At 71.7% G+C, this 227061-nt stretch carries 203 protein-coding genes, 13 tRNA genes, 1 other RNA gene and 2 pseudogenes (2 of these 219 running past the window's edge); 123 read left to right on the forward strand and 96 right to left on the reverse strand.

Going from position 1 to position 227061, the window contains the following annotated elements; genetic code table 11:
• A protein-coding gene (locus ACP7TJ_RS15265; protein ID WP_093768536.1) for a hypothetical protein crosses the window boundary here: on the reverse strand, positions 1 to 473 show its 5' portion. It extends 370 nt beyond the left edge of the window; only the first 473 of its 843 coding nucleotides appear in the window; its start codon is at positions 471 to 473; its stop codon lies beyond the left edge, outside the window.
• Positions 474 to 693: 220 nt separating this feature from the next.
• Between ACP7TJ_RS15265 and ACP7TJ_RS15270 the strand changes: the two genes are divergently transcribed.
• Together ACP7TJ_RS15270 and ACP7TJ_RS15275 are read left to right on the forward strand one after the other, a co-directional pair.
• Positions 694 to 1782, forward strand: coding sequence for a Leu/Phe/Val dehydrogenase (locus tag ACP7TJ_RS15270; protein WP_167741462.1), 1089 nt, complete (start codon positions 694 to 696; stop codon positions 1780 to 1782).
• Positions 1783 to 2101: 319 nt separating this feature from the next.
• Positions 2102 to 2350 (forward strand): DUF3073 domain-containing protein, encoded by a 249-nt coding sequence (locus ACP7TJ_RS15275; protein WP_093768538.1) that lies wholly within the window; start codon positions 2102 to 2104, stop codon positions 2348 to 2350.
• A gap of 123 nt (positions 2351 to 2473) precedes the next feature.
• On the opposite strand, the gene purM is transcribed toward ACP7TJ_RS15275, so the two are convergent.
• The 9 genes from purM to purS form a co-directional block, all read right to left on the reverse strand.
• Positions 2474 to 3541: a phosphoribosylformylglycinamidine cyclo-ligase gene (purM, locus tag ACP7TJ_RS15280; RefSeq protein ID WP_427763516.1), complete on the reverse strand. Its 1068-nt coding sequence runs from the start codon at positions 3539 to 3541 to the stop codon at positions 2474 to 2476.
• Between the two features lie 33 nt (positions 3542 to 3574).
• The gene (purF, locus tag ACP7TJ_RS15285) at positions 3575 to 5101 is read right to left on the reverse strand and encodes an amidophosphoribosyltransferase (protein WP_093768540.1); all 1527 of its coding nucleotides are present in this window, start codon (positions 5099 to 5101) and stop codon (positions 3575 to 3577) included.
• 62 nt (positions 5102 to 5163) lie between these two features.
• Positions 5164 to 5946 (reverse strand): META domain-containing protein, encoded by a 783-nt coding sequence (locus tag ACP7TJ_RS15290; RefSeq protein ID WP_427763518.1) that lies wholly within the window; start codon positions 5944 to 5946, stop codon positions 5164 to 5166.
• Positions 5947 to 6001: 55 nt separating this feature from the next.
• A complete protein-coding gene (locus ACP7TJ_RS15295) occupies positions 6002 to 6799 on the reverse strand; it encodes a maleylpyruvate isomerase family mycothiol-dependent enzyme (protein WP_367542353.1) in 798 nt (265 codons plus the stop codon).
• Between the two features lie 9 nt (positions 6800 to 6808).
• Positions 6809 to 7645 carry a M23 family metallopeptidase gene (locus tag ACP7TJ_RS15300; RefSeq protein WP_427763520.1) on the reverse strand — a complete coding sequence of 279 codons (837 nt, stop codon included), beginning with the start codon at positions 7643 to 7645 and terminating at the stop codon, positions 6809 to 6811.
• Between the two features lie 26 nt (positions 7646 to 7671).
• The gene (locus tag ACP7TJ_RS15305) at positions 7672 to 8172 is read right to left on the reverse strand and encodes an ArsR/SmtB family transcription factor (protein ID WP_367507416.1); all 501 of its coding nucleotides are present in this window, start codon (positions 8170 to 8172) and stop codon (positions 7672 to 7674) included.
• Positions 8173 to 8338: 166 nt separating this feature from the next.
• A complete protein-coding gene (purL, locus tag ACP7TJ_RS15310; RefSeq protein ID WP_427763522.1) occupies positions 8339 to 10597 on the reverse strand; it encodes a phosphoribosylformylglycinamidine synthase subunit PurL in 2259 nt (752 codons plus the stop codon).
• A complete protein-coding gene (gene purQ, locus ACP7TJ_RS15315) occupies positions 10594 to 11274 on the reverse strand; it encodes a phosphoribosylformylglycinamidine synthase subunit PurQ (RefSeq protein WP_093768545.1) in 681 nt (226 codons plus the stop codon). The genes purL and purQ overlap by 4 nt, the downstream gene beginning before the upstream one ends.
• A complete protein-coding gene (purS, locus tag ACP7TJ_RS15320) occupies positions 11271 to 11534 on the reverse strand; it encodes a phosphoribosylformylglycinamidine synthase subunit PurS (protein WP_006133353.1) in 264 nt (87 codons plus the stop codon). The genes purQ and purS overlap by 4 nt, the downstream gene beginning before the upstream one ends.
• A 355-nt stretch (positions 11535 to 11889) precedes the next feature.
• Between purS and ACP7TJ_RS15325 the strand changes: the two genes are divergently transcribed.
• From ACP7TJ_RS15325 to ACP7TJ_RS15360, 8 genes are all read left to right on the forward strand, one after another.
• Positions 11890 to 12207 (forward strand): histone-like nucleoid-structuring protein Lsr2, encoded by a 318-nt coding sequence (locus ACP7TJ_RS15325; RefSeq protein WP_093768546.1) that lies wholly within the window; start codon positions 11890 to 11892, stop codon positions 12205 to 12207.
• A 180-nt stretch (positions 12208 to 12387) separates the two neighbouring features.
• Positions 12388 to 12459, forward strand: a tRNA-Gly gene (locus tag ACP7TJ_RS15330).
• Positions 12460 to 12538: 79 nt separating this feature from the next.
• Positions 12539 to 12611 (forward strand) — tRNA-Gly (locus tag ACP7TJ_RS15335).
• A 164-nt stretch (positions 12612 to 12775) separates the two neighbouring features.
• Positions 12776 to 13747 carry an ABC transporter ATP-binding protein gene (locus ACP7TJ_RS15340; RefSeq protein ID WP_167741457.1) on the forward strand — a complete coding sequence of 324 codons (972 nt, stop codon included), beginning with the start codon at positions 12776 to 12778 and terminating at the stop codon, positions 13745 to 13747.
• On the forward strand, positions 13744 to 14520 hold the full coding sequence (locus ACP7TJ_RS15345) for an ABC transporter permease (RefSeq protein WP_376725932.1): 777 nt from the start codon (positions 13744 to 13746) through the stop codon (positions 14518 to 14520). Before ACP7TJ_RS15340 ends, ACP7TJ_RS15345 begins: the two co-directional genes overlap by 4 nt.
• A 77-nt stretch (positions 14521 to 14597) precedes the next feature.
• On the forward strand, positions 14598 to 15830 hold the full coding sequence (locus ACP7TJ_RS15350) for a sensor histidine kinase (RefSeq protein WP_093768549.1): 1233 nt from the start codon (positions 14598 to 14600) through the stop codon (positions 15828 to 15830).
• Complete coding sequence (locus ACP7TJ_RS15355; protein ID WP_176710895.1) at positions 15827 to 16441, forward strand: response regulator transcription factor; 615 nt, start codon at positions 15827 to 15829, stop codon at positions 16439 to 16441. Before ACP7TJ_RS15350 ends, ACP7TJ_RS15355 begins: the two co-directional genes overlap by 4 nt.
• A gap of 25 nt (positions 16442 to 16466) precedes the next feature.
• A tRNA-Gly gene (locus tag ACP7TJ_RS15360) sits at positions 16467 to 16539 on the forward strand.
• A gap of 100 nt (positions 16540 to 16639) precedes the next feature.
• On the opposite strand, the gene ACP7TJ_RS15365 is transcribed toward ACP7TJ_RS15360, so the two are convergent.
• The 6 genes from ACP7TJ_RS15365 to ffs all read right to left on the reverse strand — a co-directional run bounded on the left by ACP7TJ_RS15365 (position 16640) and on the right by ffs (position 25038).
• Positions 16640 to 17539: a phosphoribosylaminoimidazolesuccinocarboxamide synthase gene (locus tag ACP7TJ_RS15365; protein ID WP_093768550.1), complete on the reverse strand. Its 900-nt coding sequence runs from the start codon at positions 17537 to 17539 to the stop codon at positions 16640 to 16642.
• Positions 17540 to 17717: 178 nt separating this feature from the next.
• Positions 17718 to 19082 carry a N,N-dimethylformamidase beta subunit family domain-containing protein gene (locus tag ACP7TJ_RS15370; RefSeq protein ID WP_189912629.1) on the reverse strand — a complete coding sequence of 455 codons (1365 nt, stop codon included), beginning with the start codon at positions 19080 to 19082 and terminating at the stop codon, positions 17718 to 17720.
• A gap of 112 nt (positions 19083 to 19194) precedes the next feature.
• The gene (locus tag ACP7TJ_RS15375; RefSeq protein ID WP_266547362.1) at positions 19195 to 20949 is read right to left on the reverse strand and encodes a hypothetical protein; all 1755 of its coding nucleotides are present in this window, start codon (positions 20947 to 20949) and stop codon (positions 19195 to 19197) included.
• Positions 20950 to 21237: 288 nt separating this feature from the next.
• Positions 21238 to 22491: a phosphoribosylamine--glycine ligase gene (gene purD / locus ACP7TJ_RS15380; RefSeq protein ID WP_387752408.1), complete on the reverse strand. Its 1254-nt coding sequence runs from the start codon at positions 22489 to 22491 to the stop codon at positions 21238 to 21240.
• A 144-nt stretch (positions 22492 to 22635) separates the two neighbouring features.
• Positions 22636 to 24891 (reverse strand): DNA polymerase III subunit gamma and tau, encoded by a 2256-nt coding sequence (locus ACP7TJ_RS15385; protein WP_427763527.1) that lies wholly within the window; start codon positions 24889 to 24891, stop codon positions 22636 to 22638.
• 48 nt (positions 24892 to 24939) lie between these two features.
• Positions 24940 to 25038: signal recognition particle sRNA small type (gene ffs, locus ACP7TJ_RS15390), an RNA gene on the reverse strand.
• A gap of 72 nt (positions 25039 to 25110) precedes the next feature.
• Here ffs and ACP7TJ_RS15395 point away from each other — a divergent pair.
• Together ACP7TJ_RS15395 and ACP7TJ_RS15400 are read left to right on the forward strand one after the other, a co-directional pair.
• Positions 25111 to 25198: transfer RNA gene (locus tag ACP7TJ_RS15395), tRNA-Ser, on the forward strand.
• A 214-nt stretch (positions 25199 to 25412) separates the two neighbouring features.
• A complete protein-coding gene (locus ACP7TJ_RS15400; RefSeq protein ID WP_093764172.1) occupies positions 25413 to 25634 on the forward strand; it encodes a hypothetical protein in 222 nt (73 codons plus the stop codon).
• Between the two features lie 429 nt (positions 25635 to 26063).
• On the opposite strand, the gene ACP7TJ_RS15405 is transcribed toward ACP7TJ_RS15400, so the two are convergent.
• The 5 genes from ACP7TJ_RS15405 to ACP7TJ_RS15425 form a co-directional block, all read right to left on the reverse strand.
• On the reverse strand, positions 26064 to 27806 hold the full coding sequence (locus ACP7TJ_RS15405; protein WP_427767367.1) for a copper resistance protein CopC: 1743 nt from the start codon (positions 27804 to 27806) through the stop codon (positions 26064 to 26066).
• A 138-nt stretch (positions 27807 to 27944) separates the two neighbouring features.
• Positions 27945 to 28715 (reverse strand): SDR family NAD(P)-dependent oxidoreductase, encoded by a 771-nt coding sequence (locus ACP7TJ_RS15410; protein WP_093764178.1) that lies wholly within the window; start codon positions 28713 to 28715, stop codon positions 27945 to 27947.
• Positions 28712 to 29191, reverse strand: coding sequence for a cupin domain-containing protein (locus ACP7TJ_RS15415; RefSeq protein ID WP_093764179.1), 480 nt, complete (start codon positions 29189 to 29191; stop codon positions 28712 to 28714). The genes ACP7TJ_RS15410 and ACP7TJ_RS15415 overlap by 4 nt, the downstream gene beginning before the upstream one ends.
• Positions 29188 to 29796 (reverse strand): GNAT family N-acetyltransferase, encoded by a 609-nt coding sequence (locus tag ACP7TJ_RS15420; protein WP_093764180.1) that lies wholly within the window; start codon positions 29794 to 29796, stop codon positions 29188 to 29190. Before ACP7TJ_RS15420 ends, ACP7TJ_RS15415 begins: the two co-directional genes overlap by 4 nt.
• The gene (locus ACP7TJ_RS15425) at positions 29789 to 31882 is read right to left on the reverse strand and encodes a penicillin acylase family protein (RefSeq protein ID WP_427763531.1); all 2094 of its coding nucleotides are present in this window, start codon (positions 31880 to 31882) and stop codon (positions 29789 to 29791) included. The genes ACP7TJ_RS15420 and ACP7TJ_RS15425 overlap by 8 nt, the downstream gene beginning before the upstream one ends.
• An 81-nt stretch (positions 31883 to 31963) precedes the next feature.
• On the opposite strand from ACP7TJ_RS15425, the gene ACP7TJ_RS15430 reads away from it, so the two are divergent.
• The 4 genes from ACP7TJ_RS15430 to ACP7TJ_RS15445 all read left to right on the forward strand — a co-directional run bounded on the left by ACP7TJ_RS15430 (position 31964) and on the right by ACP7TJ_RS15445 (position 34579).
• Entirely contained in the window at positions 31964 to 32686 is a 723-nt protein-coding gene (locus ACP7TJ_RS15430) for a siderophore-interacting protein (protein ID WP_387792855.1), read from the forward strand.
• Between the two features lie 62 nt (positions 32687 to 32748).
• Positions 32749 to 33351 carry an HhH-GPD-type base excision DNA repair protein gene (locus ACP7TJ_RS15435; RefSeq protein WP_093764183.1) on the forward strand — a complete coding sequence of 201 codons (603 nt, stop codon included), beginning with the start codon at positions 32749 to 32751 and terminating at the stop codon, positions 33349 to 33351.
• A 179-nt stretch (positions 33352 to 33530) separates the two neighbouring features.
• Positions 33531 to 33827, forward strand: a complete 297-nt coding sequence (locus ACP7TJ_RS15440; RefSeq protein ID WP_004943146.1) for a type II toxin-antitoxin system VapB family antitoxin — start codon at positions 33531 to 33533, stop codon at positions 33825 to 33827.
• A gap of 131 nt (positions 33828 to 33958) precedes the next feature.
• Entirely contained in the window at positions 33959 to 34579 is a 621-nt protein-coding gene (locus tag ACP7TJ_RS15445) for a LytR C-terminal domain-containing protein (protein ID WP_167741506.1), read from the forward strand.
• Between the two features lie 46 nt (positions 34580 to 34625).
• On the opposite strand, the gene upp is transcribed toward ACP7TJ_RS15445, so the two are convergent.
• Positions 34626 to 35261 carry a uracil phosphoribosyltransferase gene (gene upp / locus ACP7TJ_RS15450; protein WP_093764185.1) on the reverse strand — a complete coding sequence of 212 codons (636 nt, stop codon included), beginning with the start codon at positions 35259 to 35261 and terminating at the stop codon, positions 34626 to 34628.
• Positions 35262 to 36736: 1475 nt separating this feature from the next.
• Here upp and ACP7TJ_RS15455 point away from each other — a divergent pair.
• The 7 genes from ACP7TJ_RS15455 to ACP7TJ_RS15485 all read left to right on the forward strand — a co-directional run bounded on the left by ACP7TJ_RS15455 (position 36737) and on the right by ACP7TJ_RS15485 (position 40637).
• Positions 36737 to 37273, forward strand: a complete 537-nt coding sequence (locus tag ACP7TJ_RS15455; RefSeq protein ID WP_093764187.1) for a hypothetical protein — start codon at positions 36737 to 36739, stop codon at positions 37271 to 37273.
• Between the two features lie 65 nt (positions 37274 to 37338).
• Positions 37339 to 37770 (forward strand): tRNA adenosine(34) deaminase TadA, encoded by a 432-nt coding sequence (tadA, locus tag ACP7TJ_RS15460; protein WP_367453407.1) that lies wholly within the window; start codon positions 37339 to 37341, stop codon positions 37768 to 37770.
• 45 nt (positions 37771 to 37815) lie between these two features.
• A tRNA-Ser gene (locus ACP7TJ_RS15465) sits at positions 37816 to 37900 on the forward strand.
• 92 nt (positions 37901 to 37992) lie between these two features.
• Positions 37993 to 38169: a hypothetical protein gene (locus tag ACP7TJ_RS15470; protein WP_093764189.1), complete on the forward strand. Its 177-nt coding sequence runs from the start codon at positions 37993 to 37995 to the stop codon at positions 38167 to 38169.
• Positions 38169 to 38462, forward strand: a complete 294-nt coding sequence (locus ACP7TJ_RS15475; protein ID WP_354761775.1) for a Dabb family protein — start codon at positions 38169 to 38171, stop codon at positions 38460 to 38462. Before ACP7TJ_RS15470 ends, ACP7TJ_RS15475 begins: the two co-directional genes overlap by 1 nt.
• A 188-nt stretch (positions 38463 to 38650) precedes the next feature.
• On the forward strand, positions 38651 to 39487 hold the full coding sequence (locus ACP7TJ_RS15480) for an RNA polymerase sigma factor SigF (RefSeq protein ID WP_266404245.1): 837 nt from the start codon (positions 38651 to 38653) through the stop codon (positions 39485 to 39487).
• A 247-nt stretch (positions 39488 to 39734) separates the two neighbouring features.
• The gene (locus tag ACP7TJ_RS15485) at positions 39735 to 40637 is read left to right on the forward strand and encodes an RNA polymerase sigma factor SigF (protein WP_093764192.1); all 903 of its coding nucleotides are present in this window, start codon (positions 39735 to 39737) and stop codon (positions 40635 to 40637) included.
• Positions 40638 to 40713: 76 nt separating this feature from the next.
• Here ACP7TJ_RS15485 and ACP7TJ_RS15490 read toward each other — a convergent pair whose 3' ends face one another.
• The gene (locus tag ACP7TJ_RS15490; protein ID WP_093764193.1) at positions 40714 to 40908 is read right to left on the reverse strand and encodes a hypothetical protein; all 195 of its coding nucleotides are present in this window, start codon (positions 40906 to 40908) and stop codon (positions 40714 to 40716) included.
• Between the two features lie 195 nt (positions 40909 to 41103).
• On the opposite strand from ACP7TJ_RS15490, the gene ACP7TJ_RS15495 reads away from it, so the two are divergent.
• The 5 genes from ACP7TJ_RS15495 (at position 41104) to ACP7TJ_RS15515 (ending at position 45995) form a co-directional block, all read left to right on the forward strand.
• A complete protein-coding gene (locus tag ACP7TJ_RS15495) occupies positions 41104 to 41595 on the forward strand; it encodes a MarR family winged helix-turn-helix transcriptional regulator (RefSeq protein ID WP_093764194.1) in 492 nt (163 codons plus the stop codon).
• Positions 41596 to 41608: 13 nt separating this feature from the next.
• A complete protein-coding gene (locus ACP7TJ_RS15500; protein WP_427763536.1) occupies positions 41609 to 44134 on the forward strand; it encodes an MFS transporter in 2526 nt (841 codons plus the stop codon).
• Between the two features lie 109 nt (positions 44135 to 44243).
• Positions 44244 to 45065 (forward strand): YceI family protein, encoded by an 822-nt coding sequence (locus ACP7TJ_RS15505; protein ID WP_427763538.1) that lies wholly within the window; start codon positions 44244 to 44246, stop codon positions 45063 to 45065.
• A 102-nt stretch (positions 45066 to 45167) separates the two neighbouring features.
• On the forward strand, positions 45168 to 45515 hold the full coding sequence (locus ACP7TJ_RS15510; protein ID WP_093764197.1) for an STAS domain-containing protein: 348 nt from the start codon (positions 45168 to 45170) through the stop codon (positions 45513 to 45515).
• Between the two features lie 9 nt (positions 45516 to 45524).
• The gene (locus ACP7TJ_RS15515) at positions 45525 to 45995 is read left to right on the forward strand and encodes a PPOX class F420-dependent oxidoreductase (RefSeq protein ID WP_167741442.1); all 471 of its coding nucleotides are present in this window, start codon (positions 45525 to 45527) and stop codon (positions 45993 to 45995) included.
• Between the two features lie 19 nt (positions 45996 to 46014).
• On the opposite strand, the gene ACP7TJ_RS15520 is transcribed toward ACP7TJ_RS15515, so the two are convergent.
• From ACP7TJ_RS15520 to ACP7TJ_RS15545, 6 genes are all read right to left on the reverse strand, one after another.
• Complete coding sequence (locus tag ACP7TJ_RS15520; RefSeq protein ID WP_427767373.1) at positions 46015 to 48279, reverse strand: ArnT family glycosyltransferase; 2265 nt, start codon at positions 48277 to 48279, stop codon at positions 46015 to 46017.
• A 263-nt stretch (positions 48280 to 48542) separates the two neighbouring features.
• Positions 48543 to 50096 (reverse strand): glycosyltransferase, encoded by a 1554-nt coding sequence (locus ACP7TJ_RS15525; RefSeq protein ID WP_427763540.1) that lies wholly within the window; start codon positions 50094 to 50096, stop codon positions 48543 to 48545.
• A 14-nt stretch (positions 50097 to 50110) separates the two neighbouring features.
• Entirely contained in the window at positions 50111 to 51646 is a 1536-nt protein-coding gene (locus tag ACP7TJ_RS15530) for a HAMP domain-containing sensor histidine kinase (protein WP_367549085.1), read from the reverse strand.
• Positions 51643 to 52383 (reverse strand): response regulator transcription factor, encoded by a 741-nt coding sequence (locus ACP7TJ_RS15535; protein ID WP_093764636.1) that lies wholly within the window; start codon positions 52381 to 52383, stop codon positions 51643 to 51645. Before ACP7TJ_RS15535 ends, ACP7TJ_RS15530 begins: the two co-directional genes overlap by 4 nt.
• Before the next feature lie 78 nt (positions 52384 to 52461).
• Positions 52462 to 53529, reverse strand: coding sequence for an amidohydrolase family protein (locus ACP7TJ_RS15540; protein ID WP_427763543.1), 1068 nt, complete (start codon positions 53527 to 53529; stop codon positions 52462 to 52464).
• Positions 53530 to 53590: 61 nt separating this feature from the next.
• Entirely contained in the window at positions 53591 to 54463 is an 873-nt protein-coding gene (locus tag ACP7TJ_RS15545) for a DUF2797 domain-containing protein (RefSeq protein WP_093764202.1), read from the reverse strand.
• Positions 54464 to 54623: 160 nt separating this feature from the next.
• On the opposite strand from ACP7TJ_RS15545, the gene ACP7TJ_RS15550 reads away from it, so the two are divergent.
• From ACP7TJ_RS15550 to ACP7TJ_RS15560, 3 genes are all read left to right on the forward strand, one after another.
• On the forward strand, positions 54624 to 55055 hold the full coding sequence (locus ACP7TJ_RS15550; RefSeq protein ID WP_093764203.1) for a DUF7144 family membrane protein: 432 nt from the start codon (positions 54624 to 54626) through the stop codon (positions 55053 to 55055).
• Between the two features lie 38 nt (positions 55056 to 55093).
• The gene (locus ACP7TJ_RS15555) at positions 55094 to 55582 is read left to right on the forward strand and encodes a potassium channel family protein (RefSeq protein WP_427763546.1); all 489 of its coding nucleotides are present in this window, start codon (positions 55094 to 55096) and stop codon (positions 55580 to 55582) included.
• Between the two features lie 216 nt (positions 55583 to 55798).
• The gene (locus tag ACP7TJ_RS15560; RefSeq protein ID WP_427763548.1) at positions 55799 to 57184 is read left to right on the forward strand and encodes an FAD-binding oxidoreductase; all 1386 of its coding nucleotides are present in this window, start codon (positions 55799 to 55801) and stop codon (positions 57182 to 57184) included.
• 215 nt (positions 57185 to 57399) lie between these two features.
• Here the strand turns inward: ACP7TJ_RS15560 and ACP7TJ_RS15565 are convergent.
• Positions 57400 to 57472 (reverse strand) — tRNA-Arg (locus ACP7TJ_RS15565).
• A 198-nt stretch (positions 57473 to 57670) separates the two neighbouring features.
• Positions 57671 to 57761, reverse strand: a tRNA-Ser gene (locus ACP7TJ_RS15570).
• A 179-nt stretch (positions 57762 to 57940) separates the two neighbouring features.
• On the opposite strand from ACP7TJ_RS15570, the gene ACP7TJ_RS15575 reads away from it, so the two are divergent.
• Positions 57941 to 58471, forward strand: a complete 531-nt coding sequence (locus tag ACP7TJ_RS15575; RefSeq protein ID WP_427763549.1) for an SSI family serine proteinase inhibitor — start codon at positions 57941 to 57943, stop codon at positions 58469 to 58471.
• 216 nt (positions 58472 to 58687) lie between these two features.
• A complete protein-coding gene (locus ACP7TJ_RS15580; RefSeq protein WP_427763551.1) occupies positions 58688 to 63754 on the forward strand; it encodes a PAS domain-containing protein in 5067 nt (1688 codons plus the stop codon).
• A gap of 111 nt (positions 63755 to 63865) precedes the next feature.
• Here the strand turns inward: ACP7TJ_RS15580 and ACP7TJ_RS15585 are convergent, their stop codons facing one another.
• The 3 genes from ACP7TJ_RS15585 to ACP7TJ_RS15595 form a co-directional block, all read right to left on the reverse strand.
• Entirely contained in the window at positions 63866 to 65581 is a 1716-nt protein-coding gene (locus ACP7TJ_RS15585) for a long-chain fatty acid--CoA ligase (RefSeq protein WP_093764208.1), read from the reverse strand.
• Between the two features lie 84 nt (positions 65582 to 65665).
• The gene (locus ACP7TJ_RS15590) at positions 65666 to 66226 is read right to left on the reverse strand and encodes a SigE family RNA polymerase sigma factor (protein ID WP_093764209.1); all 561 of its coding nucleotides are present in this window, start codon (positions 66224 to 66226) and stop codon (positions 65666 to 65668) included.
• Positions 66227 to 66486: 260 nt separating this feature from the next.
• Complete coding sequence (locus ACP7TJ_RS15595) at positions 66487 to 66777, reverse strand: hypothetical protein (protein ID WP_093764210.1); 291 nt, start codon at positions 66775 to 66777, stop codon at positions 66487 to 66489.
• Between the two features lie 358 nt (positions 66778 to 67135).
• On the opposite strand from ACP7TJ_RS15595, the gene ACP7TJ_RS15600 reads away from it, so the two are divergent.
• The 4 genes from ACP7TJ_RS15600 to ACP7TJ_RS15615 all read left to right on the forward strand — a co-directional run bounded on the left by ACP7TJ_RS15600 (position 67136) and on the right by ACP7TJ_RS15615 (position 69473).
• Entirely contained in the window at positions 67136 to 67996 is an 861-nt protein-coding gene (locus ACP7TJ_RS15600) for a bifunctional DNA primase/polymerase (protein ID WP_167741421.1), read from the forward strand.
• Positions 67997 to 68083: 87 nt separating this feature from the next.
• The gene (locus ACP7TJ_RS15605) at positions 68084 to 68515 is read left to right on the forward strand and encodes a hypothetical protein (RefSeq protein WP_427763553.1); all 432 of its coding nucleotides are present in this window, start codon (positions 68084 to 68086) and stop codon (positions 68513 to 68515) included.
• Positions 68512 to 69048, forward strand: coding sequence for a DinB family protein (locus ACP7TJ_RS15610; RefSeq protein WP_427763554.1), 537 nt, complete (start codon positions 68512 to 68514; stop codon positions 69046 to 69048). The genes ACP7TJ_RS15605 and ACP7TJ_RS15610 overlap by 4 nt, the downstream gene beginning before the upstream one ends.
• A complete protein-coding gene (locus ACP7TJ_RS15615) occupies positions 69045 to 69473 on the forward strand; it encodes a YunG family protein (RefSeq protein ID WP_387623252.1) in 429 nt (142 codons plus the stop codon). Before ACP7TJ_RS15610 ends, ACP7TJ_RS15615 begins: the two co-directional genes overlap by 4 nt.
• Before the next feature lie 207 nt (positions 69474 to 69680).
• Here the strand turns inward: ACP7TJ_RS15615 and ACP7TJ_RS15620 are convergent.
• Positions 69681 to 69769: transfer RNA gene (locus tag ACP7TJ_RS15620), tRNA-Ser, on the reverse strand.
• 628 nt (positions 69770 to 70397) lie between these two features.
• On the opposite strand from ACP7TJ_RS15620, the gene ACP7TJ_RS15625 reads away from it, so the two are divergent.
• From ACP7TJ_RS15625 to ACP7TJ_RS15635, 3 genes and pseudogenes are all read left to right on the forward strand, one after another.
• Positions 70398 to 71636 carry a hypothetical protein gene (locus ACP7TJ_RS15625; protein ID WP_427763556.1) on the forward strand — a complete coding sequence of 413 codons (1239 nt, stop codon included), beginning with the start codon at positions 70398 to 70400 and terminating at the stop codon, positions 71634 to 71636.
• Between the two features lie 214 nt (positions 71637 to 71850).
• Positions 71851 to 72033, forward strand: a pseudogene (locus ACP7TJ_RS15630) (NUDIX hydrolase); the annotation flags it as partial.
• Positions 72034 to 72102: 69 nt separating this feature from the next.
• Positions 72103 to 73283 (forward strand): annotated as a pseudogene (locus ACP7TJ_RS15635) (IS3 family transposase).
• A 727-nt stretch (positions 73284 to 74010) separates the two neighbouring features.
• Here ACP7TJ_RS15635 and ACP7TJ_RS15640 read toward each other — a convergent pair.
• The 3 genes from ACP7TJ_RS15640 to ACP7TJ_RS15650 all read right to left on the reverse strand — a co-directional run bounded on the left by ACP7TJ_RS15640 (position 74011) and on the right by ACP7TJ_RS15650 (position 76059).
• Positions 74011 to 74169 carry a hypothetical protein gene (locus tag ACP7TJ_RS15640; RefSeq protein ID WP_427763558.1) on the reverse strand — a complete coding sequence of 53 codons (159 nt, stop codon included), beginning with the start codon at positions 74167 to 74169 and terminating at the stop codon, positions 74011 to 74013.
• A gap of 287 nt (positions 74170 to 74456) precedes the next feature.
• A tRNA-Ser gene (locus ACP7TJ_RS15645) sits at positions 74457 to 74543 on the reverse strand.
• A gap of 64 nt (positions 74544 to 74607) precedes the next feature.
• Positions 74608 to 76059, reverse strand: a complete 1452-nt coding sequence (locus ACP7TJ_RS15650) for a S1C family serine protease (protein WP_266398629.1) — start codon at positions 76057 to 76059, stop codon at positions 74608 to 74610.
• Between the two features lie 293 nt (positions 76060 to 76352).
• Between ACP7TJ_RS15650 and ACP7TJ_RS15655 the strand changes: the two genes are divergently transcribed.
• From ACP7TJ_RS15655 to ACP7TJ_RS15665, 3 genes are all read left to right on the forward strand, one after another.
• Complete coding sequence (locus ACP7TJ_RS15655; RefSeq protein ID WP_167741416.1) at positions 76353 to 77183, forward strand: glycerophosphodiester phosphodiesterase; 831 nt, start codon at positions 76353 to 76355, stop codon at positions 77181 to 77183.
• 225 nt (positions 77184 to 77408) lie between these two features.
• Positions 77409 to 78053 (forward strand): ATP-binding protein, encoded by a 645-nt coding sequence (locus ACP7TJ_RS15660; RefSeq protein ID WP_093764217.1) that lies wholly within the window; start codon positions 77409 to 77411, stop codon positions 78051 to 78053.
• A 264-nt stretch (positions 78054 to 78317) separates the two neighbouring features.
• Entirely contained in the window at positions 78318 to 79283 is a 966-nt protein-coding gene (locus ACP7TJ_RS15665; RefSeq protein ID WP_093764218.1) for a DUF5926 family protein, read from the forward strand.
• A gap of 310 nt (positions 79284 to 79593) precedes the next feature.
• On the opposite strand, the gene ACP7TJ_RS15670 is transcribed toward ACP7TJ_RS15665, so the two are convergent.
• Together ACP7TJ_RS15670 and ACP7TJ_RS15675 are read right to left on the reverse strand one after the other, a co-directional pair.
• Positions 79594 to 80259, reverse strand: a complete 666-nt coding sequence (locus ACP7TJ_RS15670; RefSeq protein ID WP_427763559.1) for a hypothetical protein — start codon at positions 80257 to 80259, stop codon at positions 79594 to 79596.
• Between the two features lie 55 nt (positions 80260 to 80314).
• Entirely contained in the window at positions 80315 to 80980 is a 666-nt protein-coding gene (locus tag ACP7TJ_RS15675) for a bifunctional DNA primase/polymerase (RefSeq protein WP_167741414.1), read from the reverse strand.
• A gap of 503 nt (positions 80981 to 81483) precedes the next feature.
• On the opposite strand from ACP7TJ_RS15675, the gene ACP7TJ_RS15680 reads away from it, so the two are divergent.
• Complete coding sequence (locus ACP7TJ_RS15680) at positions 81484 to 82995, forward strand: PP2C family protein-serine/threonine phosphatase (protein ID WP_093764221.1); 1512 nt, start codon at positions 81484 to 81486, stop codon at positions 82993 to 82995.
• 117 nt (positions 82996 to 83112) lie between these two features.
• Positions 83113 to 84576 carry an aminopeptidase P family protein gene (locus ACP7TJ_RS15685; protein ID WP_093764222.1) on the forward strand — a complete coding sequence of 488 codons (1464 nt, stop codon included), beginning with the start codon at positions 83113 to 83115 and terminating at the stop codon, positions 84574 to 84576.
• Between the two features lie 69 nt (positions 84577 to 84645).
• On the opposite strand, the gene ACP7TJ_RS15690 is transcribed toward ACP7TJ_RS15685, so the two are convergent.
• Positions 84646 to 85191, reverse strand: a complete 546-nt coding sequence (locus ACP7TJ_RS15690; RefSeq protein ID WP_318295863.1) for a hypothetical protein — start codon at positions 85189 to 85191, stop codon at positions 84646 to 84648.
• Between the two features lie 234 nt (positions 85192 to 85425).
• On the opposite strand from ACP7TJ_RS15690, the gene ACP7TJ_RS15695 reads away from it, so the two are divergent.
• Positions 85426 to 87723, forward strand: coding sequence for an LPXTG cell wall anchor domain-containing protein (locus ACP7TJ_RS15695; RefSeq protein WP_401407264.1), 2298 nt, complete (start codon positions 85426 to 85428; stop codon positions 87721 to 87723).
• Between the two features lie 68 nt (positions 87724 to 87791).
• Here ACP7TJ_RS15695 and ACP7TJ_RS15700 read toward each other — a convergent pair whose 3' ends face one another.
• On the reverse strand, positions 87792 to 88247 hold the full coding sequence (locus tag ACP7TJ_RS15700) for an ATP-binding protein (protein ID WP_093764225.1): 456 nt from the start codon (positions 88245 to 88247) through the stop codon (positions 87792 to 87794).
• 220 nt (positions 88248 to 88467) lie between these two features.
• Here ACP7TJ_RS15700 and ACP7TJ_RS15705 point away from each other — a divergent pair, with 220 nt between their 5' ends.
• From ACP7TJ_RS15705 to ACP7TJ_RS15745, 9 genes are all read left to right on the forward strand, one after another.
• Positions 88468 to 89253 carry a hypothetical protein gene (locus ACP7TJ_RS15705; protein ID WP_367549094.1) on the forward strand — a complete coding sequence of 262 codons (786 nt, stop codon included), beginning with the start codon at positions 88468 to 88470 and terminating at the stop codon, positions 89251 to 89253.
• A gap of 182 nt (positions 89254 to 89435) precedes the next feature.
• Positions 89436 to 90179 (forward strand): YcnI family protein, encoded by a 744-nt coding sequence (locus ACP7TJ_RS15710; protein WP_367549095.1) that lies wholly within the window; start codon positions 89436 to 89438, stop codon positions 90177 to 90179.
• Between the two features lie 88 nt (positions 90180 to 90267).
• Positions 90268 to 90924 carry an SCO family protein gene (locus ACP7TJ_RS15715; protein WP_266547434.1) on the forward strand — a complete coding sequence of 219 codons (657 nt, stop codon included), beginning with the start codon at positions 90268 to 90270 and terminating at the stop codon, positions 90922 to 90924.
• Positions 90921 to 91370, forward strand: coding sequence for a copper chaperone PCu(A)C (locus ACP7TJ_RS15720; RefSeq protein WP_093764229.1), 450 nt, complete (start codon positions 90921 to 90923; stop codon positions 91368 to 91370). The genes ACP7TJ_RS15715 and ACP7TJ_RS15720 overlap by 4 nt, the downstream gene beginning before the upstream one ends.
• A 13-nt stretch (positions 91371 to 91383) precedes the next feature.
• Positions 91384 to 93369, forward strand: coding sequence for a copper resistance CopC/CopD family protein (locus ACP7TJ_RS15725; RefSeq protein ID WP_427763562.1), 1986 nt, complete (start codon positions 91384 to 91386; stop codon positions 93367 to 93369).
• Between the two features lie 6 nt (positions 93370 to 93375).
• Positions 93376 to 94659: an iron uptake transporter deferrochelatase/peroxidase subunit gene (gene efeB / locus ACP7TJ_RS15730; protein ID WP_425822364.1), complete on the forward strand. Its 1284-nt coding sequence runs from the start codon at positions 93376 to 93378 to the stop codon at positions 94657 to 94659.
• A gap of 71 nt (positions 94660 to 94730) precedes the next feature.
• Positions 94731 to 95663: a prephenate dehydratase gene (gene pheA, locus ACP7TJ_RS15735; RefSeq protein WP_093764232.1), complete on the forward strand. Its 933-nt coding sequence runs from the start codon at positions 94731 to 94733 to the stop codon at positions 95661 to 95663.
• A gap of 542 nt (positions 95664 to 96205) precedes the next feature.
• The gene (gene serS, locus ACP7TJ_RS15740; protein ID WP_189910032.1) at positions 96206 to 97483 is read left to right on the forward strand and encodes a serine--tRNA ligase; all 1278 of its coding nucleotides are present in this window, start codon (positions 96206 to 96208) and stop codon (positions 97481 to 97483) included.
• On the forward strand, positions 97480 to 98292 hold the full coding sequence (locus tag ACP7TJ_RS15745; protein ID WP_093764234.1) for an HAD family hydrolase: 813 nt from the start codon (positions 97480 to 97482) through the stop codon (positions 98290 to 98292). The genes serS and ACP7TJ_RS15745 overlap by 4 nt, the downstream gene beginning before the upstream one ends.
• A gap of 37 nt (positions 98293 to 98329) precedes the next feature.
• Here ACP7TJ_RS15745 and ACP7TJ_RS15750 read toward each other — a convergent pair.
• The 5 genes from ACP7TJ_RS15750 to ACP7TJ_RS15770 all read right to left on the reverse strand — a co-directional run bounded on the left by ACP7TJ_RS15750 (position 98330) and on the right by ACP7TJ_RS15770 (position 102242).
• Positions 98330 to 98414, reverse strand: a tRNA-Ser gene (locus ACP7TJ_RS15750).
• A gap of 318 nt (positions 98415 to 98732) precedes the next feature.
• Positions 98733 to 99452 carry an ABC transporter permease subunit gene (locus ACP7TJ_RS15755; RefSeq protein WP_093764235.1) on the reverse strand — a complete coding sequence of 240 codons (720 nt, stop codon included), beginning with the start codon at positions 99450 to 99452 and terminating at the stop codon, positions 98733 to 98735.
• 9 nt (positions 99453 to 99461) lie between these two features.
• Positions 99462 to 100373: an ABC transporter ATP-binding protein gene (locus ACP7TJ_RS15760; protein ID WP_403433830.1), complete on the reverse strand. Its 912-nt coding sequence runs from the start codon at positions 100371 to 100373 to the stop codon at positions 99462 to 99464.
• Entirely contained in the window at positions 100370 to 101284 is a 915-nt protein-coding gene (locus tag ACP7TJ_RS15765) for a hypothetical protein (RefSeq protein ID WP_093764236.1), read from the reverse strand. The genes ACP7TJ_RS15760 and ACP7TJ_RS15765 overlap by 4 nt, the downstream gene beginning before the upstream one ends.
• Positions 101274 to 102242 (reverse strand): ABC transporter ATP-binding protein, encoded by a 969-nt coding sequence (locus ACP7TJ_RS15770; RefSeq protein ID WP_427767376.1) that lies wholly within the window; start codon positions 102240 to 102242, stop codon positions 101274 to 101276. The genes ACP7TJ_RS15765 and ACP7TJ_RS15770 overlap by 11 nt, the downstream gene beginning before the upstream one ends.
• 171 nt (positions 102243 to 102413) lie before the next feature.
• Between ACP7TJ_RS15770 and ACP7TJ_RS15775 the strand changes: the two genes are divergently transcribed.
• The 5 genes from ACP7TJ_RS15775 (at position 102414) to ACP7TJ_RS15795 (ending at position 107277) form a co-directional block, all read left to right on the forward strand.
• On the forward strand, positions 102414 to 104171 hold the full coding sequence (locus tag ACP7TJ_RS15775; protein ID WP_427763566.1) for an SDR family oxidoreductase: 1758 nt from the start codon (positions 102414 to 102416) through the stop codon (positions 104169 to 104171).
• A gap of 115 nt (positions 104172 to 104286) precedes the next feature.
• Complete coding sequence (locus ACP7TJ_RS15780) at positions 104287 to 104835, forward strand: RNA 2'-phosphotransferase (RefSeq protein ID WP_093764239.1); 549 nt, start codon at positions 104287 to 104289, stop codon at positions 104833 to 104835.
• Between the two features lie 3 nt (positions 104836 to 104838).
• A complete protein-coding gene (locus ACP7TJ_RS15785) occupies positions 104839 to 105297 on the forward strand; it encodes a hypothetical protein (protein ID WP_167741405.1) in 459 nt (152 codons plus the stop codon).
• A gap of 91 nt (positions 105298 to 105388) precedes the next feature.
• Positions 105389 to 106291 carry an LLM class flavin-dependent oxidoreductase gene (locus tag ACP7TJ_RS15790; protein ID WP_093764241.1) on the forward strand — a complete coding sequence of 301 codons (903 nt, stop codon included), beginning with the start codon at positions 105389 to 105391 and terminating at the stop codon, positions 106289 to 106291.
• Positions 106292 to 106389: 98 nt separating this feature from the next.
• Complete coding sequence (locus tag ACP7TJ_RS15795; RefSeq protein WP_167741403.1) at positions 106390 to 107277, forward strand: Cof-type HAD-IIB family hydrolase; 888 nt, start codon at positions 106390 to 106392, stop codon at positions 107275 to 107277.
• A gap of 25 nt (positions 107278 to 107302) precedes the next feature.
• Here ACP7TJ_RS15795 and ACP7TJ_RS15800 read toward each other — a convergent pair whose 3' ends face one another.
• The 5 genes from ACP7TJ_RS15800 to hisC all read right to left on the reverse strand — a co-directional run bounded on the left by ACP7TJ_RS15800 (position 107303) and on the right by hisC (position 116044).
• Positions 107303 to 108355, reverse strand: coding sequence for a M23 family metallopeptidase (locus ACP7TJ_RS15800; protein ID WP_093764243.1), 1053 nt, complete (start codon positions 108353 to 108355; stop codon positions 107303 to 107305).
• A gap of 270 nt (positions 108356 to 108625) precedes the next feature.
• A complete protein-coding gene (gene cydD, locus ACP7TJ_RS15805) occupies positions 108626 to 112135 on the reverse strand; it encodes a thiol reductant ABC exporter subunit CydD (RefSeq protein ID WP_427763569.1) in 3510 nt (1169 codons plus the stop codon).
• A 13-nt stretch (positions 112136 to 112148) separates the two neighbouring features.
• Complete coding sequence (gene cydB / locus ACP7TJ_RS15810; RefSeq protein ID WP_189910038.1) at positions 112149 to 113153, reverse strand: cytochrome d ubiquinol oxidase subunit II; 1005 nt, start codon at positions 113151 to 113153, stop codon at positions 112149 to 112151.
• A 20-nt stretch (positions 113154 to 113173) separates the two neighbouring features.
• On the reverse strand, positions 113174 to 114679 hold the full coding sequence (locus tag ACP7TJ_RS15815; RefSeq protein WP_093764246.1) for a cytochrome ubiquinol oxidase subunit I: 1506 nt from the start codon (positions 114677 to 114679) through the stop codon (positions 113174 to 113176).
• Between the two features lie 285 nt (positions 114680 to 114964).
• Positions 114965 to 116044: a histidinol-phosphate transaminase gene (gene hisC / locus ACP7TJ_RS15820; protein ID WP_167741400.1), complete on the reverse strand. Its 1080-nt coding sequence runs from the start codon at positions 116042 to 116044 to the stop codon at positions 114965 to 114967.
• A 438-nt stretch (positions 116045 to 116482) separates the two neighbouring features.
• On the opposite strand from hisC, the gene ACP7TJ_RS15825 reads away from it, so the two are divergent.
• The 3 genes from ACP7TJ_RS15825 (at position 116483) to ACP7TJ_RS15835 (ending at position 120043) form a co-directional block, all read left to right on the forward strand.
• Positions 116483 to 117595 (forward strand): LacI family DNA-binding transcriptional regulator, encoded by a 1113-nt coding sequence (locus ACP7TJ_RS15825; RefSeq protein ID WP_093764248.1) that lies wholly within the window; start codon positions 116483 to 116485, stop codon positions 117593 to 117595.
• 300 nt (positions 117596 to 117895) lie between these two features.
• Complete coding sequence (locus ACP7TJ_RS15830) at positions 117896 to 118990, forward strand: metallophosphoesterase (RefSeq protein ID WP_093764249.1); 1095 nt, start codon at positions 117896 to 117898, stop codon at positions 118988 to 118990.
• 183 nt (positions 118991 to 119173) lie between these two features.
• Positions 119174 to 120043 (forward strand): hypothetical protein, encoded by an 870-nt coding sequence (locus ACP7TJ_RS15835; RefSeq protein WP_093764250.1) that lies wholly within the window; start codon positions 119174 to 119176, stop codon positions 120041 to 120043.
• A gap of 63 nt (positions 120044 to 120106) precedes the next feature.
• Here the strand turns inward: ACP7TJ_RS15835 and ACP7TJ_RS15840 are convergent, their stop codons facing one another.
• A complete protein-coding gene (locus tag ACP7TJ_RS15840) occupies positions 120107 to 121462 on the reverse strand; it encodes a VWA domain-containing protein (protein WP_373312393.1) in 1356 nt (451 codons plus the stop codon).
• 107 nt (positions 121463 to 121569) lie between these two features.
• The gene (gene thiC, locus ACP7TJ_RS15845; RefSeq protein ID WP_281402981.1) at positions 121570 to 123357 is read right to left on the reverse strand and encodes a phosphomethylpyrimidine synthase ThiC; all 1788 of its coding nucleotides are present in this window, start codon (positions 123355 to 123357) and stop codon (positions 121570 to 121572) included.
• A 254-nt stretch (positions 123358 to 123611) separates the two neighbouring features.
• On the opposite strand from thiC, the gene ACP7TJ_RS15850 reads away from it, so the two are divergent.
• The gene (locus tag ACP7TJ_RS15850) at positions 123612 to 125180 is read left to right on the forward strand and encodes a YibE/F family protein (RefSeq protein WP_093764253.1); all 1569 of its coding nucleotides are present in this window, start codon (positions 123612 to 123614) and stop codon (positions 125178 to 125180) included.
• Positions 125181 to 125262: 82 nt separating this feature from the next.
• Here ACP7TJ_RS15850 and ACP7TJ_RS15855 read toward each other — a convergent pair whose 3' ends face one another.
• The 4 genes from ACP7TJ_RS15855 to ACP7TJ_RS15870 all read right to left on the reverse strand — a co-directional run bounded on the left by ACP7TJ_RS15855 (position 125263) and on the right by ACP7TJ_RS15870 (position 127496).
• Positions 125263 to 125697 (reverse strand): SsgA family sporulation/cell division regulator, encoded by a 435-nt coding sequence (locus ACP7TJ_RS15855; RefSeq protein WP_019525340.1) that lies wholly within the window; start codon positions 125695 to 125697, stop codon positions 125263 to 125265.
• A 98-nt stretch (positions 125698 to 125795) separates the two neighbouring features.
• Positions 125796 to 126626 carry an IclR family transcriptional regulator gene (locus ACP7TJ_RS15860; RefSeq protein WP_246532023.1) on the reverse strand — a complete coding sequence of 277 codons (831 nt, stop codon included), beginning with the start codon at positions 126624 to 126626 and terminating at the stop codon, positions 125796 to 125798.
• A 195-nt stretch (positions 126627 to 126821) separates the two neighbouring features.
• Complete coding sequence (locus ACP7TJ_RS15865; protein WP_427763573.1) at positions 126822 to 127031, reverse strand: DUF5326 family protein; 210 nt, start codon at positions 127029 to 127031, stop codon at positions 126822 to 126824.
• Positions 127032 to 127178: 147 nt separating this feature from the next.
• Positions 127179 to 127496, reverse strand: a complete 318-nt coding sequence (locus ACP7TJ_RS15870) for a cupin domain-containing protein (RefSeq protein ID WP_093764255.1) — start codon at positions 127494 to 127496, stop codon at positions 127179 to 127181.
• 57 nt (positions 127497 to 127553) lie between these two features.
• Here ACP7TJ_RS15870 and ACP7TJ_RS15875 point away from each other — a divergent pair, with 57 nt between their 5' ends.
• The 6 genes from ACP7TJ_RS15875 to ACP7TJ_RS15900 all read left to right on the forward strand — a co-directional run bounded on the left by ACP7TJ_RS15875 (position 127554) and on the right by ACP7TJ_RS15900 (position 132221).
• Complete coding sequence (locus ACP7TJ_RS15875) at positions 127554 to 127931, forward strand: phage holin family protein (RefSeq protein WP_093764256.1); 378 nt, start codon at positions 127554 to 127556, stop codon at positions 127929 to 127931.
• Between the two features lie 5 nt (positions 127932 to 127936).
• Positions 127937 to 128428: a low molecular weight protein-tyrosine-phosphatase gene (locus tag ACP7TJ_RS15880; protein ID WP_427763575.1), complete on the forward strand. Its 492-nt coding sequence runs from the start codon at positions 127937 to 127939 to the stop codon at positions 128426 to 128428.
• Entirely contained in the window at positions 128425 to 129576 is a 1152-nt protein-coding gene (locus tag ACP7TJ_RS15885; RefSeq protein ID WP_167741395.1) for a cystathionine gamma-lyase, read from the forward strand. The genes ACP7TJ_RS15880 and ACP7TJ_RS15885 overlap by 4 nt, the downstream gene beginning before the upstream one ends.
• Before the next feature lie 215 nt (positions 129577 to 129791).
• The gene (locus ACP7TJ_RS15890; protein ID WP_387792761.1) at positions 129792 to 130697 is read left to right on the forward strand and encodes a LysR family transcriptional regulator; all 906 of its coding nucleotides are present in this window, start codon (positions 129792 to 129794) and stop codon (positions 130695 to 130697) included.
• 89 nt (positions 130698 to 130786) lie between these two features.
• Positions 130787 to 131269 carry an NUDIX domain-containing protein gene (locus tag ACP7TJ_RS15895; RefSeq protein ID WP_033273279.1) on the forward strand — a complete coding sequence of 161 codons (483 nt, stop codon included), beginning with the start codon at positions 130787 to 130789 and terminating at the stop codon, positions 131267 to 131269.
• 88 nt (positions 131270 to 131357) lie between these two features.
• Complete coding sequence (locus ACP7TJ_RS15900; protein WP_370163862.1) at positions 131358 to 132221, forward strand: GNAT family N-acetyltransferase; 864 nt, start codon at positions 131358 to 131360, stop codon at positions 132219 to 132221.
• Between the two features lie 114 nt (positions 132222 to 132335).
• Here the strand turns inward: ACP7TJ_RS15900 and ACP7TJ_RS15905 are convergent, their stop codons facing one another.
• Both ACP7TJ_RS15905 and ACP7TJ_RS15910 read right to left on the reverse strand, forming a co-directional pair.
• Entirely contained in the window at positions 132336 to 132755 is a 420-nt protein-coding gene (locus ACP7TJ_RS15905; protein ID WP_189910046.1) for a GlcG/HbpS family heme-binding protein, read from the reverse strand.
• 103 nt (positions 132756 to 132858) lie between these two features.
• Positions 132859 to 134067, reverse strand: coding sequence for an MFS transporter (locus tag ACP7TJ_RS15910; protein WP_189910047.1), 1209 nt, complete (start codon positions 134065 to 134067; stop codon positions 132859 to 132861).
• 141 nt (positions 134068 to 134208) lie between these two features.
• Here ACP7TJ_RS15910 and ACP7TJ_RS15915 point away from each other — a divergent pair, with 141 nt between their 5' ends.
• A complete protein-coding gene (locus ACP7TJ_RS15915) occupies positions 134209 to 134673 on the forward strand; it encodes a MarR family winged helix-turn-helix transcriptional regulator (protein WP_093764263.1) in 465 nt (154 codons plus the stop codon).
• Positions 134674 to 134682: 9 nt separating this feature from the next.
• Positions 134683 to 135135 (forward strand): GNAT family N-acetyltransferase, encoded by a 453-nt coding sequence (locus tag ACP7TJ_RS15920; RefSeq protein WP_167741391.1) that lies wholly within the window; start codon positions 134683 to 134685, stop codon positions 135133 to 135135.
• Between the two features lie 89 nt (positions 135136 to 135224).
• On the opposite strand, the gene ACP7TJ_RS15925 is transcribed toward ACP7TJ_RS15920, so the two are convergent.
• Both ACP7TJ_RS15925 and dnaB read right to left on the reverse strand, forming a co-directional pair.
• Entirely contained in the window at positions 135225 to 136610 is a 1386-nt protein-coding gene (locus tag ACP7TJ_RS15925) for a serine hydrolase domain-containing protein (RefSeq protein ID WP_208839468.1), read from the reverse strand.
• Positions 136611 to 136665: 55 nt separating this feature from the next.
• Entirely contained in the window at positions 136666 to 138147 is a 1482-nt protein-coding gene (gene dnaB / locus ACP7TJ_RS15930) for a replicative DNA helicase (RefSeq protein WP_093764265.1), read from the reverse strand.
• 460 nt (positions 138148 to 138607) lie between these two features.
• Here dnaB and ACP7TJ_RS15935 point away from each other — a divergent pair, with 460 nt between their 5' ends.
• The gene (locus tag ACP7TJ_RS15935) at positions 138608 to 139945 is read left to right on the forward strand and encodes an MATE family efflux transporter (RefSeq protein ID WP_167741389.1); all 1338 of its coding nucleotides are present in this window, start codon (positions 138608 to 138610) and stop codon (positions 139943 to 139945) included.
• Between the two features lie 90 nt (positions 139946 to 140035).
• Here the strand turns inward: ACP7TJ_RS15935 and rplI are convergent, their stop codons facing one another.
• The 4 genes from rplI to rpsF form a co-directional block, all read right to left on the reverse strand.
• Positions 140036 to 140482, reverse strand: a complete 447-nt coding sequence (gene rplI / locus ACP7TJ_RS15940; protein ID WP_019525358.1) for a 50S ribosomal protein L9 — start codon at positions 140480 to 140482, stop codon at positions 140036 to 140038.
• Between the two features lie 18 nt (positions 140483 to 140500).
• Positions 140501 to 140737, reverse strand: coding sequence for a 30S ribosomal protein S18 (gene rpsR, locus ACP7TJ_RS15945; protein ID WP_003949403.1), 237 nt, complete (start codon positions 140735 to 140737; stop codon positions 140501 to 140503).
• A 43-nt stretch (positions 140738 to 140780) separates the two neighbouring features.
• Entirely contained in the window at positions 140781 to 141365 is a 585-nt protein-coding gene (locus ACP7TJ_RS15950; RefSeq protein WP_019525359.1) for a single-stranded DNA-binding protein, read from the reverse strand.
• A gap of 74 nt (positions 141366 to 141439) precedes the next feature.
• Positions 141440 to 141730 carry a 30S ribosomal protein S6 gene (gene rpsF, locus ACP7TJ_RS15955; protein ID WP_004985983.1) on the reverse strand — a complete coding sequence of 97 codons (291 nt, stop codon included), beginning with the start codon at positions 141728 to 141730 and terminating at the stop codon, positions 141440 to 141442.
• Between the two features lie 313 nt (positions 141731 to 142043).
• On the opposite strand from rpsF, the gene ACP7TJ_RS15960 reads away from it, so the two are divergent.
• From ACP7TJ_RS15960 to ACP7TJ_RS15970, 3 genes are all read left to right on the forward strand, one after another.
• Positions 142044 to 142358 (forward strand): hypothetical protein, encoded by a 315-nt coding sequence (locus tag ACP7TJ_RS15960; RefSeq protein WP_093764267.1) that lies wholly within the window; start codon positions 142044 to 142046, stop codon positions 142356 to 142358.
• Between the two features lie 167 nt (positions 142359 to 142525).
• Positions 142526 to 143647, forward strand: coding sequence for a peptidoglycan bridge formation glycyltransferase FemX (gene femX / locus ACP7TJ_RS15965; RefSeq protein WP_093764268.1), 1122 nt, complete (start codon positions 142526 to 142528; stop codon positions 143645 to 143647).
• 100 nt (positions 143648 to 143747) lie between these two features.
• The gene (locus ACP7TJ_RS15970; RefSeq protein WP_189910054.1) at positions 143748 to 144779 is read left to right on the forward strand and encodes an alanine racemase; all 1032 of its coding nucleotides are present in this window, start codon (positions 143748 to 143750) and stop codon (positions 144777 to 144779) included.
• A 100-nt stretch (positions 144780 to 144879) separates the two neighbouring features.
• Here the strand turns inward: ACP7TJ_RS15970 and ACP7TJ_RS15975 are convergent, their stop codons facing one another.
• Complete coding sequence (locus ACP7TJ_RS15975) at positions 144880 to 146382, reverse strand: glycosyltransferase family 87 protein (protein ID WP_266547495.1); 1503 nt, start codon at positions 146380 to 146382, stop codon at positions 144880 to 144882.
• A 99-nt stretch (positions 146383 to 146481) separates the two neighbouring features.
• Positions 146482 to 148767, reverse strand: a complete 2286-nt coding sequence (locus ACP7TJ_RS15980) for a transglycosylase domain-containing protein (RefSeq protein ID WP_093764271.1) — start codon at positions 148765 to 148767, stop codon at positions 146482 to 146484.
• Between the two features lie 723 nt (positions 148768 to 149490).
• Between ACP7TJ_RS15980 and ACP7TJ_RS15985 the strand changes: the two genes are divergently transcribed.
• The 4 genes from ACP7TJ_RS15985 to ACP7TJ_RS16000 all read left to right on the forward strand — a co-directional run bounded on the left by ACP7TJ_RS15985 (position 149491) and on the right by ACP7TJ_RS16000 (position 153237).
• The gene (locus tag ACP7TJ_RS15985) at positions 149491 to 150174 is read left to right on the forward strand and encodes a PadR family transcriptional regulator (protein ID WP_093764272.1); all 684 of its coding nucleotides are present in this window, start codon (positions 149491 to 149493) and stop codon (positions 150172 to 150174) included.
• A 43-nt stretch (positions 150175 to 150217) separates the two neighbouring features.
• Entirely contained in the window at positions 150218 to 151300 is a 1083-nt protein-coding gene (locus ACP7TJ_RS15990; RefSeq protein ID WP_093764273.1) for an inositol-3-phosphate synthase, read from the forward strand.
• A 77-nt stretch (positions 151301 to 151377) separates the two neighbouring features.
• Positions 151378 to 152640, forward strand: coding sequence for an MFS transporter (locus ACP7TJ_RS15995; protein WP_167741387.1), 1263 nt, complete (start codon positions 151378 to 151380; stop codon positions 152638 to 152640).
• A gap of 123 nt (positions 152641 to 152763) precedes the next feature.
• Positions 152764 to 153237, forward strand: coding sequence for an LppU/SCO3897 family protein (locus tag ACP7TJ_RS16000; RefSeq protein WP_167741386.1), 474 nt, complete (start codon positions 152764 to 152766; stop codon positions 153235 to 153237).
• Positions 153238 to 153330: 93 nt separating this feature from the next.
• On the opposite strand, the gene ACP7TJ_RS16005 is transcribed toward ACP7TJ_RS16000, so the two are convergent.
• Positions 153331 to 154797: a CCA tRNA nucleotidyltransferase gene (locus ACP7TJ_RS16005; RefSeq protein WP_427763582.1), complete on the reverse strand. Its 1467-nt coding sequence runs from the start codon at positions 154795 to 154797 to the stop codon at positions 153331 to 153333.
• Positions 154798 to 154998: 201 nt separating this feature from the next.
• Between ACP7TJ_RS16005 and ACP7TJ_RS16010 the strand changes: the two genes are divergently transcribed.
• The 7 genes from ACP7TJ_RS16010 to trxA all read left to right on the forward strand — a co-directional run bounded on the left by ACP7TJ_RS16010 (position 154999) and on the right by trxA (position 164815).
• On the forward strand, positions 154999 to 157407 hold the full coding sequence (locus ACP7TJ_RS16010; protein ID WP_427763584.1) for a DUF6049 family protein: 2409 nt from the start codon (positions 154999 to 155001) through the stop codon (positions 157405 to 157407).
• A gap of 44 nt (positions 157408 to 157451) precedes the next feature.
• On the forward strand, positions 157452 to 159767 hold the full coding sequence (gene murJ / locus ACP7TJ_RS16015; protein WP_167741384.1) for a murein biosynthesis integral membrane protein MurJ: 2316 nt from the start codon (positions 157452 to 157454) through the stop codon (positions 159765 to 159767).
• 142 nt (positions 159768 to 159909) lie between these two features.
• Entirely contained in the window at positions 159910 to 161610 is a 1701-nt protein-coding gene (locus ACP7TJ_RS16020) for a serine/threonine protein kinase (protein WP_427763586.1), read from the forward strand.
• 28 nt (positions 161611 to 161638) lie between these two features.
• Positions 161639 to 162364 (forward strand): RNA polymerase sigma factor SigM, encoded by a 726-nt coding sequence (sigM, locus tag ACP7TJ_RS16025; protein WP_367549985.1) that lies wholly within the window; start codon positions 161639 to 161641, stop codon positions 162362 to 162364.
• On the forward strand, positions 162361 to 163281 hold the full coding sequence (locus tag ACP7TJ_RS16030) for an anti-sigma factor family protein (protein WP_367549984.1): 921 nt from the start codon (positions 162361 to 162363) through the stop codon (positions 163279 to 163281). Before sigM ends, ACP7TJ_RS16030 begins: the two co-directional genes overlap by 4 nt.
• Before the next feature lie 194 nt (positions 163282 to 163475).
• On the forward strand, positions 163476 to 164444 hold the full coding sequence (trxB, locus tag ACP7TJ_RS16035) for a thioredoxin-disulfide reductase (RefSeq protein WP_093764282.1): 969 nt from the start codon (positions 163476 to 163478) through the stop codon (positions 164442 to 164444).
• A 38-nt stretch (positions 164445 to 164482) separates the two neighbouring features.
• Positions 164483 to 164815, forward strand: a complete 333-nt coding sequence (gene trxA / locus ACP7TJ_RS16040; RefSeq protein WP_003991504.1) for a thioredoxin — start codon at positions 164483 to 164485, stop codon at positions 164813 to 164815.
• An 89-nt stretch (positions 164816 to 164904) separates the two neighbouring features.
• Here trxA and ACP7TJ_RS16045 read toward each other — a convergent pair whose 3' ends face one another.
• From ACP7TJ_RS16045 to rpmH, 9 genes are all read right to left on the reverse strand, one after another.
• A complete protein-coding gene (locus ACP7TJ_RS16045; RefSeq protein ID WP_093764283.1) occupies positions 164905 to 165522 on the reverse strand; it encodes a GNAT family N-acetyltransferase in 618 nt (205 codons plus the stop codon).
• A gap of 318 nt (positions 165523 to 165840) precedes the next feature.
• Complete coding sequence (locus ACP7TJ_RS16050) at positions 165841 to 166941, reverse strand: ParB/RepB/Spo0J family partition protein (RefSeq protein ID WP_189910061.1); 1101 nt, start codon at positions 166939 to 166941, stop codon at positions 165841 to 165843.
• Positions 166938 to 168014, reverse strand: coding sequence for a ParA family protein (locus tag ACP7TJ_RS16055; RefSeq protein WP_427763590.1), 1077 nt, complete (start codon positions 168012 to 168014; stop codon positions 166938 to 166940). The genes ACP7TJ_RS16050 and ACP7TJ_RS16055 overlap by 4 nt, the downstream gene beginning before the upstream one ends.
• Before the next feature lie 369 nt (positions 168015 to 168383).
• The gene (gene rsmG, locus ACP7TJ_RS16060) at positions 168384 to 169103 is read right to left on the reverse strand and encodes a 16S rRNA (guanine(527)-N(7))-methyltransferase RsmG (RefSeq protein WP_093764285.1); all 720 of its coding nucleotides are present in this window, start codon (positions 169101 to 169103) and stop codon (positions 168384 to 168386) included.
• Between the two features lie 120 nt (positions 169104 to 169223).
• The gene (locus ACP7TJ_RS16065; protein WP_093764286.1) at positions 169224 to 169736 is read right to left on the reverse strand and encodes a protein jag; all 513 of its coding nucleotides are present in this window, start codon (positions 169734 to 169736) and stop codon (positions 169224 to 169226) included.
• A gap of 15 nt (positions 169737 to 169751) precedes the next feature.
• Positions 169752 to 171026: a membrane protein insertase YidC gene (gene yidC / locus ACP7TJ_RS16070; RefSeq protein ID WP_093764287.1), complete on the reverse strand. Its 1275-nt coding sequence runs from the start codon at positions 171024 to 171026 to the stop codon at positions 169752 to 169754.
• A 3-nt stretch (positions 171027 to 171029) separates the two neighbouring features.
• Positions 171030 to 171404, reverse strand: a complete 375-nt coding sequence (gene yidD / locus ACP7TJ_RS16075; protein ID WP_078541038.1) for a membrane protein insertion efficiency factor YidD — start codon at positions 171402 to 171404, stop codon at positions 171030 to 171032.
• Entirely contained in the window at positions 171401 to 171772 is a 372-nt protein-coding gene (gene rnpA, locus ACP7TJ_RS16080) for a ribonuclease P protein component (protein ID WP_093764288.1), read from the reverse strand. Before rnpA ends, yidD begins: the two co-directional genes overlap by 4 nt.
• A gap of 21 nt (positions 171773 to 171793) precedes the next feature.
• Positions 171794 to 171931: a 50S ribosomal protein L34 gene (gene rpmH, locus ACP7TJ_RS16085; protein WP_003956500.1), complete on the reverse strand. Its 138-nt coding sequence runs from the start codon at positions 171929 to 171931 to the stop codon at positions 171794 to 171796.
• Between the two features lie 373 nt (positions 171932 to 172304).
• On the opposite strand from rpmH, the gene dnaA reads away from it, so the two are divergent.
• From dnaA to ACP7TJ_RS16140, 11 genes are all read left to right on the forward strand, one after another.
• Positions 172305 to 174263, forward strand: a complete 1959-nt coding sequence (dnaA, locus tag ACP7TJ_RS16090) for a chromosomal replication initiator protein DnaA (RefSeq protein ID WP_427763594.1) — start codon at positions 172305 to 172307, stop codon at positions 174261 to 174263.
• A 948-nt stretch (positions 174264 to 175211) separates the two neighbouring features.
• A complete protein-coding gene (dnaN, locus tag ACP7TJ_RS16095) occupies positions 175212 to 176342 on the forward strand; it encodes a DNA polymerase III subunit beta (RefSeq protein ID WP_093764290.1) in 1131 nt (376 codons plus the stop codon).
• A gap of 143 nt (positions 176343 to 176485) precedes the next feature.
• Positions 176486 to 177361: a phosphogluconate dehydrogenase (NAD(+)-dependent, decarboxylating) gene (gene gnd / locus ACP7TJ_RS16100; RefSeq protein ID WP_167741380.1), complete on the forward strand. Its 876-nt coding sequence runs from the start codon at positions 176486 to 176488 to the stop codon at positions 177359 to 177361.
• Positions 177362 to 177432: 71 nt separating this feature from the next.
• The gene (recF, locus tag ACP7TJ_RS16105) at positions 177433 to 178554 is read left to right on the forward strand and encodes a DNA replication/repair protein RecF (RefSeq protein WP_093764292.1); all 1122 of its coding nucleotides are present in this window, start codon (positions 177433 to 177435) and stop codon (positions 178552 to 178554) included.
• Positions 178551 to 179093 (forward strand): DUF721 domain-containing protein, encoded by a 543-nt coding sequence (locus ACP7TJ_RS16110; RefSeq protein WP_320585845.1) that lies wholly within the window; start codon positions 178551 to 178553, stop codon positions 179091 to 179093. Before recF ends, ACP7TJ_RS16110 begins: the two co-directional genes overlap by 4 nt.
• Positions 179094 to 179528: 435 nt before the next feature.
• Positions 179529 to 181589: a DNA topoisomerase (ATP-hydrolyzing) subunit B gene (gene gyrB / locus ACP7TJ_RS16115; RefSeq protein ID WP_176710650.1), complete on the forward strand. Its 2061-nt coding sequence runs from the start codon at positions 179529 to 179531 to the stop codon at positions 181587 to 181589.
• A gap of 42 nt (positions 181590 to 181631) precedes the next feature.
• A complete protein-coding gene (gene gyrA, locus ACP7TJ_RS16120) occupies positions 181632 to 184229 on the forward strand; it encodes a DNA gyrase subunit A (protein WP_189910065.1) in 2598 nt (865 codons plus the stop codon).
• Positions 184230 to 184247: 18 nt separating this feature from the next.
• Positions 184248 to 184988: a DUF3566 domain-containing protein gene (locus ACP7TJ_RS16125; RefSeq protein ID WP_093764296.1), complete on the forward strand. Its 741-nt coding sequence runs from the start codon at positions 184248 to 184250 to the stop codon at positions 184986 to 184988.
• Between the two features lie 122 nt (positions 184989 to 185110).
• A tRNA-Ile gene (locus ACP7TJ_RS16130) sits at positions 185111 to 185187 on the forward strand.
• A gap of 76 nt (positions 185188 to 185263) precedes the next feature.
• Positions 185264 to 185722 carry an ASCH domain-containing protein gene (locus ACP7TJ_RS16135; protein WP_228919198.1) on the forward strand — a complete coding sequence of 153 codons (459 nt, stop codon included), beginning with the start codon at positions 185264 to 185266 and terminating at the stop codon, positions 185720 to 185722.
• Positions 185723 to 185806: 84 nt separating this feature from the next.
• Positions 185807 to 186184 carry a VOC family protein gene (locus tag ACP7TJ_RS16140; protein WP_266398764.1) on the forward strand — a complete coding sequence of 126 codons (378 nt, stop codon included), beginning with the start codon at positions 185807 to 185809 and terminating at the stop codon, positions 186182 to 186184.
• Between the two features lie 240 nt (positions 186185 to 186424).
• Here the strand turns inward: ACP7TJ_RS16140 and ACP7TJ_RS16145 are convergent, their stop codons facing one another.
• Complete coding sequence (locus ACP7TJ_RS16145; protein WP_266398770.1) at positions 186425 to 186868, reverse strand: DUF6344 domain-containing protein; 444 nt, start codon at positions 186866 to 186868, stop codon at positions 186425 to 186427.
• Between the two features lie 337 nt (positions 186869 to 187205).
• Here ACP7TJ_RS16145 and ACP7TJ_RS16150 point away from each other — a divergent pair, with 337 nt between their 5' ends.
• Together ACP7TJ_RS16150 and ACP7TJ_RS16155 are read left to right on the forward strand one after the other, a co-directional pair.
• A complete protein-coding gene (locus ACP7TJ_RS16150) occupies positions 187206 to 187334 on the forward strand; it encodes a DLW-39 family protein (RefSeq protein WP_003999697.1) in 129 nt (42 codons plus the stop codon).
• Between the two features lie 141 nt (positions 187335 to 187475).
• On the forward strand, positions 187476 to 188816 hold the full coding sequence (locus ACP7TJ_RS16155; RefSeq protein ID WP_427763598.1) for a hypothetical protein: 1341 nt from the start codon (positions 187476 to 187478) through the stop codon (positions 188814 to 188816).
• A 54-nt stretch (positions 188817 to 188870) separates the two neighbouring features.
• Here ACP7TJ_RS16155 and ACP7TJ_RS16160 read toward each other — a convergent pair whose 3' ends face one another.
• Both ACP7TJ_RS16160 and ACP7TJ_RS16165 read right to left on the reverse strand, forming a co-directional pair.
• Positions 188871 to 190436 (reverse strand): protein kinase domain-containing protein, encoded by a 1566-nt coding sequence (locus ACP7TJ_RS16160; protein ID WP_427763600.1) that lies wholly within the window; start codon positions 190434 to 190436, stop codon positions 188871 to 188873.
• Positions 190437 to 190577: 141 nt separating this feature from the next.
• Positions 190578 to 191126, reverse strand: a complete 549-nt coding sequence (locus ACP7TJ_RS16165) for a helix-turn-helix domain-containing protein (RefSeq protein WP_093764303.1) — start codon at positions 191124 to 191126, stop codon at positions 190578 to 190580.
• A gap of 181 nt (positions 191127 to 191307) precedes the next feature.
• Here ACP7TJ_RS16165 and ACP7TJ_RS16170 point away from each other — a divergent pair.
• Positions 191308 to 191380 (forward strand) — tRNA-Ala (locus ACP7TJ_RS16170).
• Positions 191381 to 191521: 141 nt separating this feature from the next.
• Here the strand turns inward: ACP7TJ_RS16170 and ACP7TJ_RS16175 are convergent.
• Positions 191522 to 192241, reverse strand: a complete 720-nt coding sequence (locus tag ACP7TJ_RS16175; protein ID WP_093764304.1) for a DUF5324 family protein — start codon at positions 192239 to 192241, stop codon at positions 191522 to 191524.
• 16 nt (positions 192242 to 192257) lie between these two features.
• Here ACP7TJ_RS16175 and ACP7TJ_RS16180 point away from each other — a divergent pair, with 16 nt between their 5' ends.
• The 3 genes from ACP7TJ_RS16180 to ACP7TJ_RS16190 all read left to right on the forward strand — a co-directional run bounded on the left by ACP7TJ_RS16180 (position 192258) and on the right by ACP7TJ_RS16190 (position 194101).
• The gene (locus tag ACP7TJ_RS16180) at positions 192258 to 192464 is read left to right on the forward strand and encodes a hypothetical protein (RefSeq protein WP_141683494.1); all 207 of its coding nucleotides are present in this window, start codon (positions 192258 to 192260) and stop codon (positions 192462 to 192464) included.
• 115 nt (positions 192465 to 192579) lie between these two features.
• Complete coding sequence (locus ACP7TJ_RS16185) at positions 192580 to 193107, forward strand: peptidylprolyl isomerase (RefSeq protein WP_093764305.1); 528 nt, start codon at positions 192580 to 192582, stop codon at positions 193105 to 193107.
• 106 nt (positions 193108 to 193213) lie between these two features.
• On the forward strand, positions 193214 to 194101 hold the full coding sequence (locus ACP7TJ_RS16190) for a rhomboid family intramembrane serine protease (protein WP_370163876.1): 888 nt from the start codon (positions 193214 to 193216) through the stop codon (positions 194099 to 194101).
• A 302-nt stretch (positions 194102 to 194403) separates the two neighbouring features.
• Here ACP7TJ_RS16190 and crgA read toward each other — a convergent pair whose 3' ends face one another.
• Complete coding sequence (crgA, locus tag ACP7TJ_RS16195; RefSeq protein ID WP_037640637.1) at positions 194404 to 194658, reverse strand: cell division protein CrgA; 255 nt, start codon at positions 194656 to 194658, stop codon at positions 194404 to 194406.
• 140 nt (positions 194659 to 194798) lie between these two features.
• Between crgA and ACP7TJ_RS16200 the strand changes: the two genes are divergently transcribed.
• The 5 genes from ACP7TJ_RS16200 to ACP7TJ_RS16220 all read left to right on the forward strand — a co-directional run bounded on the left by ACP7TJ_RS16200 (position 194799) and on the right by ACP7TJ_RS16220 (position 198463).
• Positions 194799 to 195581 carry a DUF881 domain-containing protein gene (locus ACP7TJ_RS16200; protein ID WP_093764307.1) on the forward strand — a complete coding sequence of 261 codons (783 nt, stop codon included), beginning with the start codon at positions 194799 to 194801 and terminating at the stop codon, positions 195579 to 195581.
• 210 nt (positions 195582 to 195791) lie between these two features.
• A complete protein-coding gene (locus ACP7TJ_RS16205) occupies positions 195792 to 195953 on the forward strand; it encodes a hypothetical protein (RefSeq protein WP_156700673.1) in 162 nt (53 codons plus the stop codon).
• On the forward strand, positions 195950 to 196588 hold the full coding sequence (locus tag ACP7TJ_RS16210; protein WP_093764309.1) for an aminodeoxychorismate/anthranilate synthase component II: 639 nt from the start codon (positions 195950 to 195952) through the stop codon (positions 196586 to 196588). Before ACP7TJ_RS16205 ends, ACP7TJ_RS16210 begins: the two co-directional genes overlap by 4 nt.
• The gene (locus tag ACP7TJ_RS16215; RefSeq protein WP_093764310.1) at positions 196585 to 197691 is read left to right on the forward strand and encodes a class E sortase; all 1107 of its coding nucleotides are present in this window, start codon (positions 196585 to 196587) and stop codon (positions 197689 to 197691) included. The genes ACP7TJ_RS16210 and ACP7TJ_RS16215 overlap by 4 nt, the downstream gene beginning before the upstream one ends.
• Before the next feature lie 13 nt (positions 197692 to 197704).
• Positions 197705 to 198463, forward strand: a complete 759-nt coding sequence (locus ACP7TJ_RS16220) for a class E sortase (RefSeq protein WP_189910073.1) — start codon at positions 197705 to 197707, stop codon at positions 198461 to 198463.
• A gap of 84 nt (positions 198464 to 198547) precedes the next feature.
• Here ACP7TJ_RS16220 and pknB read toward each other — a convergent pair whose 3' ends face one another.
• The 6 genes from pknB to ACP7TJ_RS16250 all read right to left on the reverse strand — a co-directional run bounded on the left by pknB (position 198548) and on the right by ACP7TJ_RS16250 (position 206657).
• Positions 198548 to 200509, reverse strand: a complete 1962-nt coding sequence (gene pknB / locus ACP7TJ_RS16225) for a Stk1 family PASTA domain-containing Ser/Thr kinase (RefSeq protein WP_367453038.1) — start codon at positions 200507 to 200509, stop codon at positions 198548 to 198550.
• Positions 200510 to 200678: 169 nt separating this feature from the next.
• Positions 200679 to 202154 (reverse strand): peptidoglycan D,D-transpeptidase FtsI family protein, encoded by a 1476-nt coding sequence (locus ACP7TJ_RS16230; protein WP_167741366.1) that lies wholly within the window; start codon positions 202152 to 202154, stop codon positions 200679 to 200681.
• Positions 202151 to 203599, reverse strand: a complete 1449-nt coding sequence (locus ACP7TJ_RS16235; RefSeq protein ID WP_167741365.1) for an FtsW/RodA/SpoVE family cell cycle protein — start codon at positions 203597 to 203599, stop codon at positions 202151 to 202153. Before ACP7TJ_RS16235 ends, ACP7TJ_RS16230 begins: the two co-directional genes overlap by 4 nt.
• Before the next feature lie 27 nt (positions 203600 to 203626).
• Positions 203627 to 205168 (reverse strand): Stp1/IreP family PP2C-type Ser/Thr phosphatase, encoded by a 1542-nt coding sequence (locus ACP7TJ_RS16240; protein WP_167741495.1) that lies wholly within the window; start codon positions 205166 to 205168, stop codon positions 203627 to 203629.
• A gap of 132 nt (positions 205169 to 205300) precedes the next feature.
• A complete protein-coding gene (locus tag ACP7TJ_RS16245; protein WP_093764315.1) occupies positions 205301 to 205807 on the reverse strand; it encodes an FHA domain-containing protein FhaB/FipA in 507 nt (168 codons plus the stop codon).
• Between the two features lie 10 nt (positions 205808 to 205817).
• Positions 205818 to 206657, reverse strand: coding sequence for an FhaA domain-containing protein (locus tag ACP7TJ_RS16250; protein WP_093764316.1), 840 nt, complete (start codon positions 206655 to 206657; stop codon positions 205818 to 205820).
• A 566-nt stretch (positions 206658 to 207223) separates the two neighbouring features.
• On the opposite strand from ACP7TJ_RS16250, the gene ACP7TJ_RS16255 reads away from it, so the two are divergent.
• The 4 genes from ACP7TJ_RS16255 to ACP7TJ_RS16270 all read left to right on the forward strand — a co-directional run bounded on the left by ACP7TJ_RS16255 (position 207224) and on the right by ACP7TJ_RS16270 (position 210465).
• Positions 207224 to 207307: transfer RNA gene (locus tag ACP7TJ_RS16255), tRNA-Leu, on the forward strand.
• A 370-nt stretch (positions 207308 to 207677) separates the two neighbouring features.
• Positions 207678 to 209108 (forward strand): DUF2252 domain-containing protein, encoded by a 1431-nt coding sequence (locus tag ACP7TJ_RS16260; RefSeq protein ID WP_427763605.1) that lies wholly within the window; start codon positions 207678 to 207680, stop codon positions 209106 to 209108.
• Between the two features lie 89 nt (positions 209109 to 209197).
• Positions 209198 to 210037, forward strand: coding sequence for a J domain-containing protein (locus ACP7TJ_RS16265; protein ID WP_367491546.1), 840 nt, complete (start codon positions 209198 to 209200; stop codon positions 210035 to 210037).
• A gap of 98 nt (positions 210038 to 210135) precedes the next feature.
• On the forward strand, positions 210136 to 210465 hold the full coding sequence (locus ACP7TJ_RS16270; RefSeq protein WP_093764318.1) for a rhodanese-like domain-containing protein: 330 nt from the start codon (positions 210136 to 210138) through the stop codon (positions 210463 to 210465).
• 70 nt (positions 210466 to 210535) lie between these two features.
• Here the strand turns inward: ACP7TJ_RS16270 and paaE are convergent, their stop codons facing one another.
• The 5 genes from paaE to paaA are packed head-to-tail and all read right to left on the reverse strand — an operon-like array spanning position 210536 to position 214164.
• Positions 210536 to 211597, reverse strand: coding sequence for a 1,2-phenylacetyl-CoA epoxidase subunit PaaE (gene paaE, locus ACP7TJ_RS16275; protein ID WP_093764319.1), 1062 nt, complete (start codon positions 211595 to 211597; stop codon positions 210536 to 210538).
• Positions 211597 to 212136, reverse strand: coding sequence for a 1,2-phenylacetyl-CoA epoxidase subunit PaaD (gene paaD / locus ACP7TJ_RS16280; protein WP_266547552.1), 540 nt, complete (start codon positions 212134 to 212136; stop codon positions 211597 to 211599). Before paaD ends, paaE begins: the two co-directional genes overlap by 1 nt.
• The gene (gene paaC, locus ACP7TJ_RS16285) at positions 212130 to 212867 is read right to left on the reverse strand and encodes a 1,2-phenylacetyl-CoA epoxidase subunit PaaC (protein ID WP_189910079.1); all 738 of its coding nucleotides are present in this window, start codon (positions 212865 to 212867) and stop codon (positions 212130 to 212132) included. The genes paaD and paaC overlap by 7 nt, the downstream gene beginning before the upstream one ends.
• Positions 212864 to 213151, reverse strand: coding sequence for a 1,2-phenylacetyl-CoA epoxidase subunit PaaB (gene paaB, locus ACP7TJ_RS16290; RefSeq protein WP_093764322.1), 288 nt, complete (start codon positions 213149 to 213151; stop codon positions 212864 to 212866). The genes paaC and paaB overlap by 4 nt, the downstream gene beginning before the upstream one ends.
• Complete coding sequence (paaA, locus tag ACP7TJ_RS16295; RefSeq protein ID WP_189910080.1) at positions 213148 to 214164, reverse strand: 1,2-phenylacetyl-CoA epoxidase subunit PaaA; 1017 nt, start codon at positions 214162 to 214164, stop codon at positions 213148 to 213150. Before paaA ends, paaB begins: the two co-directional genes overlap by 4 nt.
• A 314-nt stretch (positions 214165 to 214478) precedes the next feature.
• On the opposite strand from paaA, the gene ACP7TJ_RS16300 reads away from it, so the two are divergent.
• Genes ACP7TJ_RS16300 through ACP7TJ_RS16310 form a run of 3 tightly spaced genes read left to right on the forward strand, consistent with a single transcriptional unit; the run spans position 214479 to position 217385 of the window.
• Positions 214479 to 215318: a DUF5819 family protein gene (locus tag ACP7TJ_RS16300; protein WP_427763609.1), complete on the forward strand. Its 840-nt coding sequence runs from the start codon at positions 214479 to 214481 to the stop codon at positions 215316 to 215318.
• A complete protein-coding gene (locus ACP7TJ_RS16305) occupies positions 215315 to 216571 on the forward strand; it encodes an HTTM domain-containing protein (protein ID WP_167741359.1) in 1257 nt (418 codons plus the stop codon). The genes ACP7TJ_RS16300 and ACP7TJ_RS16305 overlap by 4 nt, the downstream gene beginning before the upstream one ends.
• Positions 216572 to 216581: 10 nt before the next feature.
• Positions 216582 to 217385, forward strand: coding sequence for a TrmH family RNA methyltransferase (locus ACP7TJ_RS16310; RefSeq protein ID WP_167741358.1), 804 nt, complete (start codon positions 216582 to 216584; stop codon positions 217383 to 217385).
• Positions 217386 to 217391: 6 nt separating this feature from the next.
• Here ACP7TJ_RS16310 and paaN read toward each other — a convergent pair whose 3' ends face one another.
• Positions 217392 to 219083 carry a phenylacetic acid degradation protein PaaN gene (paaN, locus tag ACP7TJ_RS16315; RefSeq protein ID WP_093764327.1) on the reverse strand — a complete coding sequence of 564 codons (1692 nt, stop codon included), beginning with the start codon at positions 219081 to 219083 and terminating at the stop codon, positions 217392 to 217394.
• A 160-nt stretch (positions 219084 to 219243) separates the two neighbouring features.
• Between paaN and ACP7TJ_RS16320 the strand changes: the two genes are divergently transcribed.
• The gene (locus ACP7TJ_RS16320; protein WP_266547564.1) at positions 219244 to 220758 is read left to right on the forward strand and encodes a 3-hydroxyacyl-CoA dehydrogenase; all 1515 of its coding nucleotides are present in this window, start codon (positions 219244 to 219246) and stop codon (positions 220756 to 220758) included.
• A complete protein-coding gene (locus ACP7TJ_RS16325) occupies positions 220755 to 221357 on the forward strand; it encodes a TetR/AcrR family transcriptional regulator (protein ID WP_427763612.1) in 603 nt (200 codons plus the stop codon). Before ACP7TJ_RS16320 ends, ACP7TJ_RS16325 begins: the two co-directional genes overlap by 4 nt.
• A 77-nt stretch (positions 221358 to 221434) precedes the next feature.
• On the opposite strand, the gene ACP7TJ_RS16330 is transcribed toward ACP7TJ_RS16325, so the two are convergent.
• Positions 221435 to 221920, reverse strand: a complete 486-nt coding sequence (locus ACP7TJ_RS16330; RefSeq protein ID WP_320588401.1) for an Lrp/AsnC family transcriptional regulator — start codon at positions 221918 to 221920, stop codon at positions 221435 to 221437.
• A gap of 189 nt (positions 221921 to 222109) precedes the next feature.
• Here ACP7TJ_RS16330 and pdhA point away from each other — a divergent pair, with 189 nt between their 5' ends.
• The 5 genes from pdhA to ACP7TJ_RS16355 all read left to right on the forward strand — a co-directional run.
• Positions 222110 to 223252, forward strand: a complete 1143-nt coding sequence (pdhA, locus tag ACP7TJ_RS16335) for a pyruvate dehydrogenase (acetyl-transferring) E1 component subunit alpha (protein ID WP_401407298.1) — start codon at positions 222110 to 222112, stop codon at positions 223250 to 223252.
• On the forward strand, positions 223249 to 224253 hold the full coding sequence (locus ACP7TJ_RS16340) for an alpha-ketoacid dehydrogenase subunit beta (RefSeq protein ID WP_427763614.1): 1005 nt from the start codon (positions 223249 to 223251) through the stop codon (positions 224251 to 224253). Before pdhA ends, ACP7TJ_RS16340 begins: the two co-directional genes overlap by 4 nt.
• Positions 224253 to 225719 (forward strand): dihydrolipoamide acetyltransferase family protein, encoded by a 1467-nt coding sequence (locus ACP7TJ_RS16345; protein WP_427763616.1) that lies wholly within the window; start codon positions 224253 to 224255, stop codon positions 225717 to 225719. Before ACP7TJ_RS16340 ends, ACP7TJ_RS16345 begins: the two co-directional genes overlap by 1 nt.
• Before the next feature lie 99 nt (positions 225720 to 225818).
• Positions 225819 to 226778 carry an NTP transferase domain-containing protein gene (locus tag ACP7TJ_RS16350; RefSeq protein WP_427763618.1) on the forward strand — a complete coding sequence of 320 codons (960 nt, stop codon included), beginning with the start codon at positions 225819 to 225821 and terminating at the stop codon, positions 226776 to 226778.
• On the forward strand, positions 226775 to 227061 hold the start of the coding sequence (locus ACP7TJ_RS16355; RefSeq protein WP_427763619.1) for a molybdopterin molybdotransferase MoeA. The gene runs 1114 nt beyond the window's last position; the window shows 287 of its 1401 coding nt (coding positions 1–287); its start codon is at positions 226775 to 226777; its stop codon lies off the right edge, out of view. Before ACP7TJ_RS16350 ends, ACP7TJ_RS16355 begins: the two co-directional genes overlap by 4 nt.

Here is a 227061-nt window from a genome sequence, read left to right on the forward strand (position 1 = left end):
TCGCGCTCCTCGTCGGCGAAGAGCACGAACCAGTTGATCGGCACCTGCCAGGTGGAGGTGCGGATCCACGGCCGCGCGTCGGGGTGCTCGGCCAGCCACCGCTCGTAGTCCCGGCTCACCTCGTGCCGCACGACCGGGGGCAGCAGGGCGTCCAGGACCGGCAGCGGGTACTCCTCCGCGAGCCCGCCCAGGGCCTGCCAGCCGCGCAGCCGGGTGCGCCACGGGCAGACCCGGACCTCGCCGTCCGTCTCCAGCACGAAGGCGTCGTCGCTCTCGTGCACCGGGACCGGCGTCGGCGGGAGGGCCGCGAGGCCGGCCAGCGACCGGCGCAGCTCCTCCTGGTAGGAGGGGAGGTCGTCACGCCGGGCGTACCGCTCCCAGTGGCCGCGCTCCGGCTCGGGGAAGGCGGCCAGCGGTTCGTACACGCGCAGGTAGGAGGCGTAGGGGACGATCACCGAGGACACCTTGGTCACGCTCTGCTCCCTCCCCCGCGGACCGCTGCGAAAACCTGCCCGGCCCCCGCCCGGACGGGTGAGGAACCCCGGCAAATCGTCGCACGCGATACTCCGGACGGAGGTGATCCGGGACACAGTGCCGCCGTCGGGCGCGGGAGGATCTACTCTCGTGCCACAGCCCCCGCCACCCGTACGGGAGCCCGTCCCACCCGCCGCTACTTACTCAGGAGTCACCACAGTGACCGACGTATCTGACGGCGTCCTGCACACCCTGTTCCGTTCGGACCAGGGCGGCCACGAACAAGTCGTGCTCTGCCAGGACCGTGCCAGCGGCCTCAAGGCCGTCATCGCCCTCCACTCCACCGCTCTGGGCCCCGCCCTGGGCGGCACGCGGTTCTACCCGTACGCCTCCGAGGAGGAGGCCGTCGCCGACGCGCTCAACCTCGCGCGCGGGATGTCGTACAAGAACGCCATGGCCGGTCTCGACCACGGCGGCGGCAAGGCCGTGATCATCGGCGACCCGGAGCGGATCAAGACCGAGGAGCTGCTGCTGGCCTACGGCCGGTTCGTCGCCTCCCTCGGCGGCCGCTACGTCACCGCGTGCGACGTCGGCACCTATGTCGCCGACATGGACGTCGTGGCCCGGGAGTGCCGCTGGACCACCGGCCGCTCCCCCGAGAACGGCGGCGCGGGCGACTCGTCGGTGCTCACCTCCTACGGCGTCTACCAGGGCATGCGGGCTGCCGCCCAGCACCTGTGGGGCGACCCGTCGCTGCGGGACCGCAAGGTGGGGATCGCGGGCGTGGGCAAGGTCGGGCACCACCTGGTGGAGCACCTGCGGGCCGAGGGCGCCGAGGTCGTGATCACCGATGTGCGTGAGGACGCCGTCCGCCGGATCCTCGACCGGCACCCCGAGGGCGTGTCGGCCGTGGCCGACACCGAGACGCTGATCCGCACCGAGGGCCTGGACATCTACGCCCCGTGCGCGCTCGGCGGCGCCCTGAACGACGCCACCGTGCCGGTGCTGACCGCCAGGGTGGTCTGCGGCGCGGCCAACAACCAGCTCGCCCACCCGGGCGTGGAGAAGGACCTCGCGGACCGCGGGATCCTCTACGCGCCGGACTACGTGGTGAACGCCGGCGGCGTGATCCAGGTGGCGGACGAGCTGCACGGCTTCGACTTCGACCGGTGCAAGGCGAAGGCGTCGAAGATCTTCGACACCACGCTCGCCATATTCGCACGTGCGAAGGAGGACGGTATTCCGCCGGCCGCCGCGGCCGACCGGATCGCCGAGCAGCGGATGGCGGAGGCGCGTCCGCTGCGGTGAGGTCCGTGCGGGGCGCTCCCGATCGGGGTGTTTTCGCACACATGAGCGGTACCCGCCGGGAGACACTTGGAGAGAACTCTCACTTCTCCCGGCGGGTCGGCCGTCGATAAGTGGTTAAAATCGCGATTGACCAGCGAGGACGGGGCGCCTCGGCGGTCCCGGGCGCGGGCACGTCATGCGGGCGACGTACCGTATGGGCGCGGGCTCAGGTACCGTGGAAGCCCTACGGACCGGTCTCTCCACGGAGAGCCCGTTCTGGACCATGAACGCGTGTCAAGACTCTGGGGCCGTCGAGCCCCGTCGTTGAGGGGGTCGAGCCATGGGGCGCGGCCGGGCCAAGGCCAAGCAGACGAAGGTCGCCCGCCAGCTGAAGTACAACAGCGGTGGGACTGACCTCTCACGCCTGGCCGAGGAGCTGGGCGCATCGACGTCGAATCAGTCACCGAACGGTGATCGTTTCGAGGACGATGAGCAAGACGACGACCTGTACGCAAAGTACGCCGACCTCTACGGGGACGACGAGGAGGACGAGGACGGCCCGTCCTCGCAACAGCGTCGCGGCGCCTGACGTTGCGTGATGCATGAGCCCGGTCGGTGACCTCGGTCACCCGCCGGGTTCAGTGCTGCCCGGACCGGCTCCGTCGGCCGGAGTGCTGCCCGCCCGTTCACCGTGCGGGCAGCACTCCCGTGCTCAGTTCGCGTAGTCACCGACAAGAGCAGCACCCGTGGTGTGGTCATCGCGCTCGGTGATCTCGCCGGCCACCCAGGCTTCCACGCCGCGGTCGGCCAGCGTGGTCAGCGCCACGTCGACGGACTCCTGCGGCACGATCGCGATCATGCCGACGCCCATGTTCAGCGTCTTCTCCAGCTCCAGCCGCTCGACCGAGCCGGTCCGCCCGACCAGGTCGAACACCGGGGCGGGCGTCCAGGTGGAGCGGTCCACCGTGGCGTGCAGCCCGTCCGGGATCACCCGGGCCAGGTTGGCCGCCAGTCCGCCGCCGGTGACGTGGCTGAACGCGTGCACCTCGGTCGTGTGGATCAGCGCCAGGCAGTCCAGCGAGTAGATCTTGGTGGGCTCCAGCAGCTCCTCGCCGAGGGTGCGGCCCAGCTCGTCGATCCGGGCGTCCAGCGACAGCCCCGCCTGCTCCAGCAGCACATGACGGACCAGCGAGTAGCCGTTGGAGTGAAGTCCGGAGGCCGCCATGGCGATCACCGCGTCACCCGAACGGATGCGGTCCGCGCCGAGCAGCCGGTCGGCCTCCACCACGCCCGTACCGGCCCCGGCGACGTCGAAGTCGTCCGGACCCAGCAGACCCGGGTGCTCGGCCGTCTCGCCGCCCACCAGGGCGCATCCGGCCAGCACACAGCCCTCCGCGATGCCCTTCACGATGGCGGCGACGCGCTCGGGGTGGACCTTGCCGACGCAGATGTAGTCGGTCATGAACAGCGGCTCGGCGCCGCACACCACGATGTCGTCCATGACCATCGCGACCAGGTCGTGGCCGATGGAGTCGTACACGCCCATCTGGCGCGCGATGTCGACCTTGGTGCCGACGCCGTCCGTGGCGGAGGCGAGCAGCGGACGCTCGTACTTCTTCAGGGCGGAGGCGTCGAAGAGGCCGGCGAATCCACCGAGGCCGCCGAGGACCTCGGGGCGCTGCGTCTTCTTCACCCACTCCTTCATCAGCTCGACGGCGCGGTCGCCCGCTTCGATGTCGACGCCCGCCGCTGCGTAGCTGGCACCAGTGTTCTGGGACATGGCTGTGAGAGCTTTCGTGTCGTCCGTCAGGGCTTACGGGCGGCGGATCGCGTCGACCGCGGCCGGGGCGGCGGTGCCGGCGGCCAGCTCGGTCTCCAACAGCTGCTTGCCGAGGAGCTCGGGGTCGGGCAGCTCCATCGGGTACTCGCCGTCGAAGCAGGCGCGGCACAGGTTGGGCTTGGCGATGGTGGTCGCCTCGATCATGCCGTCGAGGGAGATGTACGCCAGGGAGTCGGCGCCGAGCGAGGTGCCGATCTCCTCGATGGTCATGCCGTTGGCGATCAGCTCGGCGCGGGTGGCGAAGTCGATGCCGAAGAAGCAGGGCCACTTCACGGGCGGCGAGGAGATCCGGATGTGAACCTCGGCGGCGCCCGCCTCGCGGAGCATGCGGACCAGGGCCCGCTGGGTGTTGCCGCGCACGATCGAGTCGTCGACGACGACCAGGCGCTTGCCCTTGATGACTTCCTTGAGCGGGTTCAGCTTCAGGCGGATGCCGAGCTGCCGGATGGTCTGCGAGGGCTGGATGAACGTACGGCCGACGTACGCGTTCTTGACCAGGCCGGCGCCGAAGGGGATGCCGGAGGCCTCCGCGTAGCCGATGGCGGCCGGGGTGCCCGATTCCGGGGTCGGTATGACCAGGTCCGCCTCGACCGGGGCCTCCTTGGCGAGCCGGCGGCCCATCTCGACGCGCGAGAGGTACACGTTCCGGCCGGCGATGTCGGTGTCCGGGCGGGCCAGGTACACGTACTCGAAGACGCAGCCCTTGGGCTTCGCTTCCGCGAATCGGGACGTACGCAGACCGTTCTGGTCGATGGCGACGAACTCGCCCGGCTCGATCTCGCGCACGAAGCTCGCGCCGCAGATGTCGAGGGCGGCGGACTCGGAGGCGACGACCCAGCCGCGCTCCAGCCGGCCGAGGACCAGGGGGCGGATGCCCTGCGGGTCACGGGCCGCGTAGAGGGTGTTCTCGTCCATGAAGACGAGGCTGAAGGCGCCCTTGACCTTGGGCAGGACCACGTGCGCGGCCTGCTCCACGGTCACCGGCTCGCCGTCGGCGGCGCGCTGGCCGGCCAGCAGGGCGGTGATCAGGTCGGTGTCGTTGGTCGCGGCCACCTTGGGCGCGCGGCCGTTCTCCTTGGGGAGCTCGGCGACCATCTCGGCGAGCTGCGCCGTGTTGACCAGGTTGCCGTTGTGGCCGAGCGCGATGGATCCGTGCGCGGTGGCGCGGAACGTCGGCTGGGCGTTCTCCCACACGGAGGCGCCCGTGGTCGAGTAGCGGGCGTGACCGACCGCGATGTGACCCTGGAGGGAGCCGAGGGAGGTCTCGTCGAAGACCTGGGACACCAGGCCCATGTCCTTGAAGACGAGGATCTGGGAGCCGTTGCTGACCGCGATTCCCGCGGATTCCTGGCCCCGATGCTGGAGGGCGTAGAGCCCGAAGTACGTGAGCTTGGCGACCTCTTCGCCCGGAGCCCAGACACCGAAGACGCCGCAAGCGTCCTGGGGGCCTTTCTCACCGGGGAGCAGGTCGTGGTTGAGTCGTCCGTCACCACGTGGCACGCCTCCGAGTGTAGGCGAGACCGACCACTGGTCCGAATGCGGGATGCGGCCCCGCGGGTGGGTCAGCGGGACGCGACGGCCCGTACCTCGGTGCCGTTTTGGCTGGTCAGCGTGAGGGTGTCGCCGTCGACGGCGTACCGGGCGGTGCCGTTGAAGAGCTTCGTCAAGGCCTTCTCGGCGTCCATGAGTGAGTCTTCGCACATCATTCGGGTCAGGGACGGGAGGCCGAGGGTGATATGGCCGTCGCGCACGGTGGCCTCGGCGTTCACCTGGTTGCAGCCCAGGTTTCCGGAGACCGTGCCGCCCTCGTCGAAGGTGAGGTGGGCGCGGCCTGCCCCGTCGGGGGTGGTCACGTTCCAGCGGGTGCCGTGCAGCGGGCTGTCCTTCGCCTCGCTGAGGCGCACGGTGTCGCCGGACGCGGTGGTCAGCGTGAGGCGGCCGCCGCTGACGTCGGCCTTCAGCTCTCCGGCGGCCAGGGTGCGGGAGACGGCGCTCTCGCCTGCCATGACCTGGTCGTCGCAGGGCCGCAGGGTGGTCTCCGGTTCGCCGATGCGGACGCGGTCGCCGTCGGTGCGGACGCGGGCCTCGAAGAGGTTGCAGCCGTAGCTGCCGGTGGCCCGGCCGTCCTCGCCGAGGGTGAGGTGGGCGCCGTCGGGGGCGCGGTGGGTGGCGCCGTCGACGGTGACGCTGTCGACGGTCCAGCGGACGCCGGTGACCGGCCGCTCCGCCTCGGCGGCGCCGCTGCCGGCGCCCGCCTTCTCGCTGCCGCACGCTGCGGCGAGCGGGACGACGAGCACGGCGACGGCGGCCAGGGTCCTGCGCGAGGTGTGCTTCTGTCGGTCCATGCCGCTTCGACGGAGGTGCGGAGCGGGCGGTTCCCCCGGTTTCGGCGCCCGCTTCTCAGCCGAGCAGCGGCAGGTACGGCCCGAGGTCGGCCCGCTCCCCGCCGGCGCTGACCTCGGCGGAGGCCACGGCGTCCGGCCAGGAGAGCCGCCCGCCGGCCAGCCGGATCCAGGTCAGCGGGTCGGTCTCCACCACGTTCGGCGGGGTGCCGCGGGTGTGCCGGGGCCCCTCGACGCACTGCACCACCGCGAACGGCGGCACACGCACCTCCGTGGAGCCGCCAGGCGCCTTCGCGGCGAGCGCGTCGGCCAGCAGCCGCACACAGGTGGCGAGCGCCTGCCGGTCGTACGGGACGTCCAGGCCGGGGACGGCGGCGTTCAGGTCGTCGGTGTGGACGACCAGCTCCACGGCGCGGGTGACGACGTAGTCGGTGAGGGGCAGGGCGCCCGCGCTGGTCGGGAGCAGCCTGCCGCTCGGGTGGGCGTCGAGGCGGGCGGTGAAGCGCCGCTCGGCGTCCGCCAGGTAGGCGTCGAGGTCGGGGTGGCCGGCGGCGAGCCGGTGCGCGGTGCCGGCGATGGCTCCGGCGTCGGCGGCGATGGCGGAGGGCCAGTCGGTCAGCCGGGCATCCTGCCTGGCGGGCTCCGGCTCGTCCAGCAGCCGGTCGACGGCCAGCAGCGCGACCCCGATGTGGGCGACCAGCTCCCGGACGGTCCAGTCGCCGAGCCTTGTCGGCGCGGCGAGCTGCTCCGGGGTGAGGGCGCCGACCGCGGTGCGCACGTTCCCGAACTGGGCCAGGACGGCGGCGCGGGTCTTGGCGGGGTCGTAGGAGCGGGGGCGTTTCCTGGCCGGTGGCATGGCGGAAGCCTATGCGGGGGCGCCGGCCCGCCGGGCGGGTATCTCGAACACCTCGTTGTTGCGGGGGACGCCGGTGCCGCGCCAGGCGAAGGGGATGCCGCGTGCGGTGTCCGGGTCGGGGCCGTCCATCAGCTGGAAGTGCAGGTGGGGCTCGGTGGAGTTGCCCGAGTTGCCGACCTGGGCGAGCACCTGTCCCGCGTGCACCCGGTCGCCCTCGCGGACGGTCAGGGAGCCGCGCCTGAGGTGGGCGTAGAGGACGTACACGCCGTCGCCGAGGTCGAGGACGACGTGGTTGCCGAGGATCTTTCCGGCGCCGAGCAGGTCGCGCACGTTCGCCTCGAGGATCATCAGATAGGCCAGCGCGGGCAGCGAGGTGCGGCTGAGGTGGTCGCGGGCCCGGTCGGCGGCGCGGACGACGGTGGCGTCGGCCACCGCGTGCAGCGGGGCGCCGTAGGCCGGGAAGTCGGTGTTGCGGCGGGCTACGGGCCACAGCGCGCGGAACGCCGGACGGGAGCCCGGCTCGGGTTCGGCGACCACGTCGATGGCGAAGGTCTGGCCGTAGGCGTGGGTGTGGTGGCTCGGCGTGTGGTCCGCCGGGCTGTTCAGCGCCGTCCAGCGGCCGGTGACCGGGGGCTCGACCTCGACGGGTTCCCGGGCGGCGCGAGGGCTGTCCGGGGCACCGCCCCATCGGTTGGCGACGACCAGGACGGCGTAGGCCAGCACCAGCGGCAGGAAGTCCCACCACACCGGATGGCCGAGGTCCAGCGTCACATGGGCGATCACCAGGGCGAAGAAGGCGATCTGGAGCGTGCGGTAGGCGGTCATGGCGAGTTTGCGTGCGGACATGCTTCCCCCTGTGTTCGTCGGTGCGGTCAGGGCCGCGCCGCCGCCAGCGCCACCAGCAGCGGCACCACCCGGCCCGCCGGGACCTCGTGTCGGCCCCGGCCGGTGTTGTGCAGCCAGCCGGCGGCGGTCAGCTGGCGCAGGTGGTGGTAGATCTGCCCGGTCGTGCCGATGTCGTCCAGCTCCGCCAGTTCGGCGGCGGTGCGGCGGCCGCCCGTTATCTCCCGGAGCAGCCGGAGCCGGACCGGGTGACCGAGGGCCGCGAAGGACTCGGCTGCGTCCGGCCACTCGTAGGCGAGCAGGTCCGAGGTGAGCGCCCCGTGCTGCCAGTCGTACCGCTCACCGGTCGGCAGCCGCACCGCGCCGGTGAACAGCACGCCTCCGTCGGCGGCCTTCAGCTCGGCAAGCTGCTCCTTGAGTCCCTCCAGGGCCCAGAAGTCGCCCTCGCCCGTGCTGGGAGCCGTACGGTCGGCGGCTTCGAGGGCCGCGATGCGGCGCTCGAGCTCGGTCATGCGCTGTTCCAGTTCCACGTGTTCGAGATTACGTAACTTCGTAATTCCGCGCAAGAGGACGTGCACACCTGTGGACGACCGGACACGACGAAGCCCCCGCCGGAAGGGCGGGGGCTTCGTGCGCGAAGAGCGGCGGAGAGCCGCGAAGGACGGCGACGGGCCGTGGCTCAGGCCAGCAGCGCCCTCAGGCCAGCAGCGCCGGAATCGTCCCCTCGTGGGCCTCGCGCAGGTCGGCCAGGGGGAGGGAGAACTCGCCCTGGACCTCGACCGTGTCGCCGTCGACGACGCCGATGCGGGTGGCCGGAAGGCCGCGCGCACCGCACATGTCGTTGAAGCGGACCTCCTCCGAGCGCGGCACGGCGACGATCGCGCGGCCGGCCGACTCGGAGAACAGGAAGGTGAACGCGTCCAGCCCGTCGGGCACGACCAGACGCGCGCCCTTGCCGCCGAGCAGCGCCGACTCGACCACGGCCTGGATCAGACCGCCGTCCGACAGGTCGTGCGCGGAGTCGATCATGCCGTCGCGGGAGGCGGAGATCAGGATCTCGCCGAGCAGCCGCTCACGCTCCAGGTCGACCTTCGGGGGCAGTCCGCCGAGGTGGTCGTGGATCACCTGCGACCAGGCCGAGCCGCCGAACTCCTCGCGGGTGTCGCCGAGGAGGTACAGCAGCTGGCCCTCCTCCTGGAAGGCGACCGGGGTGCGGCGGGCCACGTCGTCGATGACGCCGAGGACGGCGACCACCGGAGTCGGGTGGATGGCCGCCTCGCCCGTCTGGTTGTAGAGCGAGACGTTGCCGCCGGTCACCGGCGTGCCGAGCTGCTTGCAGCCGTCCGCAAGACCGCGCACGGCCTCCGCGAACTGCCACATCACCGCCGGGTCCTCCGGCGAGCCGAAGTTCAGGCAGTCGGAGACGGCGAGCGGCCTGGCTCCGGTCGTGGCCACGTTGCGGTAGGCCTCCGCGAGGGCCAGCTGCGCGCCCGCGTAGGGGTCGAGCTTGGCGTACCGGCCGTTGCCGTCGGTGGCGATCGCGACGCCGAGGCCGGACGCCTCGTCGATGCGGATCATGCCGGAGTCCTCGGGCTGGGCGAGGACGGTGTTGCCCTGCACGAAGTGGTCGTACTGCTGGGTGATCCACTGCTTGGACGCCTGGTTCGGCGAGGCGACCAGCTTGAGGACCTGGTCCTTCAGCTCCTCGCCGTTCTGCGGGCGGGGCAGCTTGTTCGCGTCGTCCGCCTGGAGCTCGTCCTGCCAGGACGGGCGGGCGTAGGGGCGCTCGTAGGTGGGGCCCTCGTGGGCGACGGTGCGCGGGTCGACGTCGACGATCTTCTCGCCGTGCCAGAAGATCTCCAGGCGGTCGCCGTCGGTCACCTCGCCGATGACGGTCGCGATGACGTCCCACTTGTCGCAGATCTCGAGGAAGCGGTCGACCTTGTCGGGCTCCACGACCGCGCACATGCGCTCCTGCGACTCGCTCATGAGGATCTCCTCGGGCGAGAGCGTGGAGTCGCGCAGCGGGACGTCGTCGAGGGTGACGCGCATGCCGCCGGAGCCGTTGGAGGCCAGCTCGGACGTGGCGCAGGACAGACCGGCCGCGCCGAGGTCCTGGATGCCGACGACGAGCTTCTCCTGGAACGCCTCCAGGGTGCACTCGATGAGCAGCTTCTCCTGGAAGGGGTCGCCGACCTGCACCGCGGGGCGCTTCGACGGCTTGGCGTCGTCGAAGGTCTCCGAGGCGAGGATGGACGCGCCGCCGATGCCGTCGCCGCCGGTCCGGGCGCCGTACAGGACGACCTTGTTGCCCGCGCCGGACGCCTTGGCGAGGTGGATGTCCTCGTGCCGCATGACGCCGATGGCACCGGCGTTGACCAGCGGGTTGCCCTGGTAGCAGGCGTCGAAGACGACCTCGCCGCCGATGTTGGGCAGGCCCAGGCAGTTGCCGTAGCCGCCGATGCCGGCGACCACGCCGGGCAGGACGCGCTTGGTGTCGGGGTGGTCGGCCGCGCCGAAGCGCAGCGGGTCCACGACCGCGACCGGGCGGGCGCCCATCGCGATGATGTCGCGGACGATGCCGCCGACGCCGGTGGCCGCGCCCTGGTAGGGCTCGACGTACGACGGGTGGTTGTGCGACTCGACCTTGAAGGTGACCGCGTAGCCCTGGCCGACGTCCACGACGCCCGCGTTCTCGCCGATGCCGACGAGCAGCGCGTCGGACTCGGGGGCCTTCTCGCCGAACTGGCGCAGGTGGACCTTGCTGCTCTTGTACGAGCAGTGCTCGGACCACATCACGGAGTACATGGCGAGCTCGGCGCCGGTCGGGCGGCGGCCGAGGATCTCCACCACCCGCTCGTACTCGTCCTTCTTCAGGCCCAGCTCGGCCCAGGGCAGCTCGACGTCGGGGGTCGCGGCCGCGTGCTCGACCGTGTCCAGAGGCGTCCGGCTCATGCGTTGACCAGCTTCTTGAGGATCGACGTGAAGAACGGCAGGCCGTCGGTACGGCCCGTACCGATCAGCGACTCGACGGCGTGCTCGGGGTGCGGCATCAGGCCGACGACGTTCCCGGCCTCGTTGGTGATGCCGGCGATGTCGTTGAGCGAGCCGTTGGGGTTGAAGTCCAGGTAGCGGAAGGCCACGCGGCCCTCGGCCTCCAGCTCGTCCAGCGTCCGCCGATCGGCGACGTAGCGGCCGTCCATGTTCTTCAGCGGGATGTGGATCTCCTGGCCGGCCTCGTAGTCCGTGGTCCAGGCGGTGTCCGCGTTCTCCACCCGCAGCTTCTGGTCGCGGCAGATGAAGTGCAGGTGGTCGTTGCCCAGCATGCCGCCGGGGAGCAGGTGCGCCTCGGTGAGGATCTGGAAGCCGTTGCAGATGCCGAGCACCGGCATGCCCGCCCGGGCCTGGTCGATGACGGTGTCCATGACCGGCGAGAAGCGCGCGATGGCGCCGGCGCGCAGATAGTCGCCGTAACTGAAACCGCCGCAGAGCACCACGGCGTCGACCTGCTTGAGGTCCTTGTCCTTGTGCCAGAGGGCGACGGGTTCGGCGCCGGCGACGCGGATCGCGCGCTGGGTGTCCCGGTCGTCCAGGCTGCCCGGGAAAGTGACGACGCCAATACGAGCGGTCACTTGGCCGCCTCCGCCACTTCCTCGACGCGGACGGTGAAGTCCTCGATCACGGTGTTGGCGAGGAAGGATTCCGCAAGATCGTGGATACGGGCGAGCGCGGCCTCGTCGACCGGCCCGTCAACTTCCAGTTCGAATCGCTTTCCCTGACGGACGTCCGAGATCCCTTCGAAACCCAGACGCGGCAGTGCGCGCTGCACCGCCTGGCCCTGGGGGTCGAGGATCTCCGGCTTGAGCATGACGTCGACTACGACGCGTGCCACTGGCACTCCCGGTGTGTGGTGCTGAGCAGGTCCCTTCAGACTACCCGCACAAAATTTCTACGCGAGTAGAGTTGTAGGAATCTACGTGAGCACCGTCACGATTCGGCATCGCGGGGAGACCCGCTGGAAAAGATCCGGGAAAGATCCGCCTTCTCCCGCACACCGCTATTGCGCCCGGACACGCGGACAGATTTAGTCGGGCTTCCCATTGCATTGCCGGGCACTGTACAAATGAATTGTCATTAGCAGATACTTTGCCCGATTACACGCGGACAGCCGGCATCTCGGCGACCGTACCGGCACGTCATCACGGACGGCCGGACGGAAGAGGTGTCGCACGAAGGGACCGATATTCGTGGCGCAGAAGGTCGTGGTCACTCTCTTCGACGACATCGACGGCTCGGAAGCGGCGGAAACGATCGCCTTCGGGATCGACGGCACGTCGTACGAGATCGACCTCAACGAAGCCAATGCCAGGAAACTGCGTGAGGCGCTCGAGCCCTACGTGGACGCCGGCCGCAAGCGCGCCCGCTCCGGCAAGGCCTACCGGCAGACCGAGGTCGCCCCGGACCCGGCGGCCGTGCGCGCCTGGGCGCAGGCGAACCGGATGGACGTCCCGGCCCGCGGCCGCATCCCCAAGAAGGTCTACGAGGCGTTCGCCGCGGCCCGCTGAACCGCGCCCGGCTCCGCGCCCGGAACCGCACCCGCGTACGGAGCCGGCCCCGGCCGGGTGACCCCGCCGACGGCCGGTCACCGGGCGCTCCGGGCAACCGACTTGCGCAGCCCCCCTGCTGATCAGCTAAAGTCTGGAGCACGCCGAGGGGCGAGGCCGAAGGGCCCGGTCCGAGGACATGCGGGTGTAGTTCAGTAGTAGAACATCCCCCTTCCAGGGGGAAGGCGCAGTGTGCAATTCCTGTCACCCGCTCTGCACCACATACCGACCACACTGGTGGATCAGGTAAGCTGGTGCCCGCGCCGATCGGTGAGAGCCGGTCGGAGGCAATGCGGACGTAGCTCAGTTGGTAGAGCGCAACCTTGCCAAGGTTGAGGTCGCGAGTTCGAGCCTCGTCGTCCGCTCGGGAACAAGACCCCGGTCCCTCGGACCGGGGTCTTTTCGTGTGCCCGCCCCACGGCGCTCTCTCCGTCCGGCCTCGGATCCGTACGGCCCCTCTGACATTTGTCATGTCCCGTGATGACACCGCGCACTGCCGAGTCCTTCCGCCGGCCGCGAGGCTCGAGGCATGGAAACGAACGGACTTGAGCACGTGATCGAGGTCACAGGGCTGCGACGCGTCTACGGGGGCGGGTTCGAAGCGGTGCGCGGGATCGACTTCACCGTGCGACGCGGGGAGATCTTCGCCCTGCTGGGCACCAACGGCGCCGGCAAGACCTCCACCGTCGAACTCCTCGAAGGACTGGCCCCGCCGGCCGGCGGACGGGTCCGGGTCCTCGGCCACGACCCCTACAGCGAGCGCGCCGCCGTACGGCACCGCACCGGCGTGATGCTCCAGGAGGGCGGCTTCCCCTCCGAGCTGACCGTCGCCGAGACCGCCCGCATGTGGGCGGGCTGCGTCAGCGGCGCCCGACCCGAGCGGGAGGTGCTCGCGATGGTGGGCCTGGCCTCCAAGACCGACGTCCGGGTCAAGCAGCTGTCCGGGGGCCAGCGCCGCCGGCTCGACCTGGCGCTCGCGCTGCTCGGCGACCCCGAGGTGCTGTTCCTCGACGAGCCGACCACCGGACTCGACGCCGAAGGCCGCCACGACACCTGGGAGTTGGTGAGCGCGCTGCGCGACGCCGGCACCACCGTGCTGCTCACCACGCACTACCTGGAGGAGGCCGAGAACCTCGCCGACCGGCTCGCGATCATGCACGACGGGCGGATCGCCGTCACCGGCACCCCGGCCGAGGTCACCGCGACCGAGCCGTCCCGGATCACCTTCGACCTGCCCGACGGCTACCACCTGGGCGACCTCCCGCCGCTCGGCCCGATCGGCGTGGGCGACCACACCGTGGACGGCCGCACCGTCCGGCTGCGCACCCGCGACCTGCAGCGCTCGGCCACCGAGCTGCTGGTGTGGGCGCGGGACGCGGGCGTGGAGCTGCGCCGGCTCGACGTGCGCTCGGCCTCCCTGGAGGAGGCCTTCCTCACCATCGCCAAGGACGCCTCGGCCTCCGCGCCGAACGACGTGACCACGCGGGAGTACGCGGTATGAGCACCACCACGACCACCCCGGCCGGCCGGATGACGTCCCTGGCCCGGGCCGAACTGACCCTGCTGGGACGCAGCAAGGGCACCCTCTTCGCCGCGCTGTTCGTGCCGCTGATCATGCCGCTCAGCGTGCGCTCCGCCGCCGAGGAGATGGACCTCGCGGAGGCCGGGCTCACCGCCGGTGAGCTCGTCCTGCCCGCCGCCGTCGGCTTCTCGCTGCTGTTCGCCGTGTACTCCTCGCTCGTCGGTGTCTACGTCTTGCGGCGCGAGGAGCTGGTGCTGAAGCGGCTGCGCACCGGCGAGCTGCGGGACGCGGAGATCCTCGCCGGGTCCGCGCTGCCGGCCGTCCTCACCGGGCTGCTGCAAAGCCTGCTGCTGATCACGGCCTGCACCGTGCTGCTCGACCTCTCCGCGCCCTCCGCTCCCCACCTGGCCGTCCTCGGGCTGCTGCTGGGCCTCGTGCTCAGCGCGGCGCTCGCCGCCGTCACCGCGAGCTGGACGCGCACCGGCGAGAGCGCCCAGGTCACGCCCATGCCGCTGCTGATCGTGTCGATGCTGGGCTCCGGGATGTTCGTCCCGCTGGAGCTGTTCCCGGACCGTCTGGCGTCGGTCTGCGAGCTGCTGCCGCTGACCCCGGTCGTCAGTCTGGTGCGCGGCGGCTGGACCGGCGACCTCACGGCCGGGGAGTCCCTCGGGGCCCTCGTGATCGCCCTGGCCTGGACCGCCCTGGCGGTGTTTGCTGTACGGCGGCGGTTCCGCTGGGAGCCGCGGCGCTGAGGCGCTGAACAGGGGGCGGACGGCCGCACCCCGGTGACGGGTGCGGCGGCGGACGACGGTACGGACAGGAGCGGTGGATGGGCAGCCCGGGCGGCTGGTGGGGGCGCAAGAGCACGCCCGCCAAGGTGGAGACGTACACGCGGTGGTCGTTCCACTTCATCGCGCTGTCCGAGCCGACGGTGATCGGTGTGACCGCCTTCGGCCATGTGGAGGCGCGGTTCGCGCTGCTGCTGATGGTGCCGGTCGCGGCGCATGTCGCGCTGGCCATGGTGACCGCCTCCCGCGCCCTGGACTGGACGTGCGGCCGGCGACCCCAGCCGCTGCGGCTGCTGTGGGCGCTCGGCGCCGTCACCGCCGCGCTCGCCGTCACCGCCCTCGTCCTCAGCCGGCACGGACCCGGCGGGGAGGACACGGCCACCGTCCTGGGCTCGGTCTTCGGCGCCACGCTCAGCTACGGCGTCGGCATGATGGCCCTCGGTGTGAAGGACCGGCGGAACGTCGTCCGGCTCGTCCTCGGGTACGGGGCGGGCGCGGGTCTGGTGGCCTGGCCGGCCGGCATGCCCGCCCTCGGCGCGCTGGCCGCGGCCGCGTTCCTGACGGCCGCGAGCGGCTTCTTCGCGGCCACCTCCTGCTTCTCCGTCTGGCTGCTCAAAGCCGTCTACGCCCTCGACGAGGCGCGGGAGACCAGGGCCCGGCTCGCGGTCGCCGAGGAGCGGCTCCGCTTCGGCCGCGACCTGCACGACGTCATGGGCAGGAACCTCGCCGTGATCGCGCTCAAGAGCGAGCTGGCCGTCCAGCTCGCGCGGCGCGAACGGCCCGAGGCGGTCGAGCAGATGATCGAGGTGCAGCGCATCGCCCAGGAGTCCCAGCGGGAGGTGCGCGAGGTGGTGCGCGGCTACCGCCGGGCCGACCTGGAGGCCGAACTCCACGGCGCCCGCGGCGTGCTGCGCGCGGCCGGGATCGACTGCGAGGTCAGCGGCGGCACCGACGGGCTGCCCGCCGAGGTGCAGTCGGCGCTCGGCTGGGTGGTGCGGGAGGCGACCACCAACGTGCTGCGGCACGGTGACGCGAAGAAGTGCACCGTCACGGTGCTCAGGCCGGAGGGGCGTGTGGTGCTGACGGTGCGGAACGACGGGGCGACCGCCCCGCACGGGTCCTCCCGTACGGGCGGAACGGGGCTGGCCGGGCTGCGGGAGCGGCTGTCCGCCGTGGGCGGCACGCTGGACGCCGGAGAGGCCGGGGACGGCGAGTTCCGGCTCGTCGCAGAGGTTCCGCTGACCGCGCGTCCCGCGCTGGAGGTCGCGTCGTGACCGGTGTGGTGCGGCTGCTGCTCGCCGACGACGAGCATCTGATCCGCGGGGCGCTGGCCGCCCTGCTGTCCCTGGAGGACGACCTCATGGTGGTCGCCGAGGCCGCGTCCGGCCCGGAGGCCCTGGCGATGGCGCGGGCCCACGCCCCGGACGTCGCCGTGCTGGACCTCCAGATGCCCGGCGCGGACGGTGTGAAGGTCGCCACAACCCTGCGCGCCGAGCTGCCCGGCTGCCAGGTGCTGATCGTGACCGGGCACGGGCGCCCGGGGCATCTCAAGCGGGCGCTCGCGGCGGGGGTGCGGGGCTTCGTCCCCAAGACCGTCAGCGCCCAGCGGCTCGCGGAGATCATCCGCACCGTGCACGCGGGAAACCGCTACGTCGACCCCGAGTTGGCAGCCGACGCGATCGCCGCCGGCGACTCGCCGCTCACCGCGCGCGAGGCGGAGGTGCTGGAGCTGGCGGCGGACGGGGCGCCCGTGGCGGAGATCGCGGAGCGGGCCCGGCTGTCCCAGGGGACCGTGCGGAACTATCTCTCCTCCGCCGTCTCGAAGCTCGGCGCGGAGAACCGCCACACAGCGGTGCGTCTCGCCCGCGAGCGCGGTTGGGTATAGTGGTGCTCGCGCCACGGCGCAGCAGGCGAACGTAGCTCAGTTGGTAGAGCGCAACCTTGCCAAGGTTGAGGTCGCGAGTTCGAACCTCGTCGTTCGCTCAGAGGACGAAGGCCCCGGTCACCGACCGGGGCCTTCGTCGTGTGCCAGCGCCCTGGGGGCGGGCCGAGGCGTCGTGCGCCCCGGCCCCCGTGCCGCGCGTCAGCTCCAGGTGATGCCCGTCAGACGCTCGTACGCCTCCACGTACTTCGCCCGGGTGGCGTCCACGACCTGCTGCGGCAGCGGCGGCGGAGGCTGCTCGCTCTTACGGTCCCAGCCCGACTCGCCCGAGGTGAGCCAGTCGCGCACGAACTGCTTGTCGTACGAGGGCTGCGCGCGCCCCGGCTCCCACTGCTCGGCCGGCCAGAAGCGGGACGAGTCCGGGGTGAGCACCTCGTCCGCGATGACCAGGCTGTCCCCGTCGTACCCGAACTCGAACTTGGTGTCCGCGAGGATGATGCCCCGGTCGCGGGCGATGTCGCGGGCGCGGGAGTAGGCGGCGAGGGTCGCCTGGCGCAGCTGGGCGGCGGTCTCCGCGCCGACCTGGCGGGCGACCTCCTCGTAGGAGACGTTCTCGTCGTGCTCGCCGACGGCGGCCTTGGTGGCGGGCGTGAAGATCGGGGCGGGCAGCTCGGAGCCGTCGACCAGGCCGTGGGGCAGGGCCAGTCCGCAGACCGTCCGGGTCTCGTTGTACTCGGCGAGGCCCGACCCGGTGAGGTAGCCGCGGGCCACGCACTCCACCGGGACCATGTTCAGCGACTTGCACACCAGGGTGCGGCCCGCCCAGTCGGCGGGGGCGCCCTCCGGGAGGTCGGTGCTCAGCACGTGGTTGGGGAGCAGGTCGGCGAGCTGGTCGAACCACCACAGGGAGAGCTGGGTGAGCACCCGGCCCTTGTCCGGGATCTCGGTGGGCAGCACCCAGTCGTAGGCGGAGATGCGGTCGCTGGCGACCATCACGAGGTCGCCCGCCTCGTTCCGGTACAGCTCGCGCACCTTGCCGGTGTGCAGATGCACCAGGCCCGGAACCTGGATCGGCTCGGGCTTGTCGACGAATCCGGACACGGTTCCTCCGCGTGGTTGACCAGAAGGGACGCCCGCAGCGCTCCCGGCTCCCGCGCAAGCTCCCGGAGGGCGGTGGCGGGAAGGGGCCGGACGGTAGGTCGATTCTCCCGTATGTGCGGACGGGACGGCGGCCGGGGTGGTGCGGGCGGGTTCGACGGGCGCGGGTGCGCGCACCCCTTCAGTCACGTTTGCAGATGCGGTCGAGCAGGTTGGCGGTGGCCCGCTGGACGCGGGGGTCGGCGTGCCCCGGCCGGGCCAGCGCCGGGGACCAGGCGAGCGTGCCCGAGGCGAACACCCAGGCCCCGGACGGCGCGCGGTACAGGGACGTCTCCTGGTGGCACCGGGCGCCCTGCCGGTCGCCGTACGGGGAGTGCGCGAGCAGGATCCGCTCGTCGTGGGCGGGCAGCGGGGTGCGCGGGTAGTAGCGGTCGGCCCCGCCCGCGACCAGGCCGTCGAGCGCGTCGCCCTCGTGTGCGCCGGTCGCCTCCCACAGCCAGTGGCCGGCGTTGCGGACGATCAGCGGGCGCGGTCTCGGCACCGGGCCCGCGTACTGGATGCCGAGCAGCAGCTGTTCGGCGCGGTCGCTCTCCCGCCACAGCGCGGGTCCGGTCCGGCCCCGGCGTCTGCCGCAGGTGAGCAGGCGGTCGGGGCCGGAGGGGGCGGGGGCCAGCTCGGCCTGCCGGTGCAGGGTGCGCGCGGAGAGGAACACCAGCGAGGTGCCGTGCTCGCGGGCGCGCTCCACGGCCGTGCGCATCCGCGCCGTCCAGTACTCGTCCCGGCCGGGGAAGACCAGACCCCGGTGGCGACCAGGGTCGACGCGGCCGGCGTGCAGGTCGTGGGCGGTGGCGTAGCCGAGGTCGTAGCCGTAGCGCTCCGCCCAGCGGATCACGTCGTAGGCATGCCCGGCCTCCGGCGGGAGCCCGTCGCCCGCGTACGGACGGTCGAACGAGACGGTCGTGACCGGGTCGGCCGCGTCGTGCTCGTCGTCGGCGGGGGCGAGACTCGCGCCGGTGCGGCCGTCCGCCGCCGGATACGGGTTGTACGCCTGCCACGTGAGGTCCGGCAGCACCAGCAGCAGGTCGGCCGCGCGGTCGTCCCGCACGGTGAACGGGACGTGCGCGTGGTGCCGCCCGTCCTCCGTGGCCAGCACGGCGACGTACGCGCCGACGCTCCAGTACGACGGGACCGCCAGCCGCCAGGACCGCCACCAGTGGTGGCAGGAGACGGTGCGTCCGGCGGTGAGCGGCGGGAGCTGCGCCGTGCCGTGGAGGCGGGGGCTGGTGGTGATCTCGGCGGCGCCCCGGCCGTCGTAGTGGCCGATGCGGTGGATCGTGACGCGGAACGGCCGGGGCGGGTCGACGGTGACGTGGAAGTCGACCGAGTCGCCGGGGGCGACGGCCGGGGCGGAGGCGAAGCCTTCGATGCGGCCGTCGGCGTCGTGACCGGAGGGAGCCGGCCAGGGGAAGGCGACGGGTGCGAAGGGGTCGGCGGCGCCGGGCGCCGGTGCCCCTGTCGCTTCGTGGCGGACTCGCGCCGGTCGCATGACCGTCCCCCTCCCCTGAGCGTGAACGGCCCCAGCACATCACATGACGTACGGATGTCGTCACCGTTCGTCGTGAGTGCGTTGAAGTGGAGGAATGCGCTCCGGGCGCCGCTCAGGCGAGGCGTACGGGCTTCTCGGGGCGTATGCCCTGCCGGGTGAGCCAGCTCCGCAGGCCCGAGGGGTCACCGTCCTCGATGAGGGTCAGCACCTGGGGCGGGAGGTCCGTGGCGCGGGCGCCGCCGACGAGGAGGGTGGGTCCGTCGAGCCAGTCGAGACCGGGGACGGCGCCCACCGTGTCCATCGCCGCGCAGCAGACCATCGCCGTGATGTGGTCGGCGAGCAGCTCCCGCCCGGTGCGGGGCGGCTGGAGCGGGAAGAGGGGGAGCGCGCGGTCGTCGCGCAGGGGGTCGGGATCGGGCGCCGCGGCGCTCTGCGGACCGGCGGGTACGGCGGCCGCCGCGGCCTCCTCGCGGGCCAGCTCGGCCGTGAGGCGCGCGGCGAGGGCGGCGCTGTGGGCGGTGCCGCCGGCCGGGTCGTCGTCGTCCGGGGCGACGGCCGTGACGGCCGGCACGGGCGCCGGGTGCGGGTCCGGTGCGGCGGTCAGACGGGTCAGGACGCGGGCGAGGGTGGGGCCGTCGGGGGCCTGTGTCTCCTCGTCCGCGAGCGGTACCCGCAGGGTGTCGAGTATCCGGTGCAGCCGGGCGGCGTCGGTGCGCCACTTGCGGCCCGCGACCTCCTCCGGATAGTCGCCCCAGTGGACCGGCGACCAGTCGGGACCGGCCTCCGCCGGGCCGCCGTGGAAGAGGCGGGCGGCGAGCAGGGAGGTGGCCTCGTCGACCGCGCCGGGCTCCTCCAGCAGGTCGCAGGCGGGACGCTCCCCGAGCCGGGAGGCGAACCCCTCGGCCAGCCGGTCGCGCCGGGACAGCTCGGTGAGGGCGGCGACCACGCCCGCGTTGAGCCGGGCGGGCCAGCGGCCCATCCGCCAGGCGGGCAGCGCCACCCGGGTGAGCAGCCGGTCCCAGCCCGCGTAGGCGAGCCCGACCTGCTCCTGGGCGACGATCCGCAGTCCGTAGTCCACGGCCTTGGCTCGCTCGGCCGCGGCGGCGGCGACCCCACGCTCCATCTCGGCCGCGTGCACCCGGCTGCCGTGCAGCAGCAGGCGGGCCACCCAGCCGACCCCGGCGAGCACCCCGCGGAACACCGGCCCCCGGTCCGGCGCCGACGACACGGCGACCGCGGCGTCCAGGCCCTGGACGAAGCGCCGGGCGGCGGCTATGTCCGGGTGCGCCGACGGTCCCGTGCCGGCGACGACCGGGGCCAGCAGGGCGCGCAGCTCGGCCACCCGCATCCACCACAGGAACGGCGAGCCGATGACCAGCACGGGCGCGGCGGGCGCGCGGCGCGCGGACCGGCCCGCGTGGGCCACGTCGTCGTGATCCTCCGGGGGCGACGGGGCGTGCGCCGGGTGCGTACGGTCCTCCAGCCAGCTGTCGCAGTCCGGGGTGAGCGCTATGGCGGACGGCGCGGGGACGCCGAGGCGGTCGGCGAGGTCCCGCACCATCCGGTACAGGTCCGGGGCCGCCTCCTCGGCGATCGGCACGGTCGGGCTGACGGCGGGCCGGGCGCGGGCGACGACCAGGGCGACACCGGCGGCGAGCAGCAGCACCAGCACGGCGACCGGCGTCACGATCCGGCGGGCGAGGTCCCAGCCGGGGCCGGGGAGATGCCCGGTGGACCCGCCGGCCAGCAGGATCACCGCGGCGGCGGCGGGCAGCAGCGCGACGGCCAGCGCCCGGCTGCGGACGTGCAGCACGGCCAGCGCACGGGCCCGGGCGCCCTGCTCTCTCCTCGCACCGCTCACGCTCATGGCCCGCCCTCACCCCCTCCCGGCGCCTGACGCAGTCCTGGCTTGCCCATGCCCCCACTGTGGCACCCGCCACCGACATCGCAATGCCGGTGGGCCAAGTGCCGGAACGCTTGCGCGGCACCCTAGTTGGGGCCTCGGCCCCCGTCAGCCGGATAGCACATCGCTCACTCGATGGAATGGCTTTGGGGAGAGGTGGTCGACGGACGGCAAGGGTCAGGCCCCGGATCCTGGAGGGATCCGGGGCCTGTGAGAAGACCTGTGAGAAGGGGGAAGCGCCGTGCGTGCCGCTCAGGCGCCCTGCGCCGCCTTCCGCGCGATGTCCGTGCGGTGCTGGGAACCGTCGAGGCGGATGCGGGCCACGGCACGGTAGGCGCGGTCGCGGGCCTCGGTGAGGTCCTTGCCGGTCGCCGTCACGGACAGCACGCGCCCGCCCGCGCTGACGACCGTGTCGCCCTCCCGCCGGGTCCCGGCGTGCAGGACGTACGCGTGCGGGGCGTCCTGGGCGGCGACCTCGTCGAGGCCGGTGATGGGGTCGCCGGTGCGCGGGGTGCCGGGGTAGTTGTGCGAGGCGACGACCACGGTGACCGCGGCGTCGTCGCTCCAGCGGACCGGCTCCAGGTGGGCGAGGTTGCCGGTGGCGGCGGCCATCAGCAGGCCGGCCAGCGGGGTCTTCATCCGGGCCAGCACCACCTGGGTCTCGGGGTCGCCGAACCGGGCGTTGAACTCGATCACGCGGACACCGCGCGAGGTGATCGCCAGACCGGCGTAGAGCAGACCGGAGAACGGCGTGCCGCGGCGGCGCATCTCGTCCACGGTCGGCTGCAGCACGGTCTCGACGACCTCGTCGACCAGCTTGGGGTCGGCCCAGGGCAGCGGGGAGTACGCCCCCATGCCGCCGGTGTTCGGGCCCTCGTCGCCGTCCAGCGCGCGCTTGAAGTCCTGGGCGGGCTGGAGGGGCACGACGGTCTCGCCGTCGGTGATCGCGAAGAGGGAGACCTCGGGGCCGTCGAGGAACTCCTCGACGACGACCCGGTCGCATCCGGCGGCGTGCGCGCGGGCCGCCTCGAGGTCGTCGGTCACGACGACGCCCTTGCCGGCCGCGAGCCCGTCGTCCTTCACGACGTACGGGGCGCCGAAGGCCTTGAGAGCCGCGTCGACCTCGCCCGGGGTGGTGCACACGTAGGAGCGGGCGGTGGGCACGCCGGCCCCCGCCATGACGTCCTTCGCGAAGGCCTTGGAGCCCTCGAGCCGCGCGGCCTCCTTGGAGGGGCCGAAGACGGGGATGCCCGCCTCGCGCACGGCGTCGGCGACCCCGGCGACCAGGGGCGCCTCGGGGCCGACCACCACGAGGTCCGCGCCCAGCCGCACGGCCAGCGCGGACACGGCGGCGCCGTCGAGGGCGTCGACCTGGTGCAGCTCGGCGACCTCGGCAATGCCGGCGTTGCCGGGCGCGCAGTGCAGCGCGGTGACATCGGGGTCGAGGGACAGGGAGTGGCACAGGGCGTGTTCGCGGGCGCCGCTGCCGATGACGAGGACCTTCACGGGGGTCAGCCTAACGGCAGACGGGGGGCGTTCTTTGTGCGGGCTTCCGAACGGGTGGGGAGGGGGCGGTCGTGCGTTCCTCCAAACCGGCCGGTCACGGGGGTGCCGGCGCTGAGGCCCGGACGGCGGCGCCCTGCTCGTCCGCTACTCGTTCGTGAACTCCTCGACGACCGTCGCGCCCAGCTCGCGGACCAGGAGCTCCTGCCCGGAGAGGGCGGACTCGTCGAGGTCGGGGTCGTCGTCCTCCGGGATGTCGTCCTCGGGCGAGACCGGCGCGGGCGGCTCCGGGGCGGCGGGCCGGGAGGGGGCGGCCGGGGCGGGCGCCGAGGGAACGGGGGACGGCGGTGCGGGGGCCGACGCCTGGGGGCTGGGGGGCCGACGGGTGTCGCCGGGACCGCCGCCGCCCGGTGCTCCGTAGCCGCTGCCGCCGCTGCGGCCGCCGGACGGGCCGCCCGCCGGGCCGGACGCGGCCGGGCCGCCACCGCCGGACGGGTCGACGACCGCCTCGATCTTCCACTGCACGTTGAACTGCTCGGTCAGCGCCTGACGCAGCACGTCCTCGCTGCCGCTGCTGACGAAGTTGTCGCGGGCGCCCGCGTTCACGAAGCCGAGCTGGAGGGTGGTGCCGTCGAAGCCGGTCACCTGGGCGTTCTGGCTGAGCAGGATCCAGGTGAAGCGGCGGCGGTTCTTGACCGTCTCCAGGATGTTCGGCCAGAGCATGCGGGGGTCGAGGCCGCCGCCTCCGCCACCGGGCGGAGTGGCGGGCATGGCGGGCGCGGGGGGTGCCAGCGGGGTCGCGGAGGCCGCGGGGGCCGACGGGGCGGTGGGCTGCGGCGACTGGGCCCTGCTCGCGCCGCCGCCCGTGGGGGCGGCCGTGGGCCAGCCGCCGGGCCGCCGTCCCGCGCCGGCGCCCGCGCCGCCTCCGCCGGCCGGGGTGGCGGTGGGCCAGGCGCCGGGGGCGGGCGTGGCGGGCGCCGGCGCGGCCGGGGGTGCCTGAGGCGCGGCAGGGGGCGGGGCCGGGGCGGGAGCCGGAGCCTGCGTCTGGGCCTGCGTCCGGTCCGGAGAGGGCGCAGTCGCGGGCGTCGGCTGCCCCTGCGTCCGTACGGCGGCGCGGGCCGCGGCGGGACCCCCGCCGGGCTCGACGGCGTCCGGAGCCGGAGCGGCTGCCCCGTGGTGGGCCTCCGGTCCGGGGATGTATCCCAGGGCGGGCACGCCGGCGGCCGCACCGCCCGCGGAGAACTGCACCCCGCGCTCGATGCGGTCCAGCCGGGCCATGAGCGAGCGCTCGTCGCCGTACGCGGCGGGCAGCAGCACGCGCGCGCAGATCAGCTCCAGCTGGAGCCGGGGCGAGGTGGCGCCACGCATCTCGGTGAGGCCCGCGTTGACGATGTCGGCGGCGCGGCCGAGCTCGGCGGGCCCGAACGTGCCGGCCTGCGCCTGCATACGCTCGATGACGTCGGCGGGGGCGTCGATCAGGCCCTTGTCGGCGGCGTCGGGGACGGCGGCGAGGATGACGAGGTCACGCAGCCGCTCCAGCAGGTCGGCGACGAAGCGGCGCGGGTCGTTGCCGCCCTCGATCACCCGGTCGACGACCTCGAAGGCGGCGGCTCCGTCACCGGTGGCGAAGGCCTCGACGACGGAGTCGAGCAGCGAGCCGTCCGTGTAGCCGAGCAGGGAGGTGGCCATGGCGTACGTCACGCCCTCCTCCCCGGCGCCGGCGAGCAGCTGGTCCATGACGGACATGGAGTCACGCACGGAACCGGCGCCGGCCCGCACCACCAGCGGCAGCACGCCCTCCTCGACGGCGATGCCCTCCTTCTGGCACACCTCGCCGAGGTACTCGCGGAGCGTGCCGGGCGGCACCAGCCGGAACGGGTAGTGGTGCGTGCGCGACCGGATCGTCCCGATGACCTTCTCGGGCTCGGTGGTCGCGAAGATGAACTTCAGATGCTCCGGCGGCTCCTCGACGACCTTGAGCAGCGCGTTGAAACCGGCCGACGTGACCATGTGGGCCTCGTCGATGATGTAGATCTTGTACCGGCTGGACGCGGGCCCGAAGAACGCCTTCTCCCGCAGGTCACGGGCGTCGTCCACACCGCCGTGGGACGCGGCGTCGATCTCGATGACGTCGATCGAACCGGGCCCGTTGCGCGCGAGGTCGCGGCAGGACTGGCAGGTGCCGCACGGGGTGGGGGTGGGTCCCTGCTCGCAGTTCAGGCAGCGCGCGAGGATCCGCGCACTGGTCGTCTTGCCGCAGCCGCGGGGTCCGCTGAACAGGTACGCGTGATTGACCCGGTTGTTCCGCAGCGCCTGCTGCAGCGGGTCGGTGACATGCTCCTGCCCGATGACCTCGGCGAAGGACTCGGGTCGGTAGCGGCGGTACAGCGCGAGAGACGACACGTCTACGAGGTTATAGGCGCGCACCGACAACCGGACCGGACGCCGGAGAACGCAAGCGCCCCCCACGCACCCGCCAGAGCCGACCTACCCTTGCTGCCTTCCGGCCCTGGGGGAGTTCAGTCAGATAGCGCCGCGTGAGGGGCTACGCAGAGGCTACCTCATCCGCCGGGGCGGGAACGAGTTCGCGAGCACTCCTCTCGGTCATGTAATGTTTCCGGCGGAGGATTCGCCTAGAGGCCTAGGGCGCACGCTTGGAAAGCGTGTTGGGGGCAACCCCTCACGAGTTCGAATCTCGTATCCTCCGCCAGTGCCTCACCGGGCACGATGTCGAAGGGCCCCACCGTTCGCGGTGGGGCCCTTCGACGTTGTCCGCCTCCCTCCCCGCAGTATGACCCCCGTCACATGCGTGGAGCGGGCCCGCGTCCGCGCCGTCCCAGGTCAGTGGCATGGCACGGTCGCTTCCGTCCGGGGCTGTGCCCATGACCACAGCGGGCGGAGCCCATGAAGGCGCATACTGAGACATGACTAAGCCCGCGGCGCCCAAGCGTCATCTGCCCACCAGCCCCTTCAAGGCCCCGGTCGCACCGGCTCCCAAGCACTTCGACACCGGCGACCAGGTCACCCATGACGTGTACGGCCTCGGCCGGGTGGTCGGCATCGAGGACGGGGTCGCGGCGCTCGTGGACTTCGGCTCGGCGCAGATGCGGATCCTGAGCCCGTACCCCAAGATGACCAAGCTCTAGGACCGCCGTGCGCGGTCAGGGCACCTCAGGCCCTCTCCGCGGCCTGTGACGAAAGGCAGACCTCTCATCGACGCCACATCGCTGTTCTCGGCCCCGGCCGGGCAGACACGCAGTTCCACCGGATCGCCGCCTCCGACGACGCAGCCCTTCCAGGCCCCGGACTTCGGCGAAGAGGAGATCTGGGCCGAGGACGCGGAGGAGCCCGCCCCGGACACGCACGCGGTGCGGCCCAGGTCTGCCTAGCCGGTGGGGGTGCCTGCTTCGGCACCTCCACCGTTCACAGGCCGCGGTCCCTGATGACCTTCTGTTCCGCCTGCTCCACGAGGAAGCGGGCCGCCGGGTCACCGTTCGCGCGCCGGACGGCGCCGCGTACCAGGGCGAGGTAGAAGAGAGTCGGTGCGCACGGTGTCCACCGCCCCCGCCGGTGCGTCACCGCGTGATCCGCACCCCCCGCTCCACCGTCACCTGGTCGATGTCCGAGACCCGGACCGTCAGTTTCATCGTCCAGGCGCCCTCCAGGGGGAGGGGGAGGTCGTTGGTGGCCCAGTAGCCGCCCCGGTCGGTGAGGCCGGCGTCGATGGGGCCCACGTCCTTGGACGGGAGGGTGAACGTGACACGGAGTTCCGGGACGAAGGTCAGGGCGCCCTGGGGGCCGAAGACCACCGCCTGGAGGCCGTTCTCGCCGACCCGGCCCGGGTCCATCGTGAGCTGGACCGTGCCGCTGCCGCCGGGCGTCCCCGTGTCGTAGGGGACCGTGAGCGCCTGCGCGCCGGGCAGGCCCGCCACCTGCGGTTCGGGCGCCTTCGCCGCCTCCGCCTCCGCGCGGGACGGCAGTGTGCCGGTCAGCACCGTGGTGACCAGCAGGACGGCCACCGCGACCACCACCTCCGCCAGGACGGAGCGGCGCAGGGCGCGGCGGTGCAGGGTTTCCGGTTCGACGGTGGTCATGTGCGTGGTCCTCGGTGCGGGAGGCGGGCCCGGCGCGCCCACCAGCGCCGGTACGCGTTCCCCGGCCGCCGCCGGGCGGGCGAGCAGGGCCGTCCAGCGGCGGGACAGGGCCGCCGCGCTCAGCAGGAACACCGTCGCCGCCAGCTTCACGGCGAGCGTGCGGCCGTACGCCGTCTCCGTCAGGGCGGACCAGGAGCCGAGGCCGCGCCAGGACTGGTAGGCGCCGGTGACGACGAGGACCGTCACCGACGTGAACGCCACGCGGGAGAAGCGGGCCACCGTGTCGTACGGCGGTGGTGTCCGCGCGCGGTGGAGGGTGAGCAGGAGGGCCGTCAGGCCGCCGGTCCAGCAGGCCATGGCCAGCAGGTGCAGCACCGACGACGTCATGGCGACCGGCACCTGGATGCCGGCCGAGGCGTGTTCGGCCGACGCCCATGTCAGGGCCAGGGCCACGGAGAAGGCCGCGCCCGCCGTCACACGGGTGCGCGGGGAGCGGCCGCGCAGGACGGGGAGCAGGAGTGCGGCCGTCAGCAGGAGAGCCAGGCGGGACAGCAGGGCCATGCCCGGGCGGCCGCTCACCGTGTCCGGGACCGCCGAGACGTCCAGCGCCGTCCCCGGCGACGTGCCCTTCTCGTAGGGCGCCCGCAGGATCAGCAGCGCCGCCGTCGTCACCAGCAGCGTCCACCAGCCGAACAGCAGCGGCGCCCGCAGCGGGCCCGTGTCCGGCGGGCGGCACAGGGCCGCGAACGCCGCCGTGCCGATGAGCAGCGCGGCCGCGAGGTAGGCGAGGTAGCGGCCGGTGTCGTAGAGGCTCTTGGTGACCGGGTGTTCGGCGTGGTCCTGGGGCGCCGCGGGCGGGGTGGGGGACGGCTTGCCGATGGAGAAGGTGAACGCGCCCGAGACGGGGTGGCTGTCCGCCGAGACCACCCGCCACGCGACCGTGTAGGTGCCCTCGCCGAGGTCCCGGGGCAGCGCGGCGCGGGCCGTGTCGGCGGCGCCGGCCGCGTGTTCGGGTTCCTCCATGGGGACGCGGCGGTTGTCGGGGCCGTAGATCCGGAAGGAGTCCTCGAGCAGGCCCACGGACTCGGTGAACGTCAGGGTGATGTGCGTGGGCGCCGTCCTGACGACGCTTCCGTCCTCGGGGTCGCTGGCGCGCAGGGCCGCGTGGGCGCTCGCCGGGGCGGCGCCCGCGAGGAGGAGGACCAGCAGGGTCCCCAGCAGCATCAGGGCCCGCCTCCACGCGAACCCGCCGCCCGCCGCCCCGTCGCGCCGTCGCTCCACGTCGTACCCGCCTCCCGGCCGTTCGCCTCCGGTGGAGTACGGACGGGACGCGCGGTCCGCTCAATGCGGCGGGGAACGGCTTCACCAGGTGGGGCGGGAGGTCGCCCCTCCGTCCACCACCAGGTCGTGGCCGGTCACCCAGGACGCGAGCGGGGAGGCCAGGAACACGCAGGCGTCGCCGACGTCCTCCGGGCGGCCGAGGCGGCCCACGGCGGACGCCTCCCGCCAGCGGCGGACGCCCTCCGGCCAGGCGTCGGCCAGGCCCTCCCGGTCGATCAGGCCGGGCGAGACCGTGTTGACGCGCACGCCCCAGGGGCCGTACTCCAGGGCCGCCGTGCGGGCGTGCATCACCACCGCGGCCTTGGACGCGCCGTAGTGGGCGTGGCCGGGGGCGGGGAAGCGGGCCTCGACGGAAGCGACATGGGTGACGGAGCCGCCGCCCTGGTCGCGCATCAGCCGTGCCGCCGCCTGGGTGCAGGCGAAGACGGCGGTCAGGTTGGTGTCCACGACCGCGCGCCACTCGGCCGCCGTCATCCCGGCGAGCTCCCGCACGGGCTGGACCCCGGCGTTGTTGACCAGCGCGGTGAGCCGGCCGCCGAAGCGTTCGGCGGCCTCGGCGACCAGGCGGTGGCAGGCGTCCTCGTCGGTGAGGTCGGCCCGCAGGACGACGGCCCGGCCGCCCGCCTCCCGGATGGCGGCCGCCGTCTCCTGCGCGGACGCGACGGAGGTGCGGCAGTGCAGGGCGACGGCCGCGCCCTCCTCGGCGAGCCGGCGGGCGATGCCCCGGCCGATGCCGCCGCCGGCGCCGGTGACCAGGGCGACCTGGCCGTGCAGCAGTCCCCGCTCGCTCATGGGCGGCCCAGCTCCGCGACCAGGCCGGCCCGGTCCGGGTGGCGGGCGGCCAGCTCGGCCGGGTCGCCGTGCTCGTAGCCCTCGTAGGTGAAGCCGGGGGCCATCGTGCAGCCGAACAGGGTCCAGGAGCCGCCGTCCGCGACGCGGGCGCCCATCCAGGTGCCGGCGGGGACGGTGAGCTGGACGTGCTGGCCGCCGAGCACGTCCGGGCCGAGGACCGGGGTGCTGCTGGTGCCGTCGGGGGCGAGCAGCAGCATCCGCAGCGGGTCGCCGAGGTAGTGGTGCCAGGTCTCGTCCGCGGGCAGGCGGTGCAGGGCCGAGTAGTCGCCGGGCTCGGCGGTGAGCAGGGCGACGATGGCGGTGCCCTCGGGGCGGCCGTCGGGCCGGGCGGGACCGGCCCAGGTCTGCCGGAACCGTCCTCCCTCCCGGGGGATCGGCTCCAGTCCGAAGTGGGCGACGAGGTCGTCGGGGGTCACCTTCCGAAGGCTACCTCCCGGGTGAGGAACGCGAGTTGTGCGTGCTTCCGAGGGAGGTACACGTCCGGCAGGTCCACCTCGGGCAGCACGACCCGGGGTCCGGTGGTGAAGCCCTGCCGCGCGAACCGGGCGATCGCCTTCTCGTTGGCGACGTCCGGGTCGACCACGATCCGCCGCCTGTCCAGGCCCAGCAGGACGTACGCGGAGACGGCCACCGCCAGCCCCGCGGTCCAGCCGGAACGGGTTTCGCCCGGCTCCGGGGGCGCGAGCAGCAGATGCATGCCGATGTCGCCCGGCTCGACGGGGTAGCAGGCGCCCACCCGGTCGGCCTCCGGCTCGTACGTCTGGAGCAGCCCGGCCGGGGCGCCGTCCTTGACGAGGAGGAACGCGTGATGGGTGTCGAGGGTCTCCATGTGCGCGTAGATCTCGAGGACCTGCTGCTCGGTGAGGCCGTTCATGCCCCAGAACACGGCGCGTTCCTCGCTCACCCAGCGGTGCAGCAGGGGCGCGTCGGCAGCCGGGGCCAGCGGCAGGACGCGTACGGTGCCGAAGCCGTCGACCGTCTGCTCGTGGACGGCCGGGCGGGAGGCGTACGGGTCAGACATCGGTCTCCTTCGTCAGCTGCGCCCAGTCGGTGACGACCGGGGCCAGGTCTCCTGCGAGCCACAGGGACTGCTGGTCCCGGTGGTGGGGCGATCCGGGGCGGCCCGAGGCGCCGTGCGGCACCACCCAGCGGCTGTCCTCGCGCCGGGCCAGGTCCCAGACGTAGCGGGCGGCGGGCCCGCGGACGGCGAGGTCGGTGACGCCGGGCACGGCGGAGGTGCACAGGACGCAGTCGTGGTCGCCGGACAGGCCGGGTTCCTCCTGCGGCTCCTCGGGCGGCAGCGCCCGCCAGGGCGCGAGACGGTGGGTGTCGCCCCAGGCGCCGGCGGTCGGCGCGGCGGCCGTCTCCTCCAGGGCCGCGCGGACGACGGCGGGCCGGTCGACGCCGAACAGGTCCTCCGCCGACAGCACGTGCTCGAGGGCGAACCCGATGCGCGGGACCAGCGTGAGCCAGGGGCGGAAGACCTCCGGGTACGGCGGCGGGGCCGCGGCGGCCGCGAGGGCGGGCTCGGCGGCCAGACGGCGGACGACCGCGCCGCGCAGGGCCGCGAAGGCCGCCGCGTCGGTGCTGCCGGCGTCCATGTGCCGGTCCCAGGCCAGCAGCCGCTCGCGCAGCGCGGACGCGGGTCCGGTGAGGTCCCGGGCGTCCAGCGCGGCCAGGTGGTCCAGGAGGGGCGCGGCGGAGGCGAGATGGGTGTCGGTGTGGATCGCGGCCATGTCGGCGGCCGACCAGCGGTGCCGCCGGGCGAGCAGGGCGGCGATGCGGCCGGCGCGGTGCGGCGGGGCGAACTCCACGCCGAGCGGGGCGGCGGGGCCGCGCTGGTTGGCCATCACGGCGACGCCGTCGTCGAGCCCGGCGCGCGGTGGCTCGTGCCAGCCCCGCCACTCGTGGCCGGGCTCCCAGGCGGGCACCAGGCGGAGACGGTTGGCGGCCGAGCGCACCGGGACGCGGCCGGCCACCCGGTGCAGGGTGCCGCCCTCGGTGTCGGCGGCGAGGACGACGTTGACGGGCTCGGCCCACAGGTCGGCGGCGCGGTCCACGTCGGCGACGCGGCGCGCCCGCAGCAGCGGCAGCAGGGCGCCGAAGCCGAGGTCGCCGGTGACGCGGGGCGGGTACCGCAGGGCGACGGCGAGCGGGGGTTCGCCGGGCTCCGGCACTCCGCCGTCGAGGCCCTCGGGTCCGCCGATGACGACGGGCCCGCGGTCGGTCTCGACGACCTCCACCTCGACGGGCTCCTCGCCCGCGACCTCGACGGTCTCGGTGTGCCGGGCGGCCCGCCGCCACACGCCGTCCGGGCCGAGCGCCTCGATCCCGGCGCCGGTGCGGCGCAGCCGCTCGCGGTAGAGGTCCTGGTAGTCCGCCATGGCGTTGGTGATGGCCCAGGCGACCGTGCCGGTGTGGCCGAAGTGGGCGATGCCGGGGACGCCGGGCACGGCGAGGCCGACGACGTCGAACTCCGGGCAGGACAGACGTATCTGCTGGTAGACGCCGGGGTCCTCGATGAAGCGGTGCGGGTCGCCGGCGACGACCGCCTGTCCGGTGACCGTGCGCTCGCCCGCGACCAGCCAGCCGTTGCTGCCGGAGGTGCCGGGGCCGTCGGTGGCGAACAGGCCCACGGCGTCCGCCCCGAGACGCGCGGCGGCGTGGTCGCGCCACAGCTTGGCGGGGAAGCCGGCGAAGAGGAGGTGCGTGGACAGCCACACGGCCAGCGGCGTCCACGGCTCCCAGCGGCCGGGGAGGATGCCGGCGCGGGCGAACTCCGGGGCGTCGTGCCCGTCCAAACCCTCGTTGACGCCGGTGACGTACGCCCGGATCCAGTCGGCGGTCTCCGGGTCGTGTTCCTCCAGGCGGGCGAGGCAGCGGCGGGCGGTGTCGGCGACGCGGGCGCGCCGGACCAGCACGTCCCAGGACAGCTCCCCGGCGCCGAGGAAGGAGGCCGAGGCGCCCTGGGCGCGGTGCCGCTCCACCTCGATCTGCCAGCCGCGGTCGCGGGCGGTCACCAGGCCCTGGAGACGCGCGAGTTCACGCGCGTCGTCGGCCCGCAGATGGGGAATCCCCCAGGGGTCCCGGAAGATCGCACCGGACACTGTGCCCTCATTTCACTTTAGGTTAGGCTCCCCTAAGTAAACCGTGACGTGGCGGAATCGTACGCGAAGGGTGAGGACGCGATGGGGCAGGGGCGGGGTTGGGAGGGCGCGGTCCTCAAACTGCTGCGCGCGAAGGATTTCGCGTTCACGGTGACGGACGCCGAGGACGTCACCGCCGACTACCGGCGGCTGACCTTCACCGACGGCGGGATGCTGGCGACGACCGGCGTCCACCCCACGATGTGGGTACGGCTGTGGTTCGACAACGCGGGCAAGCCGCACCAGCGCGCGTACACCCTGGTCGACCCGGACCCGGAGGCCGGCGCCTTCGCGCTGGAGTTCGCACTGCACGAGGGCTGCGCCAGCGACTGGGCGCGGGCGGCGAAGCCCGGGGACACCGTCGAGGCGACCGTGCAGGGCACGGGCTTCGAGCACCCGGACCCCTCCCCGTCCCATGTGTACGTGGTCGGCGACCCGGCCTCGCTGCCGGCCGTCAACTCCCTGCTCGGCGCCCTGGGTGACGCCCCGGCGACCCTCTGGTTCGAGGGCTCCCTCGACGGGCTGCCCTGCGTGGCCGACCCCGCGCGGCACGAGGTGCGCGAGGTGCCCCGGCGGGACGCGGGCGCGGCCCTGGTGGAGCGGGTCCGCGCCGAACTGCCCGGCCTGCTGGCGTCCGGCCCCGACCCGTACGTGTGGATCGCCTGCGACACCGCGACCACCCGGGCGCTGGGCGCGTTCGTCCGCAAGGAGCTGGGCCTGCCCAAGCAGCGGGTGCAGGCGCTGGGGTACTGGCGCCCCAGCTGACCCGCGACGCGCGATCAACGGGGTGACGCGCGATCATCGGGGTGACGCGCGATCATCGGGGCATGGACGTCACACTGCACCTCGCCCAGGACCCCGAGGCCGACCGGCTGCTGGGCCGCAGCCCGCTCGCCGCGCTGACCGGGATGCTGCTGGACCAGCAGATCCCGATGGAGTGGGCGTTCAAGGGCCCGGCGACGATCGCGCAGCGGCTCGGCGCGGACGACCTCGACGCGCACGAGATCGCCGCGTACGACCCCGAGGCGTTCGCCGCGCTGCTCTCCGAGAAGCCCGCGGTGCACCGCTACCCGGGGTCGATGGCGGGCCGTGTCCAGCAGCTGTGCCGGTACCTCGTCGAGCACTACGACGGCGACGCCGAGGCCGTCTGGCGGGGCGTCGACGACGGCAAGGAGCTGCTGAAGCGGCTCCAGGAACTGCCCGGGTTCGGCAAGCAGAAGGCGCAGATCTTCCTCGCCCTGCTGGGCAAGCGGCTCGGCGTCCGGCCCACGGGCTGGCGGGAGGCGGCCGGCGCGTACGGCGAGGAGGAGTCCTTCCGGTCGGTCGCGGACATCACGGGCCCGGAATCGCTGGCGAAGGTGCGGGCGCACAAGCAGGAGATGAAGGCGGCGGCGAAAGCCGCGAAGGCCGCGAAGAAGACGGGGGCGTGACCGGCGCGCCCGGGGCGTACCGGGGGCGGGTATGCGGGCCGCGGGCGGCGAACCGGGCGGCCGGAGAGGGCCGACGGCGGGGGCGCCGACCGTTTTCTGACGGTTTCCGGCGGCTTTTACGGCGGCGTACTGCGTCGCCATGGCTGCGCCCGGAACGTCTCGACCGGTAGGCTTTCCGTGTGATCTTCAAGCGCATCGGAAACGGCCGGCCGTACCCCGACCACGGCCGGGAAAGCACCCGGCAGTGGGCGGACGTGGCGCCGCGCCCGGTCCGCCTCGATCAGCTCGTGACGACCAAGCAGCAGCTCGACCTCGAGACCCTCCTCGCCGAGGACTCGACCTTCTACGGCGACCTCTTCGCGCACGTCGTGAAGTGGCAGGGCGACCTGTACCTCGAGGACGGACTGCACCGCGCGGTGCGGGCGGCGCTCCAGCAGCGCCAGGTGCTCCACGCGCGCGTTCTCGAACTCGACTGACACCCGTCGAACCCCCTGGCGGCCGGTTTGGCCCTTTCGGGTTGGACTGCACCCAGTCGAATGATCATCTAGTAGGCATAGCAGCCCGGGCGCACTACGCTGCGCTCATGAGCATGCTCACTCCACCCGGCATGGGCGGCCAGTACCGCATCACGGGTGACAAGTACCCGCGGATGCGCCGGCCCCGGCGGCGCGGCAAGCTCGTCGTGCTGACCGTGGCCTCCGTCGCCGTGCTCGGCGTGGGCGGCTGGGGCACGCTGCAACTCGTCGACGTGTTCACCGGCGGCGGCGACTCCGCCTCCGCGGCCGGCACCAAGGCCGCCTGCGGCACGGCGAAGCCCTCGGCGAGTCCCGTGGGGGCCGCCAAGCCGCTGCCCCTCCCCGGCACGATCACCGTCAACGTGCTCAACGCCACGACCCGCAGCGGGCTCGCCCAGAAGACCGCCGACGAGCTGAAGAAGCGCGGCTTCAGGATCGGCGAGGTCGCCAACGCGCCCGCGACGTTCGACAAGAAGGTCAAGGGCACCGGCGTGCTGCTCGGACCCGCCACCGCGCTGGACACGGCGCTGCCCGTGCTGGGCACCCAGCTGGCCGGCGCCGAGCGCCGCACCGACCCGGCCCGCAAGGGCGCCGAGCTCGACCTGATCATCGGCGACGCGTTCCGGGGGCTCACGGCGAAGGCGGACGCCGACAAGGCGCTGACCGCACTGGCCAACCCCGAGCCGGCGTCCGCCTCGAAGAAGAACTGCTGAGCCGAACCCGCCGAACCCGCCGAACGCGGGGGCGTGGGCCGCGGAGCTACTCCGCGGCGCCGTACATCCGGTCGCCCGCGTCGCCGAGGCCCGGGACGATGTAACCCTGCTCGTTGAGGCGCTCGTCGACGGACGCCGTCACGACCGTCACCGGCGTGCCGGCCAGCTCGCGCTCCATGACCTCGACGCCCTCCGGCGCGGCCAGCAGCACCACGGCGGTCACGTCGTCCGCGCCGCGCTTGATCAGCTCCTGGATGGCCGCGACGAGCGTGCCGCCGGTCGCCAGCATCGGGTCCAGGACGTACACCTGGCGTCCGGAGAGGTCGTCCGGCATGCGCGTGGCGTAGGTGGAGGCCTGGAGCGTCTCCTCGTTGCGCACCATGCCCAGGAAGCCCACCTCGGCGGTCGGCAGCAGCCGGACCATGCCGTCCAGCATGCCGAGGCCGGCCCGCAGGATCGGCACCACGAGGGGGCGCGGGTGCGACAGCTTCACGCCCGTGGTCTGCGCCACCGGCGTCCGGATGTCGACCTGTTCGGTGCGCACGTCGCGCGTGGCCTCGTAGGCGAGCAGGGTGACCAGCTCGTCGGCGAGACGGCGGAAGGTCGCGGAGTCGGTGCGCTGGTCGCGCAGCGTGGTGAGCTTGTGGGCGACCAGGGGGTGGTCGACGACGTGGAGACGCATGGCGTCAACCCTAACCGGGACGCGGAGGGGCCGGCGTCCCCGCGCATCGCAAGGGGATGGGGCGCTCGTCACCCCTTCGCTGGCGTCAAATCGTCCGGTCGGGGGAAGGTGGGAGGGACGGACTGGGGTGATGAAGCAATGCCTGAGCAGCAGAATCGTGGGAATCCGTCGGCCCGCGCGGGCCGCGGATCCCGGGCGGACCGGCTTTCCGGCACGGCCGGCACTTCGCGGGTCGGTGAAGGCGCCGATGCCGGGGGCGGCGAGGTCGACTGGGAGGCCGAGCGCCGACGGCGGCGGGCCCGGTTCCTGAGAGAGCTGGCGGAGGCTCGGGCGTTGCGGGACCGGGTGCAGCCGCGGAAGGCGAAGGCGGCACGGCTGCGGCACGCGATGCGGATGCGGACGTTTCGCTGGTAGCGGTCCTCAGGGCACCGGTGCCTGTGCGGGCCGGGGGTGTCCGCGGCCCGGCGCCGGCAGGGTGCCGCCGCGTCCACCCTCCCCCGCTCCTGGCTTCGCTCGCGCAGCCGCGGAGGGATGAGGCGGGGCAAGGCCGTGCCCGCGGATGACCGCAGCGCGGGCCTGCGCATGCAAGCACCCTCGCCTGCGACAGCCCCGGCCGACCCGGCCGCGGTCGACCGCGGCCGTGGCCCACACACGCCAGAAGCCACGCCTGTGGACCGCAGCGGGCCCGGCCCGGGGGGTACGCCCGCGGGGCACCGGGCCGGGTACCGCGGCCGACGGGCAGCCGTAGCCGCCGGGACGGGCCGGTGGCGGCGCAACGGGCATGGGCCGGGCACCACGGGGTCGGCCTGCGGGTAGCCGTAACGCCGGGACGGCCGGGCGGCGGCGCGGTCGGCGGGCAGCCGTACCCGCCGGGACGGCCCGGCAGCGGCGCGGCCGACAGGCAGGCGTACCCGTCGGGACGGCCAAGCGGCGGCACGGCAGGCATGGACGGGGCAACCGCGGGGCGGCCTGCGCGTAGCCGTACCCGCCGGGACGGCCGGCAGGCGGGGCCGGAGCAGTCGCGCCGGCAGCGCCCCCAGGTCGGCCACGGCCCCCGGCCCTGGTCGCGGTCGACCGCGACCAGGGCCGGGGGCCGTGGCCGCGGCTGCGCAGGCGCGGGCCCGCGACACGCCACGTCCGCCAGGTGGGCGTACCGCGTCAGGGGCCTGCCGGCCCGTGACGGCGGGCCCTGTCGCGGACCCGGCGCCTCGCCGGAGAGTGCCGCGCCCGGGTGGCGGGGAAAGCCGCGTACGATCCGGTCGTGGCGGCAACAAGTGCGCTGGTGAGTCCTTCCGGGGCGCACTCGGCGCACTGCGATCGAAACTGCTGGACACAGGGAGCGGAAGACGTCCCCTGATGGCCTTGTTTCTGCCACGATTCCCAGTGGGCGGGGTCTCGGAGCTCCGCATACCCGCCCGCACACCTCCGCCGGGGGGACCCCCAACCGGCACGCCTATGACAGTGGGAGAGTCACGGTGTACTTCGCCGCACTGCTCGCGCGCACCGAAGACGGGTGGGAAGCGAGCGACACAGAGCTCGACGATGTGGAAACCCTGTCGGATCTGGCCGACCTGGCCCGGGAAGCCTCTCCCGACGAGGACACGGTGCTCGTGCTGATCGAGCAGGAGGACGGCTGGTTCGGCGTCGTCCGCGTGGACGGTGAGGAGGATCCCAGGATCTACGTCTCCGACGCCGCGGCGGCCGCCCGCAGCAGCTACGGGGAGATCCTGCTCACCGACGAACTGCTCGGCCGGGAGCCCGGGGACGACGTCCCCGACCTGGACGCCCTCGACCTCGACGGCACGGAGGACGGTGAGCCGGACGACGAGGACGCCGACGGCGGTCCGTCCGCCGCGTCCGGCGAGTCCGTCCCGCACGGCCCGGTCGGGGACGCGCAGGTCCTGGAGGACCTGGGCGTGACCGAGAAGGAGCTGCGCTCGATGACCGAGGACGCCGTCTCGGAGATCGCCGAGGCCCTGGGCGCCTCGGAGGTGCTGGAGACCGTCCGCTGACCGTGCCGACCACCACCCCCGCGCCCGGCCTCCCGGACCCGGTGCGCGACCGCTGGCGGGAGCCGATGCGACTCGCCCTGGACGAGGCCCGCCGGGCCGTCCCGGGCGGGGACGTCCCCGTCGGCGCCGTCGTGCTGGCCGCGGACGGGGTCACCGTGCTGTCCCGCGCCCACAACGAGCGCGAGGCGGCCGGCGACCCCACGGCGCACGCGGAGGTCCTCGCGCTGCGCCGGGCCGCCCAGCGGGCCGGGGAGTGGCGGCTGGCCGGCTGCACCCTGGTGGTCACGCTGGAGCCCTGCACGATGTGCGCGGGCGCCGTCCAGCAGTCCCGGGTGGACCGGGTGGTCTACGGCGCCCGGGACGAGAAGGCGGGCGCGGCGGGATCCCAGTGGGATCTGGTCCGGGACCGGCGCCTCAACCACCGCCCCGAGGTGATCGAGGGCGTGCTCGCCGAGGAGTGCTCGCGGCTGCTCACGGAGTTCTTCCGGGGACGCTGAATACCGATTTCGATCCATGCGCCACCGTGCTGTAAGGTCTCCCTCGGTAGCGTGTCCGAGCGGCCGAAGGAGCTCGCCTCGAAAGCGAGTGTGGCGCAAGTCACCGAGGGTTCAAATCCCTCCGCTACCGCGTGAGAAGGGCCCCGTCGTCAGACGGGGCCCTTCGTGCGATCATGGGCCCGCTCGACGCTCGCGTGACAGCAGTGACAGGGGAGGGCCGCGATGGCGGTGAACGCGAAGAAGGCCGCCGTCTATCTGCTGGTGGTCTTCGTGCTGTACGTGATCATCACGGATCCCGAGACCGCCGGCGACTACGTCACGGTCGGGTTCCAGGGCGTCTCGGACGCCGCGAAGGCGATCGGCGACTTCATGACCTGGCTGGCCGCAGGAGGCAAGTGATGATCCGGCACCTGGTGCTCTTCAAGCTCGACGAGGGCGTCCGCCGCGACGACCCGAAGGTCGTCGAAGGCGTGGAGGCCTTCCGCGCGCTGGAGGGGAAGATCCCGGAGATCCGCTTCTGGGAGTGCGCCTGGAACATCAGCGACCGCCCCATCGCCTACGACTTCGCCATCAACTCCGCGTTCGACGACGCCGAGGCGCTGCGCCGCTACGTGGAGCACCCGGACCACCAGGCGGGCGTCGGCCTGTGGCGCGAGTTCGCCACGTGGGTGATCGCCGACTACGAGTTCTGACGCCCCCTCCGCGCTCCGCGCACCGAGGCCCCCTGCCGCCCTGGCAGGGGGCCTCGCCGCGTTCCGCACCGTCTCCCGCCCTCAACACGGAATATGCGGTGCTTGCACACAGTGAGTCAGTCTTGTGATGCTATGACCGCTTTTGACGGATGAGTTGACGGACGATGTGAGCGAATGAAGAGGTGGCGTTGAAGGTGTCGGCCAGTTCCGCGCCACCCCAGGACGAGGTGTCCCCCGACGCGGTCCAGACCCCCGCCAAGCGCCGCGGCGCGGACACCAGGGCCCTGACCCAGGTGTTGTTCGGTCAGCTCAAGAACCTGGAGCCGGGCACGCCGGAGCACACCCGCGTGCGGGCGGCGCTCATCGAGGCGAACCTCCCGCTGGTGCGCTACGCGGCCGCCCGCTTCCGCTCCCGGAACGAGCCGATGGAGGACGTCGTCCAGGTCGGCACCATCGGCCTCATCAACGCCATCGACCGCTTCGACCCGGAGCGGGGCGTGCAGTTCCCGACCTTCGCGATGCCGACCGTCGTCGGCGAGATCAAGCGGTACTTCCGCGACAACGTCCGCACCGTCCACGTACCGCGCCGGCTGCACGAGCTGTGGGTGCAGGTCAACAGCGCGACGGAGGACCTCACCACCGCGTTCGGACGCACCCCGACCACCGCCGAGATCGCCGAGCGGCTGCGCATCTCCGAGGAGGAGGTGCTGTCCTGCATCGAGGCCGGCCGGTCGTACCACGCCACCTCGCTGGAGGCCGCGCAGGAGGGCGACGGGATGCCCGGCCTGCTGGACCGGCTCGGCTACGAGGACCCCGCCCTGGACGGGGTGGAGCACCGCGACCTCGTCCGGCACCTCCTCGTGCAGCTTCCGGAGCGCGAGCAGCGCATCCTGCTGCTGCGTTACTACAGCAATCTGACGCAGTCCCAGATCAGCGCCGAGCTGGGCGTCTCGCAGATGCACGTGTCCCGTCTGCTGGCCCGGAGCTTCCAGCGGCTGAGGTCCGCAAACAGGATCGACGCGTAACCCCGGAGAGCGAATCGCCCGACGGCGCGATTCCGCCTGTTTTTTCGCCCGATACCCCGTCAGACACCGTGTGTCCAGGGCTGATTCGCATCTCAGATATCGACATGTCACTACAGCGCGTTGCCGACATGTGACATTCTGCCGGAAGCGCGTTTGCCGGAGCCTCGGCGCCGGTATTCAGGTGAAGGCTGCGTTCCTCGGATCGGGAGCGTTCGCCGCGACCGTCCCGCGACCCAAAGGGGGTGGCATGTCCGCAGAACAGGGCAGCTCGAAGGTGCTCACGCTCGCGGAGAGCGAGTCAGCTCCCCATGCTCTCGACGCACTCGGCCCCATCGACGAGGGCCCGGCCCTCGCCGTCACACCCGCTCCGGACCTCCCGGACACGGCGGCCCTCGACACCCGCACCCTGTCCCGCTCCCTGTTCCTGCGGCTCGCCGCGCTCGACGAGGACAGCCCCGAGCGCGCCTACGTCCGGGACACGCTCATCGAGCTCAACCTCCCGCTCGTGCGGTACGCGGCGGCGCGGTTCCGCTCGCGCAACGAACCGATGGAGGACATCGTCCAGGTCGGCACCATCGGGCTGATCAAGGCGATCGACCGCTTCGACTGCGAACGGGGCGTGGAGTTCCCGACGTTCGCGATGCCGACGGTGGTCGGGGAGATCAAGCGGTTCTTCCGTGACACGTCCTGGTCGGTGCGGGTCCCGCGTCGGCTCCAGGAGCTGCGGCTGGCGCTGACCAAGGCCGGCGACGAGCTCTCCCAGAAGCTGGACCGCTCCCCGACGGTGGGCGAACTCGCCGCCGTGCTGGGCGTGTCCGAGGAGGACGTCGTCGACGGCCTCGCGGTGGGGAACGCCTACACGGCGTCCTCGCTGGACTCCCCCGCCCCGGAGGACGACGGCGGGGAGGGCTCCCTGGCGGACCGCCTCGGCTACGAGGACACGGCGCTGGAGGGCGTGGAGTACCGGGAGTCGCTGAAGCCGCTGCTGGCGAAGCTGCCGCCGCGTGAGCGGCGGATCATCATGCTGCGGTTCTTCGCGAACATGACGCAGTCGCAGATCGGCGAGGAAGTGGGCATCTCGCAGATGCACGTCTCCCGGCTGCTGACGCGGACCCTTGCCCAGCTGCGGGAAGGGCTCATCTCGGACTGACGTCCCCGGTGCGGGCCGGTGAGGGCCGGCACCGGACGAAGGGCCGCCGAGGGGTTTTCCCTCGGCGGCCCTTCGTTCACTTCAGTGCGAGCCAGGCCACCGCCGCGACGACCGCCACGGCGACGACGATGCCGACGATCAGGCCGATCCGCGGGCCGCCGCCCGTGGCCGCCGCCTGCCTGCCCTGGGGGGCCTCGTCGACGAACGCGCGGAACATCTGGGTGCTGCCGGCGGGGTCGTGATTGCCCTGCGGGCCCTGGGTGTTAGCCATGGACCGAGACCCTAGCGAATCACCGTCCGGGCCCCCAAGCGGGGCGGGACAGACGAGGGAGACCCCCTCCCACCTGCGTGTTTACTGGCGCGATTACTTGCCTTTGCCAAGTTTTTGGGCCGCACCGCCCGTTTTTATTTGCCTTCAGCAACCATCGATACCTACGGTTGCTTTAAGCAACGAAACGGAGGTGCCATGGCCGAGTCGGCACAGTACGAGGAGCTGGTCCGGCAGTTCAGCGCCTTCGGCGCCGTCAAACGGGAGATGAACCGGCTGATGCCGTCGGACTGCCCGAGCGGCTCCGCGGCCGTGCTCACCGTGCTGGGCCGCCATGGCGACATGCGCATGAGCAGGCTCGCCGAGCTGCTGTCCGTGGACATGTCCGTCACCAGCCGGCACGTCACCCATCTGGCAGAGCGCGGCTGGATCGAGCGCTCCCCCGACCCCGCCGACAAGCGGTCCCGCATCCTGCGCCTCACCCCGGCCGGCCGGGACCGGCTCGACGAGCTGTTCCGGCTCACGACCCACCTCCTCGCGGAGCGGCTCGGCGACTGGTCGGACGAGGAGGTCGGTCACCTCGCCCGGCTGATGGCCCGGCTCAGGGACAGCTTCGGCGACCCCCGCACCGTGCCCCGGCAGGCGCCTCCGTCACTCGGACAGACCACCCGTACACCCGTAAGCACGTAAGAGAAGGAAGTCCATGGCAACGACCACACCGAACGGTGTGCGGGCTCATGCCAAGCACGGGGGAGGCCCCTCCCAGGACGCTCCGATGACGCACCGGCAGATCATGGAGGCGCTGTCCGGGCTGTTGCTCGGCATGTTCTGCGCCATCCTGTCGTCGACCATCGTCACCAACGCCCTGCCCGAGATCGTCTCCGACCTCGGCGGCGGCCAGAGCGCCTACACCTGGGTCGTCACCGCCTCGCTGCTGACGATGACCGCCTCCACCCCCCTGTGGGGCAAGCTCGCCGACCTCATCAGCAAGAAGGCCCTGGTCCAGACGGCCCTGGTGATCTTCGTGATCGGCTCGATCGTGGCCGGCACGGCGCAGAACCCGGGCATGCTGATCACCGCGCGCGCCATCCAGGGCCTCGGCGGCGGCGGTCTCGCCGCGCTGGCCCAGATCATCATGGCCGCGATGATCTCCCCGCGGGAGCGCGGGCGGTACTCCGGCTACCTGGGCGCGACGTTCGCGGTCGCGACCGTCGGCGGCCCGCTGCTCGGCGGCGTCATCACCGACACCAGCTGGCTCGGCTGGCGCTGGTGCCTCTACGTCGGCATCCCGTTCGCGCTGATCGCGCTGGTCGTGCTGCAGAAGACGCTGCACCTGCCGCTGGTGAAGCGGGAGGTCAAGGTCGACTGGGCCGGCGCCTTCTTCGTCACCGCGGCCGTCAGCCTGCTGCTCGTCTGGGTCACCTTCGCCGACGACAAGTACGACTGGATGTCGTGGCAGACCGGGGTGATGGTCGGCGGCGCGGTCCTGCTGACGCTGGTCTTCCTGCTCGTCGAGTCCAGGGCGAGCGAGCCGATCATCCCGCTGCGCCTGTTCCGCAACCGCACCATCACGCTGGCGTCGCTGGCCTCGCTGTTCGTCGGTATCGCGATGTTCGCGGGCACCGTCTACTTCAGCCAGTACTTCCAGCTCGCCCGGGACAAGTCCCCGACCATGTCGGGCGTCATGACCATCCCGATGATCGGCGGTCTGTTCATATCGTCGACCGTCTCCGGCATCGTCATCACCAGGACCGGCCGCTGGAAGGCCTGGCTCCTGGCGGGCGGCGTGCTGCTCACGGCGGGCCTCGGCCTGCTGAGCACCATGCGCTACGACACCCCGTACTGGCACATCGGCGTCTTCATGGCGCTGATGGGCCTGGGCGTCGGCATGATGATGCAGAACCTGGTGCTCTGCACGCAGAACCAGGTGGACCCGAGCGACCTGGGCGCGGCCTCCTCCGTGGTCACCTTCTTCCGCTCCCTCGGCGGCGCGGTGGGCGTCTCCGTGCTCGGCTCGGTGATGTCCTCCCGGATCAGCCACTACGCGGCGGACACCATCGGCACCCTCAGCCCGCAGGAGCAGGCGGCGGCCGCCAAGGCCTCCGGCAGCGGCACCATCCCCGACATGGACCTGTTGCCCCCGTCCATCCGCACCTGGCTGGAGAGCGCCTACGGCCACGGCATCGCCGACATCTTCCTGTACGTCGCGCCGGTCGCCCTGCTCGGCTTCCTGGTGACGATCTTCATCAAGGAGGTCCCGCTGCGGACCACCGGCGCGCTGGCCCAGGCCGCGCAGGAGCAGGCCGCCGGGGCCGGCGACCCGGTCGCCGCCGAGGCCGCCTCCGTCCCGGCCGGAAGCGCCGTCCCCGCGGCCTCCGTCTCGGAGACGCGGACCGCCGCGGAGGACACCTTCGCCCAGCCGGTGTCCGCCGTCGCCACCGCCACCCGGCCCGAGGAGTCCGCCTCCTCCGGCATCCCCGTGCGCGGCTTCGTCCGGGGCGCCGACAGCACCCCGGTGCCCCGTGCCGCCGTCACGCTGATCTCCCTGGGCGGCCGCCAGCTGGGCCGCTCCGTGGCCCAGGGCGACGGCTCCTACGCGGTGGACGCCCCCTCGGCGGGGTCGTACGTCCTGATCGCCGCCGCCGACGGGCACCAGCCGCAGGCGTCGACGGTCGTGGTCAACGACGAGCCGGTGTCCTACGACATCCTGCTCAGCGGCACCAGCGGTATGACCGGCGTGGTCCGCGCAGCGGACACCGGGCAGCCGGTGAGGGACGCGATGGTCATCGTGACCGATGTGCGCGGGGATCTGCTGGCCACCGGGACCACCGGCGAGCAGGGCGAGTTCTCGTTCACCGAGCTGGTGCCGGGCGCGGTGACCGTGGCGGTGAACGCCGCCGGGTACCGGCCGCGCGCCCTGCCGGTCGAGATCGGCGCCACGGGCGTCACCCGGGTCGAGGCCGACCTGGAGACCGGCGCCCACGTCCGGGGCGTGATCCGCGCCCCGCACGGTCCGCTGGCCGACGCCCGGGTCACCCTGGTCGACGCGGCGGGCAACGTGGTCGGCACCGCCACCACCGGTGAGGACGGGGCGTACGCCTTCGCCGACCTGGACGGCGGCGAGTACACCGTCATCGCCACGGGCTACCCGCCGGTGGCGAGCGCCCTGACGGTCGCAGGACCCGGTGTCGACGACCACGACATCGAGCTCGCCCACCCGGGCGACTGACCGAGTTCCGGCCCGTGGCGGGCCCGCGCGTCCTGTAGCGGAGACGCGCCCCCGCCGCGGGCCGGTCGTCTCACGACCTTTTCATGAGCCTTTTCAGGGAGAAGACGGGATGCCACTGACCGCGAGGATCCGCACCCGGGACGGATGGGCCGTGTCGCACGCGGTCGTCACGCTGGCCGACGGGACCGGCGCCCAGGTGCTGCGCGCCGAGGCGGACGCCGAGGGCGCCGTCCGGGACGCCACCGAGCTGGCTCCGGGGGCGTACACCGTCGTCGTGACCGCGGTCGGGTACGCACCCGCCGCCGCCAGCGCCCTCGTCACCGCGAGCGGGCGCGCGGAGGTCGGGACGGTGACGCTGGCCCGCACCGGGGGCACGGAGCTGCCGCCGCCCGGCCCGTGGACCGTCGACCCGGCGCACTCCAGCGTGGCCGCCGTCGCCCAGCACCTGGGCATCTCCAGCGTGCGGGGCCGGTTCACCGACTTCACCGCCTCGGTGGAGATCGCCCCGGACGACGTCACCAAGTCGCGTGTGGAGGCCGTGATCCGGGCCGCGTCCATCGACACCGGCAACAGGATGCGCGACACCCATCTGCGGTCGCCGGACTTCCTGGACGTCGCGCGGCACCCGGAGATCGCCTACCGGTCCACGGGGCTCACCCAGGCGGGCACCGACCGCTGGACCGTGCACGGCGAACTGACCATGCGCGGCGTGGTCCGCCCGGTCGACCTGGACCTGGCGTACCTCGGCACCGGCGCCGACCCCTGGGGCGGCACCCGGGCGGCCTTCCGCGCCACCACGGAACTGCGGCGCGATGACTTCGCGATGAACTACAACCAGGTCGTCCAGGCCGGCATCGCCGCCGTCGGCACCACGCTCCGGGTGGAGCTGGACGTCCAGGCCGTGCGGGGCGAGAAGCTCCCTGAGGTCTGAGCCGCGGCGTCCGGACCTGCGCCGCTTCCGGTCTCGCCCCCGACGTGGTCCAATGGGTGGAGGGTCAGGAAGCGGCCTGCCGATTCCGGACGACCGTGTCAGGTGAATGCCGTGACCCCTCCGCCCCCTTCCTCCGAGCGTGTGATGCTCCCGCTGCCGTCGGAGATCGACTTCCGCAACGCCGACGGCCTGCTGCCGCTGATCATGTACCAGGCCCGCTCCGGCTCCGAGGGGCCCGCGCGGGTGATGGTCCTCGACCTGTCCGGGACCCGCTTCATGGACTCCCAGGGCATCCGTCTGATCAACGACGCCCGGAGGCTGCTGCTCCCCGACACCCGGGTGCACGTGGTGGCCCTCCCGGAGAGCGTGGCGGGCCGCGTCCTGGAGGTGACCGGGCTGCGCCGCGACGTGCCCGTGTACGACAACCTCCCGGAGGCGATGGCGGCCTAGGCTGACGCCATGGCACCCAACATCGCGACCAACACCCGCGTCTCCCTCGACGAGTTGCTCGACTTCGTACGCCCCCGGCACCGCGCAATCCTGCTGACCCGCCGCTCCGACGGCGGCCCGCAGGGGTCGCCGCTGACCTGCGGGGTCGACGATTCCGGGCGGATCGTGGTGTCCACGTACCCGGAGCGCGCCAAGACCCGCAACGCCAAGCGGGACCCGCGGGTGGCCCTGATCGTCCTGAGCGACGACTGGAACGGCCCCTGGGTGCAGATCGACGGCACCGCCGAGGTGCTGGACGTGCCCGAGTCGGTGGAGCCGCTGGTGGAGTACTACCGGAACATCGCGGGCGAGCACCCCGACTGGGACGAGTACCGCGCGGCGATGGTGAAGCAGGGCAAGTCGCTGATCCGGATCACCCCGGAACGCTGGGGGCCGGTGGCGACGGGCGGTTTCCCGGCGCGCCTGGCGGAGAACGAGTAGGCGAACGCCCCGGGCGGGGTCAGCTGTCGGACGTCGGGCGGGTGAGGTCGTAGAAGGTGACGGAGCCGGCGGTGACGTGGGTGAAGTGGGACTGCACCCAGGCGGTGATCCGGGAGGCGGCACCGGTGCCGGATCCTCCGCCTCGGCCCGTGCCGCCTCCGCCTGCGCCTGCGCCTCCGCCGGAGACGAAGTAGTGGATGCGGCCGTCCTTCACGTACTGCTGGAACTGCGCGAGGGTCGGGGACGGGTCGGTGCCGTTGAAGCCGCCGATCGCCATGACCGGTTCACCGGTGGCGAGCTGGTAGCTCGCGGCGTTCTGCGCGCCGACCGCCGCGGCGGCCCAGGTGTGGCCGGCGGCGCCGGCCTCCAGCAGCTCGCGTGCCTCGGCGTCGACGTCGGTGCCGCCGAGGAGACCGCCCATGCCGGCGCCTCCGCCGCGGGGACCCCGGCCGGGGGCTTCCGTGGTGGTGCCGGCTCCGCCGGGCGGGGTGGTGCCGTCGGCGCCAGGAGGGGCGCCGAAGCCGTCCTGGCCGGGGCCGCCGCCGGGGAAGCCGCCGTTTTGAGAGGGGCCGTTCCCGTCGGCGCCGGGCGGGGCGCCGTTCTGCGGGCCTCCGCCCCCGCCGGGGCCGCCGCCCCTGCCCGTCGACGCGGGACCGGCCGTGACGATGGAGCCGGAGTGCCCCTCCCGCACGGTGCTCAGGGTGTACGCCGTCGGGCCGGCCAGGGAGGCCGCGACGCCCAGCCCGGCCGCCGCGAGCACCACCCGGCGTCCCGCCCGGCCCGCGAAGACCAGCCCCAGCGCCGCGGTCAGTCCGCCCACCAGGACGAGCCACCGCAGCCACGGCAGGTAGTCGGGCGTGCGGTGGAGCAGAACGTACCCCCAGGCCGCCGTCGCCGTGACGGTCGCCGCCAGGGTGAGGGCGGCCCACGTCTCCCGCCGCCTGTGCCACAGGGCCGCCGCGCCCATGCCGGTCACGGCCGCCACGTAGGGGGCCAGCGCCACCGTGTAGTACTGGTGGAAGATGCCGGCCATGAAGCTGAAGACGACAGCGGTCGTCAGCAGCGAGCCGCCCCACACCAGGAACGCGGCCTGGGTGACGTCGGTCCTGCCGGCCTTACGGCTCAGGACCAGGCCGGCGACGAGCAGGATCAGCGCGGCGGGCAGCAGCCAGGAGATCTGGCCGCCGATGTCGTCGTTGAACATCCGGTCCCAGCCGGTCTCGCCCCAGCGTCCGCCGCCGCCCGGGGCGCCCCCGCCTCCGACGCTGCCCGTCTCGTCGCCGTTGAGCCGGCCGAGGCCGTTGTAGCCGAAGGTCAGCTCCAGGAAGCTGTTGTTCTGCGAGCCGCCGATGTACGGCCGTGAGGACGCCGGCCACAGCTCGACCACCGCGACCCACCAGCCGCCGGACACCACGAGCGCGACGGTCGCGAGCGCGAGCTGCGCGAACCGCTTGCGCGGGCGGACGGGGGCGCAGACCGCGTAGACCGCGGCCAGGGCCGGGAGGATCAGGAACGCCTGGAGCGTCTTGGTGAGGAACGCGAAGCCGACGGCGACGCCCGCCCACACCAGCCACCTGGTCCGGCCGTCCTCCAGGGCACGGACGACGAGATGGCAGGCGACGGCCATCAGCAGCGCGAGCAGCGCGTCCGGATTGTTGAAGCGGAACATCAGCGCCGCGACCGGGGTGAGCGCGAGGACCGCTCCCGCGAGGAGCGCGGCGCCGTGACCGGAACGGCGGCGCACGGACGCGTGCACGACGGCGACCGTGCCGACGCCCATGAGGACCTCGGGCACGAGGATCGCCCAGGAGTTGAGGCCGAACAGGCGCACCGAGAGGGCCATCGGCCAGAGCGCGGCCGGGGGCTTGTCGACGGTGATGGCGTTCGCCGCGTCGAGCGAGCCGAAGAAGAAGGCCTTCCAGGACTGGCTGCCCGCCTGCACGGCCGCGGAGTAGAAGGAGTTGGCGTAGCCGGAGGCGTGGAGGTTGCAGAGGTAGAGCACGCCGGTGGCGAGGAGCAGCGCGAGGAAGGCGGGGCGGGCCCAGCGGGGGTCGGCGGTGGGTGGGCCGGGGCTCACGGCGGTCTGCGGGGGCGACGGGTCACCGGCGGGCGCGGCATGCGCGCCGTGCGGTGGGACGCCGGCCGCCGGACCGGAAGCGGCTGCGGGGGCGGCCGTTCCGGCACCGGCCTGCCCGCCGGGCGGTGCGGGGCGGGGTCCGCCGGCGGCTTCGGCTCCGACGGGAGCGCCGTGCGGTGCGGGCGCGGCGGGCGGCGGGTCACCGATGGCGGCATCAGCTCCGGCGCGCGGGCCGTACGGCGCGGACGCCGGACGGGTACCGCCGGCCGCGGCTTCGGTCTGGGTCCGCGCGCCCTGCGCTGCGGACGCGGGTCGCCGGCCGCCGGCAGCGGCATCGTCACCGGCTCGCTCACCGTACGGCGCGGGGAGACCGCCGGCTGCGGACCCGGCTCCGGCTTGCGGGCCGTTCGGCGCAGGTGCGTGGAAGGGTGCCCCGTCGGCCGGGTCGGACTGCGGGTCGCGTGGGGTGGTCATCGGGTGGTCCTCGGGTCGTGGTCGGGCTGCCGGGCGGGGCGAGCGGGGAACTGTGGGCGGGCTGGGGCGGGTGGCGGTGGCGGCGTAACCGGCGTGTCCGGCTGGGGCGTTCGCGGGACTCGGGCAGCGGGGTCGGCTTCCGAGGTGGTCCAGGAAGCCGCCTGCCCCGGCGACGGGGCCATCGGTGAGGCGGGCGACGGGCCGGGCGCGGGCGTCGAAGGACCGGGCGCGGGTGCCGTGGCGCCGCGACCGGACGTCGCCCGCCAAGGCGTCCCCCCGGTCCGGGACACCGTGTCGGCGGCGCGGGCCGGGCCCCGGTCCGGGAAGACCCACGCCCGGAACAGCAGGAACCGCAGGACCGTCGCCGCGAGGTTGGCGGCCACCAGGACCGCCAGCTCCGTGGAGCGGGCGGGGTCGCTGCTCGCCGTGTTCAGGGCGGCGAGCGAGCCGCTGGTCAGGGCGAGGCCGATGGCGAGGACGACCAGGCCCTGGGCCTGGTGGCGGACCATCCCGCCGCGCCCCCGTACCCGGAAGGTGAGCCGGCGGTTGGCGGCGGTGTTGGCGACCGCCGACACCAGCAGGGCGAGCCCGTTGGCGGTCTGGGGGCCGGTGACGGCCCGGAAGGCGCTGTAGAGGAGCAGGTAGCACACCGTGGACACGGCGCCGACGGCGCAGAAGCCGACGAGCTGCCGGGCCAGTCCGCGCGGCACGTCCGCGAGCTCCCGGTCGCGCGGGTCGTCGCCGAAGGGCCGGGCGAGCCGGTCCAGCGGCAGCGCGCCGGTGGCCAGCGCCCTGCCGACCCGCCACACGCCCTTGAGGTCCTCCATGGCCGTCCGCACGATGTGGACGGTGGAGTCGGGGTCGTCCACCCAGTCGACCGGCACCTCGTGGATCCGCAGCCCCGCCCGCTCGGCGAGCACCAGCAGCTCCGTGTCGAAGAACCAGCCGCCGTCCTCCACCAGCGGCAGCAGCACCTGCGCCACGTCACGGCGGATCGCCTTGAACCCGCACTGCGCGTCGGAGAAACGCGCCTGGAGCGAGCCGCGCAGGATCAGGTTGTAGCCCCGGCTGATGAACTCCCGTCGGGCTCCCCGCACCACCCGCGAACCGCGGCTCAGCCGGGAGCCGACGGCCAGGTCGGAGTGCCCGGAGATCAAGGGGGCGACCAGCGGCAGCAGGGCGTTGAGGTCGGTGGACAGGTCCACGTCCATGTAGGCGAGGACGGGCGCGTCCGAGGCGGACCAGACGGTCCGCAGCGCCCGTCCGCGGCCCTTCCGCTCCAGCCGGACGGACCGCACCTCCTCGATCCGCCGCTCCAGGTCGGCGGCGACGAGCGGAGTGCCGTCCGTGGAGGCGTTGTCGGCGATGGTGATGCGGAACGCGTACGGGAAGGTCCGGGTGAGGTGTTCGTGCAGCCGGCGGACGCAGGGCCGGAGGTCCTTCTCCTCGTTGAAGACGGGGACGACGACATCGAGGACCGGTGTGCCGGCCCAGGCGGCCGGAAGGTGCTCCCGAGCCGGCAGCGTGCCGGGATAAGGGTCGGTTCGCATGGCAGCGACCCTGGTCAACTCCCCTGTCGTGCCCCTGTGGTGAGGCTGTGCCACGACTGTGGGTCCGGCGCGTCCGGCGCGGCCGCGGGCAGGCGGAGGGTGAACACCGTCCGGCCGGGCACGCTGTCGGCCGTCACCGAGCCGCCGTGCGCGGCCGCCACCGCCTGCACGATCGCCAGCCCCAGCCCCGTCGATCCGGTGGCCCGGGTACGGGCCGAGTCGCCGCGCGCGAACCGTTCGAAGACGTGCGGGAGCAGCTCGGGCGGGATGCCGGGCCCGTCGTCGGCGACGTCCACCCGCAGCCAGGGGCCCTCGTGGCGCACCCGTGCGGTGACGGTGGTGCCCGGCGGGGTGTGGGTGCGGGCGTTGGCGAGCAGGTTGACGAGGATCTGCTGGAGCCGGGCGGAGTCGGCGGTGACCGGTGCGGGCGCGTCGGGCAGGTCCAGGCGCCAGTGGTGGCCGGGGCCCGCGGCGCGGGCGTCGCTGACGGCGTCCACGACCAGCGGCACCAGGTCGGTCTCCTCGCAGCGCAGGGGCCGTCCGGCGTCCAGGCGGGCGAGCAGCAGCAGATCCTCGACCAGCAGGGTCATCCGGCCGGCCTCGGACTCGATGCGGCGCAGCGCGTGCCGGGTGTCGGGGCCGACCTCCTCCCGGCCGCGCCGGGTGAGTTCGGCGTATCCGCGGATGGAGGCGAGCGGGGTGCGCAGTTCGTGGGAGGCGTCCGCGACGAACTGCCGTACCCGGGTCTCGCTCAGCTGCCGGGCGTGCAGGGCGCCGTGGACGTGGTCGAGCATGCGGTTGAGGGCGGCGCCGACCCGGCCGACCTCGGTGTGCGGATCGCACTCGGACTCGGAGACGCGTTCCTTCAGGGTCACCTCGCCCCGGTGCAGGGGGAGTTCGGCGACACGGGTGGCGGTGGCGGCGACCCGGCGCAGCGGGCGGGTGGCGACGCCGACGATGACGGCGCCGGCCAGGGACGCGGCGACAAGACCGGCGGCGGTGACGCTGATCTCCACCAGGATCAGGGTGGTGACGGTGGCGTCGACGTCGGCGGTGGGGACGGCGACGTAGAAGGCGCCGTTGGGCCCCTCCGCGTGGACGACGCGGTAGCTGCCGAGCCCGGGGAGGTCGGCGGTGTGCTCCTGGCGGTCGCGCGGCACGTCCTCCAGGGCGGCGAGCTGCGCGCCGGTGAGCCGTCCGGCCTCGGGCGTGCGGACGCCGTTCACCTCGCGGGAGTCGCTCACCACCCCGTCGGTCACCGTGCCGTCCACGACGGTGGCGCCGACGGTGCCGAACATCTGCGGGCCCCTGGTCACGAAGTCGAGGGGGTCCGCGGGCGGGCCGGGGCGCGGCCCGTCGCCGGGCGGGCCGCCCGTCGCCCGCATCGCCACCTCACGGAGCTGCCCGTCGAGCTGCTCGTACAGATGGGAGCGGAGGGCCAGCGCGGTCACCGTCCCGATCACCGCGCACACCACCGCGATCAGCGTGACGGACGCCACGACGAGCCGCGTCCGCAGCGTGCGCGGACGCGGTCGCCCCGGTCCGCTCACGACACCGCGGGCTTCAGCAGGTAACCGGCGCCGCGCCGGGTGTGGATCATCGGCTCCCGGCCCGCGTCGATCTTCCGGCGCAGGTAGGAGATGTACAGCTCGACGACGTTCGCCTGGCCGCCGAAGTCGTAGGACCAGACGCGGTCGAGGATCTGCGCCTTGCTGAGCACCCGGCGCGGGTTGCGCATCAGGAAGCGCAGCAGCTCGAACTCGGTGGCGGTCAGGTGGATGCTCCGGCCGCCGCGGGTCACCTCGTGGCTGTCCTCGTCCAGGGTGAGGTCGCCGACCACCAGCAGGGCGTCGGAGCGGCGGTCGGTCGCGTAGGAGCGGCGGATCAGTCCGCGCAGCCGCGCGACGACCTCCTCCAGGCTGAACGGCTTGGTCACGTAGTCGTCGCCGCCCGCGGTCAGCCCGGCGATCCGGTCCTCGACGGCGTCCTTCGCGGTGAGGAACAGGACGGGTACGTCCGGCAGTTCGCGCCGGAGCCGGCCGAGGACGGTGAGCCCGTCCATGTCGGGCAGCATCATGTCCAGGACGACGGCGTCGGGCCGGAATTCGCGGGCCGCGCGGAGGGCGCCTTGGCCGTCGGCCGCGCTGCGGATCTGCCAGCCCTCGTAGCGCAGGGCCATGGAGAGCAGCTCGGTGATCGACTGCTCGTCGTCCACCACCAGCACCCGGACGGAGCTCCCGTCCGGCCTCAGCAGTTCGGTGCGCCCCTGGGGCGAGATCGTGGTCATACCGGGCACGATCAGGGAGTCCCCTGAGAGCACCCTTGCGTCTGTCTGTGTTTTCCCTGAGAAATCCACCGGCGTTTCTCAGGCGGGCGGCTCCGGGACGTCCGGCAGACCGAACAGCCGGGCCGCGTTGTCGTGGCACACCGCCCGCAGCCAGTCGTCGCCGAGCCCGAGATCCGCGAGGGCGTCGAGCTGATGGGCGTACGGGTAGGGGATGTTGGGGAAGTCGGTGCCGAGCAGGACGCGGTCGCCGAGGGCGGCCAGCCGGGGCAGCGCCCGCCGGGGGAACGGCGCCATCCGCTCGCTGAAGCCGGTGAACGCCATGGTGGTGTCGAGGCGGACCTCCCGGTACCGCTCGGCCAGGCCGAGGAAGTCCTCGTACTCGGGCATGCCCATGTGGGCCACGACGAGCCGCAGCCGGGGGTGGCGGGCCAGCACGCGGGCGACCGGCTCGGGTCCGGTGTGCTTGCCGGGGGCGGGGCCCGAGCCGCAGTGAACCACCACCGGTGTGCCCGCCTCGGCGAGCAGCCCCCAGCAGGCGTCGAGCGCTTCGTCGGAGGGGTCGTACCCGCCGACCTGGACGTGCGCCTTGAAGACGCGCGTCCCGTGCTCGACGGCCTCGCGGACGTAGGCGGCGGCGCCGGGCTCGGGGAAGAGGGTGGAGGTGTGCAGGCAGTCGGGGGTGCGGCGGGCGAACCCTGCGGCCCAGTCGTTGAGCCAGCGGGCCATGCCCGGCTTGTGCGGGTAGAGCATCGCCGTGAAGGCGCGCACACCGAACGCCCTCAGCAGCGCGGCCCGTTCGCCCTCCTCCTTGCGGTACGTGATCGGCCACTCGATGCCGCCGGTGAGCGGGCCGAGCCCGTCGAAGTACGCCCACACCTTGTGGAGCACGCGCTCCGGCATGAAGTGCGTGTGCACGTCGACGAGGCCGGGCAGGCCGAGGTCCTGCCAGAAACGGCGGACCTTGGCGGTCTCGGCGGTCTCGGCGACCTCGGCGGTGGCGGCGGCTCTGGCGGAGGCGGCGGCTCCGGCGGAGGCAGCGGCCCCGGCGGAGGTGGCAGCCCCGGCGGGGGCGGCGTTCCCGGCAGCCCCGACGGGAGCGGCACCCCCGGCGGGAGCCGCGGGCGGTGTCGGCGGATGGGTGCTCATGCCGGACACGATCACCCGAGCGGGCGGGGGCGGTCCAGCCCCCGGCCTCCTTCCCCGCGGCTCAGAACAGCCCGTCCTGCGCGGCCGGCCGCTCCTTCAGCGCCCGCACGGGCACCTCGACCCGGCGGCCCCCGGCAGGGAGCAGCTCCCAGCCGGGCAGCAGGCGGGTGTCCAGCACGAGGACGCCCCGGTCCGTCGCCAGGTGGAGATCGGGCCCGGCGGCCGCCACCAGCTCCCCGCTCACCGCGCCGCCGGCGGCCAGCTCCCCCACCACGCCCACCGGCGCCGGCGCCTCGGCCAGCCCGAACGCCTCCACGTGGTCGACTGGACGGAAGGGGGCGGGGGCGAGCGACTCCGGCCAGCCGGTGAGCTCCAGCGCCCGCGCGTGCAGCACGGCGATCTCGGCGGCCCGCTCCTCCCCGGTCGCCGGGAGCGCCGCCCGCGCCGCCCGCTTGGCGGCGTAGGGGATGCGGTCGGGCACCCGCAGCGCGGCGCGCAGCAGCTCCTCGGTGCGCCGCGCCGCCATCAGCGGCCCGGTGCCCAGCCAGCTGAAGCAGACCGCGCCCTGTTCCAGCAGCCGGGCGGACCCGCGCCGCTCGGCGGTGATCCCGACCTTGGTCATCCCGGGCCCGAACCACGCCAGGTACACCCGATAGGGCCGGGGGTCGTCGGCGAGCGTGTCGGCGGCCACGGAGTGCGCCCGGTCCAGGCGGGCGCACTCCTCGCAGCGCGGCCCGGTGCTCCGCGCGGACACCCGCGCGGCGAGCGGACACGTGTTCCCCCGTGCTCCCACACAGGTTCGCGCTCCCCCTTCCGCGACCCCGAAGGCCACCGTCTTCCCCCAGGTCAGCGCCGAGCGCCGGCCTCCGTCCCAGATCAGCACGGGGCCGCCCGCCGTCCAGCTCAGCCCCGCGCACCGCCATGCCTGTGCCATCCCGGCCGAGAGTAGAGGGGACCACTGACAACGGGCCGCGCTGCGACGAGAGCCGCCCCAAGAGCTGACCCGGGCTCACCCGCCGAGGTGCCGGGCGGGGCCCGCGATGCCACTCTGGATGAGATCGAACCGCTCGGGGACATCCGGAAGGTCGAGAAACATGGCCAGCAATGTCAGCGGTACGGGTTATCGCGGGGCGGGCCGGGAGGCCGAGAGCCCCTGGGCGGCGGGCTGGACGGTCGCCGCCGCGTTCCTGATGGTGTTCGGCGGCATCATGGCGATCTTCGAGGGCATCGCCGCCATCGCCCGGGACGACGTCTTCGTCTCCACGCCCAACTTCACGTACGAGTTCAGCCTGACCGGCTGGGGCTGGGTGCATCTGATCCTCGGCGCCCTGGTGGCCGCCACGGGCATGGCGCTGTTCAAGGGAGCCACCTGGGCCCGCGCCGTGGGTGTCGCCCTGGCCGGGCTGAGCATGATCGCCCACTTCGTGTGGCTGCCCTACCAGCCGGTGTGGTCGATCGTCCTCATCGTCGTCGACGGCTTCATCATCTGGGCCCTGTGCGCACCCCGCCGCGAGTCCCCGGCCTAGCGCGCGCGCCCGGGCGCCGTCCCAGCGTCTGGCCCTGGGTGATCCAGGCAGCCGGGCTGACCGCGATGGTCACCGCGTACTTCCTGCTGCCGCTGGACGGGCTGGGCCCGGATCGGCCGCTGCTGAGCTGGATGCTCTTCGGGGCGGTCCTCGCGCTGATCGCGGTCCTGCTGCTGGTCCAGGTCGCCCGGGTGCTGCTGGCCGTCCCGGGCGTCCGTCCGGGACTGGTCATCCCGCCGCTGACGTGCCTGTCCGTGCTGGTCTTCGCGACCGCCTACCAGGGGCTCGCCCAGAGCCCCGGCCAGGTGCACGGCATCACCACGCGCCTGGACGCCCTCTACTTCACGATGGTCACACTCGCCACCGTCGGGTACGGGGACATCACCCCGCGCGGACAGTCCGCGCGCCTCGTCGCGATCCTGCAGATCCTCTACAGCTTCATCTTCCTCACGGCGGCGGCCACCGCCCTGACCAACCATCTGCGCAACACCCTGCGCCATCACGGGAATCCGGACCCGCCAGGATGACCCCGCGCCCACATCGCGCACCCTTGTGACCGGCGTCACACTGAAAGGGGCGGGGTGCTTCCCGGGACGCCCGGGGACAGCTCTCCCCAGGACCCCGGACGAACACCGGCCGGGCCCTCTCCTGAGGCCCCCCTGACGCCCAGGACGCCGGTTCGTCCGCCCGCGGGCCCGCATCAGGTTCCGCACTGCTCCAAGGGGTGTCCGCTCATGAGCGGCATGGACGCAACCGCACTGGACAATCTGCGCGAGGCCCTGCGAGGCACCCTCGTGACACCGCAGGACGCCGAGTACGACGAGACCCGCTCCGTCTACAACGCCATGATCGACCGCCGTCCCGCCGCCATCGCCCGCTGCACGGGCACGGCGGACGTGCGCACCACGATCGCCTTCGCCCGGCAGACGGGCGTCGAGGCGGCCGTGCGCGGCGGCGGGCACAGCGGCCCCGGCCTGTGCCTGGTCGAGGGCGGGCTCACCCTCGACCTGTCCCCGATGCGCTGGGTGCGGGTCGACCCGGTGAACAGGACGGCCCAGGCGGGCGGGGGCAGCCTGCTCGGCGACCTGGACCACGAGACGCACACCTTCGGGCTGGGCGTGCCCGCCGGCATCAACTCCACCACCGGCGTGGGCGGTCTCACGCTGGGCGGCGGCCACGGCCACCTCACCCGCAAGTACGGCCTGACGATCGACAGCCTGGTCGCCGCGGACGTGGTCCTGGCCGACGGAAGCGTCGTCACCACCACCGAGAAGGAACACCCGGACCTGCTGTGGGCCCTGCGGGGCGGTGGCGGCAACTTCGGCGTCGTCACGTCCTTCACCTTCCGGCTGCACCCGGTGCACACGGTCGGCGTGGCGGCCACCGTGTGGCCGGTCGAGCAGACCCAGGACGTGCTGCGCTGGTACCGGGAGTTCCTGCCCGCGGCGCCCGAGGACCTCAACGGCTTCTTCGCCGTCATGGCCGTCCCGCCCGCCCCGCCCTTCCCCGAGCCGCTCCACGGGCGGAAGGTGTGCGCCGTGCTCTGGTGCTACACCGGCGACCTGGAGGGCGGACGCCTGGACGACGTGCTGTCCGTGGTGAACGACCCGGCCCCTCCGGCCTTCCACTTCGCCACACCGATGCCGTACCCGGCGCTCCAGACGATGTTCGACGAGCTGGTCCCCAAGGGGCTCCAGTGGTACTGGCGCGGCGACTTCTTCGACACGGTCACCGACGAGGCGGCCGCGGTGCACGAGCGGTTCGGGCGGGAGCTGCCGACCGGCCTGTCGACCATGCACCTGTACCCGGTGGACGGAGCGGCCCACGACGTCGCCCCCGGCGAGACGGCCTGGGCGTACCGGGACGCGACCTGGTCCGGCGTCATCGCCGGCATCGACCCCGACCCGGCCAACGCCGGCCTGATCCGCCAGTGGTGCGTCGACTACTGGTCGGCGCTCCACCCGCACTCCATGGGCGGCGCCTACGTCAACTTCCTCGGCGAGACCGGCGACACCGACAGCGTCCGCTCCACCTACCGCGACAACTACGCCCGCCTCGCCGCCGTCAAGCACACCTACGACCCGGACAATTTCTTCCACGCCAACCAGAACATCCCGCCGGCGGCCTGAGCCCCACCGCGCCGGGCGGGTCGCGAAACGGACCCGCCCGGTGTTCGGACCGGGTCCACGGTCAGGGTGTAGTCCACACCGACCGAGAGGCCGCCCGACCGGCCGCGGATCTTCCGCGTGTGCTCCCCGGCCTCCAGCGCGGGCAGCTGGACCCCCTTCGGTCGCCCTGGTGAAACGCCAGAGGCCCCGGATTGCTCCGGGGCCTCTGGTCTGTGTGCACTCGGCAGGATTCGAACCTGCAACCTTCTGATCCGTAGTCAGATGCTCTATCCGTTAAGCTACGAGTGCTTGTCTCTTCATTTGTCTCGCCGCTCCCGGCCCTTTCGGCCCGCTCGCGGCGACAGGAAGAACATTACATGACTGCCGCCGCCATGTGAAATCCGATTGCCCTACCCCTTGTGACCTGCGGAAACACACTGGGAGGCCCGGGTCGGCGGGGAGAACGACGAAGCCCCGGCCACTGGGGCCGGGGCTTCGTGTTCGGGGCGGAGGCGGAGGGATTTGAACCCTCGATGGGCTTTAAGGCCCAAACCGCATTAGCAGTGCGGCGCCATAGACCGGACTAGGCGACGCCTCCATGCACAACCTGCTGCGCGCGGGCGCGAGTGGGTGGTGCGTGCCGATGATGACACAACCGTGTGGGGTGTCACCAATCGCCCCCCACGGTACTAGGCAGGGAGCCCGCAGGGCAAAGCCCCGAGGAACCGGCACGCCGTCGTGGCGCAACGTCCCGCGTCCCGGCGCGTTGATCACGGCATGACTGCCCTGTCCTCCTTCCTTTCTCGGACGTCCCCCTCTTCGGCGTCCCCTTCCCCGACGTCCCCTCTTCCGACGCCCACACGGCGGCGGCTCCTCGCCGGGGGCGCCGCGCTCGTCGCGGTGCTCGCCTCGCTCGCCGCGTCCCCCTCCCCGGCGCGGGCCGGGGAACCGGCGTCGGACGGCGACCGGCTCACCGTCACCGTGCGGGACGCGGGCGGCGGGGCGGACGGGACGTACGTGGTGCGGTGCCGGCCGAGCGGCGGGACGCATCCCGACCCCGACGGCGCCTGCGCGGCCGTCGAACGGCGGACGCGCTGGGGGCAGGACGCCTTCGCGCCGGTGCCGCGGGACGCCGTGTGCACCATGCAGTACGGCGGCCCCGCCACCGCCCGGATCACCGGCACCTGGGCGGGCCGCCGCATCGACGCGACGTACGACCGGACGAACGGGTGCGCGATCGAGCGGTGGGACCGGCTCGTGCCGCTGCTGCCCGAGGCGGGCCGGGCGGAGGGTGCACCCGGGGCGTAAAGGTCCCGCGAAGGTTCACGGTGCGTCGGCCCAGGCAGGCGCGGCACCGGACGTACCGGGCGTCACATCACCGTCACCTCGGGGTGCGATGTACGTCCCATCCGACGTCCCCGGCGCACCCCCAGCCCTTAGACTCCCTCCCGTGACACGTTGCGGGCCCGTTGGCAAGATGGCCCGAGCGGTCGGCACGTCGCGGTAACAGGGAGGAAGCGTCTCGTGAGCAGCAGGCCATCCCGAGGCGCTGCTCGCCTCGCAGCCATACTGGACGCGCTTCCCGACGCCCTGGTGCTGGTCAACGCCAACGGGACCGTCGTCAACGCCAACACCATCGCCCTCGAGGCCTTCGAGGCGCCCGGCACCGCCCTGGTGGGGCGCGGGCTGCTGGACCTGCTGCCGGAGTTCGACAGCAAGCTCATCCCCGGCTCCATGCGGCGGCCCGACCACATCGACCCCCGCGCACGCACCAAGCCGACCCGGATGACCGCCCGGCGGACCGACGGCACCGAGTTCCCCGTCGAGGTCACCAGCGCCAACCTCGAGAACACGCAGCACACCTACGACAGTTACGGCTACACCGGCGACGAGCTGCTGATGCTCGTCGTCCGGGACCTCTCCGGCACCGTCGACACCGAGGCCGAGCTCGCCCGGTCGCAGCGGCAGACGGAGATGATCCTGCGGGCCGCGTCCGAGGGCGTCGTCGGCACCGACACCGACGGGCGGATCGTCCTGGTCAACCCGGCCGCCGCCCAGATCCTCGGCTACCGGGCCGGCGAGCTCGGCGGCCGCGAGCTGCACACCCTGGTGCTGCACTCGCGCGCCGACGGCTCCCCCTTCCCCTACTCCGAGTCCCCGCTCGCCGACACGCTGCGTTCCGGCCGCAAGCACCGCGTGCGCGGCCAGGTCCTCTACGCCAAGAACGGCGACAAGCTGCCGGTCGACCTCACCACCGCCCCGGTGCGCGACGGCGACCAGCTGGTCGGCGCGGTCATGACGTTCCTCGACCGCCGCCCCTACGACGCGCTGGTCAAGGAGAAGGAGGCCGCCGAGCGGGAGCACGCCGAGGAGCTGGAGCGGCTCGCCGAGGAGCACGGCTCCGAGCTGACCGCCCTGCGCCAGAGCCACGTCACCGAGGTGGAGGAGCTCCGCGAGAAGCACGCGGAGGAACTCGCCGCGTACGAGGAGCGGTACGCGGCCCTCGGCGAGCGCGAGAAGGACCGCTACGAGGCCCTCGCCGCCCGGCACGAGCAGTTGCTCACCCTCCTCGGCCGCTCCCTGCGCGGCCCGCTCGACGAGCTGCGCCGCGAACTGTCCGCGCTGGCCGCCGACGACGCGGGCCAGCTGTGGCCCGAGGCCAACCAGGTGCTCCACCATCTGTCGGCCGGCTACTCCCGCATCACCACCCTCATCGACAACGTCCTCGGCTACCAGCGGCTCGACGCCGGCACCGAGCAGATCTCCCGTACGAAGGTGATGCTCGACGCGGTCGTCGCGGCCGGCGTCGACGGGGCCGTGGAGCTGATCGGCCCCGGCCGGGTGCAGTTCGCGGTGCACGCGCCGCCCATCGAGGCCGAGGTGGACGCGCGGCTGCTCGCGACCGCCCTCGCCCATCTGGTCGCGGACGTCGCGGGCGTCGACGCGACCGGCAACACACCGCTTTCGGCGGGCGGTTACCTGGACAACACGGTCGTCGTCGCGGCGGCCCAGCGCGGCGAGGTCGTCCGCATCGAGGTGCGCGGCCCGTACGGCGGCGGCGACCCGGTGCACGAGCCGGTCGTGCGCGGGATCGTCCGGGCGCACGGCGGGGTGCTCCAGACGCACGAGGTGCCCGGGATGAGCGGCAGCGCGTTCGTCCTCGAGGTGCCGATAGGAGGCGGTGCGGGATCCGTACCGCAGCAGGCGGCACAGCCCGAGGAGGCCGCCGCTCCCGCCGAACCCGCCCCGAGCGGCGGACGGCGCCGGGCGCGGCGTGCGTCCGTCGACGCGTTCCTGGAGAGCGACGTACCGGGCGACGGTGAGGCTCCGGCGGCGGCTCCGGCCGAGGCGCCGCAGCCCACCGGGCGGCGCAGGCGGCGGGCGGCTTCGGCCGAGCCCGCGCAGGCGCAGCCGCAGCCGCAGCCGCAGGCACAGCTTCCGGCCCAGTCGTCCGGTGAGGGCGCGGCCGTGTCCGGCGGGACCGGACGGCGGCGTGGCCGCCCTGCCGAGGACGCGGCGGCCGCGGTGGGCGCCGAGGTCGAACTCGCCGGTGCTGCGGCGGGTGCGGGGGTGTCCGAGGGCGCCGTCGTCACCGCGGCCGAGCACGCGGCGGGCGCCGCGGCCTCCAACACCGGGCTGGGCGGGACCGTACCGCCGCAGGGTGTGCCCGCGCCGTCAGGACGCCGGGCCCGGCGCGCGGCCGGTGAGCAGCAGGCGCTCGCGCCGGCGCTGCCCGCGGCCGGCGAGGCGAACGGCGCTCCCGGCGCGCTCGCCGTGCACGTGCCCGCCCAGAGCGCGGGGCCCGACCAGCAGCAGCCGACGGGACGGCGCCGGCGTGCGCTGGCCGCCGCGAACGAGCGGGCGGCGGCGCAGGAGGCGGCGCCACGCACGGTGTTCGCGCTGCCGCCTGCCGAGGCGGACCAGGACGAGCAGGCGGGGCGGACGGCGCAGGCGGCTGAGGTCGCGGGGCAGGCCGCCGGGCAGCCGGTCGCCGCACAGGCGCCCCCGGCCGTCGCGCAGGCTCCCGTGGCGCCGGGTCAGGTGCCGGGTGGTCAGGAACTCCCGGGTGCTCAGGGGGTCGCGCCGATGGCGCCGGGCGCCGTGCCGAACGGGCAGGCGGCCGGTCCGGCTCCGCAGCCCGCCGCTCCGGGCGCGCAGCCTGTGGTTCCCGCCGCCGCCGGACAGGCCGTACCTCCGAACGGGCAGGCGGCGCCGGTCGCGCCGCAGGCCGTTCCCCCGAACCCGCAGGCCGCCGGGCCGAACGCCGCGCCTGCGGGCGCGCCTCAGCCGGCCACGCCCGGTCCACAGCCGGTCGGGCCCAACGCGCAGCCGACCCCGCAGGCCGCGCCGCAGGCGGCTGGGCCGAACCTCCAGCCCGTCGGCCCGAACGCGCAGCCCGTGCCACCGAACGCCGCGCCTGCGGGCGCGCCTCAGCCGGCCACGCCCGGTCCACAGCCGGTCGGGCCCAACGCGCAGCCGGTTCCGCCGAACCAGCAGGCCACGGCCCAGGCGCCCGGGCCGAACCTCCAGCCCGTGAGCCCGAACCCGCAGCCCGTGCCACCGAACGCACCCGCCGCAGGGCCCGCGCCTCAGCCCGCCGTGCCAGGACTCCAGCCGGTGGGCCCGAACCCGCAGGCTCCGCAGCCGGTTCCGCCGAACCAGCAGGCCGCGGCCCAGGCGCCCGGGCCCAACCTCCAGCCCGTCGGCCCGAACCCGCAGCCCGTGCCGCCCAACGCACCCGCCGCGGCGCCAGGGCTCCAGCCGGCCGGGCCCCACGCCCACGCGTCACAGCCCGTGCCGCCGAACCCGAACCCTCAGGCCCCGCAGCCCGCCGACGCCGCCGCTCAAGCCCCGCAGCCCGCCCCCGCTGCTGCCCCGCAGGGCGTTCCGGGCGCCGATGCCGGGCAGCACGACGCCGTGCCGGTGGACCAGTCCGAGGACCACACCCCGCCGCAGCCGCACCCCACCAGCGCGCCCACCGGCCGCCGTCGGCGTGCGGTCGCCCCGCCCGCCGATGCCGCGCAGGCGCCCGGCGCTCCCGAGCAGTGGGGGACGGCGCCCGCGCAGGGCGCGCCCGCCGCTGCCCCGCTTCCTCCGGCCCAGCCGCTGCCCGCCGAGGCACCGTCCGCACAGGGTGCGCCGCGGTCCGCCCAGCCCGTGCCGGGGGCGGCCACCCCGCCCGCCGGGACCCCGGCCCCGCAGCAGTGGCCCGCCGCCGGTGACACATCCGTCCCCGGTGCGCCCGCGCCGAACGCACCGCAGCCCACGCCGTCGGGCGGCACCCCGCTGCCGCCCGAGGGCGCGCCCGCGCCGGACCGGCGGGCCGCCCAGCCGCTGCCCGCCGAGGCCGCCGCTCCCCTGGACCCGAACTCGACGCAGGGGCGTGCGATCAGCGTGCGGACGCTGGGGCAGGGCGTGCCGTTCAACCGGCAGGCCGCCCAGGTCCAGCAGCCGCCGGCGTCGGCCACGCCGCCCCCGCACCAGCCGGGCGGTTCCGGCCGCCGCCGCAAGCTCGGCACCCGCAGCGAGCAGACCGCCGCGAACGGCCAGACCTCCGCCGGGCAGGCACCCGGCGTCGCCCAGGGTGCCCGCCCGCACCCGCAGGCCGAGTCCGTACCGCCCGCCGGCCAGGCTGCCGCGCCTCAGCAGGACCGCACCCCGGCCGCCGCCCTCGCCCAGCCCCCGGCGCAGGCGGCGCCGGCCGGACAGTCCCGGCTCGCGCCGGCCGCCGAGGCCGCCGGACGCTCGTACGCGATAGGGGCGCCGGACGCGGACGCCGCCGAGGGTCCCGAGCCGCTGGACGGTCCCGGCGGGGCCGTGGAGGTGGCGGACCCGCCGCGTCCGCAGCCGATGGACGACGAACTGCCGCCGGAGCCGCTGGACAACCCGCGCCGACTGCTGGTGTGGCCCGCGCCGGACGTGTCGACGCAGCAGGCGCTGAGCGACCGCGGCTACCGGCCGGTGATCGTGCACTCCCGTGAGGAGGTCGACGCGCAGATTGCGGCCTTCCCCGCGGCGCTGTTCGTCGACCCGCTGACCGGTCCGATCACCCGTACCGCCCTGCAGTCGCTGCGTCAGGCGGCGGGCGCGGCGGAGGTGCCGGTGCTGGTCACGGCCGGACTCGGCCAGGCCTCCCGCGACGCCGCGTACGGCGCCGACCCGGCCGTGCTGATGAAGGCGCTCGCGCCGCGCGACAGCGAACAGCACCCGCCCCGCGTACTGCTGATCGAACAGCACGCGGAGATCGCGCTGGCCCTGACCGGCACGCTGGAACGGCGCGGGATGCAGGTCGCGCGGGCCGCGAGCGACGCCGACGCGGTGACGCTCGCGGGTCAGTTCCGGCCGAACCTGGTGGTGATGGACCTGATGCAGGTGCACCGCCAGGCCGGGCAGGCCGGGATCGTCGACTGGCTGCGGGCCAACGGGCAGCTCACCCGCACCCCGCTGGTCGTCTACACGGCCGCCGTCGACGCGGCGGACCTGCCGCGGCTGGCCTCCGGGGAGACGGTGCTGTTCCTCGCGGAGCGGTCCACCAGTCCGGAGGTGCAGGAGCGGATCGTCGACCTGCTGTCGCGGATCGGGACCAACTGACGGTCCTCCGCGCGGGGCCGGAGCGCTCCGGAAGACAAGCGGAACGCCAGGCGGTGGACGCGGAAGTCGCGTCCACCGCCCGGCGTTCGTCCGGGTCCCGGCCGGGCCCGGTCAGATCTGCGTGACGTCCAGCGTGCCCTCGGCGTACTGGCGGCGCAGCACCTTCTTGTCGAACTTGCCGACGCTGGTCTTCGGCACCGCCTCGATCACCGTCCAGCGCTCGGGCAGCTGCCACTTGGCGATCTTCCCCTCCTCCTGGAGGAAGGCGCGCAGCGTGGTGAAGTCGGCGGTGGAGCCCTCCTTGAGGACGACCGTGGCGAGCGGACGCTCGCCCCACTTGTCGTCGGGGACGGCGACCACGGCGGCCTCGGCCACGTCCGGGTGCGCCATCAGCGCGTTCTCCAGCTCCACCGAGGAGATCCACTCGCCGCCCGACTTGATGACGTCCTTGGCCCGGTCGGTCAGGGTGAGGAAGCCGTCGGCGCTGATGGTGCCGACGTCGCCGGTCTTGAGCCAGCCGTCCTCGCTGAACTTGTCGGCCGGGCGCAGCGGTTCGGCGTCGGGGCCGTTGTAGTAGGCGCCGGCGATCCAGGGGCCGCGCACCTCCAGCTCGCCCGCGGACTCGCCGTCCCAGGGGAGGCGCTCGCCGCCGGGGCCGGTGAGGCGGGCCTCGACGCCGGCCGGGAAGCGGCCCTGGGTCAGCCGGTAGGCGAACTCCTCGTCGGTGCCGACGGCGTGGGCCGGCGGGCGGGCGATGGTGCCGAGCGGGGAGGTCTCCGTCATGCCCCAGGCGTGACAGACCCGCATGCCCAGCTTGTCGAACGCCTCCATCAGCGACGGCGGGCAGGCGGAGCCGCCGATGGTGACCTGGGTGAGGGACGAGACGTCCCGGGGGCGGGCGGTGAGTTCGGCGAGCAGGCCCTGCCAGATGGTGGGGACGGCGGCGGCGTGCGTGGGCTTCTCGCCCTCGATCATCTCGGCGAGCGGGGCGGGCTGCAGGAAGCGGTCCGGCATCAGCATGTTGACGCCGGTCATGAAGGTGGCGTGCGGCAAGCCCCAGGCGTTCACGTGGAACTGCGGGACGACGACCAGGGAGGTGTCCTGGTCGGTCAGGCCCATGGACTGGGTCATGTTCACCTGCATCGAGTGCAGGTAAATCGATCGGTGGCTGTAGACCACGCCCTTGGGGTCGCCGGTGGTGCCGGAGGTGTAGCACATGGCGGCGGCGGACCGCTCGTCCAGCTCCGGCCAGTCGTAGGCGACGGGCTGTCCGGCGATCAGCTCCTCGTACTCGTGCACCTGGACGTGGGTGTCGGCCAGGGGGGAGCGGTCGCCGGGGCCGGAGACGACGACGTGCTCGACGGTCTTGAGGTGCGGCAGCAGCGGGGCGATCAGCGGGATCAGCGAGCCGTTGACGATGACCACGCGGTCGGCGGCGTGGTTGACGATCCACGCGAGCTGCTCGGCCGGCAGGCGGAGGTTCAGGGTGTGGAGCACGGCGCCCATGGAGGGGATCGCGAAGTACGCCTCGACGTGCTCGGCGTTGTTCCACATCAGGGTGGCGACCCGCTCGTCGCCGCTGACGCCGAGGTCCTCGCGCAGGGCGTGCGCCAGCTGGGCGGCCCGGGAGCCGATCTCCGCGTAGGAACGGCGCTGCGGGGCTCCCTCACCGGTCCAGGTGATCACCTGCGAAGTGCCGTGGATCGTCGACCCGTGGGTCAGGATCCTCGAGATCAGCAGCGGTACGTCCTGCATGGTGCTCAGCACGGCGTCCTCCTGGGCGACATTGCCTGGCGTCGGTACGGGTTGCGCTGATTCTGCGCACATACCGCGCGGTATGTCACTAGGGGAGCGGATGATCGATCACGCTCGGGCGGACGACGTGTCCCGTCAGGTTCCGCTCATTCCTCCTCAATTCCGGACAAGTCCTAGCTCGGCGTCCTCGCGAAGCTTGCCGAGCGCCCGCGACACGGCCGACTTCACCGTCCCGACCGAGACGCCGAGCACCTCTGCCGTCTGGGCCTCGCTGAGGTCCTCGTAGTACCGCAGCACAACCATCGCCCGCTGACGCGCCGGCAGCCGCATGACCGCCCGCCACATCGCGTCCCGCAGGGCCTGCTGCTCGGCGGGGTCGTCGCGGACCGGCACCGGGTCCGGCTCGGGCAGCTCGTCGCAGGCGAACTCGTCGACCTTGCGCTTGCGCCACTGCGAGGTGCGCGTGTTCACCAGCGCCCGGCGGACGTAGCCGTCCAGCGCCCGGTGGTCCTCTATCCGCTCCCAGGCGACGTACGTCTTGGCGAGCGCGGTCTGCAGCAGGTCCTCCGCGTCGCTGGGGTTGCCGGTCAGCGACCGGGCGGTCCGCAGGAGCACCGGCTGGCGGGCCCTCATGTACGACGAGAACGACGCGTACGGGAGGGTCTGCGTCGCCGGGGCGGCGGCGTTCGAAGCGCTGGTGCAGACGGGTGTGGTCATGTCGTCCACGCTAGGAGCGGGGCCCGCCCGGCGGATCGCCCGCAGGTCCCGAAGCCGGATCCCCCTCAGGTTGTAGGGGTGGGGCTCACCTCACCTCCCAGAGGTGGACGAGCGGATGAGGGATCCTGCGGGTCGCCCCTGATGTCCGGCGCGCCGCCTTGAGGACCGGCGCCCGGCGCGGCGGCGCCGAAGCGCCGCCGCACGGACCTCCTCCCCCCTGTCCGGCGCCCCCCTTCCCGTGCTCCCCCCTGCCTACGCGGTCAGAGCGCCGGCCACCAGAAGGGGGCGAAGCTGATGGCCACGTTGTCCTCGCCCTGGTTGACAGTCGTGAACGCGGAGCCGTTGACCTGGGCGGTATTGCTCTCGTTCTCGGCGCCGGCCCCTACGGCCTGCTGCTGTGTGGTGGCGGAGGTCCCGAAGTTGTCCCCGCCGACTCCGGTACCGAGGGCGCCGACGCCGTTGTCCGCCGTCGCGACCCCCGCGAAGAGCGCGGCCGCGAGCGGAAGCGCGGCGGCGGCGGCGATGACACGGGCGGTACGGATGCTTGCCATGTTGTGTTCCCTCCAGAACCAAGGACGCACCGGGTCAAGGCCGTCCATGCGTGAACTACGGTCTTCACCAGGGAAGTTGGCCCCCCGCCCTGGCGCTGTGAACGACGTCGCAAGATCAGGATTGCCCAGCGGACGCCGCGGAACCACCTCGGAAGCCGTGATTCGCACGCAAGCGTGAGAAGCCGCCGATAAACCCCGAGTCGACCCTGATTCGGTGCTTACGGGCCCCCGGGTCGCGGCAGCCCCAGCGCCCCAAGGGAGGAAGCGTTTCGGCGCCCACCCGGCCGACCTCCGGCGCCCTGGAGGCGCCACCCCACACCCCCCTCCCTTCTTCGAACGTGTGTACGAACATGGACGCATGGCCACCACCGACCGGCAGGCCACGACGCTGGCCCTCGCACACGCCCTGTCAGCCGCCGAACGCGGACTGGCCGTCATCCCGCTGTCCCGCACCAAGCTCCCGGCCCTGCGCTCCCCCCACCGCGACGACCCGTCCCGTCCGCCCTGCCACGGCGAGTGCGGCCGCTTCGGCCACGGCGTGTACGACGCCACCACCGACCCGGCGCGCATCCGCGCCCTGTTCGCCGCCGCGCCCCGCGCGACCGGCTACGGCATCGCCTGCGGCCTGCCCCCGCACCACCTCATCGGCGTGGACCTCGACACCAAGAACGGCACCGACCCCGGCGCCGCCCTGCGCGCCCTCGCCTCCCGGCACGGCTTCACCGTCCCGCCCACGGTGGTCGTCCTCACCCCGAGCGGCGGCCGCCACCTCTGGCTGAGCGGCCCGCCCGACGTCGTCGTCCCCAACTCCGCCGGCCGCCTCGCCCCGGGCATCGACATCCGGGGCGCCGGCGGCTACCTCGTCGGCCCCGGCTCCCGTACGGAACACGGCAGGTACCAGGCCGCGCCCGGCACCGCGCACCTGGCGCCCGCGCCCTGCCCGCCGGCCCTGCTGCGCCTGCTCCTGCCGCCTCCCCGCGCCCACCACCCGACTCCTCCGTCCGCCGGCGACCACGGCCAGGGCCTGGTCCAGTTCGTCCTCGCGGCGCACGAGGGCCGGCGCAACACCCGCCTGTTCTGGGCGGCCTGCCGTGCCTACGAGGACGGCATCGGCCCCGAACTGGTGGAGCCCCTGGTCGATGCGGCCCGTGCCACGGGCCTGTCCGAACGCGAGGCGCGCGCGACGATCGCGTCGGCCGCGCGCATGACCGGCCACTAGGCCGGCCGTTCCGCCCCCTCACGCCCTCCCGCGCACGCGCCCGAAATTCGAAAGACCCGCATGCACCAGCGCCTTAAAGTGCCGACCATGGCACTCTCCCGCGTCCTCCTCACCTCGGGCCGCTCCGTGGACCTGACCGAGCTGCGCCTGTCGGCGACGTACGGAGACGTGCTCGAGGGATACCCGTGCAAGCTGCTGAACGACCTCGCGATCGCCGGGTCGCTGCGGTCCGCCGAACACGTCCACCCGGGCGTCCCGGTGCATCTGATCCCGCCGCCGCGCGAGTACCCCAACCAGTTCGCGGGCGGCTTCGGCCCGGTGGAGGTGCTGCCCAGGGTGACCTGCGTCGGCAGCTTCCGCTCCGAGGCGCTCGACCCCGGACATGACCGCGCCCTGTACCGCTCCCGCCTCACCGTGGTCTGGTTCCAGCCGACGCCGCTCATCCCCTCGGGGTGTGACGCGGAGACGGCCTTGCTGGACATGGACTGGGAGCAGCTCGCCACCGACGAGGAACTGTGACCGTACCTGCCCCTTCCGCCGGCCGGGTCGATCTGCTCCGCTGGCAGTTCGACCTGACCTGGTCCCTGTTCGAGTACCACCTGGAGCGCCTGGAGCCGGCGGACTTCCTCTGGGAGCCCGCCCCGCTCTGCTGGACGGTCCGCCGGTCGCCCGAGGGTGCCTGGGTCCCCGACTGGGCGGACACCGAGCCCGACCCCGTGCCGGTGCCCACCGTCGCCTGGGTGAGCTGGCACATCGGCTGGTGGTGGAGCGTGACGCTGGACCACGCCCGCGGGGAGCGCCCGCGCGAGCGGACCGAGATCGTGTGGCCCGGCGAGGGCGAACCCACGATCGCCTGGCTCCGCTCCCTGCGCATGGAGTGGCTCGCCCACCTCGACACCCTCACGGACGCCGACCTGGACGCCCCGGCGCCCTTCCCCTGGCCGGACGACCCGTCCCGCACGAAGGCGCACATGCTGGCCTGGGTCAACGCGGAGCTGATGAAGAACGCGACGGAGATCGGCCAACTCCGCATGCTGCGCGCGGCGTCATGAGCGGGGACGCCGCCGCCACCCGGCCCCCGTGGTCCCTGCTCGCCCTCGACAGGGCGTTCCGCTCCTGCTGGGCGGCCGACACCTGCTCACCCGACGACCTGCCCGACTGGCGCCCGGACAACCCGTCCGTGGGCCACTGCGACATCACGACCCTGGTGGTCAACGACCTCTTCGGCGGCGACCTCCTGGTCGCCGACGTCCGCCGGGACGGCTCCCCGCACGGCTACCACTGGTGGAACCGCCTCCCCAACGGCGTCGAACTCGACCTCACCCTGGAACAGTTCCGCGCCGGCGAGGTCCTCTCGCCCCCTCGCACGGTGATACGCCCGCCGGGCCCTTCACCGCGCCGCCACCCCGCATACAAACTGCTCCGCATGCGCCTGACGACCTGCTTGGGCCCGCTTCCGCCGGCGGGCGGCGGCTGAGATCCGCAGGGGGCGACGAACGGGCGAGTGGCCGTGCACCACGGCAAGGGCCCGGAGTGACCGCACGCCGACCAGTACGCGGCGAGGGCGCGCCACCCGGCGAACCTGAGGGAACCGCGGGGAACCCCGGGCAGTCGCGGCCCGCGGACACGACGGCGGCCCCCGACCTGGAACCCAGGTCAGGGGCCGTTCTCACCGCTCATCCCGCGGAGGCGGTGGGATTTGAACCCACGGTGACATCGCTGCCACGACGGTTTTCAAGACCGTTCCCTTCGGCCGATGGAGAACCCACTTCCCGCCCGACCCACCAGGGGTGGAACGGGGACAGAGGGCCAGGGGTCCGTGCGGCGCGAGGACCGTGGTCCACCGCCTCCAAGACGTGGGTCACCCTTGCTCGGGGCTGGCCAGCGCTCGGATCGCGACGTCGTACGCCATGCCCGCGATTGCAAGAACAACAGCAGGCCAAACGACGCTGGCCTGAACGTGGCCAGTGGCGATCGCAGCGGTCAGACCTCCCCCTCCGCCCACGGCTGTCACAGTGGGGATGGCGGGCAACTTAGGCGCTGGCATCTCCAACCGCCAAACGCCACGACGCCTTGTGACCGTACGGTCGGACACCTGATGAGCGACGTCGTGACTCTGCTTGGTCTCGTTCGCGCGAGGCCGGGAGGGCATCATTGACTCCGTTAACTGAGTGCTGGCTCTGGCGGGGTTGCGCGATGCCACCATGCCTCGACAGGCGATCTGCTTTCATCGCACTGAGTGTTGTTCTTCCAACAAACCGAGGTTGTTGGCAAAAAACAGGGGGGCCACGTGCAGAGAGGGACCAAACGGCAAGGGCGGCCATGGACAGAGCCCCGTGGGCGCAACGCTGAAGCCAAAGCCCTGGTCGAGCTCGTGCGCTCATGGTTGGACGAAACATCCGTGAGAGTGCCAGCCCTCCATGAGAGGCTATTGCCCGAACATTTCACGGACGGCCAGGTTCCGCCGCTGCACAAGCTCAGGTCACGCCTCAACGGTGAGGGCATGAATTGGGACCTCGTCGAAGCCGTCCTGGACGTCTGCTTTCCAACCGAGCCGTCCGACCGCACTCAACAACGACTGACACAGGCCAAGAGGCTGTGGGACGCAGCGCAGAGTCAAGCCACCACTCCCGCCCCCTGCACGGAGCCGTCCCCCAGGGAGGGCGAACTACTTGCTGCCCAAAAGTACGCCTTGGAAGCACAGAGCCAGCGAGCGATTGCTCAGGCTCAGGCGATAGAGGCCTATCAGGAGCTCAACGAGGCACGTCAGGCCCTCGAAGCCAGCGAACGCGGGCGCCAACAGGCACTCCGTGTCGGGACCATGCTGTTCGCGATGCTTGGGACTGCCGAGGCCACGGTATTTGATCTCGAACGTCGCATTGGAGCCCATGAGAGCTCCCCCGCCATGCCCCCTGCCGACGACCTGGAAAAGCTCAGACAGCAGCTGCGCCACGCGGAACAACAAGAGCGTGATCTTCGTGCACAGCTAGCCCAAGCGGAAGCTGACAGGACCAGAGCTCAGCAGGTTGCGGGGTATGCCGCTCGGCGCATCCAGGCCTTGGAAGAGGAACTAAGCCACTACCAACAGATCACTGATCAACCGGGGGCAACTGCAGAGCCGAGCTACACGCAACAGTCGGCCCTCGACCTACGCGGGTTCGGCGCAGACCTCCTTGACCTCGATCAAGCTCAGCAGCGAGCACGTTCGATGCTGGACCAGGAGCGAGAAGCGGTCACGGCTGCGGCGTCGGAACTTGGTGCGCCACCCCCGCTAAGTGACATGCCTGGTCCGGCCTACGGCGCGCAGTACACGGCCTTCCCCCCAGGTCCCTTCGGAGGCCCACTTGGGGGCAACCCCGAAGCCCAGTTGTTTGACACAACCCCGAACAACTCGGCCGCACGGGTTCTCAGCCTTGCCCAACAGACCGCCGATCAAGCGTTAGCGGAGGCCAGGGCAGAGGCCAACAAGATCGTTGCTGAGGCACGCAAAGAGGCCAGGAGGACGGTTGAAGAGGGAAGGCAGGAGCTAGCCAATCTCAAGAACGATCAACACATGAGCCAGCGGGAGCGGGCAGAACTCCCATCTAGGCACCATGCGAATGCCCGCGAGGAACTCCGGAGTCACGGTCCGACACCTTGAGGCAATCCGAAGCATCTAAGGGCTCGCCCCGTGGGCAGCAGAACCCAACCATTGCCCCTTGGGTTAACCCGCCCGCCCTCTGATCAGGCCAGGCGCCTGTCAGCATGTGGTCAGCGGGAGGCCATCTCGTCAGGTTGACGCGAATAGGATCGAACCTGCTTCTTCTGGCGCGCAGGTCTGAGATCCTGGAGACCGATCGAGAGGGGCCGCAGGTTTGGAGTGGAAGACCCACGGTGAGCGACAGGTCTACACCAACCCTTGGGTGAATCTGTGTCTGGTCGACGTCCAGCAGCCCGACGGACGTAGGTGGGAGTACCACGTTGTCCGCCTCCGGCACCTGGCCGTTGCCGCCGTAGTCAATGACCGCCAAGAGGTGCTGATGATGTGGCGGCACCGCTTGGGACTGCTGCACGGGAAAGTGACACCTGACCTGGCTTGCTGAGAGGCGGCCTGGAAGGATGTTGCAGTGCCCAAGCCGTATCCGAAGGAGTTCCGCGAGGACGTCGTGCGGGTCGCGCGCAACCGTGAGCCCGGCGTCACGCTGGAACAGATCGCCGCCGACTTCGGCGTCCACCCGATCACGCTGTCGAAGTGGCTGCGCCGTGCCGACACCGATGAGGGCGCCAGGCCCGCGACGGCCTCGGGTGAGTCGGCCGAGTTGCGCGAGGCCCGCAATCGCATCCGGCTGCTGGAACAGGAGAACGAGGTCCTGCGGAGGGCTGCGGCGTATCTGTCGCAGGCGAACCTGCCGTCCAAATGATGTACCCGCTCGTCCGCGAGCTGGCCGCCGCCGCTGCCCCTGGCCGGGTGCCGGTGGCGGTGACGTGCCGGGTGCTCGGGCTGGCCCACCAGCCCTACTACCGGTGGCTGTCCTCACCGGTCACCGAGTCCGACCTCGCCGAGGGGATACCGGGCCAACGCCTTGTTCGACGCGCATCGCGAGGATCCCGAGTTCGGTCACCTCTTCCTTCTCGACGAGGCCCGGGCCGCCGGTGAGGCGATGGCTGAGCGGACCGCCTGGCGGATCTGCCGGGACAACGGCTGGTGGAGTGCCTTCGGCAAGCGCAGGGGCCGTGGGAAGAACGCCAAGGCCGGGCCGCCTGTCCATGATGATCTGGTGCGGCGGGACTTCACCGCAGCCGGGCCGAACCGGTTGTGGCTGACGGACATCACCGAGCACGCGACCGGCGAGGGCAAGCTGTATCTGTGTGCCGTCAAGGAGTCTACTCCGGCCGCATAGTGGGCTATTCCATCGACGCCCGGATGAAGTCCAGCCTCGCGGTGAAAGCCCTTGAATCCGCGGTGGCCCGTCGCGGCCAGGTCGCCGGATGCACCGTTCATTCCGATCGCGGGTCGCAGTTCCGCTCACGGAAGTTCGTGTCCGTGCTCGCACGTCATGACCTGGTCGGCTCCATGGGCCGGGTCGGTGCGGCCGGCGACAACGCGGCCATGGAGAGCTTCTTCGCGCTGCTGCAGAAGAACGTCCTCGACCGCCGTACCTGGGCCACCCGCCAGGAGCTGCGGATCGCGATCGTGACCTGGATCGAGCGCACCTACCACCGGCGCCGACGTCAGAGACGCCTGGCCCGATTGACCCCCGTCGAGTACGAGACCATCATGACCCCACCCGCAGCCCTGGCTGCATAAACCCCGCTGTCACCCAACCCTGCAGCAGTCCCCTTCCCCTGGCGAGCGTTGAGCCACCAGAAGGAAGCCACCGTGAAGATCAAGGCACAGGCTGCCACGGTGGCAGCTGAAGGAAGCGATCCTGCACTCTGCTGTTCTGCAGCGCATGTTGGACCAAGCACACGGTGAGTGTGACAGCGCACCCACCAGCCTGCAGCGGTTTGGCTCACTGACTCCACAGGCACAGCTTGCAGCCAATCACAGCAGAACGTTACTGATCGCTCTCGGATGGTGCTTCTCCACATACGGTGAGAGCAGCGTCAAACGCCTCACGCGCCCACACAGCTCCGGGCATGCAGGCAACCCATGGAAGCTGCAGGTCACATGCCCATCAGCAGGAGCCAGTGCAACGTCTGTGGGGAGAAGCATCAAACGACCATGCAGCTTCATCACCTCAATGTGGAGCCATCCCCGCACGCGCGGGGAGGGAGCCCGCTACTCTGGCGATGCAAACTTCATGTCTCATCCGCCAAGGCATGGGGATCCATAAGTGACTAGCGGTGTCGTCCGCCAGCGATGCCGCGGTTTCAGCCAAGACTCCTGCCCCCAAAGACGGGGGCCGCGATGCCTGAGCATCACGGCCCCCTGTGCGTCGAGCCACCGACGCACGATGCTGCCGTCTGGCAGCTACTTGGCTGCCTCGGCAGCCACCCTTCGGAGGAGGGGCCTTGAACTGATCCGCTACTCGCTAGTTCTTGTCGAATACGTCATGCGCGAAGCGCGCGGCGTTGACGAAGAACGAGTACATGGACCAGTTCGGGCCCTTCCTCTTCTCCCCCTCGTTCACCTGTTCGACTTCCCGATCAGCTTCCGAGGGAGGTCGAGACGCATCCTGCTTGTCTGCCATCTATCACCTCCGGATGTATGCCCGAGTGGGCTGTACGGAGGCTCCGGGGTGAGGTAGACGAGCACACTGCCGCCTCGTGCGCGAGCCTACGGGTTCACGGGTGCGGGGTGGGCCGGTTCTCAGAACTCCGCACCGTGACATGAAGAGCGCACAAGCTGGTCCACGCCTGGTCCACACACGGTGATCAACTACGTGACAGAGCCGGATCAAGGTGAGACAGGCACCACGCAGAAGGGGTGCCTCTCGTGAGAGGCACCCCTTCTGACCTGCAACATCTATGACCTGCGCGGAGGCGGTGGGATTTGAACCCACGGTGACATCGCTGCCACGACGGTTTTCAAGACCGTTCCCTTAGGCCGCTCGGGCACGCCTCCCCGCGCCGGCCGGTGATCGGCGGCGCGGGGACAAGGGTAACGGGTTCGGGGGTGGCGGGTGGGGTCAGCTGTCGCCGACGCGGGAGCCAAGGGTGAGTTCCGTGGTGTGCTCCTTGCCGCCGCGTTCGTAGGTGATCGTGACCTCGTCGCCGGGCTTGTGGGTCCAGATCTCGCCGATCAGGGTGGGGCCGGAGTCGATGACCCGGTCGTCGAGCTTGGTGATGACGTCGCCCGGCTTCAGGCCGGCCTTGTCCGCGGGGCCGCCCGGGTCGACGGGCTCGGTGCCGCCCACGCCCTGCTCGGTGATCTTCGCGCCGTTGGTGGTGTCCTCCAGGGAGACGGATGCGCCGATCTTGGCGTACACCGGCTTGCCGGTCCTGATCAGCTCCTGGGCGACGTACTTGGCCTGGTTGATCGGGATGGCGAAGCCGAGGCCGATCGAGCCGGCCTGGCCCGTGCCGAAGCCGCCGTTGCTGGTCGACTGGATCGCGGAGTTGATGCCGATCACGTTGCCCTGCGCGTCCAGCAGCGGACCGCCGGAGTTGCCCGGGTTGATCGACGCGTCGGTCTGCAGCGCGCTCATGTAGGAGGCCTTGCTGCCCGTGCCGTCGCTGGAGGCGACCGGGCGGTTCTTGGCGCTGATGATGCCCGTGGTCACCGTGTTGGACAGACCGAAGGGCGCGCCGATGGCGATGGTCGAGTCGCCGACCGCCACGTCGTCGGAGTTGCCCAGGGTGAGCGGCTTGAGGTCTGACGGCGCGTTCTTCAGCTTGATGACGGCGACGTCGTACCCCTGCGCGTTGCCGACGACCTCGGCCTCGTACTTCTTGCCGTTGGGGAACGTCGCGGAGAGGTTGCCGCCGTCGACGGCGTCCGCCACCACGTGGTTGTTGGTGACGATGTGGCCCTGCTTGTCGAAGACGAAGCCCGTGCCGGTGCCGCCCTCGCCGCTGCTGCTCGCCGCCTCGATGGTGACCGTGCTGGGCAGCGCCGCCGCCGCGACCGCGGCGACCGTGCCCGGGTCGCGCTTGACGTTGCCGCCGCTGGTGGACGACGAGACGGTCGTCGAACCGCCGCTGTCGTTCTCCCGGGCGAGCGTGTAGCCGAGACCGCCGCCCAGGCCGCCCGCGACCAGCGCGGCCACCAGGACCGCGGCGACGAGCCCGCCGCGCCCACGGCCGTTCTTCGGCGCGGGCTGCTGGTGCGTGGTGCCCCAGCCGGCGCCCCAGCCGCCACCGCCGTGGCCCGCGGCACCGTGTCCGGCGCCGCCGTCACCGCCGTACGCCGGGGTGGACGGCGGCGGGGGCGGGGGCCAGGAGGGGTCGGGGGCGGAGGAGGACTCGCCCGCGCCCGCGTCGTGGTGAGCCTGGGCGGCCGGCGGGCCGTAGGGGTCGGCGGCCGCCGGAGCCGACCCCGGGTGCGCGCCCTGGGGTGCGGAAGCAGCGGGAGCATCCGCCGGGGGCGGCGGAGCCGACGGGGCCGGGGGTACCGCGGTGCCCTCGTTCTCGGTGCTCACAGCTTCTCTCCTCGATCCACGGCTTTTCGGTCTCGGTCGCACTCGGGCCCGCATGTCACGCGCGCCTGACGTCCGGCGCGACGCAGCTGGAGCTGTGCACGTCTCTTTGTATGACGTCAGCTTTTCCCACACGCCGTCAGGGCACCGTAAGCCGTTCCTGTGGGTCCGGGGTCATTCTTTATATAGGGCATTACTTACGTAAGGTGCGCCACTCGATGGCTCCGACCGGACTGCCGTACCGATCACGCCACACCGCCCGCCCGTCCACCGGCGAGCGGTGGCACCATGACGCGGTGACCCACGCACGTCAGCACCTGACCCGAGTCGTCGCACACCGGGGGGCCTCCGAGGACGCCCCCGAGCACACCCTGGCCGCGTACCGCAAGGCGATCGAGGACGGCGCGGACGCACTCGAATGCGACGTACGCCTCACCGCCGACGGACACCTGGTCTGTGTACACGACCGTCGCGTCAACCGTACGTCGAACGGACGCGGTGCGGTCTCGGCGCTCGAGCTGTCCGACCTCGCCGCGCTCGACTTCGGCTCGTGGAAGACCCGGGACGCGGCGGGCGGACCCCGCGTCGAGGAGCCCGACTGGGAGCACCGCCCGGAGGACCGCGAGGCCACCTCCGTGCTCACCCTGGAGCGCCTGCTGGAGCTCGTCGCCGACGCCGGCCGCCGGGTAGAACTGGCGATCGAGACCAAGCACCCCACGCGCTGGGCGGGACAGGTGGAGGAACGGCTGCTGGCCCTGCTCAACCGGTTCGGCCTGGACGCGCCCGCCTCCCGCGAGGACTCGCAGGTACGCGTGATGAGCTTCTCCGCGCGCTCCCTGCACCGCGTGCGGACCGCCTCCCCGACGCTGCCGACGGTCTACCTCATGCAGTTCGTCACACCGCGGTTGCGTGACGGCCGGCTGCCCGAGAGCGTGGACATCGCGGGCCCGTCGGTCCGCATCCTGCGCAGCCACCCCGCCTACGTCGAGCGTCTGAAGCGGACCGGGCGCCAGGTGCACGTCTGGACGGTCGACGAGCCGGCGGACGTCGACCTGTGCGTGAGCCTCGGCGTGGACGCCATCATCACCAACCGGCCTCGCGCGGTGCTGGACCGACTGGGGCGCTGACCGGGGCGGAACGGTGGGAGCGCCGGCCCGGGCGGACCGGCCGGAAAGCGCACCCCGGGCCTTGCGCGGTCGTCACATCCGTCCCGTGTGCCCCATGGTTCCCACCCGCCTCTTGACCCAGGGGCCGGTCGCCCACATCCTCATATCTCGGCCACATCGACGAAATCCAGCCATGCGACTACGGGGAGTGCTCCGGCGCGTTCGGTGCGTATTCGATCGTTCCGAGTGCGTCACCGCGCACGGATCGGCCGGTTTCCGGTTCAGGCCGATGGGGCATCCACACCGTGGCGTGGGGCGAAGGAGGTCTCGGGGGTGGCGTTGGTGGTGGCACAGGAGGTGCCCACGTCGTCGAGCATGGCCGTGCCCCATGGCCCTGCGGGCGTGGGGAAGGCGAGGCGCCGGATGCGCGCGCAGCTGCGCGACGGAGGCGTCCCGGAATCGGTCGTCGACGATGCCGTGCTGATCCTTTCCGAGCTGTTGAGCAACGCGTGCAAACACGGCCGGCCACTGGGCGACAGCCTGGCCGGGGACGGCGACGTGCGTGCGGCCTGGCGGGTGGATCCGCGCGGCCGGCTCGTCGTCGAGGTCACCGACGGGGGCGGCCCGACCCGCCCAGCGCCTGCCACCCCGTCGGTCACCGCGCACGGCGGCCGCGGGCTCAACATCATCTCCGCGCTCTCCGACGACTGGGGCGTGCGCGACGAGGTGCCCGGCGAGGTCACGGTGTGGGTCGTCGTCCACGAGGACGTGCACGACCCGGACGCCGGGAGCTGCCACCGCCGCGAGGACTTCGCCGCACGGGTGACCGCCCCGCCGGTCGCGCGTCTCACCGGCCTGGACTTCGCGGACGTCTTCGACGACCTGGACTGACGGCGCGGCCGCCGGGCGGATCGCGGGCCGGTACCGGGTCCGGCTCTCCCGGACGGCGGCACCGGGTCGGGCTCTCCCGGACGGCGGCACCGGGTCCGGCTCTCCCGGACGGCGGCACCGGGTCCGGCGCTTCCGGAAGGGGTGCGTCGACGCGCCCCCCGGCCGTCCACGGACCACCCCGTCGTCCACAGGTTCCCGTCGGCCGTGGCGCGAACGGCTAGGCTCGCGCCGTACGAGACGAGCCGTAACCGGGAGACACCCACGATGGCCAAGAAGCGACCTCAGACGAAGGCCAAGCGCCCGCAGCTCACGGACGGGCAGATCCCGGTCGTCGGCGCCCGCGAACCCTGCCCCTGCGGCAGCGGCCGCCGCTACAAGGCGTGCCACGGCCGTGCCGCCGCCCAGGCCGTGACCGAGCTGGTGCACCGCCCGTTCGAAGGCCTTCCGGGCGAGTGCGACTGGGTGGCGCTGCGCGAGCTGGTGCCGGCCGCAACCGTCGAGCTGACCCTGAAGGACGGCCTGCCCGAGGGCGTCCCGTCCGTCACCCTGGCCACGGTGCTCCCGATGGCCTGGCCGGCGCTGCGCCGCGACGACGGCTCGGTGCTGCTCGGCCTGCAGAACGACACCCCCTCCGGGGACCTCAGCCGCGACCTCGCCGACACGCTGCAGCGCGCGCTGACCGCCGAGCCGGGCACCCCGGTGCAGGCCCGTCGCGCGCCCGCCGACGGCCCCCGGCTGCAGGACCTGCTCGACCCGAAGGGTTCTTTCGAGCCGGTCGTGCACGACGGGTTCGAGTTCTGGGTCCCGGATCCGGAGAACGCCACCCCGGACGTCACCGCCTCCCTGGAGCGGGCCAACGCGGCGGCGATCCCGACCGTGAAGCTGACGGGCGTGGACTCGGCGTACTGGTGCGAGACGCCCGAGAAGAACCACCTGCGGTGGGTCATGCCGCACCCGGAGGAGCAGCTTCTGGACGCTCTCGCCCGGCTGCACGCGGCGGGCCGCTCCTCCTTGGGCGAGGGCACCCGTCTGGTCGGCTCCTTCCGCGCTCACGGGCTCACCGTGCCGGTCTGGGACCTGCCGAGCGAGGTCCGCGCGGAGGACGTGGAGAAGCCGGCCGCCGAGTTCGCCGAACGGCTCGCCGCCGCGCTGGCGACCGACGCCCCGCTCACCGCGGACGAGCGCCGGGCGCGCGGCGGTCTGACGAACCGCCAGGTCACGCTGAGCTGAGGCGCTCCGCACCCGGCTCCTCACGGATGTTCCCGGGCGGCCGAACCGCCCGGGACGCATTTCCTTACGCTCGCGTAACTCCCCGTTCGGACAAGCCAGTCGGTGACCGGAAACGCCGAGATCGAATTTGCTTACCGCCGATCTCTTGTTACCGTTCGAGTAGCCCGGTTGCTGGTGCATCCCCCGTCGCCAGCAACCGGGTCTTTACGTGCCCGCCGCGCGCCCTCCGTACGGATCTCCGGCGTCGGCCGTTCCGGGCGCCCGGCACCCGCCGCACAGGGGAAGCCCGGCCCGCCCTCCGGGTCTCACCTCACCGGTTCTGCCCCGACGGGGAGTTGCTCCCGGCCCGCAGCAGCAGCCGAGCCCCCTCCGCATCGCCCGCGTGGGCGGCGAACTCCGCGACCGCCGAGTACCGCACCGGCTCGCCCTTCAGGCGCACACGCGGCGTCTCGCACAGGGACGGGTCGTCCCCGGCCCCCGCCACGCACCGGCTCCGCACGCTGTGCCCGTCCGGGCCGAGCAGGGAGAGAGCCGCGTCCAGGGACGCGCCGGTGGTGTTGCGGTAGTACGTCCGCGCCCACACGTCCTCCCCCTGTACCGCCACGCACGTCTGCGCCTCCACACCGTCCGGCGAGGGCAGGGCGGGGCCGCAGCGCAGGCCGGTCGCCAGATGCGCGCCGGGCGGCGTCTGGTCCGCCTCCGGCGCCCGCACCGGGGCGTGCCCGTCCCCGGCAGGTGAGGTGTCCCTGCCCCCGGCGGATGAAGTGTCCCCGCCCGAGGCGGGTGCGGAAGCACGCCGTTCAGGGGCGGAAACCGGACGCAGATCATCCGGCCCGGCCGAGGTGGGGCGCCGGTCGTCGTCCTGGCCCGCGCAGGCCACCGGCAGCGCGAGCGCGCAGGCCGCCGCGACGGCCGCGAGGGCGGTCGCCCGGGCTCTGCGGGACGTCCTGGCACGGCCCCCGGCATGACGCGGCATGCCCCGGGAAGATAGCGGCCCGGCACCAGGTGCCGGGCGCGGCGCGCGACGGCGCCTACATCTCGGGGGCGCTCACACCCGTACGGGTGAGGGCGTCGACCACCGCGTCCACCACGGCCTCGACGCCGGGCACCCAGGGCGACGCCGAGCCGGGCAGCGGCGCCCGCTCCCAGCGGATCTCGCCCTGTGCGGTGACGGACGGGGGCAGGGCCAGATAACCGCCCTCGCCGTGAAAGCGGAGCGAGCCGGGGACGAAGTCCTGGGCGTACAGCAGCTCGCCCAGCTGCTCCAGGGAGTAGGGCTCGACGAGGATCGCCCAGCGGGAGGGCGAGGCGACGACCGGGCCGAGCCGCATCCCCCGGCGGTCCAGCGCGGCGAGCGCGCGGGCGGCCGGCAGGGCGGGCAGGGACACCGCGCACGGGGCCTTGCCGCCGGTGGCGAGCACGATCGGCGCCGTCGGCCGGTTGGTCCACCACCAGCGCACCATCCGCGCGTCGGTGGTGGCGGCGAGAAGGCCGGGGTCGAACGGATGGGCGCCCGGCACCGTGCACTCCGGGTCGGGGCAGGCACAGCGGGACCCGTCCTGCGGGTCGGCCGCCACGCCGGGGAGGACGGGCCACTGCCATTCCGCGGCGAAGGTCAGGGCCGCACCGATCAGATCGGGCCCTTCGTCACCGCGCCGGGACAGGAGCCTGCGTCGCCTTCCGAGGATCTCGCGCATGAGCGCTCGTTCCTTTCCGTTGCACGCCTGGCAACACCGTGGACCACTCACGTCATGTGTCGATCACTTCACTGTGCGTACCTGTTGGCGCATCACACCCCCGTGCCGGGCAGGGGGAACCCCTAAGGGCCGGGCATGGGCTGCCTCCGCGGCCGTTCCACCCATACAGCGTTTATCAGAAGTACGGGTACGGCGTGGGGTGGCGAAGTCTGGCGTTTACCGTCGCGCGTGGTTCTCTCCGCCTCCGCCACGGGAGGATGGGGCACGGTCGTCAGTGGTTAAGACGCCCGGGTCCGTCGCCAGGTTCCCGGGCGATTCCCTAACCGCCCCTGGCCTTCTCCGAGTACGTACCCATCACGACCGCTGTGACGCTCCGTCGAGCAAGGCCAGTCGACCGCAGTAAGCCTCCCCCTGAGGCAGTTTCAAGCCAACTTCGAATTTCGGCAAGAGGTCCGCCGGGAGTTCTCCCCCGTCACACGGACACCAGGAATTCCAGCAGGACAATGCTGGACATCTCCTCACGAGTACGTGTACATGTGGAGACACTGCCGGCGACGCAGAACGACATGGGGGTTTGCGATGCTTTTGAGCAGTACGTACCGGCCGGAAAGCCGGACGCCATGAACGCTCCGCACCCTCCGAAAGTGGCCGGAATCGATTCAACGGTTCCCTCCCCCGCACACACTGTCGCGCCCGCCACGGGTACCGCCCCGTCAACCGCGGCACACCCCCAGAACGCTCCGGGCGCGCTGCTCCAGGACCGCCTCGCCGGCTGGGTCTCGGACCTCACGACCCTCCACGAACTGACCGAGCGCCTGGTCCGCGCCGGCACGCTCGACGCCGCGCTGGACGAACTGCTGCGCGCGGGCGCCGCCCTGGTGGGCGCACGGCGCGGGCTCGTCGCCCTGGAGCCCGCCGACGGCCGCGGGCCGTCCACCACCGCCGGCTACGGCCTGGGCCGCGCGGACCTCGGCCACATGGAGACGGTGCCGCGCGGCGCCCTGCCGCACACCCGGATCCTCGACGGGCTGCCCGGCGGGGACGACGGTGTCACCGAGCCCGATCTGTTCGCCGAGAAGGGCCTCGACCCCCGGCACCGCGAGGTCGCCGCCCGCCTCGGCTACGCCGCGAGCTACGCCCTTCCCCTCGCCACCGACTCCGCCGGACGCCTCGGCGCCGTCGTCTGGCTCTACGACGAGCCCGCCGAACCCGCCGAGCGGCAGCGCCACCTCGTGGGTCTGTACGTCCGGCACGCCGCGGAGCACCTCGCCCGGCTCCTCGAACTGGAGCACACGCGCGCGTCGATGGCCACGATGACCGAGGAGTTGCTGCCCTCCCGCCTGCCGCGGGTGGCCGGCGTGCAGCTCGCCGCCCGCCACCGCACCTGCCCGAGCGGCGGGGGCGACTGGTACGACGCGCTGCCGCTGCCGGACGCCGCGCTCGGTCTCGCCGTCGGCTCCGTCACCGGCTCCGGCCCCAGCGCGGTCGCCGCGATGGGCCGGCTGCGGGCGTCGCTGCGGGCGTACGCCGTGATGGAGGGGGAGGACCCGGTCGCCGTCCTGTCCGACCTGGAGCTGCTGCTGCGGCTGACCGAGCCGGCCCGGTCGGCCACCGCGCTGTTCGGCTACTGCGAGCCCGCGGTGCGCCGGATCACCCTGGCCGGGGCGGGGCACAGCCCGCCGCTGCTGCTCGGTGAGCGCCGCACCGAGTTCGTGGAGACCTCGGTCTCGGCCCCGCTCGGGATGCTCGCCTGCTGGGAGGCGCCCAGCGTGGAGGTGCAGGCCGAGGCGGGCGACACGGTGCTGCTCTACACCGACGGGCTGCTGCACCGCACCGGCGACCCGACCGACCGCGCCTTCGCCCGGCTGCACGCCGCCGCGGCCGGGGTGCCGCGGGCGCTGCGCCGCGACCCGGGCGCCGTCGCCGACCACGTGCTGCGGGCGGTGCTGCCCGAGGGCGCGGAGGAGTCGGACACCTCGGAGGACGTGGTGCTGCTCGCGGCGCGCTTCGACTGACCCGCCCGGCACACGCGCCGCTCACTCCGCGTGCCCCCGAGGTAACAGGCACTTCCCCGGTTCGTCCGTTTCCACCCGACCGTACGATGGGGGTGGTCCAGTGCCGTATCGAGGAGGATGACCGTGGCGGAGGAGCTGCCGGAGACCCCGGAGACTGCCGACGAGGAGCCCGTCAAGCAGCGGAAGAACGGCCTGTACCCGGGCGTGTCCGACGAGCTGGCCGAGAACATGAAGAGCGGCTGGGCCGACACGGAGCTGCGCGACCTGGAACCGATCCCGCAGGCCGCCGAGACCGCCGCCCGCCGCGCGGCGCTGTCCGCCCGCTTCCCCGGTGAGCGCCTGGTGATCCCCGCGGGCAACCTGAAGACCCGCTCGAACGACACGGAGTACCCCTTCCGCGCGTCCGTCGAGTACGCCTACCTCACCGGCAACCAGACGGAGGACGGCGTCCTCGTCATGGAGCCGACGGCCGACGGCCACAAGGAGACGGTCTACCTCCTGCCCCGCTCCAACCGCGAGAACGGCGAGTTCTGGCTGGACGGGCAGGGCGAGCTGTGGGTGGGCCGGCGCCACTCCCTCACCGAGGCCGAGAAGCGGTACGGCATCCCCGCCTCCGACGTCCGCGAGCTGGCCGGCGCGCTGCGCGAGGCCACCGGCCCGGTCCGCGTGGTGCGCGGCTACGACGCCGGGATCGAGGCGGCGCTGACCGACAAGGTCACCGCCGAGCGCGACGAGGAACTGCGCGTCTTCCTCTCCGAGATGCGGCTGGTCAAGGACGACTTCGAGATCGGCGAGCTGCAGAAGGCCGTCGACTCCACCGTGCGCGGCTTCGAGGACGTGGTGAAGGTCCTCGACAAGGCCGAGGCCACCAGCGAGCGCTACATCGAGGGAACGTTCTTCCTGCGCGCCCGCGTCGAGGGCAACGACGTCGGCTACGGCTCCATCTGCGCGGCCGGCCCGCACGCCTGCACCCTGCACTGGGTGCGCAACGACGGCCCGGTCCGCTCCGGCGACCTGCTGCTGCTCGACGCCGGCGTGGAGACGCACACGTACTACACCGCCGACGTCACGCGGACGCTGCCGGTCAACGGCCGCTACACCGAACTGCAGAAGAAGATCTACGACGCCGTGTACGACGCCCAGGAGGCGGGCATCGCGGCGGTGAAGCCGGGTGCCAAGTACCGCGACTTCCACGACGCTGCGCAGCACGTGCTGGCGGAGCGGCTCGTCGAGTGGGGCCTGGTCGAGGGCCCGGTGGAGCGGGTGCTGGAGCTGGGCCTGCAGCGCCGCTGGACGCTGCACGGGACCGGTCACATGCTCGGCATGGACGTCCACGACTGCGCCGCCGCGCGCACCGAGACCTATGTCGACGGCACGCTCGAGCCGGGCATGGTCCTCACCGTGGAGCCGGGTCTGTACTTCCAGGCCGACGACCTGACGGTGCCCGAGGAGTACCGGGGCATCGGCGTCCGCATCGAGGACGACATCCTGGTCACCGAGGACGGCAACCGGAACCTGTCGTCCGCCCTGCCCCGCCGCTCGGACGAGGTGGAGGCGTGGATGGCGGGCCTCAAGGGCTGACGCACATCACCGCGGTACGACGGCCGGGCATGCAGGCGTGCCCGGCCGTCGGGCGTTGGGCGGGGACCGTCAGGCGTGCGGACCGTAGTCGTCGAGTTCGGCGCGGAGGGACGGCACTCCGGCAGCGTCCCCGGTGCGGTCGGCGGGTGCGCGCAGGACCTTCATGAGGCTGGACAGCGGGGCGTGCTGAGGACGGGCGTCGTAGTCGATGCCTTCCTCGTCCCGGTAGTCGTCGATCCGCTCGAACGGGACGATCACGTACGGACGCCGGGACCACGGGTGGGTGCCGACGGGGTCCGGGTCCATGCGCCACTGGGTTCCGCGGCACCGGTTGTGCACCTCTCCGAGGTACCAGCAGGCCACCTGGGCCAACAGCGTGTCCTCCTGGGCGAGCAGGTCGTCCACGCCGGTGAAGTGTTCCCGGACGAGGCTCTCGAGCCGGTCGAGGGAGCGTTCGGAGAAGTCCCAGCCGCCGCCGTACCGCTGGGCCCACTCGGCGAAGCGACCCTGCTGTTCGGCCAGCCACGCCGACAGGCGCGGGTTGTCCGCATGCGCCGTGTCGATGCGCTCGGCGACGGCGTGCTCGTCTTCCCCGTCCTGCATGTCCTCGCTCACGCCTGCCAAGCCTAGTCGCCCGCTGCGACCGGAACGTCCCGGCGTCTGCACGGAATTGACACATGCCATGCCGGTGAAACCCGGTTGCGTGAGCGAAGCCAGGCCCTAGTGTGACGGGTCTTGCGCGACACCATCGACCAACGGGGGCCCGGGGTCGCGCGGGGCACGCACGGACCTGTGGGTCCCCGGGGGATGTTTCACGTGAAACCACGCATACGCGCACGCTCATGGCGCGTGGTGAGCCGCGGTGTGATCGCGCTCGCCTGCGCCACCGTCATGGCCGTCACCGGCCTGCCCATGCTCGACACCGCCGAGGCCGCACCGCTGCCGCGCCCGAAGCCCGGCAAGCGCTGCGACGAGATGTACGGGATCAAGAACGTCCCCACCGGCCGCCTGCCGCAAGGGGACGCCTCTCGCGCGGTGGACCGGTGGGACACCTACGACTACGTCAACCCTGGCCTCCAGTTCGACGGCCTCAACCCCACCCAGGCGGAACTGGACGCCGCGGGCACCGACTACAAGCAGTACGGCCACGACGACCCCCGGCGCATCTACGCCCGCTTCAACGCGCAGAAGCGGTGGAAGAACTTCGCCGACTACCTGTCGAAGGTCTACATCCCCAACCAGGGCTTCGACGCGCGCGGCAAGGCGTTCATGGCCAAGGTCGTGCGGGAGATGGGCCTGACGGGGCCGGACTGGATCTGCGAGAAGGAGTTCTACTTCACGGACCCGGACACCGGGGACCGTCATCTGCGCCGTCTGGACGCCTACAACAAGCGCACCCGGGAGATCGTCGAGGTCAAGTCCAACGGCAGCCCCGACGGCCGTGAGAAGCCCGCGGACCGCGCCTGGGCCAAGAACCCCGGCTGGCGCTCGTACAAGTACACCTACGTGTTCGCCGAGAAGCAGACCAGCGACGCCAAGAAGTTCATGGCGGAGCTGAAGGGGACAGCGGGCCAGGACACGCTCGGACGGGACCGGGTCCGGTCCTACGACTACCAGTCCCACCACCGAGGCGTGCCGCCGAAGGGCACCGAGAACGGCCCGTACCGCGCGAACGGCACGACCATGTCGCCCGGCAACGGCACCTCCACCGGCTCGCGGGGCTCGGGCAACCAGGTCATCCGCCAGTCGCCGCCCAACCCGCAGACGCTCAAGGAGCAGCTCGACCGCCTGGGCCGGACCGGGCAGCGCTCCTTGATGAACCGCGGTCTCGGCGGCATCGACTTCACCACGCTCGACCTGCGGTACATCGGCAAGGGCAAGGGCGGCAAGGGGCTGAACTACGCGTTCTCCGCCAAGACGGTGGAGGACGAGTACGCGGCCGGATGGGGCGGCCAGGAGAAGGGCAACCTGATCTCCGACTCGTTCTTCACCTGGCTGGCCCTCGACCCGTCGACGTTCTGGGTCAACCTGAACCCGGACGAGCCGGACCGGATCATCGACGCGAAGTTCGGCAGCACGGATGCCGGCCGGGTGCTGCTGGAGGCCGACCTCGAGCTGAAGCACGACATCTTCAAGGCCATGGATCCCAAGACCGACGCGGGCCGTGACTTCATGAACGCGCTGCCCCAGCGCAACGGTTTCCCCTGCTGGGCGGGCTTCCGGTACTGGATCGAGCCGGAGACCGCCGTCGTGCGGGAGGAGAACGGCGGGATCCACATCCTGGACACACCGCTGAAGCTCTCCACGGTGCCGCAGGAGACCACGACGCAGCCGCCCGGCGGGGAGGGCTGCGACCTGTCCGAGGCGGAGAAAGAGCAGTCCGACCGTGTGCTCGACCGTTACATCACCCCGCTGGTCGAGAAGAAGGTCAACGAGGGCGACTACTACGCCGATCTGCGCCGCGTCTACACCGCCCGCGTGGCGGCCGAGTGGGTCCGCCAGAACGCCGCGGACATGCCGGCCGAGTACCGCAGGATCATCAACAGCAACGACGTGTCCCGCTGGCCGCTGCGCGCGCCCCACCAGGACTGGACGGGCAAGCAGGTCTGGGACCGGTACTACAAGGCGTTCACCGAGGGCACCTTCAAGTACGAGTGGAGCAACGGCGAAGAGGTCTACGTCTACACCGTGGGCGGAGTCGACTTCTCCAAGCAGCCCAAGCGCAACATGGAGGAACTGCGCTTCCGCACCGAGCAGCGCTACAAGCCCCGCACGGTCGGCTTCGCGGTGGACACGATCGCCGACGACCCGCACAAGGAGGGCTACCTGATGTTCGGCGGCAACAGCGCCGGACGTTCCGAGGGCGGCACGCCCACGCCGACCCCGACTCCTACCCCGACCCCGACCCCGAGCGGTACGGAACAGCCGGACCCGACGCCGACCCCCTCCCCGTCGGCTCCGGAGCCGTCGCCGAGCGCGTCCTCCCCGGCCACCGCGGCACCCGGCCCGAAGGACCCCGACGGCGGCCTCGCCGACACCGGTAACACCACACCCGTCGGCCTGATCGCGGGTATCGCCGCCGCGGCGGTGGCGGCCGGCGCCGGACTCGTCTGGTGGCGACGCCGCAGGGCGAACACCGACGGCTGACCCGCACGACAGCCGGTACGGCCGAGGGCCCCTCCCGCATCACCCGGGAGGGGCCCTCGTCCTGTGCGCTACACCGCCGTCAGCGGCGCGTCCTCGCGCCATTTCAGGATCTTGTCGAAGCTCACCACCGCGCCGCCCCGGCCCGGCTTGTTGCCGATGTGGACGTGGTCGGCCAGCTGCTCGATGAGGCAGAGGCCGCGTCCGTGCTCCGCCTCGGCGGGGACGGGCTGGGGGCGGGGGCGGGTCCCGGCGGCGGGGAAACCGGGGCCGGCGTCGGCGACCTCGATGCGGCACTTCTCGCCGTCGAGGTAGGCCGTCACCCGGAACGCCTCGGAGGCGTGGTCGCGCGTGCCGCCTCCGCCGTGCTCCACTGCGTTCGCGCAGGCCTCGCTGAGGGCGACGGACAGGTCGTAGGAGATCTCGGGGTCGACGCCCGCGGTCTCCATGGTGCCGAGCAGCAGGCGCCGGGCGAGCGGCACGCTGGCGGCATCACGCCGCAGATGGAGTGACCACCAGATGCTCATGCTCCAGCCTCCTGGCTGCGGCTCGACATACCGTTACGTATTGCCCTGAGTGGTCACCTGTAAGCGCGAAGTTGACGTGAGACCGCCCATATGGCGGGTGCACCGGGGAGCCGATCGGTGTATGCGGGACACCGCACCGCACAGGTGATCTTACGGTCGTACCTCATCTTGCGGACCTGGCGTACGGCGCCCCGGCGGCTGGTGCGATGATGAGGCCGCCATGTCTGCCCCTTATCCGCGCACGACGCGCGCCGGACGAGGACTCCGGATCCTGCGGGCCGCGGTGTTCGCCGCGGTCTGTGTCGTGCTGGCCGGGGCAGGTCACTCGCTCGCCTCCTGCGACGCCGTCCCGCTGTGGACGCTCGGCGCGGGATTCCTCGCGGCCGTCGCCGTCGCCGTGCCGCTCGCCGGGCGGACCCGCCCGCTGCCGGTGATCGCCGCGCTGCTGGCCGGCGGGCAGACCGCGCTGCACACCCTGTTCGGTCTCGGGCAGCACGGCACGCCCACGGGCGCCGCGTCCGACGCCGCCCTGGTCGCCCAGGCCGCCCGCCTGCTGTGCGGACCCCGCGCGATCAGCCCGGCCGAGGCCCAGCGGCTCCTCGCCGACGCCCGGATCACCCCGCACGGGACCGGGACCCACGCGGCCGGGACCGTGACGGCCGGACCGGCGGAGTCGCTGCTGCCGTCGCTGCCGATGCTGCTCGGCCACGTCCTCGCCGCGCTGGCCGCGGGATGGCTGCTGCGCCGGGGCGACCTGGCGCTGCTGCGCCTGGCCGACCTGTCCGCGCAGGGTGTCGCCGAAGGCGCCCTCGTGCGGTCGCTCCGCGGGGCGCTCGCCCTGGTGCGGGCCCTGCGCGCCGGACTCCCCGGCGCGCCCGAGGCGGGCCCGATCACCCCGCGCACCGCGCTGCTCGCACCGCTCCCGCCGCGCTCCGCGGGGCTGCACCACACGGTGGTCCGCCGCGGTCCCCCGGCCTCCGCCTCCGCACTCGCGCTCGCCGCCTGACGCGGGGCGACCCACCGTTCCGGGGTTTCCGGACGAGCTGAGGGGCGCCTCCGTGCGGCACGCGTGTGCGCCGGTTCCGCCCGCGTGCGCCCGGCCGTCGTCCCGCCGAAGGAACGACCGGCCGTCCGCGCCGCGCATCCCTCACCGTCAGTGAAACCTCTACGAAGCGGAGTGCTTCTGCCATGAAGGCTTCCCGTATCGCCGCCGCCGGTGCCGTCGCCGGCGCCGCCGTCCTCGCCGTGTCCTCCCCCTGCTTCGCGCACGTGAGCGTGCAGCCCGAGGGTGAGGCCGCCAAGGGCGGCTACGCGGTCGTCGGCTTCAAGGTCCCCAACGAGCGGGACAACGCCTCGACCACCAAGCTCGAGGTCACCTTCCCGTCGGACCACCCCCTGTCGTCCGTGCTGCCGCAGCCCGTCGAGGGCTGGGACATCAAGGTCACCAAGTCGCGCCTGGCCGAGCCGCTCGAGGTGCACGGCAAGAAGATCGACGAGGCCGTCACCAAGGTCACCTGGACCGCCAAGGGCGAGGGGATCAAGCCGGGCTTCTTCCAGAAGTTCCCGGTGTCCGTCGGAACGCTGCCCGAGAACACCGACCAGCTCGTCTTCAAGGCCCTGCAGACGTACTCCAGCAAGGAGGTCGTCCGCTGGATCGAGGTGCCGCAGGAAGGCCAGGAGGAGCCCGACAACCCGGCTCCGGTGCTCGCCCTGACCGCGCCCGCCGAGGACGGCCACGGGCACGGCGCCGCCGCCGACGACGACAAGGCGTCCGACGACGCGGAGAAGGCCTCCGCCGAGACCTCCGCCGCGTCCGGCGACGACTCCGGCGGCACCGACACCACCGCCCGCGTGCTGGGCGTCGTCGGCATCGTGGTCGGCGCCGCGGGCGTCGCGTACGGCGTGCTCGCCGGGCGCCGGCGCACCGCCTGAGCCTCCCCTCTCCACGGCGCGCGCCGGGGCCGGCCGCGGCCCCGCGGCCTCCCGGTGCGCGCCGCACACCCACCTTCAGGACCATCCCATGCGCAAGAAGACCCTCGCGGCGGCGGCTCTGCTCGCCGTCGTCCCGCTGACCCTCACCGCCTGCGGCGGTGACGACGGCGACAGCGGTTCGCCCGTCTCCGTGGTCTCCGAGGAGACCGGCGGCCAGAAGGCGGCCACCGTCCTCGACAAGCCCTTCGAGAAGCCCGACCTCGTCCTCACCGACACCCAGGGCAAGCCGTACGACTTCCGCGAGCGGACCGCGGGCCGGCCCACGCTGATCTACTTCGGCTACACGCACTGCCCCGACGTCTGCCCGCTGACGATGAACAACATCGCGGTGGCCAAGAAGCAGCTCCCGAAGGAGCAGCAGGACCAGCTGCTGATCGTGTTCGTCACCACCGACCCCGAACGGGACACCCCCGCCGAGCTCGGCAAGTGGCTCAAGGGCATCGACTCCCAGGTGGTCGGTCTGACCGGCGACTTCGCCACCATCCAGGCCGGCGCCCGCACCCTCGGCATCTCCATCGACCCGCCGCGCAAGGACGACAACGGCAAGACCGTCTCCGACCACGGCACCCAGGTCATCGCCTTCTCCCCGAAGACGGACGGCGGTTATGTCCTCTACGGCGAGGACGCCACCGTCGAGGACTACGCCCAGGACCTGCCCAGGATCATCAAGGGGGAGAACCCGTGAGGCACCGCGCGGCCGCCGCCCTGGCCGTGTCCTGCGCCCTGGCCCTGACCGCGTGCGGCGGCTCGGACGACGGCTCGGCACGGCTGTCGGTCGGGGCCGCGTACATGCCGCAGCCGGTGTCGGACCTGGCCGCGGGCTTCCTCACGATCACCAACGACGGCGACGCAGCGGACCGGCTGACCGCGGTCAGCAGCGACGTCGCCGGCCAGGTCACCGTGCACGAGACCGTCGACGGGTCGATGCGCGAGGTCGAGTCCCTCGACATCCCGGCCCACGGCAGCCTCGTGCTGGAGAGCGGCGGCAACCATCTGATGTTCGAGCAGCTGAAGCGCAAGCCGAAGCAGGGTCAGAAGGTCTCCGTCGAGCTGCGTTTCGCCCACTCCGACCCTGTCACGGTCGAGGTCCCGGTGAAGCCGGCCACCTACCGCCCGACGACCGGACACTGAGGGAGACACCCCCGTGACCCAGATCATCGCCCCCCGCGTACGGACCCTGGTGCTGCTGATCCTGGCCGTCGCCGGCGCGCTCCTCGCCGGGGCCGCTCCCGCCTCCGCGCACGCCGCGCTGACCGGCAGCGACCCCGCGCAGGGGGCGGTGGTCGACACGGCGCCCACGCGGGTCTCGCTCACCTTCTCGGAGCCGGTCGCGGTGGGCGACGACTCGGTGCGGGTGCTCGATCCCAAGGGCGAGCGGGTGGACAAGGGCGACCCGGCCAACCCCAGCGGCACCACGTACAGCGTGCCGCTGGTGAGCGGGCTGCCCGACGGCACGTACACGGTGGCCTACCAGGTGGTGTCCGCCGACAGCCATCCGGTCGCCGGCGCCTTCACCTTCTCCATCGGCGCCCCCTCGGAGACGACCGTCTCGGTCTCCGCGCAGGCCTCCGACGACGGCCTCGTGGGGTTGCTCTACGGCTTCGGCCGCTACGTCTCCTACGCGGGCTTCGCCGTACTGGCAGGCGGCGCCGCCTTCGTCCTCGCCTGCTGGGCGCCGGGCGCCCGGGTGCGGGCGGTCCAGCGTCTGGTCGTCTCCGGATGGCTCGCGCTCACCGCCGCCACGCTGGGCCTGCTGATGCTGCGCGGCTCGTACACCACCTCCGGCAGGGTCGGCGACGTCTTCGACCTGGAGCTGCTGGGCGATGTGCTCCAGACCAAGACGGGCGCGGCCCTGGTGTCGCGGCTGCTGCTGCTCGCCGCGGCGGCCCTGTTCATCGCGGTGCTGTTCGGGGCGTACGCCCGGACGGCGGACGCTGCCCCGGATCACCCCGGCGACGGTGACGGCGGCGAGCCGGACAAGCGGGACCTGACCTTCGGGCTGGCCCTCGGCGGGACGGTCGTGGCGGCCGGTCTGGCCGCGAGCTGGGCCATGTCCGAGCACGCCTCGCAAGGGCTCCAGGCGGGCGTCGCCATGCCGGTCGACGTGGTGCACCTGCTGGCGGTCGCCGCCTGGCTGGGCGGGCTCACCGCCCTCCTCGTCGCGCTCCACCGCGCACCCGTGGAGACCCCGGTCGGACATGACGCCGTCCGGCGGTTCTCGCGCCTCGCCTTCGGCAGCGTGGTGACGCTGGCCGTCACCGGCGTCTACCAGAGCTGGCGGCAGCTCGGCTCCTGGTCCGCCTTCACCGACACCCGGTACGGACAGCTGCTGCTCGTCAAGATCGCGCTGGTGGCCGTGATGGTCGCCGTGGCCTTCCTGTCGCGCCGCTGGACCCGGCGGCTGGCCGACGCGCGCGGATCCACGGCGGCGGAGGAGGCCGAGAGGGCCGAGGAGGAGAAGCAGCCTGCCGGTACCGCTCCGGCCACGGCGTCCGAGACCTCCGAGACCTCCGAGGCGGGGAAGACCGAGGCCGGACACGATGCCGTACGGGCCGCGCAGCTCGCCCGGCAGCGGGCCGCGACGGAGGCCGCCCGGCAGAAGCGGCTGCGGGACGCCGACCCGAACCGCTTCGGCCTGCGCCGCTCGGTGCTCGCCGAGGCGGGCGTCGCCGTGGTGCTGCTGGCCGTCACCACGGTGCTGACGCAGACCGAGCCGGGCCGCACCGAGCAGGACGCGCGGGCGGCCGCCGCCACCTCGTCCTCGGCCCCGGCGACCGGGCAGGGCAGTGGCGCGGTGAGCCTGACCATGCCCTTCGACACCGGCGGCACGAACGGCAAGGGCGTCGTCTCGGTCGACCTCGACCCCGCCCAGGCCGGTGACAACGCCCTGCACGTCTACGTCGAGGGACCGGACGGCACACCGGTCGACGTGCCCGAGGTGAAGATCGCCCTCACCCTCGCCGCCCAGGACATCGGGCCGCTGCCCGTCACCCCCGACCGCATCACCACCGGACACTGGTCGGCGAGCGGAGTGCAGATCCCCATGGCGGGTGACTGGAAGGTCGAGGTGACCGTGCGGACCTCCGACATCGACCAGGTGACCGTCTCCAAGAACGCTCAGATCGGCTGAACCACCATGGCTGACCCTTCCCTGTCGCAGGCCCTCACCCCCGAGGAGGAGCCCCGGCCGGAATCCGCCGCCTCCGGATCGGGCATCTCGCGGCGACGCCTGCTCGGCACGGCCGGCGCCACCGGGCTCGTCCTCGGGGCAGCGGGGGGTGCCGTGGGGTACGCATCGGCGCCCTCCGGGGCCGCCCCGCTCACCTCGGTCGGCGCCACAAAGGTGCCGTTTCACGTGAAACACCAGCCGGGCATCACCGACCCGCTCCAGTCGCGCGGCCATCTCCTCGCCTTCGACCTGGTGCCCGGCGCCGGACGCAAGGAGGCGGCCGCGTTGCTGCGCCGTTGGTCCGACACCGCCCGGCGGCTGATGGCCGGGGAGTTCGACGCCGAGGGCGACAGCGACGTGGCCCGTGACGCCGGGCCCTCCTCGCTCACCCTGACCTTCGGTTTCGGGCACAGCTTCTTCGCGCGCACCGGGCTGGAGAAGCAGCGTCCGGCCGCCCTGGACCCGCTGCCCGCCTTCTCCTCCGACCGCCTCGACCGGGCCCGCAGCGACGGGGACCTGTGGGTGCAGATCGGCGCGGACGACGCCCTGGTGGCGTTCCATGCCCTGCGAGCGGTGCAGAAGGACGCGGGTGCGGCGGCCCGGGTGCGCTGGCAGATGAACGGCTTCAACCGCTCGCCGGGCGCCACCGCCCGCCCGATGACCACCCGCAATCTGATGGGCCAGGTCGACGGCACCCGCAATCCGAAGCCCGAGGAGCCCGACTTCGACGAGCGGATCTTCGTGCCGGAGCAGGGCGAGCCCGCCTGGATGGCGAACGGCTCCTACGTGGTCGTCCGCCGTATCCGCATGCTGCTGGACGACTGGGAGAAGTTGTCGCTCAGGGACCAGGAGGGCGTCATCGGGCGGCGCAAGGCGGACGGCGCCCCGCTCTCCGGGGGTGACGAGACGACCGAGATGGACCTGGAGAAGACCGACGCCAAGGGCAATCTGGTCGTCCCGTTCAACGCGCACGCACGGATCACGCGGCCCGACCAGAACGGCGGGGCGGCGATGCTGCGCCGGCCGTTCTCGTACCACGACGGCATCGACGCGGACGGGACACCGGACGCCGGCCTGCTGTTCGTCTGCTGGCAGGCCGATCCGCTGCGGGGTTTCGTGCCGGTGCAGCGCAAGCTCGACCGGGGCGACGCGCTGACGCCGTTCGTCCGCCACGAGGCGAGCGGGCTGTTCGCGGTCCCGGGCGGGGCGGCGGAGGGCGAGTATGTGGGTCAGGCGCTGCTGGAGGGGTGAGAACCGCCGGGTGTCACCCGCGCGAGCAGTCTCAGGAGGGGGCGTCCGCGTGGGCCCATTAGGGTGAGGTCATGCCAGCGAGCTATGCGTATCTCGGCCCAGAGGGCACGTTCACCGAAGTCGCTCTGCGCACGCTTCCCGAGGCGGCCACGCGTGAGCTGGTCCCGTACGTGTCCGTGCAGTCCGCCCTCGACGCGGTACGCGCCGGCGAGGCCGAGGCCGCGTTCGTCCCCATCGAGAACTCGGTGGAGGGCGGGATCACCACCACTCTCGACGAGCTGGTCGCGGGCACCCCGCTGATGATCTACCGCGAGGTGCTGCTGTCGATCACCTTCGCGCTGCTGGTCCGCCCGGGCTCCAAGCTGTCCGACATCAAGACGGTGACCGCCCATCCCGCCGCGCAGCCGCAGGTGCGCAACTGGCTGCGCACCCACCTGCCCGAGGCGGTCTGGGAGTCGGCCGCCTCGAACGCGGACGGCGCGCGGCTGGTCCAGGAGGGCCGGTACGACGCCGCCTTCGCCGGCGAGTTCGCGGCGGCCCGGTACGGGCTGGAGGCGCTGGAGACGGGCATCCACGACGCGGAGAACGCCCAGACCCGGTTCGTGCTGGTGGGCCGGCCCGCGCGTCCCGCGGCGCCGACCGGCGCGGACAAGACCTCCGTGGTGCTGTGGCAGCGCGACGACCACCCGGGCGGCCTGCGCGACCTGCTGGGCGAGTTCGCCACCCGGGGTATCAACCTGATGCTGCTCCAGTCGCGGCCGACCGGCGCCGGCATCGGCAACTACTGCTTCTGCATCGACGCCGAGGGGCACATCTCGGACCGGAGGATGGCGGAGGCGCTGATGGGGCTGAAGCGCATCTGCCTCCAGGTGCGCTACCTCGGCTCGTACCCGAGGGCGGACGTGAAGCCGGGCGAGGCGCGCCCGCCGTTCCCGGGAACGTCGGACGAGGAGTTCGTGGGGGCGGCGGACTGGGTGGCGCGCTGCCAGGACGGCCGGTTCTGACCGGTCCGCCGCCGGTCCTACCTGCCGATTGTCGTTATCCACAGAAGTTATCCACAGGTCCGCTTCTCGACCTGGGGACAAGTCGACACGCAGTCGGCCTTCCGTCGACAAATCGCCCTACAAGCCCTGATCGAGTTTCATGGGGTCGCACCTCACCCTTCGTCCACCTTTTTGAAGGGATCAATCCTTTAGGGGGAGGTCTTTCCACTCGAAAGTGGCGGCGGAGCGAGTTTGTGCGGCGAATCCCCGCCGTCGGCCGAGCCTTTCGGAGTGATCAATTCCGGCATCCACAGATCTTCCCCACAGCCTGTGGATAACTTTTCGTGCGGTGTGGACACCTGTGGACAGCGCGGCTCCAAGTCCCGTGCGGCACAAGGGTTTCCGGTCAACCCTGAGCCGTGCGACCGACCCTTTCAAGCGGTGGCGCTCCTTTTTATTGACCTTGAGGAACACAAGGAACAATTCATCAGCAAAGGGACACGGAACGCGTCACCGCAATAGTGAGTCGTGAGCCGTCACCCCGCACCGGTAGCCTTGACCGCGTGATTGACCTTCGCCTGCTCCGTGAGGACCCCGACCGTGTGCGCGCTTCGCAGCGCGCCCGTGGAGAGGACGTCGCGCTCGTCGACGCCCTCCTGTCTGCCGACGAACGGCGCAGGTCGTCCGGCGTCCGCTTCGACGAGCTGCGCGCCGAGCAGAAGTCGCTCGGCAAGCTCATCGGCAGGGCCACCGGCGACGAGAAGGCCGAGCTGCTCAAGAGGGCCGAGCAGCTCAAGGCCGACGTCAAGGCCGCCGACGCCGAGCGCGACGCCGCCGACACCGAGACCCAGGAGCTCCTGCTCAAGCTGAGCAACCTCGTCCACCCCGACGTGCCCGTCGGCGGCGAGGAGGACTTCGTCACCCTGGAGACGCACGGCGCCGTCCGCGACTTCGCCGCGGAGGGCTTCGAGCCCAAGGACCACCTGGAGCTCGGCCAGCTCCTCGGCGCGATCGACGTCGAGCGCGGCGCCAAGGTCTCCGGCAGCCGCTTCTACTTCCTCACCGGTGTCGGCGCGCTGCTCGAGCTGGCCCTGGTGAACGCCGCGATGGCGCAGGCCACGGCGGCAGGCTTCACACCGATGCTGACCCCGGCGCTGGTGCGCCCCCAGTCGATGGCGGGCACCGGCTTCCTCGGCCAGGCCGCGCAGGACGTCTACCACCTGGACAAGGACGACCTGTACCTGGTCGGCACGTCCGAGGTGGCCCTGGCCGCCTACCACATGGACGAGATCCTGGAGGCCGACAAGCTGCCGCTGCGCTACGCGGGCTTCTCGCCCTGCTTCCGCCGCGAGGCCGGCTCGCACGGCAAGGACACCCGGGGCATCTTCCGCGTCCACCAGTTCGACAAGGTGGAGATGTTCTCCTACGTCGCCCCGGAGGACTCCCAGGAGGAGCACCGGCGGCTGCTGGAGTGGGAGAAGCAGTGGCTGACCTCGCTCGAGCTGCCGTTCCGCGTCATCGACGTCGCCTCGGGCGACCTGGGCTCCTCGGCCGCCCGCAAGTACGACTGCGAGGCGTGGATCCCGACCCAGGGCAAGTACCGCGAGCTGACCTCGACCTCGGACTGCACCGAGTTCCAGTCGCGCCGCCTGCAGATCCGCGTGCGTGAGGACAAGAAGGTGCGCCCGCTGGCCACGCTGAACGGCACGCTGTGCGCCGTACCGCGCACCATCGTGGCGATCCTGGAGAACCACCAGCAGCCCGACGGCTCGGTCCGCGTCCCCGAGGTGCTGCGTCCCTACCTGGGCGGCCGGGAGATCCTGGAACCGGTCGCCAGGTGAGCGGCGCGTCGTCCCCCTTCCCGTACCGGCTCGTCGCCACCGATCTCGACGGCACGCTGCTGCGTGACGACCACTCGGTGTCCGGACGTACCCGTGAGGCGCTCGCCGCGGCCACCGCGGCGGGTGCCGCGCACATCGTCGTCACCGGCCGCGCGGTGCCCTGGACCCGCCCGATACTCGAGGACCTCGGCTACCAGGGCCTCGCGGTCTGCGGCCAGGGCGCCCAGGTGTACGACGCCGGCGCCGGCCGGCTGCTGACCTCCGTGACGCTGGACCGGCAGCTCGCCGGGGTGGCGCTGGCCAAGATCGAGGCGGAGGTCGGCCCGCTGCACCTGGCGGCGAGCCGGGACGGCCTGGACGGCGAGGTGCTGGTCGGACCGGGTTACGACGTCGTCGGCAAGCTGCCGGCGACGCCGTTCACGGACGCCTCCGACCTGTGGGCCGCCCCGCTGAACAAGCTGTACATCCAGCATCCGGAGCTGACCTCCGACGAGCTGGCCGCGGCCGCCGAGCGCACCGCGGGCGGTTTCGTCACCGTCGTCATGGCGGGCGAGGGCATCGTGGAGCTGCTGCCGCTCGGGCTGTCCAAGGCGACCGGGCTGTCGCTCGCCGCCCGCCGGCTCGGCGTGAAGGCGGCGGAGACGATCGCCTTCGGCGACATGCCCAACGACATCCCGCTGTTCGCCTGGTCCGGCCACGGCGTCGCCATGGCCAACGCCCACCGCGAGCTGCGGGCGGTCGCCGACGAGGTGACGGCGTCCAACGAGGACGACGGCATCGCGGTGGTGCTGGAGCGTCTGCTGGGCTGACGTCCGGCGTCCCGCGAGGGACACGGACGGCGTTCGGCGGAGGATGCACGGATCGAACGTGCGCGGGCTCTCACCCGACCACGGCTTAGCAAGCCGGTGCCTTACCACTCGGCCAATCCTCCGGGTGGGCGGCCCACGCGCGGTGTGCGCGCGCTCGAAGCGGCCGCCCCGGGCGGTCCTCGGGGGGACTCGACGGAGCAGTAGGGATTACTCCGGAGTCCGCCTCGGGCCGCCCCGACGGGAGCGGAACGTACTGCCGTGCATGGGCATGGTCCCGCTCCTCCCCGGCTCACGGTCGCCGGGAGGTTCCCGGCGATGCGGACACCTCACTGTGCCCGGCCGGACCCGCCCGGCGCCACCGAATAAATCACCGCAGGACATGACGAAGGGCGGTGCCGCCGACACCGGCGGCACCGCCCTCACGCACCTCGGGGTGCCCCTCACTCCTCGCCGGCGAGCGTCAGCGTGCGCAGCTTCTGGCCGGCGTACCAGGTGGCCAGCACCGTCACGGCGGCCAGCGCGACCGTCGCCGTGGTCAGGCCCACGTCCGAGGTGATCAGCTCGCCGCCGGCCACCTTCTCCGCCACGGCGAGGGACCACTGCTGGACGCTCAGCGTGCGCGCGCCCGGCACCAGGGAGCCGAACAGCGCCTCCCAGATCAGCGCGTACACCAGGCCGAAGACCACCGCGTGCCGCGAGACCGTGCCGAGCAGCAGGAACAGCGCCGCGTAGGCGATGGAGGCGACCAGGGCCGCCACCGTGTAGGCGACCGCGACCTGCTGGCCGTTTCCGTTGAGGATGAAGCCGGCGATCAGCGTCGGCACCGCGGAGAACACCATGGTGACGGCGACGGCGACGATCAGCTTCGTGTAGATGATCGTGGGCCGCTTGATCGGCTTCGACAGCAGGTACACCACCGAGCCGTCGTCGATCTCCGGGCCGATCGCGCCGGTGCCCGCGATGACCCCGATGATCGGCACCATCGTGGCGAGCGCGAGCCCGCCGAGGACGTCGGCGGCGGTCTGGTCGTCGGCGCCGGCGAGGGCGCGCACCGCCAGGGAGATCACGACGAGCAGCAGGGGCAGGGCGCCCAGGATGAGGGCCCGGCGACGGCCGAGCAGGGCCCGGTAGGTGAGCCGGGCGACTGTGGGGTCGTACATCAGGGCCTCCTACGCCGCGACCAGGTACGAGAACACGGACTCGAGGGACTCGTCGGACGGCGAGACCGTGAGCAGGCGGATGCCGTGCTCCCTCGCGACCTTCGGCAGCAGCGCGGTGAAGCGGCCGAAGTCGACGGCCTGGACGCGCAGGGCGCCCTCGGTGACGTCGACCTCGATGCCGGAGGTGGACGGGTCGGCGATCAGCGCGGCCGCGAGGGCGCGGTCGTCGCTGGAACGCACCAGGTAGCGGTGCGGGCGGTCCGTCATGAGACGGCGGATCCGGCGGAAGTCGCCGCTGGCCGCGTGCCGTCCTGCGACGACGACCTCGATGTGCCAGGCGAGCTGCTCGACCTCCTCCAGGATGTGCGAGGAGAACAGCACCGTGCGGCCCTCGTCGCCCATGCGCCGCAGCAGGTCCATCAGCTGCATGCGCTGGCGCGGGTCCATGCCGTTGAACGGCTCGTCGAGCAGCAGCAGCGACGGGTCGTGGACCAGCGCGGACGCCATCTTCACGCGCTGCCGCATGCCCTTGGAGTAGGTGGCGATCTTCCGGTCCTGCGCGTACTCCATCTCCACCGTGGCGAGCGCCTTCTGGGCGGCCTTGGCGCCCAGTCCGTGCAGCTCGGCGTTGGCGAGGACGAACTCACGGCCGGTGAGGAAGTCGTACATCGCCTCGCGCTCGGGGACGATGCCGATGTGCCGGTAGATCTTCTCGTTGCGCCACACCTGCTCGCCGTCGAGGGTGACGGCGCCGGTGGAGGGGGCGAGGAAGCCGCCCATCATGTTGATCAGGGTGGACTTGCCGGCGCCGTTGGGGCCGAGCAGACCGGTGACGCCGGGGCCGATGGTCATCGTGACGTCGTTGACGGCGACCACGTTGCCGAACCAGCGGGAGACGTGGTCGATGCTGAGGGTTGTCACAGGCCCACCTTCTTGTAACGGCGCATCAGGAGAGCGTGGGAGGCGACGATCAGGCCCAAGGTGACCAGGACGAAGAGGATGCCCTCGGTCCGGTCGGGGCCGACCCCGCCGGGGAAGGCGGAGCTCGCGCCCAGGTAGGCGGACTGCACCCCGTCGATGAGGGTGATCGGCGAGAACAGGCCGATCAGGATGCCGGCGTCGCCGCTGCCCTGGACGTCGGCGATGGCCTGGAGGGTGGAGACGGCGCCGTAGGAGATGGTCAGCACGGCGATCACGGCGGCGATGCCGAAGCCGCGGCGCGGTGTGACCGACGCGATGACCAGGCCGATGCCGGCGAAGAGCAGTGAGAGCAGGGCCACGGACACCAGTCCCTGTGCGAATCCCTTGGTCTGGTCGGTGAAGTCGAGCTTGGCCAGCAGCGCCCCGACGTACAGCACCAGCAGGGGCGCCGCGGTGAGGATGAACAGGGCGGAGGCCAGCGCGGCGTACTTGGCGCGGACGTAGTCGCCGGTCTCGATCGGCCGCGAGAAGTACAGCGGCACGGTCTTGAAGCGCAGGTCGCGGGAGACCGACTGGGGCGCCTGCGAGGCGACGTACAGGCTGATGACGGCCTGCATGACGATCGCGTAGCGGGTGTAGTCGAGCGGCAGTTCCTTCGCCTTGGTGGCGACGGCGACGGCCACCATGATGGCGGCGGGCACGCACATCACGACGAACAGCAGCATCGGCAGCACCTTGGACTTCGCCGAGCGGCCGAGGCCGTAGGCGCCGCGCAGGGACTGCGAGTACAGCGACATCCTGGCGTACGAGCGGCCCAGACGGGGGCCGTCGTAGGAGCGGTAGCCGATGTTGTGGATACGGGTGTCACCCGACGGGGTGGCTGGTGCCTGCGGGGACTGCTCAGCCGCCATGGCCGACCGCCTCCTTCCGCTGTGCGTCGTCCGTGTCGTTCGTGAAGACCTCGGCGATCTGGTGCCGCCGCTGTTCCATGCGCACCAGGCCGAGTCCGAGGTCGGTGATCACGTCGCGGACCAGGTCGTAGGTGTCCTCGCCCTGCGCGGTGAGCAGCAGGATGTGCCCGGCGCCCGGCAGTCCGCTGCCGTCCTGGACGGTCACCCCGCGCGCGTGGAGCGCCTCGCGCACCGCGCGGGTGCCGTCGGGGTGCTCGTCGGTGTCGGTGACCTCGATCGCGAGGGTCGTGGTGGTCTGCGTGAAGTCCCGGGTGGAGGACGAGCGCAGCAGCTTGCCGCCGTCCACGACGACGACGTGGTCGCAGGTGCGCTCCAGCTCGCCCAGCAGGTGGGAGGTGACCAGGACCGAGATGCCGAAGTCGGTGTGGATGCGGCGGATCAGGCCGAGCATCTCGTCGCGGCCGACCGGGTCGAGGCCGTTGGTGGGCTCGTCCAGGAAGACCAGCTGCGGGTCGTGCACCAGGGCCTGTGCCAGCTTCACCCGCTGCTTCATGCCGGTCGAGTAGCCGCCGATGGGCCGGTAGCGCTCCTCGTACAGGCCGACGTGGCGCAGGGTGTCCGCGGTGCGCTCCCGGGCGGCGGTGGCCGGCAGACCGGACATGCGCGCCATGTGGACGACGAACTCGGTGGCCGAGACGTCCGGGGGCAGGCAGTCGTGCTCGGGCATGTAGCCCACCCGTTCCCGGATGGCGGCGCCCTCGGTGGCGACGTCGAGTCCGAGCACTTCGGCGCGGCCCTCCGTGGCGGGGGACAGACCCAGCAGGATCTTGATCAACGTGGACTTGCCGGCCCCGTTGGCTCCGACGAGCCCGGTCACACCGGGCCCGACGTCCACGGAGAGCCGGTCAAGCGCGGTCACCCGGGGGAACCGCTTGCTCAGGCTTTCGGTCGCGATCACAGTCACATCCATGAAGGTAGTGACCCGTACCACTGCGGTCGTCAGACCGCGGGGCCGTCTTGGGGTCCGTCTGGAGTCGTACGCGCCCGTAGGGGTCACCCTGCCTGAGAGTTATGCACAGCTCGGGGCGCACTGTTGACGGCTTGTCTCACAGCTGCGAGATTCGCCGCTGTGACAGGACTCGAGGGTGCGCGGCAGCGGTGGGTGCGGACGGGCGGGGTCGAGCTGTGCGTGGCCGAGCTGGGGGACCCGGAGCGGCCGGCGGTCGTCCTGGTGCACGGCTACCCGGACAGCAAGGAGGTGTGGTCGCGGGTCGCTCCGCGCCTCGCCGAGCGGTTCCACGTGGTGGCCTACGACGTCCGTGGGCACGGCGGGTCCACGGCGCCCCGTCCGCTGCGCGGCGGGTTCACGCTGGAGAAGCTGACGGACGACTTCCTGGCCGTGGCGGAGGCGGTCAGCCCGGACCGGCCGGTGCACCTGGTGGGGCACGACTGGGGCTCGGTGCAGGGGTGGGAGTTCGTCACGGCGCCGCGTGCGCGGGAGCGGATCCTGTCCTTCACCTCGGTCTCCGGCCCCTCGCTGGACCACTTCGGGCACTGGATCAAGAACCGGGTGTCCCGCCCGACCCCACGCCGGGCGGGGCATCTGCTGGGCCAGGTCGTCCGGTCCTGGTACGTGTACGCGCTGCACACGCCCGTGCTGCCCGAGCTGGCCTGGCGCGGGCCGCTCGGGCGGCGCTGGCCGCGGATGCTGGAGCGCATGGAGCGGGTGCCCGGCGACGGCTACCCGACGGTGTCCCTGCCGTCGGACGCCGCGCACGGCGCCTGGCTCTACCGGGACAACGTGCGGTCCAGGCTGCGCGACCCGCGTCCCGACGCCTACGCGCACGCGCCCGTGCAGCTCGTCACGCCGCTGGGGGACCGGTTCCTCTCGCCGCGGCTCCACGACGGCCTGGAGCAATGGGCGCCCCGGCTGACCCGGCGCACGCTGTCCTCGGGCCACTGGGTGCCGCGCAGCCGGCCCGACCAGCTGGCCACCTGGATCGCCGACTTCGTGACGTCCGTGGAGGACGGACGGTCCGAGGGGCGGGTCCGAGGCCGGTACGCCGACCGGTTCGGCGGGCAGCTGGTGCTGGTGACCGGCGCGGGCAGCGGCATCGGACGGGCCACCGCGCTGGCGTTCGCCGAGGCGGGCGCGCGGGTGGTGGCGGTCGACCGGGACGCCGGCGCGGCGCTCCGCACCGCCGGGGACGCCCGGGCGCGGGGCGCGGCGGACGCCTGGGCGGAGACGGCGGACGTGGCCGACGAGCGGGCCGTGGAGAAGCTCGCCGAACGGGTCACCGCAGCGCACGGGGTGGTGGACGTGCTGGTGAACAACGCGGGCGTCGGCCTCGGCGGCGCCTTCCTCGACACCACGACGGAGGACTGGAAGCGGGTCCTCGACGTCAATCTGTGGGGCGTCGTCCACGGCTGTCTGCACTTCGGGCGGCGGATGGCGGAGCGCGGGCAGGGCGGCCACATCGTCAACGTGGCGTCCGCGGCCGCGTTCCAGCCGTCGCGGGCGCTGCCCGCCTACGGGGCGTCCAAGGCGGCGGTGCTGATGCTCAGCGAGTCCCTGCGGGCCGAGCTGGCGGGGCGGGGGATCGGCGTGACAGCGGTGTGCCCGGGCTTCGTCAACACGGGCATCACGGCCACCGCGCGATTCGCCGGCACGGACGCGGCGGAGGAGCGGCGCAGGCGGCGGAAGGCGGCGCGGCTGTACGGGCTGCGCAACTACCCGCCGGAGAAGGTCGCCGCCGCGGTGCTGCGGGCGGTGGTGCGCGACGCGGCGGTCGTGCCGGTCACGCCGGAGGCGCGGGCCGCGTACGTGCTGGCGCGATGGCTGCCGGGCGTGACACGGAGGGTGGCGCGGGTGAGGCCGCCGGTGTGAGCGGGTTGTCCACAGAATCCCTCGTTCCGCTGTGGATAACCTCACTTATCTGTGGATCAAACCTTCGGATGTAAATCGATCGCGTGATGCGCGTCTCTCCCGGCAGTCTGAACAGATGGACGAAAGACGTACCGTGCGGGTGTCGAAGTACCTCGCGAAGCACCTGCGCCACCGGCCCGAGCGGATCGGGCTGACCCCGGACGCGGCCGGCTGGGTCGAGATCGACGCGCTGATCGCCGCGGCGGCGGACCACGGCTTCCCGTTCACCCGGGAGGAGCTGGACCATGTCGTCGCCGCCAACGACAAGCGGCGCTTCGCCGTGGAAGGTACCCGGATCCGCGCCAGCCAGGGGCACACCATTCCCGTGGACCTCCAGCTCCCGACCGCCGTGCCCCCGGCCTGGCTGTACCACGGCACCGTCGCCCGGAACCTGGAGGCGATCCGGGCCGAGGGCCTGCGACCCATGAACCGGCATGCCGTGCATCTCTCCGCCGACCGCGAGACCGCCACCCGTGTCGGCGCCCGCCGGGGACGGCCGGTGGTGCTGTCGGTCGACGCGGGCGCCATGCACCGCGACGGCCATGTCTTCCACGTCAGCGCCAACGGCGTCTGGCTGACCGAGGCCGTTCCCAGCCGGTATCTGCGCTTCGGCGAGGGCCGGTAGGCCATGATCGACGGCATGGAGCATCTGCCCACCACCGAGGCCGCCGTCACCGCCCTCCGTGAGCTCGCCGACCGGTACGGACGCGAGATCGAGGTCACCCACGACATCGGCGCCGACCAGACCTCGCGCCGCACCGCGGCCGGCGTCGGCGTGACCACCGACCCCGACGGCTCCCTGCCGCACGAGGCCCATGCCGAGTTCGGCGGCCTGCCCCGGGTCCGGGTGCGCCTGTTCCCGGAGGACGACGCGCTGATCGACGTCGAGGGCGTCGAGTGCCCCGATGTCCCCCGCGACGATGTGCCCGCCTTCCTGCGCTCGCTGTTCGACGGGCTGGCGTATGTGAAGGCGCGACGGTTCCCGCCGGGCTACTTCCTCGTCGTGCCGCTGCCGGGGGACCGCACGTACAAGGAGTTCATCCCGATGGTCGTGCTCACGCCCTGGCTGAGCGCCCGGGCGCGGTGACAGGGGAGCCGTAGGGACAGGGACGGCCCCGCGGGCGCGTGCGCAGGGTGTGTTTCACGTGAAACCGGACGCGCCGCTTAGGCTCGGGGACATGAGCCTGCGCCTGAGCACCGTGATCCTCCCGTACCGCCGCTGGCACGAAGGCAGCCGTTCCGCCTGGGTGCGGGCCGAGGAGCTGGGCTTCCACGCGGGCTACACCTACGACCATCTGTCCTGGCGGAGCTTCCGCGACGGCCCGTGGTTCGGGGCCGTCCCCACCCTGACCGCCGCCGCGGGCGTGACCGAGCGGATGCGTCTGGGCACGCTGGTGACCTCGCCGAACTTCCGGCACCCGGTCACCCTGGCCAAGGAGCTCATCTCCCTCGACGACCTCTCCCATGGGCGCGTCACTCTCGGCATCGGCGCGGGCGGCACCGGCTTCGACGCCACCGCCCTCGGTCAGGAGCCGTGGACCCCGCGCGAACGCGCCGACCGCTTCGCCGAGTTCGTGTCCCTGCTGGACCGGCTGCTCACCGAGGACGCCGTGTCGTACGAGGGCGACTTCTACGCGGCGCACGAGGCACGCAACATCCCCGGCTGCGTCCAGCGGCCCCGGCTGCCCTTCGCCGTGGCGGCGACCGGCCCGCGCGGACTGCGGCTCGCGGCCCGGTACGGGCAGGCGTGGGTGACCACCGGCGACCCGAAGCTGTACGAGGACGGCACACCCGAGCAGTCGGTTCAGGCCATTCGCGGTCAGGTGGACAAGCTCGCCGACGCCTGTGCCGAGATCGGCCGGGACGTCACCGCGCTGGACAAGATCCTGCTCACCGGTTTCACCCCGGACCGGGGCCGTCCGCTGGAGTCCCTGGACGCCTTCGTCGACTTCGCGGGCCGCCACATCGAGCTGGGGTTCGACGAGATCGTGCTGCACTGGCCCATCCCGGACTCCGACTTCGCCGCGGACCAGAAGGTCTTCGAACGGATCGCGATGGAGGCCCCGGCACAGCTGCGGTGAACGAGAACGGGCGCCGCCCCTCCAAGGCGGGACGAGAAGCCGCTGGTGACGTCGGTAATCACTCAGATGTGCGGAGTCCCGCACGGCCGTGCGGGCATATGCGGGACAATGAGCGGGTGACCTCAGCGATCCGAGAGCCCGAGACCCCGGCCGCCGCCACCCCACCGCGGCTCATCGCCACCGACCTCGACGGCACCCTGCTCCGCGACGACAAGTCGGTGTCCCCACGGACCGTCGCGGCCCTGGCCGCCGCCGAGGAGGCGGGCATCGAGGTCTTCTTCGTCACCGGCCGCCCGGCCCGCTGGATGGACGTGGTCAGCGACCATGTGCACGGCCACGGCCTCGCCATCTGCGGCAACGGCGCCGCCGTCGTCGACCTGCACGGCGGTCCGGGCGCGCACCGCTTCGTCACGGTCCGCGAGCTGCCCCGGAACAACGCCCTGGACGCGGTGGGCGTGCTGCGCGACGCCGCCCCGGGCACGGTGTACGCCGTGGAGCAGACCTACGGCTTCTACCAGGAGCCCACGTACCCCAAGCTGCACATGGAGGTCCCGGACGCCCTGGCGCCCGCCGAGGACCTGCTCGCCGCGGACTCCCCCGCCACCGCCGAACCGGTGCTCAAGATCCTGGCGTACCACCCCGAGATGGAGCCGGACGCGTTCCTCACCCTGGCCCGGCTCGCCATCGGCGGCGGCGCCACCGTGACCCGCTCCAGCCCGAGCGCCCTGCTGGAGATCAGCGGGCCCGGCGTCTCCAAGGCGAGCACCCTCGCGCTGTGCTGCGCCGAGCGAGGCATCTCGCACGAGGAGGTCGTCGCCTTCGGCGACATGCCGAACGACGTCGAGATGCTGACCTGGGCCGGCCGCTCCTACGCGATGGGCAACGCCCACCCGGACGTGCTCGCCGCCGCCTCGGGCCGCACGGTCGCCAACAACGACGACGGCGTGGCCGTGGTGATCGAGCAGCTGCTGAACGGGCGCATATAAGTTCTTCCGCGGCTCGCAGGGCCGGTCAGAGGGTCACCCCGCGCCCGGCGAGCCACGGCACCGGGTCCACCGACGACCCCGTCTCCGGGGTCACCCGCACCTCGAAGTGCAGGTGCGGGCCGGTGGAGTTGCCGCTGGTGCCGGACTGGCCGATCCACTGCCCGGGGGACACCCTCTCCCCCTGGTCGACCGCGACGGCGGCCAGGTGCGCGTACTGGGTGTAGTAGCCGCCCGGATGCTCGACCACGATCTCGATGCCGAACGCGCCGCCGCAGGACACCTTCACCACCGTGCCGCTGCCCACGGACCGTACGGGCGTCCCGATCGGCACCGCGAAGTCCTGCCCGGTGTGCCGGTTCACCCAGCGCGCGCCGCCGCTGCCGTAGGAGGCGGACAGCTCGTACGTCTCCACGGGGGCCACCCAGGGGGTGGTGTACTGCGCCGGGGGCTGGTCGAGCCGGACGGCGCCGCGGCAGGAGCCCGCCGCCACCGAGTCGTCCGCCTCGCCCTGGAGCTTCCAGCGCGCCGTCTCGAGCTTCTCCTCGATGTCCTGCTTCAGCGCGGCGAGGTCCTCGTTCCGCTTCTCCAGCTTCTCCCAGGCCGCCGCGGCCCTCGCCTCGTCCCGGGCGAGTCGCGCCTCGGCCCGCTCGCTGCGGCCGAGCGCCTGGTCCAGCGTCACCTCGGCGTGCTGCACCACGCGCTGACCGCGCATCAGCTGCTCGGGGTCGTCGGCGAGGAGCATGTGCGCGGTGAGCGGCAGCCCGCCGCCGTCCCGGTACTGGGAGCTGGCGATCCGCCCCAGGTCCTCGCGGAGTCCGGCGGCCTCCTGCCGCTCGCGGTCGAGCCGCTCCTCCAGCCGCTGCGCCAGATCCCGCTGCTTCTCCGCCTCCTCGCGCCCGGCCTCGTACCGCTCGGTGGCCTTCGCCGCCTCCTCGTACAGCCGCGCCACCTCGGCGCTGACGGAGGCGGAGCCGTGACCGGGGGCGTGGGATCCGTCGCCGTCGGCGGGCCGGGCGGCGAGCACGGCGAGCGCGCAGAACAGCACGGCGACGAGCAGCGGACGGCGGGTGAGACGCATGCCTGCGATCCTGTCCCCGCCCCGGGGCGGGAGGCGCGTTCACGTCGTACACATGGGGGAGGACACGCCCCCGTACGGATGCTTCGACGGCCGTCCGGAAGCCCCGGTGACACTGACGGAGCGTCAACATCTCCGGAGGATCTCCATGAACGTTCTGACCGAGCTGCTCGCCGGTGTCGCTCACCTCGTGGGCCGGCTCGTCCGACGTGCCGGAGGGGGCCGTCTCGACGCTGTGTCGAGGCGGCCCCCTCGTGCGTGCGCGGGCGCCGGCTAGGACACCGCCACCAGTGTTCCGGCCTCCTCCTCCCGCAGCGCCATGTCCCGCAACGGTCCCTCGACGGATCGGAGTTCCCCGAACGGTCCGCGCTGCACCACCCGTCCCGCGTCCAGCACGATCACCTCGTCCACCGCCTCCAGGCCGGCCAGCCGGTGGGTGACGAGGACGGTGGCGCGGCCCTCGGTGGCGGCCAGCAGATCGGCCGTGAGCGCGTCCGCGGTCGGCAGGTCGAGGTGCTCGGCGGGCTCGTCCAGCACCAGCACGGGAAAGTCCGCCAGCAGGGCCCGCGCCAGGGCGAGCCGCTGCCGCTGGCCACCGGAGAGCCGTGCACCGTGCTCACCGACGAGCGTGTCCAGGCCGTCCGGCAGTCCGTCCGCCCACTCCAGCAGCCGGGCCCGGCGGAGCGCGTCGCGCAGGTCGGCCTCGGTCGCGTCCTTCCGCGCCAGCAGCAGGTTCTCCCGGACGGAGCTGTTGAACAGGTGCGCGTCCTGCGCGCACAGCCCGACCATGCGCCGTACGTCGTCCCCGTCCAGGGCGCGGGCGTCCACACCCGCGAGCGTGTAGGAGCCGGCGCCGGGGTCCAGGAACCGCAGCAGCACCTGGGCGAGCGTCGTCTTGCCGGAGCCGGAGGGCCCGACCACCGCGACGCGGCGGCCTCGCTCCAGCGTCAGGTCCAGCCCGGCGAGCGCGTCCCGGTCCTGTCCGGGGTGGCGGGCGCCGAGTCCCCTGAGGGTGAGCGGGAACGGCGAGAGGGGCGCCTGCCGGGGCGTCTCCGGCTCACGCACGGGCGGCTGGGCGTCCAGCACCTCGTACACGCGCTCCGCGCTGCGGCGCACGCGCTGCCGGTAGCGCACGGCGAGGGGCATGCCGAGGACCGCCTCGAACGCGGCCAGCGGCGTGAGGACCACCACGGCCAGGGCCACGCCGTCGAGCCGGCCGGAGGTCACGCCCTGCACGCCGACAAGGGCGGCGGCGGCCACGGTCAGCCCGGAGATCAGCGCGGTGAGCCCGTCACCGAGACCAGTGACCGCGGCGGAGCGCGAGGCGATGCGGGTCAGGACGCCGTCCGCCCGCCGCGTCCCCTCGGACCGCGCGGGCAGCGCCCCGGCGACGGTCAGCTCGGCGGTGCCGGTGAGCAGATCGGTCACCCGGGTGGCGAGGTCGCCGCGGGCCGGGGCCAGTCGTCGCTCGGTGCGCCGCGCCACGGCGGCGGTGAGCAGCGGGACACCCGCGCCCGCCGCCAGGAGTCCGGCCGCGAGCACGGCACCGGCCTGGGGCAGCAGCCACGCGGTGAAGCCGACGGACAGGGCGGACACGGCGACGGCGGCGCCTGCCGGCAGCAGCCAGCGCAGCCAGTAGTCCTGGAGCGCGTCCACGTCGGAGACCAGCCGGGTCAGCAGGTCGCCCCGGCGGGTGCCGCGCAGTCCGGCGGGCGCGAGGCGTTCCAGCCGCCGGTAGACCGCGACCCGGGTGTCCGCCAGCATGCGCAGCACGGCGTCGTGGGACACCAGCCGCTCGGCGTAGCGGAACACCGCCCGGCCGATGCCGAAGGCGCGCGTCGCGGTGACGGCCATCATCAGGTACAGCACGGGCGGCTGCTGCGAGGCCCGGGAGATGAGCCAGCCGGACGTGGCCATGAGACCGACGGCGCTGCCCAGGGCGAGCGTGCCGAGGAGCAGCGCGAGGGTGATCCTCCCCCGCCGGGCGCCAGAGAGGGCACGGACCCGGGCGAGTATGCGGCCGGGGGCCGGTTCGGGGTACGCGTCGGGGACCGTTTCGGGCTCCGCACGCTTCTCGGGGGCGCCGCCCGACGCCGTGTCCGCGTCCGTCCGGCCGGAGCCGACCGCACTGGCCACGACCTCGTCGTGAGGCTCGGGCGCCGTCAGCCGGACCACGCGGTCGGCGACGGCGAGCAGTGCCGGGCGGTGCACCACGAGCAGAACCGTCCGGCCCTCCGCCAGGCGCCGTACGGCCGCCACGACCTCGGCCTCCGTGGCCCCGTCGAGGGCGGCCGTCGGCTCGTCGAGCAGCAGCACGGGACGGTCCGCGAGAAACGCCCGGGCCAGCGCGAGCCGCTGCCGCTGCCCGGCCGAGAGGCCCGCCCCGTCCTCGCCCAGCATGGTGCCGGCGCCGTGGGGGAGGGCGTCCACGAAGTCCAGCGCGCCCGCGTCCCGCAGCGCGCGCCGCACCGCCGCGTCGTCCGCGTCGGGGCGTGCCAGCCGGACGTTCTCCGCGATCGTCCCGGCATACAGGTGCGGCCGCTGCGGTACCCAGGCGACGCGGCGGTGCCACTCCGCGAGGTCGAGTCCGGTGAGGTCGGCCCCGCCGACGCTCACCCGGCCCGCGTCGGGGCGGACGAAGCCCAGCGCCGTGCTGAGCAGCGTGGACTTCCCGGCTCCGCTCGGCCCGACCAGGGCGACCGTCTCGCCGGGGGCGACGGTGAAGGACACGTCCGTCACGGCGTCCGTGGAACGGCCGGGGTAACGGACCGTCACGTTCTCGAAGGAGAGGGCACCCTGCGGCACCGCGCCCTTCCCCGTCGCGGGCACCGGTGTCTCGAGCACCGTGAAGATCTCCTCGGCCGCGCCGAGTCCCTCCGCGGCCGCGTGGTACTGCGTCCCGACCTGACGCAGCGGCAGATACGCCTCCGGCGCCAGGATCAGGATGAGCAGACCGGTGTACAGGTCCAGCTCGCCGTAGACCAGGCGCATGCCGATGGTCACGGCGACCAGCGCCACCGAGAGGGTGGCGAGCAGTTCCAGCGCGAACGACGAGATGAAGGCGATCCGCAGCGTCCGCATGGTCGCGCGCCGGTACTCGGTGGTGATCCTGCGGATCGACTCGGCCTGCGCCTTGGCCCGCCCGAAGACCTTCAGCGTCGGCAGCCCGGCGACGACGTCCAGAAAGTGCCCGGACAGCCGCGACAGCAGCAGCCACTGACGGTCCATCCGGTTCTGCGTGGCCCAGCCGATCAGCACCATGAAGACAAGGATGAGCGGCAGGGTGCCGACGATGATCGCCGCCGACACCCACTCCTCCGTGACGATCCGCGCCAGCACGGCGACCGGGACGACCACCGCGAGGCCCAACTGGGGGAGATACCGCGAGAAGTAGCCGTCGAGGGCGTCGACGCCCCGGGTCGCCAGGGTGACCAGCGACCCGGTGCGCTGCCCGTCCAGCCACCCCGGCCCCAGTGCCGTGGCCCGGTCCAGCAACCGCCCCCGCAGCTCCGACTTCACAGCGGCGCTCGCCCGGTGCGCGGCCAGCTCGGTCAGCCAGCCGACCAGGCTCCGGCCGGCCGCCACCGCGACGAGCAGCAGCAGCGGTGTGCGCAGCTCCCCGACGGACCGTCCGTCCTGGAAGGAGCCGACGACGATCTCGGCGATGAGCATGGCTTGGGCGACGACCAGCCCCGCGCCGACGGCCCCGAGACCGACGACCGCTGCCAGAAAGCCCCGGGTGGCACGCGCGTACCGGAGGAGGCGGGGGTCGATTGGTTTCACGTGAAACACACCCTCAGTGCACGGGATCGGCGATGTGCTGGGTGCCGATCCGCTTGCGGAAGACCCAGTAGGTCCAGCCCTGGTAGAGCAGCACCAGCGGGGTGGCGATGACCGCGAGCCAGGTCATGATCTTCAGCGTGTACGGGCTCGAGGAGGCGTTGGTGACGGTCAGGCTCCACTCGGGGTCCAGGGTGGAGGGCATGACGTTCGGGAACAGCGTCAGGAAGAGCATGGCCACCGCGGCCACGATGGTGACGCCGGACAGGGTGAACGACCATCCCTCGCGCCCCGCCTGGTTGGCCCCCAGGGCGGCGACCAGCGAGGCGACCGCCACACCGAGCGCGACCAGGCTGGCCCCGTCGCCGCTCTCGCTCTGCGTCCACACCAGGAAGACCAGCGCCAGCACGGCGGTGACCAGACCCACCTTCAGGGCCAGCTTCCGCGCCCGCTCCCGGATCTCCCCGACCGTCTTGAGGGCCGTGAACACCGTGCCGTGGAAGGTGAACAGGGTGAGCGTGACCAGACCGCCCAGCAGGGCGTACGGGTTGAGCAGGTCCCAGACGGTGCCCACGTACTCGAAGTCGGCGTCGAGCTTGACCCCGCGCACGATGTTGCCGAAGGCGACACCCCACAGGAACGCCGGGAGCAGCGAGGTCCAGAAGATCGCCGTCTCCCAGTTGCGCTGCCAGTTCTCCTCGGGCCGCTTGGCCCGGTACTCGAAGGCGACACCGCGGACGATCAGGCAGACCAGGATGGCGAGCAGCGGCAGGTAGAAGCCGGAGAAGAGGGTGGCGTACCACTCGGGGAAGGCGGCGAAGGTGGCGCCGCCGGCCGTGAGCAGCCAGACCTCGTTGCCGTCCCACACCGGCCCGATGGTGTTGATGAGCACCCGCTTCTCGGCCCGGTCACGGGCCAGCAGCCGGGTGAGGACGCCGACCCCGAAGTCGAACCCTTCGAGGAAGAAGTAGCCGGTCCACAGGACGGCGATCAGGACGAACCAGACGTCGTGCAGTTCCATGACAGTGCAGCTCCCTCGGCCTAGTACGAGAAGGCCATCGGCTTGTCGGCGTCACGGAGGTCGCCGCCGAGCTTCGTGGGCGGGTTGAGGTCGGAGTCGCTCAGCTCGGGCGGCCCCGCCTTGACGTACTTGACGAGCAGCCTGACCTCGATGACGGCCAGCACGGCGTAGAGCAGGGTGAAGACGGTCATCGAGGTGATGACCTCGGCCTGCGACACGTTCGGGGAGACCGCGTCCTCGGTCCGCATGACGCCGTAGACGACCCAGGGCTGACGGCCCATCTCGGTGAAGATCCAGCCCCAGGCGTTGGCGATCAGCGGGAAGGCCATCGTCCACACCGCGGCCAGCCAGTACAGCCGGGTCAGCCGGGAGCCGAGCGGGCGCTTCAGCAGCACCAGACGCGGCACCTCGTCCTCGCCGGTGCGGTACGCGGCCGGCAGCAGGAACTTCTTCCGGGTGAGCCACAGCCCCAGCAGACCCACCGAGAAGGAGGCCATGCCGAACCCGATCATCCAGCGGAAGCCCCAGTAGGCGACGGGCACGATGGGCTTGTAGTCGCCGGGCCCGAACTTCTCCTGCAGCGCCTCGTTCGTGTCGTTGATGCCGGGCACGTAGGACTCGAAGTCGCTGTGGGCGAGGAAGGACAGCAGGCCGGGGATCTCCAGGGCGACCTTGTTGTGCCCCTTGTCGACGTCGCCGTAGGCGAAGACGGAGAAGGGCGCCGGCTCCTCGCCGTCCCAGAGGGCCTCGGCGGCGGCCATCTTCATCGGCTGCTGCTCGTACATGACCTTGCCGAGGGTGTCGCCGCTGATCGCGGTGAACAGCCCGCCGACCGCCAGGGTGACCAGGCCGAGCCGCAGCGAGGTGCGCATCACCGGGATGTGCTTCTTGCGCATCAGGTGGAAGGCCGCGATGCCGACCATGAAGGCGCCGCCGGTGAGGAAGGCCGCCGAGAAGCTGTGGAAGACCTGGTTGAGCGTGGTGTTCTGGGTCAGCACCAGCCAGAAGTCGGTGAGCTCGGCGCGGCCCTTCTCCCCGTTGATCCGGTAGCCGACCGGGTGCTGCATCCAGGAGTTGGCGGCGAGGATGAAGTACGCCGACAGCAGCGTGCCGATCGACACCATCCAGATGCAGGCCAAGTGGATCTTCTTCGGCAGCCGGTCCCAGCCGAAGATCCACAGGCCGATGAAGGTGGACTCGAAGAAGAAGGCGATCAGCGCCTCGAAGGCGAGCGGAGCGCCGAAGACATCACCGACGAAGCGCGAGTAGTCGGACCAGTTCATGCCGAACTGGAACTCCTGCACGATGCCGGTGACGACGCCCATCGCGATGTTGATCAGGAAGAGCTTGCCCCAGAACTTCGTCGCCCTGAGGTACTTCTCCTTCTCCGTCCGCACCCAGGCGGTCTGCAGCCCGGCGACGAGGGCGGCGAGCGAGATCGTCAGGGGAACGAAGAGGAAGTGGTAGACGGTGGTGATGCCGAACTGCCATCGCGCCAGGGTCTCCGGCGCCAGAGCCAGATCCACGTCGTCGCTCCTTACTTCGCCGTGGTGCAGCAGCCGCGCGGGTCCCGCTCCGTCCCCGGCCATCTCGGGAGAAACGGGATGCGCTTGTGAACGCGTTCACATTCACAAGCAATTATGACCTACTGCTTTTCCGACCCGGAAGGGGGGGTCCCGTGTGACGTCAACCCCTTCGCCGGACTTTGGCCGACGAGGGCCGCCGACCGGTCCCGGACACAGGCGAGCGGCCGGCGGACGAACCGCCGACCGCTCCTCGTGTACGCAGGTCAGGCTTGCTGTGGCCGCAGGTCAGCCCTGGGCGTGGAACTCCTCGGCGACCTTCAGGAAGATGTCGTTCGCCTCCGTCTCGCCGACGGTGACCCGCACACCCTCGCCGGGGAACGGACGGACGACCACGCCCGCCTGCTCGCACGCCTGCGCGAACGGCACGGTGCGCTCCCCCAGCCGCAGCCACACGAAGTTGGCCTGGGTCTCGGGCACCGTCCAGCCCTGGGCACGCAGCCCGTCGACCACCCGGTTGCGCTCGCACACCAGGGAGCCGACCCGGCCGATCAGCTCGTCCTCGGCGCGCAGCGAGGCGATCGCCGCCTCCTGGGCGATCTGGCTCACGCCGAACGGCACGGCCGTCTTGCGCAGGGCCGCGGCCACCGGCTCATGGGCGATGGCGAAACCGACGCGCAGCCCGGCGAGACCGTATGCCTTCGAGAAGGTCCGCAGAACGCAGACGTTGGGCCGCTCGCGGTAGATCTCCACGCCGTCCGGCACCTCCGGGTCGCGGATGAACTCGCGGTAGGCCTCGTCCAGCACCACCAGGACGTCGCGGGGCACCCGGTCGAGGAAGCGTTCGAGCTCGGCCCGGCGTACCACGGTGCCGGTCGGGTTGTTGGGATTGCAGACGAAGATCAGCCGGGTCCGGTCGGTGATCGCGTCGGCCATCGCGTCCAGGTCGTGCACATCGCCCTCGGTCAGCGGGACCTGCACGGACGTGGCGCCGCTGATCTGCGTGATGATCGGGTACGCCTCGAAGGAGCGCCAGGCGTAGATCACCTCGTCGCCGGGGCCGGAGGTGGCCTGCAGCAGCTGCTGGGCCACACCGACCGATCCGGTGCCCGTGGCGACGTGGGACGCCGGCACTCCGAACCGCTCGGCCAGCTCGGCCGTGAGGGCGGAGCAGGCCATGTCCGGGTAGCGGTTGAAGGAGGAGGCGGCGGCCGTCACCGTCTCCATCACGCCCGGCAGCGGCGGGTAGGGGTTCTCGTTGGAGGACAGCTTGTACGCCACCGGTCCGTCGGCCGCCGCGGGCTTGCCCGGCTTGTAGGTGGGGATCCCCTCCAGCTCGGCGCGCAGCTTGGGGCTCGTCTCGCTCACCGCAGTCCTCCTCGCGAAGACCGGCGGCTCATGACCGCCGCCGACATCCAATACTGCTCACCTTATGAGGATTCGGCGTCGCTGCGTATAGGGGCGACGACGGGGCCTTCCTCCTCATGCGTCACAGGGACAACACAGGCAACATCACCCGTACGGGTGCGAAGGGCGTGCGTGCCAGGGGCGCGCCGCACATATATCTATGCGCCGGTGGTTCGCGCCGTGGCGCGCGTCACCCGTGCAGGTGAGTTGAGACCTCTTCGCAACATCGCACCCTCGCCAGGCACGCATGCACCGACACGTCAGGGACTGGTATTGGAACGTTCAACACCCATGGTTTCCATGGCAATTGATCCTGGATGATCATGCAGAAACGTGCCTGTCAATGCGTGCATATGCGTCCGCCCTACCCCACCGCATGAGCCCTACTATCGGCTCGCCATGACAGCAGCAGGGAAGCACCAGGTGAGCCGCGCGGAAACCTCACGCCGAGGCAGCCGGCCGGGTCGAGCGGGCATCAGGGACGTGGCCGCCGCCGCCGGAGTCTCCATCACGACCGTCTCCGACGCCCTCAACGGCAAGGGCCGGCTCCCGGACGCCACCCGGCGCCACGTCCGCGAGGTGGCCGACAGACTGGGGTACCGCCCCTCGGCCGCCGCCCGAACGCTCCGCACCGGGAAGTCCGGACTCATCGGCCTGACCGTGACGACGTACGGGGATGAACCTTTCACCTTCACCGAGTTCGCGTACTTCGCCGAGATGGCGCGGGCCGCCACCTCCGCCGCGCTCGCCCGCGGCTACGCCCTCGTCATCCTGCCCGCGACCTCCCGTCACGACGTGTGGTCCAACGTGGCCCTGGACGGCACGGTGGTCATCGACCCCTCCGACCAGGACCCGGTGGTCAGCGAGCTGGTCCGCCAGGGCTTACCCGTGGTCTCCGACGGCCGCCCGGCCGGCTCCCTGCCGGTCACGGCCTGGGTCGACAACGACCACGAGGCCGCCGTGCTCGGCATCCTCGACCACCTCGCCGACGCCGGCGCCCGCCGCATCGGCCTGCTGACCGGCACCACCACCGACACGTACACCCACCTGTCGACCACCGCGTACCTGCGCTGGTGCGAGCGGGTGGGCCAGGACCCGGTGTACGAGGCGTACCCGGCGCACGACCCGTGCGCGGGCGCCGTCGCCGCCGACCGGCTGCTCGCCCGCCCGGACCGCCCCGACGCGGTCTACGGCCTCTTCGACCCCAACGGCACCGACCTGCTCGCCGCGGCCCGCCGTTACGGGCTCCGCGTACCGGAAGACCTGCTTCTCGTCTGCTGCAGCGAGTCCACGGTCTACGCCAACACCGAGCCGCCCGTCACCACGCTCTCCCTGAAACCCCGCCGCATCGGCACGGCGGTGGTGCAGCTGCTGATCGACGCCATCGAGGGGGTCGCCTCGGACCAGCCGGTCGAGCAGGTGATACCCACCGAGCTGATCGTGCGCACGTCCTCGCAGCGCCGGCCGCCCCGCACGACGGTCAGCCCGCCGAGGTCGCCGCAGGGGACATGAGAACCCAGGGGCACGAAAGGCCGGAGGCCCGGAACCGGAATCCGGGCCACCGGCCGGGTGCCGGGCAGAGCCCGACCGGGCGTTCGCGGAGCGTTCGGGCGATGGCCGCGCATCGGTGTCGAACACCATTCGACGGGCCGGATACCACCGCAAACAGGGCGAAAGCCCCGGTGAACCGGAGTCCTGTTCTGATTCACCACCCCTGGGTCATCACACGGCGCGATCCGCATTCCTATGATGGGCCCACGACACCGCGGGCCGCTGCGACCAGGCAGTCCGACGCGGTGCAGATGCGGCGCGATGGTGGAGGGGTCGATGACTCAGGGGGCCGGTCAGGGACCCGAGGTGGAGCGGACGGCGACGTTGCGCGACTTCCGGGTACCCGCGTACGTCCACGAGACCGGTCCGTACGTCCACAGCAGCACGCACCCCGGTGACGTCGTCCCGCCGGCCGAGGAGGCGTACCCGGACGGGTACACACCGACCCAGCGGGACCTCCCCGTCATCAACCGCGGCGACACGGTCCAGGTGACCGTCGACCCCGTGGCCGCGCCCGCCCCGCAGCCCGCCACCGGCAAGGGCCCGCTGTACGTGGTCGGCGACGTCCACGGCTATCTGGACGAGCTGGTGGCCGCCCTCCAGGAGCAGGGCCTCGTCGACTCCGCGGGCAAGTGGTGCGCCGGCACCGCGCGCCTGTGGTTCCTCGGCGACTTCACCGACCGCGGCCCGGACGGCATCGGCGTCATCGACCTGGTGATGCGGCTGTCCGCCGAGGCCGCCGCGGCGGGCGGCTACTGCAAGGCCCTCATGGGCAACCACGAGCTGCTGCTGCTCGGCGCGAAGCGGTTCGGTGACACGCCCGTCAACTCCGGGGCGGGCACCGCCACCTTCCAGGCGGCCTGGCTGCTGAACGGCGGCCAGAAGACCGACATGGACCGCCTCCAGGACCACCATCTGCAGTGGATGGCCCGCCTCGACGCCGTCGAGGAGGTCGACGGACATCTGCTGCTGCACTCCGACACCACCGCCTACCTCGACTACGGCCGTTCGATCGAAGAGGTCAACGACACGGTCCGCGAGACCCTCACGCGCAACGACGCCGACGAGGTCTGGGACCTGTTCCGCAAGTTCACCAAGCGGTTCTCCTTCCGGGACGAGGGCGGCGCCGACGCGGTGCGCTCCCTGCTCCATACGTACGGCGGCACCCGGGTCGTTCACGGCCACAGCCCGATCCCGTATCTGCTGGGCGAGGTCGGCTCCGAGGACGGCGAGGACGACAGCGGCCCCGCGGTGGCCGAACCGCACGTGTACGCCGACGGACTCGCCATCGCGATGGACGGCGGCGTGACGATGGCAGGAAAACTGCTGGTACGGCAGTTGCCGCTGACCAACTGAGGGGCCCGCGGGCCATGTTGAGAGGGCCCGCGACCGCATCCCGGGAACGGCAATTTCCGCAGACCCCCTGTCACCGCGCGCCGTCACCGCTCTACCATCGGCTTATCCGTAGCAGGCTCCCCTCCGTTTCTGCCCGACGGCTCGTCAGCATGCCGAGCCCCAAGCCCTACGGAGCATCGGGGGATGCACATGAACAGCGTTCCGCAGCACCTGCTGAGCGAGGACCGCCAGGACTACGAGCGGATTCTCGATGAGGCGCTGCGCTCCGCACCACACAACCCGGAGCTGGCCGCTGTGGGACAGCGGCTCAACTCGGAGCAACTGCGCACGATGGCGCTGAACGCCACCGCGCTCATCAGCGCGGCCGCGGCGACCGAGTACCAGCACTACGTGAAGGTCCGCGAGGAGGCACGCAGGCCGCCCGCGGTCACCCCGGCCGTGCGCGACGCGGGCAGCGGCGAGCCCGGCGCCACCGGCGCGGCGGGGTTCGCCGCGTCGATGGGCGAGATGGCCGAGGCCGCCGGAGCGGGCGTGGCGGCCGTCGTCGCCGTCCTGGCGCCGGTCCTGGCCGGGACCGCCGCCGCGATATTCCTGCTCGTCGGCTTCGTCCTGCGCACGCTCGACTCCAAGAACGAGTTCGCTGGGACGATGCTGACCACCGGCTGGGTGTTCGGCGCGGTCACGGCGGTCGCCATCCTCGTCGCCGGAGCGGGCCTGCTGCTCACCGCGCTGCGCAACAAGCCCTCGGCGCTCGGCGGGACGTACCGGGAACTCGACGAGGAGGTGGCCCAGGCCAGGGACGCCTGGCGCGAGGCACTGCGGGAGCGGGGCATCGTGCCGTTCCTGCGGGAGGCGCTTCAGGACCCGGCGGGGGCCACGGCACTGCAGCACACCGCGCCGCCCGCACCGACCAGCCGCATCCCGCACCTGGGGTACGACCGGCCGGGCTTCTCCAGCCCCGAGGACGGGGCGCACCGGGCCACCCGCCCCAGCTACTCCAGCCCGGACTACTCCAGCCCGGACTTCGGAGGGCCGGAACACCAGCCGGAGTAGCAGCCACGGCAGCGCGACGGGGGCGCACGCCGGACAGCCGGCGTACGTCCCGGGGCCGGGGCATCAGAGGATGCCCGCCCCGCGCGCCGCCCTGATCCACTGCGGGAACTCGGACAGCAGCCGGTCGTACAGCTCCGCGTCCGGGACCGTGCTGATGTCGTCGACGGAGAAGAAGCCGACGTTGTCGACGCGCCTCCCGGGCAGCGTGTCGAACTGCTCCAGCACGCCGTAATTGGCGCGCCCGAGCCCCACGAACTGCCAGAACACGGGCTCCTCGACGGCCTCACGCAACTGCGCCTCGATGTCGGCGTTGCGGTAGACCCCGCCGTCGGAGAAGAACAGCACGAGTGTGGGGGCGGACGTCGGGTGCTCCCGTACGTACGCGCGCACCTCCGCGATGACCTTCTGCTCCTCGTTCTGGATGCCGACGTCACGCATGTCGACCTGGCCCGGGTCGAGACCCTTCTTGCGCTTGCGCCGGAACAGGGAGATCTCCCCCACGCGGACGTGCAGCCGCAGCCACTCGGGAAGCTCGCCGAGCCGCAGGTCAGGCAGTCGGGCGGGGTTGGTGGCGAACGTCCAGGCCTGCATCTCCCCGTCGTCGTCCAGCTGGGCGGCGACCGCCGCCATCCGCTCGACGACGTCGGCGACGACGCCCTTGGAGTACAGGAAGGACATCGACCCGGAGGCGTCCAGCACGAGGATCACGCGTGCGGTGACGTCGGCGGCCCCGTGCTTGCGCAGGCTGACCGCGACCTGCTCCTTGCGCAGGGACAGCCGCTTGCGCATGTCGACGGGCAGCCGCTCCTCGCCCTTGGTGAGACGGGTGGCGCCGGACGGGGGCGGTGCCGGGGCAGCCGGCGGAGGCGGCAGGGGCACGGCGACGACAGGCGCCTGGGCGGGGTCGTCGACGGTGATGCCGAAGTCCGTGGCGAGTCCGGCGAGGCCGGAGTCGTACCCCTGTCCGACCGCGCGGAACTTCCACGCGCCCTGCCGCCGGTACAGCTCGCCGCCGATGAAGGCGGTCTCGGACCCGGCCGCCATGTCGAAGCGGGCGAGCTCGGTGCCCGAGCCGGCGTCCAGCAGCCGCAGCACGAGCCCGGGCGCCTGCCCGAACGTCCCGCCGTCGGCCGACGCCCCGAGCACGATCCGCTGGACGGCCGGCTCCACGGAGCGCAGATCCACCTCGACGGTGTCGGTGGCGGCCCCGTCGGCGTACTGCTTGCCCAGGTGCCGCACGGCCCCGGAGGCGTGGCGCGGCTGGTTGTAGAACACGAAGTCCCCGTCGTCGCGCACCCGCCCCACCGACGTGAGCAGCAGGGCCGACGCGTCGATGTCGGGCACCCCGGGCCCCGCCGCCCAGGCGAGCTCGGCCCGCACCACGGGCGCCTCGACGGGAAGATTGGACCCCTTGCTCATCGCCCACACAGCCATGGCCCCAGTCTGCCCATCCCCGCCCGAAAGCACGAGGTGACCCACGGCGCGGTGCCGACAGCCCTCGTGGCCGCCGGCACCGTCTCCCCTCGTCAGTCCGCGATCGGCAGATACACGCGGTTGCCCGCTGCCGCGAACTCGCGGGACTTCTGGGCCATGCCCTCCTCGATCTCCGCGCGGCTGCCGCCGTGCTCACGGCGGATGTCCTGCGAGATCTTCATCGAGCAGAACTTCGGCCCGCACATGGAGCAGAAGTGGGCCGTCTTCGCCGGCTCCGCCGGGAGGGTCTCGTCGTGGAACTCACGGGCCGTGTCCGGGTCGAGGGCCAGGTTGAACTGGTCCTCCCACCGGAACTCGAAGCGCGCGTCGGACAGCGCGTCGTCCCACTCCTGGGCGCCCGGGTGCCCCTTGGCGAGGTCGGCCGCATGAGCCGCGATCTTGTAGGTGATCACGCCGGTCTTCACGTCGTCCCGGTTGGGCAGGCCCAGGTGCTCCTTGGGCGTGACGTAGCAGAGCATGGCCGTGCCCCACCAGGCGATCATCGCGGCGCCGATGCCCGAGGTGATGTGGTCGTACGCGGGGGCGACGTCCGTCGTGAGCGGGCCGAGCGTGTAGAACGGCGCCTCCTCGCAGATTTCCTGCTGGAGGTCGATGTTCTCCTTGATCTTGTGCATCGGGACGTGTCCCGGGCCCTCGATCATGGTCTGCACATGGTGCCGCTTGGCGATCCTGTTGAGTTCACCCAGCGTGCGCAGCTCCGCGAACTGGGCCTCGTCATTGGCGTCCGCGATGGACCCGGGCCGCAGACCGTCGCCGAGCGAGTACGTGACGTCGTACGCGGCGAGGATCTCGCACAGCTCCTCGAAGTGCTCGTACAGGAACGACTCCTTGTGGTGCGCCAGGCACCAGGCCGCCATGATCGATCCACCACGCGAGACGATGCCCGTCTTGCGGTTGGCGGTGAGCGGCACGTACGCGAGCCGGACGCCCGCGTGGACCGTCATGTAGTCCACGCCCTGCTCGGCCTGCTCGATGACCGTGTCCTTGTAGATCTCCCAGGTCAGTTCCTCGGCCTTGCCGTCGACCTTCTCCAGCGCCTGGTAGAGCGGCACGGTGCCGATGGGGACGGGGGAGTTGCGCAGCACCCACTCGCGGGTGGTGTGGATGTTGCGGCCGGTGGAGAGGTCCATGACCGTGTCGGCGCCCCAGCGGGTCGCCCAGGTCATCTTCTCCACCTCCTCCTCGATGGAGGACGTGACCGCCGAGTTGCCGATGTTGGCGTTGACCTTCACCAGGAACCGCTTGCCGATGATCATCGGCTCGCTCTCCGGGTGGTTGACGTTGGCGGGCAGCACCGCGCGGCCCGCCGCGATCTCCTCGCGGACCACCTCGGGGGAGACGTTCTCCCGGATCGCCACGAACTCCATCTCGGGCGTGATCTCGCCCCGGCGCGCGTACGCCAGCTGTGTGACGGCCTTCCCCTCGCGGCCCCGGCGGGGCAGGCGCGGGCGGCCCGGGAAGACAGCGTCGAGGTTGCGCAGCCCTCCGCGTGGTGAGGTGTGCTTGATCCCGTCGTCCTCGGGCCGGACGGGACGACCCGCGTACTCCTCCGTGTCGCCGCGGGCGACGATCCAGTTCTCGCGCAGCGGGGCCAGTCCCCGGCGGACGTCGGTGTCGACGAGTGGATCGGTGTACGGGCCCGATGTGTCGTACAGGGTGACCGACTGCCCGTTGGTGAGATGCACCTGGCGGACCGGCACCCGCAGGCCGGGGCGGCTGCCCTCGACGTACGCCTTGTGCCAGCCGATGGACTTCCCGGCCTCCGACATCTCCGTCGGGTTCTGCGTGGAGGCAGGCGTGCGTGCGTCCTTGTTGGTCATGAGACCTACTCCCTACGCCGGCATTACCCGGTAACAGGTTCGGCGGTCGACGCAGCGGTTTCCGTCTGCCGACGTTCCGTGTGAAACATCACCCGCTGTCGGTGATGTTTCACGTGGAACATCGCTGAGACGGAGGTCAGCGCCCTCTCAGCCCGGTGCTCCGAGCTCCCGCGTGTACAAAAGGTGCCTCCACGCTAGCGTCATTTCTGGCGCGGTGAACAGAGGGCCCCCTTTCTTCTTGCGATGATCGGTCGGTGACCTCGAACTCTCCGCCTCCGTACCCGCCGTCCGAGCCACCGCACGGTGCCGACGCCCAGCCCGGGCACGGTCCTGGGCAGCGGCACGGGCACGGTCCCGGGCAGGGACGCACGGGCGCGCACGAACACACGGGCTCGCACCGGCTCTTGAACACCCCGGGAACGACGGATGGACACGACCACGGGCGCACTCAAGGGCCCGGCCACGGGGACGCTCAGATCCACAGCCACGGGCACAGCCACAGTCACGGCCCTGCCGCCCCCGTCTCCCGCCACCTCCGCAAGGTCATCGCCGCGGTCCTCATCCCCTTCGCGGCGGCTGTCCTCGTCGGCCTGGCCGTCCTGTGGCCGGGCGGCGCCCCCGCCCACGAACGCACCGGCGTCGGCTTCGACCGCCAGACACAGCAGGCCACGGTCACCGAGGTCGTCGCGGTGGACTGCGCCTCGGCGAACCCCTCCGCCGGCGTCCCGACCGGTGACACCTCCACCGCCGAGGGCTCCTCGGCCCAGCAGCAGGCGAACGGCACCTGCAAGAAGGCGACGATCCGGGTCGACACCGGCCAGGACAAGGGCCGGACGTTCACCGAGATCGTGCAGCCGGACCAGTCCCGGCAGTTGAGCGAGGGCCAGGGTGTCGTCGTCGCCTACGAGCCCTCGGCGCCGGAGGACCTGCAGTACTCGGTCGCCGACGTGAACCGCCGCTTCCCCCTGGCGCTGCTGGCCGGTGTCTTCGCGCTCGCCGTGGTGGCCGTGGGCCGGCTGCGGGGCGTCATGGCGCTGGTCGCGCTGGCGGTCAGCTTCCTGGTGCTCAACTTCTTCATCCTGCCGGCGATCCTGCAGGGCGCCAACCCGCTGGTCGTGGCGGTGGTGGGAGCGAGCCTGATCATGCTGCTCGCCCTGTACCTCTGTCACGGGCTGTCGGCCCGCACCTCGGTGGCGGTGCTCGGCACCCTGGTCTCGCTGCTGCTGATCGGCCTCCTGGGCTCGGTGTTCATCAGCTGGTCGGCCCTCACCGGCAACACCGACGACAACACCGGCCTGATCCACGGTCTCTATCCGGACATCGACATGAGCGGCCTGCTGCTCGCGGGCGTCATCATCGGCTCGCTCGGCGTCCTGGACGACGTGACGGTCACCCAGACGTCCGCCGTGTGGGAACTGCACGAGGCCAACCCGGCGATGGGCCGCCGCGCGCTGTACCGCGCGGGCATCCGCATCGGCCGCGACCACATCGCGTCCGTGGTCAACACCCTCGTCCTCGCCTACGCGGGCGCCGCGCTGCCGCTGCTGCTGCTGTTCTCGGTCGCGCAGAGCAGCGTGGGGACGGTCGCCAACAGCGAGCTGGTCGCGGAGGAGATCGTGCGCACGCTGATCGGTTCGATCGGCCTGGTGGCCTCGGTGCCGGTCACCACGGCCCTGGCCGCGCTGGTCGTCTCGGCCGACCGCCCGCCTGCTCGGACCCCGGTGCCCGGGCAGACAGCGGCACACGACCAGGCCGTCGGTCACGCGCCGGAACCCCGGCCGGCCATGGCGCGCGGCGGGCGGGGCCGGCGACGCAAACGCTGAGCCACCCCGCCCGCGGGGGCGAGCCCGGGGGGCGGGGGACGCTGAAGCGTTACGCCACCGGCCCACCGGTCGGCTCAACGCGTCAGCCGGCGCTCTGCTCCGCGAGGATGCGGTCGAGCGCGTCGTCGAGGTGGGCGTCGAAATCGGCGAGCGCCCCTTCCTGCCCCAGCGGCACCAGCTTGTCGGTGCGGTCGAGGAAGGCCACGAGCGGGGCGGTCGACGAGCGGAACAGCGCCTGGTCGCTGCCGACCTGGAGCCGGATCAGCACCTCGCCCAGGGTGTCGGGGTCGACCGGCGCCACCCGCACATCGCCCTCGCCGCACGGCCTGCCCACTCCGTCGACCAGCAACTCCCTGCCGAACGCCCACGTCACCGGGGCGTCTCCGGGCAAATGGAAGGTCAGCCGCACCGCGTAGGGATCGCAGGTGTCATAACGCAGCTCCACCGGAATGCGGAAGGAAAGCTCTTCCGACACGAGAAAGCTCATCATGACCTCTGCCTGTACGGATTCGCGCATCGCCTACCCCGTCATTCGCCGCGGACTGGCCGGGCATGGACCCTGACACTAGAGGGAATCTTGCTGAACGTACACAGCAGATCACAAGGAGTGAGTTTTCAGATACTGATAGACAGCGCGAGCGAGCCGAGCAGGCAGCGCATTTCCGCCTGCAGCCGCTGGACCGTCGGGAGGAGGCGGTCGGCCTGGTGCACGGGCAGCGAGACGGCCACGGAGGCCGCCATGGCGCCGACTCTGAGGGGGATCGCGGCGCACACCGTGCCCAGCGCGTACTCCTGACGTTCGATCACCAGATCCGTCTCCCGCGCCCGTTCCAGGCGCCGCAGCAGGCTCGCGGCGTCGCGCACCGTGTACGGGGTGACCGGACGCACCGGGTAACGGTCGAGGTGGTCGCGCCGGGCCGCGTCGTCGAGCTGCGCGAGCAGACACTGGCCGAGGGCGTGGGCGTGGGCGGTCTCCCGGAAGTCGGCCCACTCCTCGACGGCCGGGTTGGCCGGGGTGTCGGCGACGCCGACCAGACCGATCTCGCCGTCGCGGTAGACCGCGTAGTAGACGGGGACGCCCACCGCGTCGCGCCAGCGGGCGAGGGTGTCGGTCACCGTGCTGCGACGTTTCTGCTGGGCTCCGCTCCTGCTGAGCCGCTCGGCGGCATCCCCGAGGAAGAACAGCCCGCGGTCGCGCCGCAGATAGCCCTCGTGCACCAGGGTGCGCAGCAGGTGGTAGGCCGTGGGGAGCGCCAGTCCGGTCTCCCGGGCGAGCTGTTTGGCGGGGGCGCCGTGCTCATGGGCGGCGACGGTCTCCAGCAGGCGCATGGCGCGCTGGACCGAGCCGATGAGGGTCGCGCCGGGGGGAGACGTGGGCGCCGCCGGCGAACGGGGCTGCGGGGGGACCGCGGTCCGAGGGGCGGGGGCGGTGCCAGTCGTGGCCAAGGGTCACTCCCGTAACGCGAGGGGGCAGCCCGTGCGGGGAACACGGGTGGTGGGGTCGCCGCTCGCGGGGACCGGCCCCGCGTCGAGTTCCGGACTCTAACCGGCCGTCACCGCACGCAGCAGGCCCTGCGCGGAAACTTCCCCCACCCGAGGGAACCGGCGCTTCCTGTTACCACCCCGCCGGTTCCCGCCGGCTCACCAGTCGCGCGACGAGGAACTCGCCGTGAACTTCCGCACCACGTAGATCAGTCCGCCCACCAGGGCGACGAAGACCAGCGCCTTGAAGAGCAGGCCGATGACGAAGCCGACCACGCTCGCTATCAGGCCGCCGAACACCACCAGGGCGATGACCGGCACCGTGATCCACTTCACCCACCACGGCAGTTCCGTGAAGATCTCTCGCATGGCCTCGTCCTTACCTCTCCGCCCGCTGCCTGCCGGGTCCTGTCGATGATGTCCGCTCCCGATGCTAGGGCGGCCGGGGGTCCGGCGGGGGCCTCGGATCCCTTGTCCTCCCCTGACCCGTCCCCTAGGGAACCCCGAGGCCGGGCCTCAGCTCTCCGGCGGAGAGAACACCACCAGGACCCGCAGGTCCTCGCTGATGTGGTGGAACTTGTGCGGCACCCCGGCAGGCACGTAGACGACGCTGCCGCGCGCGACCTCGGTGGTCTCCATGCCGACGGTGATGGAGGCGCGGCCGCTGACCACGAAGTACACCTCGTCCTGGCCGTGCGGCTGCTGCGGGTCCTGGGCGCCGGCGTCCAGGGCGTACAGTCCGACCGACATGTTCCGTTCCCGCAGGAACTGCAGGTACGCCCCGTCGTTCGCGGCACGTTCCGCTTCGAGTTCGTCCAGCCTGAATGCCTTCACCGGTCCCGCCCCTGCCCTCACTGCCCGATCACGAAGCTGTCTGCCACGATCAGACACATGATGAATTTCCTAGTCAAGACGATCGCCAACGCGGGAGCCCTCGCGGTCGCGGTCTGGCTGCTCGACGAGATCACCCTGACCGGGGACAGCACCGGCAAGGAGATAGGCACGCTGCTCCTGGTGGCGCTGATCTTCGGTGTGGTGAACGGCCTGGTCAAGCCGGTTGTCAAGCTGCTGAGCCTGCCGCTGCTCATCCTCACCCTGGGCCTGTTCACCCTGGTGGTGAACGCCCTGATGCTGCTGCTCACCTCCTGGCTCGCCGACCAGCTCGACCTGAGCTTCCACGTGGAGGGCTTCTGGACGGCCGTCCTGGGCGGCCTGATCATCTCCGTGGTCTCCTGGGCCCTGAACGTCATCCTGCCCGACGGGGACTGACCACCATGACCTACCGCGTCTGCTTCGTCTGCACCGGCAACATCTGCCGCTCCCCGATGGCCGAGTTCGTCTTCCGCGCACGCGTGGCCGATGCCGGACTGGAGGACCTGGTCGAGGTCGACAGCGCCGGCACCGGCGGCTGGCACGAAGGCGAGGGCGCGGACCCCCGTACCGTCGCCGTGCTGCGGGAGAACGGCTACGACGCCGAGCACACGGCCCGGCAGTTCGACCCGTCCTGGTTCAGCCGGCTCGATCTCGTCGTCGCCCTGGACGCCGGTCACCTCAGGGCGCTGCGCCGCCTCGCCCCCACGGAGCGGGACGCGCAGAAGGTGCGGCTGCTGCTGTCGTACGACCCGGCGGCCGGTGACGACCTCGACGTGCCCGACCCGTATTACGGGGGTCCCGAGGGTTTCGACGCGTGTCTTGAGATGGTGGAGGCGGCGAGCCACGGACTGCTCGCCGCGGTACGTGAGCAGGTGGAAGGACGGGCGGCATGAGCGACACGACGAGAGGCACGGCCGGCGGGCCGGGCGACGGCACCCGAGCGGTGCGGGCCGGGCTGCCCGAGCCGGTGAAGCACGAGCCGACCCTGCCCGGGCCGGTGTTCGCGGCCCACTTCCATCTGCCGGGCGACCCCACCGGCCCCTACACCTACGGCCGGGACGAGAACCCGACGTGGACCCTGCTGGAGCGGGCCGTCGGCGAGCTGGAGGCCCCGGGGCGGGACGACGTCGAGACGCTGGTGTTCGCCTCGGGCATGGCCGCCATCTCCGCGGTGCTGTTCTCCCAGCTCCGCGCGGGGGACGCGGTCGTCCTGCCCGACGACGGCTACCAGGCGCTGCCGCTGGCGCGCGCCCAGCTGGAGGCGTACGGCATCGAGGTGCGCACCGCGCCGACCGGCGGCGACGCCCAGCTGGAGGTGCTGGACGGCGCGAAGCTGCTGTGGATCGAGACGCCCTCGAACCCCGGTCTCGACGTGTGCGACGTGCGGCGGCTCGCCGACGCGGCCCATGCGCAGGGCGCCCTGGTCGCCGTCGACAACACCCTGGCCACGCCGCTGGGCCAACGGCCGCTGGAGCTCGGCGCGGACTTCGCGGTGGCCAGCGGCACCAAGCAATTGACCGGCCACGGTGACGTGCTCCTCGGATACGTCAGCGGCCGCGACGCCGAGGCGATGGCCGCGGTCCGGCGCTGGCGCAAGATCGTCGGCGCGATCCCGGGGCCGATGGAGGCGTGGCTCGCGCACCGGTCGATCGCCACACTGCAGCTGCGGGTGGAGCGGCAGAACGCGACCGCGCTACGGCTCGCCGAGGCGCTGCGTGAGCGGCCGGAGGTCACGGGTCTGCGCTATCCGGGGCTCCCCGACGACCCGTCGCACAAGATCGCTTCGCAGCAGATGCGCCGCTACGGGTGCGTGGTGTCCTTCACGCTGCCGACCCGCGAGCGGGCGGACCGCTTCCTCGATGCCCTGCGGCTCGTGGACGACGCGACGAGCTTCGGCGGCGTGCGGTCCACGGCGGAGCGGCGCGGCCGCTGGGGCGGGGACGCGGTGCCGGAGGGCTTCGTCCGTTTCTCGGTGGGCGCCGAGGACCCGGAGGACCTGATCGCTGACGTGCTGCGGGCGCTGGACGTGACCGCGGACTGACCTGCGGACATTGCACGGACGACACCTCTGCGGACGGTCCGAGCCTCCCCCCTCGTGGCTCGGACCGTCCTCGGTTCTGCGTGCGAAGAACCGCGCGACTCAGGCTAGTTGACTTACTGTCAGTGTCCAATCACAGGAGCGGCAGCGACCTATCGACAAATTTATAGTGGGACCCGTCCGGTCCCCGGCGGGGCGACGAGAGAGGGGTGCGTGCCGTGGATCTGGCCTTGCTGCGGACCTTCGTGACCGTGCACCGGGCCGGGTCCTTCACGCGCGCGGCCGCCTTGCTGGGCCTCTCGCAGCCGGCGGTCACCTCGCAGATCAGAACCCTGGAGCGACAGATCGGGCGGCCCTTGTTCCTGCGGCAGGCGCGGGGGGTGACGCCGACGACGATCGGCGACGAGCTCGCCCACAAGGCGGCACCCCACCTGGACGCGCTGGTGGAGATAGCCGAGTCCGGACTGGAGGAGGACTCCTCGTTACGCACCCTGCATCTCGCCGGGCCCCCCGAGTTCACCGCCGAGCGGGTGCTGCCCGCGCTCACGGAGCCGGCCGGCGAGGATGGTCAGGGCTTCGCGCTCCGCGCCTCCTTCGGCACCGCCGACGAGGTCCTCGACGGGCTTTCCGCCGGCCACCACGACCTGGCCATCAGCACCGTCCGGCCACGCGGCGCGCTGCTCTCGGCGACCGCGCTCTGCGACGAGGAGCACGTCCTGGTCGCCGCCCCGCACTGGGCCGAGCGGATCGGCACCGGGACGCTGCGCCGGACCGGCCCGGCCGCCCTCGATCGGGTCCCGGTCCTGGAGGTGCACGAGTCGCTCCCCTTCGTCGCCCGCTACTGGGCCTCCGTGTTCGACTCACGTCCGGTCCGTCCGGGCACGGTGATCGTCCCGGACCTGCGCGCCGTGCTGGCGTGCGCCACCGCCGGGGCGGGCCTCGCCGTGCTGCCGCGCTACCTCTGCGCGGATGCGCTGGAACGCGGTGAGGTGGTGGCCCTGCACCACCCCACGGTGCCTCCGCTGCGCACCTACTTCCTGGCCGTCCGCACCGGCACCCTGGCGATGCCGCACATCGCACGGGCCCATGAGTGGCTGGAACGGGCGGCCGCCGACTGGTGCTGACGGGGGTGTCGGCGGCCCGGGGTCCCGGCGGCCGGAGCAAGGGTGTCCGGCGATGTTTCACGTGGAACCAGCTGGGCCACATTTCCCCCATGACCGTCCGACCCGTGGTCAAGCGCACCGCCCGAGCCGTTCTGCTGGACGGCGATCATCTGATCCTGATCAAGCGCACCAAACCCGGCGTGGACCCCTACTGGGTCACCCCCGGCGGCGGGGTCGAGCCGGAGGACGCGACCGTCGTCCACGCCCTGCACCGCGAGGTGTACGAGGAGCTCGGCGCCAAGATCACCGACGTGGTGCCGTGTTTCGTGGACACGGTGGAGCACATCGGCGAGGACGAGGGCTCGACCGGCGTGAAGGTGCAGCACTTCTTCGTCTGCCGACTGGAGTCCATGGACCCCTCCCTGCGCCACGGCCCGGAGGTCGAGGAGCCCGCCGGGGAGTACGAGATCGTGCGCGTGCCCTTCACCCGGGTCGGCATCGCCTCCGTCCACCTCGTACCGCTGTCCCTGCGGCACTACCTCGACGGCAACATCGAGGGCGTGCGTGCGCTGCACGCCTCCGACCTGGGCTGATCCCGGCCTGGACGGGATGGCCAAAAGCACGTACACATCTGCGGAAACAGGTGGACGCCGAAGGCTCCGGTCGGACAGCCTGACCTGCGTGCCGACACCTTCTCTCGACTCCCTGCCCATCCGCCGTCTGACGCTCCGCGATCTCACCGCCTGCGCCGACCTGTCCGAGGACCGGGGGTGGCCCCGGGAGGAGCACAAGTGGGGACTCCTTCTCGCGGCCGGACGCGGCCACGGCGTCGAAGCACCCGACGGCGGTCTGGCGGCCGCCTGCGTCGTCACCGAGTACGGGCCCCGCGAGCGGCCCTCCCTGGCGGCCGTGGGCATGGTGCTCGTCGCGGAGCGCCACTCCCGTCAGGGCCTCGGACGCCGGCTGATGCGTCACGTCGTCGAGGAGGCGGGCACCACTCCCCTCACCCTGCACGCCACACCCCTGGGCCGGCCCCTCTACGAGGAGCTCGGTTTCAAGGTGACCGGGCAGGCCGAGATGGTGCGCGGCCACTTCGTCCCGTCCGGGCGGTCGGACATCCTGACCCGCACGGCCACGGCCGACGACCTCCCCGCGATCCTGCGGCTCGACGAGGAGGTGTTCGGCACGGACCGGACCCACATCGTGACCCGCCTGCCCGCCTTCGCGGACCAGCTGCGGGTGGCCGAGGAGGACGGACGGATCATCGGCTACGCCGCCGCCTGGCCCAACATGGACACCCATGTCGTGGGTCCGCTGATCGCCCGGGACACCGCGACCGCCCAGGCGCTCATCGCCTCACTGGCCGCCCACACCAACCGGCCGCTGCGCACCGACATCGACGTCCGGCACCACGAGCTGCTGGACTGGGTGAAGGAGCACGGCCTCGCCCCGGTCGCGTTCAATGCCGTCATGACGCACGGGATCACGGACCTGCCGGGGGACTGGAGCCGGCGGTTCGCCCCGGTGACGGTGGCGGCCGCCTGACGGTGTGCGCAGACGGCGACGCCGGTCCCGCGTGCTTGCGGGACCGGCGTCGCCGTGCGGTGCGTCGTGCGAGCGTGCTGTGCGTCGTACGGGGTGCGGCGCGCCCGTCCGTCGTCAGACGAGGGACTCCACGGCGGCGACGGCGAAGCCGTGGTCCTGCTCCGGGGCGCCGCCACCGACGCCGACGGCGCCGATCAGCCGGCCGTCACGCCGTACGGGCACGCCGCCGGCGATGAAGAGCAGCGGCCGGTCGAGGGCGGTGGGCAGGGTGTGGAAGAGACCGCCGGGCTGCACGGCGTCCACCAGGTCGGCCGTGGGCGTGTCCAGCTGGAGCGCGGTGTAGGCCTTGCGCGTGCTGGTCTCGCCCGAGATCAGCACGGCCCGGTCGTCCCGGCGGAAGGCGAGCAGGTGCCCGCCCGCGTCGAGGACGGTGACGCTGACGGTGACACCGGCCTTCTCGGCGGCCTCGACCGCGGCGGCGACGAGGGCTTCGGCGTCCGCGGTGGTCAGCGGGGCGACGGCGGTGGTGGTCATGAGGTGGTTCTCCTTGCGGTGCGTGCGGTGTCCGTCGTGAGGGACGGGAGGGGGGTCGGTAGGCGCGGGGACGGCCCTGGCCCCGCGCCCTGAGGTACCGCGGTCAGTGCGTGGCGACGGTCGGCCGCTCCGCGGGGACCGTGCCGGCGGCCGGCGTACCGGCCGCCCGCTCGCGGCGCTCCAGGCCGGCCGAGAGGACGGCGAGCGCCAGGGCGGCCGCGGCGAGGACGGCGCCGACCCAGTTGGGGGCGGTGTAGCCGAGCCCGGCGGCGATCACGAGCCCGCCCAGCCAGGCGGACAACGCGTTGCCCAGGTTGAAGGCGCCGATGTTGAGGGCCGAGGCCAGGGTGGGAGCGCCGTGCGCGTGGTCCAGGACCCGCTTCTGCAGCGGGGGGACGGTGGCGAAGCCGAGGGCGCCGACGAGCGTGAGGGTGACGGCCGCGGCGATCTTGTGGTGAGCCGTCAGGGTGAACAGCGCCAGGACGACGGCGAGGGCCCCGAGGGCCACGTACAGCAGGGGCATCAGGGCGCGGTCGGCGTACTTGCCGCCGACGAGGTTGCCGCCGACCATGCCGAGGCCGAACAGCACCAGCAGCCAGGTGACGGAGCCGTCGGCGAATCCCGCGACGTGCGTCATCATCGGTGCGATGTAGGTGATCGCCGCGAAGACGCCACCGAAACCGAGCACGGTCATCGCCATGGCGAGCAGGACCTGCACGTTCTTCAGGGCGGCCAGCTCGTGGCGCAGCCTGACGCCCTGGGGCCCCGGCATGTCGGGCACCAGCCTGGCGACGCCCAGCAGACCGATCACGCCGAGCACGGCGACGATGCCGAAGGTGACGCGCCAGCCGAGGGACTGGCCGACCAGGGTGCCCAGCGGCACGCCGACGACGTTGGCGACGGTGAGGCCGGTGAACATCAGGGAAATGGCGCCGGCCCGCTTGTCCGGCGCGACCAGGTCGGCGGCGACCACGGAGCCGATGCCGAAGAAGGCGCCGTGGGCCAGGGAGGCGACCACCCGCCCGGCCAGCATGAGGCCGAAGGCGGGGGCCAGCGCCGAGAGCAGGTTCCCGACGACGAAGAGGCCCATCAGCAGCATCAGCATGCGCTTGCGGGAGATCTTGGTGCCGAGCACGGTCATCAGGGGGGCGCCGAACATGACACCCAGGGCGTAGCCGGTCACCAGATAACCGGCGGTGGGGATGGAGACACCGAAGTCGCCGGCGACCTCGGGCAGCAAACCCATGATCACGAACTCGGTGGTGCCGATCCCGAAGGCCCCGATCGCGAGGGCCAGAAGCGCGAGAGGCATGAGGACACAGACCTTCCAGAGATTGCAGGAGCGCTTAGCAAGACCCAACAATAGTTGCACACGCGGGTTACTTGCAAGCGCGGGATATTTCATCTGTGCTCTACCCTGGTGTCAGACGCTGCTGGACGGAGGAATCGCCCCATGACAGCCACGGATCCCGCACTCACCGCCCTCGCCCAGGGCTGGTGCGCTCTCTCGCTGCTGCACGGGAGGATCGAGACCCACATCGAGCGCGTCCTGCAGGCCCGGCACGATCTGAGCGTGCGGGAGTACTCCCTGCTCGACGTGTTGAGCCGGCAGCACGCCGGCGAAGGGGGCCATCTGCAGATGAAGCAGGTCGCCGACGCGGTCGTGCTCAGTCAGAGCGCCACCACCCGGCTGGTCACCCGGCTCGAGGACCGCGGTCTGCTGGAGCGGTACCTCTGCCCCACCGACCGGCGCGGCATCTACACCGACGTCACCGAGGCCGGCCTCAAGCTGCTGGAAGAGGCGCGGCCCACCAACGACACCGCGCTGCGCGAGGCGCTCGACGAGGCGGCGAAGAACCCCGACCTCGCCCCTCTGGTCCGCGTCGTGGAGACACTGAAGGCGCCGATGCCCGCATAGGGTGCCGGCATGGGAGATCTTGCGATACGGCCCGCGACCGTCGATGACATCCCGGCGATCGTCGCGATGCTGGCGGACGACCCGCTGGGGGCGCAGCGCGAGTCGCCGGACGACCTCGCGCCCTATCTGACCGCGATGGAGCGGCTGCGCGCCGACCCCCACCAGCACCTTGTCGTCGCCGTCCGGGAAGGGCGGGTCGTCGGGACGCTCCAGCTCACGATCATCCCGGGACTGTCCCGGCGTGGCGCCACGCGGTCGGTCATCGAAGGCGTGCGCATCCACGCGGACGAACGCGGCGGTGGGCTGGGCAGCGGGCTGATCGAGTGGGCGATCGACACCTCCCGCCGCGAGGGCTGCCAACTGGTCCAGCTGACCTCGGACAACACCCGCACCGACGCCCACCGCTTCTACGAGCAGCTCGGCTTCACGGCGTCGCACGTGGGCTTCAAGCTGGCGTTGTGACGAAGCGGCCGTGTTTCACGTGAAACACGGCCGCTCTCCTGCGTACGTACGGCCGCTCACCGGACCCGGTCGGGTCCCCGGGCCGTCGGCTACGGGATGCCCCGCCATCCCTCCGCGTCCACGCCGCCGGGCACCGGGGCGCCCTTCTCGTACGGCTGCCGGGTGAACACGAACGAGCCGAGGTCGAGGTGGCTGACCGTGCCGTCCGAGCGCCGTACGGGCTTCAGCACCTCCCCGGCGTAGTAGCCCTCGAGCCCCACCCAGCCTCCGTCACCGTCCGGACGGAAGCGTGAGCGCCGCCCCTTTCCGGAGAGCGGCTCCAGCGCGAGCAGCCCGTCGGCCGACAGCCGCAGCCCGAAGGCGTACGTCCCCCAGTACCACTGCCCCACCAGGTCGAGCACCGTGGAATCGGCCTCCCGGAGCGGCCGCCACGGCGCCGGGATACGCGGTTCCGCCTCCGCGACGATCCGCACCAGGTCCGCGGCGACCGTGAACGGCGCGGGCCCGGAGGTGCAGTTGGCGAGGACCACCGCACTGACGTCATCCGCGAGACCCATCGTCAGGCAGGCCAGGAACCCCGGGAGCGAGCCGGTGTGCCCCACGAGCGCCCTGCCGTGCTGATGGCGCAGCTCCAGGCCCAGGCCGTACGCGTAGCCGTCGGCCACGTCCGCCGCCTCGGACGGTGCCGTCGGCGTCCACATCTCCCGCACCGACTCGGCGCTCAGCACCCGCTCGTCCCCCGTGGCCAGGAAGGCGGCGAAGCGGGCCAGGTCGTCGGCCGTGGACCACAGCTGCCCGGCGGGAGCCATCACGCCCAGGTTCTCCAGCGGCTCGGGCTGCATCACGTCGGCCCACGGATGCACGGCCCAGCCACCCGCGTGCGGCGGCACGGGCTCCACGGTCGTGCGGTGCAGTCCCAGAGGTTCGAGCACCTCCCGCCGCAGGACGTCCTCCCACGGCGCCCCGCGCACCTTCTCGACCAGCGCGCCGAGGAGCGCGTATCCGGGGTTCGAGTAGTGGAAGCGCCGGCCCACCGGGTGCACCAGGGGACGCTCGCCCAGGACATCGACGAGTTCGGGGCGCAGCGAGCCAGGGGTCCGCTCCCACCAGGGGCCGGGCGTCTCGGCGGCCAGTCCGGCGCGGTGCGCGAGCAGGTCGACGACGGTCACCTCGCCCACACCGGTGCCCGGCAGGTGCTTCTCCAGCGGGTCGGCGAGGTCGACCAGGCCCTCGTCCCGCAGCCGCAGCACCAGGACGGCGGTGAAGGTCTTGGTGATCGAACCGATGCGGTACTGGACGTCGCCGTCCGGGACCTCTCCCTCCACCGAGGTCCGAGCCCCGCTCCACACGGTGTTCCCGCCCCGCACCACGGCCGCGACGAGTGACGGCGCCCGCCCTTCCCTCTGCGCGACGGCGATCCGGTGCAGCAGCGCCCGCCGAGTGCCGGACAGCAGTTCTTCCTGAGGTGACGTCATGACACCAGTTCAGCAGGCGCGTCGGGCCGACGCGCGCGGGGTGTGTCGAGGCGCCTCAGGTCTGCGCCATGTCCACGAAGCGCGAGTAGTGGCCCTGGAAGGCGACCGTGATGGTGGCCGTCGGGCCGTTTCGGTGCTTGGCGACGATCAGGTCGGCCTCGCCGGCGCGCGGGGACTCCTTCTCGTAGGCATCCTCGCGGTGCAGCAGGATGACCATGTCGGCGTCCTGCTCGATGGAGCCCGACTCACGCAGGTCGGAGACCATCGGCTTCTTGTCCGTGCGCTGCTCGGGACCACGGTTCAGCTGGGACAGCGCGATGACCGGGATCTCCAGCTCCTTGGCCAGCAGCTTGAGGTTACGGGACATGTCCGAGACCTCCTGCTGACGGCTCTCGGCCCGCTTGGAGCCGCCCGACTGCATCAGCTGGAGGTAGTCGATGACCACCAGCTTCAGGTCGTTGCGCTGCTTCAGCCGCCGGCACTTGGCGCGGATCTCCATCATCGACAGGTTCGGCGAGTCGTCGATGTAGAGCGGGGCGGCCGAGACGTCCGGCATCCGGCGGGCCAGCCGGGTCCAGTCCTCGTCGGTCATCGTGCCGGACCGCATGTGGTGCAGGGCGACGCGGGCCTCCGCGGACAGCAGACGCATCGCGATCTCGTTGCGGCCCATCTCGAGCGAGAAGATGACGCTGGGCAGGTTGTTCTTGATGGAGGCGGCCCGCGCGAAGTCCAGCGCGAGCGTCGACTTGCCCATCGCGGGACGCGCGGCGATGACGATCATCTGACCGGGGTGCAGTCCGTTGGTGAGCGAGTCGAAGTCGGTGAACCCGGTCGGCACGCCCGTCATCTCACCGCTGCGTGATCCGATCGCCTCGATCTCGTCGAGGGCGCCCTCCATGATGTCGCCGAGCGGCAGGTAGTCCTCGCTGGTGCGCTGCTCGGTGACGGCGTAGATCTCCGCCTGGGCGCGGTTGACGATCTCGTCGACGTCGTCGTCGGCCGCGTATCCCATCTGGGTGATGCGGGTGCCCGCCTCGACCAGGCGGCGCAGGACCGCCCGCTCGTGCACGATCTCCGCGTAGTAGGCCGCGTTGGCCGCCGTGGGCACCGTCTGCACGAGGGTGTGCAGGTACGACGCCCCGCCCACCTTGTTGATCTCGCCGCGCTTGGTCAGCTCCGCGGCGATGGTGATGGGGTCGGCCGGCTCACCCTTGGCGTAGACGTCGAGGATGGCGGTGTAGATCGTCTCGTGGGCCGGCTTGTAGAAGTCGTGGCCCTTGAGGATCTCGACGACGTCGGCGATGGCGTCCTTGGACAGCAGCATGCCGCCCAGCACGGACTGTTCCGCCTCCAGGTCCTGGGGCGGGACCCGCTCGAAGGCCGAGCCTCCGCCGTCCCACACGCCCCGGTCCGGACCTCGGTCGTGCTGCTCGTCCCGTCCTCTGCCATGCTGGTCGCCCGTACGACGGGAGGCGGGCAGACGATCACTGGGACCGCTGTCGGCCCACGGGTCGTCCAAGGGCTCGGAAATGCTCACCGAGCCACCTCCTCCCGTCCGCCGGAGCGGATCTCGCCGTGCCTCTCAGTTCTACGGCACGGCACTGACACATAAGGGGCCCAACTCCGCTTGTCGGGCGCCGGTTCTGTGACGTTTCCGAAACCGGTGGACGGAGCAGGTGCCGGACCACCGTAGGCCCGTCGGCACCGTCAGCCAATCTGGTTATCCACAGGCCGTGTGGACGACGGGCCCAGAGCTGTGGAGAACTCCGCGAAACCTGTGCACGAGCCGGTGGACAGCGCTGTGAACAAGCCCGTGAACGCCCTGTGAAGGCGCTTCTGACCTGCCGCTTTGCCATCCACGGGCTGTGCAGAAGAAAAACTTTCCCGCGGGGATCAAGATCGGCTCAACGGGTGTACGCAACCCCACACCCTGTGCCACAAAGTAAGGGGCGCAATCTGCTGGCATCTCTTACCTGTGGATGATTAGATTGGTGCACATGACACAGGCCCCCGCGCGCCCCAAGGCCGCCCGCCGACGGCACGACCGCGAGATCGTCATGCTGGCCGTCCCGGCCTTCGGCGCCCTTGTCGCCGAGCCCCTGTTCGTGATGGCGGACAGCGCCATCGTCGGCCATCTCGGCACGGCCCAGCTCGCCGGACTCGGTGTCGCGTCGGCCCTCCTGGTGACCTCGGTCAGCGTCTTCGTCTTCCTCGCCTACGCGACCACGGCGGCCGTCGCCCGGCGGGTGGGCGCCGGTGACCTCCCCGCCGCCATCCGTCAGGGCATGGACGGCATCTGGCTGGCGCTGCTGCTCGGTGCCGCCGTCATGACCGTCGTCCTCCCCACGGCGCCCGCGCTCGTGGACCTCTTCGGCGCTTCCGAGACCGCCGCCCCGTACGCCGTCACCTATCTGCGGATCTCGTCGCTCGGCATCCCCGCCATGCTGATCGTGCTCGCGGCGACCGGAGTGCTCCGCGGACTGCAGAACACCCGGACCCCGCTCTACGTGGCCGTCGCCGGCTTCGTCGCCAACGGCATCCTCAACGTCGTCCTGGTCTACGGCGTCGGCCTCGGCATCGCAGGGTCCGCCTGGGGCACCGTGATCGCGCAGTGGGGCATGGCCGCGGTCTACCTGACCGTGGTGCTGCGGGGTGCACACCGGCACGGAGCCTCCCTGCGGCCTGACGCCGCGGGGATCCGGGCGTCGGCCCAGGCGGGCGCTCCGCTTCTGGTGAGGACGCTCTCGCTGCGGGCGATTCTGATGATCGCGACGGCGGTGGCCGCCCGTCTGGGCGACTCCGACATAGCGGCCCATCAGATCATCCTCTCCCTGTGGAGCCTGCTCGCCTTCGCCCTCGACGCCATCGCGATCGCGGGGCAGGCCATCATCGGTCGCTACCTCGGAGCCGGGGACGCCCAGGGCGCGCGGGACGTGTGCCGTCGCATGGTCGAGTGGGGCGTGGCCGTCGGTGTCGTCCTGGGTGTGCTGGTTGTTTTGGCACGGCCGGTGTTCCTTCCGCTGTTCACCAGCGACGCCGCCGTGAAGGACGCGGCACTGCCTGCCCTGATCATCGTGGCGCTGTCCCAGCCGATCTGCGGCATCGTCTTCGTGCTCGACGGCGTTCTGATGGGCGCGGGAGACGGGCCGTACCTGGCCTGGGCCATGCTGGTGACCCTCGCCGTGTTCACTCCGGCCGCCCTATTGGTGCCCGTCCTCGGCGGCGGACTCACCGCACTGTGGGCCACGATGACGCTGATGATGACCGTGCGGATGCTGACCCTGTGGCTGCGTTCCCGCTCCGGTCGTTGGGTCGTCACGGGCGCCGCGCGCTGAGCGTTTCACGTGAAACACCGCACTCATGCCATGGGGACCGCACCCTGACGGATGCGGCCCCCATGCTCACTGCTTCAGCGAGCGCTGCCCTCAGGCGGCGACGACCTCGATGTTGACCGTGGCGGCAACCTCGGGGTGCAGACGCACCGACGTCTCGTGGGCGCCCAGCGTCTTGATCGGCGCACCGAGCTCGATACGGCGCTTGTCGACCTCGGGGCCACCGGAGGCCTTGATCGCGGACGCGATGTCGGCCGGGGTGACGGAACCGAAGAGACGACCGGCGTCGCCGGAGCGGACGGCCAGGCGCACCTTGACGCCCTCGAGCTGGGCCTTCACCTGGTTGGCCTGCTCGATGGTGTGGATCTCGTGGATCTTGCGAGCACGACGGATCTGCTCGACGTCCTTCTCGCCACCCTTGGTCCAGCGGATCGCGAGCTTCCGCGGGATCAGGTAGTTGCGAGCGTAACCGTCCTTGACGTCGACGACGTCGCCCGCGGCACCGAGGCCGGAGACCTCGTGGGTAAGGATGATCTTCATGAGTGGGTCACCCTTCCCTTATCGCGCGGTGGAGGTGTAGGGCAGCAGCGCCATCTCACGGCTGTTCTTCACGGCCGTGGCGACGTCACGCTGGTGCTGCGTGCAGTTGCCGGTCACGCGGCGGGCACGGATCTTGCCGCGGTCGGAAATGAACTTCCGCAGCATGTTCGTGTCCTTGTAGTCCACGTACGTGACCTTGTCCTTGCAGAATGCGCAGACCTTCTTCTTCGGCTTGCGCACAGGCGGCTTCGCCATGGTGATTCTCCTGTGTGATCAAGAAGTGTGGGTACGGCCCGCCCTAGAAGGGGGGCTCGTCCGAGTAGCCGCCGCCGCTGCCGCCGGAGCCACCGCCCCAGCCGCCGCCACCGCCCTGCTGGCCACCGGCGGGAGCACCGGTCGCCCACGGGTCGTCGGCGGGAGCGCCGCCGCCCTGCTGGCCGCCGCCGGGGCCGCCGCCCCAGCCGCCGCCACCCTGGCCGCCGCCGCCACCGCCGCCGTAGCCGCCCTGGCCGCCGCGGCCGGTGGTCTTGGTGACCTTGGCCGTGGCGTTGCGCAGGCTGGCGCCGACTTCCTCGACGTCCAGCTCGTAGACCGTGCGCTTGACGCCCTCACGGTCCTCGTAGGACCGCTGCTTCAGCCGGCCCTGCACGATGACGCGCATGCCTCGCTGGAGCGACTCGGCGACGTTCTCCGCCGCCTGACGCCAGACGGAGCAGGTCAGGAACAGGCTCTCGCCGTCCTTCCACTCGTTCGTCTGACGGTCGAAGGTGCGGGGGGTCGACGCGACACGGAACTTCGCGACGGCCGCACCGGACGGGGTGAAGCGCAGCTCGGGGTCGTCGACAAGATTGCCGACGACCGTGATGACGGTCTCGCCTGCCATGGGGGAACCTCTCGGCGGGTTTGCTGCTGGCTGCTTGTGCTGCTACTCGGATCCCGGGATCGGCTGAGCGGAGCTCAGTGGGTCTCGGGACGGAGGACCTTGGTCCGGAGGACCGACTCGTTCAGGTTCATCTGGCGGTCGAGCTCCTTGACGACCGCAGGCTCGGCCTGCAGGTCGATGACCGAGTAGATGCCCTCGGGCTTCTTCTTGATCTCGTACGAGAGACGACGACGGCCCCAGGTGTCGACCTTCTCGACCTTTCCGCCGCCGTCACGGACGACAGAGAGGAAGTTCTCGATCAGCGGGGAGACAGCGCGCTCCTCGAGATCGGGGTCGAGGATGACCATCACCTCGTAGTGACGCATGTGGAACCCACCTCCTTTGGACTCAGCGGCCACGGTCGTTCCGTGGCAGGAGGGTCGTGATGCGTTGCGCAACGTTGCCTGTCAGTAGAACAGCCGCCACTGACAATGGGTCGGGCGGCGGTCTTCCGGGCCGGACGGAGGGGCCGTGGCCCTCTCCTGCTCCCGCCTGGCTCTGTCCGGACAGACACCGGTGCAGACGCTACAGAGTACCCGCACAGCGGCTTCCGGTTGAAATCCGGCGGTCAGGACCGTCAATCTGGACACATCGGGTGTGTACGGCGCTACGATGCGCCGCCCTTCGCAGGAGGTGCCCATGGCACAGGCAATGCGACCCAACTCTGCCGGCGGACTCTTCGCCACCGACGGCAAGCCCCATCCGCTCCAGGACACCCTGCTCGCGGTGACCCTGGTGCTGGGGCTCACCGCCTTCGTCTCGGCGCAGTTCCACCACCTGCACCTGCTCAGCTCCTGGACCGGCCTGGTCGGCATCCTCACCGGGGCGTACGGTCAGTGGATCTCCGTCACGACGCGCGAGCGTTTCGGGCTGATCCTGGGCCTCGGCCTGTCGGCGGTCGGTTTCTTCCTGGGCATGGCGCACGGTGGCCTCTTCGGCGGTGTCGTCGACTGACGTCCCCACCACCCGCCCACCACATACCGTCGGACGCCCCGGCCGACCGCCGGCCGGGGCGAAGGTCCCGTGCGCCCAGACGGGCCGCACCCGGGGCGCAGTAGGCTTCGCGCGAGAGCCGGAGCCCCTGAACCCATGGGGACACACCAGCCCGAGGAGCGCCCCGAATGAGCCTGACCCTGAGGACCATCAGTCGCGAGCAGCATCTGGCATACATCCAGAGCCTGCCGTCGGCGAGCCACATGCAGGTCCCGGCCTGGGCAGACGTCAAGGCGGAGTGGCGCTCGGAGAACCTCGGCTGGTTCGACGACCGCAGCGGCGAGATGGTCGGCGCGGGTCTTGTGCTCTACCGCCAGCTGCCCAAGATCAAGCGCTACCTCGCCTATCTGCCCGAGGGCCCGGTCATCAACTGGTTCGCGCCGAACCTCCAGGAGTGGATCGAGCCGATGCTCGCCCACCTGAAGCAGCAGGGCGCCTTCTCCGTGAAGATGGGCCCGCCGGTGATCATCCGCCGCTGGGAGGCCTCGACCATCAAGCGGGGCATCCAGGACCAGGACGTCAAGCGCCTGCGTGACCTGGAGGCCGACTTCATCGAGCCCCGCGCCTTCGAGGTCGCGGACAAGCTGCGCCGCATGGGCTGGCAGCAGGGCGAGGACGGCGGCGCCGGCTTCGGCGACGTCCAGCCGCGCTACGTCTACCAGGTCCCGCTGGCGAACCGCTCGCTCGAAGAGGTCCACAAGAACTTCAACCAGCTGTGGCGCCGCAACATCAAGAAGGCCGAGAAGGCCGGCGTCGAGGTCGTCCAGGGCGGCTACGACGACCTGCCCGAGTGGCAGCGGCTGTACGAGATCACCGCTGTGCGCGACCACTTCCGGCCGCGCCCGCTGTCGTACTTCCAGCGGATGTGGACGGCCCTCAACACCGAGGACCCCAACCGCATGCGGCTGTACTTCGCGCGGCACAACGGCGTGAACCTGTCCGCGGCGACCATGCTGATCGTCGGCGGGCACGTCTGGTACTCCTACGGGGCCTCCGACAACATCGGCCGTGAGGTTCGCCCCTCGAACGCGATGCAGTGGCGGATGCTGCGCGACGCCTACGCGCTCGGCGCCACCGTCTACGACCTGCGCGGCATCTCCGACTCGCTGGACGAGACCGACCATCTCTTCGGTCTGATCCAGTTCAAGGTCGGCACCGGCGGCCAGGCGGCCGAGTACCTCGGCGAGTGGGACTTCCCGCTCAACAAGCTGCTCCACAAGGCGCTCGACATCTACATGTCCCGCCGCTGACCCGCGCTTCGCCGCGGTATTCGTCTTCGTAGCCCGACGGCTTCGTCGCCTCCCATACCTGTGTTACACCGCAGCCACGAGAAAGGTTCCAGGTCCGGCCATGGCGCTCACGCTCTACGTCGACACCGCGCGCTGGCGGGCGCATCACAAGCACGTGCAGGAGCAGTTCCCGGGGCTCGTCCCCGTCTGCAAGGGCAACGGCTACGGCTTCGGCCACGAGCGGCTCGCCGAGGAGGCCACACGGCTGGGCACGGACGTCCTGGCCGTCGGCACGACGTACGAGGCCGCGCGGATCAAGGACTGGTTCGGCGGTGACCTGCTGGTGCTGACGCCGTACCGGCGGGGCGAGGAACCGGTGCCGCTGCCCGACCGGGTCATCCGCTCGGTGTCGTCGGTCGACGGCGTGTACGGCCTGGTCGGCGCCCGTGTCGTCATCGAGGTGATGTCCTCGATGAAGCGGCACGGCATCAGCGAGCAGGACCTGCCCCAGCTGCACTCCGCGATAGAGAACGTCCGGCTGGAGGGCTTCGCCATCCACCTCCCGCTGGACCGCACCGACGGCTCCGACGCCGTCGAGGAGGTCATCGGCTGGATGGACCGCCTGCGGGCGGCGCGCCTGCCGCTGCACACGATGTTCGTCAGCCACCTCAAGGCCGACGAGCTGGCCCGTCTCCAGCAGCAGTTCCCGCAGACCCGTTTCCGCGCCCGGATCGGCACCCGGCTCTGGCTCGGGGACCATGAGGCCACCGAGTACCGTGGCGCGGTCCTGGACGTCACCCGGGTCGCCAAGGGGGACCGGTTCGGCTACCGGCAGCAGAAGGCCGCTTCCGACGGCTTCCTGGTGGTCGTGGCGGGCGGAACGTCCCACGGAGTGGGTCTGGAGGCCCCCAAGGCCCTGCACGGCGTCATGCCGCGTGCCAAGGGCGTCGCCCGCGCGGGCCTCGCGACCGTCAACCGGAACCTCTCGCCGTTCGTGTGGGGCGGCAAGCAGCGCTGGTTCGCCGAGCCGCCGCACATGCAGGTGTCCATCCTGTTCGTGCCGGCCGACGCCCCGGAGCCCCAGGTCGGCGAGGAGCTGGTGGCCCATCTGCGGCACACCACCACCCAGTTCGACCGGCTCGTCGACCGCTGAGACGACACCCGGACCACGCGAAGGGCCGTGCACGGACGTTTTCCGTGCACGGCCCTTCGCGTGGTCCGGGAACCGATGGCGACGCCTCCCGGCGGTTCGCTCAGAGCGAACCGCCCTCGGCCTTCGTCCTGCCCCAGTCGACCTGAGGCGCCTCGACGTGGGCCGCGTGCCGCGCGGGACGCGCCGCGGGGCCGAGCACGAAGACGTCCTCGGTGCCGTCCAGCACGCCTCCTGAGGGGTCGTCACCGCCGGAGCGGCGCACCGGGTCCCGCTCGGGCATCAGGATGTCGCGGACGACCATGACGCACAGGAAGGCCGTCCCCGCCAGGTGCACGCCGATGGCCCAGTGGTAGCCGTCGGTGGGCAGGCCCTTGTGGGCGTCCCCGCTGGTCGTGTACGCGAGGTACATCCAGATGCCCAGGAAGTACGCCACCTCGCAGGCCTGCCAGATCAGGAAGTCCCGCCACTTGGGCCGGGCCAGCGCCGCGAGGGGCACCAGCCACAGCACGTACTGCGGCGAGTAGACCTTGTTGGTGAGGATGAACGCCGCCACGATCAGGAAGGCCAGCTGGGCGAAGCGCGGCCGGCGCGGCGCCATGAGCGTCAGGGCCGCCACGCCCGCGCAGCACAGCAGCATCAGCAGCGTCGCGAGCGTGTTCACCGTCTCGGTGGCGATCGGGTCGTCCGAGTTCTGGGCCAGGATCAGCCAGAAGGACCCGAAGTCGACGCCGCGTTCCTCGCTGAACGAGTAGAACTTCGACCAGCCGTCGAAGGCGAACAGCATCACCGGCCCGTTCACGACGGCCCAGGCGACGGCGGCCCCGGCGAGCGCCGTGCAGTACTGCCGCCATCGGCCCGCGCGCCAGCACAGGACGAGCAGGGGACCGAGGAGCAGCACCGGGTAGAGCTTGGCGGCCGTGGCGAGGCCCAGCAGGACACCGAAGGCGAGGGCGCGGCCCCGTGACCACATCAGCATCGCGGCGGCCGTCAGAGCGACCGCCAGCAGGTCCCAGTTGATGGTCGCGGTCAGCGCGAAGGCCGGGGCGAGAGCGACGAGCAGACCGTCCCAGGGCCGCCGGGCGTGGGTGCGCGTCACGCACACGGCGATGACCGCCGCGCACGCCATGAGCATCCCGGCGTTGACCATCCAGTACCACTGCTCCTGGTCCTGGATGCTGCCGCTGCCCGGGGTGAGCCAGGCCGCGACCTCCATGAACACGCCCGTCAGGACCGGGTACTCGAGGTACTCCATGTCCCCGGGGAGCCGGTCGAAGTACGGCACCAGCCCGTCGGCGAAGCCGCGTCCCTGGTACAGATGCGGAATGTCCGAGTAGCAGGCGTGCGTGTACTGCGAACTGGCACCGAAGAACCAGGCGCCGTTGTAGCAGGGCGCCTTCTGCACCAGCCCGAGGGCGAACACACCGATCGCCACGAGCGCGATCACCCGCACCGGGGTCCACCAGGATCTGCCGAGCAGGGCACGCCGTCCGATCGGTCCCCCGATCAGTTCGCTGCCGGCTGCTGCGACCCGGTCCTCCTCCGTCGGCCGCACCGGGTCCGGCTCGTGGACGCTCGTCGTTTTTCCACTGGGCATGCCGCACATCCTGCCGTACCTGTCCGCTGATACGGCGAGGGCCGCCGTACCTGTCGGGTACGGCGGCCCATGTTTCACGTGAAACGCCCGCATCGGGCAGAGGCCGGCTCAGCCGTCGGTGCCTCCGAGGAAGCCGCCACCGTTGCCGCCGCCCCGGGTACCTCCCGGGTCCTCGGACGTGCTGGGATCGGGTGACGAGCTCACGCCTCCGTCGGTGCCTCCGTTGTCGCCACCGCCGTCTCCGGTTCCGCCGTCCGCTTCGCCCTCGTCCCGGCAACGGAAGTCGAAGGGACCACAGGTCTCGGTCTCCGTGGGCGGCGGCGGGGTGGTCACCGTCTCGGAGGGCGACGGCGTCTCGGACGGCTTCGCCTCCTCGGTCTCCGTCTCGGTCGGGGTCGGCGACGGTGCGCCGACACCGTCGGCGACCTCACCGATCTTCTCGGCCTCCGGGAATCCGGGATCCGACGCGCCCTTCAGCGCGACCTTCATGAACTCGGTCCACACCTGGGTGGGGATGTCACCACCGTGGATGGAGTCCTTGCCCGCCGTGCCGTTCATGGAGAGCAGCTTGTGGCTCTTGGGGTCCTCACGGAACATCGCGACCGCGGTCGACAACTGCTGGGTGTAGCCGACGAACCAGGCGGACTTGTTCTCGTCCGTGGTACCCGTCTTGCCGGCCGCCCGGCGCCCCAGCTCCTTGGCGTACTGGGCCGTACCGTTCTCGATCACGTTCTCGAGCACGTCGGTGACGTTGTTCGCCACGTTCTCGGGCATCGCCTGCTTGACCCGCGGCTTCTCGAAGCCGGGCAGCTCCGAGCCCCGGTACTTGACCTCGGTGACCGAGTACGGGTCGGCCTGCTTGCCCGACGCCGCGAAGGTCGCGTACGCGTCCGCCATGCGGATCGCGCTGGGCGTGGACGTACCGAGCGCGAACGAGGCGTTCAGGCCGGCGAAGCTGTCCTTGAGGATGCCGGACTTCTGTGCGACGTCCGCCACCTTCTTCATCCCCACGTCCATGCCGAGCTGCACGAACGGGGTGTTGACCGACTGCTCCATCGCCTTCCGCAGGCTGATGTAGCCCCACGGCTTGTCGCTCTCGTTCTTCTGGAAGAACGGCGTGTTGTCCTTCTTGAGGACGTAGGAGCCGTCGTTGTTCAGGATCTTCAGGTTGTCGTTGCCGTTGTACTTGCTCGCCGGCGAGACGCCCACACCGTTGGTCTTGTACGTGCCGTGCTGCATCGCGGCGGCGAGGACGAAGGGCTTCCACGTCGAACCGACCGGGACACCGGAGGTGTCGGCGTTGTTGACGAAGTGACCGTTCTCGAAGCCGGCGCCGCCGTACAGGGCGAGGATCGCGCCGTCCTTGGGCTTCACCGTGGCCGCGCCGAACTGGACGTGCTGGTCCTTCTCGCGCTTCGGGTCGATGTTCTCCTTCTCGACCTTCTTCACGGCCTTGGCCAGCGCCTCGACCTTCGACTTCTCGAAGGTCGTGTAGATCTGGTAACCGCCCTGGTCGAACTGCGCCTCGGTGATGTCCGAGTTCTTCAGGACGTACCGCTTGGCCGTGTCGACCAGGTAGCTGATCTGACCGGTCATGCCCTTGGTCGCCTTGCGGCCCTGGGGCATCGGGTACCTCTTGATCGCCTTCTGGTACTCGGCGGTCGAGAGGTGCTCGTCGGCGTGCATCTGCTCGAGGATCCAGGCCCAGCGCTCCTCGGAGCGCTTCCGGTTGGCCTCGGCCGAGGCCGAGCTGTCGATGCTCTCGTTGCCGGCCGGGTCGTAGTACGTCGGGCCCTTGAGCAGGGCCGCGAGGAAGGCGCACTCGCTCGGCGTGAGGTCGACCGCGTCCTTGCCGTAGTACGTCTGGGCGGCGGCCTGGATGCCGTAGGCGCCGCGGCCGTAGTAGGAGGTGTTCAGGTAGCCCTGGAGGATCTCGTCCTTGGAGAGCTTGGTGCCCACCTTGATCGAGATGAACATCTCCTTGAACTTCCGGGAGAGCGTCTGCTCCTGGCTCAGGTAGGTGTTCTTCACGAACTGCTGGGTGATCGTCGAGCCACCCTGGGTGTCACCGCCGCGCGCCATGTTCCCGAGCGCGCGGGCGATACCCATCGGGTCGATGCCCGAGTCGCTGTAGAAGCTCTTGTTCTCGGCCGAGATCACCGCCCAGCGCATGGCCTCGGGGATCCGGTCGAAGCTGATGTTCTGCCGGTTCTGGCCGCTGCCGGTGGCGACCATCTGGGTGCCGTCATGCCAGTAGTAGACGTTGTTCTCGGACAACGCCGCGGCGTTCTCCTCGGTGGGCACGCTCACCATCGCGTACCCGATGCCGGCCACGGCCACCAGGCCGCCGAAGAAGGCGAGGCACAGGCCGGACACGAACTTCCAGGACGGCATCCAGCGGCGCCAGCCGTCCTTGTCGTAGCGCGGATAGTCGATGACTCTCTTCTTGGCCGGAGGGGCCGCGCGCCCTCGTCCGCGGCCGGGCCCGGCGGCGCGGCGGGACCCTCCCCGCTGTGCCGCGCGACGTGCCTCGGCACGGCTGCCGTACGGACGGGCCTCATCCCCCGCGCCGCGGGTGCCCGGCCCATAGGCATCGGACGGAGATCCGGTGGCGCCTCGCGGTGCCGCTCGGCGGCCGGAGGACGAGCCGGACTGGCCGCGTCGGGCCGCGGCACGTCCGCCTCCCTGCGGCTGCGGCGGTTTGCGACGGTGCTCGCTCATCGAACGACTACTCCTCGGGCAGGCGCACCTCTGCGCGCCTGGAAACGGCGGCTGGTTTCCGGTCCCCCCGAAGTACGGATGCGGCGCTCGGCGCATTCATCCGTACTGCACCGGGGACAGGGACGCCCCCAGTCGTCACTCGGTTCCCGGTGGTCTGCATGGCGCACAGACTACGCACCGCCAAAACCCCCCGGGTGCAGAAGTTCACCTCAAATCAGGCAACTTGCTCGCAATGAAACGGTGATGTGATCCCGTTCACTCTCCTCCCTCTTGTCGCTCCCGGTAGGTCGTTCTATCGTGCTGATGTATCGAGTCGATACATCAGCACGACATAAAGGCGGCCGCGAGCCGCACACGAGCCCATCGCGGCACGACCGGGGCAGAGGGGAGGCGACGATGAGCCGGCGTTCCGGAATCCTTGAGTTCGCCGTACTCGGCCTGCTCCGCGAGGCCCCGATGCACGGGTACGAGCTGCGCAAACGACTCAATACGTCACTGGGTGTGTTCCGTGCGTTCAGCTACGGGACGCTTTATCCCTGCCTCAAGACGCTAGTCGCCAACGGCTGGTTGATCGAGGAACCGGGGAACACCACCGAGGACGCCCTCGCCGCTCCGCTGGCCGGGCGCCGCGCCAAGATCGTCTACCGGCTGACGGCCGAGGGCAAGGAGCACTTCGAGCAGCTGCTCGCCCAGACGGGACCGGACGCGTACGAGGACGAGACGTTCGCCGCGCGGTTCGCCTTCTTCGGGCAGACGTCGCGCGACGTCCGCATGCGCGTGCTCGAGGGCCGCCGCAGCCGGCTGGAGGAGCGCCTCGAGAAGATGCGCGCCTCCCTGGCCCGGACCCGGGAGCGCCTCGACGACTACACGCTTGAGCTCCAGCGCCACGGGATGGAGTCCGTGGAGCGCGAAGTGCGCTGGCTGAACGAGCTCATCGAGAGCGAGCGGGCCGGCCGGGACCTCAAGGGGTCCGCCGCCGGGGGGCCCGCTCAGCAGGACACCACATCTGGAGCGACGGGCGACCTGCCCCGGTCCGGGGACGACCCCCGGCCGGATACGCCCGGCGACACCGCCACGTGAGAGTCCGCAAGGACCTCACTCGTACACACAGGGAGCAACCGGAATGGGTTCGGTTCGCGTAGCCATCGTCGGCGTGGGCAACTGCGCCGCATCGCTGGTGCAGGGAGTCGAGTACTACAAGGACGCCGATGCGGCGGCCAAGGTGCCGGGCCTGATGCACGTCCAGTTCGGCGAATACCACGTAGGTGACGTCGAGTTCGTCGCCGCCTTCGACGTGGACGCCAAGAAGGTCGGTCTCGACCTCGCGGACGCCATCGGCGCCTCCGAGAACAACACCATCAAGATCTGCGACGTTCCCCGCACCGGCGTGACGGTCCAGCGCGGCCACACGCTCGACGGTCTCGGCAAGTACTACCGCGAGACCATCGAGGAATCCGCCGAGGAGCCGGTCGACGTCGTGCAGGTCCTCAAGGACAAGCAGGTCGACGTCCTCGTCTGCTACCTGCCCGTCGGTTCCGAGGACGCGGCGAAGTTCTACGCCCAGTGCGCCATCGACGCCAAGGTCGCCTTCGTCAACGCCCTCCCGGTCTTCATCGCCGGCACCAAGGAGTGGGCGGACAAGTTCACCGAGGCGGGCGTCCCGATCGTCGGCGACGACATCAAGTCGCAGGTCGGCGCCACCATCACGCACCGCGTGATGGCGAAGCTGTTCGAGGACCGGGGCGTCATCCTGGACCGCACGATGCAGCTGAACGTCGGCGGCAACATGGACTTCAAGAACATGCTCGAGCGCGACCGCCTCGAGTCGAAGAAGATCTCGAAGACCCAGGCCGTCACCTCGCAGATCCCCGACCGGGAGCTCGGCGAGAAGAACGTCCACATCGGCCCGTCCGACTACGTCGCCTGGCTGGACGACCGCAAGTGGGCCTACGTCCGCCTCGAGGGCCGCGCCTTCGGCGATGTCCCGCTGAACCTGGAGTACAAGCTCGAGGTCTGGGACTCCCCGAACTCGGCCGGTGTCATCATCGACGCCCTGCGCGCCGCGAAGATCGCCAAGGACCGGGGCATCGGCGGCCCCATCCTGTCGGCCTCCTCGTACTTCATGAAGTCGCCGCCGGTGCAGTACTTCGACGACCAGGCCCGTGAGAACGTCGAGAAGTTCATCAAGGGCGAGGTCGAGCGCTAAGCGCGACCACCGCGGGCAGTCGGGGGTCTCCGGGTCGTGTGTCCCGGAGACCCCCGTCGTATGTGAGGCTGTGCCCCATGGCCGTCGTCCGTGACCTGCGCGTTCTGCTGCGCTTCCAAGGCTTCCGGCGCCTGCTCGCCGTCCGGTTGCTCTCCCAGGGCGCCGACGGCGTCTTCCAGGTCGCACTCGCCGCCTACGTCGTCTTCTCGCCCGAGCGGCAGACCTCGGCCGCGGCCATCGCCTCGGCCATGGCCATCCTGCTCCTGCCCTATTCCGCGATCGGCCCCTTCGCCGGCGTCCTGCTGGACCGCTGGCGCCGCCGCCAGGTCTTCCTCTACGGCAACCTGCTGCGCGCCCTGATGGCGTCCGTGACCGCCCTCCTGATCCTCGTCCAGGTCCCCGACTGGCTGCTGTTCGTGGCCGCGTTGTGCGTCACGGGCGTCAACCGCTTCGTCCTCGCCGGGCTGTCCGCCGCGCTGCCCCGCGTGGTGGACACCGAGCGGCTCGTCATCGCCAACTCCCTCTCCCCGACCGCCGGGACGCTCGCCGCGACCGCGGGCGGCGGCCTGGCCTTCGTGGTACGCCTGGTCGTCGCGGATTCCGACACGGCCGTGGTGCTCGTGGGCGCCGCCCTCTACCTGTGCGCGGCGCTGGCGGCCCTGCGCATCGCCAAGGAACTGCTCGGCCCGGACCGCGCGCTGGAGCACCCCCGGCTGTCCACCGCTCTCTCCGGCACGGTCGCCGACCTGGCGGCGGGTGTACGCCATCTCGCGGCGCCCGCGCGCAGGGAAGCGGCCTGGGCGCTCACGGGAATGTTCCTGATGCGCTTCTGCTACGGCGGGATGCTCGTCATGCTGCTGATGCTCTGCCGGTACCACCTGACGTCGACCACGGACGAGGGACTCGCCCTGCTGGGGCTGGCGTTGGGGGCGTCCGGCGCCGGTTTCTTCGCCGCGGCCCTGCTCACACCGTGGGCCGCGGGGCGAATGGGGCCCGGCCGCTGGATCGTGACGTGCGCCGCGGCGGCCGCCGTGCTGGAACCGGCGCTCGGCCTGCCGTTCGCCTCCGGCCCGTTGCTGGCAGGGGCGTTCGTCCTCGGCCTGAGCACCCAGGGCGCGAAGATCTCCACGGACACCATCGTCCAGGCCTCCGTGGACGACGACTTCCGCGGCCGGATCTTCTCCGTCTACGACGTGCTGTTCAACGTGGCGTTCGTCGGAGCCGCGGCCGTGGCCGCCCTGCTGCTCCCTCCGGACGGCCGTTCGGTCACGCTGGTGGTAACAATCGCCGTTATCTACGGAGCGGTAGCGGCGGCTATGGCCCGGTTTGAGCGCCAGTAAGTGTCACATCAGAGCCACAGAGCCCTATCTCGCTACGAAGTTGTCAGCGCGGGCCGGTAGCTTACGTGCGTCTTATCAACGCGTCTTTCGCGTCACATGCCTATGTACTAGGGGGACCCCCAAGTGACCACTCCGCCGCCCCAGGGCAACCCGTTCGCTCAGGGCCAGCAGCAGCCTCAGGGCCAGGCCCCCTTCCCGCAGCAGGCCGGTCAGCCCGGCTTCCCGCCGCCGGGAGCCCCGGTGCCCCCGCAGCAGCAGGGCCGCAAGATCAGCTTCAAGACGATCAAGAACGTCGTGATTGTTCTGATCGTCGCGGGTGTGGCCATCGGTGGGTTCCTCGCGAGCCGCGACGACGCCAACACGGCCGCCGTGGGTGACTGCATGCACCGCGGCAGCACGGACGACAACGACCCGGACCTCGAGGTCGTGGACTGCGGTGACGCGAAGGCGCAGTACGAGGTGCTGGCCAAGGTCGAGGGCAACTTCTCCGGCCTGACGGCCCAGAGCAAGTGCGAGGCCGAGTCCAAGGAATTCGAGTACGTCTACACGGAGACCAACGGCAGCAAGAGCTTCCTGCTCTGCCTGAAGGACAAGTAAGAACGACGGCGGGGGCGGTGTTTCACGTGAAACACCGCCCCCGCATCGTGTGCGGGGTCATGTTTCACGTGAAACATGACCCCGCCTCCGTTGTCAGCCCTGTTGTGCAGCCCACCACTGCTTGAGGGCCTCGACCGCCTCGTCGTGTTCCATCGGGCCGTTCTCCAGCCGGAGCTCCAGCAGGTGCTTGTACGCCTTCCCGACCTCCGGGCCCGGCTTGATGCCCAGGATCTCCATGATCTGGTTGCCGTCGAGGTCCGGGCGGATGGAGTCCAGCTCCTCCTTCTCCTGCAGCTGGGCGATGCGCTCCTCCAGCCCGTCGTACGCGCGGGAGAGCGCGGCGGCCTTGCGCCGGTTCCGCGTGGTGCAGTCCGAGCGGGTCAGCTGGTGCAGCCGGCTGAGCAGCGGCCCCGCGTCACGGACGTAACGGCGGACGGCGGAGTCCGTCCACTCTCCCGTGCCGTAGCCGTGGAACCGCAGGTGCAGCTCGACGAGCCGGGAGACGTCCTTCACCAGCTCGTTGGAGTACTTCAGCGCGGTCATGCGCTTCTTGGTCATCTTCGCCCCGACCACCTCGTGGTGGTGGAACGAGACGCGGCCGTCCTTCTCGAAGCGGCGAGTGCGGGGCTTGCCGATGTCGTGCAGCAGGGCCGCGAGGCGGAGGGTCAGGTCGGGACCGTCCTCCTCCAGGGCCATCGCCTGCTCCAGCACGATCAGGGTGTGCTCGTAGACGTCCTTGTGCCGGTGATGCTCGTCGCGCTCCAGGTGCAGGGCCGGCAGCTCCGGCAGCACGTAGGAGGCGATCCCGGTGTCCACGAGCAGGGTGAGGCCCTTGCGGGGATGCGGGGAGAGGATGAGCTTGTTCAGCTCGTCCCGGACCCGCTCGGCGGAAACGATCTCGATGCGCCCTGCCATGTCCTTCATGGCCGCGACGACCTCGGGGGCCACCTCGAAGTCGAGCTGGGCGGCGAAGCGTGCGGCCCGCATCATCCGCAGCGGGTCGTCGGAGAAGGACTCCTCGGGCGTCCCCGGCGTGCGCAGCACCCGCTCGGCCAGATCCTTCAGACCGCCGTGGGGATCGATGAACTTCTTCTCCGGGAGGGCGACGGCCATCGCGTTGACGGTGAAGTCACGGCGGACGAGGTCGTCCTCGATGGAGTCGCCGTAGGACACCTCCGGCTTGCGCGACGTGCGGTCGTACGCCTCGGACCGGTAGGTGGTCACCTCGATCTGGAAGCTCCGGTCGGTGTCACCGACCCGCGCCTCCTTCTGGGCGCCGACCGTCCCGAAGGCGATCCCGACGTCCCAGACGGCGTCCGCCCAGGACCGCATGATCTTCAGGACGTCCTGCGGGCGGGCGTCCGTCGTGAAGTCCAGGTCGTTGCCGAGGCGGCCGAGCAGCGCGTCCCGCACCGAGCCGCCGACCAGGGCCAGTGAGAACCCCGCCTCCTGGAAACGGCGGGCTAGGTCGTCGGCGACAGGGGCGACCCGCAGCAGTTCACTCACGGCGCGGTCCTGCACCTGGCTCAGGGCACTGGTTGCTTCGTTGGCGTTCGGCACAACAGAAGAGGGTACGTGGCCCGCACGGCCCCGAGCGCCCGGAAAAAGGCTCGGGGACGGACACCTGTGGCGATCATGGACAAGGCGTGCGCCGCCCGCTCTTGGGCACCGGTCCGCGGCACTTCCCCTCCTCGCACCTCGTTACCATGCCTGGACGCACATTCCGACGACCACTGACGACGACAAGGGACGGGCGAGCGCGTGGCCGAGGCGGCAGACTTCCAGGGGACCAGTCCCTCACCTGCCCGCCGCTGGCTGCGGCGCACCGGTGCCGTGCTCGCCGGGACGCCCCTCCTGACCGGGCTCCTCCAGCTGCCGGCGGCGTCCCCCGCGGAGGCCGCGGCCCCGGCCGGGCCACGGGCCGCCTCCGACGACGGCTCCGTGGCCGTCTCCGTGGACTCCCTCACACCCGGCGCTCCCGCCGAGGGTGACACCGTGACCGTCTCCGGGACGGTCACCAACAAGGGCAAGAAGACCGTCACCGACGCTTCCGTCGGCCTGCGGGTGGGGACGCTGCTGGACACCCGCTCGAGCATCGACACGGTCGCCAAGAACTCCGATGACATCGGCAGCCCCGTCGGGGCGGAGATCGACGACAAGTACACCGAGAAGTTCTCCAAGCTCACCCCCGGCGTCTCGCAGCCCTACACGATCTCCGTGCCGGCCGACGAGCTGGACCTCGGCCAGGACGGCGTCTACGACCTGTCCGTCACCCTCACCGGAGAGACCTCCGACCAGCCCTGGGAGCAAACGCTCGGCGTCCGTCACACGTTCCTGCCGTGGCAGCCGGACGAGGCGGACACCAAGACGAAGACGACCTTCATGTGGCCGCTGATCTCCACCGTCCACATGACGGCGGAGACCGGCTCGGACGAGGAGCAGACGCCTGTCTTCCACGACGACGAGCTCGCCGAGGAGATCTCCCCGGGCGGCCGTCTCGACCGGATGGTCGCCCTCGGCAAGGACCTCGACGTCACCTGGGTGATCGACCCGGACCTGCTCGCCTCCGTGGAGGCGATGACCACCCGCTACGAGATTCCCGGCGAGAACGCGGACGACAAGAACGCCGTGGGCGGCCACCAGGCGGTCGCCAAGCGCTGGCTCACCGAGGTGCAGAAGGCGGTGGCGGACAAGGAGGTCGTCGCGCTGCCGTTCGGCGACCCCGACCTCGCCTCGCTCGCCCACCACGGCACGTCGGTCACCGGTTCGCTGCGCCACCTCAAGGAGGCCACCGACGTCGCCGCCGGCACCGTCGAGTCGATCCTGCACGTCACCGCCAGCACGGACTTCGCCTGGCCCGTCGAGGGCGCCGTGGATCCCTCGATCATCAAGGTCTCCACCTCGGCGGGGGCCGACAAGGTGATCACCCGCGGCGACACCTTCGAGGGCGGCCGCGACCTGACCTACACGCCCACCGCGCCCCGCCCCATCGGCGGCGGCACCACGGCCGTGGTCGCCGACGCACGGCTGTCTACCGTGTTCGACAGCGACATGGCCAGGGCCTCCGCCTCCACCCAGGCAGTGCAGCGCTTCCTGGCCCAGAGCCTCACTCTCGCCCTGCAGACGGACCGTCCGCGCAGCGTCGTGATCGCCCCGCAGCGCACCCCGTCCGCCGCCCAGGCCCAGACGATGGCCGAGGCCATCGGCGCCCTCCAGGACAGCACCTGGTCACAGCCGCAGGACCTCACGGCGGCCGCGAAGTCCAAGCCGGACCCGGACGCCGGGACCGAGGTGCCCCCGGCGTCCGCGTACCCGAAGTCGCTGCGCAAGCAGGAGCTCCCGCGGTCGGCCTTCGAGCAGATCGCCAGGACCCAGGACAAGCTCGACCGCTTCAAGGTGATCCTGTCCAACCCGTCCCGCGTGGTGACGCCCTTCGGCCGCGCCCTGAACCGGGGCATGGCAGCGTCCTGGCGCGGCCGGCCGGCCGAGGCGGCGATCTACCGCAGCGGCGTCGAGACGTACCTGGACACGCTGAGCAGCCAGGTCCGGCTGATCGAGAAGTCGGATACCAAGCTCTCCGGCCGCAGCGCCACGATCCCCGTGACGGTCCAGAACAACCTGGTGCAGGGCGTCGAGCACCTGGTGCTCCGGCTCACCTCCACCAACCCGACCCGCCTGGAGATCGACGGCAACGCCTACGAGGAGCAGCCCATCGCCGTCTCCGGCGGACACAGCCAGTCGGTGAAGTTCACCACGAACGCCAACGCCAACGGCCGGGCCACCGTGGTCGCCCAGTTGTACACCCAGGACGGCCGGCCCTACGGTCAGCCCGTCACCTTCGACGTGAAGGTCACCGAGATCACCGCGACGGTGATGCTGGTCATCGGCGGCGGCGTGCTGCTGCTCGTCCTGGCCGGATTCCGGATGTACACCCAGCGCAAGCGCGCCGCGGCCCGCCAGGCCGAGGAGCGGGAGCAGGAGAACGCGGCGGACGCGGCGGACGCGGACGCAGGCGACGCGAAGAACCCCGAAGCCTCCGAGAGGCGTCCCACCCAGGAGTCCGCGCCGGACACCCGGGAGGACGCCCCGGAGCAGCCGAGTGACCCGGCCCCGGACACCGCACCGGAAAGCGCCGACCCGTCCGGCACGGGTGAGAGAGTGGACCGTTGAGAAGGTCATGGCCGGTGGGCCAGGGACGATGAGGTGGGGTAACCATGAACGCGCCGTACGACGGTGACCGCGGCGATGCCGCGGCCAACTCGGGCCATCCCGAGTCGGACCCCGCCGGGGGTCCGCCGCCCGGGCACGACCAGGCGTCACAGCCACCCGCCGACATGTACGTCCAGGACGCCTACGCCCAGGACCCGTACCGGGCGCAGCACATCGACGCCCAGGACCCGGTCACCGAGGCGCTCTACGACCGGTCGGCGCACCCGCCGCCCCCGCCCGGCGCGCAGCAGCCGCAGCAGCCCCTCTACGGGCAGCCGCCGCAGTCGCCGTACGCGCCCGACCCCCGGGTGTGGGCCCGGACGCCCGCCCCGGAGCCGGACGGCCCCACCCAGTACCTGCCGTACGGCGACGACCCGCGCACCACGCAGTACGTCGGCGTGGACGACCTCGTCGGCCAGGCCGGGGAGCAGCGCCACGAGCCGGACGCCTTCGCGCACCTCTTCCGCGACCAGCAGCAGAGCGGCGCCTTCCCCGACCAGCACGGCGGGCACGCCCGTCCCCAGGGCGGCGCGCATCCCGGACAGCCGGTGGGGGGCCCGCAGCAGTACGCCTCCGCGCCGGTGCCCGGACCCGCGTCCCCCACGCCCGGCCACTACGCGGGCGCCACTCCGCCCCCCGCGGCGGAGTCGGCGGCCCCGGAACCCGCGTCCGCGCCCGCGCCGAAGAAAGGCGGCCGCGCCGGCGGCCTGCTGAAGTCCAGCGCCGTGATGGCGGCGGGCACGATGGTGTCCCGCCTCACGGGCTTCATCCGGTCCGCGCTGATCGTGTCGGCCCTGGGCCTCGGCCTGCTCGGCGACTCCTTCCAGGTCGCCTACCAGCTGCCGACGATGATCTACATCCTCACCGTCGGCGGCGGCCTCAACTCCGTCTTCGTGCCGCAGCTCGTGCGCGCCATGAAGGACGACGAGGACGGCGGTGAGGCTTACGCCAACCGGCTGCTGACGCTGGTGATGGTGGCGCTGGCGGTGCTCACCGCGGCCGCCTGGCTGGCCGCGCCGCTGCTGGTGCGCGCGCTGTCGAACCCCGTCGCCTCGGACCCCGCGGCCAACGAGGTCGCCGTCACCTTCACCCGGTACTTCCTGCCCTCGATCTTCTTCATGGGCGTCCATGTGGTGATGGGTCAGATCCTCAACGCGCGTGGCCGGTTCGGCGCGATGATGTGGACCCCGGTCCTGAACAACATCGTCATCATCGTCACGCTCGGCACGTTCATCTGGGTCTACGGCACCGCCGCGGACTCGAAGCTGCAGGTCTCGAACATCCCGCCGGAGGGTCTGCGACTCCTCGGCCTCGGCGTTCTGCTGGGTCTCGTCGTGCAGGCCCTGGCGATGATCCCGTACCTGCGGGAGACCGGCTTCCGCATGCGGCTGCGCTTCGACTGGAAGGGCCACGGCCTCGGCAAGGCGGCGATGCTCGCCAAGTGGACCATCCTGTTCGTCCTCGCCAACCAGGCGGGCGCGCTGGTCGTCACCCAGCTGTCCACCGCCGCGGGCCTGGACTCGGACGTCGAGGGCACCGGTTTCGCCGCCTACGCCAACGCTCAGCTGATCTGGGGTCTGCCGCAGGCCATCATCACGGTGTCCCTGATGGCCGCTCTGCTGCCCCGCATCTCCCGCTCGGCGGCGGAGGACGACGGAGGCGCCGTCCGCGACGACATCTCGCAGGGCCTGCGCACCACCGCCGTCGCGATCGTGCCCATCGCCTTCGGCTTCCTCGCGCTCGGCATCCCGATGTGCACCTTGATCTTCGGGTCCTCGGGCACCAGCGAGGCCACCAACATGGGCTACATGCTGATGGCGTTCGGCCTCGGCCTGATCCCCTACTCCGTGCAGTACGTCGTCCTGCGCGCCTTCTACGCCTACGAGGACACCCGGACCCCCTTCTACAACACCGTCATCGTGGCCGCCGCGAACGCGATCGCCTCCGGCGTCTGCTTCCTGGTGCTGCCGGCCCGCTGGGCCGTCGTCGGCATGGCCGCCTCGTACGGCGTCGCCTACGCCCTCGGGGTCGGCGTCGCCTGGCGCCGGCTGCGCAAGCGGCTGGGCGGCGACCTGGACGGCGCCCGGGTACTGCGGACCTACGCCCGGCTGTGCATCGCCTCCGTCCCGGCCGCCCTGCTCAGCGGCGCGGCCTGCTACGGCATCAGCAAGGTGCTGGGCCAGGAGGTCCTGGGTTCGTTCGCCGCGCTGCTCGGCGGCGGAGCCGTCCTGCTGGGCGTCTTCTACGTCGCCGCGCGCCGGATGCGCATCGAGGAGGTCAACTCGCTGGTCGGTATGGTCCGGGGACGCCTGGGACGCTGAGGCCGGGGGTAGGCGCACAACCATCATCGGCCCCCGCGTGTCGTGCATAGCGGCGGACTGTGGGCACAATTGGGTTCGGCGTCGGACTGCGCGCGACGGACGCCGGGCCGACGCGCGATGGATGGGGAGGCAGGGAACGACGGTGGCGGAACGGAGCACAGCTGCCGTCGACGTGGCAGACGACAGCGGCGAGCAGTCGCTGACCGCGGAGGCGGACCAGTCCACGGCCGACGGGGTGGCCAAGAACCGGGAGCGGGACACGGACAACGACGAGGCACAGGAGAGCACCGGGACCGAGGGTCCCGCGACGACCTCGCCACCGGAGCTGCACAGCGGCCACAAGCTGGCCAGACGCTACCGCCTCGAGGAGTGCGTCACCCGTCTGGACGGATTCAGCAGTTGGCGTGCCGTGGACGAGAAGCTCCGCCGTGCCGTCGGCGTGCACGTCCTGCCCGCGGACCACTCGCGTGCCCGGTCCGTGCTGGCGGCGGCCCGCTCCTCGGCCCTGCTGGGCGATCCGCGCTTCGTCCAGGTCCTCGACGCCGTCGAGGAGAACGACCTCGTCTACGTCGTCCACGAGTGGCTGCCCGACGCCACCGAGCTGACCACCCTTCTCGCCTCCGGCCCGCTGGAGGTGTACGACGCCTACCAGATGGTCAGTCAGGTCTCGAGCGCCATGGCGGCGGCCCACCGTGAGGGCCTCGCCCATCTGCGCCTCAACCCCACCGCCGTCCTGCGCACCTCGACCGGCCAGTGGCGCATCCGCGGTCTCGCCGTCAACGCCGCGCTGCGCGGCGTCAGCTCGGACACCCCGCAGCGCACGGACACCGAGTCGATCGGCGCCCTGCTGTACGCGGCGCTGACCCAGCGCTGGCCGTACGAGAGCGACGCCTACGGCATGTCAGGTCTGCCGAAGGACATCGGTCTGATCCCGCCCGACCAGGTCCGGGCCGGCGTCCACCGCGGTCTGTCCGAACTGGCCATGCGCGCCCTCGCCAACGACGGCGCCACCGCCTCCCGCCACGAGTCGCCGTGCACCACTCCTGAGGAGCTGGTGAAGGCGATCGGCGAGATGCCCCGCATCCGGCCGCCGGAGCCCGCCTTCACCGCCCCGCCGGACTACCAGCGCACCACGTATCAGCAGGGTTCCTACGGGCGCCCCGCCACTCCTTCCCATGCCACCCAGCCGACGCCGGTGCCTCCTCCGCCCCTGCACAGCCGCACGGGCAAGGCCCTGAAGTGGGCCGTCTCGGCGCTGCTGATCGCCGCTCTGGGCCTGGGCAGTTGGCAGCTCGCGGACGCCCTCATGGACCAGGGCGGCAAGGGCGACGACACCAGCAACACCCAGACGACGAACGGCGACGACAAGAAGGCCTCGAAGCCGGTACGCGGCAAGCCGATCGCCATCTCGGAGCTGCACGACTTCGACCCCTTCGGCTCGGACGGGTCCGAGTACCCGGAGAACCTGCCCAAGGTCCTGGACGGCGACCCGGAGAGCTACTGGCAGACCAGCTACTACGCGAGCTCCGACTTCGGCCGGCTGAAGCCGGGCGTGGGAGTCGTCGTCGACCTCGGCAAGAGCCAGGACGTCGGCAAGGTCACCGTCACCTTCATCGGCAGCACGTCCGTCGAGCTCCGTGCCGCGCCCGGGAACGCGGAGTCCCGGCCGACCTCCTTCGACTCGTACAGCAAGGTCGCCGAGGGATCGGGCACCACGGTCTCCCTCGCGCCCAAGGGCACGGTGAAGACCCGTTACCTCCTGGTCTGGCTGACCGAGCTGCCCATGCAGGCCGACGACGGCCAGTGGCGTGGCCGAGTCGCGGACATCAAGGTGACCAGCTGAGGCCGGCTGCGTCGAGGGAGGGGATCCGATGGCGGACGGCGCCGTGTACGACGGAGTGAGCGATCAGGATCTGCTCGCCCGGCACGTCGAGGGCGACGCCGACGCCTTCGGCGAGATCGTGCGGCGGCACCGCGACCGGCTCTGGGCCGTGGCCCTCCGGACGCTGGGGGACCGCGAGGAAGCCGCTGACGCCGTCCAGGACGCCCTCATCTCCGCCTACCGGGCCGCCCACACCTTCCGCGGTCAGTCGGCCGTCACGACGTGGCTGCACCGCATCACGGTGAACGCCTGCCTGGACCGTGCCCGCAAGGCCGCATCCCGGAAGACCGCGCCGGTGGACGACACCGAGCGTCTGGAGCAGCTGCTCGAGCCGCACGAGTCCGCCTCGGCGCCCGCGGAGCGCAACGATCTGCACCGGCAGCTCATCGAGGCGATGGGCACCCTCCCGCCCGACCAGCGGGCCGCGCTCGTCCTGGTGGACATGCAGGGCTACCCGGTCGCCGAGGCGGCCCGCGTCCTCGATGTGCCCACCGGCACGGTCAAGAGCCGGTGTGCCCGGGGCCGCGCGAGACTCCTGCCCCTGCTCACCCATCTGCGCCCGGGGGGCACCGGTGAGGTGGAGCACAGAGGCGGGGGACGGAACCGGAAAGGGAAGACATCCGTCCCACCCGCAGCGGGTCCACGGCAACCGGACCCACCCGACACAGGAACGAACGACCCGGCTGCAGTGAAGGGCGGAGGTGGGCGAGCGTGACGTCGACGAACGACAAGGCGGAGCACCCGGACGTCGCGGAGATCTCCGACCTCACCGAGGGTCTCCTCCCGGCGGACCGCAGGGACGCCGTCCGCAGGCACCTGGACCGGTGCGAGCTCTGTGCCGACGTCCACGCCTCCTTGGAGGACATCAGGGGACTGCTCGGCACGGTCCCGGGCCCGCCGCGGATGCCGGCGGACGTCGCGGGGCGCATCGACGCGGCGCTGGCCGCCGAGGCCCTACTGCACGCCACCGCACCCGTGACCGACGGCGAGGACGAGAACGTCACCGCCGGAACGGCGGCCGCCGACGGCGCACCGCTTCATGTTTCACGTGAAACATCGGCGCCCTCCTCCGACCGCCCTGCCGGCCGCCCCCGCTCCTCGACCACGGGGCCGGGCCGCAAGCCGCGTCTGAGGGCCAGGAGCCGCCGGGCCGCCGTCCTCGGGGCCGCGTTCGCCGTGGCCGCTCTCGGCCTCGGCTCCGTGGTGCTGTCGTCGCTGAACGGCGGCGGAGGCCCGGACGACGAGCAGCGGACGACGACCGCTGCGGACACATTCTCCGAGGGGAAGCTGCAGGAGCAGGTCAACGATCTCCTCGCACGCAACCCCGAGCAGGACAAGGGAGCGCGCTCCCCCCATACCTTCGGCTTGGAGTCGGATTCCTCCGGAGCGAACCCCAGGGTGCTGACGGCGCCCGCCGTCCCGGAATGCGTCCAGGAGGGCATCGGCCGCAACGACGCCGCCCTGGCCGCCGAGCAGGGTGTCTATCAGGGCAAGGCGGCTCTGCTCGTGGTGCTGCCCGACGCCTCGGACGTCACACGGGTCACCGCCTACATCGTCGACGCGACCTGCGTGGAGAACAACTCTCCGTCCACGACCGCGAAGGTTCTGCTGGAGCACTCCTACGCGCGCTGACCGCACACGCGTGGTCTTCGCTCCGCGTGGTTCCCGTACGGTGTGTGGCCCCAGCCTGCCCGTCGGAGCACCGTCTGCGTGTGCCCGGGCACGGCGGGAATGTAGGCCCCTTAGGATCCGTTGGGTGGGGTGAGAGTTCCGAAAGAGGCTCCCACCGGTCGAACGATGCCAGACCAGAGACGAGGAATTCAGCCGTGAGCGACGTCCGTAACGTGATCATCATCGGCTCGGGGCCCGCCGGCTACACGGCGGCGCTCTACACTGCCCGCGCGTCGCTGAAGCCCTTGGTGTTCGAGGGCGCTGTCACCGCCGGCGGTGCACTGATGAACACCACCGAGGTGGAGAACTTCCCCGGTTTCCAGGACGGCATCATGGGTCCCGAGCTCATGGACAACATGAGGGCCCAGGCGGAGCGCTTCGGCGCCGAACTCGTTCCGGACGACGTCGTGGCCGTCGACCTGACCGGTGAGATCAAGACCGTCACGGACACCGCCGGCACGGTCCACCAGGCGAAGGCCGTGATCGTGACGACCGGTTCGCAGCACCGCAAGCTCGGGCTGCCGAATGAGGACGCCCTCTCCGGTCGCGGCGTCTCGTGGTGCGCCACCTGTGACGGCTTCTTCTTCAAGGACCAGGACATCGCGGTCATCGGCGGCGGTGACACCGCCATGGAGGAGGCGACCTTCCTGTCGCGCTTCGCCAAGTCCGTGACGATCGTCCACCGCCGGGACACCCTGCGCGCCTCCAAGGCAATGCAGGAGCGCGCCTTCGCCGACCCGAAGATCTCGTTCGTCTGGGACAGCGAGGTCGCGGAGGTTCAGGGCGACCAGAAGCTCTCGGGTCTGAAGCTGCGCAACGTCAAGACGGGTGAACTCTCCGACCTGGCGGTGACCGGCCTGTTCATCGCGATCGGTCACGACCCGCGCACCGAGCTCTTCAAGGGCCAGCTCGAGCTGGACGAGGAGGGCTACCTGAAGGTCGACGCGCCCTCGACGCGCACCAACGTCACGGGCGTTTTCGCGGCCGGTGACGTGGTGGACCACACCTATCGCCAGGCGATCACCGCGGCCGGTACCGGCTGCTCGGCGGCCCTCGACGCGGAGCGCTTCCTCGCCGCTCTCGCCGACGAGGACAAGGCCGAGCCCGAGAAGACCACTGTCTGACCCCCTCTCCCCACGCACCAACGATTAAGGAGCCCGCTGTGGCCGGCACCCTGAAGAACGTGACCGACGACTCCTTCGAGCAGGACGTCCTGAAGAGCGACAAGCCTGTCCTGGTGGACTTCTGGGCTGCCTGGTGCGGTCCGTGCCGTCAGATCGCTCCGTCCCTCGAGGCCATCGCCGCCGAGTACGGAGACAAGATCGAGGTCGTCAAGCTCAACATCGACGAGAACCCGGGCACGGCCGCCAAGTACGGCGTCATGTCCATCCCGACCCTGAACGTCTACCAGGGCGGCGAGGTCGCCAAGACCATCGTCGGCGCCAAGCCGAAGGCCGCGATCGTGCGCGACCTCGAGGACTTCATCGCCGAGTAAAGCGGTGGGCCGCCTCCACGGCGGTGCATGTTTCACGTGAAACACGAATGGGCCGACCCTCTTGGGTCGGCCCATTCGTGTGAGCGGGATCAGAGCGGACGCAGGGCCGGCTCCTTCTGCACCGCACCCAGCAGCCGGTCGAGTGCCATCTCCACGTCTTCCTTCCAGGAGAGTGTCGACCTCAGTTCCAGACGCAGCCGCGGGTAGGCGGGATGCTGGCGGACCGTCTTGAAGCCCACGGCGAGCAGATGGTCCGCGGGCAGCACACAGGCCGGCTCCTTCCACCGGGCGTCGCCGAAGGCCTCGATCGCCTTGAACCCCCGGCGCAGCAGATCTTTCGCCACCGTCTGCACCATGACGCGGCCAAGTCCCTGTCCCTGGTAGTCGGGCAGGATGAAGGCGGTCATCAGCTGTACCGCGTCGGGAGACACCGGGCTGGTGGGGAACGCCATGGAGCGCGGCACATAGGCGGGGGGCGCGTAGAGGACGTAGCCGACGGGGACCTCGTCCACGTAGACCACGCGTCCGCAGGAGCCCCAGTCGAGCAGGACGGCCGAGATCCAGGACTCCTTCTCGAGCGCTGCGGTGCCCGCCTTTATCGCTGCTTCGCCGCTGACGGGGTCGAGCTCCCAGAAGACGCATGAGCGGCAGCGCTGGGGGAGGTCCGGAAGGTTGTCCAGCGTGAGCGGTACGAGCCGACGGCCCATGAAGGCTGTTCCTCGCTTCCTTCACCCGCTGCCACACGGGCGGCGGTCAGAGCACTCCGTTCTCTGAGCAGGCTGCCGATGAAGCCGCTGACGACGCCCACCCCCAGCCCCGCGCTCATCAGTCCGGTGCGGCTCGTCATTCGCATGGCCCCTGCCTAGCTCTCAGAGGTGGTGCCGGGTGGATGCGCTCTCTACGAACGCATCGTATCCAGGAAGCGATTCCCCCGATACCGCCACAAGGCAAAGGGCGGACCGTGTTCCGGTAGACACCGGACACGATCCGCCCTGACCGGTTCTCAGGCCGAGGGGAGCGACTTCTCAGGAATCGGTCTCTTCGGCGTCGTCCTCGTCCACCAGGCTCTTCTGGAGCACCGGGCCCTCTCCAGGGGCGAGGGTGCCGAGGATGCGCTCAAGGTCTTCCATCGAGGCGAACTCGACGGTGATCTTGCCCTTCTTCTGGCCGAGGTCGACCTTCACCCGCGTCTCGAAGCGGTCCGAGAGCCGCGTCGCCAGGTCGGACAGAGCCGGGGATACCCGGGCGCCCGCGCGCGGTCCCTTGGAGCGCTGAGCCTTCTGCGGCCGCGAGCCCATCAGGGTCACGATCTCTTCGACGGCTCGCACCGAGAGGCCCTCAGCCACGATGCGGTGAGCCAGCCGGTCCTGCTCCTCGGAGTCCTCCACGGAGAGCAGAGCACGGGCATGTCCGGCGGACAGCACTCCGGCGGCCACGCGACGCTGCACGGTCGGGGACAGCTTCAGCAGACGCAGGGTGTTGGACACCTGGGGACGGGACCGGCCGATGCGGTCGGCCAGCTGGTCGTGCGTGCAGTTGAAGTCCTTGAGCAGCTGGTCGTAGGCGGCGGCCTCTTCCAGCGGATTCAGTTGCGCACGGTGCAGGTTCTCCAGCAGCGCGTCCAGGAGGAGCTTCTCGTCCTCCGTGGCGCGCACGATGGCCGGGATGGCGTCGAGGCCGGCCTCGCGGCAGGCACGCCAGCGGCGCTCACCCATGATGAGCTCGTAGCGGCCGCCGCCCACCTGCCGTACGACGACCGGCTGGAGCAGACCGACCTCCTTGATGGAGGTGATCAGCTCGGCCAAGGCGTCCTCGTCAAAGACCTCACGGGGCTGCCGCGGATTCGGCGTGATGGCGTCGAGGGGGATCTCGGCGAAGTGCGCGCCCACCGGCGCGGACGGCACCGAGGGGCTCGCCGCCGCGGTGTCCTCCGTTTCACGTGAAACAGAGGACAGGGTGGCCACCTTCGCGGCCGCCACTCCACGCTCGTTCGGCAGTACCGGGACCGCTGCGGGCGACGGGGAGGCCGTCCCGCCCAATGCGGCCGGCGGCACCGTCTTCTCTGTCGGGGCAGCGGGGATCAGTGCTCCGAGCCCACGACCCAGCCCCCTCCGTCGCTCACTCACTGCACGCCCTCCACCATGTTCGGATCAGTCTGCTGTGCGCCGATGTGCGCCTGCGACGCGTCGTACCGGACACCGACACCCCTCAGCGCGATCTCGCGTGCCGCCTCGAAGTACGAGAGAGCACCGCTCGATCCAGGATCGTAAGTCAGCACCGTCTGCCCGTAGCTCGGTGCCTCGGAGATGCGGACGGAGCGGGGGATGCTGGTGCGCAGGACCTCGTCGCCGAAGTGCGTACGCACCTCCTCGGCAACCTGGGAGGCGAGCCGCGTCCGGCCGTCGTACATGGTGAGCAGGATCGTCGAGACGTGCAGGGCGGGGTTGAGGTGGCCCCGCACCAGGTCGACGTTGCGCAGCAGCTGCCCAAGTCCCTCCAGCGCGTAGTACTCGCACTGGATCGGGATGAGCACCTCCTGGCCGGCCACCAGGGCGTTGACCGTGAGGAGGCCGAGCGACGGCGGACAGTCAATGAGGATGTAGTCCAGCGGCTGCTCGTAGACCTGGATGGCCCGCTGCAACCGGCTCTCCCGCGCCACCAGCGACACCAGCTCGATCTCCGCACCGGCGAGATCGATGGTGGCGGGGGCGCAGAAAAGACCCTCGACATCGGGGACGGGCTGGACGACCTCCGCCAGGGGCTTGCTCTCCACCAGTACGTCGTAGATGGAGGGCACCTCGGCGTGGTGGTCGATCCCCAGGGCGGTGGACGCGTTGCCCTGCGGGTCGAGGTCGATCACCAGGACGCGGGCGCCGTGCAGAGCGAGTGAGGCGGCCAGGTTGACGGTAGTCGTCGTCTTCCCGACACCGCCCTTCTGATTGGCGACCACGATGACTCGGGTCTGCTCGGGTCGCGGCAGCCCCTCACCGGCACGGCCCAGAGCCTCCACCGCCAGTTGGGCGGCGCGACCGATGGGAGTGTCGTCCATCGGAGGCGGTGTTTCACGTGAAACATCCGCCCCCATCGATTCGGTACGGGGACCGGGGACCGGATCGGTCATCGGTCCCGCGATGTTGGCGTCGGACCGCAAGGATTCACTCTCCTCGACTACAGGCTCGCAATGAACAGAGCCTCCCATGTCTTCGGGGTCGCGAACCAGTGAGGCCTGACGTTCTGTGGAGAAATCCACCTCTGTGGACAACTCCGTGCCCCGTGAGGGGAGAGGTGACTCACGTGGAGCGGAGTTCTCGCCGAGGGAGCCAAGGGGCTTCCGTTCGCGAGGTTCGGCCGCAGCGCGGCCCCGACTGATGATGCCGTGCAGCAGTGAGCGACGTTTCACGTGAAACACGATGCACAGCAGCGGAGGCGGCACTGCCGCGACACTCCGGCGTGCGTAGGTGAGGCAGCTTGTGTGGAGTACGCCCGGCCCCGAGGGGCCGAGCGCATCACCCCGTCGTGCGTCTCCGTCGTGCTGGCCCCCTCGCACTCCACGGCGAGGGAGGTAAGGCTATCCGCGTCGACGCCGGGCCCGTCCGGTACGGGCGGCCTTGGCGCGCTTGGCGGCGAAGCGCACACCGCCAGGGCTCTCCCCGACCTCCACCCGCACCACCGTGGACAGGGGATCCACGACGCCCTCGCCGACGTGCACGATCGACGTGGTCACGGCGCCGAGCTTGGTCAGGGCGGTGGCCGCGCTCTTCAGTTCTTCCTCCGCGGTGTCGCCCTTGAGCGCGAGCATCTCCCCGTACGGCCGCAGCAGGGGGATGCCCCAGGTGGCCAGACGATCGAGCGGCGCCACGGCTCGTGCGGTCACCACATGCACCGGAGGCAGCTTGCCCATGACCTCCTCGGCACGTCCTCGCACGACGGTCACATGCTCCAGCCCGAGCAGCTCCACGACCTCGGTCAGGAAGTTGGTACGGCGGAGCAGCGGCTCCAGCAGGGTGATCTTCAGGTCCTCCCGGACCAAGGCCAGCGGGATGCCCGGCAGACCGGCCCCGGAGCCGACGTCGCACACGGTGACGCCCTCGGGCACGACCTCCGAGAGCACCGCGCAGTTCAGCAGATGCCGCTCCCACAGGCGGGGCACCTCGCGGGGGCCGATCAGACCGCGCTGCACGCCCGCCTCGGCGAGCAGCTCGGCGTACCGGACCGCGTCCGCGAAGCGTTCACCGAACACCTCACGGGCCTGCTCGGGCGCGGGGGGAAGCTCCGCTGCCTCCGTCACGGGGGACCGTCCTTCCGTACCGTGCCGACGCGGGGCGCCGACACCAGACCAGAACTACCAGGCTGACAAAGAGCGGCCCCGCCTGCGCAACAGACGGGGCCGGTGGAACGGTGGAGCCGATCAGGCGGGAAGCACGACGACGAAGCGCTGCGGCTCCTCGCCCTCGGACTCGCTGCGCAGGCCGGCCGCCTTGACCGCGTCGTGCACGACCTTGCGCTCGAACGGGGTCATCGGGTCGAGCCTCACGGGCTGCCCGCTGCTCTTGGCTTCGGCCGCGGCCTTGGCACCCAGGTCGGAGAGCTCGGTGCGCTTGCGGGCGCGGTAGTCGGCGATGTCGAGCATCAGACGGCTGCGGTCGCCGGTCTCCCGGTGGACCGCGAGACGCGTGAGCTCCTGGAGAGCCTCCAGCACCTCGCCGTCACGGCCCACGAGCTTCTGCAGGTCGCGGCTGCCCGTGTCACTGATGATCGAGACAGAGGCCCGGTCGGCCTCGACATCCATGTCGATGTCGCCGTCGAGATCGGCGATGTCGAGCAGACCCTCCAGGTAGTCCGCCGCGATCTCGCCCTCCTGCTCGAGGCGGGTCAGGGTGTCTGCGCCCTCGGCAGCGGCCGCGGTGGTGCCTTCCGTCACGGGATGGACTCCTTCTTACTTCTTCGACGGGGACTTGGGCCGCTGCGGGCCCTTGCGCTGTCCGGACTGGGCCCTGCTGCGGGTGGAGCCGTTGCCGGCGGGCTTGGCGTCGCCCTTTTTGGCGGCGGGCTTGGGGTCCTGGTCCTGCGGGTCGTCGGCCTTGGTCAGCGAGGTGGGTTCACCCGCCGGCTTGGCCGCGCCGGAGTGGCGCTTGGACTTGGGCTGCCGCTTGGGCTGCTGCCGCTTGGGGGCGACGGTGGCGGTCGTCGTGCCGCCCTCGGCCTGAGCGGCGGCGCTGCTCTCACCCTTGATCACCGTGCCGTCGGCCTGGGCGGCGAGACCCGCCTTGTTCAGGCCGTTGATGAACTTGCGCTCGTACTCGTTGCGGTCACGGCCCTTCGCGACGATCGCCTTGACGATGGCGCGCTCCCGGCGGTTGCGGGTCTTGCCGTGCTTGGCGACGTGCTTGGAGAGGCGCTCCAGGTAGGCGGCCTGGGCCTTGGAACCCGGGGTGGGGTTGTTGTGGATGACGTACATCTGCTGGCCCATGGTCCACACGTTGGTGGTCAGCCAGTAGACGAGGACACCGACCGGGAAGTTGATGCCGAAGACGGCGAAGATGACGGGGAAGACGTACATCAGCATCTTCTGCTGCTGCATGAACGGCGTCTTCACCGTGGTGTCGACGTTCTTCGTCATCAGCTGGCGCTGCGTGTAGAACTGCGACAGCGACATCAGGACGATCATGATCGCCGTGACGACGCGGACGTCGAGCAGTGTCGAGTTCAGCGCCTCGACCTTCTCCGGGCTGTCCGTGAACTTCGCGGCGAGCGGGGCACCGAAGATGTGGGCCTTCTGAGCGCTCTCCAGCAGTCGCTCGTTGATCACGCCGATGGTGTCGTTCGACGCGATGCTGTTGAGCACGTGGTACAGCGCGAAGAAGAACGGCGACTGCGCCAGGATGGGAAGGCACGAGGAGAGCGGGTTGGTGCCCGTCTCCTTGTAGAGCTTCATCATCTCTTCGGACTGGCGCTGCTTGTCGTTCTTGTAGCGCTCCTGGATCTTCTTCATCTCCGGCTGGAGCGTCTGCATGGCGCGCGTCGCCTTGATCTGCTTCACGAAGAGCGGGATCAGGCAGATGCGGATCAGAATCACCAGGGACACGATGGACAGGCCCCAGGCCCACCCCGTGTCCGGGCCGAAGATGGAGCCGTACACGCTGTGGAACTGGACGATGACCCAGGAGACAGGTGTCGTGATGAAGCTGAAGAGGCTGGCAATCGTGTCCACTAATCATGCTCCTTGGGCATGGGACGAGGTCTCTGCGGCCGGGCTCGACGGACTCGTAGGACTCGTGGGAGAAGCCTGTCCCTCGGTGGCCGGTTCGGCGGCGGAGGTCCCGCCCTTGCGTGCACGCCAGGCGTTACGCAGCATTTCGTGCCACCGCGGGCGCTTGCGCGGCGGGACATGGTCCACACCGCCGAGCGACCACGGGTTGCAGCGCAGGATGCGCCAGGCCGTGAGTGCTGTGCCCTTGACGGCACCGTGCCGGTCAATGGCCGTGTAGCCGTAGTGGGAACACGACGGGTAGTACTTGCACACCGGGCCCAGCAGCGGACTGATCGTCCACTGGTAGAGCTTGATCAGTGCCAGCAGCGGGTACTTCATCGCGCGCCACCTCCCAGCAGCCGCTGCAGAGCGGCGTCCAGGTCTCGGGCCAGCTGTGCATGGTCGGCGTCGCCCGCGGCGGGCAGCGCTCGTACCACTACCAGGCTACCGGGGGGCAGCCGGTCGACTCGCTCGCGCATCAGATGGCGAAGCCTCCGCTTCACCTTGTTGCGCACCACCGCTCCGCCCACGGCCTTGCTCACGACGAAACCCGCACGCGTCGGGGGAGCGCTCTCCCCAGGCGCATGCGGGTCCGTTGCACCGCTACGAAGATGGACGACGAGATGCTGGCGCCCGGCCCGGCGTCCTCGTCGTACCGCGGTCGCGAAGTCCTCGCGCCGCCTCAGCCGGTTCTCGGTGGGCAGCACGACGTCATGACCTGACCGGGATCAGGCGGACAGACGGGCGCGGCCCTTGCTGCGGCGGGACGCGAGAATCGCGCGGCCGGCACGGGTGCGCATACGCAGCCGGAAGCCGTGGGTCTTGGCGCGACGACGGTTGTTCGGCTGGAAGGTGCGCTTGCTCACTCGGGGGCTCCAGAAAGAATCGGTGGTTGCGGGGTGCCGTCCTGGCTGTCACCGTGCGCCCACGAGTAGCTCGCGTTACGCCCGAGTGCACCGCTGACCGATCATCTTGCGATCTGTGCCCATCGGAGGCAGGCGGCAGCAGCCATCGACAACTCGACCTGGTTACGGTACGCGCGGCTGCGCCATTCGGTCAAACCGACGGGCGCCGGGAGACACTTGTCCACAGCCTGGGGACAACAACTTGAACCGTACCGGTCGCGCTGACTACCGTGACTGGACTCCGATTCGTTCCCTTGACCCTCCACCACCCGATTTACATCCCGACCCGTCCCTCGCATCACACGATCGAGGGACCTGTGAGAGAGCGTGCCCTGTGGCTGACGTACCTGCCGATCTTGCCGCAGTGTGGCCACGCGTACTGGAGCAACTGCTCGGCGAGGGCCGTGGTCAAGGTGTCGAGAGCAAGGACGAACACTGGATCCGGCGCTGCCAGCCGCTGGCCCTGGTCGCCGACACCGCCCTGCTCGCCGTGCCCAACGAGTTCGCCAAGGGCGTGCTCGAGGGCCGGCTGGCCCCGGTCGTCAGCGAGAGCCTGAGCCGCGAGTGCGGCCGCCCGATCCGTATCGCGATCACGGTCGACGAGACCGCCGGCGAGCCGCCGGCCACACCCTCGCCCGCTCCCCGTCCGCAGCCGCGCTACGAGGAGCCGGAGCTGCCCTCCGTCCACCCGGAGCGCCCGGATCACCGTGAGCGTCCGGACCACCGCGACCGGCAGGAGCGCGAGCCGTACGGCGGGTACGACCGCCGCCGGGGCGACCAGCAGGGCCGGGCGGACGACCAGCTGCCCTCCGCCCGCCCCGCCTACCCGTCGGAGTACCAGCGCCCCGAGCCCGGCTCCTGGCCGCGTCCCTCGCATGACGACTACGGGTGGCAGCAGCAGCGGCTCGGCTTCCCCGACCGTGACCCGTACGCCTCGCCGTCCCAGGACGCGTACGGCTCCCCGCAGCAGGACGCGTACGGTTCGCAGGATCCGTACGGCTCGGACTCCTACGGCGGTCCGTCCTCCCAGGACTACCGTCCCCAGCCTGTGGAGCGCCCGTCCTACGACCAGCGCTCCGACTACGAGACGTCCCGCGGCGACTACGACCAGCGCGACGACCGGCGCCGCGACCTGCCCGAGCCGCCGCCCGGCTCGGGGCACGTCCACCGCGGCGGCCCGGTCGGCCCGAACCTGCCGACGACCGGCGCGCCCGGCCCGCTGGCGGCGCAGCCGGCCCCGGCGACCGGGCCCGGCGAGCCGACCGCGCGGCTGAACCCGAAGTACCTCTTCGACACGTTCGTCATCGGCGCGTCCAACCGCTTCGCGCACGCGGCCGCGGTGGCCGTCGCGGAGGCGCCGGCGAAGGCGTACAACCCCCTGTTCATCTATGGGGAGTCGGGCCTCGGCAAGACGCATCTGCTGCACGCGATCGGGCACTACGCGCGGAGCCTCTACCCGGGCACGCGCGTGCGGTACGTGAGCTCGGAGGAGTTCACCAACGAGTTCATCAACTCCATCCGCGACGGCAAGGGCGACAGCTTCCGCAAGCGCTACCGCGAGATGGACATCCTGCTCGTCGACGACATCCAGTTCCTGGCGGACAAGGAGTCGACGCAGGAGGAGTTCTTCCACACGTTCAACACGCTCCACAACGCCAACAAGCAGATCGTGCTGTCCAGCGACCGGCCGCCCAAGCAGCTGGTGACGCTGGAGGACCGGCTGCGGAACCGTTTCGAGTGGGGTCTGATCACCGACGTCCAGCCGCCGGAGCTGGAGACGCGCATCGCGATCCTGCGCAAGAAGGCGGTGCAGGAGCAGCTCAACGCCCCTCCGGAGGTGCTGGAGTTCATCGCCTCCCGTATCTCGCGCAACATCCGCGAGCTGGAGGGCGCGCTGATCCGGGTGACGGCCTTCGCCTCGCTCAACCGGCAGCCGGTGGACCTGGGGCTCACGGAGATCGTCCTCAAGGATCTGATGCCCGGAGGCGACGACTCGGCCCCGGAGATCACCTCGACGGCCATCATGAGCGCGACCGCCGACTACTTCGGGCTCACCGTCGAGGACCTGTGCGGCACCTCGCGCGGACGCGCGCTGGTGACCGCCCGGCAGATCGCCATGTACCTGTGCCGTGAGCTGACGGACCTGTCGCTGCCGAAGATCGGCGCGCTGTTCGGCGGGCGGGACCACACGACGGTGATGCACGCCGACCGGAAGATCCGCAATCTGATGGCCGAGCGGCGGTCCATCTACAACCAGGTCACCGAGCTGACCAACCGCATCAAGGCCGGCTGACGGCCCGCACGCGCGGCTGAGGGCGTCCCTGGAGAGATCCGGGGGCGCCCTTCTTCGTGTCCCGGCTTCCCGATGCGTCTCCCGCCTCCCCGGGCCTCCCCGGCCGGGGGCTCACGGGGACCGAGGCTGTTCCGCGGCGCCCCGCGAGGATCCGCGACGACTCCCGCTGTTCGATTCCCGCCGCGGGTTACGGCCTTCCTCCACAGATTCGGTGACTTTTTTCCGTCCACACGCTGGGGACCGGAAAGTTGTCCCGACGCCGTCCACAGCCGCCCCTGGTGAGAAGCTGTCTGCGCAGGTCACCTGCCTGTGGATCCGTGGACGAACGATCTCCACAGACTGTGGACGACGAGATGATCCACAGCCTGTGCATGAAGTTGTCCACGGGCTTCCCACAGGCTGCGGCCGGTTGTCCCCAGTGATCGGCCGCTTCTCCACATGACTGTCCACTGTTCGGCAACGCGACGCGCCTTCTCACCGCCCCGAGTGAAAGCCGTCACATCGAGCTGCCGGAGGGGGCTGTGGGAAAGGAGCGCAAACCTGGGGACGCGTCTGGGGAGAACTCGGCCTCCCCTGTGCACGGGATGTGCAGAACTTTCCGTTCTCCACAGAGAGGCCCGGTTGTCCACCGCCCCCGCCCACAGGGCCAGTGGACAAAAAACCGGCGCTGAGCTGCGCAAACGAGGTTATCCACGGTATCCACAGGCCCTACTACTACTCCCGACCATAGAGAGCGAGGAATTCGTTTCGAAGAGGGTCCTGTGCACAACTCGCTGTCTCGGCCCCGACTGCCACTCGTCACGACTTGACCCCGACGGGCACCTACTGTCAGTGCGGTGCGTCAGACTGGACCCCGGTGTCCTTCCCCTCCGAGGGGCCGACGACACCGAGTCAGACGACGAAGCCAGGCAGGGCGAGAAGCGCCGGCAACAGCAGGAGGCGGCAACAGTGAAGATCCGGGTGGAACGCGACGTACTCGCGGAGGCAGTGGCCTGGGCGGCTCGCAGCCTCCCGGCCCGTCCGCCGGCGCCTGTCCTCGCCGGCCTGCTGCTCAAGGCCGACGAGGGCCAGCTGAGCCTGTCCAGCTTCGACTACGAGGTCTCCGCACGCGTGTCGGTGGAGGCCGAGGTCGAGGAGGAGGGCACGGTCCTGGTCTCCGGCCGCCTGCTGGCCGACATCTCCCGCGCCCTGCCCAACCGTCCGGTGGAGATCTCCACAGACGGTGTGCGGGCCACGGTGGTCTGCGGCTCCTCGCGGTTCACCCTCCACACACTGCCTGTGGAGGAGTACCCGGCCCTGCCGCAGATGCCGAACGCGACGGGCACGGTCCCCGGCGAGGTCTTCGCCTCCGCCGTGCAGCAGGTCGCCATCGCGGCCGGCCGCGACGACACCCTGCCCGTCCTCACCGGTGTGCGCATCGAGATCGAGGGCGACACGGTGACGCTCGCCTCCACCGACCGCTACCGCTTCGCGGTCCGCGAGTTCCTGTGGAAGCCGGAGAACCCGGAGGCCTCCGCGGTCGCCCTGGTGCCCGCCAAGACGCTCCTGGACACCGCCAAGGCGCTGACCAGCGGCGACCAGGTGATCCTGGCGCTGTCCGGCTCCGGTGCCGGTGAGGGCCTGATCGGCTTCGAGGGAGCGGGCCGCCGCACCACCACGCGTCTGCTGGAGGGCGACCTCCCGAAGTACCGCACGCTGTTCCCGACGGAGTTCAACAGCGTCGCCGTGATCGAGACCGCCCCGTTCGTGGAGGCGGTGAAGCGCGTGGCGCTGGTCGCCGAGCGCAACACCCCGGTGCGGCTGAGCTTCGAGCAGGGCGTGCTCATCCTGGAGGCCGGTTCCAGCGACGACGCACAGGCTGTGGAAAGGGTCGACGCCCAGCTCGAGGGCGACGACATCTCCATCGCCTTCAACCCCACGTTCCTGCTGGACGGCCTGAGCGCCATCGACTCCCCGGTGGCCCAGCTGTCGTTCACCACGTCGACCAAGCCGGCGCTGCTCAGCGGCCGCCCGGCGATGGACGCGGAGGCGGACGACGCCTACAAGTACCTGATCATGCCGGTGCGTCTCAGCGGCTGATCCACAGGCCGCGGCGAAGCCGCAGGTGGGGACGGGCGTGTGAGCGCGTATGCCCACAGATGTGCGCGAGCGTCCGGGTTTAGGCTCGGACGCCGGTACGCAAGTGCCGTCACATCCCGTCGCACCCTTAAGGAACACATCTGATGGAGCTCGGTCTCGTCGGTCTCGGCAAGATGGGCGGCAACATGCGCGAGCGTCTGCGCCGCGCAGGCCACACCGTCTTCGGTTACGACCGCAACCCGGACCTCGCCGACGTCCACAGCCTGCAGGAGCTTGTGGGCAAGCTCAGCGGCCCCCGCGTGGTGTGGGTGATGGTCCCGGCCGGGGAGCCGACCCAGTCCACGGTCGACGAACTGGCCGAGCTGCTGGAGCCCGGCGACGTCGTGGTGGACGGCGGCAACTCCCGCTGGACCGACGACGAGAAGCACGCGGCGGAGCTGGCGGCCAAGGGCATCGGCTTCGTCGACTGCGGCGTCTCCGGCGGTGTCTGGGGCCTGGAGAACGGCTACGCGCTGATGTACGGCGGCTCCAAGGAGGACGTCGCCAAGGTGCAGCCGATATTCGACGCCCTCAAGCCGGAGGGCGACTTCGGCTCGGTGCACGCCGGCAAGGTCGGCGCGGGCCACTTCGCGAAGATGGTCCACAACGGCATCGAGTACGCCATGATGCAGGCCTACGCCGAGGGCTGGGAGCTGCTGGAGAAGGTCGACTCGGTGACCGACGTCCGGGAGGTCTTCCGCTCCTGGCAGGAGGGCACCGTCATCCGCTCCTGGCTGCTCGACCTGGCGGTCAACGCCCTCGACGAGGACGAGCACCTGGACGGGCTCCGGGGTTATGCACAGGACTCCGGTGAGGGACGCTGGACTGTGGAGGCCGCCATCGACAACGCGGTCCCGCTGCCGGCGATCACCGCCTCGCTGTTCGCGCGGTTCGCCTCGCGCCAGGAGGACTCGCCGCAGATGAAGATGATCGCGGCGCTGCGGAACCAGTTCGGCGGCCACGCGGTCGAGAAGAAGTAGTCCACAGGGACGCCATCTGTCCACAGGACCGCGCGGCGGTCCACAACGCCGGAGGAGGTCGGCGGAACGCCATGCACGTCACGCATCTGTCGCTGGCCGACTTCCGCTCCTACCCCCGGGTCGAGGTCCCGCTCGACCCCGGGGTGACGGCCTTCGTCGGGCCCAACGGGCAGGGCAAGACGAACCTCGTCGAGGCGGTCGGCTACCTCGCCACCCTCGGCAGCCACCGGGTGTCCTCCGACGCCCCGCTGGTGCGCATGGGAGCCGACCGCGCGATCGTCCGGGCCCAGGTCCGGCAGGGTGACCGGCAGCAGCTGGTCGAGCTGGAGCTCAACCCGGGCCGCGCCAACCGCGCCCGCATCAACCGCTCCTCGCAGGTCAGGCCGCGTGACGTGCTGGGCATCGTGCGGACCGTGCTGTTCGCGCCCGAGGACCTGGCGCTGGTCAAGGGCGATCCGGGGGAGCGCCGGCGCTTCCTGGACGAGCTGATCACTGCGCGCTCCCCGCGCATGGCGGGCGTGCGCTCCGACTACGACCGGGTGCTCAAGCAGCGCAACACGCTGCTGAAGTCGGCGGCGCTGGCCCGCCGGCACGGCGGCCGCACCCTGGACCTGTCCACGCTCGACGTGTGGGACCAGCACCTCGCCCGCGCGGGCGCCGAACTCCTGGCGCAGCGCCTGGACCTGCTGGCCGCGCTCCAGCCGCTGGCCGACAAGGCCTACGAGCAGCTGGCGCCGGGCGGCGGTCCGGTGGCGCTGGAGTACAAACCGTCCGCGCCCGGCGAGGCGCACACCCGTGAGGACCTCTTCGAGCAGCTGATCGCCGCGCTCGCGGAGGTCCGTAAGCAGGAGATCGAGCGCGGGGTCACCCTGGTCGGCCCGCACCGCGACGACCTGTCGCTCAAGCTGGGCGAGATGCCGGCCAAGGGCTACGCCTCCCACGGCGAGTCGTGGTCGTACGCGCTGGCGCTGCGTCTCGCCTCGTACGACCTGCTGCGGGCCGAGGGCAACGAGCCGGTGCTGGTGCTCGACGACGTCTTCGCCGAGCTGGACGCGCGCCGCCGGGAGCGGCTGGCCGAGCTGGTGGCCCCCGGCGAGCAGGTGCTGGTGACGGCCGCCGTCGACGACGACGTGCCGCACGTGCTGGCGGGCGCGCGGTTCACCGTGTCCGAGGGGACGGTGGAGCGCGCGTGAGCGGGCAGCAGCCGCCCGCCGGCGGTACCGGCGAGGACCCCGAGCCGTCGGGCGTCGATCTGGCGCGCGTGGCGCTGCGCGCGGCCCGTGAGGCGGCACGCGCGCGTGGGGACGCGGCGCAGCAGAGGAAGCAGGCGCGGCGCGGGGGCCTGCGCTCCGGCGCGCGTACCGACCGGCGCGATCCGATGGCGCTGGGCGCGGCGATCAACCGGCTGCTCACCGAGCGCGGCTGGGAGGCCCCGGCGGCGGTCGGCGGGGTGATGGGGCGCTGGCCGGAGATCGTCGGCGAGGACCTCGCCAAGCACTGTGAGCCGGAGCGCTACGACGAGGACGAGCGGGTGCTGGTGGTGCGCTGCGACTCGACGGCGTGGGCGACCAATCTGCGGCTGCTGGCGCCGACGCTCGTGGCCCGTCTCAACGACGACCTCGGGCACGGCACCGTGCGGCTGATCAAGGTGGTCGGACCCACCGGTCCGGCCCGCCGCTACGGGCCGCTGCGCGCCCCGGGCAGCACCGGTCCCGGCGACACGTACGGGTGATCCGGGACCCTTTTCCCGCCGTGCCAAGCACACGTGAGAGACATCACATCCGGGCGTCCGAGCGCTGCTTTCGCGGGCCGGATGCCCGCTTCGTCGTACCGCCGGACGCGGAGGCGAATCGCCACCTGACTCCTAAGTAGCCAAGGGTTGACGGCCGGAAGCGCTGAGTGCCCTCGTGGGGCCTCTGGAGCCCCCATCCGCATATCGGGAGTCGGGAGAGGCCGTTTCCGGGCGGCACATGCGGACTCAGGTGCCCGCAAACCCCCATCGATGTCAGCGCTACCGGTAGACTGGAAGACAATCCCGCCCCGATCGTGGGGACCGCCCGGGAAGACGCTGAGCAACGCTGATCAAGGCTTACCAACGCAACATGCCGCAGCCGCTCCGGCAACCTGCCGACGAGCCCGGCTCGTGCTGTGCCAGAAAGGGCGCTTCGTGGCCGATTCCGGCAACCCCAACGAGAACATCCCGTCCACCGACACCGCCGCCGGCGACGCGGCGAGCTCCTCGACCGGAGACGCCGCCACGTCGTACGACGCGAGTGCCATCACCGTCCTCGAGGGCCTGGACGCGGTCCGTAAGCGACCCGGCATGTACATCGGGTCGACGGGCGAGCGGGGCCTGCACCACCTGGTGCAGGAGGTCGTCGACAACTCGGTCGACGAGGCGCTGGCCGGCCACGCGGACACCATCGACGTGACGATCCTGGCCGACGGCGGCGTCCGCGTCGTCGACAACGGCCGTGGCATCCCCGTGGGCATCGTCCCCTCCGAGGGCAAGCCCGCCGTCGAGGTCGTCCTCACCGTGCTGCACGCGGGCGGCAAGTTCGGCGGCGGCGGTTACGCGGTCTCCGGCGGTCTGCACGGTGTGGGCGTGTCCGTGGTCAACGCGCTGTCGACGCGCGTCGCCGTCGAGGTGAAGACCGACGGCCACCGCTGGACGCAGGAGTACAAGCTGGGCGTCCCCACCGCGCCCCTGCAGCGGCACGAGGCGACGGAGGAGACCGGCACGTCGGTCACCTTCTGGGCCGACGGCGACATCTTCGAGACCACGGACTACTCGTTCGAGACGCTCTCCCGGCGCTTCCAGGAGATGGCGTTCCTCAACAAGGGCCTGCGGATCAACCTCACCGACGAGCGCGAGTCGGCGAAGGCGACCGCCGGTGCGGACGAGGCGGGCGAGGACGAGAAGCACGAGGTCAAGAGCGTCTCGTACCACTACGAGGGCGGCATCGTCGACTTCGTGAAGTACCTCAACTCCCGCAAGGGAGAGGTGATTCACCCCACCGTCATCGACCTCGAGGCGGAGGACAGGGAGCGCCACCTGTCGCTCGAGGTCGCCATGCAGTGGAACGGCGGCTACACGGAGGGCGTGTACTCCTTCGCCAACATCATCCACACCCATGAGGGCGGTACGCACGAGGAGGGCTTCCGTGCGGCGCTGACCTCGCTGATCAACAAGTACGCGCGCGACAAGAAGCTGCTCCGCGAGAAGGACGACAACCTCACCGGTGACGACATCCGCGAGGGCCTGACCGCGATCATCTCGGTCAAGCTGAGCGAGCCGCAGTTCGAGGGCCAGACCAAGACCAAGCTGGGCAACACCGAGGTGAAGACCTTCGTGCAGAAGGTCGTCTACGAGCACCTCGCCGACTGGCTGGACCGCAACCCGAACGAGGCCGCGGACATCGTCCGCAAGGGCATCGCGGCGGCCACCGCGCGCGTGGCGGCCCGCAAGGCGCGCGACCTGACGCGCCGCAAGGGCCTGCTGGAGACGGCGTCGCTGCCGGGCAAGCTGTCCGACTGCCAGTCGAACGACCCGACCAAGTGCGAGATCTTCATCGTCGAGGGTGACTCCGCCGGCGGCTCGGCCAAGTCCGGCCGGAACCCCGAGTACCAGGCGATCCTCCCGATCCGGGGCAAGATCCTCAACGTCGAGAAGGCGCGCATCGACCGGATCCTGCAGAACCAGGAGATCCAGGCGATGATCTCCGCGTTCGGCACCGGCGTGCACGAGGACTTCGACATCGAGAAGCTCCGCTATCACAAGATCATCCTGATGGCGGACGCCGACGTCGACGGCCAGCACATCAACACCCTGCTGCTGACGTTCCTGTTCCGCTTCATGCGGCCGCTGGTCGAGGCCGGGCACGTGTTCCTCTCCCGTCCCCCGCTCTACAAGATCAAGTGGGGCAAGGACGACTTCGAGTACGCGTACTCCGACCGCGAGCGCGACGCGCTGATCGAGATGGGCCGCAACGCGGGCAAGCGCATCCGTGAGGACTCCGTCCAGCGCTTCAAGGGCCTCGGCGAGATGAACGCCGAGGAGCTGCGCATCACCACGATGGACCAGGAGCACCGGGTCCTCGGCCAGGTCACCCTGGACGACGCCGCCCAGGCCGACGACCTCTTCTCCGTCCTGATGGGCGAGGACGTCGAGGCCCGCCGCGCGTTCATCCAGCGCAACGCCAAGGACGTCCGCTTCCTCGACATCTGAGTCGGTCTCAGCTGACCGCACCAGGAAGGACCTTCACCAGCAATGACCGACGAGAACACTCCCGTCACGCCTCTTGAGGACGCGGACGCGGCCGGCATGCGCGTCGAGCCCGTCGGGCTCGAGACGGAGATGCAGCGCTCGTACCTCGACTACGCGATGTCCGTCATCGTGTCGCGTGCGCTGCCCGACGTCCGTGACGGCCTCAAGCCCGTCCACCGCCGTGTGCTGTACGCGATGTACGACGGCGGCTACCGCCCGGAGCGCGGCTTCTACAAGTGCGCCCGCGTCGTCGGCGACGTCATGGGCAACTACCACCCGCACGGCGACTCCTCGATCTACGACGCGCTGGTCCGCCTGGCGCAGCCGTGGTCGATGCGGATGCCGCTGGTGGACTCCAACGGCAACTTCGGCTCCCCGGGCAACGACCCGGCGGCGGCGATGCGCTACACCGAGTGCAAGATGGCGCCGCTGTCGATGGAGATGGTCCGTGACATCGACGAGGAGACCGTCGACTTCACGGACAACTACGACGGCCGCTCGCAGGAGCCGACCGTCCTGCCGGCCCGGTTCCCGAACCTGCTGATCAACGGCTCGGCCGGTATCGCGGTCGGCATGGCGACCAACATCCCGCCGCACAACCTGCGCGAGGTCGCCGCCGGCGCCCAGTGGTACCTGGAGAACCCCGAGGCGTCGCACGAGGAGCTGCTGGACGCGCTCATCGAGCGCATCAAGGGCCCCGACTTCCCGACCGGCGCCCTGGTGGTGGGCCGCAAGGGCATCGAGGAGGCGTACCGCACGGGCCGCGGATCGATCACCATGCGCGCGGTGGTCGAGGTCGAGGAGATCCAGAACCGCCAGTGCCTGGTGGTCACGGAGCTGCCGTACCAGACCAACCCCGACAACCTCGCGCAGAAGATCGCCGACCTGGTGAAGGACGGCAGGATCGGCGGCATCGCCGACGTGCGCGACGAGACGTCCTCGCGGACCGGCCAGCGCCTGGTCATCGTGCTGAAGCGGGACGCGGTCGCCAAGGTCGTGCTGAACAACCTGTACAAGCACACCGACCTGCAGACCAACTTCGGCGCCAACATGCTGGCCCTGGTCGACGGCGTGCCGCGCACGCTGTCGCTCGACGCGTTCATCCGCCACTGGGTGACGCACCAGATCGAGGTCATCGTCCGCCGTACGCGCTTCCGGCTGCGCAAGGCCGAGGAGCGGGCGCACATCCTGCGCGGTCTGCTGAAGGCCCTGGACGCCATCGACGAGGTCATCGCGCTGATCCGGCGCAGCGACACCGTCGAGGTCGCGCGCGGCGGCCTGATGGACCTCCTGGAGATCGACGAGATCCAGGCCAACGCCATCCTCGAGATGCAGCTGCGCCGGCTGGCCGCCCTGGAGCGCCAGAAGATCGTCCAGGAGCACGACGAGCTCCAGACGAAGATCAACGAGTACAACGAGATCCTGGCCTCCCCGGTCCGCCAGCGCGGCATCGTGAGCCAGGAGCTGGCCGCGATCGTCGAGAAGTACGGCGACGACCGCAAGACGAAGCTGATCCCCTACGAGGGCGACATGTCCATCGAGGACCTGATCGCCGAGGAGGACATCGTCGTCACGGTCACGCGGGGCGGCTACATCAAGCGCACCAAGACCGACGACTACCGGGCGCAGAAGCGCGGCGGCAAGGGGGTGCGCGGGGCGAAGCTCAAGGAAGACGACATCGTCAACCACTTCTTCGTCTCGACCACGCACCACTGGCTGCTGTTCTTCACCAACAAGGGCCGCGTGTACCGCGTGAAGGCGTACGAGCTGCCCGACGCGGGCCGCGACGCGCGCGGACAGCACGTGGCGAACCTGCTGGCCTTCCAGCCGGACGAGACCATCGCCCAGATCCGCGCGATCCGCGACTACGAGGCGACGCCCTACCTGGTCCTGGCCACCAAGGCCGGCCTGGTGAAGAAGACCCCGCTGAAGGACTACGACTCCCCGCGGTCCGGCGGTGTCATCGCGATCAACCTGCGTGAGCAGGAGGACGGTACCGACGACGAACTGATCGGCGCCGAACTCGTCTCGGCCGAGGACGATCTGCTGCTGATCAGCAAGAAGGCACAGTCGATCAGGTTCACGGCGACGGACGACGCGCTGCGGCCCATGGGTCGCGCCACCTCGGGCGTCAAGGGCATGAGTTTCCGTGAAGGGGACGAGCTGCTCTCGATGAATGTTGTTCGACCCGGTACGTTCGTGTTCACTGCCACAGACGGCGGGTACGCGAAGCGGACCGCTGTCGACGAGTACCGCGTCCAGGGCCGCGGCGGCCTCGGCATCAAGGCCGCCAAGATCGTCGAGGACCGTGGTTCCCTCGTCGGCGCGCTGGTGGTCGAGGAGACCGACGAGATCCTCGCCATCACGCTGTCGGGTGGTGTGATTCGCACGCGAGTCAACGAGATCAGGGAAACCGGCCGTGACACCATGGGCGTCCAACTGATCAACCTGAGCAAGCGCGATGCCGTGGTCGGCATCGCCCGTAACGCCGAAGCGGGACGCGAGGCGGAGGAAGTCGACGGCGACGTGGTCGTGGACGAGTCCGCCGACGGGGACGCGACCACCGGTACGGACCAGGGCGAGGCGCCCTCGTCCGAGTAGCACGAGGAGTGAGTCAGCGTGAGCGGAGCCACGGGCGCCGGACCGGCCGGTACCAGTACGGGAACGGACGGCGGCGGCCGTGGCTCCGCCGCGCGGGCGACAGATCCGCACACGACCAATCTCAAAGCGATCAAGGCGCCGGTCTCCGACGCCTCCTCGTCCACCAGGCGGGGATCCCAGGGGGGAACCGTGACGGACACCCGAGGCCCGCAGGCCGCACCCGGGCAGGGTGCGGCCGCTCAGGCGGCCTCACCGCTGCCGGGGGAACGGCAGCCGCAGCAGCAGGCGGGCCCGTACCACCCGCCGCAGGCCTACCCGGCCGAGGCCGGCGCCGCCGGCCGCACCGGCGCGGTGCGCCGTCCCCGCACGGGCGCCAGCACCACCCCGCGCGTGCGCAAGGCGCGCCTGCGCGTGGCGAAGGCCGACCCGTGGTCGGTCATGAAGGTCAGCTTCCTGCTGTCGATCGCGCTCGGCATCTGCACGATCGTCGCGGCCGCCGTGCTGTGGATGGTCATGGACGCCATGGGCGTCTTCTCGACCGTCGGCGGCACGATCTCCGAGGCGACAGGCTCGGAAGGGTCCAACGGTTTTGACCTGCAGTCGTTCCTGTCGCTGCCCAACGTCCTGATGTTCACGACGGTCATCGCCGTCATCGACGTCATCCTGGCGACGGCGCTGGCGACCCTGGGCGCGTTCATCTACAACCTGTCGGCCGGTTTCGTGGGCGGCGTCGAGCTGACCCTGGCCGAGGACGAGTGACCTGCTCAGCGGGCGCGCCCCGGTCGCGCTGACGGCCCGCGGGGAACCGATTTTGGGACTGCCCCGGTCGTGCGCTAATCTTCAGGAGTCAGCGCGCGGGACACACCCCCGCAAAGCGCGGCGGGGCTATAGCTCAGTTGGTTAGAGCGCATCCCTGATAAGGATGAGGCCACAGGTTCAAATCCTGTTAGCCCCACCAGCACGAAGACCCCCGGTCCACTTGGACCGGGGGTTTTCGCGTTCCGCGGTCGGTGTCTGCCGGTTACGGTCGTCGGATGGCATCTGATCCCACGTCGTCCGCCGCGGACGTCACGTCGCTGCCCAGGGCGGAGTTCGCCTTCCCCGGCCCGCTGCGCGACCGGCTGGTCGCGGCGATCCTCGACGGCTCCAAGACCGCAACGGCAGCTCTCGTCGCCGAGTACGAGCACGAGGGGGAGCCTCTGCCGGAGGTCGGGGACCGTTCGGTGGTCGTCGACTCGGACGACCGGCCGGTCGCGGTCGTCGAGGTGACCGGCGTGCGTGTCGTCCCGCTCGCGCGGGTGGATCTCGCCCATGCGGTGGACGAGGGGGAGGGGTACACCGGCGTGGCCGAGTGGCGCGCGGGCCACGAGCGGTTCTGGGGCAGCGCGCAGATGCGTGCGGCGCTGGAGGACCCGGACTTCGTCGTGGACGACACGACGCCGGTCGTTCTGGAGCGCTTCCGTGTCGTCACCCGTCTTCGCCCCGCCGGCTGAGCCGCGATCCGGAAACTCCTCGCGTCGCGTGGGGCCGGGCGGTACGGTCGCGGACTTCTGCTCGTGACGGGAAGGTAGGGCTTCATGGCGAGTCGGATCAGTGAACTGGTGCTGGAGTGCCGTGACCCGGAACTGCTCGCGCGGTTCTGGTGCGAGGTGCTCGACTTCGTGGAGCTGGACCGCGACGGGGACGACATCGAGATCGGCCCGCGGGAAGGGTTCGGCGGGGCGCAGCCGACGATCGTCCTCAGCAAGCAGGACCGGCCGCAGCCGGACAGGACACGGCTGCACATCGATGTGAACGCCACCGACCGCGACCAGGACGCCGAGCTGGAACGCCTTCTGGCGCTCGGGGCGCGGCCGGCCGACGTGGGGCAGACCGGTGAGGAGCCGTGGCATGTGCTCGCCGACCCCGAGGGCAACGCGTTCTGCCTGCTGAGGAGGCGTCTCGACCCGCTCTGAGGGCCTGTCGCGGGCTTGAGGCGCCCCGGAAGTCCTACGGAAGCCTCACAGAGGCTCACACCGCTGTGTGCGGGCGCGGGGTTCCGGACATGACCCGGACCCCGGTCGGCGGACGACCGGGGTCTTCGTTCTCTCTGCTCATGTCGTGCCGTTGTGCTGTACGCAAGTTCGCCAGGACTCCGGGGAAGCAGCGACGGCACGAGGAGGGTCGGGTCGAAAGGGCAGCGGGGCGCGGCGGCCTCAGCGCTGCAAGGGGATCCGGGCGGAGGCGGGAGCGGGCAGGGTGGACGCCGTGTCCGGCGAGCAGTGCGCGGGGACCAGTTCGGACTCCGGTCGCTCGGAGGAACTGTCCTGCTCCGCTTCGGTGCCCTGCTCCCCTTCGGTGTCCGGTTCCGCGGTCGTGTCCGAGAGGGGCCGGTGCCGGCAGCTGGGGGACTTGCCGTGCGCCTCGGCGTGGATGCGCTGCTTCATCGTGGGGGGCAGTGCCCTGATCGAGGACCAGGACCACGGGGAGGCCGTCGGCGCGGGCGCCTCGGTCTTCGGAGCGCTGTCGCTGTTGCGCGTCTTCTGGGTCTGGGGTACGGCCGCCGCGGCGGCCGTGGTGATGAGACCGAGCGCCGTGCACAGCGCGAGGAAGGCGGTGACAACGGTGTTCCACAGCTGCATGACCTTGTTCCTGGCCATGACCCCTCACTTTCGGGTTGGGCGATTTGCGTACTTTCCTCATGATGTGTATGAGGGCCTCGAAGTGGTGGACCGACGCCCGTGCCGCGTGGATGTTCAGATGAACACCACTCGGATGGGCGCATGAACGAAGAAAACCCTGGTTACGGGAGGAAACGGAACGAAAACACCGTGCGTGCGGGTGTGATCACCCTCCGATCGGACCGTCCGCGTCGCGTCGATCCGGTTGTCTCCGAAGGCAGTTGGAGGCGGCGACGCAGGTCACCGATCGGTATCGACCGGTGTGTATAGTCGGGCGCCAGAGGTCCCCTACGTCAAGGAAAGACGAGGTCGCGCGGTGAAGAAGCTTCTCCTGGTCGCACTGGCCGCCATCGGCGGGCTCCTCGTGTACCGCCAGATCCAGGCGGATCGCGCCGAGCAGGATCTGTGGACGGAGGCGACTGACTCCGTGCCCACGGGTTCGTGAGTACCGACATACGACGCTGAACAGACCCCGGCCGCCTGCGCGGTCGGGGTTTTGTGTGGCCGGGACCTTGTGACCGGGCCTCGTCCCCGGTGCAGGATGGGCGTCGGCACCGAGCGGGACCGGCGGCGACGAGGGGGGCGCGTGAGGGGACGGCAGGGTGAGGCGCGGCGGACGACGGCACGGGGCCGGCGCGGCGCCGCGGGGCGTCTGGGCCTGGCGGCCGCGCTCGGACTGGGGACCGTTCTCACGGGACAGCCCGCCCAGGCCGCCGGCCAGGACACCGCCCATGCGTACGCCTTCGCCGAGGACGCGCGCCGGATCGAGGGCGCCGGGAGCACCGCGGACGCCGTGGAGCTGGAGCCCGGCCGGACCTACCGCAGCACCCTTCCGCCCGACGGCAAGGTGTACTACCGCCTGGAACTGGACGACACCGGCACCGTCTACGCCTCCGCCACCGCCGTTCCGCCGTCCGGCGCGGGCGTCTCCGTCGCCGACGGCGTCAAGGTGACCGTGGAGGACGCCGACGGCCACTCCTGCGACGCGGACACGACGACCTTCGGAGCGCCGGGCAGCCCTCATCCGGTCGCCGCGTGGGCCATGCGGGAGATCTCCCCCAGAAGAAGCCTCTGCGCCGAGGCCGGGACGTACTACGTGACCGTCGAGCGGGCCGCCCCCGACGCGCGCGGCGCCTCCCCCGACCCCTGGGAGCTGGAGCTCAGCACGGTGTCGGAACCCGGGACGAGGACGCCGGACGGCACGGCCGCACCCGAGGCATGGGACTCGGCAACCCCCGCGCCCGTCCAGGGAACCGCCCGGCGCCGCGCTGGCGGAGCGGGGTTCGCGCGGGCGGCCTCGCTCGGCGAGGGCGTGTGGCGCGACGACATACGGCCGGGCCAGACGCTCTTCTACCAGGTCCCCGTCGACTGGGGCCGGCAGCTCCACGCCACCGCCGAACTGGGCAGCTCCGGCACGGACGCCTCCGGCTACGTCGCCTCCGCGCTCACCCTGGACCTCTACAACCCGGTGCGCGGCCACGTCGAGGACCTGTCCGTCGGCTACGGCGGAAGCCAGAAGTCCAAGGCGCTCAAGCCACTGCCTCCGGTCGCGTACGAGAACCGGCACGCGTCGGGGCAGCAGGTCTCCGCGGTGCGGTTCGCCGGCGCCTACTACCTCGTCGCGCACCTCTCCCCGGAGGTCGCCGAGGAGTTCGGCGACGAACCGGTGCCGCTGACGCTGCGCGTGGGGCTGGGCGGGGCGGCACAGGACGGGCCGGAGTACGCGGGCGGGACCGTGCCGCCCGACGTCTTCACCGTCGACGGCGGTGGAGGCGGCGCGGCCCCGGGCGAGGACGGCACCGCGGGCGACGAGACCCTGTACCGGGTGCTCGCGGCGGGCGGCATCGGCACCGGGAGCGCCCTGGTGGTGGGGCTCGGAGTATGGACGGTGGTGGCCCGGCGGCGGGCCGCGGCCCTTCCCGAGTGACCTGGTGACGCCGTCGCCGCCGGTGGTGCGGCGCGTGCGGCGTGTGCGGCGCGGTCAGATGCGGGTGAGCGCCCAGAAGCCCACGGCGTAGCACACCAGGGCCAGCAGCAGCACGGGCACGGCGACCCGCGCCGGAGGGCCGGGTCTGCGGGTGCCGCGCCGGCGGTGGGAGCGGGGGCCCGCAGGCGGCTGCGCGCTCCCTGTGCCCGGAGGCGGAACCTGTGACGACCGGGCGGTGTATTCAGCAGTGGAGGGTTCGGGACGCACGGCCGGTGGCGGCAGGGGGGAGCGCAGCTGATGGGTCGCTTCGTAGGGGGAGACCTCGGGCGCCGGGTGCTGGTGGCCGTACGGGGGGTGGGGTACGTACTGCGGGGGGTGTGGGCGGTGCTCGGGGGAGCGCGGAGTGGGGACCGAGGAGGGCTGGGGCGGCGGCAGGGGGAAGCTGCCGGTGTCCGACAGGGCGGCGGGCCGCGAGGCGGCGTCCGGTGGCGTGGTGGAGGAGCCGGTGGCAGTGCCGGCCGGGGTCCCGTGCCGCGGGTCGGGAGGTGCCACGCTCCATGCCGGGCGAGGCTCGGGCGTGCCGCCCTCCGCGGCACCGGAAGACGCCCCGGCTCCCGTGCCCGCCCCCTCCCCGGCCGGACGCGGCGGCGCCCCGCTGCCTCCGGCACTCTGCCCCGCTGTCCCGCCCTTGCCCACACCCACCGGCCCGCCGGCCGCCGGGTGGAGCCCGGAAGCCCTCTTCTCGGGGCCGTCCTCGGTGAACCCGGGCGGCAGCGGGCCGAGTTGGTCGAAGATCTCGATCAGCTCGTCGTCGGGGCCGGGCTCCGGCAGCAGCTCCGCCGCCGCGGCGAGCGCCTTCCGCGCCCCCGTCGCCGTGCGGAAGCGCGCCTCCGGATCGGGCTGCAGCAAGGTGGCCACCACCTGCCACAGCGGCTCCGGGATGCCCTGGGGCGCACCCGGCGTCCCGTGATCGGCGAAGTACTGGATGAGTGCCTTGGCGTCCGGCTTCGCGCCCTCGAGCAGATACAGGGCGACCAGGCCCACGGCGAACAGGTCGGCGGGGAAGTCCGGCTCGGAGCCCATCATCTGCTCCGGGGCCAGATACCCCGGGGTGCCGACGACCAGGTCGGTCTCGGTCAGCCGGGGCTCGCCCAGCCGCATGGCGATGCCGAAGTCCGACAGCCGCAGCTTCGGCCTGCCCCGGCCGGTGGCCTCCAGCAGCACGTTGGCGGGCTTGATGTCGCGGTGCACCACATCCTCCGCGTGCACCGCCGCGAGTCCCGAGAGGAGCTGGTCGAGCAGGGTGCAGACGAACGCGGGCGGCAGCGGGCCGTAGTCCCCGACCAGGTGCACCAGGGAACCGCCGGCCACCAGGTCCATGGTGAACAGGACCTTGTCGTCGTCGGCGGCCCAGCTGGTGGGGGCGAGCACATGCGGGTGGTCGATCCGCAGCGCCTGCTCGCGCACGAAGCGCAGCAGTGAATGGGCGTCGCTCTGCAGCAGCACCTTCGCCGCGACATAACGGCGACGGCGGTGGTCCCAGGCGCGCCAGACCGCGCCCACACCCCCGCGTCCGATCGGGTCGACCAGCTCGTACCGGCCGGCGAAGACCTCACCCATGACTGCGCGTCGCTCCTCCCCCTGAGGTGTCCCCTGTCTCTCCCCCACGCCGAGCGGTGCGACTCCCCCTGTGCCCCGGTGTCCCCCCTGCCCTCACGTGTCACCGGCGGCCGAGCCCCCTTCGGCCGCCGGGGTGGTGCGTCAGCTCTGGTGCGCCTGGTAGTGCGTGACCGCGTCGGCCGTGCGGCCGGCGCCGTAGACCCGGAGGAACTCCGCCAGCTCCGGGTGGGCGGGTGCGAGGGAGTCCGCGGCGTCGAGGATGTCGCCGGCGGCCGCCACCGAACGCAGCAGGGACTGGATCTCACGGACCACGCGCTTGACCGTGGGAGCACCTGAACTGCTCGTGGTGGTCGTGGTGTTGGTGAGGACAGAACCCCCCTGGGACTTCTTGATCTCCTCCATGCGCTCCGTGGCCTCGGCCGCGCTGACGCTGCCGTCCGCGACCTGCCCCGCCAGGTCCTGGAGCAGCTGCACGCGCTGGACCACCGCCGGATTGCCGATCTTCGCCCGCTGGCCGCTCATCAGCTGCGACAGCATCGGCGCGGACAGTCCGAGCACCCCCGCCAGACGGGCCTGGTTGAGACCCAGGTCGTCTATGAGCCTACGGAAGAGCGCCCCCAACGGCTCCCCGTACCAATTCCGCTGCAGTTCCCGCGCTCTGGCGGTGGCTTCCTGCTGTGCGGCGTCCATTGCGTCTCCCCATCGCTTCCCCATGAACCGTGGTTCGCTAGAGCGAACCACGCCACGCATCTTACGGAGAGTGGTTGGTCACGGGGACCCCCAATCTTTTTGCGGAATCCCCGGGGGGACCCGGTACTCTTGTCCCGGACGCCTGCCGGGATGTGTTTGTCCTGGTGGACGCATTCCCTCCGGGGCCTTAGCTCAGTTGGTAGAGCGCTGTCTTTGCATGGCAGATGTCAGGGGTTCGACTCCCCTAGGCTCCACAGAGAAGACCCCTCCACCTGCGGAAACGCGGTGCGAGGGGTCTTGTTTCACGTGAAACGACGCGGCGGGACAGAGGGCCAATTCCTCTGTCCCGCCGCGTCGTTCGCGCCGTTCCTCGTGCTGACGGTCAGCTTCTGCGGTCACTCCTCGTCGCGCTTGGCGGCCTCTTCCTCGGCCTCCTTGGCCGCGACCTCGGGGTCCAGGGTCCCCACGTCGCTGCCGTCCACGGAGGTCAGGGTGGTCGAGCCGGACACGTCCGTCGCGGCCGGCGGTTCCACCAGCCAGTCGGGGTTGGCCTGCTTGTCCCACCACTTCCAGGCGGCGTAGGCGCCTCCTGCCACGGCGCCCACGATCAGCACGACCTTGGCCGCACGGCCGGCCGCGGCCCGCCGCTGCTGCTTGCGCACGAGCTTCTGGATCTGCCGGGCCGTGACCTGGCCCCGCAGAGCGGCGAGCGCGGCCGCGCTCCTGGCCGCGGCCTCCTCCCGGGCGGGTCCGGCGGCGGCCACCGCCTGCTCGAGCACTGGCCGGGAGTACTCCGCGGCCTGGCGCGCGGCGAGGCGCGTGCGGACGGCGGCCTGGTGGGCGGCCTTGTCGACCTTCGGCGGCACGTGGGTCCGGGCCTGTTCCAGGTACGGCTGCACACGGGCGTCGTACTGCACGCGCGCCTGTTCCGCGGCCACGCGTGCCTGCTCCGCGGCCTGCGTCACCTTGGGCGCGAGCCGTACGCGGGCCTCCTGTGCGTAGTGTGCGGCCCTGACCTTGGCCGTGTCGGCGTAGGGCGCCACCACTTCCGCGGCGTGCAGCACGCTGTCCTTCGCCGAACCGGTCGCGGCGCGCACGCTGTCGATGCGGGTCACGAGTTCCTCCTCCTCGGTGGCGTACGGTATTTCGACTTTCCACCCTTTTCCGGATCATGCCTGCCGGGTCGGCGCGCGGCATGCGTGGACGGGCGAACGGGTGCCGCCCTCGGTGACCGACGGCGATATCGAGGGCAAGAGGGCGAATGCGGTGCAACGGGTCTTTGTCGCCGACGATGCCACGGATCGGCACGATGCGCCCGCGGCGCGGAAGAACTCGTGACGGTTTCCGCGAGCGGTACGGCCCGGGACGCCCCCGGGGGTACGGAGGCCGGGCGACTGCGCGGCCGGTCCGTGCGAGGATCAGGGAGTCACGGAAAGACAACGGAAGGCACATCGTGGCTACGCAGCTTTACGCCACCCTGAAGACCAATCACGGCGACATCCAGGTCCAGCTCTTCCCGGACCACGCGCCGCAGACGGTCAAGAACTTCGTCGAGCTCGCCAAGGGCGAGCGGGAGTGGACGCACCCCCAGACCGGGCAGAAGACCACGGACAAGCTCTACGACGGCACGGTCTTCCACCGGGTGATCAGCGGTTTCATGATCCAGGGCGGTGACCCGCTGGGCAACGGCACCGGCGGTCCCGGCTACCAGTTCGGGGACGAGTTCCACCCGGACCTGCGCTTCGACAAGCCCTACCTGCTGGCGATGGCCAACGCGGGCCCGGGCACCAACGGCTCGCAGTTCTTCATCACGGTCTCCCCGACGGCCTGGCTGAACCGCAAGCACACGATCTTCGGCGAGGTCACCGACGCCGCCAGCCAGAAGGTCGTCGACACCATCGCCTCGACGCAGACCAACCCGCGCACCGACCGTCCGGTGAAGGACGTGGTCATCGAGTCGGTCGAGATCCGCGAGGGCTGACTGAGTCCTTCGCTCCCCGGGTGCGAAAGCCTCCAAGGGAACCAATCGCCCCGCTCATCCGTAAGGATGGGCGGGGCGGGGCTTTCCCAACGACCTAGGGGATCTCATGGACGAGCAGGCCGCCGGCGGCCGGCAGGACGCCCAGCGCGTCCCGGGCTGTTACCGCCACCCGGACCGCGAGACCGGTGTCCGCTGTACCCGGTGCGAGCGGCCGATCTGCCCGGAGTGCATGGTCGAGGCCTCGGTCGGTTTCCAGTGCCCGGAGTGCGTCCGCGGCGGCGGGGGCACGGGGCACGCGCCGTCCGCCTCCCTGCCCCGCACGCTGGCCGGCGGGAGCATCGCCGCGGATCCCCGGCTGGTGACCAAGATCCTCATCGGGATCAATGTCGCGGTGTTCCTCGCCGTGACGATCGAGAAGTCACTGCTGGCCGATCTCTACCTGGTGGGGGCCTGGCCGCCGGCGCCGTTCATGCCCACCCAGGGCGTTGCGGGCGGCGAGTGGTACCGCCTGGTGACCTCGATGTTCACGCACGAGGAACCCTGGCACATCGGCTTCAACATGCTCAGCCTGTGGCTGCTGGGCGGCCCGCTGGAACAGCATCTCGGCCGGGCGCGTTATCTCGCGCTGTATCTGATCTCTGGTCTCGCGGGCAGCGCCCTGACGTATCTGCTGGCCGGGGGGAGCACGGCCTCGCTCGGCGCGTCGGGCGCGGTCTTCGGGCTGTTCGGCGCGACGGCCGTGCTGATGCGCCGCCTCCGCTACGACATGCGGCCGATCATCGCGCTGCTGGTGATCAACCTCGTCATCACCTTCAGCTGGAGCGGCATCGCCTGGCAGGCCCATATCGGCGGGCTGGTCGCCGGTGTCGTCGTCGGCTACGCGATGGTGCACGCCCCGCGTGAGCGGCGGGCGCTGGTCCAGTACGGCACCTGTGCGCTGGTGCTGGGCCTGGTCGTGCTGATCACGCTGGTGAGGACCGCGCAGCTCACCTGAGCCGGAGTTTGTCCACAGACGGTGCCGGATCTTGTGCACACCGTGCGAGAAGCGTGCCCGGTCCGGTTGCTGACCGCTGTTTCCGCAGGTCAGGATGTATACGAACAGGTTTTCGGTTGGTGGTGTTTCTGTCACACCGGCGTCAACCCCGGAGGGGGTTATCCACAGATCGGGTCGCCTATCCACATGTGGACAAGGGCTGTGGATAACTCAGGGGATAACCCTGCCCAGAGCTGTGGGCCCCTCCGGGCAGGGCAGGGCTCAGCGCCCGGCCGGAGCCGTGCGCGGAGCCCGGTCCGGCGCTACTTCCACTGCGTGGAGACGCCGAACCCGGCGGCGATGAAGCCGAAGCCCACCACGATGTTCCAGTTGCCCAGCTGGTCGATGGGCAGCGAGCCGTCCGTGACGTAGAAGACGACGATCCAGGCCAGGCCGATGAGGAACAGCGCCAGCATCACCGGCGCGACCCAGGCGCGGTTGGTCAGCTTGATCGCGGCCGTCTGCTTGGCCGGTGGCGGCGTGTAGTCGGCCTTCTTGCGGATACGTGACTTCGGCACGAGGGTCTCTCCTGTCGATGCGCTGCGTGGCCGCGCAGGGTCTGGGTCGGGCTCGGGGCAGCGTACAAGGGGACTCTGAGTGCTCCCCCGGGCGTCCGTTAGCGTAGTGCTTCTACGGCGCCGAAGGAGATAAGGGTACGTTGAGCAATTCTGCCGACTTCCCGGGGACGGAATCCAGTCCCGCGGCCCGCCCACGCCGTCCGCGTCCGGTGCGGGTGCTCACCGCGGGCATCTTCGCCCTCGCGGGCCTCCTCTTCTTCGTCAGTTTCGACACGGCCAAGGGCACCAACATCCGCACGGACGCCTCCCTGCTGAAGCTGTCCGACCTGATCCACGAGCGCAGCCGCAAGAACGCCGAGCTCGACGAGTCCAACGGCGCGTTGCGCAAGGACATAGAAGCCCTCGCCGAGCGGGACGACGGCAGCACCGAGGCCGAGGACGCCAAGCTGGCCGCGCTGGAGGAGCGCGCCGGCACCCAGGAGCTGAAGGGCGAGGCGGTCACCGTCACGCTGAACGACGCGCCGCCGGACGCCACCGCCAAGCTCCCCGGCTATCCCGAGCCGCAGCCGGACTACCTGGTCATCCACCAGCAGGACCTCCAGGCCGTGGTGAACGCCATGTGGCAGGGCGGCGCCGAGGGCATCCAGGTGATGGACCAGCGGCTGATCTCCACCAGCGCCGTCCGCTGCGTGGGCAACACCCTGATCCTCCAGGGCCGCGTCTACTCGCCGCCGTACACGATCACCGCGGTCGGGGAGCCGGAGAAGCTGAAGAAGGCGCTCGCCGCCTCGCCCGCGATCCAGAACTACATGGTCTACGTCAATGTCTACGGCCTCGGCTGGAAGGTCGAGGACGAGGGGACCACGACCCTGCCCGGCTACTCCGGCACGGTGGACCTGCACTACGCCGAACCCCTGGACTGACACCCGCCGTCCCCCCGCCCGGCCGGTTTCACGTGGAACATGCGCCCGGTATCGAGGCGATCGGCCCCGCGGCACGTACTCAGGGGTGCCTACAGCGGACCGGTCGGCTTGTCACACAGCCTGTGGAGGCCGGGAAACAGAGGGCGTTGCGCCGTTAGTCTGGTGGCGTACGGCGTGGGTCAGGTGCCGTGGTACGACGGAAGGGACGGCATGTACAGCTGGATCTGGCGGCATCTGCCGGGCAACGGATGGGTGAGGGCACTCATCTCACTCGTGCTGATCACCGTCGTGGTCTACGTCCTCTTCCAGTACGTCTTCCCGTGGGCGGAGCCGCTGCTGCCCTTCAACGATGTGACGGTGGACAACCAGTGAGCGCGCGCATTCTCGTCGTCGACAACTACGACAGCTTCGTCTTCAACCTGGTCCAGTACCTGTACCAGCTGGGCGCCGAGTGCGAGGTCCTGCGCAACGACGAGGTGTCGACGGGCCACGCCCAGGACGGCTTCGACGGCGTGCTGCTGTCCCCCGGCCCCGGGACCCCCGAAAAGGCCGGAGTCTGCGTGGACATGGTGCGGCACTGCGCCGCGACCGGTGTGCCCGTCTTCGGCGTCTGCCTCGGCATGCAGTCGATGCAGGTGGCCTACGGCGGTGTCGTCGACCGCGCCCCCGAGCTGCTGCACGGCAAGACCTCCCCGGTGACGCACGAGGGCAAGGGCGTCTTCGCCGGGCTGCCCTCCCCGTTCACCGCCACCCGGTACCACTCGCTGGCCGCCGAGCCGGCCACGGTGCCGGCCGAGCTGGAGGTCACGGCCCGCACCGAGGACGGCATCGTGATGGGACTGAGGCACCGTGAGCTCCCGGTGGAGGGGGTGCAGTTCCACCCCGAGTCGGTGCTGACCGAGCACGGCCACCGGATGCTGGCCAACTGGCTCGCGGAGTGCGGTGACCCGGACGCGGTGGCGAGGTCCGCGGGGCTCGCCCCGGTGGTGGGCAGGTCCTCGGCGTGACGGCGCTGCGCCCCGAGCGCGAGTCCGGCGCCCACGGGTACGGCGCCGGCGACCAGGGCACCTCGTACGGCGGGCAGCCGTACGGGGTCCAGGGTGCGTACGGGGACGGCTGGTACGGCCAGGCGGCGACGCCCGGCCCCTTCGCGGGCGGCGCCGACGACGCCACCGCGCAGCTCCCGCCGGTCGACGAGGAGACCGTCGCGCTGCGCATCCCGGACCCGCCCCCGCGGACGGCGCGCGAGGAGGCTCCGCCGACCGGGGGCCGGGCGGCCCGCAGGAAGGCGGCCAGGAAGCGCCACGGGCACCGTGGAGGCTCTCACAAGGCGGGGGACGGGTCACCGGTCGGAAGAGCAGGTGACGGGGCCTCTGAGGGGGCATCACGGGCTCCGCTGTCCCGGGTCGAGGCGCGCCGCCAGGCACGAGCGCGCAAGCCTGGCCCGGCGGTCGTGGCGAGCCGCGCCATCGGCGAGGTGTTCATCACCACCGGCGTGCTGATGCTGCTGTTCGTCACCTATCAGCTGTGGTGGACGAACGTGCGGGCGCAGGCACAGGCCGGCAAGGAGGCCAGCGACCTCCAGCAGGACTGGGAGAACGGCGAGCGCAGGCCCGGTGCGTTCGAGCCCGGGCAGGGTTTCGCGCTGCTGCACATACCGAAGCTGGACGTGGTGGTCCCGATCGCCGAGGGCATCAGCAGCAAGAAGGTGCTCGACCGGGGCATGGTCGGCCACTACGCGGAGGGCGCGCTGAAGACGGCGATGCCCTACGACAAGACCGGCAACTTCGGTCTGGCGGGGCACCGCAACACGCATGGGGAGCCGTTCCGGTACATCAACCGGCTGCAGCCGGGCGATCCGATCGTCGTGGAGACGCAGGACAAGTACTTCGTCTACAAGACGGCGTCGATGCTGCCGGTGACGCCGCCGAGCAACGTCAGCGTCCTCGACCCGGTGCCCAAGGGATCGGGTTTCACCGGACCGGGCCGCTACATCACGCTGACCACGTGCACACCTGAGTTCACCAGCAAGTACCGCTTGATCGTCTGGGGTCAGATGGTCGAGGAACGGCCGCGCAGCAAGGGCAAGCCGGATGCGCTCGTCAGTTAAGGGCAGAGGAAACGTGGCAGCGACCGCCGACGACACCGCACAGCACACGCACGCGTCCCCGCCTCCCCGGGGGCGCCGCCGTCTGGGGCCGGTGGCCATGGTGATCAGCTTCTTCGGGGAGATGCTCATCACCGCGGGGGTGGTGCTCGGCCTGTTCGTCGTCTACTCGCTGTGGTGGACGAACGTCGTCGCGGACCGCGCCGCGGACCGGCAGGCGGACAAGGTCCGCGACTCCTGGGCGCAGGAGTCCGACGGTGCCGAACGCGCCGCGCCCGCCGTCTACGACAGCAAGAACGGCATCGGCTTCCTGCACGTGCCCACGATGAGCGACGAGGACATCCTCGTGGAGAAGGGCACGTCGATGAAGGTCCTCAACGACGGCGTCGCCGGCTACTACACGGACCCCGTGAAGGCGACGCTGCCGACGTCCGGCAAGAAGGGCAACTTCTCCCTCGCCGCGCACCGGGACGGCCACGGCGCCAAGTTCCACGGCATCCACAAGATCAAGAAGGGTGACCCGGTCGTCTTCGAGACGAAGGACACGTGGTTCGTCTACAAGGTCTACGGCATCCTCCCGGAGACCTCGAAGTACAACGTCGGCGTCCTCGCCAAGGTCCCCGAGGAGTCCGGCCGCGAGAAGGCCGGCCACTACATCACGCTGACGACCTGCACGCCGATCTACACCAGCAAGTACCGCTACATCGTGTGGGGCGAACTGGTCCGCAAGGAGAAGGTGGACGAGAACCGCACGCCGCCGGAGGAGCTGCGCTGAGCGCCTGCCCTCACGGGAACAGCAAGGAGCCCCGGTCCCCTCCGAAGAGGGGGCCGGGGCTCCTGTCGTACGGGGACCCGCGGGTCAGCCGAAGATGCCGCCGTCGCCGCCACCGCCGCCGACCGTGAACAGGGTCACTCCCGTGCCCTTGTCCACCTGGCTGTCCTGGGGCGGGTTGGAGGTGATCACGCGGGCGTTGGGATCGCCCGGGCCCTGCACACCGGCGACGGAGAGGCCCGCCTCCTGGAGCATGCGCTGGGCGTCCTCGAGCTTCTGGCCGTTGACCTTGGGCACGGCCACCTTCTCGGGTGCCTTCGCCTTGCCGATGAAGATCTGCACCTGGGTGCCCTTGGAGACCTCGGTGTTCGCCGAGGGCGAGGTGCGGATGACCTTGCCGACCAGGTTCGGGTCGTCGGTCTCCTCCTCGACGCAGCTGCCCGTGAGGTTGTTCGCCGTCATCTGGGCCGTGGCCTCTTCACAGCTCTTGGTGACGACGTCCGGGACCGTGGCCTTCTCCTCGGCCTTGGCGACCGTGAGGGTGACGGTGGTGCCCTTCTCCACCTCTTCGCCGAGATCCGGGTTCTGCTCGATGACCGTGCCCGGTTCCTCGCCGCTGATCTCTTCCTCGACCTCGACGACGAACCCGTACTTCTCGCCTTCGAGTTCGGCCTTGGCGTCCTCGAGCTTGTCGCCGATCACACTCGGCACCGCGACCTTCGGCGCGCCGGTGGAGACGACCAGGTTGACGGTGTCGCCCTTCTCCACCTTGGTCCCGGCCGTCGGGTCCTGCTCACAGACGTTGCCCTTGGCCTGCTTCTCGCAGGGCTCCTCCGTGAAGCTCAGCTTCAACTCGCTGTTGGCGGCGAGTTTCTGGGCGTTCGCCTTGGTCTCGCCGACGAAGTTGGGGGCCGCGACGGTGCTGTTGTCCACGCCGTCGCCGCTGATCGCCCACCGGCCGATCAGAATGGCGCCGATCAGGACCAGGACACCGGCCACGACCAGCAATATCGTGCTGGTGTTGTTCCTCTTCTGCGGGCGGCGCCGGCTCTGGCGGTCGTCGTAGCCGTAACCGCCGTCGTCCGGGTTCATGGGCGGCAGCATCGAGGTGGCGCCCGCGCCGGCGTCCGAGCGCAGCGCCGTCGTCGGCTGGTCGTCCGGGTAGCCGCCGTAGCCGACGGCGCCCATGGCGGCGGTCGCCGCGACCGGCTGGCCGTCGAGGCAGGCCTCGATGTCGGCGCGCATCTCGTCGGCCGACTGGTAGCGGTAGTCGGGGTCCTTGACCAGTGCCTTCAGGACGATCGCGTCCATCTCGGGCGTGATCTCGGGGTCGAAGACGCTCGGCGGCTGCGGCTCCTCCCGAACATGCTGGTACGCGACCGCGACCGGGGAGTCGCCGACGAACGGCGGCCGCACGGTGAGCAGTTCGTACAGCAGGCAGCCGGTGGAGTACAGGTCGGAGCGCGCGTCCACCTGCTCGCCCTTGGCCTGCTCCGGGGAGAGGTACTGGGCGGTGCCGATGACGGCGGCGGTCTGGGTCATCGTCATGCCGGAGTCGCCCATGGCGCGGGCGATGCCGAAGTCCATGACCTTGACCTGGCCGTTGCGCGTCAGCATGACGTTCGCCGGCTTGATGTCGCGGTGGACGATGCCGGCCCGGTGGGAGTACTCGAGCGCCTGGAGGATGCCGATGGTCATCTCGAGCGTCCGCTCCGGCAGCAGCTTGCGACCGCTGTGCAGCAGCTCACGGAGCGTGGAGCCGTCGACGTACTCCATGACGATGTACGGGATGGAGACCCCGTCGATGTAGTCCTCGCCCGTGTCGTAGACCGCGACGATCGCGGGATGGTTGAGCGAGGCGGCCGACTGGGCCTCCCGGCGGAACCGGGCCTGGAAGGACGGGTCACGCGCCAGGTCGGCGCGCAGCGTCTTCACTGCCACGGTGCGGCCGAGGCGGGTGTCGTGAGCGAGGTAGACCTCGGCCATTCCACCGCGACCGAGCACCTGGCCCAGTTCGTACCGGCCGCCGAGGCGACGCGGCTCTTCCATAGCTACCTACCAGCCCTCTCCGTCGGTCCCGACCGGCACCCTTGTGCGGTCGGAGGCTGCGTTCCGGGCCTACCGTACCCGGCTCTTTTTCTGTGCCCTGGCAAAGTGCGTCAGCCGATACAGGACCGGTACCGCAACGTGCACCGATGTGAAGCAGACGTGACCGGGGTCACTCCTTGCTCTTGAGGACCGCCTCCATGACGCTCTTGGCGATCGGGGCCGCGAGGCCGCCACCGGAGATGTCACCTCGCACCGCGTTCTCGTCCTCGATGACGACCGCCACGGCGACGGGCGCGCTGCCGTCGTCGGTCTTGGCGTAGGAGATGAACCAGGCGTACGGGTTCTTGCTGTTGTTCTCGCCGTGCTGGGCGGTACCGGTCTTGCCGCCGACCGTGACGCCGTCGATCTTGGCGTTGCCGCCGGTGCCGTCGTTGACGACGGTCTCCATCATCGACTGGAGGATCTGGGCGTTCTCCGGCGAGAGCGGCTCGCTGAACTTCTCCGGGTCGGTCTTCTCGATGGTGTCCAGGCCGGGCGTCTGCAGCTCGTCGACCATGTACGGCTTCATCAGCGTGCCGTTGTTGGCGACGGCGGCGGCGACCATGGCCATCTGCAGCGGGGTCGCCGCGGTGTTGAACTGGCCGATGGAGGACAGCGCGACCTGCGACGGCTCCATGTCCTTGTCGAACAGGGAGGAGCTGGTGCGGACCGGCGTGAAGTGCTCCTCGCCGAAGCCGAACTTCTTGGCCGTCTCCAGCATCTTGTCGTTGCCGAGGTCGGTGCCGAGCTTGCCGAAGACGGTGTTGCAGGAGACGCGGAGTGCCTGGCGGAGGCTGGCGTCCTTGCAGTCCAGGTCGCCGTCGTTCTTCAGCTCGGTCGTGGTGCCCTTCATGATGTAGGGCAGCGGGGTGTCGGTCTTCTGGTCCGCGTCCTCGACCATGCCGTGCTCCAGCGCGGCGGCCGCCGTGACGACCTTGAAGGTCGAACCGGGCGGGTACACCTCGCGGAGCGCCCGGTTCAGCATCGGGTCGTCCGGGTTGTTCTTCTTCTGCAGCTTCTGCCAGGCCTTGGCGTCCGTCTCGAGGCTGTTGCCCGCGATCGTGGACGGGTCGTACGACGGGTACGAGGCCAGCGCGAGGATCTTGCCGGTGGACGGCTCCAGGGCGACGACGGAGCCCTTGCCGCCCTGCTTCTTCAGGCCGTTGTAGGCGGCCTTCTGGGCGGCGCCGCTGAGCGTGGTGACGACGTTGCCGCCCTGCTTCTTCTTGCCGGTCAGCATGTCGAGCGTGTTGCGGAAGAACAGCCGGTCGTCGTTGCCGGTGAGGATGCCGTCCTCGATGGACTCCAGCTGGTTGGCGCCGAAGGCCTGGGAGACGTAGCCGGTGACCGGCGCCCACATGGCGCCGTTCTTGTACGTGCGCTTGTACGCGAAGTCGCCGCCGGTCGCCTTGTGACCGGTGATGGGCTCGCCGTCGACGATGATGTCGCCGCGCGGGGTGGCGTAGCGCTCGATCGCCACGCGGCGGTTCTTCTCGTCCGTCCGCAGCTTGTCGGCCTGGGCGTACTGGATCCAGTTGTTCCTGACGAGCAGGGCGAGCATGAGCAGGCCGCAGAAGATGGCGACCCGGCGCAGGGGCTTGTTCACGGGCGGACCACCTGGGTCATCTCGGCGTCGGGGTTGGAGGCGGGGGCGGGCGCCGGACGGCGGGCGGTGTCGCTGATCCTGAGCAGGATGCCGATCAGCGCCCAGTTGGCGATCACGGAGGAACCTCCGTACGCCAGGAAGGGCATGGTCATACCGGTCAGCGGGATGAGGCCCATGACGCCGCCGGCCACCACGAAGACCTGGAGCGCGAAGGCGCCGGAGAGGCCGATGGCGAGCAGCTTGCCGAACGGGTCGCGGGCGGCGAGGGCGGTCCGCACGCCCCGCTCCACGATCAGCGCGTAGAGCAGCAGCAGCGCCATGACGCCGGCCAGGCCGAGCTCCTCGCCGAAGGTGGCGAGGATGAAGTCGGAGTTGGCCGCGAATCCGATGAGGTCGGAGTGGCCCTGGCCCCAGCCCGAGCCGAGGGTGCCGCCGGAGCCGAACGCCCACAGCGCCTGCATGGCCTGCTCGGAGTGGACGATGCCGTCCTGGACGCCGGCGCGGCTGAGGTCGAACTCGCGCTCCGGGTTCAGCCAGGCCTGCACACGCGTCTGGATGTGCGGCTCGAAGCTCGCCACGCCGACGGCGCCGGCCGCGGACATCAGTAGACCGAAGACGATCCAGCTGGTCCGCTCGGTGGCGACGTACAGCATGATCACGAACATGCCGAAGAACAGCAGCGAGGTGCCGAGGTCGGTCTCGAAGACCAGGATCAGGATGGAGATGATCCAGACCACGATGATCGGGCCGAGGTCACGGCCGCGGGGCAGGTAGAGCCCCATGAAGCGGCGGCTGGCCAGGGCCAGCGCGTCCCGCTTGACCATCAGGTAGCCGGCGAAGAACACCGCCAGCACGATCTTGGCGAACTCACCGGGCTGCAGCGTGCCGAGGCCGGGGATCTTGATCCAGATCCTGGCGCCGAAGACGTTGTGGCCGAGGCCCGGGACCAGCGGCAGGAGCAGCAGCACCAGCGCGCCCGCCATCGAGATGTAGGTGTAGCGCTGCAGGACGCGGTGGTCCTTGAGGAAGAAGAGCACGGCCACGAACAGGGCCACGCCGATCGCCGAGTACATCAGCTGGCGCGGCGCGGCCTCCACGAAGGTCCGGCTCTGCTGGAGGCGCTCGGACTGGTCCAGGCGCCAGATGGCGACCAGCCCCAGGCCGTTGAGCAGCGTGGCGAGCGGCAGCAGCAGCGGGTCCGCGTACGGGGCGAACTTGCGCACGGCGAGGTGGCCGAGGCCCGCCATCAGGCCGAGCCCCAGGCCGTAGCTCAGCAGCCCGGCGGGCACCTGGTCGTCGAGGGCGAGGCCCACGTTGGCGTAGGCGAAGACCGGGATGACGACGGCGAACACCAGCAGCGCCAGCTCGGTGTTGCGGCGGCTGGGCGCGCCGATGGCACCGATCGTGGACGTGTGCTGCGTCGACGGGTTGGTAGTACTGCTCATCGTGTGACAGGGCCTCTCACGGCTTGCCTACTGCTTACCGCACAGCGAGACGACCTTCTGCTCTTCCTCCGAGAGGCTGGGGCCGGGGCTGGTAGTGGGTGCGGTCGTGGACGGGGGCGTGGACTGCTCCGGGTCAGGGGCCTTCGCCGAGCCGGAAGGGTTCGGCGACGGCGATGCCTTGGACGCGAAGGAGGCGGGAGTGGTTCCCGTGGTGCCCCCGGCCTCGCCCTCGCCGGTGCGCGTGCTCTTCTCGCTGTCGGCGGCGCGCCGCTCGGCCTGCTTCTTGCACGCGGAGGCCTGGACGGCCAGTTCCTCGATCTTCTCCCGCGCGCCGTAGAGATCGCCCTCGACGATGGTCGCCTCGACCTGCTTGCGCTGGTAGGGCGGCAGGTACTTGAGTTCGATCTCGGGGTGGTCCTTCTCGACCTTCGAGAGGGACACCCAGGCCAGGTCCTGGTTGATGCCCCGGTACAGCGCGACGTGCTCGCCCTTGGCGCCGACGTAGTACTGCGTCTGCGTCCAGCGCCATCCGCCGTACAGGCCGGCGCCGATGACGGCCAGCGTGAGCAGGCTGTACACGGACCTCTTGATCCACCGGCGGTTCCTGGCGGGCTTGACGAAGTCGTCGTCGCCGTAGCCGAAGCCGTCGGTCTGGATGAAACCGGTGACGTCGCCGCTGCCGGGCGGGCCGAACTCGCCGCCCCCGCCGCGCCGCCGCCCGAGGCCGGCAGCACGGCCCGCGGGCGTCTGCATGATGCCGTTGTCGTGCAGCTGGTTCTGGTTCTCGGCGACGGCGCCGACCACGACCGGGGTGTCGGACAGCTGCCCGGCCAGGGTGTCCCCGGTGTCCAGGTCGAGCACGTCGGCGACGATCACGGTGATGTTGTCGGGCCCGCCGCCGCGCAGCGCCAGCTCGATCAGGTTCTGGACCGTCTCCTCGGGGCCCTGGTAGCTGGCCAGGGCCTCCTCGAGGGTCTGGTGGGAGACCACGCCGGACAGGCCGTCGGAGCAGATCAGGTAGCGGTCGCCGGCCCGCACCTCGCGGATGGAGAGGTCGGGCTCGACGTGCTCGCCGCTGCCCAGGGCCCGCATCAGCAGGGACCGCTGCGGGTGGGTGGTGGCCTCCTCCTCGGTGATCCGGCCCTCGTCCACCAGACGCTGCACCCAGGTGTGGTCCTGGGTGATCTGGGTGAGGACGCCGTCGCGCAGGAGGTAGGCGCGGGAGTCGCCGACGTGCACCATGCCCAGACGCTGACCGGTCCACAGCAGCGCGGTCAGGGTAGTGCCCATGCCCTCGAGCTGGGGGTCCTCCTCGACCATCATGCGCAGCTGGTCGTTGGCCCGCTGGACGGCCGTGCCGAGGGAGGTGAGCAGGTCGGAGCCGGGCACGTCGTCGTCGAGGGCGACGATGGTGGAGATCGCCTCGGAGGAGGCGACCTCACCGGCGGCGGCGCCGCCCATGCCGTCGGCGATGGCGAGCAGGCGGGGACCGGCGTAACCGGAGTCCTCGTTGCCCTCCCGGATCATGCCCTTGTGCGATCCGGCGGCGAAGCGCAGGGACAGACTCATGCGCACCTCGCCCGTCGGCTCCGGGTACAGCCGGTCGTGTCGAGCCACACTGCCCACCCTCCGGTCGGGAGCGCGCCGGGACCCTGGGTGAGGACCCCCACCGCGTGCTCGCTCCGCTCGCTCATTCTCGTACTACTTCCGCAGCTCGATGACGGTCTTGCCGATGCGGATCGGTGCGCCCAGCGAAATCGGTGTGGGGGTCGTCAGCCGGGTCCGGTCCAGGTAGGTGCCGTTGGTGGAGCCCAGGTCCTCGACGATCCACTGACCGTCGCGGTCCGGGTAGATCCTGGCATGGCGGCTGGATGCGTAGTCGTCGTCCAGCACGATCGTGCTGTCGTGCGCCCGGCCCAGGGTGATGGTCTGGCCCTGGAGCGCGACGGTGGTGCCGGTCAGCGTGCCCTCGGTCACGACCAGCTTGGTGGGGGTGTTGCGGCCGCGGCGGCCGCCGCCGGACTGCTGGCGCTGCTGTGGCGGCGCCTGGCGGGACGCCTGCTGCCGGCCGGCCTCGCGCCGGGATCCGCGCTGGGTGACGCGAGTGCCGAACAGGTCACTCCGGATGACCTGCACGGCCACGATCACGAACAGCCACAGAACGGCCAGGAAACCCAGCCGCATGACCGTGAGGGTCAGCTCTGACATTGCCCCCGCTTCACCCTTCGGCTTGCCTATAGATAACGGTGGTGCTGCCCACGACGATCCGCGAGCCGTCGCGGAGCGTAGCGCGGGTGGTGTGCTGCCCGTCCACCACGATGCCGTTGGTGGAGCCGAGGTCCTGGATCGTCGAGGGCGTTCCGGTCCGGATCTCGCAGTGCCGGCGCGAGACGCCGGGGTCGTCGATCCGCACGTCGGCCTCGGTGCTGCGGCCCATCACCAGGGTGGGGCGGGAGATCTGGTGGCGGGTGCCGTTGATCTCGATCCAGTAGCGGGTGCGTCCGCCGGGCACCGGGCCGGGGGCCGCGGCCGGCGGGTAGCCGTAGCCGCCGGGGCGGCCGGGCGGCGGCGCGGCGGGCATGGGCGGGGCGCCCGCGGGGGCGGCCGGCGGGTAGCCGTAGCCTCCGGGACGGCCGGCGGGCGGGGCCGGAGCGGCCGCGCCGGGGGCCGCCGCCTGGCTGGCGGAGGAGGCGAGCGTGCGGCTGCGCACCCGGTACAGACCGGTGTCGAGGTCCTCGGCCTTCTCCAGGTGCACCTTGATCGGACCCATGAACGTGTAGCGCTGCTGCTTGGCGTAGTCGCGGACCATGCCCGCGAGCTCGTCGCCGAGCTGCCCGGAGTACGGGCTCAGCCGCTCGAAGTCCGGTGTGCTCAGTTCCACGATGAAGTCGTTGGGCACGACGGTGCGGTCGCGGTTCCAGATGGTGGCGTTGTTGTCGCACTCCCGCTGGAGCGCACCGGCGATCTCCACGGGCTGGACCTCGGACTTGAACACCTTGGCGAAGGTGCCGTTGACCAGACCTTCGAGACGCTGCTCGAATTTCTTCAGGACTCCCATGGGGCACCTCCTCCGTCGCTGCCGTCCTGTGTACTGCCCCGTGCACCGTTGTGTGCACCGCTTACCTGGTACTGCTTACTGATCGTATCCACGCGCCGCCCGATCGGCTGGTTCCCCCTGTCCGCCCGGCCGCCGGGTGTCGACGCCTGACGAAGTTCCCTCCGAGGCTCCTCTTCGAACTCCGTCGGCCGTGGTGGTGCCCGTCGTTCTGCCATGGATCGTAGAGGGGGCCACAGACCAGTGTCCCGCACCCGGCGGTGGTCTCCGTCCGCCTCCTGGGGAGACGGGCGCCACCGGTACGAGGTTGATACGTGGGGCGGTCATGGCCGCGACATGAACGGGCGGGCGGGACGCCTCTGTGAACGGCGGCGGGCTCCCGCGGGGAGGGCGGTGTGGGTGTGGACGGGAGGTCGGCGGGGCGGCCCGAGGGGGTGGTCACGGCGTCGTCCCCGGTCGGAGGCGGTGCCCGGAGAAGGGATGTGAATCCACCCCGGCCAGCGTGCTAATGTTCTCGATGTCGGAAGGCGCCAGGCCCCACGGGGCAAGGACCGGAAGACACACCCAATGCGCGGGTGGCGGAATAGGCAGACGCGCTGGATTCAGGTTCCAGTGCCCGAAAGGGCGTGGGGGTTCAACTCCCCCCTCGCGCACACCGTCGAAAGGGCGGCATCCATCGGATGCCGCCCTTTCGCATGTCCGGATCTCTGTGCGGCGGGTGGGTGTGTGAGGAACATCTCATGATCGAAAGGGGCGCGCGGGGGCGGCAAGAGGGGTGAACTCCGGTCGTAACGGACCGTGGGGCGGACCGTTGGAGATCGCGGGCCCGGGGCGCGTGACCGGGCGTGGTCGAACAGCTGAGTCGAACAGCGGGGGTCCGGCCGGGCGGGGCGTTCGTCCGCGGTTGTCCACAGGGTGTGGATTGTCCACAGGGCTGCCGCCCGCATGCCCCCCGGCTGTACGGTCTGCTCGATCGATGTCGATACGTGTGCATCGCACGCATGTGCAGGGGAGGCGGTCGTGATGAGCGACGCCCGCGCCGGAGTGGCCGAAGGGGACGCCGGGGCCGGACCACGGCTGCCGCAGGTGCCGGGATTCGGCCGTTGGCCCGCCGCCGGCACGCCCAAGGAGGAGGGCAAGGCGCTGCGCGCACGGGTCCCCCGCAGCGCCCACGCCGCCCTGGACCTGGACGCCGCCCGGCCCGACGCCGTGACCGCCGTCGAGGAGTCCAGCCGCGGCCGGCTGCCCGAGCTGGCGCCCCTCCGCGTCGGCCGGATGGCGGCCACCCCGTTCGCCTTCCTGCGCGGCTCGGCGGGCCTCATGGCCCACGACCTCGCCCGCACGCCCGTCACCGGGACCGGCGCCCAGATCTGCGGCGACGCCCACGCGGCCAACTTCGGCCTCTACGGCGACGCCCGCGGCGGCCTGGTAATCGACCTCAACGACTTCGACGAGACCGTGCACGGCCCCTGGGAGTGGGACCTCAAGCGGCTCGCCGCCTCCCTGGTGCTCGCCGGACGGGAGGCCGGCGCGGACGAAAACGTCTGCCGTGCGGCAGCCCACGACGCGGTGGGCGCCTACCGCCGCACCATGCGGCTGCTGGCCAAGCTGCCGGCCCTGGACGCGTGGAACGCCATCGCGGACGAGGAACTGGTCTCCCACACCGACGCGCACGACCTCGTCGGCACCCTGGAGCGGGTCGCCGAGAAGGCCCGCGCCAACACCAGCGGCCGCTTCGCCGCCAAGTCCACCGAGCGCACCGAGGACGGCGGACGCCGCTTCGTCGACGCCCCGCCCGTGCTGCGCCGCGTCCCGGACGCCGAGGCGTTCGCCGTCGCCTCCTCCCTCGAGCAGTACCTCGCCACGCTCCCGGCCGACCGCCACCCTCTGCTCGCCCGCCACGCGGTGCACGACGTGGCGTTCCGCGTCGTCGGCACCGGCAGCGTCGGCACCCGCTCCTACGTCGTGCTGCTGCTCGACCACCGGGGCGAGCCGCTCGTCCTCCAGGTGAAGGAGGCCCGCCCCTCGGCGCTGGTGCCGCACCTCCCGGCCGCCGGCTTCGACGCCCCCCGAGCGGAGCACGAGGGCCGCCGCGTGGTCGAGGGCCAGAAGCGGATGCAGGTGATAAGCGACAGCCTGCTCGGCTGGACCACCGTCGACGGGCGGCCGTACCAGGTGCGCCAGTTCCGCAACCGCAAGGGAAGCGTGGACCCGGCCGCGCTGGCCGCCGACCAGATCGACGACTACGCCCGCATGACCGGCGCCCTGCTGGCCCGCGCCCACAGCCACAGCGCCGACCCCCGCCTGATCGCCGGGTACTGCGGCAAGAACGACGAGCTGGACGAGGCGGTCGCCGCGTTCGCCGTCGCCTACGCCGACCGCACCGAGGCCGATCACACGGACCTGGTCGCGGCGGTGCGCGCCGGGCGGATCGCAGCGGAGACGGGCGTCTGAGCCGGCCCGCCACGGGACGCCCCGGCCCACAGGGACGCACGCCCCGGTGACGGGGCGTGCCGTCCCCGCAGGTGGCCTACGCTGTCCGGGTGACGACCTCGGAAGGTGACCAGGGTGAAGGCGCCGGCGCGCAGCGTACGCCCGCCGGCGGTGGCGCGACGCGGCCCGAGGAGCGGCTGGAACAGGCCGTGCGGGCGGCGGAGAAGGCGCTGATCGAGTTCGAGATCGCCGTGGAGACGTTCCGCGTCGAGGTCGAGAACTTCTCCCGGCTGCACGAACAGAAGCTGGGCCCCATGTACGCCCGCATCGAGGAGCTGGACGCCCGGATCCTCGAGATCAAGGCGGCCCGCAGCGACGACCCCGAGGACCGGCGGAAGGCCGACGAGGCGCGCGCCCGGCTGATGCCGATCCCGGGCGTCGAAGAGCTGATGAACGGCTGGATGGACGGGGGCGGCCTGTTCCCCGAGGCCACCGCCATGCTCACGGACCAGCCGGTGCGGCCCCCGCAGCGGGTACGGCCCGGCGAGGAGGCCCGCAAGCTGTACCGCGAGCTGGTCCGCAAGGCGCACCCCGACCTGGCGCAGGAGGACAAGGAGCGCGCCCGCCGCGAGGAGTTCATCACCCGCGTCAACGCCGCCTACGCCCGCGGCAGCGCGGACGAGCTGCGTGAGCTCGCCGAGGAGTGGGCCGCGGGACCGGAGCTGAAGCACACCCCCAGCCCCGCGGAGGAGCTCTACGCCCGCCTCGAATGGCTCTCCCAGCGCAAGGAACTGCTCACCCTGGTCGCCCGGAACCTGGAGGAGAGCGCCATCGGCTCCATGCTGCGGCTGGCGCCCGACGACCCCGACGGGCTCCTGGAGGACATCGCCGCGCAGCTGCGGGCCCAGGTGGCCGAGCGTGAGGCGGAGCTGGCGGCGCTGCAGGGCTGAGCCGGCCCCCGGCGGGACGGAAGCCAGGACGGCGCGGCATGGGAACCGGCGGGCGTGCCCGGTCCGGTAGCGTCGGAGGCATGAGTTTTGGAGCTGGTGTGCCCACGGTCCAGGTCGGCGACCTCAAGGACGGCGACTTCCTGCTGGACGTCCGTGAGGACGACGAATGGAAGGCCGGTCACGCCGAAGGCGCGCTGCACATCCCGATCAGCGAGTTCGTCGCCCGCTACGGCGAGCTGACCGAGGCCGCCCCGCAGGACGGCCGGGTTCATGTGATCTGCCGCTCCGGCGGACGGTCGGCCCAGGTCACCATGTACCTGGCCCAGCAGGGCATCGACGCCGTGAACGTGGACGGCGGGATGCAGGTGTGGGAGGCCGCGGGGCGTCCCGTCGTCACGGACGACGGACAGCCGGGCCACGTGCTCTAGCAGGCGCCCAGGACGGCCAAGAGGGGCGTCCTGGGCGCCTGGCGCGCCCAGCCGGGCGGGACCGGCCGTGTCAGCGGTCGAAGTCCAGCTCGACCTTCTCCGTCACCGGGTGCGACTGGCAGGCCAGGACGTAACCCGCCTCCGTCTCCTCCGACTCCAGGGCGAAGTTGCGGTCCATGCGCACCTCGCCGGAGACCAGGAACGCGCGGCAGGTGCCGCACACGCCGCCCTTGCAGGCGTAGGGCGCATCCGGACGGTTGCGCAGCACCGTGTCCAGCAGGGACTCGCCCGCCTGGACGGGCCAGGTGCCGCCGCGTCCGTCGAGCCGCGCCGTCACCGTGCTGTACACGGGGGCGGCCGGGGCTCCGGCGGAGGCCGCCGGTCCGGAGTCCACATGGAAGATCTCCTGGTGGATGCGGGAGCGGGAGACGCCCAGCCCGCGCAGCGCCCGCTCGGCGCCCTCCACCAGCCCGTACGGCCCGCACAGGAACCAGCCGTCGACCTGGTCCACCGGCAGCAGCGCCGGGAGCAGCGAGGCCAGCCGCTCCCGGTCCAGCCGCCCGGACGGCAGTCCGGCCTGCTGCTCCTCCCGGGAGAGCGCCGTCACCAGCTGGAACCGGTCGGGGTGGCGGTCCTTCAGGTCGGCGACCTCCTCCAGGAACATCGTCGAGGCGGTCGTCCGGTCGCTGCGTATCAGGCAGAACCGGGCCTTCGGCTCACGGGCCAGGAGCGTCGAGGCGATCGACAGCACCGGGGTGATGCCGCTGCCGCCGACCACGGCCGCGTACAGGCCCGGGGCCGGGGGGAGGGTGAAGCGGCCGGCGGGCGTCATGACCTCCAGCTCGTCGCCGGGGCCGATCTCCTTGAGCGCGTACGTGGAGAACGCACCGCCCTCCACCAGCCGCACCCCGACGCGGAGGGTGCCGGGCGCCTCACCGTCGGGGGCGGGGGAGCAGATCGAGTAGGTGCGGCGGATCTCCTCTCCGTCGGCGACGCGGCGCAGCGTGAGGTGCTGCCCGGGCACGTAGCGGTACTCCTCGCGCAGCTGAGGGGGGACGGCGAGGGTGAGGGCGACGGAGTCGTCGGTGAGCCGGTCGACCGCGGCCACCCGGAGCCGGTGGAAGCGGGCCATCACAACTCCTTGAAGTGGTCGAACGGTTCACGGCAGGCCAGGCAGCGGCGCAGCGCCTTGCACGCGGTGGAGGAGAAACGGCTGAGGAGCTCGGTCTCGGCGGAGCCGCAGTGCGGGCAGCGGACGGGCTCCGGCCCGTCGGCGGGGCCGCCCTCGCGGGTCCGCGTGGGGCCGAGCCCGACCCGGACGGGCCCGGAGGCGGCGCCCGTGCGCGGCGGGGCGATGCCGAACTCCTCTAGTTTGCGGCGGCCTTCGTCGGTGATGTCGTCGGTCGACCAGGCGGGGGCGAGGACCGTGCGCACCGTGACCTCGCGCACGCCGTTCTCGCGCAGCACGCGCTCTATGTCGAGGCTCATCACCTCGACGGCCGGGCAGCCGGTGTAGGTCGGAGTGAGGTCGACCTCGACGCTGTCCGTGCCGTGCGCCCGCACCGCGCGGACCACGCCCAGCTCGCGCAGGGTCAGCACGGGCAGCTCCGGGTCGGGCACCGAGCCGGCGAGCTCCAGCAGCCGCTCCTCCAGGGGCGTGGTGGTCACCATGTCGCCCCCGGGTGGCTGCGGTGCAGGTGCTGCATCTCGGCGAGCATCCGGCCGAACGGCTCGGTGTGCAGGCCCTGGCGGCCCGCGCCGGCCCTCCAGGCTCCCGAGCGGGGGCCCTCGGGCAGCGTGAGCGTGGCGCGGCCCAGCACGTCCTGGACCGCGTCCAGCCAGGCGCGCTCCAGGCCGGGCCAGTCGATGCCGTCGAGGCCCTCGACGGGCTGGAACATCTCGCCGGTGAAGCGCCACAGGGCGTCCACGGCTCGCTGCATGCGGGCGTGGCTCTCGTCCGTGCCGTCGCCGAGGCGCAGGGTCCACTGCTCGGCGTGGTCACGGTGGTAGGCGGCCTCCTTGACGGCCTTGCCTGCCAGCGGGGCGAAGGGGCCGTCGCCTGAGGCCAGCCGGTCGTGCAGAAGGTGCTGGTACACCGAGAAGTACAGCTGGCGGGCGATGGTGTGGGCGAAGTCGCCGTTCGGCTGCTCCACCAGCTGGAGGTTGCGGAAGGCGCGCTCCTCGCGCAGGAAGGCCAGCTCGTCCTCGTCGCCGGCCATAGACAACAGCACCCGGGCCTGGCCGAGCAGGTCGAGCGCGATGTTGGCGAGGGCGACCTCCTCCTCCAGCACGGGGGCGTGCCCGGCCCACTCGCCGAGGCGGTGGGAGAGCACCAGGGCGTCGTCGCCGAGGGCGAGCGCGGCGGCCGTGGGGACCGTGTCCGCGGCGGGTGTCGTGGTCACAGGTGCTGCACCCCCTCGGGGATCTCGTAGAAGGTCGGGTGCCGGTAGGGCTTGTCGGCGGCCGGCTCGAAGAAGGGGTCCTTCTCGTCGGGCGAGGAGGCGGTGATGGCGGAGGACGGCACGACCCAGATGGAGACGCCCTCGCCGCGCCGGGTGTACAGATCGCGCGCGTTGCGCAGCGCGAGCTCCGCGTCCGGGGCGTGCAGGCTGCCGGCGTGGGTGTGGGACAGGCCCCGGCGCGAGCGCACGAAGACCTCCCACAGCGGCCAGTCGGTGTGGGTCATGCGCGCGTCGCTCCCGTCTCGTCGTTGCTGTGCTTGGCCGCATGGGCCGCTGCCGCCTCCCGGACCCAGGCGCCCTCCTCGTGGGCCTGCCTGCGCCGGGACAGGCGCTGTTCGTTGCACGGGCCGTCGCCCTTGAGGACGTCCCAGAACTCCGACCAGTCGATGGCGCCGAAGTCGTAGTGCCCGCGCTCCTCGTTCCACCGCAGGTCCGGGTCGGGGAGGGTGAGGCCGAGGGACTCCGCCTGCGGGACGCAGATGTCGACGAAGCGCTGGCGCAGCTCGTCGTTGGAGTGCCGCTTGATCTTCCAGGCCATCGACTGCGCGGAGTGCTGCGACTCGTCGTCGGGCGGGCCGAACATCATCAGCGACGGCCACCACCAGCGGTCCACCGCGTCCTGCGCCATCGCGTGCTGCTCCGGGGTGCCCTTGCTGAGGGCCAGCAGCAGCTCGTACCCCTGGCGCTGGTGGAAGGACTCCTCCTTGCAGATACGGACCATCGCGCGGGCGTACGGGCCGTAGGAGCAGCGGCACAGGGGGACCTGGTTGGTGATCGCGGCGCCGTCCACCAGCCAGCCGATGGCGCCGACGTCGGCCCAGGTCAGCGTCGGATAGTTGAAGATCGAGGAGTACTTCTGGCGGCCGGCGTGCAGCTTGTCGAGCAGCTCGTCGCGGCTCACGCCGAGGGTCTCGGCCGCGCTGTACAGATACAGCCCGTGCCCGGCCTCGTCCTGGACCTTCGCCATGAGGATGGCCTTGCGGCGCAGGGAGGGGGCGCGGGTGATCCAGTTGGCCTCCGGCTGCATGCCGATGATCTCGGAGTGCGCGTGCTGGGCGATCTGCCGCACGAGCGTGGCGCGGTAGGCGTCGGGCATCCAGTCGCGCGGCTCGATCCGCTCGTCGGCGGCGACGGCCGCGTCGAAGGCGCGCTGGAACGCGCCGGTGTCGCCGGGGCCCGCCGGTGCGTCGTACGCCGTCGGACCGCCGGCCGTATCGCGGGCGGCTGCTGTCGCCATGGGGTCCCCCTCGACCTGGATGCTTCCCGGAGCACGCTCCCGACCGATCGTTCGGTTCGTGCGGTTCCATGGTGAGACGGGGGCCGCGAGGTGTCAACCGCTGTGGATAACCTGCCGTTGCCGGCCGCCGGCGCCCGACGGGTGGCGGGATGTGGTGACCGCCACGGGACGGAGCGCCGACGGGACTGTGCCCGGGCGGCCGGGGCTGAGTACCGTTCCGTGCGTCGCGGCGGAGCGGCCGTGGCCCCGCGCGGCGAGGGCCTCAGGGCCGGGCGGACGCGGCAAGGGACCGGGGACTCGGGGATCGGGGCGGAATGGACGCGCAGGACAAGGGCTCGGACGCCCGGCACGGGTCCGCGGAGCCGGGCGTGCCGGGACCGCGCGCCCCGCTGCACGGCCCCGCGGCGCCGACGGACGGGCCTACCGGGCCGGAGCCGGCGACGCCCCCGGAAGACGAGCGGGCGGCCGGCGCGGAGGAGCCGCCGCGCGACCCCTCCGACGAACCCCGCACCGGCGTCGCCGCCCTCTCCCTGCGCTACCGGATCGGCGCCGCGCTCGCCCTCGCGGTCGTCGCCGTCGCGGTCTGCGTGCACCTCGGCATGACGTTCCTGCACGTCGCGCCGCCGAACACGGTGAGCAAGAAGCACAGCGAGACGATCGCCGACTGGATCTACCCGGAGTTCGAGCAGAACTGGAAGCTGTTCGCCCCCAACCCGCTCCAGCAGAACGTCTCCGTACAGGTCAGGGCGGAGATCCGCACGCCGGACGGCGGAAGCCGCACCACCGGCTGGTACGACCTGTCGGCGCAGGACGGCCGGGACATCGACGGCAACCCGGCGCCCAGCCACACCCAGCAGAACGAGCTGCGCCGGGCCTGGGACTTCTACCTCTCCACGCACGACGACGACAACCGCCCGGTGGGCCTGCGCGGGGCGCTGTCCGAGTCGTACCTGCGGCGGATCATGGTCATGCGCCTGGACCGGGCGGACGCGGCGGGGCGGGACGGCGAGGTCGCGCGCGTCCAGGTGCGCTCGCGCACCACCCAGGTGCCGCCGCCGTCGTGGAGCGGGGAGAAGGTGTCGGACAAGGCCGTGTACCGGGTGCTGCCCTGGTGGCTGCTGCCGGAGGACGAGGCCCGGGGAGGCATCGGATGAACCGCCTGTCGATGGCGGTCTCCCGGGCGATCGCCCGGGTCGCCGACTCCGCTCTCGCCCCCTACCAGACAGCCGTGCTGCGCATCGGCTTCGGCCTCACCTGGCTGCTGTTCCTGCTGCGGGAGTACCCCCACCGGCAGGAGCTCTACGGCCCGGACAGCCCCTGGTCCTGGGACCTCGCCGCCCAGCTGGTCGGGTCGAACGACGCCTTCACCGTGCTGCTCTGGTCGGACAGCCAGGTCTGGTTCGAGGCGGTCTACGCGCTGGCCGTGCTGTTCAGCCTTCTGCTCCTGCTCGGCTGGCGCACCCGCACCATGGCGGCGCTGTTCATGGTCGGCGTCCTCACCCTGCAGAACCGCAGCGTCTTCATGGGCGACGGCGGCGACAACGTCCTGCACATCATGGCCGTCTATCTGGTCTTCACCCGCTGCGGCCAGGTCTGGTCCCTGGACGCGCGGCGCGCGCGCCGGGCCGAGCAGGCACGCGCGCGGGGGGAGCGGACGCGCGACCGGGTGGGCCCCGCGCTGTGGGCGGTCCTCGGCTTGGTCCTGCTCCTGGGGTCGCTGGCGGGCCGGACGGACGGCGACTGGTTCATACCCGCGCTGCTGTGGGCGGTGTGGCTCGGGCAGGCGGTGTGGTGGCTGGCCGGGCGCCTGGCGAGGACGGACCAGCCGCGCATCCTGCTGGACGTCGTCGCGAACGTCGTGCACAACGGCGCGCTGCTGGTGATCATGGCGGAGGCGTGCCTGATCTACGCCACGGCGGGCTGGTACAAGGTCCAGGGCTCGCGCTGGCAGGACGGGACCGCGGTCCACTACCCGCTGCACCTGGAGTACTTCTCCCCCTGGCCGTCGCTGGCGGAGCTGCTCACCGCGAGCGGCACCCTGGTGATGCTGGTGACCTATGTGACCGTCGTGGTGCAGGTCGCCTTCCCGTTCACGCTGTTCAACCGGCGGGTCAAGAACGTCCTGCTGAGCTTCATGATCCTGGAGCACGCGGTGATCGCTGTGGTGCTCGGACTGCCCTTCTTCTCCCTGGCGATGATCGCGACCGACGCGGTCTTCCTCCCCACGTCCTTCCTGCGCCGGACCGGCCGCCTGGCGGCACGCGCGCGGGAGCGGCTGCGGCCGCGCGGGGAGGCGGCCCCCGTTCCGCCGCGGCGGCGCCCGGACGGTGCGCCCGCCGGTCCGCCCGCCGTGGCTCCGGCGGAGGCCGCCCCGGTGACCGGCAGGGTGCCCGGCCCGCGCACGTAGGCTGCTCGGCATGACCGACCCCGCCCACGACCCGTCCGTCGCTTCCCCGGTGAACCCGGTGAACCCCGTGGACCCGGTGGCCGTGTGGCGCCGGGCCGCACCGGGCGCGGTGCTGCTCGACGGCTTCCACGCCCTCAAGCACGCCGTGCGCTTCGGCGCCGAGGTGCTCGTCGCGGTCACCGCCGACCGGGCCGCCGCCCTGGCGCTCGCCGACGAGCTGGCCGCGGACGTCCGGGACACGCTGGCGGCGCTGCTCACGGAGGTGCCGCACGGGACGTACGCCTCGCTGGTGCCGCGGCCGCATCCCACGGCCGTCGCGGCGCTCGCCGTACGGCCGGACCGCGCGGGCAATCTGGCGAAGCTGGCGCACGCGCCGCGCACCGCGCCGGTGGTGGTCCTGGACCAGCCGCGCAATCTGGGCAACGCGGGGGCGGTGGTCCGGCTGGCCGCCGGCTTCGGGGCGACCGGCGTCGTCACCACCGGGACGCTGGACCCCTGGCATCCGACCGTGGTGCGCGGCGGGGCGGGGCTGCACTTCGCCACCGCCGTGGAGCGCCTGAGCGTGGACGAGCTGCCGCCCGGGCCGCTCTTCGCGCTGGACCCGGAGGGCGAGGACATCCGCTCCCTGATCCTCCCGGACGAGGCGCTGCTCGCCTTCGGCTCCGAGCGGACCGGACTCACGGCCGAGCTGCGGGAGCGGGCCGACCATCTGGTGGCGCTGCCGATGCGCCCCCAGGTCTCCAGCTACAACCTCGCGACCAGTGTGGCCATGACGCTGTACCACTGGAGCGCCACCGGGGGCGCACCCGCCTGAGGAGGCTCAGGCCTCCCGGCGCACCTCGATCACCCGGAAGCGGCCCGCGACGAAGGCGCCGTCGCACAGGGCCGCGTTGGCCGCCGGGTTGCCGCCGGAGCCGTGGAAGTCGGAGAAGGCGGCCGTCTGGTTCACATAGACCCCGCCGGTGAGGTTCAGCGAGAGCTGGGCGGCCTCTTCCAGGCAGACCTCCTGCACGGCCTCCTCGACCTCCGGGGACGTCGTGTACGCGCCGACGGTCATCGCGCCCTTCTCGCGGATCGTGCGCCGCAGCAGCTCCGTCGCGTCGGCGGCCGAGTCCACGGCGACCAGGAAGGAGACCGGGCCGAAGCACTCGCTCATGTAGGCGGCCTCGGCGTCCGGCTTGGCGCCGTCCAGCTTCACGATCACCGGCGTGCGCACCACCGCGCCCGGGAACTCCGGGTGGGTGATCTCACGGGAGGCGAGCGCGACCTCGCCGAGACCGGCGGCGGCCTCCAGACGGGCCTTGACGTCCGGGTTGACGATCGCGCCGAGCAGGGCGCCCGCGCGGGCGTCGTCCCCGAGCAGGCCGTCGACCGCCTTGGCCAGGTCGGCCGCGACCTCGTCGAAGGACTTGGGACCCTGGTCGGTGGTGATGCCGTCGCGGGGGACCAGCAGGTTCTGCGGGGTGGTGCACATCTGGCCGCTGTACAGGGACAGGGAGAACGCCAGGTTGGACAGCATCCCCTTGTAGTCGTCGGTCGACTCCACGATCACCGTGTTGACGCCGGCCTTCTCCGTGTACACCTGCGCCTGGCGCGCGTTGCTCTCCAGCCAGTCGCCGAACTCCGTCGAGCCCGTGTAGTCGATGATCCGGATCTCCGGGCGCGTGGCGAGCGTCTTGGCGATGCCCTCGCCGGGCCGCTCGGCGGCCAGCGCCACCAGGTTCGGGTCGAAACCGGCCTCGGCGAGGACCTGGCGGGCGACCTGGACGGTGAGCGCGAGCGGCAGCACCGCGCGCGGGTGCGGCTTGACCAGGACCGCGTTGCCCGTGGCCAGGGAGGCGAACAGGCCCGGGTAGCCGTTCCACGTCGGGAAGGTGTTGCAGCCGATGACCAGGCCGATGCCGCGCGGCACCGGGACGAACCGCTTGGTGAGGGCGAGCGGGTCGCGCTTGCCCTGCGGCTTGGTCCACTCCGCGGTGTCGGGCGTGCGCACCTGCTCCACGTACGCGTAGGCGACGGCCTCCATGCCGCGGTCCTGCGCGTGCGGCCCGCCGGCCTGGAAGGCCATCATGAACGCCTGGCCTGAGGTGTGCATGACCGCCTGGGCGAACTCCATGGTCCGGTCGCTGATCCGCTTGAGGATCTCCAGGCAGACGACCGCCCGGGTCTCCGCGCCCGCGTCCCGCCAGGCGCGCATCCCGGCCTTCATCGCGGGCAGCAGCACGTCCAGGTCCGCGTGCGGGTAGCTGACGCCCAGCTCTACGCCGTACGGGGAGGTCTCGCCGTCCACCCAGCCGTCCGTGCCCGGCTGGTCCAGGTCGACGCGGGTGCCGAGCAGGGCGTCGAAGGCGGCCTTGCCCGCGGCCATGTCCAGGCTGCCGTTCTCCCCGTACGCCTTCGGGTGCTCGGGGTGGGGCGACCAGTACGCGCGCGTGCGGATCGCTTCCAGGGCCTGGTCCAGGGTGGGACGGTGGCGGGCGATCAGCTCGTGCGCGGTGAGTTCGGCGGCCATGCGGGACCAACTCCTCGTCTGGAGAACTCTTCGTCGAGCTCTTGGACCTGTGCGGAAACGTAGTCAGGAACGGCGGTCAGAGTTAGAGTAACCGAACGATCGGTCGGGACAAGGGGGTCCGCCGCATCTGTGGAAAACACCGTGCGGGAGGATCGCGCACATGACAGCACTCGACCTCAGCAGTCCCGTGGCCGTGGTCGGCACCGGCACCATGGGGCAGGGAATCGCCCAGGTCGCGCTGGTCGCGGGCCATCCCGTGCGGCTCTACGACGCCGCCCCGGGATTGGCCCGCAAGGCCGCCGACACGATCGGCTCCCGGCTCGACCGGCTGGTGGAGAAGGAGCGCCTCACCGCGGACGAACGGGACGCGGCGCGCGCCCGGCTGACTCCCGTCGACGACCTCGCCGGGCTCGCCGGCTGCTCCCTCGTCGTCGAGGCGGTCGTGGAGCGCCTCGACGTCAAGCAGGAGCTGTTCCGGGCGCTGGAGGACGTCGTCGCCGACGACTGCCTCCTCGCCACCAACACCTCGTCCCTGTCGGTCACCGCGATCGGCGGCGCGCTGCGTGTCCCCGGCCGCTTCGTCGGCCTGCACTTCTTCAACCCGGCGCCGCTGCTGCCGCTGGTCGAGGTGGTCTCCGGCTTCGCCACCGACGTCGCCTCCGCCACGCGCGCGTACGAGACCGCCCGCGCCTGGGGGAAGACGCCGGTCGCCTGCGCCGATACCCCCGGCTTCATCGTCAACCGCGTCGCACGCCCCTTCTACGCCGAGGCCTTCGCGGTGTACGAGACGCAGGGCGCGGACCCGGCCACCATCGACGCGGTGCTGCGCGAGTCCGGTGGCTTCCGGATGGGCGCCTTCGAGCTGACCGACCTCATCGGGCAGGACGTCAACGAGTCGGTGACGCACTCGGTGTGGCAGGCGTTCTTCCAGGACGTGCGCTTCCGGCCGTCCCTGGCGCAGCGCCGGCTGGTCGAGTCCGGCCGTCTCGGCCGCAAGACCGGCCGTGGCTGGTACGACCACCGGGAGGGCGCCGAGCGCCCCGAGCCGCACACCGCCGAGCCCGCCGAGCCGCCCGCGTACGTCGTCGCCGAGGGCGGTCTGGGGCCCGCCGCGGAGCTGCTGGACCTGATCCGCGAGGCGGGCATCGAGGTGCGGCAGGCCGAGGAGGACGAGGGCAGCCGCCTGGTGCTGCCGAGCGGCGGGCAGCTCGTCCTGGCCGACGGGCAGATCTCGGCGGAGTTCCGCGACGTCGTCTATTTCGACCTGGCGCTGGACTACCGCAAGGCCACGCGCATCGCCCTCTCGCACGCCGCGCACACCTCCGCGGCGACCGTCGCGCAGGCCACCGGGCTGTTCCAGGCGCTCGGCAAGAAGGTCAGCGTCATCGGGGACGTCCCCGGGATGATCGTGGCGCGGACGGTGGCCCGGATCATCGACCTCGCCGTCGAGGCGGTCGCCCAGGGCGTCGCCACGGAGGAGGACGTCGACACGGCGATGCGTCTCGGTGTGAACTACCCCCTCGGACCGTTCGAGTGGAGCCGCCGCCTCGGCCGAGGCTGGGCCGGGGCCCTGCTGGACGAGATGCGCGAGGTGGACCCGTGCGGCCGATACGGCGCGTCCCTCGCGCTCTACCGGTACGCGTGCGCCACCGACCAGCGGGAGGACACCCCATGACCACCGTCAAGCGGGACACCTACACCCCGGAGACGCTGCTGTCCGTGGCGGTCCAGGTGTTCAACGAACGCGGCTACGACGGCACGTCCATGGAGCACCTCTCCAAGGCCGCCGGCATCTCCAAGTCGTCGATCTACCACCACGTGGCCGGCAAGGAGGAGCTGCTGCGCCGCGCGGTGAGCCGGGCGCTCGACGGTCTCTTCGGGATCCTCGACGAGGACGACGCGCGCGTGGGGCGCCCCGCCGAGCGTCTGGAGTACGTCGTACGGCGCATGGTCGAGGTCCTGATAGCGGAGCTGCCGTACGTGACGCTGCTGCTGCGGGTGCGGGGCAACACGGACACCGAGCTGTGGGCGCTGGAGCGGCGGCGCGAGTTCGACCACCGGGTGGCCGAGCTGCTGAAGGCGGCGGCGGCCGACGGGGACGTGCGCGAGGACATAGAGGTGCGGCTGGTGACCCGGCTGGTCTTCGGCATGATCAACTCGATCGTGGAGTGGTACCGGCCGGACGGACGCGGCATGAACGAGCGCGAGGTGGCCGACGCGGTGGCGCGGCTCGCCTTCGGGGGACTGCGCAAGGCGGGCGACGGGCGCGGGTGACGCGGGCCCGTCGGGGCGGGTCGCGACGGGGAGGGACCGGCGGGCGGCAGGAGGCCGGCCCGCTGCCGGCGGAGATGTCACCCCTGCGGCTCCAGGTCCTCCTCCTCGAACACCAGCAGCGTGCGGGTGCTGAGCACCTCGGGGATGGCCTGGAGGCGCGTGAGGACCAGCTCGCGCAGCGCCCGGTTGTCCGGCGTGTGCACCAGGAGCAACACGTCGAAGTCCCCGCCCACCAGGGCGATGTGCGAGGCCCCGGGGAGCTGCCTGAGCTGCTCGCGCACCGTGCGCCAGGTGTTCTGCACGATCTTCAGCGTGATGTACGCCGACGTGCCGTGACCGGCGCGTTCGTGGTCGACGCGGGCGCCGAAACCCCGGATGACCCCGTCCTCGACGAGCCGGTTGATCCGCGCGTAGGCGTTCGCGCGGGACACGTGCACCCGTTCGGCGACCGACCGTATCGACGCGCGGCCGTCCGCCTGCAGCATGCGCAGGATGTCCTGGTCGATCGCGTCGAGAGGCCGTGCCGGCGGCAGCGGCCCCGTCCCCTCCCGGCCCTCGGCCATTTGTTCAGATGCCACCCGCCCCCACCTCTCAGCCGTGGACGTCCTGCATCCATCCCACGGTGCGGAGAACCGTTTGTCCACAGCCTGACGCCACCCGTAGCCAAAATGTGCCGGCGACCGAACAATCGGTTGGTGAGGCGCGTCACAGACGCCGCGCCTCCGTCAGTCGTCCCACGAGGAGGTGCCGTCATGACGGTCATGGAGCAGCGGGGGGCCTACCGGCCGACCCCGCCGCCCGCCTGGCAGCCGCGTACCGACCCCGCCCCCCTGCTGCCCGACGCGGAGCCGTACCGCGTGCTCGGCACGGAGGCGGCGGCGAAGGCCGACCCGGAACTGCTGCGCCGGCTGCACGCGGAACTGGTGAAGGGCCGCCGCTACAACACGCAGGCCACCGCCCTCACCAAGCAGGGCCGTCTCGCGGTGTACCCCTCCAGCACCGGCCAGGAGGCGTGCGAGGTCGCCGCCGCCCTGGTGCTCGAGGAGCGCGACTGGCTGTTCCCGAGCTACCGCGACACCCTCGCGGTCGTCGCGCGCGGCGTGGACCCGGTCGAGGCGCTCACCCTGCTGCGCGGCGACTGGCACACCGGCTACGACCCCTACGAGCACCGGGTGGCCCCGCTGAGCACGCCGCTCGCCACCCAGCTGCCGCACGCGGTCGGGCTGGCCCACGCCGCCCGCCTCAAGGGCGACGACGTGGTCGCCCTCGCCATGGTCGGCGACGGCGGCACCAGCGAGGGCGACTTCCACGAGGCGCTGAACTTCGCGGCCGTCTGGCAGGCCCCGGTCGTCTTCCTCGTCCAGAACAACGGCTTCGCGATCTCCGTCCCGCTCGCCAAGCAGACCGCGGCCCCGTCGCTGGCCCACAAGGCCGTGGGCTACGGGATGCCCGGCCGCCTGGTCGACGGCAACGACGCGGCCGCCGTGCACGAGGTCCTCGCCGACGCGGTGCGCCGTGCCCGCGCGGGCGGCGGCCCGACCCTGGTCGAGGCCATCACCTACCGCGTGGACGCCCACACCAACGCCGACGACGCGACCCGCTACCGCGGCGACGCCGAGGTCGAGGCGTGGAGGGAGCACGACCCCATCGCCCTGCTGGAGCGGGAGCTGACCGGCCGCGGCCTGCTGGACGAGGCCGGCGCCGAGACCGCCCGGCAGGACGCCGAGACCATGGCCGCCGATCTGCGCGCCCGCATGAACCAGGACGCGGAGCTCGACCCCATGGACCTGTTCACGCACGTCTACGCCGAGCCCACGCCCCAGCTGCTGGAGCAGCGGGAGCAGCTGCGGGCCGAGCTGGCGGCCGAGGCCGAGTCGGAAGGAGCGCGGCCATGACCACCGTCGCCGTGAAGCCCGCCACCATGGCGCAGGCCCTCACGCGCGCGCTGCGCGACGCCATGGCCGACGACCCGTCCGTGCACGTCATGGGCGAGGACGTCGGCACGCTCGGCGGCGTTTTCCGCATCACGGACGGCCTGGCCAGGGAGTTCGGCGAGGACCGCTGCACGGACACGCCGCTGGCCGAGGCGGGCATCCTCGGCACGGCCGTCGGCATGGCCATGTACGGGCTGCGGCCGGTCGTGGAGATGCAGTTCGACGCCTTCGCCTACCCCGCGTTCGAGCAGCTCGTCTCGCACGTGGCGAAGATGCGCAACCGCACCCGCGGCACGATGCCGCTCCCCCTCACCATCCGCATCCCCTACGGCGGCGGCATCGGCGGCGTCGAGCACCACAGCGACGCGTCCGAGGCGTACTACATGGCGACTCCGGGGCTCCATGTCGTCACGCCCGCGACCGTCGCCGACGCGTACGGTCTGCTGCGCGCCTCCATCGCCTCCGACGACCCGGTGGTCTTCCTGGAGCCCAAGCGGCTCTACTGGTCCAAGGACGCCTGGAACCCGGAGCAGCCGACGGCCGTGGAGCCGATAGGCCGTGCCGTGGTGCGGCGCTCCGGGCGGAGCGCCACCCTCATCACCTACGGGCCGTCCCTCCCCGTCTGCATGGAGGCGGCCGAGGCGGCCAAGGCCGAGGGCTGGGACCTCGAGGTCGTCGACCTGCGCTCGCTGGTGCCGTTCGACGACGAGACGGTGTGCGCCTCGGTGCGGCGGACGGGACGCGCGGTCGTCGTCCACGAGTCGGGCGGCTTCGGCGGGCCGGGCGGGGAGATCGCCGCCCGGATCACGGAGCGCTGCTTCCACCACCTGGAGGCTCCGGTGCTGCGTGTGGCCGGGTTCGACCTGCCGTACCCGCCGCCGATGCTGGAGCGTCACCACCTGCCCGGTGTGGACCGGATCCTGGACGCCGTGGGGCGTCTGCAGTGGGAGGCCGGGAGCTGATGGCACAGGTGCTGGAGTTCAAGCTGCCCGACCTCGGTGAGGGGCTCACCGAGGCGGAGATCGTGCGCTGGCTGGTCGAGGTCGGCGACGTGGTCGCCGTGGACCAGCCGGTCGTCGAGGTCGAGACGGCCAAGGCGATGGTGGAGGTGCCCTGCCCCTACGGCGGTGTGGTCACCGCCCGCTTCGGCGCGGAGGGCACCGAACTGCCGGTCGGCGCCCCGCTGCTGACGGTGGCCGTCGGCGAGACGGCGGACGGACGCCCGGCCGGGGACGGGAGCGGCGCGGGCACCGCGGCCGCCGACGGCGCGAGGGACGGTGCGAGCGGCGGTCGTGAGCCCGCCGCCGAGGGCTCCGGCAACGTGCTGGTCGGCTACGGCACCTCGCAGGCCCCGGCCCGGCGCCGCCGGGTCCGCCCCGCCGCCCCCGCGGTGAACGGGCGGTCCAGGGCGCCGGAGCCCGTGCGGGAGACGCGGCCGGCGGGCGCCCCGCAGGCCGCACCGGGTGCGCGGACCGGCCGCACGGCGCCGGCGGACGGCCCGGTCCCCGTGATCTCCCCGCTGGTGCGCAGGCTGGCCCGGGAGAACGGCCTGGATCTGCGGAAACTGGCCGGTTCCGGCCCCGACGGGCTGATCCTGCGCGCGGACGTGGAGCACGCGCTGCGCGCCGCGGGCACCCAGGACCGCACGGAGACGACGGCCGCCACCGCACCGGCCGCGACCACCCCCGCGACCCCGGCGGCGACCGGCGGGTCGGCCCGGTCCACCGCGGGCGCCGCCTCGGTCACCCGGGTCCCCCTCAAGGGCATCCGGGGCGCCGTCGCCGACAAGCTCTCCCGCAGCCGCACCGAGATACCGGACGCGACCTGCTGGGTGGACGCCGACGCGACGGAGCTGATGCGGACCAGGGCCGCGATGAACGCGGCGGGCGGGCCCAAGATCTCCGTGCTGGCGCTGCTGGCCCGGATCTGCACGGCCGCGCTCGCCCGCTTCCCGGAGCTCAACGCCTCGGTGGACACCGGGGCCAGGGAGATCGTCCGGTACGCGGACGTGCACCTCGGGTTCGCGGCGCAGACCGAGCGAGGGCTGGTCGTCCCCGTGGTCCGCGACGCCCACACACGGGACGCGGAGTCGCTGACGGCGGAGTTCGCCCGGCTGACCGAGGCGGCGCGGGCGGGGACGCTGACGCCCGCGGAGCTCACCGGCGGCACGTTCACCCTGAACAACTACGGGGTGTTCGGCGTCGACGGGTCCACGCCGATCATCAACCACCCCGAGGCCGCCATGCTGGGCGTCGGCCGCATCGTCCCCAAGCCGTGGGTGCACGAGGGCGAGCTGGCGGTCCGGCAGGTCGTGCAGCTCTCGCTCACCTTCGACCACCGGGTGTGCGACGGCGGCACGGCGGGCGGTTTCCTGCGGTACGTGGCCGACTGCGTGGAACAGCCGGCGGTGCTGCTGCGGACGGTGTGACGGTCACCGCCCGGCCTCACCCGTCCCCCGGTGGGCCGCTCGTCCCTTCCCACGTGCCCCTGCGTTCCCTGTGATCGCGGGGGCACGCATACTCGGGGGGTGACCGAGTACCAGCCACCCGCCGCGCACGGCACCACGCCCGGCGCCCCGGACGACGCGGCGCGCGCCGTCGCGTACGACGCCGTCGTGCTCGCCGGCGGTGCGGCCCGGCGGCTGGGCGGCGCCGACAAGCCGGCCGTGCGGGTCGGCGGACGGCCGCTGCTCGACCGGGTGCTCGCGGCCTGCGCCGGTGCCCGCACCACGGTGGTCGTGGCCGGTCCCCGTCCCACCGCGCGCCCCGTGACCTGGGCCCGTGAGGACCCGCCGGGCGGCGGTCCGCTCGCCGCGCTCGACGCCGGACTGCGGCACGTCACCGCCGAACACGTCGTGCTGCTCTCCGCCGACCTGCCCTTCCTCGACGGCCGCACGGTCGCCGCGCTGCTGGACACTCTGCGTCCGGGCGCGGCCGACGGCGTGCTGCTGACCGACTCCGACGGCCGGGACCAGCCGCTGGTGGCCGCGTACCGCACGCCGGCCCTGCGCCGCGAGCTGGCCGCGCTCTCCGCCGCGCACGGCGGTACGGCCGGACTCCCCCTGCGCCGGCTCACCGGTGCCCTCGATCTTCTCCGCATCTCCGACCCGGTGGCGTCCTTCGACTGCGACACCTGGGACGACATCGCCACTGCCAGGGCACGCATCAGGGAGCATGGACACGTGTTGGACGAATGGATCTCCGCAGTCAAGGACGAGCTGGGCATCGACCTGGACGTCGACACCGGCGTGCTGCTCGACCTCGCCCGTGACGCCGCCCACGGCGTGGCACGGCCGGCCGCCCCGCTGACCACCTTCCTCGTCGGCTACGCGGCCGCGCGGGCGGGCGGTGACGCCGACGCCGTGGCCGAGGCGGCCCGCAAGGCCGTCGCGCTGGCCAACCGCTGGGCCGAGGAGGACGCCCAGGACGCGGCGCCCGCGACCCCATCCGGCGGCGCGGAACCCGAACCCCGCACGGACGCCGGATGACCCCGCGCACGCCCCGGGCCGGCGAGGACGCGGACGACCTCGACGTCGAGGAGGCGCTCGCCCTCGTGAACGACGCCCACGCCCCCGGCGACCGGCCCCCCGGCGATCGCACGCACGGCGACGGCACGCACGGCACTCCCGCCTCCGGTGCCCCCGCGCACCGCGAGGGCGCCGACTGGACGGAGGCCCGCGCGACCGCCGAACGCGCCCCCCGCCGGGGCGGCGGGCACCGCGCCGGACACCTCACGCCCGTCTCGGTCCCGCTGTCCTCCGCGCTCGGGCT

Source organism: Streptomyces sp. DSM 41931, from assembly GCF_050271085.1.
GTDB classification, from domain to species: domain Bacteria; phylum Actinomycetota; class Actinomycetes; order Streptomycetales; family Streptomycetaceae; genus Streptomyces; species Streptomyces albogriseolus.

Excerpts from the sequence above, each read along its gene's own strand:
- ACP7TJ_RS16250 (WP_093764316.1), bottom strand. The coding sequence starts at position 206,657 with ATGGGAGTCCTGAAGAAATTCGAGCAGCGTCTCGAAGGTCTGGTCAAC.
- ACP7TJ_RS15885 (WP_167741395.1), top strand. The coding sequence starts at position 128,425 with ATGAGCGACACGACGAGAGGCACGGCCGGCGGGCCGGGCGACGGCACC.
- purM (WP_427763516.1), bottom strand. The coding sequence starts at position 3,541 with ATGTCCCAGAACACTGGTGCCAGCTACGCAGCGGCGGGCGTCGACATC.
- ACP7TJ_RS16330 (WP_320588401.1), bottom strand. The coding sequence starts at position 221,920 with ATGGCCGAGGGCCGGGAGGGGACGGGGCCGCTGCCGCCGGCACGGCCT.
- ACP7TJ_RS15470 (WP_093764189.1), top strand. The coding sequence starts at position 37,993 with ATGGCGGTGAACGCGAAGAAGGCCGCCGTCTATCTGCTGGTGGTCTTC.
- ACP7TJ_RS15790 (WP_093764241.1), top strand. The coding sequence starts at position 105,389 with ATGAGCCTGCGCCTGAGCACCGTGATCCTCCCGTACCGCCGCTGGCAC.
- ACP7TJ_RS15960 (WP_093764267.1), top strand. The coding sequence starts at position 142,044 with ATGGCACAGGCAATGCGACCCAACTCTGCCGGCGGACTCTTCGCCACC.
- ACP7TJ_RS15715 (WP_266547434.1), top strand. The coding sequence starts at position 90,268 with ATGCGCAAGAAGACCCTCGCGGCGGCGGCTCTGCTCGCCGTCGTCCCG.
- rplI (WP_019525358.1), bottom strand. The coding sequence starts at position 140,482 with ATGAAGATCATCCTTACCCACGAGGTCTCCGGCCTCGGTGCCGCGGGC.
- ACP7TJ_RS15495 (WP_093764194.1), top strand. The coding sequence starts at position 41,104 with ATGGCCGAGTCGGCACAGTACGAGGAGCTGGTCCGGCAGTTCAGCGCC.
- ACP7TJ_RS16235 (WP_167741365.1), bottom strand. The coding sequence starts at position 203,599 with ATGAGCAGTACTACCAACCCGTCGACGCAGCACACGTCCACGATCGGT.
- ACP7TJ_RS15765 (WP_093764236.1), bottom strand. The coding sequence starts at position 101,284 with ATGGCGGCTGAGCAGTCCCCGCAGGCACCAGCCACCCCGTCGGGTGAC.
- ACP7TJ_RS15855 (WP_019525340.1), bottom strand. The coding sequence starts at position 125,697 with ATGCGCGAATCCGTACAGGCAGAGGTCATGATGAGCTTTCTCGTGTCG.
- ACP7TJ_RS15865 (WP_427763573.1), bottom strand. The coding sequence starts at position 127,031 with ATGCGAGAGATCTTCACGGAACTGCCGTGGTGGGTGAAGTGGATCACG.
- sigM (WP_367549985.1), top strand. The coding sequence starts at position 161,639 with ATGGCGGACGGCGCCGTGTACGACGGAGTGAGCGATCAGGATCTGCTC.
- ACP7TJ_RS15405 (WP_427767367.1), bottom strand. The coding sequence starts at position 27,806 with ATGCTGCTGGGGACCCTGCTGGTCCTCCTCCTCGCGGGCGCCGCCCCG.
- ACP7TJ_RS16055 (WP_427763590.1), bottom strand. The coding sequence starts at position 168,014 with ATGGGAGGCTCTGTTCATTGCGAGCCTGTAGTCGAGGAGAGTGAATCC.
- ACP7TJ_RS16340 (WP_427763614.1), top strand. The coding sequence starts at position 223,249 with ATGACCACCGTCGCCGTGAAGCCCGCCACCATGGCGCAGGCCCTCACG.
- gnd (WP_167741380.1), top strand. The coding sequence starts at position 176,486 with ATGGAGCTCGGTCTCGTCGGTCTCGGCAAGATGGGCGGCAACATGCGC.
- ACP7TJ_RS15490 (WP_093764193.1), bottom strand. The coding sequence starts at position 40,908 with ATGGCTAACACCCAGGGCCCGCAGGGCAATCACGACCCCGCCGGCAGC.
- ACP7TJ_RS15475 (WP_354761775.1), top strand. The coding sequence starts at position 38,169 with ATGATCCGGCACCTGGTGCTCTTCAAGCTCGACGAGGGCGTCCGCCGC.
- ACP7TJ_RS15340 (WP_167741457.1), top strand. The coding sequence starts at position 12,776 with ATGGAAACGAACGGACTTGAGCACGTGATCGAGGTCACAGGGCTGCGA.
- pheA (WP_093764232.1), top strand. The coding sequence starts at position 94,731 with ATGCCAGCGAGCTATGCGTATCTCGGCCCAGAGGGCACGTTCACCGAA.
- ACP7TJ_RS15515 (WP_167741442.1), top strand. The coding sequence starts at position 45,525 with ATGGCACCCAACATCGCGACCAACACCCGCGTCTCCCTCGACGAGTTG.
- ACP7TJ_RS15420 (WP_093764180.1), bottom strand. The coding sequence starts at position 29,796 with ATGTCTGACCCGTACGCCTCCCGCCCGGCCGTCCACGAGCAGACGGTC.
- pknB (WP_367453038.1), bottom strand. The coding sequence starts at position 200,509 with ATGGAAGAGCCGCGTCGCCTCGGCGGCCGGTACGAACTGGGCCAGGTG.
- paaD (WP_266547552.1), bottom strand. The coding sequence starts at position 212,136 with ATGGTGACCACCACGCCCCTGGAGGAGCGGCTGCTGGAGCTCGCCGGC.
- ACP7TJ_RS15905 (WP_189910046.1), bottom strand. The coding sequence starts at position 132,755 with ATGACCACCACCGCCGTCGCCCCGCTGACCACCGCGGACGCCGAAGCC.
- ACP7TJ_RS15925 (WP_208839468.1), bottom strand. The coding sequence starts at position 136,610 with ATGACGTCACCTCAGGAAGAACTGCTGTCCGGCACTCGGCGGGCGCTG.
- ACP7TJ_RS16310 (WP_167741358.1), top strand. The coding sequence starts at position 216,582 with ATGACCGACCCCGCCCACGACCCGTCCGTCGCTTCCCCGGTGAACCCG.
- ACP7TJ_RS15640 (WP_427763558.1), bottom strand. The coding sequence starts at position 74,169 with ATGGCAGACAAGCAGGATGCGTCTCGACCTCCCTCGGAAGCTGATCGG.
- yidD (WP_078541038.1), bottom strand. The coding sequence starts at position 171,404 with ATGAAGTACCCGCTGCTGGCACTGATCAAGCTCTACCAGTGGACGATC.
- ACP7TJ_RS15585 (WP_093764208.1), bottom strand. The coding sequence starts at position 65,581 with ATGTGCGCAGAATCAGCGCAACCCGTACCGACGCCAGGCAATGTCGCC.
- ACP7TJ_RS15370 (WP_189912629.1), bottom strand. The coding sequence starts at position 19,082 with ATGCGACCGGCGCGAGTCCGCCACGAAGCGACAGGGGCACCGGCGCCC.
- ACP7TJ_RS15525 (WP_427763540.1), bottom strand. The coding sequence starts at position 50,096 with ATGCGAACCGACCCTTATCCCGGCACGCTGCCGGCTCGGGAGCACCTT.
- paaB (WP_093764322.1), bottom strand. The coding sequence starts at position 213,151 with ATGACCCACACCGACTGGCCGCTGTGGGAGGTCTTCGTGCGCTCGCGC.
- ACP7TJ_RS15445 (WP_167741506.1), top strand. The coding sequence starts at position 33,959 with ATGGGCGGCCAGTACCGCATCACGGGTGACAAGTACCCGCGGATGCGC.
- ACP7TJ_RS15535 (WP_093764636.1), bottom strand. The coding sequence starts at position 52,383 with ATGACCACGATCTCGCCCCAGGGGCGCACCGAACTGCTGAGGCCGGAC.
- ACP7TJ_RS16260 (WP_427763605.1), top strand. The coding sequence starts at position 207,678 with ATGAGCGACGCCCGCGCCGGAGTGGCCGAAGGGGACGCCGGGGCCGGA.
- ACP7TJ_RS15780 (WP_093764239.1), top strand. The coding sequence starts at position 104,287 with ATGGACGAAAGACGTACCGTGCGGGTGTCGAAGTACCTCGCGAAGCAC.
- ACP7TJ_RS16345 (WP_427763616.1), top strand. The coding sequence starts at position 224,253 with ATGGCACAGGTGCTGGAGTTCAAGCTGCCCGACCTCGGTGAGGGGCTC.
- ACP7TJ_RS16240 (WP_167741495.1), bottom strand. The coding sequence starts at position 205,168 with ATGAGTCTGTCCCTGCGCTTCGCCGCCGGATCGCACAAGGGCATGATC.
- ACP7TJ_RS15430 (WP_387792855.1), top strand. The coding sequence starts at position 31,964 with ATGGGGCAGGGGCGGGGTTGGGAGGGCGCGGTCCTCAAACTGCTGCGC.
- ACP7TJ_RS15785 (WP_167741405.1), top strand. The coding sequence starts at position 104,839 with ATGATCGACGGCATGGAGCATCTGCCCACCACCGAGGCCGCCGTCACC.
- ACP7TJ_RS15935 (WP_167741389.1), top strand. The coding sequence starts at position 138,608 with ATGACACAGGCCCCCGCGCGCCCCAAGGCCGCCCGCCGACGGCACGAC.
- ACP7TJ_RS15600 (WP_167741421.1), top strand. The coding sequence starts at position 67,136 with ATGGCCACCACCGACCGGCAGGCCACGACGCTGGCCCTCGCACACGCC.
- thiC (WP_281402981.1), bottom strand. The coding sequence starts at position 123,357 with ATGACCAACAAGGACGCACGCACGCCTGCCTCCACGCAGAACCCGACG.
- ACP7TJ_RS15705 (WP_367549094.1), top strand. The coding sequence starts at position 88,468 with ATGTCTGCCCCTTATCCGCGCACGACGCGCGCCGGACGAGGACTCCGG.
- ACP7TJ_RS15875 (WP_093764256.1), top strand. The coding sequence starts at position 127,554 with ATGATGAATTTCCTAGTCAAGACGATCGCCAACGCGGGAGCCCTCGCG.
- gyrA (WP_189910065.1), top strand. The coding sequence starts at position 181,632 with ATGACCGACGAGAACACTCCCGTCACGCCTCTTGAGGACGCGGACGCG.
- ACP7TJ_RS15880 (WP_427763575.1), top strand. The coding sequence starts at position 127,937 with ATGACCTACCGCGTCTGCTTCGTCTGCACCGGCAACATCTGCCGCTCC.
- ACP7TJ_RS15575 (WP_427763549.1), top strand. The coding sequence starts at position 57,941 with ATGACTGCCCTGTCCTCCTTCCTTTCTCGGACGTCCCCCTCTTCGGCG.
- paaA (WP_189910080.1), bottom strand. The coding sequence starts at position 214,164 with ATGGCGACAGCAGCCGCCCGCGATACGGCCGGCGGTCCGACGGCGTAC.
- ACP7TJ_RS15840 (WP_373312393.1), bottom strand. The coding sequence starts at position 121,462 with ATGAGCAAGGGGTCCAATCTTCCCGTCGAGGCGCCCGTGGTGCGGGCC.
- ACP7TJ_RS15980 (WP_093764271.1), bottom strand. The coding sequence starts at position 148,767 with ATGCCGTCCTGGAAGTTCGTGTCCGGCCTGTGCCTCGCCTTCTTCGGC.
- ACP7TJ_RS16145 (WP_266398770.1), bottom strand. The coding sequence starts at position 186,868 with ATGGCCAGGAACAAGGTCATGCAGCTGTGGAACACCGTTGTCACCGCC.
- ACP7TJ_RS15545 (WP_093764202.1), bottom strand. The coding sequence starts at position 54,463 with ATGGCACAGGCATGGCGGTGCGCGGGGCTGAGCTGGACGGCGGGCGGC.
- ACP7TJ_RS15400 (WP_093764172.1), top strand. The coding sequence starts at position 25,413 with ATGACTAAGCCCGCGGCGCCCAAGCGTCATCTGCCCACCAGCCCCTTC.
- ACP7TJ_RS15970 (WP_189910054.1), top strand. The coding sequence starts at position 143,748 with ATGGCGCTCACGCTCTACGTCGACACCGCGCGCTGGCGGGCGCATCAC.
- ACP7TJ_RS15500 (WP_427763536.1), top strand. The coding sequence starts at position 41,609 with ATGGCAACGACCACACCGAACGGTGTGCGGGCTCATGCCAAGCACGGG.
- pdhA (WP_401407298.1), top strand. The coding sequence starts at position 222,110 with ATGACGGTCATGGAGCAGCGGGGGGCCTACCGGCCGACCCCGCCGCCC.
- ACP7TJ_RS16300 (WP_427763609.1), top strand. The coding sequence starts at position 214,479 with ATGGACGCGCAGGACAAGGGCTCGGACGCCCGGCACGGGTCCGCGGAG.
- upp (WP_093764185.1), bottom strand. The coding sequence starts at position 35,261 with ATGCGTCTCCACGTCGTCGACCACCCCCTGGTCGCCCACAAGCTCACC.
- ACP7TJ_RS15345 (WP_376725932.1), top strand. The coding sequence starts at position 13,744 with ATGAGCACCACCACGACCACCCCGGCCGGCCGGATGACGTCCCTGGCC.
- ACP7TJ_RS15290 (WP_427763518.1), bottom strand. The coding sequence starts at position 5,946 with ATGGACCGACAGAAGCACACCTCGCGCAGGACCCTGGCCGCCGTCGCC.
- ACP7TJ_RS15350 (WP_093768549.1), top strand. The coding sequence starts at position 14,598 with ATGGGCAGCCCGGGCGGCTGGTGGGGGCGCAAGAGCACGCCCGCCAAG.
- ACP7TJ_RS16325 (WP_427763612.1), top strand. The coding sequence starts at position 220,755 with ATGACCACCGTCAAGCGGGACACCTACACCCCGGAGACGCTGCTGTCC.
- ACP7TJ_RS16190 (WP_370163876.1), top strand. The coding sequence starts at position 193,214 with ATGGACGAGCAGGCCGCCGGCGGCCGGCAGGACGCCCAGCGCGTCCCG.
- ACP7TJ_RS15485 (WP_093764192.1), top strand. The coding sequence starts at position 39,735 with ATGTCCGCAGAACAGGGCAGCTCGAAGGTGCTCACGCTCGCGGAGAGC.
- ACP7TJ_RS16205 (WP_156700673.1), top strand. The coding sequence starts at position 195,792 with ATGTACAGCTGGATCTGGCGGCATCTGCCGGGCAACGGATGGGTGAGG.
- ACP7TJ_RS15410 (WP_093764178.1), bottom strand. The coding sequence starts at position 28,715 with ATGAGCGAGCGGGGACTGCTGCACGGCCAGGTCGCCCTGGTCACCGGC.
- paaN (WP_093764327.1), bottom strand. The coding sequence starts at position 219,083 with ATGGCCGCCGAACTCACCGCGCACGAGCTGATCGCCCGCCACCGTCCC.
- ACP7TJ_RS15825 (WP_093764248.1), top strand. The coding sequence starts at position 116,483 with ATGACAGCAGCAGGGAAGCACCAGGTGAGCCGCGCGGAAACCTCACGC.
- ACP7TJ_RS15665 (WP_093764218.1), top strand. The coding sequence starts at position 78,318 with ATGGCCAAGAAGCGACCTCAGACGAAGGCCAAGCGCCCGCAGCTCACG.
- ACP7TJ_RS15505 (WP_427763538.1), top strand. The coding sequence starts at position 44,244 with ATGCCACTGACCGCGAGGATCCGCACCCGGGACGGATGGGCCGTGTCG.
- ACP7TJ_RS15595 (WP_093764210.1), bottom strand. The coding sequence starts at position 66,777 with ATGGCAAGCATCCGTACCGCCCGTGTCATCGCCGCCGCCGCCGCGCTT.
- ACP7TJ_RS16045 (WP_093764283.1), bottom strand. The coding sequence starts at position 165,522 with ATGGGCCGTCGGCTCGTACCGCTCACGCTGGACAACCTTCCGGACCTC.
- ACP7TJ_RS15915 (WP_093764263.1), top strand. The coding sequence starts at position 134,209 with ATGACAGCCACGGATCCCGCACTCACCGCCCTCGCCCAGGGCTGGTGC.
- ACP7TJ_RS15985 (WP_093764272.1), top strand. The coding sequence starts at position 149,491 with ATGAGCCGGCGTTCCGGAATCCTTGAGTTCGCCGTACTCGGCCTGCTC.
- ACP7TJ_RS15605 (WP_427763553.1), top strand. The coding sequence starts at position 68,084 with ATGGCACTCTCCCGCGTCCTCCTCACCTCGGGCCGCTCCGTGGACCTG.
- ACP7TJ_RS15675 (WP_167741414.1), bottom strand. The coding sequence starts at position 80,980 with ATGCGCGAGATCCTCGGAAGGCGACGCAGGCTCCTGTCCCGGCGCGGT.
- ACP7TJ_RS16245 (WP_093764315.1), bottom strand. The coding sequence starts at position 205,807 with ATGTCAGAGCTGACCCTCACGGTCATGCGGCTGGGTTTCCTGGCCGTT.
- ACP7TJ_RS15995 (WP_167741387.1), top strand. The coding sequence starts at position 151,378 with ATGGCCGTCGTCCGTGACCTGCGCGTTCTGCTGCGCTTCCAAGGCTTC.
- purL (WP_427763522.1), bottom strand. The coding sequence starts at position 10,597 with ATGAGCCGGACGCCTCTGGACACGGTCGAGCACGCGGCCGCGACCCCC.
- rpsR (WP_003949403.1), bottom strand. The coding sequence starts at position 140,737 with ATGGCGAAGCCGCCTGTGCGCAAGCCGAAGAAGAAGGTCTGCGCATTC.
- ACP7TJ_RS15830 (WP_093764249.1), top strand. The coding sequence starts at position 117,896 with ATGGTGGAGGGGTCGATGACTCAGGGGGCCGGTCAGGGACCCGAGGTG.
- ACP7TJ_RS15910 (WP_189910047.1), bottom strand. The coding sequence starts at position 134,067 with ATGCCTCTCGCGCTTCTGGCCCTCGCGATCGGGGCCTTCGGGATCGGC.
- ACP7TJ_RS15550 (WP_093764203.1), top strand. The coding sequence starts at position 54,624 with ATGGCCAGCAATGTCAGCGGTACGGGTTATCGCGGGGCGGGCCGGGAG.
- ACP7TJ_RS15700 (WP_093764225.1), bottom strand. The coding sequence starts at position 88,247 with ATGAGCATCTGGTGGTCACTCCATCTGCGGCGTGATGCCGCCAGCGTG.
- paaE (WP_093764319.1), bottom strand. The coding sequence starts at position 211,597 with ATGGCCCGCTTCCACCGGCTCCGGGTGGCCGCGGTCGACCGGCTCACC.
- rpsF (WP_004985983.1), bottom strand. The coding sequence starts at position 141,730 with ATGCGTCACTACGAGGTGATGGTCATCCTCGACCCCGATCTCGAGGAG.
- tadA (WP_367453407.1), top strand. The coding sequence starts at position 37,339 with ATGCGACTCGCCCTGGACGAGGCCCGCCGGGCCGTCCCGGGCGGGGAC.
- ACP7TJ_RS15540 (WP_427763543.1), bottom strand. The coding sequence starts at position 53,529 with ATGAGCACCCATCCGCCGACACCGCCCGCGGCTCCCGCCGGGGGTGCC.
- ACP7TJ_RS15990 (WP_093764273.1), top strand. The coding sequence starts at position 150,218 with ATGGGTTCGGTTCGCGTAGCCATCGTCGGCGTGGGCAACTGCGCCGCA.
- ACP7TJ_RS15375 (WP_266547362.1), bottom strand. The coding sequence starts at position 20,949 with ATGAGCGTGAGCGGTGCGAGGAGAGAGCAGGGCGCCCGGGCCCGTGCG.
- ACP7TJ_RS16160 (WP_427763600.1), bottom strand. The coding sequence starts at position 190,436 with ATGGGTGAGGTCTTCGCCGGCCGGTACGAGCTGGTCGACCCGATCGGA.
- ACP7TJ_RS15920 (WP_167741391.1), top strand. The coding sequence starts at position 134,683 with ATGGGAGATCTTGCGATACGGCCCGCGACCGTCGATGACATCCCGGCG.
- ACP7TJ_RS15755 (WP_093764235.1), bottom strand. The coding sequence starts at position 99,452 with ATGTACGACCCCACAGTCGCCCGGCTCACCTACCGGGCCCTGCTCGGC.
- ACP7TJ_RS16140 (WP_266398764.1), top strand. The coding sequence starts at position 185,807 with ATGGCGAGTCGGATCAGTGAACTGGTGCTGGAGTGCCGTGACCCGGAA.
- ACP7TJ_RS15800 (WP_093764243.1), bottom strand. The coding sequence starts at position 108,355 with ATGCGTCTCACCCGCCGTCCGCTGCTCGTCGCCGTGCTGTTCTGCGCG.
- murJ (WP_167741384.1), top strand. The coding sequence starts at position 157,452 with ATGAACGCGCCGTACGACGGTGACCGCGGCGATGCCGCGGCCAACTCG.
- ACP7TJ_RS16305 (WP_167741359.1), top strand. The coding sequence starts at position 215,315 with ATGAACCGCCTGTCGATGGCGGTCTCCCGGGCGATCGCCCGGGTCGCC.
- ACP7TJ_RS15295 (WP_367542353.1), bottom strand. The coding sequence starts at position 6,799 with ATGCCACCGGCCAGGAAACGCCCCCGCTCCTACGACCCCGCCAAGACC.
- ACP7TJ_RS16320 (WP_266547564.1), top strand. The coding sequence starts at position 219,244 with ATGACAGCACTCGACCTCAGCAGTCCCGTGGCCGTGGTCGGCACCGGC.
- ACP7TJ_RS15590 (WP_093764209.1), bottom strand. The coding sequence starts at position 66,226 with ATGACCACACCCGTCTGCACCAGCGCTTCGAACGCCGCCGCCCCGGCG.
- ACP7TJ_RS15670 (WP_427763559.1), bottom strand. The coding sequence starts at position 80,259 with ATGCCGCGTCATGCCGGGGGCCGTGCCAGGACGTCCCGCAGAGCCCGG.
- ACP7TJ_RS16165 (WP_093764303.1), bottom strand. The coding sequence starts at position 191,126 with ATGGACGCCGCACAGCAGGAAGCCACCGCCAGAGCGCGGGAACTGCAG.
- ACP7TJ_RS15300 (WP_427763520.1), bottom strand. The coding sequence starts at position 7,645 with ATGTCCGCACGCAAACTCGCCATGACCGCCTACCGCACGCTCCAGATC.
- ACP7TJ_RS15835 (WP_093764250.1), top strand. The coding sequence starts at position 119,174 with ATGCACATGAACAGCGTTCCGCAGCACCTGCTGAGCGAGGACCGCCAG.
- ACP7TJ_RS15615 (WP_387623252.1), top strand. The coding sequence starts at position 69,045 with ATGAGCGGGGACGCCGCCGCCACCCGGCCCCCGTGGTCCCTGCTCGCC.
- ACP7TJ_RS15975 (WP_266547495.1), bottom strand. The coding sequence starts at position 146,382 with ATGTGCGGCATGCCCAGTGGAAAAACGACGAGCGTCCACGAGCCGGAC.
- ACP7TJ_RS15710 (WP_367549095.1), top strand. The coding sequence starts at position 89,436 with ATGAAGGCTTCCCGTATCGCCGCCGCCGGTGCCGTCGCCGGCGCCGCC.
- efeB (WP_425822364.1), top strand. The coding sequence starts at position 93,376 with ATGGCTGACCCTTCCCTGTCGCAGGCCCTCACCCCCGAGGAGGAGCCC.
- recF (WP_093764292.1), top strand. The coding sequence starts at position 177,433 with ATGCACGTCACGCATCTGTCGCTGGCCGACTTCCGCTCCTACCCCCGG.
- ACP7TJ_RS15895 (WP_033273279.1), top strand. The coding sequence starts at position 130,787 with ATGACCGTCCGACCCGTGGTCAAGCGCACCGCCCGAGCCGTTCTGCTG.
- ACP7TJ_RS15680 (WP_093764221.1), top strand. The coding sequence starts at position 81,484 with ATGCTGGACATCTCCTCACGAGTACGTGTACATGTGGAGACACTGCCG.
- ACP7TJ_RS16135 (WP_228919198.1), top strand. The coding sequence starts at position 185,264 with ATGGCATCTGATCCCACGTCGTCCGCCGCGGACGTCACGTCGCTGCCC.
- femX (WP_093764268.1), top strand. The coding sequence starts at position 142,526 with ATGAGCCTGACCCTGAGGACCATCAGTCGCGAGCAGCATCTGGCATAC.
- ACP7TJ_RS15560 (WP_427763548.1), top strand. The coding sequence starts at position 55,799 with ATGGACGCAACCGCACTGGACAATCTGCGCGAGGCCCTGCGAGGCACC.
- ACP7TJ_RS15950 (WP_019525359.1), bottom strand. The coding sequence starts at position 141,365 with ATGGCAGGCGAGACCGTCATCACGGTCGTCGGCAATCTTGTCGACGAC.
- ACP7TJ_RS15275 (WP_093768538.1), top strand. The coding sequence starts at position 2,102 with ATGGGGCGCGGCCGGGCCAAGGCCAAGCAGACGAAGGTCGCCCGCCAG.
- ACP7TJ_RS15795 (WP_167741403.1), top strand. The coding sequence starts at position 106,390 with ATGCGGGACAATGAGCGGGTGACCTCAGCGATCCGAGAGCCCGAGACC.
- ACP7TJ_RS15435 (WP_093764183.1), top strand. The coding sequence starts at position 32,749 with ATGGACGTCACACTGCACCTCGCCCAGGACCCCGAGGCCGACCGGCTG.
- ACP7TJ_RS15685 (WP_093764222.1), top strand. The coding sequence starts at position 83,113 with ATGACCGTGGCGGAGGAGCTGCCGGAGACCCCGGAGACTGCCGACGAG.
- cydB (WP_189910038.1), bottom strand. The coding sequence starts at position 113,153 with ATGGAACTGCACGACGTCTGGTTCGTCCTGATCGCCGTCCTGTGGACC.